Source organism: Lacipirellula sp., from assembly GCF_965279485.1.
Taxonomy (GTDB): Bacteria; Planctomycetota; Planctomycetia; order Pirellulales; family Lacipirellulaceae; genus Lacipirellula.
In genome coordinates this window covers 2,989,825-3,220,510 of the sequence record NZ_CBDIIC010000002.1, presented here as the reverse complement: position 1 = coordinate 3,220,510, position 230,686 = coordinate 2,989,825, and the positions used below count along the sequence as shown (strand labels likewise).

The window sequence follows — 230,686 nt, the reverse complement described above, 5'->3', positions numbered from 1 at the left end:
TCCGCAGCGCGAGCTCTCGCTGCCGCTCGGTCAGCACGCTGCCGGCGATCATCGCTTCAATGTGGTGCAAATGGCGATGCTTGTGCTCCGGCTCGTGCTCCACCGTTAGCTGCGTCGCGCGAAATCCGCACTTCTTCGTCTCTTGAACGACCAGCCGGCAGCTCGGCAGCCCCAGTGAATCGATCCCCGCCTGCACCGCCGCCAAGTCGACGCCCGCATCGACGAGGGCGCCGAGCGTCATGTCGCCGCTAATGCCGCTAGCACAATCGAGGTAAGCAATTCGCATCGTTCGCCAATCCATCCGCCCGCCAGCAGTGCTGGCGCCAGCGGTTCAAAGTTCACGTTGTTGTATCGTCGCCGGGCAGACCGTCATTGTAGGAAAGCTGCGGGAGGCCGGAAATCATGCCACGCCCGCCGCCGTTGAGCAAAAGTCACCGTTTCGTTACCCTCCGCCGCCTCTCTCAACACTCCGCCCCTCGACACAGGACGCGCCATGGCCGTTGCCTTCGCCGCTGCTGAGCACCACGCCGGCATCGCAGCGGCGCCGCTCCCCGCCCGGCTAAAGCTCCTGTTCATCGCCGCCAGTCGCGGCGCCGCCACGTGGCTCGCCAACGCCTTCGCCGTCGACGGGGCCGCGCAAATTACCGTCGAGGAAGCGATCGGCGAAGCGGCCGGCCTCGCCCGACTCCGCCACGAAGCGTTCGACGCCATCCTCATCGGCCACGAAGCGCTGATCTTCGACGGCCTCGAACTCGCGACGGCCCTCCGCACCGGCGGCCACGACGCACCGATTCTGCTCCTCGGTCACGAACCGCCGGCAACGCTCGACGCCCTCTGCTACGAGGCGGGCGCCGACGATTACTGCTGCCTCGCCGAGACCACTGTCCGCGGCCTGCTCTGGAAATTCTCCCGCGCGATCGAGCGTTCGACGCTCGCCCGCGAGAACCGCCGTCTGATCCAAGCCGAACGCCATCGCCTGCAGCAAGAGCGCCAAGAAGCAGATCGCCTGCTCGAACAACAGCGGGCGCTGATCGCCGATCTGGAAGAACTGCGCGAAGGCCGCCGCCCGCCGCCAGTCTCGCTGGCGCTGGTCGCCGACGCCGTCGCGGAAGACGACTCGCCCTGCATCGGAGTCGACCTCCTCGCGCTGACGCCGCGCGAGCCGCATCAGCTACCGCCGGAACTCGTGGCTCACTATCGCGAGCTGCTGCGGGCCTACGTCATTATGGGCGCCGGTAACCTCGCCCGCGAAATGTCCGACCTCGCGACGCTCCTGGCCGAGGCGAACGTCTCGGCCCAGCGAGCGCTGCAGCTGCACCTGCAAGTCCTCGAAGAACTGGTGCAGGGACTCGGCAATCGCAGCGCCCGGCACGTGATGAACCGGGCCGATCTGCTCGCTCTCGAGGTTATGAGCCACTTGGCAGACGGCTACCGGCAGCGCTATCATGAGCGCCGCCACCCAGCCCGCCAGCAGCTGCTGCCCGGGTTCGACCGGGCGGCATAAAAGCCACCGGCTCCGCCGGTGGACGAACTGCACCGTGGCCAGCGATTCGCAACGCGTCCACCGGCCGAGCCGGTGGCTCTCATTGTGAACTTGAGAACCTAACTGCATGAGCGACGCCACCACTACCGTCGAAGAGCTCCGCCAAATCGTTCGCCAGTTCGTCGACGAACGCGATTGGCGCCAGTTCCACGCTCCGAAAAACGTCTCGATGGCCCTCGCCGTCGAAGCCGCCGAGCTGATGGAGCACTTCCAGTGGCTCGATGTCGACGCCTCGCGAAAGCTGCCTGAAGACGCCGAGAAGCTTGCCGCCATTGGCGAAGAACTCGCCGATGTCATTGGTTACTCGTTCGCGCTCGCCAACGAGCTCGGCATCGACGTCTCCGACGCCATTCGCAACAAGATGGTGAAGAACCGCCTCAAATACCCGGCCGAGGAATTCCGCGGCCGGTATCGTCGCGATGGCTGAGCCAATCAAGAAACTCGCGATCGTCGGCGCCAGCGTTCGCGCGGCCGCCTTCTCCGCGCTGCGGGCCGGCTACGACGTCGTCGCCGCGGACCTCTTCGCCGACGCCGACCTGCGGGCTCACTGCGACGTCACCCGCATCGAATCGGGCTATCCCGAATCGATCGCCGACTGGCTCTCGCGCACCGAGTGCGACGGCTGGCTCTTCACCGGCGCCATGGAGAACCATCACGAGCTGATCACCTCGCTCGCCAAGCTGCGGCCTCTCGTCGGCTGCAGCGGCGGGGCGATCCGCGCCACTCGCAATCCACTCCTGCTGCAGCCGGTCATCCACGCCGCAGGGCTCTCGTTTCCTGAGACCGTCGAAACGCCCGACAAGCTGCCGCTCGATCGCTCGTGGCTCTGCAAAACCTACCGCAGCGCGAACGGCTCCGGCGTGTGGCTCCTCGACGGCGCTGAATCTCGCCAACGAGCGCTCGACGAAGAGGCTTACTTCCAACGCTTCATCGGCGGCGCCTCCGCGGCTGCCGTGTTCGTCTGCTCCCGCAACGGCTCGCAGTTGCTCGGCGTCACGCACCAACTCGTCGGCGACGCCGCGGCGCGAGCGAAGCCGTGGCACTACTCCGGCTCCGTCGGCCCGCTGCCCGTGAGCGACGCCGTCGCCGCGCAACTCGCACGGCTCGGCGAACTCCTCAGCGAACGCTTCAAACTCCTCGGCCTCGTCGGCGTCGACCTCGTGATCCATGGCGAGAAGGCCTGGATCATCGAGATCAATCCTCGCTATTCCTCCTCCGCCGAAATCGTCGAACGGATGACAGGCGTCAACGTCGTCGAGGCGCACGTGAACGCCTGCCGCGGCGAACTCGCGGAGCAACCGCCGGCCCCACGCAGCGGCAAGCCGGCCGCCAAGCACGACGACGAACCGCTCATCCACGGCAAGACAATCCTCTACGCCAAGCGCGAGGCAACGGCCAGCGACGAGTTCCACGCCTGGGCAATGAGCCAGTCGTCGCTCGACTCCACGGCCTGCCAACTCGCCGATATTCCCGCCGCCGGCGAAGGCATCGTCCCCGGTCAGCCAATCCTCACGGCGTTCGCCGCCGCCCCCGCCGCGAAGTACGATGGCGAGATGAAGCGGCTGCTCGCCCAAGTCGAATCCCGGCTCTACCCCGAGGAGTAAACGATGCGACTCGGAGTCGTCAGCGATTCGCACGGCCACGTCGAGGTGACCCGACCGGCGATCCGCATGCTGGAAAGCCTGCAGGTCGACCGCGTCCTCCACTGCGGCGACATCGGCTCGATCGCGGTCGTCGAGCTCTTCGCCCAGTGGCCCACCGATTTCGTCTTCGGCAACTGCGACTACGACCACGCCGAGTTCGCGGCGGCGATCGAGAGGGCAGGGCAGACCTGCCACGGCGCCTTCGGCGACCTCACGATCGCCGGCCGTCGCATCGCGCTCATTCACAGCGACGACCGCCGTCGCTTCCAGGAAACGATCCGCTCCGGCGAGTACGACCTCGTCTGCTACGGCCACACCCACGTCGCCGCCATCGAGCGGATCGGCGAAACGCTCGTCCTCAATCCGGGCGCCCTCTTCCGAGCGAATCCCCATTCGCTAGCAATCGTCGACCTGCCGACGCTTGAAGCAACGATCATCCCGCTGTAGCCGCATTCTGCCCCCGTCAGCAGCAGCCGTCCGCCGCTGCTGCTTCAGCATTGGGCACTCTCGCGGCCGCCGGCGCCGCCTGCAGCAGCAGGTCCGCCACCGGGCCCTAGCGACGAAAACACCGCTATTTCTCGCATGCTAGCGAACCAAACGGGCCGGAATTCCGTTCTTTTTATAGGCGGGCATGCCGTTTGCTTCCGATTATTGACCGAAGATTGTGGTAGTGGCCGCACGGTGCGCGAGCAAACGGCGGCTGCTTCACGACAAGGATGTTGCCCACGAATCTTCTTGGCGCGGTCGCGCTGCTGGTTTCACGAAGCCCCACGGCTTCCACAAACTGCGGCCCGAGTTTCGCCAAGGCGGAGAGTTGCGATGAACAACCGATTTGAAGGCCGTTCGCCGTTGAGCGACGTTGAACGGCAGATAGAGGAATCCGAAGCGTTGATTTGGGACCTACTCGACGACGAGTTGGACGAAGCCAATTTCGCCCGCTTGGTATCGCTGCTCGAAGAGAACTCAACCGTGCGTTCGCGCTACGTCGACTGCGTGCAGCTTCACGTCGACTTGCAGGAATACTTCGGCCAGAAAGCGCTCGATAAGAAGCAACTCGATGAGAAGCAACACGGCAGTACGCCGGTGGTCGCCAACGCCTTGCCCGGTTTGACAGGCCTGCCTGGCTTTCCGACGCTGATTCAATAATCGCCAACCAACGAACCATTTGAAACAGTGAGTTAGCCGGCGGCGCCGCGCCCGCCAGGGCCAACAGCGGCGCCGGCTAACCACGCAAGTCACGACTGCACCCCGTCGCAATCTGGGGCCTGCAACGTTTCCCACGCCTCCCTCCCGGGGCCCCAGATTGCGTTTTTCTCGTCGCTTGCGGCGTGAAATGAACGCCACTGGCTCCGCCGGTGGTTTCGATGCAGCGGTTTTCTTCTCCGCCCCCGCCAGCTATTCTGCGGGATTGTCGCGCACCTTCCGCCGCGACCGCGAACCCAGTTCCCGCGAAGTGGTCCTTGCTTGGCCCCCGTCGCTTTTCCCGTTCCCCCTGCCGAAAGTCCCTCCCACGGCTAAGAAACCTGCCAGCAAGGCGGCCAAAGGCGACGACCCCAACGAAAAGGTCATCGCCCACAACCGCAAGGCTCGCCATAACTACGAAGTCGTCGACACGCTCGAGTGCGGCATCATGCTCGTCGGCAGCGAGGTCAAATCGCTGCGCGCGGGGCTCGTCTCGATCGAGGAAGCCTACGCGCGGATGGAAAAGCGGGAGGTCTGGCTCGTCGCCGCCGACATCCAGGAATACAAAAACGCCAACGCCTGGAACCACGAGCCCAAGCGCCGTCGCAAGCTCCTCCTCCACCGTCGCGAGATCGACAAATTCGCGGGCTTCGCCTACGAGAAAAACTTCACGCTCGTCCCGCTAAAGCTGTACTTCAAAGAAGGCCGAGCCAAAGTCCTGCTCGGCATCTGCCGCGGAAAGAAGAACTACGACAAGCGCGAATCGATCAAGAAGGGCGACATGCAACGCGACATCGATCGCGCCATGCGCCGCGGCCGGTAACTCGCTGAGGCGCCCGCCTCTAGCCCCGGGCTCCGCCCGGGGGTCGCTCACCATTCCGCGCGACGACGCCACTCGGTAAGGAAACCCACCCCCGGGCAGAGCCCGGGGCTAATGAGAGCCGCAAGCGCCACCGCCTACTCCGCCTCAACGAGCAACGAAACCGCCTGCCCCGTCGTGCGGTGATTCAGCAACAACGCCAACGGCGACGCGGCTTTCCCCAGTTCCGTCGCCACATTCACCGGGCATTTCGGATCGGGCGTCTCGTAGTTCAGCGTCGGCGCCACCAGCCCGCGCTGCAGCCCGAGCAGCGTCATCGCCAGTTCCACCGCGCCGCACGCGGCGCCGACGTTGCCGATGTAGCTCTTCAGCGCCGTGACGGGCACGTCCCCCAGCGTCCGGCGAATCGCCGCCGCCTCAATTCGGTCGTCAATTTCGGTGCTCAGCCCATGGGCGCTCACATGCCCGACGTCGCCCGGCTTCACCCCGCCGGAGGCGAGGGCCGCCTCGATCGCCTGTCCAATCGCTTGCCCCGTCGGCTTGTACGATGCCGTCGCCGCCTCGTACCGCCGCCCGTAGCCGGCGATCCGCGCGAGTGGCTTCGCTCCCCGCGCCAGGGCATGTTCGCGGGTCTCCAGGACGAACATCGCCGCCCCTTCGCCGCCGACCATCCCGTCGCGATCGGCATCGAACGGCCGGCAAGCCCGCTCTGGCTCCTCAACCCGCTGCGACAGCCGAGCCCCGGCGTGCCAGATTAGATCCATCCAGCCAATGCTCGAACTCGCCCCGCCGGCCAGCATCACATCCGCATGCCCTCGCGCCACGACGTCGGCCGCCTCAATGAGCGCGAGCAGCCCCGACACGTCGCCCGCCACGATCGAGTTGCTCGGCCCGCGAGCATCATGGGCGATGCTCACATGGGCCGGCGCCATGTTCGGCAGGTACTTCAGCAGCCACAGCGGAAAGACCTCCCGCAGGCCCGTATTCCCCCAGCGGTTGAAATCGAAGATCCCGTCGCCCGAATCGCTTGCATGGCAGGCGGCCGCCAGTTCCGGCATTTCGGGGCAGAACATGTTCGACCCGCTCGTGACGCCCAGCCGGTCGGGGTCGATGTTCGCCCCGTCGAGCCCCGCCGCAGCCCACGCCATTTCCGACGCGGTAAAGCCGAGCTGCGTCTCCCGCGACATCACCTTGAGCGATTTCCGCGGTTTGACGAATTCCTTCGGGTCGAAGTCGGCCACGTCGCCGGCGATCGGAATCGGCAATTCCGCCTGCAGTAGCTCGGGCACGGCCCGGACGCCGCTTTCGCCCCGCTCGATCGACGCCCATACCGCGTCGGCGCCGACGCCAATCGGACAGACGATCCCCAGGCCGGTGACGACGACTTCAGGCACAGCGAGATCGCGGGGGAGGGGACGTGCGGGTGGCCCTGAAAAACTCGCCCGGAAACCGGGGGCCAGAATCTTGCCAGTCTAACTACGGCTCTAGGGGGCAACAAGCAGCAGGTCGGCCCCCTCCGGGCCAGGGCATCACCCCGCCCGGCAATTGGGCAGTTGTACCATTTGGGGGAGTGTCCGCACGGTGGGGTTCCGCTGACCTTGCCATCCGAGCAGCCTTGATCGAAGAGTTCGCCCCCCGCCGTCCGATCCAGACTTTTGGTTGGTGCACCGCCGCGGGGCAACGCACCGAACGACTGAGTGCGGGGCTTGAACGTGTCGCAGATCTCGATTTCCGAGCCGACCCGCGGGGCCGGCCCGCTGGGCGGGTTCTCGTTGTCGCAGGCTCGTACGATCGTCGGCGGATCGTTCCGCCCCAACCCCTGGATCTACTGGACCGACTTCCTCACGAGTTGGTCGATCGGCGTCGCCGCCTTCGCCGCGGTCACCCATCCGCAGCTTCTGGCGTCGAACGCCCTCTGGCACAACGCCGACCTCGCCGCCCGCACCGACTGGCACTGGCCAGCCACGGTCGCGATGTTCTTCGTGTCGTCGCTGCTCTACTACCGCTGCTCGTTGTTCATCCACGAGCTCGTCCACATCCGGGCCGACGAATTCAAAGCGTTCCGCTTCGTCTGGAATATGCTCTGCGGGATTCCCTTTCTGATCCCGTCGTTCGTCTACTACACCCATCTCGATCACCACCGCCGCAAGCATTACGGCACGCACGAAGACGGCGAATATATATCGCTGTCGAACATGCCGGCTCGCGCGATCCTGATCTACCTATCGCAGATCCTCGTGCTGCCGATCCTCGGCGTCGTGCGGTGGGGCGTCCTGACGCCGATGACCTGGTTCAGCCCGCGCTTGCGCAACTGGGTCCACCAGCACATGTCGTCGATGATCATGGACCCAAAGTACATCCGCCCGCTGCCGACGAAGAAGGCACTGCGGATCATTCGCATGCAGGAAGTTCTCTGCTTTCTCTTCATCTGCTTCGTCGGCGTGCGGATGACGATGAGCTACGGGCTGCTGTTTAACGAACCATTGCCGCCTTCGATGCTGCTGCAGATTTACCTCACCGGCGTGTTTATCGTCGCGATGAATTCGCTCCGCACGCTTGGCGCCCATCGCTGGACGAGCCACGGCACCGAGATGAACTTCGTCGAGCAAATGCTCGACTCGATTAACTACCCGCACGCCCCGCTCATCGGCGGGCTCTGGGCGCCGATCGGCCTACGGTTCCACGCGCTGCATCACATCTTCCCGACGATGCCATACCACGCGATGGCGAAGGCGCATCGCCGGTTGATGGCCGAGCTGCCCGCCGACTCGCCCTATCGTCAGACCGAGGCCCGCTCGCTGACGATGGAGATCATCCGCCTGTGGAAACGCGCCCGCGCGAACGAGCAGCAGCCGACCGAAGATCCGCAAACAATCACCCGCCGCAGCGCATAACCCCGCCCGAAGGGTATTCTTCAGGCCCAACGGGCCGCGCTATGATAGCCCAGGGCGCAGCCCTGGGAGAACGTTCGCAATTGACGCGAAAGCCCTGAAGGGGCGCGCTAAGGCTGGCGCGCCCTTACAGGGCTATCTTGCTAACGGCGGGACCTATCCAGGGCTGCGCCCTGGGCTTTCATGGCGCGGCCTTACAGGCCTGAATGCCGAAGTCCCTCTAGACTGTTCGGCGAGTTCACCCTAACTGCATCTCGCGAAGCGCTCTGCATGACGCGCAGCCAACAGAAGATCGTTCGAAGGCCGCCCATCAAACCTTACGCTGCTCCAGCTTCGGCAAGAACGCCGCAATGATCCCCATCAGCGGCAAGTACGCGCAAAACTGAAAGACCTGCTCCAAACTGGTCCGATCAGCCCAGTACCCCAGCACGGCCGCCGCGATCGCGCTAATTCCAAACGCGAAGCCAAAGAACAGCCCCGCCACGGCGCCGACTCGTCCCGGCAACAGTTCTTGAGCGAACACCAAGATCGCCGAGAACGCCGACGCCAAGATCGCCCCGATGAACACCGTCAGGACGATCGTCCCCACCATCCCGGCATGGGGCAGGGCCAGCGCGAATGGCGCCACGCCGAGGATTGAAAACCAAATGACGACCTTACGGCCAAACCGATCGCCCAATGGCCCGCCCGCAAACGTCCCCGCCGCCACCGCGAACAAGAACGCGAACGACGCCTGCAACGCCTGCTGATCGCTCAGCCCGAACTTCGTCTTCATATACATCGGGTAGTAGCTCGTGAAGCTCACGAGGTAGACGTACTTCGACAGCACGAGCGCCACCAACACGCCGATAGCGCTGGCTACTTGCCGCCGCGAGAGATAGGCGTGCCGCTGCGGCTTCGAGACGATTCCCTTCGCCGCTCGCGTCGCCAATTTCGCGTGATACCACGTGCCGATGCGAGTCAGCACGATAATGCCCGCCAACGCGATCAACGAAAACCAGGCGATGTTCCCCTGGCCGTAGGGGATCACGAGCGCCGAAGCGAGCAACGGCCCCAGCGACGTCCCGAAATTGCCGCCAACCTGAAACAGCGACTGGGCGAACCCGTGCCGCCCGCCCGCGGCCATGTGGGCCATCCGCGAAGCTTCAGGATGAAAGATGCTCGACCCCGTTCCCACCAGCGCCGCCGACGCCATGAGCGTCACCAGCGACCGCGCCTGAGAGAAACAAAGCAGCCCCACGAGCGTCAGCCCCATCCCAATCGCCAACGAATATGGCTTCGGCTTGCGATCGGTATACAACCCCACGACCGGTTGCAGCAGCGACGCGGTGAGTTGGAACGCGAACGTAATGAGGCCGATGTCGAAGTAGTCGAGCTTCAGCGAACCTTGCAAGAGCACATACGTCGCCGGAATCAACGACTGAATAATGTCGTTGAGCATGTGCGCCACGCTAATCGCCAGCAGCACCTTCAGCGCCGTCTTCTCGACGACCGGCGTCGACGGGGGCAACTCGCTGGAAAGGGCGGACGCGGCAGGGCTGCTCATCGGTGGGCTCGAAGTGCAAAGGGGCGAGACGAAAGTCATCGCCGGCAGGAGCTTGAATCTTACGGCAAGCAGGACCGCTCGACTATGCGACTGGTTCGCCCCGATGGCCCCGACGCACCCCTAACTTCGGAAAGCCGCGACCGCCATTGACGTGGCCGAAAATGGCACGTTGTTTTCGGCGGCGGATGGCGCCACACTAAACGAGCGTTCACTGCGCGCTCAGAGGCAGATTCGCAGCATGCCAGCCCCCCTGTGGGAGGCGTCTCCGACGCCGATGACGGCCGCCACTCCAGACGACTCTGACGTGGCAAAACCCACCGGCAGCAACCGCTCGTTGTCGAGCCTTTCGCAGTCCCGGAGCCACTTAGTGTCGCGTCAAATGCGACACTAAAACACGACGTGACATCGCAATCTCAATCACCGCAACAAGTTACCGCCAATGCTTAGTGTCGCCTAAAATCGCGTTTTGCAAATGAGCCCAACGCGACACGACAGCAAACGCAACTTCCAACGAAGGAGACGAGCGACCGTGAAGCTCCACGAACGCCAACGGCGTTCCATCATCCAGCCCGGGGTTGATCGCACAGCGATCTACCCCGGTTAACACCCCCGCGCAACACCCACAACCCTGAAAGGGTTGCAGCCAACGCACAACTCAAATCAACGCGCCAATTAAAGAGTCATTTAGTAAAATCATCTTCACGGCGATTCCGCCGCGATCCGTTCGATCAGCAATTCGGAGCGGCCGATGTTGCAGCAAGAACTCCTGACGCTCCTGCCAACAGAGCTTCGCTACGAGCGCATCCCGCTCGCCGACGGCGACAATGCGCTCGGCCCTTGGCTGGCGGCCATCGGCAAGTATGTTGAGCCTCCCGACGATACTCCTGGCTTGTCGGTGATTCTCTACGGTTGCTGCGAAGAGGAGACGCCCCCCAAGCCGACCGTCGACGATTGGCGCCGACTCGACGACTGGCTCGCCGCCAACGCTACAGCCATCGATCTACTCGACGCTGGGATCGCCCGCGGCCGGCTACAACTCAACGCGCAACTCCGGACGTCGCTGGAGCCCCAGCCGATTATCGTCCCGGCGAACGATCTACGTAATTTTGGCAGACTCCTCGCCATTCGCGCGCAACGCTTGTGCAAACTCGGCGACTCGACGGCCGCGGTCGCCGACTGCATGCGTCTGCTGCAAATGAGCCGCATGGTTCTGCAGGGTGAGGGCTTCTACCTCGACATGTTGGTCGGGACGGCCTTACGCTCGTGCGCCGCAAACGCCATCGCCTCCGTCGCCAGAACGGATCTCCCTCCAGCGACGCGCCATCAGCTTGAAACCGCGATCACCGCCTGGCTGCCGATCGAGGACGCGATTGCCTCGGCCATTCGCATCGAGATTGCCGAGTCGGCCCTCTCCACGCTGGCGTTGCTCCCTGAAACGAACGATCTGGACGAGCTGCTCGATGCCTTCATCCTCGGCTTCTACAACTCGGCGGAGCAGGCGGCGGCGATGGCGGAGTTCAACGCAGAGATTGCTCCCGACGAACAGCTTTTACAACGCCGAACGGAACTGCGGCGACGGCAACTGCGATTGCTCCTCGACGGCCACCCACGCCCGTTCGACAAGGCTGCCACAACTCGACTGCTCGGCGAGCTCGCGCTCGACAGCATCAACGAAGTGCGCGACCCGCAGTCTCAGGAGAAGGGTTGGGCGCCTCGATTGGCAAGCAAACTCCGCCGACATTGGCGGCCGACGGAAGACGAACTACTCGCAGCGGCTTGGCCACATGCGCTTCACCCTGCTTACGAATTGACGGCCTTCGGCGACGATGAGGCAGCAGCCGCGGAACGAGCGAGCAGCGTGGAACTAATGGGCAGGGAGTATGCCAGCTACTACGTCATGCCGACCGATGCGCAGCTGACCCGCCAGCAAAAAATCCTGCGGAAGATCGACAACCCGATCGGGCGCGTCGTCGCGTCGATTCTCGCCTCCTTTCCAGGATTGCAAATGCTGACCGATCGCGGACGCAGCGACCAGACGGCGGCGCAACAGGCGTTGGCTTCAGCGGCGGCAGCTTGAGGCGCCGTGTTTGGAATACGGACCGATTTTTGTCAGTTCTTGGCTGCAGCGATCGAATAGGCTGGCGGCGCGTGCGTGGCGCTCCGGCGGGTCGTTGACCCGCGGCTACTTTGCTCACGCCGTGCGGTCGAAGTAGGCGAAGCTTCCTTGGATTTGCGACCATGTCATCGTCACCCGCGCATAGTTCGCGCCCCACGGATTGAAGAGCGTGATCGTCTGCGTCTTCGCGTTGTAGCCGACTACTGCGTAGGCGTGCCCGCCGACGACCGTGTTCGACGCGGGCGTCCCCTTCGACGCGAACTCAATCATCTTCCCTTGGTTGAAGGCCGTCACGAAGACGTTGAAGTTCGCCGCCGAACTCGTCTGCGCGAACGCGATCGTCGCTTGGCCGGTGATGTGGCCGAGCGCGGCGTAACAGTAGCCGCCAGCGATCGCGGCGTACGAGTTCTGCCCCGAGCCGCTGAGGCCCGCCCGCTGCCAGCCCATTTCGTTCAGCTGCACGTAGCCCTTCTCGGCCAGCATCGTCCAGAGTTCGTTCCCGGCGCTCGCCGCCATCTGGCCCATGCCGGCGTAGATGAATCGCCCCGCGCCGTCGGTCGGCAGGGTCGAGTCGACCGTCACGTACGCCGCCTGCCCGCCGTTGTAGAACCGCAGCGTGTAGGTGCCGTCGCCGTTGACGATGAACATATTCGTCACGGCGGCGGGGTTCTTCAGCGCCACCTCGGCCAGCGACGCCATGAAGTAGCAATCGCCGACGGCGCCCTGTTTGATGTCTTCGTAGCTGGCGCCGTTTACGAACAACTGGCCAGCCGCCTGTTTGTATGTCCCAGACGCAACCGGGCGATCGTTGCCGAGGAACCACTTGCCAATCAGCTTCTCGAGCTGCGCGGAACTCGAGTTGACCGTGAGGTTGCCGAGCGCGCCGCCGAGATACTTCGCATTGGCAGGATTGGCCGAAACGATGTAACTCGTAAGCTTGCCAACGTACTCCAGCGTGCCGAACAGCTTCGTGTTGGCGGCGATGTCGCGCAGGTCGGCGAGTTCGGACGAATCGACGACGTTGCCGTCCTGCACGTTCCGCAGCAAGGCGAGGGCGTCTTTGCGATCGATCACCCCGTCTTGGTACAGCGAAGCGCCAAGCGTGCGAAGCGCGGCATCGCGGATGTTGGCTTCAAACCAATTGACCGGCTTCGGCGGGGCAGGCGTCGGCACCGCTTTGCCGGCGACGGTCGCGACGCCCGCTACCGTCACACGGAACGATTGATTGCTGAACAGCACCTCGCGCCCGTCGGCGAGCTTCACGCGATCCGAACCAATGTCGCCGTTGACCGTCACGTCCTCGACCAGCGCCTGCGCGCCGCCGTTCGCAGTGCTGTTGAGCGAGACGACGTCCGTGCCGCCCAGACTATTGACGACGATCGACTTCACGTCGGCCGCGGCCCAACTGCCGTTGACGTTCGCCACGGAGATGCGGTCGCCCGTCTGCCGGAAGTTGATCGTATCGTTGCCCGCCGTGCCGGTGACGGTAAGCACGCCGGCGTTGAAGCCAGCCGTAATGGCGGCGGCCATCACTTCGCGGCGTTCGAGCGGTTCAAACTGAAGGCTACGCGAGCGGACTGCAGGCTGTGACTTCACTTGATTTACCCACGATGAGAAGAGAAGGGCGGTTCATCGACGGCGATCGCTGCACAGAGCGAGTTGATCGACAGCGAACCGTAGCGAAGAGGCGGGAGCCGCGTTGGCGAGGAGGCGAGCGCTGCGGCAGGGCGGACCTTGAAAAGCTATCTCAGGGAAAGGGCTTTGCGCGCCGCGGCCTGGGGCGTTTCGCCCCGCAAACAGCCGAAAATTGGGCCGTTTATTTCGGTTGGGGCGCAGCGTGGCGAAACGGCAACATCGTCATTGGCGCCGCGCACACTTTAGCCCCGGGCTCCGCCCGGGGGTCGGCCGCCACTGCAGTAGACGTCGCCCTACGCGGCGTCACCCCCGGGCGGAGCCCGGGGCTAGGGAAGCGGCTACTTCGCGACGGCCCGTACGGCTTCGAGGTGTTCCGCCAGGAACTTCCGCAGTCCGCCGCGGGTGAGGTCTTCCGGCGTGATGAACCGCAGCTTCACGGCGTCGTAGCCTTCGCTCCCCGGCTGAATCAGTTGCTTCACGCCGATCTCCGCCACGCGGCCCGTCGCGAACGCCCCCGCAGGGCCATGCAGCGAGACGTCGACGCCGACGGTCCGCTTGGTTTGCACCGTCGCCCACGGAATCCGCTGCCCCGGAATCATCAGGTGCACCACCTGCTGATTGTTCCACAAGAACTGCGGCGCCGTCTTCCCATCCCCATTCGGACTCGCCGCTTCAGCAGCTAGTCCCGCCGCGGCGGTCGTCTCCAATAGCTCCAACAGTTCCTCGAGCGTCTCTTGCGGCCAAGCCACCTTCTTCCCCGGCGGGAAGCCTTTGCGCGCAAGATGCCACTTCTTGCCGAGCACCTTCCACGGCATCACGTCTTCAGGATTCTTGCGGACGCGCTCGGTGAACTTCTTGAACCCTTCGACGGCCAGTTCCACCATCGACCAGAACGCCGGCGTGTTCAGTTCATCCCAACCGTGGGCGAAGACCTGCACCTCTTGGAACGGGCCGCGGAGGTTCTTGCACTTCACGCGCGGTCCGTTGCCGTAGGTTTCGATCTCGGCGAGATCGTTGAACGGCGGCAGGTTGAGCTCCGCCGTAAGCCGCTCGGCGTTGAACGTCCGCTTTGCCGTGCGGAACTTCAGCTTCAGCACCCAGGGCTCGCCGGTGATTGCGTGGAAGAACCACCCGTCCGACTTCTTCGGACCGTTGATCTCGACGATCGTGCGGTGCGACCAGTCGGTCGGCAGGAACGATTCGCTCAGCTGGTGAACCCGCTCGTCAATCGCGGCGAGAATCCGCCCGTCCCACCGCACCGGATCGCCGCTGCGCGAGACGCGGTCCTCGACGTGCCACTTCCGGCCATCGAGTTCCCACGGCATTTTTACTTCTTTGCCGAGGTCGTTGATGTCGAGGTCGCCATGCCGCTTTGCTTCGGCAGCAGCGAAGTCGTACGGCTTGCGTTCGACGTGCGGCCCTTCAGCGAGGATCGGCACGAGCGCGAACGCCGTATGCGATGGGAACCCGGCCGGCGGGTTGCTGAGGCCCGGCCCCTTCGCTGCTGGTTTCTTCTTCGCCTTCGACGTTCCGCCCTCAGCAGCCTGCATCTGCTCGACCAACTGCTCCGGCGTCCCCTGGCCGACGACGCTGCCGCCGCCGGCGCCCGCTTCGGGGCCGATATCGATCAGCCAATCGCACTGCTTGATGACGTCGAGGTTGTGCTCGATCACCAGCACCGTGTTGCCGAGGTCGACGAGGCGATGGAGCACGTCGAGCAACTTGGCGATATCGTCGAAATGCAGACCGGTCGTCGGCTCGTCGAGAATGTAGAGCGTCCGGCCCGTATCAGGCCGCGCGAGTTCCGCGGCGAGCTTCACGCGCTGCGCTTCGCCGCCCGATAGCGTCGCGGCGCTTTGGCCGAGCGCGACGTAATCGAGGCCTACGTCGCAGAGCGTTTGCAGGATCTTGCGAACCTTCGGAATGTTCTCGAATAGTTCGCGCGCTTCGCCGCACGACATTTCCAGAACGTCGGCGATCGAGCGGCCGCGGTACTTCACGTCGAGCGTCTCGCGGTTGTAGCGATGCCCCTGGCAGGTGTCGCAATCGACCCACACGTCGGGCAGGAAGTGCATCTCGATGCACTTCTGGCCGGCCCCCTCGCAGTCGTCGCAACGACCGCCGGGGACGTTGAAGCTGAAGCGCCGCGCCGCGTAGCCGCGGACCTTCGCCTCGGGGAGCTGCGCAAATAGCTCGCGGATGAGATCGAATACACCGGTGTACGTTGCGGGGTTCGACGAAGGCGTGTTGCCGAGCGGCCGTTGGTCGACGCGGATTACCTTGTCGATCTGCTCAACGCCGGCAATGCCGTCGTGGTTGCCGGGGACCGTCTTCGCACGATGGAGTTGGCGAGCGAGCTGGTTGTAAAGAACGTCTTCGACCAGCGAGCTCTTGCCGCTCCCCGAAACGCCCGTCACCGCGGTGAGCGTGCCGAGCGGGATCGTGACGTTGACGCCCTTCAGATTATTGTGGCGAGCGTTGATAATCCGCAGCGATGAGGAAGGGAACGTCGACGGCGGCAGCGCGGAAGCCTTCGCCTTCGACTTGACGGTTGCTTTCGTCTTCTTGCCATCGCCGGAGGGATCTTCGCTGAGGACGCGGCGATTCTTGATCACCGGAATCGCCTTCTTGCCACTGAGGTACGGGCCGGTGACGCTGCCGCGCTTCTTGCTCACTTCCTCCGGCGTGCCGCGAGCGACGATGTCGCCGCCCAGCTTTCCAGCCGCCGGACCGAAATCGAGTAGCCCGTCGGCGCCGGCGATCACGTCGCGATCATGCTCAACCACAAGCAGCGTGTTGCCGAGATCGCGGAGCTTGTGCAGCGCGCCGACTAGGCGCGTGTTGTCGCGCGGATGGAGGCCGATCGTCGGTTCGTCGAGCACGTAGAGCACGCCGCAGAGGCCGCTGCCGACTTGGCTCGCTAGGCGAATCCGCTGCGATTCGCCGCCCGAGAGCGTCGGCGCCGAGCGGCCGATCGTGAGGTACTCGAGGCCGACGTCGCAGAGGAACGTCAGTCGATTGCGGATCTCGCGGATGAGCTCGCCGGCAATCTTCTTCTGCGCAGCGGGGAGCTTCCACTTGTCGACCGTCGGCAGCAGTTCGCCAAGCGGCAGGCGGCAATACTCGTCGATCGTGCGTGTCTGGAACCGCACCGCGGCGGAATCGTCGCGCAAGCGGCTGCCGCCGCACTGGCTGCATTCGATTTCATCGACGAGATGTTCGAGCCGGCCGCGCAGACGCGGCGACAATCGCGATGCTTCCTCTAGCGCCGGGTACAGCCCCTTGTATTGGAACCGGAATGCAGAGAGCCGCGACCGGCGGTCGCGGTCTTCGGCAGCGCTGGTACCGCGACCACCGGTCGCGGCTTTCTGAACGGTGTTTTGCGGAACGACGTCGATCCATTCCTCCCCCGTACCGTACATCACCAACCGGCGATTGCGCGGCGACAACTTATCGAACGGCACGTCGATCGGAATGCCGAACCGGTCGTGCAGGGCGCCGAGCATCGCGGCGAACAGCGGCTGCTTGACGTTCGGCCAGACGAGGATCGCCCCCTCGGCGAGGCTCATCGACATGCTGCGGAAGAGCGACGCCGGGTTGGCGCCGACTTCGGTGCCGAGGCCTTCGCACGCCCCGCACCAGCCAAGCGAACTGTTGAACGAGAAGTGATGCGGCGACAGCGCCTCGAAGCTCCGATTGCACTGCGTGCACACAAGGTGCTGGCTGTGGACCTTCACCGGCCAACGCGTCTCCGGCTGCTTGTCGTCGACGATCGCCAGATGCAAGACGCCGCGGCCGAGCGAGAGGGCGCTCTCGATACTGTCGGCCAGCCGCCCACGACCATCCTTACGGATCGTGATGCGGTCGACGATCACCTCGACGTCGTGCTTGCGGCGGCGATCGACGGCCGGCATGGCGTCGAGCTCGAAGGTTTGGCCATCAACGCGGACGCGCAGGTAGCCGTCTCCCTTGAGCTTCGCCCACAGCTGCTCGTACTGCTCGCCCTGTGCGAGCGTGAGCGGCGCCATCAGGTACGCCTTCGTTCCCTCGGGCTCGCTGAGCACGGCAGTGATGATCTCGTCGGGCGACTGCGTGCCGATGGGGATATCGCAGTCGGGACAGTGCATCTGCCCGAGCCGCGACAGCAGAATGCGGAAGTAGTCGTAAATTTCGGTGACCGTGCCGACGGTCGAGCGCGGCGTGTGGCCGGTCGTGCGTTGCTCGATCGCGATCGCCGGGGAGAGGCCTTCGATATGCTCAACGGCTGGCTTCTGCAGCTGGCCGATGAATTGGCGGGCGTAGCTCGACAGGCTCTCGACGTACCGCCGCTGTCCCTCGGCATAGATCGTATCCATCGCGAGCGAGGTCTTGCCGCTGCCGCTCGGGCCGCAGCAGACGGTCATTTCATCGCGTGGTACGGAGACGTCGACGTTGCGGAGGTTGTGCTGCCGGGCGCCGCGGACGGTGATGTGCGTCGCTTGCGGAACGGGGACGCGCTTCGAGTTCGCGGCTTGTTGGGCGGCGATCGATTTGGGCGTTTTGACGCCAAGGTACGGGGCGAGCGAGAGACCGGTGTGGGAGGGTAGCAATGGGGAATGGGGAGTGGGGGATGGGGAGGAGTCGGCGTCGGACTTTTTGCCCTTCGCCATTCCCCCTTCAGCATTCCCTATTGCCTTCAGAGCATGATCAACCATTTGCTCGGGCGTGCCCGCCATGACGACTTGCCCGCCTGCTTTGCCACCCTCGGGGCCGATCTCGATCACCCAGTCGGCCGTCTTGATCACGTCGAGGTTATGCTCGACCACCAGCACCGTGTTGCCGACATCGACGAAGTCGTGCAGCACCTTCAGCAGGAGTTCGATGTCCGCGAAGTGGAGGCCGGTGGTCGGCTCGTCGAGCAGGTACATCGTCCGGCCGGTCGACTTTTTCACCAACTCGCGGGCGAGTTTGATGCGCTGCGCCTCGCCGCCCGACAGGGTAGGGGAGGGCTGCCCCAGCTTCATGTAGTCGAGGCCAACCGCGTGGAGCGTTGCCAGCCGATCGTACACCGCGGGCACGTTCTCAAAATGCTCCATCGCCTGCTGGATGTCCATCTCCAACACTTCGGCGATCGACTTCCCTTTGAACAGCACCTGCAGCGTTTCGTGATTGAACCGATGCCCCTGGCAAACCTGGCAGGTGATCCACACGTCGGCGAGGAAATCCATCTCGAGCTTGTTCGAGCCGTTGCCGCTGCACGCTTCGCAGCGGCCGCCGACGACGTTGAAGCTGAACCGCCCCGGCTTGTAACCGCGACGCTTCGACTCCGAAAGCTGCGCGTAGAGATCGCGGATCTCGTCAAACACCTTGATGTAGGTCGCCGGGTTCGAGCGCGGCGTGCGGCCGATCGGCGTCTGGTCGATCGCGATCAGCTTGTCGAGCTGCTCGATTCCTTCAATCCGATCATGATCGCCAGGCGTTCCTTTGCCCCCCATAAGATCGCGGAGCAGCGACTCGCTGACGATGTCGTTCACCAGCGAGCTCTTGCCGCTGCCGCTGACGCCGGTGACGCAAACGAACTTGCCGAGCGGAATCTCGACGTCGACGTTCTTCAGGTTGTTGTGCCGCGCGCCGACGATGCGAATCGTGGGGAACTCGTTTGGCTCCACCTCCGGCGCTGCGGGAACAGGGCCGCGGAACCGCGTCGGCGTCGTGGGCCGAAACGGCGTGACGCGGCGCTCTTTGGGAACTTCGATCTTCCGCGCCCCGCTGAGATACGCGCCGGTGACGCTCTCCTTCGACTTCTCAACGTCTTTCGCCTTGCCGATGCCGACGACCTTGCCGCCGCGCACGCCGGGGCCGGGGCCGAAGTCGATGATGTGGTCGGCCGCCCGCATCGTGTCTTCGTCATGCTCGACGACGACCACGGTGTTTCCGAGATCGCGGAGCCGTTCGAGCGTCGCCAGCAGCCGATCGTTGTCGCGCGGGTGAAGGCCAATCGACGGCTCGTCGAGAATGTAGAGCACGCCGACGAGGCCGCAGCCGACTTGCCCGGCCAGGCGAATCCGCTGCGATTCGCCGCCCGAAAGCGTCGGCGCCGTGCGGTCGAGGCTGAGGTACTCGAGGCCGACGTTCGTGAGGAACCCCAGTCGGCCGCGGATTTCCTTGAGCGCTTCCTCGGCAATTTGCTGCTGCGTGTTGTCGAGAATCAGTCCGCTGAAGAACTTCTCGACTTCCGAAATCGGCATGTGGCAGAGATCGGGCAGCGTCAGCGTCGGCGCCTCGGCGAACGCTTCGTCGGCTGTCGTGATCCGCACCGCGCACGCTTGCGCGTTGAGCCGCTTGCCATGGCAGTCGGGGCAGCGGATGACGTTCATGAACTGTTCGAGCTTCGCGATCAGCGATTTGCTCTTCGCCGTGCGGTATTTTTCGAGCAGTTCGGGAATGACGCCGTCGAACGTCCCGCCGTACTTTTGCGACGCCTTGCCGTTGCGCCAGGTGTAGGTGATGTGCTCGCTGCCGGTCCCCCACAGCCAAATGCGGCGATCCTCGTCGCTCAGATCGCTCCAAGAGGTTTCGAGCAAATAGTTATCGCCGAGCGAAAGCTTGCGATCCATCGTGTCGGCGACGCCGGCGTAGATATGCCGCTTCCACCGGCCGAGATCTTTCCACGAGCCGATCAGCTCAATGGCTCCGCCGCCGAACGACAGCGACGGATCGGGCACGAGCTTCTCAGGATCGAAGCTGAACATCTCGCCCAGCCCGTCGCACGAAAGGCACATCCCCTGCGGACTGTTGAAGCTGAAGAGCTGCGGCGTCGGCGGTTGGAAGCTGATGCCGCACGAGTTGCAGGCGTAGTCGGCGCTCAGGGTGATGTCGCCCGGCTGGCCATTCCCTTTATGCCGACCGCGCGCCGCGGGAGCGGCGGCTTCGGGAGCTTCCTCTTCGTCCCCCTCTTCGGCAGCAGCAGGCGCCGCCTTCTTGCGGCCGCGCGCTTTCGGCGCCGTCGGCTCCTCTTCTTCATCGCCAGGCGCGAGCTCAGCGCGATCTTCGTCATCGAGCTCAAGCGCCGGTTGAGCCACGTCGACTTCGGGCGTCACGATGAGATTACCGTCGCCCAGCTTGAGCGCCAGCTCCACCGCCTCGGCCAGCCGCGTCCGAATCGTCGGCCCTGCAACGAGGCGGTCGATCACCACTTCAATATCGTGCCGCATCTGCCGATCGAGCGATTGCGACTCGTTCAGCAGCACCACCCGGCCGTCGACCCGCGCGCGGACGTAGCCCTGCTTCTGCAGATCTTCGAACAGGTCTTTGAACTCGCCCTTCTGCCGGCGAACCACCGGGGCGAGGACCATGAACTTCGTCTTGGCCGGCAACTGCTCGATCCGGCCGATGATTGCCTCGCGGCTTTGGGCGGTGATCACCTTGCCGCACTGGGGGCAGTGCCCCTGGCCGACGCGGGCGTACAACACCCGCAAAAAGTCGTAAATCTCGGTGATCGTGCCGACAGTCGAGCGCGGGTTGTTGCCTGAGGACTTCTGCGAAATCGAGATCGAGGGGCTCAAGCCGCTGATGTGGTCGACGTCGGGCTTGGGCATTTGGCCCAGGAATTGGCGGGCAAACGTCGAGAGGCTTTCGACGTAACGCCGCTGCCCTTCGGCGAAGAGGGTATCGAACGCCAACGAGCTTTTACCGCTTCCCGAGACCCCCGTGAGGCAGATCAGCTGGTTGCGGGGAAGGGTGACGTCGACGCTCCGCAAGTTGTGCTCGCGAGCGCCTTTGATAATGATGTCGGAGGCAGGCATGCGGGGAGTTCGGCTGGAGGCTGCAGATCGCCAAGGGGTGCGTCCTGCGTCAGCCCCGACCAAGCTCGGTCGAGGCTAGGCTTCGTGTTGTCAATTTTTGCAAGCAAATCGAATCCCGTATTGTACGCCCGTCCAGCAAGAATCCAACGGCACAGTTTTCAGGCCGCCGCAAACGCCACACACTCCGCACGGAGCCGACTCCCGATGCCTACGATTTCCCGCACGTCGCTCCTAGGCCTGATGTGTCTCGCGCTCGGCGCCAGCATTGCCGCGCCCGCCCGCGCCACGGAGCCGAAGCCCTGCAATCCCGAAGTTTGGGCCGACGCGATCGCTAAGTTCGAAGAGGAGGATAAGAAAATGCCGCCCCCAAAACAGGGCGTTCTGTTTCTCGGCTCCAGCAGTATCCGGCTGTGGGACGTGCAGAAATCGTTTCCCGACATGCTCGTGGTGAACCGCGGGTTCGGCGGTTCGCAGATTTGCGATTCGACCCACTATGCCGAGCGGCTGGTCAACATCCACGAACCGCGAGGCGTCGTCTTCTACGCCGGCGACAACGATATCGCCGGCGGCAAGTCGCCCGAACAAGTCCGTGACGACTTCCGGGCGTTCGTCGAAAAGGTCCGCGGCCCGCAGCCGGAACTGCCGATCATCTTCCTCGCGATCAAGCCGAGCATCGCCCGTTGGAAGCTGGCCGACAAGATCAAGGAAGCGAACCGGCTGATCGCGGAAGACTTCGACGAGATGGGCAACATGACCTACGTCGACGTCTGGCCCGGTATGCTCGACGAACAAGGCGAACCGCGGAAGGAACTATTCGCCGACGACGGGCTGCATATGAACGACAAGGGCTACGAGGTCTGGACGGAGTTGGTGACGCCGCTGGTGGAGAAGAAAGACTAACCACGGAGGTGGAATTCGTAGGGTGGGAAGCAGCGCAGCGGAATCCCACCTTCTAGGCATCCACACTCGCCCAGCATCGCAGTTCGGAATGCTACGCGGGAAGGTGGGTCTTCGCTGCGCTATGACCCACCCTACGTTGAATGACGCAGCATGACCGCTTGGCCAGACTACGAACTGCTCGACTTCGGCGACGGTCGCAAGCTGGAGCGGTTCGGCGAGTGGACGCTCGATCGCCCTTGCCCCACTGCGGTGGACCTTGCCAAGTCGAAGCCGCAAGCCTGGCGCGGCGCGATCGCCCGCTTTGAAGGCGATCGCGCCGCCGATGGCGAATGGTCGCCCGTCGTGGCTAAGTGGCCGCAGCGCGAAGTGACGCTCGATGTGCCGCTCGGCGCCGAGCGTTCATTCCGCATGCTGCTCGAACCGCTGCCGTCGGGGCAGATCGGCATCTTTCCGGAGCAGTTCGACAACTGGGCGTGGATTGCATCGCGAGCTGCGGCCGCAGCGACGCCGCTCAATGTGCTCAATCTATTCGCCTACACCGGCGGCAGTTCGCTAGCCGCCGCGGCAGCCGGCGCAAACGTTGTGCACGTCGACGCGGCGAAGAGCGTCGTCGCCCGCGCGCGAGAGAATGCCGCCGCCTCGGGACTCGCAGAACACCCGATTCGCTGGATCGTCGAAGACGCCGCGAAATTCTGCCGCCGTGAAGTGAAACGCGGCAACCTCTACGACGCAATCATCCTGGACCCGCCCACCTACGGTCACGGCCCCAAAGGCGAGGAGTGGAACGTCAAACGCGACCTGCTGCCGCTTTTGGAACTTTGCGGCGAACTAACCGACCGCCGCCCGAAGTTCCTGCTGCTCACCTGCCACTCGCCCGGCATTGGCCGAGCAGAGCTCTCCGCCTACCTCAGCGAAGGGATCTTCGGCGCCTGCGGCCAACCGCCCCGCACGCTCGAACTCTCGCTACAAACCGCCGACAACCGCCGCCTCCCCAGCGGCATCGCCGCCCGCTGGCCTGGGTAATTCCACATGCAACACATCACCAGTCGCCAAAATGCCCGCGTGAAAGAAGCCGCCAAGTTGCGCCTCGCGCGGCAACGGCAACAGCAGGGGCGGTTCGTCATCGACGGCGCCCGCGAACTGCTGCGAGCGATTAGTTCCGGCATCGAGATCGTCGAAGCCTTCATCTGCGAAGCGCGCTGCCGCGACGCCGAAACGCAGCAAGCGGCGGAAGCCGTTAGCAACTCCCCCGCCGTTGTGGCGACGGTCACGGAAGAAGTCTTCGAAAAACTCTGCTTCGGCGAACGAACCGGCGGGGTGCTCGCGATCGCCCGCACGCCGGTGCGAACGCTGGCGCAGCTCAAGCTACCGGCCCAGCCGCTCGTGGCGATCATCGAAGGGGTCGAGAAGCCCGGCAACGTTGGCGCCATCCTCCGCAGCGCCGACGGGGCAGGGGTCGACGCCGTCGTGATCGCCGATCCGCGGACCGATCTTTTCAATCCGAACGCAATCCGCGCGAGCCTCGGGACGATCTTCGCCCACAATGTCTGCACGGCGACGAGCGCGGAGACGCAAGCGTGGCTCCGTTCGCAAAGCATCCCCGCCTTCGCCGCACGGCCCGATGCGACGCAACTTTACACCGAAGTCGATTACCGCGGCGGCGCGGCGATCGTGCTGGGAAGCGAGGCTGAAGGGCTTACCGACGCCTGGAGCGGCGATGCGGTGACGGCGATTGGCCTGCCGATGCGCGGGATTGCCGACAGCCTTAACGTGTCGGCGACGGCCGTCGTGCTCTTTTACGAGGCGCAGCGGCAGCGAACAGTGACGCCTTGACGGGGTCGGGGGCCTTTTGCCACTGGTTGGTCTGCTCTAGCAGCAAAGTCGCTAGTGGCAAAAGGCCCCCGACCCCCTCTAACTTCACTACGCCGCAGGCGCAGCCAGCTTCGTAAACAGCTCGCCACCGGTCTTATTGATCTCGCGAACCGGCTCCCAATCCTTCTTGTACTCCACCGGCGCGAACTTCACGCTCCCCGACTTGCCTGGGCCCGCCTCGAGCCCAGTTCCCTTCCAGTCGAACGTCGTGAATGTCTCGACAATGCCGTCGCGCAGTTCAGGCTTCAAATTGTGAGCGTAGCCGAGGACGCCCGGCGGGTAGGGCTTTGACTCATAAACGACTTTCACGTCACTCTCGGCGATATCGCCGTTGGCGATCATGCGGGCGAGGATATCGCTCGCCACCGCGGCGGCGGCGAACTTCTTCTCAGCAATGCCCTTGATCGAATTCTCGTGTCCATACGAAAAACCCCAGCTGTAGTCGCGTTCCGGCTGTAGGTCGTGCTCATTCATCAACATCACCAGCGCGGCCGTGCATCCGCTGTTCGAACGCGGCCGCACGAACGTCATCCGCTTCCCTTTCAAATCTTCCGGCTTTGCGATGTCGCTGTCGGCCGGGACGATGATCTTCATCGTGTAGCTGAAGTTGCCGTCGGCGTCGGCGAAGCATGCAGCAGGTACGAAGCCCGCCTCGTTAACGGCTTCCGGCGTTTCGCCGGTGGCGAACGCCGTCACTTGCAACTCGCCATTCTGCAGAGCCCGCATCTGTTCGTTGACGTCGGCGTAGGTGACGAGATTCACCGGCTTGCCGAGCTTCTCCGAAAGTGCGGCGATGAATTCCTTCCAAGTCGTTGCTTCGTCCTCGGTATCGCTCGAGGCGACGTACGAGAAATTGATCGCCTCGGGATCGAGGAGTTCCTTTTCATCTTTCGGTGGATCGGCGACGAGATTGTTATCAGCGTCGGCATACTTGGCGTTCAGTTTCTCCGACGCGGCGACGTCTGCGAGCAATCGCGACGCCATCGTCCGCTCCAGGTGCGCTTGCGCGCTGTTCTCCAGGTTGCCGCTATACATGCGGGCGGCCCAGCCGATGAGGGCCAGCGGCACGACGAGCAATAGCACGCGGCCGAAGGAGAAGGAACCGTCACCAGATGCGTCGGACATGGGAGGACCTGCGGTAGGGCGGGGAGAGCGCAGCGCGGGAAGTTGGGAGACCGTAGGGATGAACCCTTCGGCTCGCCGGTTGCTGGTTTGGGTCAGCATACCACTGGCGCAGGTGAATTCAACAAAAATGCCCGCAGCGTGAAGATGCCGCGAAGGCCGGGAAGTCAGCCCTACATTTCCAACTGCCGGGCCGCCGTCAGCGTGTTCACTAACAGCATCACCCGCGTCAGCGGGCCAATGCCGCCCGGCACCGGCGTGATGCGTCCTGCCACCGGCAGCGCCGCCTCGAAATCAACGTCGCCCACCAACCCGGCGTCGGTCCGGTTGATGCCAACGTCGATCACCGTCGCTCCCTGCCGGATCATGTCGGCCGTGATGAACTTCGGCTTGCCGATCGCGGCCACCAGAATGTCCGCTTGCCGTGTGAACGCCCCCAAATCGGGGGTGCGGCTGTGGCAGAGCGTGACCGTCGCGTCGGCGCCCTCGCCGCGCTGGCCGAGCATGATCGCCAGCGGCTTGCCGACAATGTCGCTCCGTCCCACGACCACCACATGCTGCCCGGCGATCGGCACGTTGTTGCGAATCAAAATCTGCTGCACCGCCGAGGGAGTGCAGGGCAGAAACCGCGGCTGCCCCTGCACGACGAGGCCAACATTCTCGGGATGGAACGCGTCGACGTCTTTGTTCGCGCTGACCGCTTCGAGAATCACGCGGGTGTCGATCTGCGGCGGCAATGGCAGCTGCACGAGAATGCCATGCACCGTCTCGTCGCGATTGAGCTTCGCGATGAGGTTCAATAGCTCTTCCTGCGTCGCGTCGGCGCCGAGCCGGTGAAGCGAGCTCTGGATCCCCACCTCTTCGCAATCGCGGCGCTTGTTCCGCACGTAAACCTGGCTGGCTGCATCTTCGCCGACGAGCACCGCCGCGAGCGCCGGCACGACGCCGTTGTTCTCGATGAAGTCGGCGACCTCGGCAGTCAGCTCACGGCGAATCTGGCGGGCGAGAGCATTGCCATCAAGCAGTTGGGCAGGCATCGGCGAGGCGTCGGGGGTTCAGGTGTCAGGGTTCAGCAAATGCGATCGAACGCATTTCACAAGCGAGCCGCGGGGTTCATCCCCGCGGTCTTCCGGCGTGCACTTCTCCCGCCGATTGTACCCCTCACGCCACCCAAACGTCAGGCGCTCGCTACCAGCCACTCCACCCCAGCCGCCTGCTCCACCCACAACAAAATCTGTAGGAACAACGCCGCCAACACCGCCGCCACGGCGTCGTCGGCCACGATCCCAAACCCGCCCGGCAGCCGCTCCGCCACCCGCACGAGCCCCGGCTTCCAGATATCGCAGATCCGGAACAGCACGTAGCCGGTCAACAAAATCGCCCAGTTCATTTCCGGGGCGACGAGGTACACGATCGGCAGAACGACGATCTCATCGAGCACGATCGCCCCCGGATCGCTGCTCCCGCCGAGGGCCCGGGCCGCGACGCCGCAGATCCAGACGGCGGCGATCAGCAGCATGACGATGACGCCGATCTGGGCGCCGAGCTCGCTGATTTGGGAAACCGCGGCTCCCACGCCCAGCCCCCACAGCCCCGCAATCGTCCCCGGGGCAGGCGTCACGAGCCCCAGCCCCAGCCCCGTGGCAAGCCAAACGGCCAGCCGTTCGCCTAGCGAACCTGTCGGCCCATCGAAGGTGTCATCTGCTTGCATGGCTCGCATCGTACGACGAAGCAGGCCGCGGCGACAAGCGGCGGTCGACGGTGTCGGGGGCCTTTTGCCACTCGCGATTTCTGCGACCAAAACAGGTTTCCAGTGGCAAAAGGCCCCCGACACCTTCAGGCGATCCACCCCGACCGATATGGCCGGGCATTCCGCCGATAGGTATGATGAATGTTCGAGTCAAACTTACCGAACTAGGCAATCTACGCAGGCCCTGCAGCAACAAGCAGGCCACAAGCACACGGGATCATGAGCGACGCCCCCACCAAAGAAGAGAAGTTGAGCCCCGTCGAAGGGTTCAAGATCGAAAGCGACTACCTGCGGGGCCCGATCCCGACCGAACTCGTCGATGAAAACGACTTCTTCGGCAAGGAGAGCATCCAGCTCCTCAAGCACCACGGCACCTACCAGCAAGACAACCGCGACGACCGCGGCAACGGCAAGACCTATAGCTTCATGGTCCGCTCCGCCATCCCGGGCGGCAAGCTGACCAGCAATCAGATGCTGGCCGAGATCGATCTCTGCGACGAGGTCGGCAACACCACGCTCCGTATCACCACCCGCCAGGGCCTTCAGCACCACGGCATTCTGAAGTCGGACCTGCAGCGGACGATCAACCGGATCAACGAGATCCAGCTCACGACGCTGGCCGCGTGCGGCGACGTCGTGCGCAACATCATGTGCTCGCCATGCCCTTACCATGGCGACGCCGTCTACAACCAACTGCAAGCCTTCACCGACGAACTCGTTACCCACATGCGGCCGCGCACCCGCGCGTACCACGAGGTGTGGCTCATCGACGAAGAGACCCGCGAACGGCAACTCGTCGGCGGCGGCAAGATTGAGGGGGACGAAGTCGAACCCCTTTACGGCCCCACCTACCTGCCACGTAAGTTCAAGATCGGCATCGGCCTGCCGGCCGACAACATCGTCGACCTCTACTCGCAAGACCTCGGCCTGATGGCGATCGCCGAAAACTGGCACGTCTCCGGCTTCAACGTCCTGGTCGGCGGCGGCTTCGGCGTCACTCCCAGCGCGGCGAAGACCTTCCCCGCGCTCGCCCAACCCCTCTGCTACATCCCGCTGGCGCACGCGATCGAAGTCACCAAGGCGGTGATCAAGGTCCAACGCGACTTCGGCAACCGCTCCGACCGCAAAGTCGCCCGCCTGAAGTACCTGATCCACAACTGGGGCATCGAACGCTTCAAGGAGAAGGTCGAAGAATACTACGGCGGTCCGCTCGCGCCGCCGAAGCCGGTGATCGTCACCGACCAGAACGACGGCATGGGCTGGCACGCCCAGGGCGACGGCAAGTGGTTCTATGGCCTCAACGTCGAGAACGGCCGCATTAAGGACGAAGGCTCGTTCAAACTGAAGACCGCCCTCCGCGAAGTCTGCCGGACGATCGCCCCGCCGCTGCGGCTCACCCCGCATCAGGGCATCATCTTCTGCGACCTGAAGGAGTCGGACCACGGTCGGCTGATGGAAATATTCCATCGCAACGGCGTCCCGACCACCGAAGAAACCAGCACGATCCGCCGCTGGTCGATGGCGTGCCCCGCGCTGCCGACGTGCGGCCTGTCGATCACAGAGAGCGAACGCGCGCTCCCCGGGATGATCGACCAAATGGAGCACAGCCTCGCCGATCTCGGCCTGGCGGGCGAGGTCTTTACCACCCGCATGACGGGCTGCCCGAACGGTTGCGCTCGTCCCTACAACAGCGACATCGGCCTCGTCGGCAAGGCGAAGGGGAAGTACACGATCTTCCTCGGCGGGCGCAAACAGGGCGATCGGCTCAGCTTCATCTACCAGGACATGGTCCCGGCCGAGGAAGTGGCGCCGCGGCTGGCGAACGTCTTCCGCTACTTCCGCGACGCACGGACCACCGGCGAAGCGTTCGGCGACTTCTGCAATCGCAAAGGCAAGGACGATCTCCTCGCCCACTGCGAACTCCCCGTCGAAGCGGCGTAACCCTAGCCCCGGGCTCCGCCCGGGGGTCGCGCACCATGCCGATGGAGCGTCGCCTCTAGTTTACGCCGCCCCCCGGGCGAAGCCCGGGGCTAGAACGCGACGATGCTGCACGCCGCGCCCCAGTGGCGATCCGCGCTGCGCCGGTCTAAACTGTGTCCGTTGCAACACTCCTCTAGCTGCGAGGCGACGGACATGACTTGGCTTTTCGAGCGGGCGATCGAGTTGGCTGCCTGGGTCGCTCTGGTGCTCGGCCTCGTCTTTTTGACGGGAGCCGTCTACTACCTGGTGCACGGCATTCGCCTCTGGAAAATCGACGGCGGCGAAGACTCGGCTGACTATTTGATGCTCTCGCTGATGAGCGCCTCGGCCTTCGTTCTATCGATCGTCGCCATGGGCATCCTCGCCTGCATCGACCACTACGTCTTCGACGCCGACGAACGCACCACGAAATAGCAACGCCAAGCGAGCCGCAGGGTTCATCCCTGCGGTCTTGGGGTTCATCCCCCCACCCAAAGGCTTCACCCCAGCCCCCAACGGCAGAAGCCCCCCGCCGTACGCGCCCGTGACGCATTCACCCCAACCGCCGCGCACGCTCGTCAACAACGCCTAGAAAGCCGGTGTTTCCGCGCATTCCAGGGCCAGGGGTGTTCGCATCACGGGGTTTACGGACCAATGTGCCCCCTTTGGGGGCCCATCCCGGCATACACGGCACATGCGCTGACTCTGCGTAGAGCGAAGTCTCTAGCGGTCAGCGAAATTCTGCCAACGGCGCGACAGCAGGGGGTTAGAGTTGCTCGGCTCCGATTTTGGCGTCGCACGAATCGACGCCGCCCGGCAACTTCCCGCCTACCGCCCGCCACGGTTTGATCGCCACGATCAAACTCCCGCCCGAGGATCCCATGAACGAATCTCCCCTGATCCACGTCGTTGACAACGATGCGGCGAACATCGACTCGCTGGCCGCGCACTTGCGATCGCTCCGTTTAGAGTGCCGCGTCCATGTCTCGGCCGAAGCGCTGCTCGTCGCGTGCGTCGACCGCCCCGGCTGCATCATCGCTGGCGACGCCCTCGCCGACATGCGCGGGTTGGATCTGCAACTTGAACTGCAGCGCCGCGAGATCTTGCTGCCGTTGATCTTGATGACGGCAACTCCCCAAACGGAACTGATCGTTACCGCGATGCGCAACGGCGCCATTGCTGTGCTCGACAAGCCTTGCACGGGCGAAGCACTTTGGAAGGCCGTCGAAGCCGCTCTCGCGCTCGACGCCGATCGCCGCTACCGCCGCGGCCGGCACGCCAGCATGCAAGAACGGATCGGCAGCCTCACGCCGCAAGAACGCGAAGTGATGTGGCAAATCGTCGACGGCTCGCCGAATAAGATCACCGCCCGTCGACTCGGCGTCAGCGTCCGCACGATCGAAAACCGCCGCCGCAGCATCTTCGCGAAGCTTGGCATTCGCTCGGTGGCGGAACTCGTGACGATCGTCATGCAAACGACCACCGACGAACAACGCCCCCCGTTGAACGAAGCGATTTCCATGGGCGAGCTCATGCCGCAATCGCTGCTCTGCACGGCTGGCTAGCCCCGGGCTCCGCCCGGGGTTCGGCATCTATTCCGTTGGACTTCACGATACGCAACGCCACCCCCGGGCGGAGCCCGGGGCTAGGAATGCGCTGGCAGCCCGCGTGCGTGGCAGCGCTCCCCCCGCCATGGTAAGGTCTCCTGAGCTTCACCCACTCCGGAGACCTCGCCATGCCGCGCCCCGCCATCGCCCCCGCTTCGACTCGCATCGCCTGGATCGGCACCGGCGTCATGGGCTCCAGCATGTGCGGTCGGCTGATGGACGCCGGCTTCGCGGCGACGGTGCAGAACCGCAGCCGCGCGAAGACCGACGCCCTCGTCGCTCGCGGAGCCAAGTTCGCCGCCACGCCGCGCGAGGCGGCCGCCGACGCCGGCATTATTTTCACGATGGTCGGCCACCCGCACGACGTTCACGAGGTGATCCTCGGACCGGAGGGCGTGCTCGCCGGATGCCGCGAAGGCGCCATCCTGGTCGACATGACCACCAGCAAGCCGTCACTTGCCGAGCGGATCGCCGCGGTGGCCAACGAGCGTGGCGTCTCGTCGATCGACGCCCCCGTCTCCGGCGGCGACGTCGGCGCCCGCAACGGCACGCTGTCGATCATGATCGGCGGCGACAAGGAAGCGGTCGACGCGCTCGAACCTTGCTGGCAGGCGATGGGCAAGACGTGGATCTTGCAAGGCGGCCCCGGCGCTGGCCAGCACACGAAGATGATGAACCAAACGCTCGTCGCCGGCGGCATGATGAGCATCTGCGAAGCTTTGCTCTACGCCCACCGCGCGGGGCTCGACCTCAACCGCGCTCTCGAATCAGTCGCCTCCGGCGCCGCCGGCAGTTGGGCCCTTTCGAACCTTGGCCCGCGGATCATCCGTGGCGACTTCGCGCCTGGCTTCTTCGTCGAGCACTTCCTCAAAGACCTGGCGATCGTCCTCGAAGAATCGCGCCGGATGAACCTCGCGCTCCCCGGCGTCGCTCTGGCGGAACAGCTCTACCGCGCCGCGGCCGGGCAGGGGCATTCCCGCGACGGCACGCAATCACTCATCCTGGCGCTCGCACAAATCAGCGGCTTCGCGTGGAAAGTGGAGAACTAAACCGCTACGCAGCAACCGCACGACGCTTCGCGTTCCGTTGCCCGGAGCAAGCGCTCAGCAGCAACTCCGCAAAGTCTTCCGACGGCTGCAAACTGTGCCGCTGACGAATCGCGGTCGCCGCGCGGGCGCCCAGCGCTTGCCATTCGTGCCGCCGCTGCCACGCCCGCTCGAGCGCATCGTCAATCAACTCGAACGTCGCCGCCGGAGCCACGAATCCGCACTCGCCGTCGTCCACCAACTGCGACACGCGACCGACGTCGGTCACGATCGGCATCCGCCCGCAGAGCATCGCCTCGATCATCGCCAGCGCGTTCCCTTCGAACCGCGACGGCAGCACGAGGGCGTGGTGATCGCGCCAAATCTTCTCGATCCCCTCGGTGAATCCATGGACGAAGAACTGCTTCTGCTGCCCATGCAGCGAAATCAGTTCCTTCGCCTGCTGGGCGCTGCCGCCGTCGCTCCCCCAAAGATGGACTTCGACCGGTCGGCTCCGCCACTTCGGTTGCCGCATCACCCGCAGCAGTAGGTCTTGGGCCTTTGATTGGAAGTGCACCCGTGCCACGCAGGCTAACTTCCACGACTTATCGCAGCTCGGCCACGCCGGCGCCGCGTCGAGCGACACCTGGAACGGATTATCGACGATCTCCGACTCCGGCAAATCGACCGCGAGATTCGTTTCGACGATCGCCTGATTTTGTTGCGAGACAAAGTAGCAGTGATCGGCCCCGGCGTACGCTTCGCGCTCCACTGCCACGCGCTGCCCTTCGATCCAGTGATAGGGGCTCGCCGACTGCACCAAGATTCCGTACGGAATTCCCAACTCTCGCAGCGTCGGCGTGATCGCCGTTTCGTCCGTATGAAAGCCGACCGAAATCAACACGAAGTCGGGCCGCGACTGCTTAAGCCAATCCTTCCCGGGCGACTGCCCCAAGTGCAACGCTTTCATCACCTTCCGCACCGCGCGGCCGACCCGCACGCTACTGCGTAGATGAACTGCTGCACCGGCCTCTTCCAGCGCCGTCAATTGCTTAACGACTTGCTTACGTCGCCGCTTGTAGTTGACGCAGGCGTCGTGGCCTTGTCGCAGCAGGTGATGAGCAGCGCGGCTCCAGAGCTCTTCGCTCCCGCCCCACGGCATGCCGCTCATCGTTGAATAAAATCCGATCCGCATCGTGGCCTTCCTTAGCCGGAACGCGAGGACGACGAAAGGATCGCCGCTGTGGTTGGAAGCAAGCTCGCAGACATTGTCGTCGGCACGCATCGCTCCCAGTTCGGTGACATTTTGTTAAGCTCGACCGCCCCTCCATGTGGCAACCCGAGCAGGCGGGAGGATAGTAACAGTCCGGAAACAATGCGAGCAACGCCAAAAACGCCTCGGACAAACGGGCCCTTTCATCGACAATCTGCTCCCTCACACTCGCAAACACCGCCAATTTCGCTGGAGGAATGTGCCGGGGCGGCCCTGCTAGCACTTCGTCCACCGGCGAAGCCTGTGGCTTTTACTGCCAACGCGATTGCCTGAACTCACAGGCCGCCCACCCCCCGCACTTGTCTCGCTAGCACCCGCGGAATCGGCTTCTCCGAATCGCGGCCGGTTGTTATAAGTTCCGCCCCACCGTGCCGGCCTGACTCCGCCGGCCGCAACCTGCGAGCCCCGCGACCGCGTGAAGTGCAGTGATGAAGGCTGGTTTTGATTACTTAATCGTCGGCGCCGGCATGTACGGCAGCGTCTTCGCCCGTACCGTCGCCGAAGCGGGTCGCCGCGCCTTGGTCGTCGACCGCCGCCCCCACATCGCCGGCAACTGCTTCAGCGAACCGGTCGACGGCGTCGAAGTCCATCGCTATGGCCCCCACATTTTCCACACCCGCGACGCGCAGGTCTGGGAATTCGTCAATCGCTTCGCCGAGTTCAACCGCTACCGCCATCGCGGCGTCGTTCGGCAAGGGAACCAGCTCTACTCGTTCCCCATCAATCTTGCGACGCTGCAACAAGTCTGGGGCGTCACCACCCCGCTGGAAGCCCGCCGCCGGCTCGAAACCGTCCAACAGTCTGGCTCGCACGACAGTTTCGAAACCTGGATCGTTGGCGAAGTCGGCCGCGAACTGTACGAGCGTTTTTTCCAAGGCTACACGACCAAGCTGTGGGGCCGCGACCCGAGCGAACTCCCCGCTTCGGCGATCAAGCGTCCGCTCGTTCGCCTCACTTGGGACGACAGCTTCTTCGAAGACGAATACCAGGGCATCCCCGTCGACGGCTACGCCCGGCTGTTCGAGAACATGCTCGACCACCCGAATATCAAGGTCCAGACGAACGTCGACTTCTTCGGCAATCGTCAAGAGCTCGAAGCCGCCGCAACATCCGTCGTCTTCACCGGCAAGATCGACGAGTTTTTCGACTATCGCTTCGGCGAGCTCGAGTACCGTTCGCTGCGCTTCCAAACCACTCGCGCGACAGGCGACTTCCAAGGCGCCGCGGTGGTGAACTACGCCGACGTCAATATTCCGTACACCCGCGTCATCGAGCACAAGCATTTCGCGATGCGCGAGAGCGAGCGGACTGTCGTCACCTACGAGTATCCGCAGGCCTATCAGCAGGGACGCGAGGCGTCATACCCCGTCCGCGACTGGCGGAGCGTACAGATCTACCAGCGTTACCGCCGCCTAGCCGACGAAACCTCGACCATCATCGGCGGCCGGCTTGGTTCGTACCGCTACTTCGACATGGATCAAACGATCATCCAGGCCCTTGCCGCCGCGGAGCGGGAGCTGGGCCAATCGCTGCCAATTGCCAAGGCGGCGTAATCTCTCTCGCCGACTCTCGCCCGCATGCTAGCAAGCCGCTGCGCGCACTGGGGTTTGCGGCAAATCGCCGATCGCCTACAAAAGTGACTTAGACAGCCACTTTTGCCATTCGTCGCTCCGTCGTTGCGATCGTCCTGATGCAGCACGCCTCAGTGCAACTAGCCCGCCACATCGCCGCCATTCTTTGGCTGTCGCTCTGCTGCGCGATCCCCGCGACAGCCAAAGAATCGAAGACCGTCGACCCGTTCCTCCAAGCGGCGCAGTGGGCTGAAGAGGTTCCCGCCAACGAAGAATTCAGCGACGAATCAAACGCCGACTCCGCGCTCGAATGCACCGACGCTGTCGACTACGGCGACGAAATCGGCCTAGCAGCGCTCATCGAACCCAATCGCCTCCAATGCCGTCGCTGGGCGGTGCTCGTCGATTTCCCCATCCTGCTGCCGTATCTCGACTCGCGCGTCGTGACGACGCCCAAAGAGAACCCGGTGTTCGGACCGCGACTCTCGCTCGCCTGGCAAAACGCCAACGGGCTCGGCGTTCAAGCGCGTGGCTGGGGGTTCGACAACGCCGTCGACGTCGAAGGTTCGCCGCTCATGACGCAAAACTTCTCGTACTACTATTACCCCACCAACCTCACGGAGAACAAACTCATCTTTCGCGGCGGAAAGTTTGATCTCGACTTTTACAAGCACATGGAATTCGAGGGAGGGTACTTGCGAATCGGAGCCAGCCTGACGGCCGCTCAGCTCACCGTCCGCAACGAGTACGCCTACCAGTACACGACGTACAGCTACAATTACAACTACATCATTGACGACTACACGGGCTACTCTTACTACAACCCCACCTACACTCAGAACGTCGTCACGGTGGAGGATGCAGACAAGATTCGCACTCGCGGCGGGGGTTTGGGACTATTGCTGGAAGGATCGCACCGTATCAACAGTTCTCCGACTCACCAGTGGTCGGTGTTTGGATCTGGTCGCTTCGCCTATCTCGTCGGCGAACAGCAAGCCGATGCGTCCTACTGGCGCACAGGGCGCGACGCCAGCTTCACCGTCGGCGAAGCGGCGGTCGGCCTTGAGTACCGCCGCAAGTTCCCCCGCGCCGACTTGTTCGTGCGCTGTGCGTTCGAAATCCAAACATGGGATGTCCCGCAAATCGAACGAGTCAGCCTCGCCGGCGTCACGCCGAGCGTCGGCCTCAGCTGGTAGCCGCCGCAGCGAACCGCCGGAAGTTCGCCTCGTCGAGCGCCACCCCCTCGCGCACCAGCTCGAACACCAGCGACGCCGCCGGCCAACCGATGCACTTCAGAATCGCATCCAGCGACTCTGCCGGGCAATCGCCATGTACCTCAACGCGGTGGAGCCGATCGCCGAAGTCGAACAGATGCCCGTCTAGCTGCCAACGCTCGCCCTTAGCATCGCCTGAAATGACAAAGAACCCGTCGGGTTCGATATCAATCCGCGGCAATTTGGCTAATTGCGCGTAGGCCTCTTCAAACGTCACGGGCAGAAAGGCGTCGAATGCCTTCGCACGCACCAACTGCACGTCGACTCCACGCAGCGCAAACCGCTCGCATGCGACGGCGTGTAATGGCAGAGCAAAGATATTGGCGTGGAAGCGGTAAGGCATGTTTATCTGAGGGTCCGCCGGGGGCGAGGACGCCCCGGCTCGCAAATTTTTGTGTACTCAAGTGAGCCGGGTCGTCCCGACCCCGGCGCGCGTCAACTCACTTTGCAACCGTCGCCCGCTGCTTCGCAATGTAACGATAAACATTATTCAAGTACGCCTCATCCTTCACCGCAAGATTCGATCCCTCTTCCGCCCACCAAGTCGCCTTTGCGGGCAACGGCCACTCCGCGGAGAGCGCCTCGCCCAGCCAGCGTTTCAACAACCGTCGCACCTTCTCGCCGTGAATCGCCGGAACGATGTCGCACAATATGTGAACATGATCGCTCGCCGCAGCCGCGATCCGGCAGGTCCAACCGCCGCGTTCGCAAATGGCCGGTAGCGTGGCTTCGATAAACTCTCGCTGCGCACCAGTCAAAACGACTGGCGGGAAGTTGAGGATCTTGCGTATCGCCTGCTCGCGCTGAGCGTTGGCGGGGACGAACGCTTCGCCCCGTTTGTTGTGCTCGCGTTCGACCGTCGGCCGTACGCTGCCGTGAAGGCGAGTTCCGTAGGCGCCCCAGGTGATGTGCCACGACGTACGCGAAGGATCGAGGGCCTGTCGTGGGAGGGACATGGCGATCGCTTTTGGAGACGCACGCCGGGGTCGGGACGACCCGGCTCGCTAGCAAAGGATCGACTCCTTCCAGTGAGCCAGGGCGTCCTCGCCCCCGGTCTTTCCGAACTGCCGCTCTTTCCCAACCGCCTTACGGCAACTTATGCCCCATCTTCTCCCGCTTCGTTGCCATATACGCCGCGTTGTGCTCGTGAATCGGCCCCACGATCGGCACCTGATCGACCACTTCCAAATCAAACCCGCCGTAAATAAACGCGTCGGTCTTCTTCGGGTTGTTCGTCAGCAGCCGCACCTTCCGCAGCCCGAGGTCCTTCAGCAGCTGAATGCCGACGCCGTAGTCGCGCGGGTCGGCCATGTAGCCGAGGGCGATGTTCGCCTCGACCGTGTCCATTCCCTGATCTTGCAGCGCGTAGGCTTTGATCTTCTCCACCAGCCCGATGCCGCGGCCCTCTTGCGGCAGGTAGACCAGCACGCCGGCGCCTTCGCGGCCGATCATGTCGAGCGCCATGTGCAACTGATCGCCGCAGTCGCAGCGGAGCGATTCAAGCAAGTCGCCCGTGAAGCACGACGAATGCAACCGCACGAGCGGGGCCGCGACCGACGACGGGTCGCCGATCACGTACACCACCGGTTCCTGTGACTCATACTTCACGCCGTAGGAGATGATCTTGCCGTTGCCGTACTTCGTCGGCAGCTTCGCCTCGGCGGTGCGGTAGACCAGCTTCTCGCTCAACCGGCGATGGGCGATCAACTGCTCGATCGAAATGACCGGCAGGTCGAACTTCTTCGCCAGCTCTTGCAGCTTCGGCCGCGTGGCGCGATCGCCGTCGTCGTCGAGAATCTCGCACAGCACGCCCGCGGGGGTGAGCCCCGCCATGCGGGTGAGGTCGACGGCCGCTTCGGTGTGCCCCGCGCGACGGAGCACGCCGCCCTCTTTCGCCACGAGCGGAAACAAGTGTCCTGGCCGAATGAAGTCGGCCGGCACGCTCGTCGGATCGCACAACGCACGAATCGTCGTCGACCGCTCGCCGGCAGTGATCCCCGTCTTGCTCGTGCGGTGATCCACCGGCACGGTGTAGTTCGTGCCCAGCGGGCTATTGTTCGACTCGACCATCGCCCCCAGTTCCAGCCGCTCGCTCACGTCGGGCAGAATCGGCATGCAGAGCTGCCCGCGGCCGTAGGTGATCATGAAGTTGACGATTTCGGGCGTCACCTTCTCGGCGGCGCAAACGAAGTCGCCCTCGTTTTCGCGGTCTTCATCGTCGGCGACGATAATGACGCGTCCCTGGCGGATCGCTTCAACGGCGGACTCAATGCTGGAAAATTGATGACTCAAGGTGGGGGCCTGGGTTAAACCAATCGGCGGGTACGGACGGGTGCGGCAGGTCGAGCTAGCTTTCAGCGGTCAGCAATCAGCGATCAGCCAAACAAATGCCTTTCTAGCTGAAAGCTGATTGCTGACCGCTTCCTAGCTCTTCTGCCATTGCCGCTTTTCTGCGGTTCAGGGGATATTATAGAGGCTACAGAACTCGACCTCCATTCGACAGGAGCCCTGGGCGTGACGGGACGACGAATACTGGGCCTCGCACTTGCGGCCGCCAGTCTGCTGGCCGCTGGACAGCAGGCGTTTTCCGGCGAATTCAAAGCCAAGTACGGCGAAATCTACGCTGAGCGTGAATCGGGCCCGTTGAAGGCCGACCTCTATATTCCTGAGGGCGAAGGGCCGTTCCCGGGCGTGCTGGTGGTCCACGGCGGGGCGTGGCGGATGGGCGCCCGCGGCGACATTTCGGGCGCCGCCCAAATGCTCGCCCAGCATGGCTTCACGGCGATCGCGATCAGCTACCGCCTGGCGCCCGCCCACAAGTTCCCCGCGCAGATTCTCGATTGCAAAGAAGCGATCCGTTGGATGCGCACCAACGCCAAGCAACTGAAGATCGATCCCGACCACATCGGCGGCTTCGGCTACTCGGCCGGCGCCCACCTGGTGTCGCTCCTTGGCACGACCGACGAGAAGGATGGCCTCGAAGGGGTCAACGATCCGAAGAGCGTTCCCAGCACGCGGATTCAGTGCGTCGCTTGCGGCGGTGCGCCGTGCGACTTGCGTCCGCTGCCGGCCGACGTCGACGGCCTCGCGTTCTTCCTCGGCGGCTCGCGGGCTCAATGCCCCGAGCAGTACCGCCTCGCCTCGCCTGCCGCGTTCGTCACCCCCGACGATCCGCCGATGTTTTTCTACCACGGCGAAGATGATCAACTCGTACCGATCGCTAGCCCCGAAAACATGCAAGTCGCGCTGAAGGCCGCCGGCATTGCCAGCGACTTATACGTCGTACCTTACCTCGGCCACACCGCCGCAGCCGTCGACCGCAAAGCGATTGAACGCTCGATCGCCTTCCTCGAAGATCACCTCAAACCAAAAGCAAAGTAGCCCCCACCGCAAAGCAGCGAGCCGGGGGTCCCCGCCCCCGGCGCATTTCAAACGACTCACCACCTCCTGCCGCACACAACGATCACCCTCCATTGTCCAGACGCCCAAACGCTGAAAACGCGAACACGCCGGGGGCGAGACGCCCCGGCTCGCTCAACGATGCGTCGCATGACGACGTCTCGCCGCTGCCGCGCGAAGAGTACGTCGAACAGGCCCACCTCTTCGAAGTCCTCGCCGCCCGCATGCGCGAGAACATGCCCGCGCAAGAGATTCTCGAAAGCGTCCGCGAAGAAATCCTCGCCACGACCAAGCTGCCGATGGCGGTCGATTTCATGCTCGCCGAGCTCCGCCACCTCGGCGCGTTCGCCACGGCGATGGAACGGCTGCCGCACTACTTCACGCCGTTCCAGTCGTTCGTCATGGCTGAGGCCGAGAACGACCGGCAGCGGTTCGACATCCGCGTCGCGCTCGAAATCTTGCGTCGCGAAGCCGCATATCGCGCTGAAGGCGCGTCGCGGCAGGGATTGTTCCTCTACCAACTCGAAGTCCTCTGCCGCAATCGCATGGGCTACGACAGCGGCCTCGATGCGATCGCGAAGGATTCCGCGTTCGACGAAAGCTGGCGGAGCTGGATCTTCACCGTCCGCCGCCAGATCGGCATCGTCGACACGGCCGACTTGCTGTTCGTGCGGAGCGAGTTCTACCACGAACGCAAAGCGGCCGAGCAGGGCAACCCGTCGCTCGTCGGCGAACTGATCGCCGAGGCCACGGCCGCAGGCTTTCCGCCGCTGTTCGGCCGGCAGGAAGGCCGCATCGCCTGGGCGAACCGCAAGAAAGATCCGCTGCTGCTCTTCGGCGCCCTCCATCGTCAACTTGGCTACCCCGAAGCGCCGCGGCCCGAAGCCGAGAACCCCGAAGAGCGTTTGCTGCCTGTCCTCGCCCGACGGGTCGAGCAACTCGAATCTCGCTTAAAACTCGTCGAAGAAGAACAACGCGGCGGCATCGACCTCAACCGCTTCTACAAACCGACCGACTTCGACACCCCCAACCGCAACGAGTAGCCGTCATCCCCATAGCGAGCCGCGGGGTTCATCCCCGCGGTCTTAGCGCCACGAGCGGTCTTGCTAGCGCCCACCACCCTGACATTCTCGTAAGCAACGCATCCTTGGCCGGACCGCCACGCGGTCCGGGTCGCCCCGCCAAACGAGCCTCCATCCCGAAGGGCGTGGCCCTCCGGCTACTTCTCCACTTACATGCGTCTCAACGCGGCGTCGCCAACGCAACGTAAAACCGACGCGCGATCTCACAAAAATTAGCCCTCATTTTCCAGTTCAATCGGCGCCGGCGCGGTGTTAGATTAACAGCAGACAGACGACGGCAGGTTTCGCGAGACGGCTCTCGCCTCGCGAACCACAGCAGGTGTGCGGCGCCCGCTGCGGAGGTTATTCCGACCGACGGCACTCGGCTAGGCAGTGAGTTATCTCAGCCTCAGCACCGATCTCATCACGCAGGCCTATCCAGACGAATCGCTCCCCGTGTCGACCGACGCGACGGTGGGCGAAGTCCTGGAACTGATGCGGGCCCAACGGGGGAGCTGCGTCCTCATCTGCGGCGACGACGCCGACGGCTGCCAGCTCGAAGGGATCTTCACCGAACGCGACGCCCTCCGCTGGATGGCCGCCGGCGGCGAGACCGGCGTCAACATCCGCCTCGCGATGACGCGCACTCCCGCGACGCTTCCCGCAACCGCAAGCGTTGAAGCCGGCATTCAACTGATGGCCCAGCGCGGCTTTCGCCACCTGCCGATCGTCGACGAGCAAGGCACGCCACAAGGCGTCGTCGCCGTCGGCGGCATCGTGCAGTACCTCGTCGAACACTTCCCGCAAACGATTTACACGCTCCCGCCCGAACCAGGGAAGCATTACGAGCAACGCGAAGGAGCGTAGGTCAGACGTACCTGTCCGACGATAGCACGAGCCAATCAACTCATCCTGTAATCCTGTCCAGTCTTCAAACCAACGCATCATGGACACCCTCGCCCCCCACAAGCCCATCGCCCCGCTCGACGACGCCACCGTCCGTTTCTGCGGCGACTCGGGCGACGGTATGCAGCTTGCCGGGACGCAGTTCACCAACACCTCGGCGCTCGCCGGCAACGACGTCGCCACGTTCCCCGACTTCCCTGCCGAGATCCGCGCTCCCCGCGGCACGAAGGCGGGCGTCTCCGGCTTCCAAGTCCACTTCTCCAGCAACGACATCTACACCCCCGGCGATACGGTCGACGCCCTCGTGGCGATGAACCCGGCGGCACTCGTTACCAATCTCGAAGACCTCCGCGACGGCGGCGTGCTGATCATCAACAAAGATTCCTTCGATAAGAAAGGGCTCGAACAAGCCGGCTACAAAACCAACCCACTCGAAGACGGCAGCCTGAGCCACTACAGCATGCACCCGGTCGAGATGACCAAGCTCAACCGCCTCGCCGTCGAAGGGTTCGGCCTCACCCAGAAAGAGGCCGACCTCTGCCGCAACTTCTTCGCGATGGGGCTCGTCTTCTGGCTTTACGATCGCTCGCTCGAACCGACGCTGCGCTTCATCGCGCAAAAGTTCGGCAAGCGACCCGAAGTCGCCGAGGCGAACACCGCCAGCCTCCGCGCCGGCTACCACTATGGCGAGACGGTCGAAGCGATCAACACGCAGTACCACGTCGCCGCCGCGAAGCTGCCGCCGGGCAAGTATCGCAATATCATGGGGAACACGGCGCTCGCCTACGGCCTGCTCGCCGCGGCGAAGCTGTCGGGCAAACGACTCTTCCTCGGCGCCTACCCGATCACCCCGGCGAGCGACATTCTTCACGAACTCGCGAATCACAAGAACTTCGACGTCCTCACGTTCCAGGCCGAGGACGAAATCGCGGCGATCACGAGCGCCATCGGCGCCTCGTTCGCCGGCGAAATGGCGGTGACCGCTTCCAGCGGTCCCGGTATTGCTTTGAAGGCCGAAGGAATGGGCTTAGCGGTCATGACCGAGTTACCGCTGCTGATCATCAGCGTCCAACGCGGCGGCCCATCGACCGGCCTGCCGACAAAAACCGAGCAAGCCGACCTCATGCAGGCCCTCTACGGCCGCAACGGCGAGTGCCCCCTCCCCGTGATCGCCGCCAGCGGCCCCGCCGATTGCTTCCACGCCGCACAAGAAGCATGGCGGATCGCCACCCGATTCATGACGCCCGTCATCTTGCTGACGGATGGTTACATCGCCAACGGTTCGGAACCATGGCGCATCCCGCAGCTCAGCGAACTCCGGCCGACCGAGATCACCCATCCGGCGCCGACCGACAATAGCGACCACTTCCTGCCATATCAGCGGAACGAACGCCTCGCCCGCCCCTGGGCCGTCCCCGGCACGCCCGGCCTCATGCACCGCATCGGCGGACTCGAAAAGCAAGACGTCACTGGCAACGTGAGCTACGACCCGCTCAACCACCAGCACATGGTCGACACCCGCGCCCGGAAAGTCGCCCTCGTCGCCGACGACATCCCGCTGCAAACGGTTGACGGCCCCGCCGGCGGCGACCTGCTCGTCGTCAGCTGGGGCGGCACCTACGGCGCCTGCGCCACGGCAGTCCACAAAGTTCAACACCACGGCGGCAGCGTCGCCCACTGTCACCTGGGGTATCTCAACCCGCTCCCCAAAAACCTTGGCGAGATTCTACGCAACTATAAGCAAGTCCTCGTCCCTGAACTCAACCTTGGCCAACTCCGCATGCTGCTACGGGCGACGTACCTGGTCGACGCAATCGGGCACAACAAAGTGCAAGGCAAACCGTTCAGCGTCGGCGAGTTGGTGGAGAAGATCGAACGCTTACTCAATGATGAGAACTAAGAGGGATCTCTCGCAGAGGCGCGGAGGCGCAGAGAGAGAGAGGTCACAAGCCAAATGAAAACACAACGATAAAGTCATCACACGACAAGCAACCCGCAAAGCACTCACAGCATTTCCTCTGCGTCTCCGCGCCTCTGCGAGAGACTTGTATTCAAGAAACAAGACGATGAGCATCGAAACACCCCTCCCAGTCCTCAAACCCACCGACTTCGCCAGCGACCAAGACGTCCGTTGGTGTCCCGGTTGCGGCGACTATTCGATTCTCGCCCAGATGAAGAAGGTGCTGCCGACCCTCGGCGTGCCGCGCGAGAAGATCGTCTTCATCAGCGGCATCGGCTGCAGCAGCCGCTTTCCGTACTACATGAACACGTACGGCGTCCACTCGATCCACGGCCGCGCGCCGGCGGTGGCGACCGGCCTGAAATGCGTCCGTCCCGACCTGCAGGTGTGGGTCATCACCGGCGACGGCGACGGCCTCTCGATCGGCGGCAACCATCTCATGCACGCCATCCGCCGCAACCTCGACATCAACATTGTCTTGTTCAACAACCGCATCTACGGCCTCACCAAGGGGCAGTACTCGCCCACGTCGCCGCTGGGGCAAAAAACTAAGAGCACGCCGATGGGCGCGATCGACAATCCGCTCCACCCGCTGTCGATCGCCATCGGCTGCGAAGCAACGTTCGTCGCTCGCTCGATCGACACGAACATCAACCACCTCGGCGAAACCCTCAAGCGGGCCGCCGAACACCCCGGCGCCTCGTTCGTCGAGGTCTACCAAAACTGCAACGTCTTCAACGACGGCGCCTGGGACTACGCCAAGGACCGCGATACGAAACTCGACACGACGCTCGAACTGCAGCATGGCAAGCCGCTGCTGTTCGGCAAACTCCGCGAAAAAGGGATCCGCCTCAACGGCATGAACCCCGAGGTGGTCGAACTCGGCAAAGGAATCACCGAAGACGATCTGCTGTTCCACGACGAACGCAGTCCCGAGCCAAGCCTTGCGTACCTCCTCAGCCGCATGCGGTACGAAGATGGCTTCCCAGAACCAATCGGCGTTTTCCGCTGCGTCGACGCGCCGCGGTACGACGCCCTCATCAACGGTCAGATCGAAGAAGCGACACAGAAACGGGGACAGGGAGATTTAGAGGCGCTGTTTAATTCGGGCGACACTTGGACTGTCGAATAGCGTCGCTGCTCGAAGGCTAGACAGGAGAGAAAAGGCGGCTCGAAGAATCAATTCATTTAACCGCCAAGGACGCCAAGAGCGCCAAGGAAGTATGAGGAGAAGGTTGAACCACGACGACACGGCGGACACGACGATTAAATGCGGCGGGGAGGAATGAAAGATCAATGTTATTCATCTTCTCCTCTTCGTCGTGTCCTTCGTGCCGTCGTGGTTCAATTAATCTCTTCCTTGGCACTCTTGGCGTCCTTGGCGGTTAACTGTCTTTCATCCCGTAGATCCGCTCCATCCTGTTATCCTGTCCATACCTCAACAGACTCCCCATGCTCATCTGCCCCGCCTGCGGCTGTGAAAACCTCGAAGGCGCCGACGCCTGCGAGCAGTGCCAAGCTCCCCTCACGGAGCTGTCGCTGCCCCAAGCGACGACGCCCGTCGAGCGGGCGCTACTCCACGACCGCATCGAGATCCTCAAACCTCGCCCGCCGGTCTGCTTCCCGCCCGAGTCGCCGATCGGCGAAGTCCTCCGCCGCATGATCGCCGAGCGCGTCGGCTGCGCCGCGATCGTCGACGACCAGCAACGCCTCCTCGGCATCTTCACCGAACGCGACGCACTGCAGCGGCTTAACGTGGACGTCGACCGCCTCCGCCACAAGCCAGTCTTTTCGGTGATGACCAGCAACCCGACGACGCTCCGCGCCCGCGACAAAATCGCGTTCGCCCTCCACCGCATGAACGTCGGCGGCTTCCGCCATGTGCCGATCATCGACGACAACTCCCGCCTCGTCGGCGTGATCTCGATCCGCGGCATCCTGGCGTATCTCACCGAGCAATCTTCGATCGGCTAGCGAACAGTCAAGGCGCGCCAAATTCACCCCGCCCATTGCGCACCGTGCTCCGCTATGATTCGCCGCCCGCGTCCCTACAATTCCTTACGGCAACCCATCCCGCCGTGAAGGAGCAACACCGTGGCGCCGGCAGCGAACGATACACTCACCCACCGCCTTGCGAAACTCCTAGCCGAGACGCCCGCCGTTCATGCGGGGTCGCCCGCCAGCGACGTCGAACGCGCCCTCCTCATCGCGCGCAAGCTGCAGGGAACCGCCCGCGCGATGCAAACCTCGGCCGAGCGACGCCAGCAGGCCGAGCTCGACCGCATGATCCAGTCGCCCGCCGACAAGGCGACGATGGTCGAAATCACCGACCAGGCGTTTCGCGCGCAGCTCTCGCCCCGCGCCGCCGATCAGTTGATCCACATCCTCGACGTCCAAGGCGTCCCGAGATTCTTCGGACCGCTCGACCGCACGCTGCTGAAAGGCTTTCAATCGTTCGGCGCCTATCTCCCCGGCGTCGCAATGCCGCTCGTGAAGGAAAAGATGCAGCAAGAGACGGCCAACGTCGTGCTGCCGGCCGAGGAAGATCTGCTGCGGCAACATCTCGAAGACCGCCGCCACGAAGGGCTGCGGATGAACGTCAACTACCTCGGCGAATCGCTGCTGGGGGAGGAAGACGCCCAGGCCCGGCTCAAGTCGTACCTCCAAGCGCTACAAGAACCGTTCATCGAAGTGATGTCGGTGAAGATCTCGACGATCTATTCGCAAATCTCCGGCCTCGCCCGCGAGCACACGATCGAAGTGCTGTGCGATCGGCTCGAACTCCTCTACCGCGCCGCCGCAAAGAATAAGTTTCGCCGTCACGACGGCCAGCTTGTGTCGAAGTTCGTCTACCTCGACATGGAGGAGTATCGCGACAAGGAGATCACCTCGGAGGTCTTCATGCGGACCCTCGATCGGCCTGGCTTCGAAAAGCTCCACGCCGGCATCGCGCTGCAGGCGTACATTCCCGATTCGTTCGCCACGCAGCGCCGCATCACCGAGTGGGCCCGCCGCCGAGTGGAGCAGGGGGGCGCCCCCGCGACGATCCGCGTCGTGAAAGGCGCCAACATGGAGATGGAACGCGTCGAAGCCAGCCTCCGCGGCTGGCCGCTCGCCACGTTCAGCGACAAGCTCCACACCGACGCCAACTACCACCGCATGCTGCAGTACGGCATGCAGCCCGAGAACCTCGCCGCGGTCCGCCTGGGCGTCGCGTCGCACAACCTCTTCTCGATCGCCTACGGCCTAGTGCTCGCCGCGCAGTCGGGCCAACTCGATCACGTGCAGTTTGAGATGCTCGAAGGGATGGCGAACCACCAACGCCGCGCGCTGTTCGAACTCGCCGAGAACCTGCTCCTCTACGCCCCCGCCTGCCGGCAAGAGGATTTCATCAACGCGATCGGCTACCTCGTCCGCCGCCTCGATGAGAACACCGGGCCGGATAACTTCCTGCGTTATGCCTTCAACTTAGAAGTCGGCGGCGCCACCTGGAACCGGCTCGAGCAAAACTTCGTCGCCAGCTTCGATGTGATGAAAACGCTGAGCGACGAACCGCGTCGCACGCAGAACCGCAGCGAGGAAGATGTTGAACTTGAGGCCCCCTCCCCCTCGAGGGGAGGGCTAGGGAGGGGGGCGGAAGCGGGTACATGCGTCGCCAATGGCGAACCAAACGAGCAGGGCATCACCCCTCCCCCGGCCCCTCCCCATCAAGGGGAGGGGAGAGAACTGGTTCGAGTTTTAAATCACGATTTCACCAACGCCCCCGACACCGACTGGTCGCTCCCCGCCAACAGCGACTGGGGCGCCGACATCCTCGCCCGCTGGCACCCCCGCCACGGCGACAACGCCGCGCAAGTCCCGCTCGTGATCGCCGGCGAACAACTCTTCGACGACCGCGAAGTCCGCCCCTCGACCGACCCTTCGCGTCCCAAGACCGTTGTCGCGAAGTATCGCCAAGCAACCGCCAACGACGCCGCCCACGCCGTGCAGTGCGCCGCCGCCGACCCCGACGGTTGGCGCCGCCTCGCGCCGCGCGAGCGCACCGCGACGCTTCACCGCGTTGCCGACGAACTCGCCCGCCGCCGCGGCGATCTCATGGGCGCGATGCTCGCCGAAGGGGGCAAGCTCCTCACCGAGAGCGATCCTGAAGTCTCCGAAGCGATCGACTTCTGCCGCTTTTACGCCGACACAGCCGAGCACTTTTACGAGCTGCCTGGCCTCGCCGCGCGCGGCAAGGGAGTCGTCGTGGTCGTTTCGCCCTGGAACTTCCCGCTCGCCATCCCGTGCGGCGGCGTCGCGGCAGGCCTCGCGGCGGGGAACACGGTCATCTTGAAGCCGGCCTCCGACACGGTCCTCATCGCCCACGCGCTCTGCGAATGTTTTTGGGCCGCCGGCGTGCCGCGCACCGCGCTGCAGTTCGTCCCCTGCAGCGGCGCCACCGTCGGCCAGCAACTCATCAGCCATCACGCCGTCGACGCCGTGATCCTCACCGGCGGCACCGAGACGGCGCTCGACATGCTGCACCGCAAGCCAACGATCAACCTGCTGGCCGAAACCGGCGGCAAGAACGCCACGATCGTCACCGCACTTTCCGACCGCGACCTCGCGATCAAGAACGTTCTCCACTCGGCGTTCAGCCACAGCGGGCAGAAGTGCTCGGCGACGTCGCTGCTGATTCTCGAAGAGGAAGTCTACGAAGACGCGAAGTTCCGCGCGACGCTGTGCGACGCTGTCGAAAGTCTCCGCGTCGGCTCGGCCTGGGAGCTCCATTCAAAGATGGGCCCCCTCATCCGTTCGCCCAGCGGCGACCTCGAACGAGCGCTGAAAGAACTCGAAGAGGGCGAGTCGTGGGCCGTCATGCCGCGACTGCACGTCGATGGCAACGCTTCGCTGGTGAGCCCCGGCGTGAAGTGGGGCGTTCAACCTGGCAGCGTCACCCACCTCACCGAGTTCTTCGGCCCGCTCCTCGGCGTGATGAGCGCGAAGAACCTGCATGCGGCGATCGACCTGGTGAACGCCACCGGCTACGGCCTCACCTCGGGCCTCGAAAGCCTCGACGACCGCGAGCACCGCATCTGGCAGGAAGGAATCCGCGCGGGCAACCTCTACATCAATCGCCCCACCACCGGCGCCATCGTCCTGCGGCAACCGTTCGGCGGCATGGGCAAAAGCGCCTTCGGCCCCGGCATCAAAGCCGGCGGCCCCAACTACGTCGCCCCATTAATGGCATTCTCCGATTCCCCTCTAGCCCCGGGCTCCGCCCGGGGGTCGGCTTCCACCCACGAACACGATCACTCCCACGCAGCGCATCCCTCGGGCGAAGCCCGGGGCTACATGCCTACCACCAAAGGCGAAGAACTCGACATCGTCTTCCCCCCCGACTCCCTCATCCTCCCGCACGAATCGGTCGCCGAGCGCCAAACGCACCTCCACTCCCTCCGCCACACGCTCGCCGCGCTCGGCCAATCGGCCCGCCTCCTCACCGCCGCGGATATGGCCCACCTCGACCACGCGATCGAGAGCTACCTCGCCTGGACGCTCGACGAGTTCGAACCGGCCCACGATCACTTCCTGCTCGTCGGCGAAGACAACCTGCGGCGTTACCGCTCCGTGGCGAACGTTCGCCTCCGCGTCGCCGACGGCGACACGCCGTGGGACGTCTTCGCCCGCGCGGCGGCCGCCCGCGCCGCCGGTTGCCGCGTCGTCGTCAGTTCGTCGCCAGGGCTGCCCGAGTCGCTGCAACAAGCGGTCTCGCTGCTGGACGGGGCGACCGACAACTGGGCCGGCGCTATCGAGTTCATCACCGAGAGCGACGAGCAACTCGTCGCCGCGATCCAGGCCGGCGGAGTAGGGCGGCTCCGCTACGCCGACCGCTCGCGCGTCCCCGACGCGATCCGCATCGCGGCGACCGAGGCCTACGTCTACATCGCCGACGCCCCCGTCCTCGCCCACGGCCGCGTCGAATTGCTTTGGTACCAGCAAGAGCAAAGCCTGTCGCACGTCTACCACCGCTACGGCAACCTCGGCCGGCGGGCAGACGAACCGCGGGCGGAGGTTAAATGACCGGCAACCGTTGATTTCGCCGGTGGTGTATAATGCGATAATGCCTGAAATCTCTAGATTTCTTGGGATCATCATTCGGATGTACTATCGTGATCACGATCCGCCGCATTTCCATGCGCAGCACGGCGAACACGAAATAACGATGGAAATCGAAAGCGGCGTCGTCGAGGGAAAGTTCCCGCGTCGAGCCTTGGCCGCCGTCCTCGATTGGCACGAACTTCGACAACAAGAGCTGGCTGACAACTGGGACCGTGCACGCCAGGAAGTACCGCTTCAGCCAATCCCGCCTTTGGAGTAGCGACTTTGTTACACGTCACCAAAGCCGAACATGTCGCTGACTACCGCGTCCGCCTCTGGTTCAACGATGGAACCGCAGGCGAAGTCGACTTGCGCAATGAGCTAACCGGCCCCATCTTCGCGCCGCTGCATGACGCCGCCTACTTCCGCCAGTTCCGACTGGAAGGCAACACGCTTGCTTGGGACAACGGCGCCGACTTCGCGCCAGAATACCTGCATCAACTCACTTTGGCTGATTCGACCGCTTAGGATCGCGGTACGTGCGCCCGTCGCCGCACGCGAATCACCGCCGCCGCACCAAGCGCTAGCACCGACGCGCTCGGCTCCGGCACGCCGGCCGCCGCTTGCCACAGCGCCAGGTCCGCCGCATTCACGACGCGGTCGCGATTCGCATCGCCAAACGCAATGCTGTCGATCTCCAAACCGGTGGCGCCCATGTTCGCCATCAGAATCGCCCGGTCGGCCAGATCAACGACGCCGTCGCCGTTGAAATCTTCAAACTTCGCGACGGTGTAGCCGAGGTCTCGCATCGACTCGACCGTGAACCGCGACAAGAACGGCTCGCCGTAATCGGGGTCGATGGCGCCCGTCATCAACTCCAGCCCGCGGTCGCGGCCATACTGGTCGACGACGCCAACGCGCGGGTCGAGCGAGAACGGATCGCTCGGATTCCCTTCTTGCGGACTGCTGCGCATCAGCTGATCCCAATGCGAGTTTGGCGTGCCGGGGTTGCCGGCGTTCTCCACCGGCACGTAGGCGACCGCTTGATTAAACTCCGCCTGATACGCCGCGAGCCCATACGCGCCGGTGTAGTGAAACGTGTTGTTCGCGTAAACATTGTTCGCCGTCCACAGCGTACCGATGCCGAGCACATGCCCCACTTCGTGAGCCAGCAACTCGTCGATGTAGTTCCGACCGTTGGCGCCAACGCCTTGCCAGTTGGCGAAGTTCTCAATCTCGTTAACGTTCACGTTCACGAACCCGCTCGTCGCGAGCGTGTAGCCGCCCTGGAACGTCGTCCCCGCGAAGTTCGCCGCGGCCAGGCCGCTCGTCGTCGGATAGACCGTGATCGGCACACTCGCAATGCCGATCCCCGGCTGGTAGCCGGTGAGCACCGTTTCCCACATCCGCTCGACGCGCACTAGTGCCGCGTTGAGGATGTTGATCTCGTTGGCGTCGAACTGCCCGCCATCGTTCGGGATGGTGAACTGCAAATCGAACGCTAGCACCCGCGCGGAGTGCGAGCTGAGCGCTACAATGGCCACGAGGCCGGCGAAGAGAAGTCGACGCATCGTCGGTGCGGTTCCTGAGGGGTTCGGTCGAGTCCTTCCATTATGTCCGCTTGGCCGCAGGTTAGCGACACTTTTGCAGCCCGAAAACTGCTGGCCGCCTGCCGACAAAACCGTCACACCCCGCCGCTTCCCGAACCAAACCGCCCCGATTTTGCTCACCGCGTGTCGGTTAACTCCCACAAACCACTCGCCCCCGCTCGCCACCCGAAACTCGCAACTCGCCGCTCCCCAAGAAAATTCCTTCCCTGCCGCCGCCCGCCGCGGCTAAAATTCCCTCCCATGCCGAGCCAGTTAGCATCCTCCCCGCCTGTTCGCACGCAACTCCTCGAAGCGCTCCGCCGCTATTGGGGCTACGACTCGTTCCTCCCGCTGCAAGAACAGGCAATGTCCGCCGGTATGGCAGGGCAAGATTCGGTTGTCGTCCTGCCCACCGGCGGCGGGAAAAGCTTGTGCTATCAGGCCCCCGCCGTCTGCCGCGACGGCCTCGCGCTCATTATCTCGCCCCTCATCTCGCTGATGAAGGACCAGGTCGACGCCCTCCGCGCGTGCGGCGTCCCCGCGGCGGCGATCAACAGCACCCTCACCGCCGGTGAACGCCGCGAAGTCGCCGAGCAGATCCGCCGCGGCGAGTTGAAGCTCGTTTATGTCGCGCCGGAACGGCTGCTGGCGGAACGGACGCTCGAGTTCTTTAAGCACACGCCGCTTTCGCTGATCGCCATCGACGAAGCCCACTGCATTAGCCAGTGGGGCCACGACTTTCGCCCCGAATACCGCGGGCTGAAAATCCTCAAGCAGCACTTTCCCGCCGCCAGCATCCACGCCTTCACGGCCACCGCTTCCGACGCCGTTCAGCGCGACATTGCCGACCAGCTCGGCCTCGCCGATCCGCAAATGCTGATCGGTTCGTTCGATCGGCCGAACCTCAACTTCCGCATCCGCCGTCCCGCGAACCGCTTCGCCGAGGTCTGCCAGCTCGTCGAACAACGCAAGGGCGAGGCGGGCATCGTCTACTGCATCAGCCGCAAGGAAGTCGACAAAACGGCCGACGCTCTTCGCTCGCTCGGCTACCGCGCGTTGCCGTACCACGCCGGCCTGAGCGACGACCAGCGTCACCGCAATCAAGACGCTTTCCTCGACGAAGAGGCCGACGTCGTCGTCGCGACCGTCGCCTTCGGCATGGGCATCGACAAGTCGAACGTTCGCTACGTCATTCACGCCGGCATGCCGAAGTCGCTTGAGCATTACGTGCAAGAAAGCGGCCGCGCCGGTCGCGACGGCCTCGAAGCCGACTGCCTACTCCTCTACAGCGGCCGCGACGCGATCGTCTGGCGACAGCTGATCGAGAAGGGCGAGAATGGCGCCGACGCCGGGGCCCTCGAATCGCTCGCCGCGATGGAACGCTTCTGCGGCGGCGTCACCTGCCGGCACAAGGCGATCGTCAACTACTTCGGCCAAGAGCTCGAAAACGACAACTGCGGCGCCTGCGACGTCTGCCTCGGCGAGCTCAACCTCGTCGAAGAGCCGGTCGTGCTCGCCCAGAAGATTCTCTCGTGCGTGCTGCGGCTCGACCAACGCTTTGGCGCCGACTACACCTCGAAGGTCCTCGCCGGCTCGAACGAAGCTCGCATCCGCGAACTCGGCCACGATCGCCTCAGCACCTACGGCTTGCTCAGCGAGCATCGCAACTCGGCGATCCGCGAATGGGTCGAACAACTCGTCGGCCAATCGTTCCTCCGCAAGGCGGGCGAGTACGGCACGCTGGAACTCACCGAAGCGGGCCGCGCGCTGCTGAAAGGGGAGGGGAGTCCGCAACTCACCAAGCCGGCGCCTGCCGCGAAGGAACGTCGTTCGCGCAGCGGTTCGGCCAGCGACAACTGGGAAGGGGTCGATCGCGGCCTGTTCGAGGAACTTCGCAAGCTGCGCACGACGCTCGCCAACGAACATGGCGTGCCGCCGTACGTGGTGTTCGGCGACGCCGCTCTCCGCGACATGGCCCGTCGCCGGCCGAGCACGCTCGATGCGTTCCTCGAAGTCCGCGGCGTCGGCGAACGGAAACGAGACGACTACGGCGACGCGTTTATCACCGCGATCATCGACTACTGCTCCACAGGCGGCGTCCCCGTCGACGTTGCCGAAGTCGCGTCGACGCCAGCCGCATCGCCGCGTACGCGCGTCGATAGCGCCGAGGGGCCGAACGCCTCGTCAATCGCCGCGTTCACCCACTTCCGCCGCGGCGCGTCGATCGAAGACACCATGGAAGCGATGGGCCGCGCCCGCTCCACGGTCGCCGGCTACCTCAGCGAATACCTGCGGCACGAACAGGTGCAAGATCCCAGTCCCTGGGTCGAGGACGATCTGGTGAAGCGGATCGAACTCGCCATCGCCGAAGTCGGCCTCGTGGGGCTCAAGCCGATCTTCGACCACCTCGGCGGCGAGGTTCCCTACGAACCGATCCGCATCGTCGCCACCTGCGTCGCGAACCGCGAAGGCTAGGGATTCACCACGACTGCACGACGAACACAACGGCCAGGGCGAATAGAGCGAGCTGAGCTCCAGAACGGAATGCTCTGGCTCCCTCCCCCTTGAGGTGAGGGGACCTCAAGGTTTATTTTTCTCTGGCCGGGTGCCACTCTAGCCCCGGGCTCCGCCCGGGGGTCGGCCACCACACCGGAAGTCCCAATCCCACGCAACGCTACCCCCTGGCAGAGCCAGGGGCTACAAATCCGCTCGGCTCAATATGCACGAGCGCATCGAGCACCGCCGCATCGCTCGCCAGCAGCGCATCCTTTACCTCATGCGCAATCCGATGCCCCTCGCGCACCGGCATCTCACCGTCAACCTCGACGTGAATATCGACAAGCCACCCCAGCCCGCTCTTCCGCGCGCGGCAATCATCGATCCCCGTCACTCCCGCCACGCCCGCCGCAACGTCGCGAATCTTCTGCAGCGTCTCGGCCGGCGGCGCCGCGTCTAAGATTTCTCCCAGCGCATCGCGAAACAGCCGCACGCCGTTGAACGCAATCAGCCCGCACGCCGCGAGCGCCGCCCAATCGTCGGCCGCTTCATATCCCTTGCCCCCCCACAGCGCGATCGTGATGCCGACGAACGCCGCCAGCGAGGTGAGCGCATCGCTCCGATGATGCCACGCATCGCTTTGCATCGCGCTGCTGCCGATCTCTTTGCCGGTCTTCACCAACCAACGGAACAGCAACTCCTTCACCGCGACGACCGCCACGAGCACCAGCAGCGTGAACGGCTCGGGCCCCAAATGCGGCGCGCGGATTTCATGAATGCTCTGCACCGCGAGCACCCCGGCAACGCAGACGAGCCCCGCCGAAATCACCAGCCCCACGAGCGGCTCCGCCTTGCCATAGCCATACGGAAACCGTTGGCTCGGATCGGCCGCGGCAACTTTCAGCCCGCCCCACACGGCAATCGACGCGACGATGTCGACCAGCGATTCAATTCCGTCGGCAATCAACGCGTAGCTATGCCCCAGCACGCCGGCAGTAAATTTCACGGCGCCCAGCAGCCCGCTGATGACGATCGCCATCCGTGCCGCCCCCATCCCGCGCACGGCATTTGCCGCGGCTTCCGCCCGGGCGGCGTCGACACTGCTGGTTCGGGGGGGCGGGGACATGGAGCGTGAGCTAGAATTCACCGTCAGACGGTGTAGATTTGAGTCGTTGAAACCGGGCCCTGAAGGATACGCCATCCCGCCCGCACCGACCATTGCGAACCGCCCGCGGAAAGCCGCCTCCCGGCAAGATTCCGCGTCGTCCAGCGAATTAGCCCGCAACGCTTTCCCCCCATCCTGCCGCCTCACCACAGCCGACGCGCCGCCCATGGAACCTGTGTTTATTGTCTTGATCTTCGTCGTCTTCGCGACGCTGATCATTGGCGGCGCCATCTACTCGCATAAGCAGCAGAAAGCGCGGCGGCTCGCGCTCGAACAACTTGCTGCTAGTCGCGTCTGGCAGTTCGACCCGTCGTACGACTACGCGCACGACAAGCGGTTCGCTCAATTCTCGCTCTTCACCACGGGCGAGTCGCGCTACGCCTTCAACACCACCCGCGGCAGCGTGACGATCGCCGACGCCCAGTGGCCGCTGCAGTATGGCGACTACCACTACCAGACGACCACGACGAGCACCGATAGCGAAGGCCGCACCAAAACCGAAACGCAAACGCACGTCTTCAGCTACGTGATCCTCGAGAGCCCTTACGTCGGCGCCCCCGATCTTTTCATTCGCAAGGAAGGTTTCTTCGATCGCATTGCCAGCGCCATCGGCTTTCCCGACATCGACTTCGAGTCGGTCGAGTTCAGCCGCAAGTTCGTGGTGAAAAGCAGCGACAAACGATTTGCCTATGACGTCATCTCGCCGCAGATGATGGAGTTCATGCTCGACACGACTCCGCCGACGGTCGACTTTCGCGACGCCAAGTGTTGCCTCTATCATGGCAGCGTGCTGAAGGCCGAGGACTTCGCCGCGACGATCCAGTGGTCGACCGAGTTCTTCGAACACTGGCCCCGCCACGTAGTCGCCGACCTGGCCGCCCGCCGCCAAACCGCCACTTAGCCCCCGGTTCTTCAAACCGGGGGCACGCACCGCACCCCACTCACCGCCGCCATGGACCCATCCACCGACATGAGCCCCGCCTTCATCGCCCTGATCGCCGTCGGCGTGGTCGCGCTGCTCGCACTGATCTGGCTCATCGCCACGTTCAACCGCCTCGTCAGCACTCGCCAGCACATGCGCGAAAGCTGGGCCGACATCGACGTCGAACTCAAACGCCGCTACGACCTCATCCCCAACCTCGTCGCCGCGGTGAAGGGATACGCCGCCCACGAAAGCAGCGTCCTCGAGCAAGTCGTCCGCCTCCGCAACACGGCCGCCGCCAACCATGGCGCCGCGGCCGAACAAGCGGTCGACGAAACGGCGCTCGCCATCGGCCTGAAGCAACTCTTCGCCGTCGTCGAGAACTACCCGCAGTTGAAGGCCGACACGCAGTTCCTCGCGCTGCAGCAGGAGCTCGCGATCACCGAAGACCGCCTCGCCGCCGCCCGCCGCTTCTTCAATGCCAACGTCCGCGAGATGAACCAGCTGTGCGATACGTTCCCCAGTAACGTCATCGCGAACATGTTTCACGTCGAACGCGGCAGCTACTTCGAGGTCGCAAGCGACGCCGAACGCACCGCCCCCCGCGTCGCCGTCGGCGCGTAACCTGCACGCCCTAGCCCCGGGCTCCGCCCGGGGGTCGTTAGCCATTTCAGTCGGCGCGGCCCCGCGAACTGCTACCCCCGTGCAGAGCCCGGGGCTACAACAAGCGTTCCACTCTTCGAACACCGGTCCGATCTCTCCCCAGAGGCCGATCCATGCGAACGCTGCTTTTCCTCGCACTCCTCATTGTCCCGCACGCCGCCCACGCCGAAATCCAAACCCTCTTTCGCGGCGAGTGCTACACCGAAGCCGAAGGCGCCGCCAAACTCGCCGAGTTCGCCAAGACCTACAGCACCCCCGACGAGTGGCAGGCCCGCGCCGCCAACATCCGCCGCGGCATGCTCAAGGGGATGAAGCTCGAACGCCTTCCCACGGCGTGTGACCTGAAACCAATCCGCCACTCAAAACGCGAGCACGACGGCTACACCGTTGAGAACGTCGCCTTCGAAAGCCTCCCCGGCTTCTGGGTCACCGGCAACCTCTACCTGCCGACCGACGCGAAAGAACCGCTCGCCGGCGTCCTCTGCCCGCACGGCCACATGGCCGACAATCGCCTGATCGAGCAAACGCAAAAGCGCTGCGCCGCGCTCGCGCGCATGGGCGCCGCCGTCTTCGCTTACGACATGGCCGGCTACGGCGAGTCGACGCCCGTCGATCATCACCACAGCGAAACGCTCCGCCTGCAAACTTACAACAGCATGCGGGCGATCGATTACCTCCTCTCGCTCGGCAACGTCGACCCCAACCGCATCGGCGTCACCGGCGAGTCGGGCGGCGGCACGCAAACGTTCGTCCTCGCCGCGGTCGACCCGCGAGTTGCCGTCTCCGTGCCGGTGGTAATGGTCTCCGCCCACTTCTACGGCGGCTGCAGCTGCGAGAGCGGCCTGCCGATTCATAAGAGCGCCGACCACGAAACGAACAACGTCGAAATCGCCGCGTCGATCGCCCCGAAGCCGCTGCTGCTCATTTCCGACGGCGACGACTGGACTCGCCAAACGCCGCAAGTCGAGTTCCCGCACGTGCAACAGATCTACGAACTCGTCGGCGCCCCCGACCACGTCGAGAACGCCCACTTCGCCGATGAAGGACACGACTACGGCCCCTCGAAGCGCGCCGCCATGTACCCTTTCATGGCCAAGCATCTCGGCCTCGACCTCGCACGTATTCAGAACGACGCCGGCCAGATCGACGAGTCGTTCGCCATCGTCCACCCTCGCGCGGAGCTGCTCGTCTTCCCCGCCGACAAACCGCGGCCCGACTACGCGGTGACCGACGGCGACCAAGTGATCGACCTCCTAAACCGCTAGCGACCCTCTTCTAGCCCCGGGCTCCGCCCGGGGGTCGGCGTCCACCCACGAACACGATCACTCCCACGCAGCGCAACCCCCGGGCGGAGCCCGGGGCTAAGAAGAAACGCCGAGCCACGCCCCAACCATGCACCGCACCCGCCTCGCGCCTTCCCCGACCGGCGCCCTCCATCTCGGCAACGCCCGCACGTTCCTCGTGAACTGGGCCCTGGCGCGGCAGCAAGGTTGGCACATCATCCTCCGTATCGAAGACCTGGACGGCCCGCGCGTGAAGGCAGGCGCCAGCGACGAAGCGGTCGACATTCTCCGCTGGCTCGGCATCGATTGGGACGCCGGCCCCGTCACGCAGCGGAGCGATCTCGCCCCGTACCGCGCGGCCCTCGAACGCCTGGCAGGGCAGGGCGACGTCTACCCCTGTCGCTGCACGCGAAAAGAAATCGAAGCCGCGGCCCTCTCTGCCCCGCACGGCGACGAACACGAACTCCGCTATCCCGGCACCTGCCGACCGGCCGAGCCGACGCCGCTGCCGCCCGCAGCGCTCGATGAACCGGGCGTCGCTTGGCGGCTTCGCGTTCCAGACGGCGCGACGACGTTCGTCGATCACATTGCCGGCGCGCATCGACACGACATGGCCGCCACGACCGGCGACTTTCTCGTCGCCACGAAGGAAGGGCTGCCGAGCTACCAACTCGCCGTCGTCGTCGACGACGCCCGCCAAGCCATCGACCGCATCGTCCGCGGCGACGATTTGCTCGGCTCCACTCACCGGCAACTCCTGCTGCAACAACGGCTCGGCATCACGCCGCCGCCAGAGTACTACCACCTGCCGCTCGTCCTCGGCGAGGATGGCCGCCGCCTCGCCAAACGCCACGGCGACAGCCGCATCAGCCACTACCGCGCGCAAGGCGTCGCCGCCGAACGCATCATCGCCCTGATCGCCGAGTGGTGCGGCCTCGGCCCGCACGAAGAACTATCGGCGAAAAAATTTACCGCAGAGTTCGACCTCGCCGCCCTCCCGCGCACGCCAATCACCTTCAACCCCGCCACCCCTCATTTAGCCCCCGGTTCTTCAAACCGGGGGTAACGGCGCCCGCATCCCATTTGTTAATTCTCATCTGCTAAGATCCAATCTCCGTCCCCCCGCAGCGAATAGCCTGCAAACAGGGAAACAGGATCGATGAACTCCGACCATCAGTTGCTCTGGCGTCGTTTGGAGCACCTGCCACTCGACGCCCCCGGCACGGCCCAGCCGTTCACCGCTCGCCTCGCCCGCGAGCAAGGCTGGTCGCTTCGTTACGCCGTTCGCGTCGTCGACGAGTACCGCCGCTTTCTCTTCCTTGCGAAGACGGCGGGCCCCGCTTGCCCGAGCGAGCAAGTCGACGAGGCCTGGCACCTCCATCTCTGCTACACCCGGTCGTATTGGAACGACCTCTGCCACGATGTGCTCGGCGAGCCGCTCCATCATCAGCCAACCGAAGGGGGCCCAGCGCAGCTGGAACATCACCGCACAATGTACCTCGCAACGCTCGCCGCGTATCGCGAGCAATTCGGCAACGAACCACCGGCCGACATCTGGCCCGTCGTCGATGAACGCTTCGCGGCGACCTCCAAGCGCTCGATCGACTTGCAACAGCACATCGTGCTGCCGCGCCCGCGTCTCGCGTCGCTAGTTCAACGGTTGCGCCGACGATTGAAGTCTGCAACCTGGCTCGGCGCCTTCGCGCTGGCGCCAGTGATCGGCGTCACTTGGAATCCGTTCGATCTCTCGGGTCCGGAGTTCCTGTGGCTCTACGGCAGCTTGCTGGCCACGGCGATCGTCGGCGGCATCGCGCTCCGTAGCTTGCTCCGCGAACCTGACGACGGCTCACCCTATCCCGAACTCGACGCCTACGAAGTCGCCGTGCTCGCCGGCGACGAGAAGCTCGCGATGCAGACGGCGATTTGCGAGATGATCGTCGCCGGGCAACTCGCGCTCGACAAAGCCGACGGCCGGCTGAGCGTCGTCGACCACCAACGCCCGCACGGCGTCCCGCCGCTCGTGCAGGCGATTTACGACAGTCTTGCCAATCGAGAAGCGGCGGGCATCCAAGACGCCTACAACGCCGGCCAACTCGAGGCGGCCCGCATCGGCGTCAAACTTGAGTCGTTACGACTGCTAGAGACCAAGGAGACTTCTAAGGCTGCCCGCTGGATCCCCGGGCTGCTGTGCGGCGTCGTGGCGCTCTTCGGACTCGCCAAATTCTGCGTGGGCGTCTACCGGGACAAACCCGTTGTGATTCTTGCCATCATGGCAATCGGAGCAGGGCTGGCCGTTGCGACTTTTACGAAACCTATCAAGCGCTCGCTTCGCGGCGATCATCTCCTTCGTCGACTGCAGGGTAAGCGGCCCGATCTCAAACAGTCCGACGAACTCTTCACCCGCCCGCCAGCCGACGTCGCGATGGGCATCGCCCTCTTCGGCATCGCCGCGATGGCCACGGCGCCTGGCGGCGTCGCCGACCTCCACCGCTGGATGCGACCGCAAGCCGCTGGCGGCACCGGCTGCACGACGGGCGGCGCCGGCTGTGGAGGAGGAGATGGCGGCGGTGGGGGAGGGGACGGAGGAGGCTGCGGTAGCGGCTGCGGAGGTTGCGGCGGCGGCGACTAACCGCCGCCGCCCATTAGCCCCCGGTTCTTCAAACCGGGGGCGTGCAACTCAACGGGGTCGGGGGCCTTTTGCCACTGGTGGCACACCATCCCAAACAAGGCCGCTAGTGGCAAAAGGCCCCCGACCCCTTCCACGCCACAATCAATACAGACGCCGCGTCTACTTCTCCGTCGGCTTCTCGCCTTTCTTTTCATCGCCCGCAGCCTTCTTCGCCGCGGCCGACTTCTCCTTCAACTCATCGAGCGACTTCTGCAGCTTCGCCTGCTCCTCGCGCAGCTCGCGAACTTCCTTCCGCAGGTCGCCCACTTCCGCCGGCACGAGCGGCGTCTTCTGGTCGAGTTCCGCCAGCGCCGCCTTTGCCGCCGCGGCGAGCACCGCATCGACCTTGTTCGCCGCAATCGGCGCCAGCAGCGGCCGCGCGGCCGGGTCGTGCAATTCGCCCAACCCGCGGATCGCCGACGACTGCAACGTCTGCCGCGGGTGATTCAGATAATCGACGAAGAACTCAAATGCCGCTTGTTGTCGTTTGCCCTTTTGCGAAAGCTTCGCGACGGTAACCATCGCTTCGCTAACGTCGCGCGGATCGAGCTCCGCCTCGCGGGACTTGATCGTTTCCATCACGCTCGACGCCAATGCGGGATCGTTGAGATCGCGAATCACCGCGAACGAAGCGCCTACCGGCTCGCCGCCCACGATTCGTCCCGCAACGCCTGCTTCGCCGCCGCCGAGGCGTCGTCGCCCTGGTGGCTCGCCAACCCGCGCAGTGCGGTCGCGACAATCGCGGGGTTCTTCTCCGTTTCGATGACAGCGAGCAGTTGCTTCGCCGCGTCGTCGCGGTAGCACTTGCCAAGCTCCTCGACGACCTGCTTCCGAACACGGGCGTCGTCTTGCTTCGTCGAATCGAGTAGCGCCGCTACCGCTTCTTCGGTCCGAATCTTCCGCAGCGCCGTCGCCGCCGCGCACCGCACGCCGAAAAACTCGTCCGCGTTGAGCACCTGCTTCAGCGCCGCGACTGCCGCCTGCGTCTTCACGTCGGCCAACTCGTCGCACGCCAAGATGCGGCCAATCGCATCCTCGGCGTTGGCGAGCTGAGCCTCCAGCATCTTGTCCGACTTGTCGAAGTCGACGTTCGCCAGCAGCGTGTACTCCGGATCGAACCGCACTACCTGCGGCTCCGCAGGCAGCGCCACGTAGAAGTCTTGCTTCTTGCGGTCGATGCGAACTTCTTGGTCATGCTCCTTGCCGTCGACGATGAACCGCAGCACCGTGTCGATCTCGAACAGCAGCACCTTGTCGTTCGTCTCTTGCGTCTGCTCGACCGTGACGTGCGCCAGCTTCTCCTCCGGCAACCACTTGTAGGTAACCTTCAGCTGCGGCTGTCCGCCGTGATAAACCCACTGGTCGAAGAACCGATCGAGCGGCTTGCCGCTCAGCTCTTCGAACACCTGCCGCAAGTCGTCGGTGACGACTTCACCGAGCGCGTGCCGTTCGAGATAGGTCTTGATCGCCTTGCGGTACAGTTCGTCGCCGAACTGGCTCCGCAACATGTGCAGCACCCAGCTCCCCTTCGGATAGGCGCGGAAGTCGAACTGATCGCGCGGCACGTTGTAGTCGCGGTAGACGATTGGCCGCAGGTCTTTGCTATGCGGGCCAATATCGTCGCGGGCGTCGAGGTACAGCCCGTACTTGAACGCATCCTGGCCTTCCTTGTGCCCCTCGTACAGCAAGGCGTAATAGGTGGCAAACCCTTCGTTCAGCCACAAATTGCTCCAATCCTTGCAGGTAATGTAGTCGCCGAACCACTGGTGCGCCATTTCATGGGCGTCGAGCGAGCGGCTGCTGCGAATGTTCTCCGTCGCGTCGCTGTAGATCGTCCGCTGGGTGAGCGTCGTGATCGTCGTGTTTTCCATGCCCCCCCAGTGATAGTCGGCGCAAGTCGCCTGGTCGTACTTATCCCACGGGTAAGGCACGCCGATTTCGTCTTCGTAGAACGCCATGATCGCCGGCGTGTCGCGGAATGCGAACTCCGCATGCTTCGCCTTCGACGGCTGCGTGTAAAACGCCAGCGGCACGTCGCGGTGCTTCGCTTCGAGTTTCTCCAGGTTGCCCGCGATCAAGCAAACGAGGTAGCTCACGTGCGGCTTCTCTTGCAGCCAGTGAACGCTCTTCTTGCCGCCGTCCTCTTTGGTCTCGCCGACGAGCTTGCCGTTCGAAACGACTGTCATCTCTTCTGGCACATGGCAAATGATTTCGCTCGACGCCCGTTCGTTCGAATAGTCGAAGCAGGGGAACCAATGCCGCGCTTCGTGTGGCTCGCCTTGCGTCCACAGGTGGTCGTCGCCCTTCGGCAGGCCCATCGCCGCGGTGCGGAAGTAAAGTCCCTCGACCGGCTCGGCCGAGTAGTCGATCTCAACCTCGGCCTGTTCGCCGACCGGAATCGGCGACTCAAACACGATCGTCAAGCTTTCGTCATCGGACGAAAAAGTGCTCACCGCATGCTTCGAGCGGACATCGCTCACATCAAGCCGATGGGCGTCGAGTCGCAGCGTCTTCGCTGGCTTCGAGATCGGTGCGAAGCGAATCGCCGCCGTCCCCGCGATCGTTCGCTTCTCGAAGTCGGGAGTCAGGTCGAGCTTGATGTGCTCGACGTCGACCTGCCGATCAGGAGCATAATTGCGGCCATTGCTCGCCTGCGGCGGATCGGCCCACGCACTGAGCGCGTTGCAGTAACGGCAATGCTGCTGGTGTTCGTTGGCGAGAGCGGATGAAGCAGAGGCAAGAAGCGCAATGACAAACGCAAGCGACGACAGGGAACGACTCATGGATGAGAATCTCGGTGGCTGGCGTGACGGGAGGGCCCGGTGGCCCCATTCGATTGGCTACGTCTAAGACGCAATAGCGACCCGATTGGATCGCGGCAGGTTCGTTCCTACTAATTGTAGCCTATCCCGCACCGCCCCGCGCCATGGCACGCCCCATTGGACTGGTCGCTTAAGCGACCAGTCCGAACCCTCGCAAAACGGGGCCCCACGCGCTTCGAAGCGTAAAAAATCGTCGCCAACTGGCGCATTTTAGGCCGCACCGCCAACGCCCTTTAGCCCCCGGTTCTTCAAACCGGGGGCCCGCCACAGCGCCCAGCCACACTACACAATCAGCAGCCCATCTCGAATCGCCCGCACCGCGAGCTCCGAGCTCTTGTGAATGCCGAGCTTCTTCATCAGCCGCGACTTGTGGTTGTCGATCGTGCTCTCCGACAGGCCGAGCATCTCGGCGCACTGCTTTACTGTGCGCCCTTCGGCCAAGAGTCGCATCACCTGCTGTTCGCGTTGCGAGAGAATCGAGATCGAACGTTGGTCGCCAGCGTAGTCGAGCTGGTATCCGCGCTCCGTGCGACGGATCCGCGGCGCGAGCGTCGGGTCGAACACGCGGCGGCCGTTGAGCAGCATGTCGGCCATCGCCGCCGAAAGCGCCTGCGACGACGCCGTGCGGCTGAAGTAACTTGTTCCCGGCTCGCCCAAGATCGCGGCGAGCCGAACTTCCATCGGACGGGTATCGAGTACCAGCAAATGACCGGCCGACTCTTCCCGCACGAGGGCGACGGCGCGCTCGACGGCGCCGCAACCAATCGAGGGGTCGATCACCATCAGCCGCGGCTGAATCCGTCGGCAGCACTCAATCCCTTCCTCCAGATTGGTCGCCCACTCCACCACGTCGCAGCCGACGCGGTATTGGCACCATAGGGAGAATGCTTCACAGTCAATCGGGCTCGGCAGCAGCAATACGAGCGTCCGCAATGGCGAATCGGTCGCTCCGTTACGATAGGACAATGGCCTGTGCATTTAAGGCACTCCGTTAAAGGTGGCGGCCTACACTCGCTCCTTCATCGATGGCGTTACAGGACGACTGGCGTTGCTGCCCGCGACAGGTCCCTGCTGATCACCATCGGTATTCAGAACGTATGGGGTAAATTAGGACATTCGAAATCATTGTCACACTATCGAGATTCTTAGCGATGTGGAAGTCCACGTCAGCCTAACGAATTCCCGGATTTTCTCGCGGCAAACCACCAACTTCAGGCGCCAATTCGGTGACAGTCGTGTGGCACTCTCAACAGCTTTCGCGGCCTTCAGTTTCACAAACCCGCACTAAAACACAGGGGTATTCGCCCTCATGGCCCCTCTTTTCTCACCGCATCTACATCTCAATCGCTTTCGCTGTCGATGCCGCCACTTGCCGTTTTAATGCCGGCAACCGCCGGCACGCGGACCAACCCTCAATAGTGCGGCGGCTTCTCGTGCGGCAAATCCTCGCCTTGCGAGTTCTGCGACATCCGCTGCACCGCCGTCGTGTACCGCTCAACTTCTCGCCGCAATTGTTCCAGTTGCCGCCCCTGGCTCAACACGACCTCATTTAACTGATCGATCAGGTGCTGTTGGTAGGTGAGGCGTTCTTCCAGCCCCGTCAAACGCTGTGGATCTGGGATATCAGGCAGGGTCATCTTTAACGAAGGCCTCGGGCTGCGGTAAGTCATAGTTCAGTACTGGCATAGTCTACGGTTCGATCGCAGCACCGACCACGCGAATTCCGGGGGTTGGTCATACCCCCCGCCATCAGGATAATGACTTCCGAGCGTCGCGAATGAACATTCAATACTCAATCGACACAATGGTCTTTTGAGATCTGCCTGCGGCGACGCCCCCGCTTTGCGGCAACTCGCACGAAACAACACCTCAGCCTTAAGAAAAAGACAACAACCATGGCCGCCCAATCTCCCACCGAACTCCGCCAAAAGAAATGCCTCCCCTGCGAAGGAGGCGTCGCCCCGTACTCGAATGACGAAGCCCGCGCCCAGCTCAAGCAACTCGAAGGCTGGCGACTCGTCCACAGCGGCGAGCGAATCCGTAAGGAGTGGACGGTCAAGAACTTCATGGCCGGGCTGAAGTTCTTCAACGAGTGCGCCCGCGTCGCCGAAGAGGACGGCCACCACCCCGACCTCCATATCGAAGGCTACCGCAACGTCGCCGTCGAACTCTGGACCCACGCCATCGGCGGCCTGAGCGAGAACGATTTCATCTTAGCCGCCAAAATCGACGCCCTCCCCATCGAGTTAAAGTAGTCGCAGCATCTGGCCGCATCATCAGTAGCCGCGGCTCAACGAGCCGCCGGAGCGTCTCACAAAATGGACGCCCCACCGGACTGGTCGCTTAAGCGACCAGTCGGAGCCCACGCGCGACTCCGTCCAAAGCGTGCGTCCTTAGCTAACGACATTCCCAGCCGCTTCTCGCCTTCAGTTGCCCGCCGCGATCCACCCTGGCTAGAATCAGCCGAACCTCCTCTAGAAATCGGTTCGAACAGAGAAGCTCGCCATGGTTGATCGCCTCGTCTCGGCGTTCGCGCCGCCGCGCTCCGTGCTAGTCACGCTACTTGCCTCCTGCCTCGCGCTCGCCGTCAGCGCGACCTGCAAGGCCGCCGACGAACCGCCCGCCGAAACTTGGCTCCGCGGCGCCGACGAGAGTCTTGAGCTACGGCTCCACGGCGAGATCCTCGACGCCAACGGCCAGCCCGCGCAAGGCGCCAACATTGCCGGTACGCTCGTCTTCTCCAGCGGCGAGAAGCCGATCGTCGCCGCGGTCGACGGCCATCGCTTTGAGGCTTGGCTTCCCGTCAACAAGCGAGAACTCCATAGCGTGCGCCTCCGCGCCTTCAACCAGGGATCTACCCAGGTCGTCTATCGCACGCTTATGACCTTTCAGCTGCGACAGTCCGCTATCGACGGCGTGCGAATGCAACTCGCCCCCGCGACGCAGCAGGTTGCCGTGCAGGTTCTCGCAGACGCGAAACCCGTTCCACGCGCCTGGGTCAGAGCGGAATTAAACGACGGCCACGCGATCGCCGCCCGCGCCAATGACGACGGCGTTGCCACGCTGTTGCTCCTTCCCGGTCAACCAGTCACGGGTCTCACTGCTTGGAACGACGACCACCGCATCGGCGGCTACTCGCTAGTGCGTGCTCCTAAGCGCGATGCTCACGCCAGCAGCCATGTCGTCGAATTGGAGAAATGCCGCGCTCAGCGCATCCGCATCGTCGACGACCAGGGGCAACCTGTCGCGGGAATTCCGTTCACCCTTCGCGTCGCGACGCCGATACCCGACGTCAACTACGTGGGAGTCAACGACGACTTCCGCCTCACGAGCGACGCCCAGGGGAACGCCGTCTGCCTCGCTTTCCCCGATTGGGAGAAGACGTACCAATACGTCGAACTCGACAGCGACGCTTGGCACGTTCCAGACAATATCGGATTCGAAGACGGCGTGTTGGTCATTCCGGTCAAACGCAACGCCCAGCGCCGCTCCATTCGCGCTCAGCTCACGGCTCACGGAACGTCTCCCGCCGGCATCGACGTCCACGTCCAAAGTTTTCAAGGAGAACGCAAGCACAACTCCGACGAAACCAGTCGCTTCACGAACGCCGATGGCAGCTACGAACTGCAGGTGCTTCCCGACGCAACGTACTGCGCATACTCTTTTGACTCGCGTTGGACTGGCGCTGCGATCGACTGGATTCCCTTTGACTCAAAAAACGAGAAGGTCGCCCCGCCCGAACTCTCAATTGGCGCCGGCGAGACGCTCACTGTCATGGCGACCGCCGGGACCGAGCGGAAACCGCTCGCCAATCTCCATGTGAACGTCAGCCAACAGCATCGCTATTCCTGGCGCGAAAATGGCGAAACCCGCACCGGCATCAGCGGCCCCCATTACTGGCTCCAAACCGACGACGCCGGCCAAGCCGAAATCCACGTCACCCCCGGCACAGTGACGGCCGGCGTCTTTACCGAAGATTGGCGCACCGAGGAAACGATCGAGGTCGCCGCCGGCCAACCTGCCACGCTCAAGTTGCATCGCCCCGTCGCCGGCCCGCGCACCATCCGCGGCCAACTCGTTCGCGCATCGGAAGTCGACGCGCCGCTGGCAGGCCTCGAAGTCGTCGTCGGCGCTGTCGACGGCAACTTCAACGACGTCGACCGTGTCGCCATCGACGCGAACGGCAATTTTGAAATCAGGTCCGCCGCCCAGCAACTTGGCTTCTTCGTCCGCACGCCCGACGGCGCGGCCGCGGCTGCGGCGATCGTCAGCGATTTCGACAACCCCGTCGCCCTCATGCTCCGCCCGACGTTGCAATATCACGGTCAACTCTTGGGCAAGAACGGCGAGCCGCTCAAGAACCACGCCGTTCGCGCCATCGTTAACCTTGCCGCCAACGAACGTTTTAATGGCATTTTCATCCAAAGCTTTGAAGCGGCTCGCATCGAAACACGGACCGACGACCAAGGCCGCTTCACGCTCACGGGGGTCCCGGGCGAAATGCGCGCGCGTCTCCACGCCGACGCCCTCGACGGCGATGAAAACGGCGTCTCCCTCGAAGAGTTTTATCTTGAGCCCGGCGAATCGCGCCCGCCGAGCGTCAACCGTCTCGCCCCCAGCGCCGCCGCAGTCACTCCAGATCCTTTAGCGGTCCGCTACAAGAAATTGCTCCGCGACTGTCGGCTCAACGGTTACGGCCTCATGGTTGTCGCCGCGGCCGACTCGCCGGAGGTCAAGGAATTCGTCAGCCGCTATTTGGTCGACTATCAAGAGAACAAGAACGCGGCCAGATTCATGCAGTTCAACGTCCCCGCCAACAGCAACGAGTTGTCGAACGACGATCGTCGGTTCATGGCAGAGCAGGGGTGGTCGACCCCTCCCGCCGCTGGAGTTTGGGCGATCGCTTGCAGTGCCGACGGCGACGAACTCGGCCGCCTCAACCTCGCTTCGATCACCGCCAACGCAGCGCCGCAAGCTCAGCAGTTCGTCAATCAGTACGCCCCGCCAGCCGAAGACGCCCAAGAGAAATGGCGAGCAGCCTTCGAACTCGCGAAGCAAACCGACCGCCGCGTCTGGGCACGGATGGGCGGCCGTTACTGCGGTCCCTGCCATCGACTCTCGCGTTGGATCGACGAGCACCAAACGGCGATCGAGAAAGACTACGTCCTCTTGAAGATCGACGATTTCCAAGACGCTCACGGGCCAGAAGTCGCCAAGCGCATCACCCGCGGCAAGCACCATGGCGTTCCATTTTGCGCGATCTTCGACGCCGATGAACAACTCCTCATCGACGGCGCCGGCCCCTTGGGCAATATCGGCTACCCCACCGACTACGAAGGCAAACGCCACCTCGGCAAGATGCTTGCCAAAACAAAGCAACGCCTCACCGGCGCCGAGATCAAAGCCCTCATCGAAAGCATCGATTAACGCCAGTAGCCGCGGGTCAACGACCCGCCGGAGCATCACTCAAAACAGTCCGCCCCAAGATTTCGATTGCAACGCCCCCGCACGCGCAGATAATCAACCGCACAAATCCCCTTCCACGCCATCCACTCGCGGATCTCCCATGAAGCCGCTGCTCGCCGCCTGCCTCTCGCTGCTCACCCTCGCCGGCGCCGTGCAAGCCGAGTGGACCCCACCGGAGAAGCCCGATCCAACGACCATCCTCCGCGAAGCCCAAGCCGACGCCCGCGCTCGCCGCTACGAAGACGCCCTAGCGAAGCACCTCTGGTACCACGAGAACGCTGAGAAGTTTGACCCTGGACAATTGGGCGTCCGTCGCTCGTTCGCGCTATCCGACTGGTACAACCTCGGCGCCGACTACGCGCCGGCGCTCGCGAAGTTCGAAGAAGTCCGCGAAGCCGCTCGCAAAATGGTACTGGAGGCGAAGCATCCCAAGCACGTTCGGAACGCCTTCGCCGACTACGCCGCGATGAGCAAGAAGCTCGGCGAGGAAGAGAAAGTCGCCGAGCTGTTCTTAGAGCTTCGGGACAAGAACGAGAAGCATGCCAAGGAGGTCTACCGCTTGGCGGACGGGTCTTTGATCGACGCCGACCGCTTCGACGTCTGCGGCGAGTTCCTCGACGCTGAGCGGGAAATGGAACTGCAGATCTTAGGTTACGAACACAACATGAAAATCGCGGAGGAGCGATTCGGCAAGCAACACCGGCGATTTGGCGAGCAACGATTTCGCGCCGAAGCCGCAAAAATCGTCTTCATCCTCGTGAAAAACGACCGCGCCGACGAAGCCAAAGAACTCGCCCAACAAGCGCGCGACGCCTGGGACGACGAGAAGCTCAACAAAGCCCTCGACGAAGCGCTCGCAGGCAAGAAGCCAAAGGCGTACCCCTAACGCCCAACGAAATAGACGCCCCATTGGACTGGTCGCTTAAGCGACCAGTCCGAACCCACGCCAAACTTCGCCTCCACGACCAGACGCTGGCATTCATCACCGCCTAGGCCTAGCGGCGCCGTCTACCTCCGAAAGAGTGTGCACCTCATGCGTCGTTGCATCCGCGCACTCAGCGCATGCGCGAGCTTACTGCTTCCGCTGACTGGCCGTGGCGAGCAGCCCACAGGCCCGGAAACGGAGAGCCTCGCTGGCGACCTCCAAGGATGGATTCTCACCAGTGACTCCGGCCACGTCTCGGCGCTATCGCTTCCAGATCGAGCGTCCCGAATCGTCATTCACCCTCCACGGCCGGCTGTCGGCCGGCCCCCCGCCATTCATGCGTTCAGCGGCCCCGATGCGACTGGCCAAGTGGTTTATGTCCTGGATTATTTCTCCGGCGATTCAAAGAAGGACGAACATCACCTGCTGAGAAGCGTTCAATTAGACGGAACGGACGATACGGAAATTTTCTCTCGCCCAGGCTCTGCCATGTGGGCGACGTCGGCAGCTGGAAACGGCGAGATTGGCTCTCACGTCGCCCTCTCTCCAATCGGCTCGCGGGTCGCGTTCATCAGCCGTACAACCAATCGACAAATGCCCAAGGCGCTCCTCACGCTGGGCCGCATCGAAATCTGGAATGTGGCCAAGAAGACCGGAACCGACACGAAGGTACTCGCGTTGGATCAGCCGATGTCTTGGTTCCCCGATGGCCGCCGGTTGGCGTACGCCGCCCTCGTCAAACGAAGCGACCTTCCGCCAGACGCCGGAGGGCTCGACAAGTTCGGCTCTTACTTCGGCGAGACCTGGAATGAACTGCCGGCCATCTTTATTTACGACGTCGCCTCGAACAAAAGCGACTTCTTCCACGTCGGCTGGACGCCGGTCGTTGCGTCGGACGGAAAATCGATGTTGGTCGGAGGTTGGGGCGATAAAGAGTACGACTACAGCGTGGTGCGGGTCGACGTGGCGACAGGTCGATCAACCGCGGTCCATTTGCCTGGGCTATTCGGAGCCGTTCTCGGCGTCGATAGCGATCTCACCTACTACGTCGGCAGGTCGACCAAGGGAACCCCCACGAGTTTCACGAAGTTCAACAGCCCTCTGCAAGGTCCCAAAGAAATGCTGACGATCAAAGTCAGCGACGATTCCGGCGAGAAGTTCCAGACAATCGTTCCATCCATTGATCCGCGCAACCCAGCGAGCTTCGGCGTAACGAAGTAGCGAGCAATGCCTGGCGACGCTCGCAGTTCGACGCCCACAGTTCGTCGCTTACAGAACTGATTGCGAAGGACGCAGTCAAACTTCGGTCGCGATTTTGAAGCTTTTACTTCTTCGCAACCTTCACCGCAGCCAACCCAGAATCCGCCATCTCATCTAGCAGCTTCTGCCGCTTCGCCGTCAGTTCATCCAAAAACGTCTTCCGATCCCCGTAGGTCCGCATCGCATACTGCTGCGCGACGACGCCCCCCGCCGGGTCCTTCGCGTACTTGAACAAGTTGTACTCGGCGAACGTCTCGTCCGGCGACTCAACGACGAACTCGATGATCGCGTCGCTTCCTTTCGGATCGTCGACCAAATTCGTAGGCGAACCTGGGTAAGTCTTCTGGACCTCTTCGACGGTCATCTTCGCCAAACCCTGGGCGTCTTCCAACTCGGGGTAACGGCGAATCGACGCCAAATGCGTCCACTTCTCGAGCGTCTCCCCCTCGGGAATAAACTCGGCGACCGGCTGCTCGGGATCCTCGCCTTGCCACGCCAAGTTCAGCGTGCGGCCATCGAATTCCACCGCCTTAGGCGGCTCGATCGACTTCGGCGCCTTGGCCTGCGCAGCTTCGAGGGCGATCGTCAAAGACAGCAGCCCAAACAGGACAATGTACGGAGCAGCTACAGAAAGTCGCATCGCTGAATTCCCCACTCGCCGCTGCGTCTGCCGACGCCGTTACGGCCGAAAGAAAAGTAAATCGCAAACGGGAGGCCACAAAGAGGAGTTACTGGAACTATGGGTCGCCGCCGCCCCCGGCGAAGACGCCGCCCCCCGATCCCCGCCCGTTTACGGCGAATCGAATACGGCAGAACCAGCCTGCGCGTTACAATCGCATCGAGCGAACCCTGCCCGCTGCACGCCCCGCGGACCCCCAGCGTATGACCTCCCCTGCGTCTTTCATCGCCGACGGCCCAACACTCGCCCGCGAAGCCCTCGCGCCGCAACTCCAAGCCAAAATCGCCGCCGCCTACGCCCCGCAACTAGCCGCCGCCAGCTGGCCCCGCCGCCTCTGGCTCCGCTGGCAAATGCGCCGCGAACTTGCGATGCAACTCGAACGCCGTGCACCCGCCGAGGCGCTCTACTAACGCCCACTCATCCCGATTGAGTTCATTTTTATTCCGAGCGCAGCGAAGCATCTAGAACCACCGAATTGTCATGCTCCCTCGGCTCCTAACACGGCTCCTGCTCGCGAGCCTAGCGCTCGCTCCAGCTCTTCGCGCCGACGACCTCCCGCACGATGCCGCCATCCTCGACGCCGATCTCGTTTGGGACGTCGCCAATCCAGAAGCGTACGCCCTGTCGCGCGACGGCCGACAGATGGCCTACACCAGCCGGGGCGCCATTTGGCTATGCGACGTCGACGCCGGCCCGCCGCGGAAACTTGCCGATCTCCCCAATACGACGACCGACATCCTGACGTGGCCTGAATACGGAGCGGAACGCGAAAAGTCCGCCCGCTCGCCGCAAGATCGCCGCTTCACGCCGTTGACCGGGCCTAAGCACTCTTTCCGAGACTTCGCCTTCAGCCTCGCCTGGACGCCCGCGCAAGACGGCCTCGTCTACGTCGTCCGCAAGCACATTGGCAACGAAACGCGCGTGGCCAAGTACCATGTGATGCATGCGTCGCTCGCCGGCGCCATCGACGAGGTTGTCGCCATCGAAGGGCCGTTTGGCAATCGCTACGAAGACGGCCTCTCGTTTTACGTCACGCCCGATCGCAAGTTCGTCGTCATCTCTTCTTACAGACCGCTGATCTGGGACGTGACCCGCAATCGGCCGCAGGTCACGCCGTACGATTTGCTCGTCCCCTCGACCGCTAGCGGCCGCTATCTCGGCGTCGAGATCGACAGCCGCGAGTTAGTGCTAGTCGACGAACAGTTCGCTATCTCGAAACGGTACGGCGTCTTCTTCCCGGTTGATCGACCGATCGATCTTACCTGGTCCGGCGACGAACGGTTCGCCATCTGTCGGACGCACAATGAATATGGCTCGCAAGGGGCTACTGCCTTTCGCATCAGCCTTGAGGCACTCGCTCAGTCGCCGACAGTGAGATGCAATATCAAAGACCGCTTCCTGTTCATCGGCGCCGAAGGCCGGTTCCTCCATCTCCGCGTGAACAACGCCGGCGTTTGGGGCTACCTCAACGGCGAGGCCGGCACGCGCGTGACGCTCGTCGAACCCGACGGCGAATCACGAAATTTGTTCACCACCAGCGGTTTTCGCAAGCCGGAACGGGGCCAACTCGGCTCGATCTTCCCGCCCATGATCGCCGCGTCCGACGGCAGTCGCATCGCCTACGCCCTCCCGCGGCCCGCCGACCAACTTCCCGGCGCCCAGTATCACCTCATCGACTTAGCTGGCGATTCGATTCCGTTGCCGCCGGTGAGCGACGACCGCTATATCACGCCTTATCTCCCCATCACATTCGCCGATGCGAACCGCCGGCTGATCGCCCGGTCGGGCGCGACGCTTTTCTCCGTCCCCGTCCCGACGGCGGCATCGAGCGATGAAGCCAACGAGAGCGCGAAGGAGGAGGCGATCGATGAACAGTAGCTTGCAACGCCTGATCTGGCTTGGCTGGTCCCTGCTAGCCATCAACGCAGCGTTCTCCACCGTCGAACCCGCCGCGGCGGAGCCTCCAGCCGGCCTGCAGATTCTCGCCGATAATCTGCAGATGGAAACGCGGCCGGCACCGCTCATTTCTCCCGACGGCCGGCATGTCGCCTACGTCAGTCGCGGAAACGTCTGCGTCGCCGACGTCGCTGCCGGCACATCGCGACCACTCGCCGAACTCCCCGGCACATGGTCGTATATTCTCGCGCAGGCGCTCGCAAGCGGCGCCGTCGACTCGCCGGAAAGTCGCGACAACACCGAAAAGCACCAGAAGCTACGCAGCAGCGTGACGGACGAACTCGGCGACTTCCAATGGACCGCCGACTCCAAGGCGATCGTCTACAGCCTCACCCACCGAGTCCACGACGAGAAACTCGATCGACATGTCGCTCACGTCCACGTCTGGCGTGCACCGCTTGATGGCGAGGCGAAAGAAATCGCCGACGGCGAGCTGCCGTACGGCGAGCGTCGCGGCCTCGGCGGTCGCATCACCCGCGATGGTCGCTTCCTCGTCAATAATCGTTCCGGCCGCCAACGAGCGCTCATTTGGGATGTCGCCCGGAACAAGCCGCGCGCCACCCCGTACGACTACCTCGCCCCGTCGCCCACGAGCGGCCGCTGGATCGGCGTCGAGAAAGACACCCGCCAATTGGTCGCACTCGACGAAGACTTCAACGTAATCGCCCGCCACGAAGAGTATCTCCCCCAAGCCGACTATGGGTTCGACATGACCTGGTCGCCCGACGAACGCTTCATTCTCTGGCGACAAAAAATTGGCGTCGACTACACGAGCAACTGGGTCGGTTGTCGCTACGATCTGCAAACTCACGACCGCCAAATCTTCCACGGCGACTACTGGAACGAACTGTTCGCCTTCACCGGTCACCGCGGCGAGTTCCTCCGCATCGGCTCCGCCGTCGAGCAACTGCATAGCATCGAAGCTGGCAAGACGGTGTTGCACAGCTACATCGGGCTTATCCGCGACGGTCAGATCTATATGCAGCGACTTTGGAGCAGTCGCGCCGGCCCCCAGAGCCCGGAACTGATCATCGCCCAGGCAAGCGGTGGCTCGCCCATCTCTTGGTCTCCCGATTTGCAACTGTTCACCATCGGGCTCACAGACCCCGAGCCCCCGTATCGCGCGACGATGTATCTCGCTGATCGCCGACGCCAACTCTGGCGAGTTCCCGGCATCGACGCAGAGGATCGCATTTCGCCGCAGGAGATCGTCGGTTTCGCCCTCGACGGTCAAACGCTCATCGCCCGCGACGAAACACGCCTCTTCGCGATTCCGATCACCGCGATTCGGACGACCGATTTGAAGTTCCGTTAAAGCAATCCGCCCAGATAAATCATCTCGGCCACTTTTTCTTGTAAGCTCGCCCCCCCTCGCGGTACCAATACTTCCAACGCCTCACTAACTCCGGCGCTCTTCGGAGCCTTTGCCATGAACTCCTCCCGCTTCCTGCATGCGTTGCTCCTCTTCGCGCTCGCCTTCACCGTCGCGGCCTCGCGCGGCGCCGCCCAACATGTCACCGACGAGTGGGTCGAGCAAATGGCCGCCCCGCTCATCGAGCATCGCGTCGTCGACGGCATCTCGATCGGCTACATCGAGGGCGACCGCTACGGCATCGTCCATCTTGGCAGCGCCACGCGCAGCGGCAAGAACGCCGACAATCTCACACTCTACGAGCTCGGCTCGATCACGAAAGTTTTTACCAGCCTGCTACTCGCCGACGCCGTCGTGCAGGGCAAGATCGATCTTAACGCGGCGGCCGAGGCCGAGAACGCCGCCGGCATTCGCTTGCCAGCGCGCGACGGCGCGCCGATCAAGTGGATCGACCTCAGCACCCACCGCGCCGGCTTGCCGAAGCTCCCTGCCAATCTCGCGCCTGCCGATCCGAAAAATCCGTATCGCGATTACACGCCCGCGCAAGCCGCGGAGTTCGTCAACAACTTCGCCCTCCCGCGCGCACCGGGCGAAGCAATGGAATACTCGAACTTCGGCGCGTCGCTGCTCGGCTACCTCCTCGCGCAGCAAGCCGGCAAGTCGTACCAGGAACTTCTCAACGAGCGAATCACTGGCCCGCTAAAGATGACCGACGTCGCGGTCGAACTGAGCGACGCTCAAGCCAAACGTCTCGCCACGCCGCACGATCGCGTCGGCTCGCCTACGCCCGCTTGGACTCGCACCGACTTCATCGGCTCCGGCGGCATTCACGCCAACATGCGCGACATGCTCCGTTTCGCGAAAGCCCAACTTGAGCCGCCCGCCGGTCCCCTCGGCGAAGCGATCGAACTCGCCTGGAAGCAACAACGCGACGCCGACAAATCGGGCCCCGCGATGGGCCTCGGTTGGATGATCGCCGGCGACGGTCAAACTCGCTGGCACAACGGCGGCACCGGCGGCACGCGGACGGCGATCTTCATCAATCGCGAATTGAAAGCGGCGGCGATCGTCCTCTGCAACACGGCGGTCGCTAACGAAGCCGATCAACTCGCGACCCTCATCATCCAACAAGCGGCCGGCCACGACATTCAGCCCCCTGCAGCAGGCGAAGACGCCGCGGCAGCCGTCGACGAAGCCGACGAGAAAGCACGCGAGAAGAAGGGCGGCAAAGCCCCGGCGATCGACGCCAAGCTGCGCCGCCGCTTGGTCGGCCGCTACCAACTGCGGCCCGACTTCATCTTCGACGTAAACGACGAGGATGGTCGCCTGATGGTCGGCATCACCAACCAAGCGACGCAAGAAGTCTTCCCCGACTCGCCGACCCGCTGGTCGTACCGCGGCATCGAGGCGACGCTCGAATTCAAACTCCCCAAATCGGGCGTTGCGCGTAGCTTGGTGCTCCATCAAAACGGCGCCAAACAAGTCGCAAGACGCATCAGCAAGTAGGCTCGCGAGCACATCCCCTCATAAAAAAAGTTCTGGCCCCCTCCCCCTCAAGGGGAGGGGACCTCAGGGTTCAGTTTTTTTGTGCTCTCTGCAGCGGACGCGTTTAACTCACAATTAACAGGCAGCCTGCGTGCCGAGCGACGACCCACAGTCCATCTTCACCGCCTGGCTCAGCGAGCATAGCGCCGCCGTCGTGAAGGTCGCGCGCGCTTACACGCTCACCCCCGACGATGCGCAAGACCTCGCCCAAGAAATCTTGCTCCAAGCCTGGCGCTCGCTCCCCAGCTTCGCCGGCAAGGCGAGTCCCGCCACGTGGTTCTATCGCGTCGCCCTCCACACCGCGCTCAACTGGCAACGCAAAGACCGACCGCGCCGCAGCCGCCAGCAACCGCTGCTCGAAGTGCAAATCATCGCCGCCGACGGGACCACCAGCGCCGAACAAGTCCAACAACGCGAAACGGTCGAGCAACTCTACGCCGCCATCCGCCGGCTCCCCAAAAGCGACGCGGCCCTCGTCCTCCTCTACCTCGACGGCCTCAGTTACCGCGAGATCGCCGACGTCCTCGGCATCTCCGAAAGCAACGTCGGCGTGAAACTCAACCGGGCGAAGAAGGCTCTCAGCGAACAGATGAAAGGGGCGGGCCATGAATCCTGAACCGCCGAACCTCCCCGACGATTTCCAGAAAGCCTGGCAAGCGCAGGCGTCGCAAGAGCGCGTCACGATCGCCGCCGATCTGCTCCGCAGCGAAGTGGAACGCAATCAACATTCGTTCCGCACGATGATCCTGCTGCGCGACATCCGTGAAGTCGGCGTCTCGCTGCTGCTCATCCCCGTGTGGCTCTTCCTCGGAGTGTGGCTAGCATTGCCATGGACCTGGTATCTCTCCATTCCGGCGTTCATCTGGGTCGCCGCGTTCATGCTGATCGACCGCGCCCGCCATGCCGCGCCCCCCAGCACGCCCGGCGAGCCGCTCGTGCAGAGTGTGCAGACGTCGCTCGTCGATGTCGAGCATCAGATCAAGCTGCTGCGAAGCGTGCAGTGGTGGTATCTTCTGCCGATTGCGATCCCCATGCTGGCGTTCTTCGGCCAAGTCACGTGGCGAGCCTCGCAAAGCTGGCTCGAAGCGATCGTCGGCGGCGGTTGCTTCTTCGCATTCGTCGTAGCCACCAACGCGTTTCTTTACTGGGTCAATCGGGTCGCTGTTCGCAAACAACTACAGCCACGCCGCGAAGAGCTCATCAAGCTTCTAGACAGCCTGCAAGAAGAAGCCGGCGGCACGCCCCCGTCTAGCCCCGGGCTCCGCCCGGGGGTCGGTTTGAAGTAGAGAAGACGTCCCTTGAAGTGGTGCGCCACCCCCGGGCGGAGCCCGGTGCTAGGGACAATCTCATCCGCAGCGTTCCGCGTTCCCGTGCGTCTTTCACCCCGCACTTTGCGCACGCCGCCGCAATCCCGCAGCGACTCATCTATACTGCACCCGCCTTCACCCGACGCGACTCCTATCGATCCGCTCTCATTCAATCGGTGACCGAATGCCACGCCGTCCGCTCGCACAGATCACCGCACTCTTCGTCGGTGCGACCCTCGCCATCGCCGCCGCCCCCGCCCAAGCCGTCGATCTCACCTGGAACTTCGACGGCGCCACGCCCCTCGCCGCTTCGATCGGCTCCGCCACGATCCAGTACTACGATCCGCTCAGCACCAACTGGGGCCCTGGCGCCACGCAGTTCGGTACGGCCGCCTCGCTCGGACTGCCCGCCTTCCCCAGCGGCGGCAGCGGGGGAGTGATGCGTTTCCCCGCGACGACGCCGACGCAAGGCTACCAGGTTTTCCCCGGCGGCAGCGGCGCCACGGCCTACACGATGTTCTGGGACTTCCTTTCGCCCGCAGCCTACGACGGCAAGTGGCGCGGCCTGCTGCAAACCAATCTCGCCAACGACGACGACGGCGACCTATTCATCCAAAATTCAGCCAGCGGCGGCATCGGCATCAACGGCTCGTACCAAGGTTCGATCGCCCCGAACACTTGGAACCGCATCGCCATCACTCGTTCCGCCACCGGCACGCTCACCAAGTTCATCAACGGCGCCCTCGTTGGCACGCAACCAGCCGATGACGAGCGCTTCGACCTCGCCTCCTCCTTCTATCTATTCGCCGACGAAAACAACGAAACCGCCGCCGGGTACGTGAGCAGTTTCCGCTACGTCGACAGCGCCCTCACCAACGAACAAGTCCGCCTGCTCGGCAACGTCTCCGCCGCCGGCGCGACCGTTGCCGGGCCGACGATTCCCGCCCCGCCGCCAGAACCGCCGGCGCCGACGCCGCCCCTGTTCGGCCGCACGCAAATCATGGGTCACCGCGGCGGCGGCACGCTCGCCCCCGAGAACACGATGGCCGCGTTCGCCAAAGGGTATGAAGTCGGCAACGACCTCTTCGAACTCGACGTCCACCTCACCGCCGACGGCCACGCCGTCGTCTTCCACGACGATACGCTCGACCGCACCACCAACGGCAGCGGCCCGATTGCGAATCTCACGCTCGCCCAGGTGAAGGCGCTCGACGCCGGCAGCTGGTACGGCCCGCAATACGCCGGCGAGAAGGTTCCCACGCTCACCGAAGTGCTGCAGTACACCGTCGGCAAAGGCCGCACGATTCTCGACGTGAAGGTCGCCGCCAACCAAGCCTTCCGCGACGCCGTCGACGACGCCATCTTCGCCTCGCGCGCCACGTCTGACGATATCTGGATCTGGCCCTCTAGCGGCCAATACACGAGCGACCCCCGCTTCGGCAACGCCGAGATCCAACTCCTCACGTCGATCCCCAGCAATCTTAGCGACGCCAACTTACTGGCGCTGAAGGCAAGCGGCATCGACGGCCTTTCGATCGGCGACGGCTCGATCACGCAAGAAGCGATCAACGCCTTCCACAAGAACGGCATGTGGGTCGACGTTTACACCGTCAACAGTCCCGCGCGGATGGAACAGCTGATCGCGATGGGAGTCGACTCGATCGAAACCGACCGCCCCGACCTGATGGCCGACATCATCTACGCCGGCGACGCGAATGGCGATTTCGACGTCGACGGCGCCGACTTCCTCGCCTGGCAACGCGGCGGCAGCGGCATCACGCTCGCCGACTGGAAAAAAACCTACGGCCACGCCCGCGGCATCCCGGCGAACGCTTCTCCAGCGGCAACCACTGCCTCGACGAGCATCCCCGAACCCGCCGGCGTTCTCATTCTCCTCATCGCCGCAGGCGTGCTGCTCCCCCTAGCCCCGGGCTCCGCCCGGGGGTCGCGCGCCACTCGATAGAGCGCCGTCCCTACTTCTAACCGACTCCCGGGCGGAGCCCGAGGCGAGAATCCCGCCGCTCATCCCATCGCGTCAACCACAAACGCGATATCCGCATTGGCAATCCACTAACATTGCCGATATACTGCCGCCGCGTCCTTATTCGCGGCTTCTCCAGCCGCAGCCCGCGCCTTGTCCCTACCAATGGATTGAACAATGCTTCTCGCCCGCTCAGGTTGGCGCCTGCCGCTGCTGCTCGCCGCTGTCGCGTTCTCCACCGGCTGCATTCGCGAAACAACCGAAGGCACGGCCCACGTCTTCCAAAACGAACTTTGGGTGCCGATCGTCACATTCCTCGGCGGCATCGCGGCCTGCGTCGGCGGCTGGTTTGTGAAGTCGCACTCCGAACGCTTCGGCTGGGCGATGATCATCCTCGGCCCGATCGCGGCGATTGGCTTCGCGCCGTCGCTCTATCTCGATCGCGCCGCCGTCGACGATTCCGGCTTCTCGCTCCGCGCCGGCATCTGGGGCATGACGGCCGTCCATGACGTGAAGTACGACAGCCTCCGCCAGATTCATCTCACCAAGGAAGAGTCGTACGGTCGACGCGGCAAGAAAGTGAGCTACTATATGGTCTGCGATCGCACGAGCGGCGAACCGGCGAAGATCTCGCTCGGCAACCAATGCGCCGAGGCCGCGGCTCCGCTGTTCCTCGACGCCGCCCAAGCTCGCGGCATCCCGATCACCAACGAAACTGGCGAGTAACTCGAATGTCAGGCCAAGGCTCCACCGGCAACGTCATCGCGGCCATTTGCAGCTTTTTCATTGCGGGACTAGGGCAACTCGTCCAAGGCCGACTCCTCGCCGGCGGCGTCCAGTTCGTCATCGCCGCGATCGTATGGGTCGTCAGCTTCGGATTCTTAGGCTGGATCGTCCACATCTACTCCGCGTATGACGCCGCCCGCTACAAAGGCCCCGGCTACTAAGCCGCGCTCGCGGCCCGTCTCGCGATCCTAGCCCCGGGCTCCGCCCGGGGGTCGGCCTGAAGCAGGGACGACGCCCCATCAAGTGGTAAGCCACCCCCGGGCAGAGCCCGGGGCTAAAAGGCCTCCTCGTTCCCACGCTCCGCGGCATTTTCATTCGCTTGCCGCTGCGCCGATATATTCCAGCCCCTCTAATTTAGTTGCTGACCTCCGCAATCTAGCGTAGCCTAATGGCTCATCGCTCCCCCTTGCCGGAGGCCCAGTGCACCACCGCCGTTCCCGCCGCGCCGCTCACGCGAACTCGCCGCTCTGCACCAACGATCGCCTCCGCTTAGAAACCCTCGAACCCCGCCAAGTCCTCAGCGGCGTCGCCGAGCTACTGCTCGACGTTAACACCAATCCCCTGTCGATTGGCGCAAGGCCCCAACAGTATGTCGTCGCCAACGACTACGCCTACTTCTTCACGGCTAACGTCACGAGGAACGAGCTCTGGCGTACCGACGGCACGGAGGCCGGAACCCTTCACCTGCGCGATTTCTACGGAGGCGGCGAGCTTACCAACGTTAACGGCGTCGTGTACTTCAGCGCTCGCGGCGTCGTGGGCGATTCCGAACTCTGGCGCAGCGACGGAACGGTAGACGGCACTTGGCTCGTCAAGGAAATCCACCGCTACGGCAGCGCGTCGCCGACCAGTCTCGCCAACGTCGACGGCACGCTTTATTTCAACGCCAACGATGGGTTGAACGGCAGCGAGCTTTGGAAAAGCGACGGCACGGCCGAAGGTACGGCGATCGTCGCCGACTTGCTCCCCGGGAGCGTCGGCTCCGGGGCGCGCCCGACGTTCAACCTGAACGGCACGCTGCTGTTCGTTGCGAGCAACGCCGCCGGCCTGCAATCGCTTTACGTTCACGACGACTCTTCCTCTCAGCCCGTGCTGCTGGAGACGTTCACTTACGCCTCGGCAAGCAGCTCTTTCGCTAACTTCACGCAAGTCGGATCGACGGCCTATTTCACCGTCGACCAAGGCGCCTATGGCATCGACCTCTGGAAAACAGACGGCACAGCCGACGGCACGCAGCGCGTCGACGGCGTCCCCAGCGTCGAGACCTCCGGCGCGAGCTACGCGCGACGACTCGCCAACGTGAACGGGACGCTTTTCTTCGTCGCCAATCGCGTTGGCCTCGACGGCAGAGAACTCTGGAAAACAGACGGAACCGCCGCGGGCACGCTCCTCGTGAAAGACATTCGCCCCGGCACGCTGCCGTCGAATCCAAGCTATCTCGTGAACTTCAACGGAACTCTCTACTTCACGGCCGAAGACGGCGTCAGCGGCAACGAACTGTGGCGCAGCGACGGAACCGCTGCGGGAACGCTGCTCGCCCACGACATTGTCGCAGGCGGCTCCTCCTCGGCGCCGGCGCACCTCGCCGTCGTCGGCGACACGCTCTATTTCCGCGCTCAAAACGCCGCTAACGGCGCAGAGCTGTGGAAGAAGACCGGCGCCGCCGCCCCCGCGCTGGTACGCGACATCGCCGTCGGGTCCAACAGTTCCGGACTTTCGACGCTGACCAACTTCAACGGCAAGCTCCTCTTCAACGCCAGCCCCACCCAAGATGCTGCGTTCGACGCCGAACCCTGGATCAGCGACGGCACGACCGCCGGAACGACGCTCGTGAAAGACGTCCTCCACGCAACGGCGTCCGGCTATCCGTCGGTGACAGTGGAAGTCAACGGCGTCCACTACTTCCTTGCCAACGATGGCGCCCATGGCGTCGAGCTTTGGCGGACCAATGGCAGGACTGCCGGCACTTCCCTCGTGAAAGACATCCGCCCAGGATCTCTCTCCGCGTTCTCGACCAACTCCGTCCTCAAGTTCGCCAACGTCAACGGCAAACTCTACTTCCCGGCGAACAATGGGAGCAACGGCGTGGAGCTTTGGGTGAGCGACGGCACCGCGGCCGGAACAAAGCTCGTCAAAGACATAAACTCCGGCTCGGCCAGCAGCAGCCCCGCGCAACTGACGAATGTCGGCGGAATCATCTACTTCTCGGCGAACGACGGGGTGACCGGCAACGAGCTGTGGCGCAGCAACGGCACGGCCGCCGGCACTCAACTCGTCGCCAACCTGCAACCTAGCGCGATCTCGTCGACTCCCGAGAACCTTGTCACCGTCGACGGCACGCTCTACTTCACGGCCGACGCTCCGTCGCTCGGAACACAGCTCTGGAAGATTCCTGCCGGATCGTCCGCGCCCGTGCGAGTCACGAACGCCGCCAACGCCGCGGTCAATTCGCCGAACATCCCGCTCACGGTCGTCGATGACAAAATCTTCTTCGTCATGCGAGTCGAAACCACCGGGGATGAACTCTGGGTCGCCGACTCCACCGGCGCGCGCAGCGTCGTCGACCTCGATCCTAATTCGGTGTTCAGCTCTCCTTCGAACACGATCAACGTTAACGGCGTCTTTTACTTTGACGGCGTCAGCACTGCCCAGGGCCGCGAGCTATGGCGCAGCGACGGAACGACGGCAGGCACCTACCTGGTCCGCGACCTCGCACCACGGGAAGCCAGCAGCTATCCCTCCCATTTCGTGAACGTGAACGGCACGCTCTTCTTCGCCAGCACCGTGGGCTCCTACGGGACTGAACTTTGGAAGAGCGACGGCACAGCTGCCGGCACAACGCTTGCCCACGATATCCTCCCGGGCCCGCTGAGTTCGTCTCCCCTGGGCACGACGCAATGGGAGCAGTTCATTGTTATCGACGATTGGCTCTACTTTACTGCGCGCATCGACTACGCGACCGCTCAGATTGGCATTTTCCGCGTCGACGATTCGACGCCTCAGGCCATCCTCCTGACCGACGCCTACACATTGTCTCTTGGCATCCCCGGCAACCAAGGATTCTCCAACCTCAACGGCGACCTCGCGTTTAACTCGGCGGACGACTACGGCTACAACCTTGAAATGTACGTCCTCCGCCAATCCGCCATCGACCAATCCGGCGACTACACGAGCGACGGCGCCGTCGACGGCGCCGACTTCCTCGCCTGGCAACGCAGCTACAACACCCGCGTCGAACCCTTCGGCTCCGGCGCCGACGGCACCGGCAACGGCGTCGTTAACGCCTTCGACCTTGATGTCTGGAAAGGAAACTTCGGCACGCAGCTCGCGGCAACCGAAATCGCCGCCGTCACGGCTCCGTCCGTCGCCGAACCCCTCGCCGCGCTCGACGCCGCGTTCGAGAGCAACGATATTACGTTCGCACCGCTCGCCGTCGCCGCTCCGCCGGCACGGCCCGAGCGCACCGACGCTGCGTTCTCGCCGCGACTCTCCCTCGGCGCTGCCGCCATCACGCTTCGCCAAGCCACCAGCGTCGACAGCATCGCGCGCACGCCGCACCCCAGCGACCACCGCCCCCGCGCAGCCGATCAATACGCAGCCCCCGCTTCCAAGCGAAGCCCCTTCAATTCCCAGGTCTCCACGCCTCGGACCTCGCCGCTTCAACGACCAGTCGATGCCGCGAAAGGGCCTCTTTCCGCAGAACTGGCGACGGAGTTCTCCGAACCCCATGACGCCTCGCCCCCACCCCTCTAAACCTATCGTTGCCGCTCGCCGCCGGGCATTCTCCATTCCAGACCCTTTGGTTGCCTACTCCCGCAATCTAGCGTAGTCTAACGGCTTACCGCACTTCATTGCCGGAGGCCCCGTGCACCAACGCCGCTCTCATCGCTCCGCCCGCCCGACCCCGCCGCGCGCCGCTGGCAACTGCCTGCAGTTCGAAACGCTCGAACCGCGCCAAGTCCTCAGCGGCGTTCCCGAATTGCTCCTCGACGTCAATCAGACGCAAACCGCGAGTGCTGGCAGCATCGCCCTTTATGCAGCAGTTGGAGACGTCGCCTACTTCGTCAGCGGAGCGACAGGCGATCAATCGCTCTGGAAAACGGACGGCACCGTCGCCGGCACCTTGAAGGTCCGCAATTTCGAAAGCGTCGCTCAACTCACGAACGTCAACGGCACGCTCTTCTTCGCCGCCAGCGAGCAGTTTGCTAACGTCGAACTCTGGCGCACCGACGGAACCTATGCCGGCACGACGCTTGTCAAAGAGATTCGTCCCGGAGCGTCCGCTGCCGTGGGCTCGCTATGGAACGCCGGCGGCACGCTCTTCTTTCGCGCCAACGACGGCATTGTCGGCGGAGAGCTTTGGCGATCAGACGGCACCGCAGCCGGCACGCAGTTGGTCAAAGACATCCGCCCAGGCCTCACGGCCTCGACGCTGGGTGCAACCAGCTCTCTCGGCAACCTCCTCATCTTCGCCTCGAACGACGGCACGAGCGGCACAGAACTCTGGCGCAGCGACGGTACCGAAGCGGGAACTTATCTCCTACAGGACATCATGCCCGGCGTCGCGAACTCCCTCCCCAGCTCGTTCGCCGAAATGAACGGCGCCCTCTACTTCGTCGCCGACGCCCCCGGCAGCGCCCGACAACTCTGGCGCACCGACGGCACGGCCGCCGGCACGCTCGCGGTCGCCGACGTCAACCCAATCGGCTCTGATGAAATCAACTACCTCGTCAATGTCAACGGCACGCTCTTCTTTGCCGCCAGCGACGGCTCAGGCACGGAACTCTGGAAAAGCGACGGCACGGTCGCCGGCACGCAAATCGTAAAGAACATCCGGTTCGGCGACGGTTCCAGCCCTCGGAATCTCATCAACGTCGCCGGCAAACTTTACTTCCAAGCCAACGACGGCTCCACCGGACACGAACTTTGGGTCAGCGACGGCACGGTCGCCGGCACGGTCCAAGTCCTCGACATTAATCCCGGCGATCTCTCCGGCGCCCCCAGTTCGCTTGCCAACATAGGCGGCATCCTCTATTTCAATGGCAACGACCAACCCACAGGGCAGGAACTCTGGAAGAGCGACGGCACCGCCGCCGGAACCGCCCGCGTCCGCGACATCCGCCCCGGAACCGGCAACTCGACGCCCTCCAACTTCACCCTTATCGGCGACAAAATAATCTTCTTCGCAAACGACGGCGCCCACGGCATCGAGCCCTGGGCTACCGACGGAACTGAAGCCGGCACCTCGCTGCTGAAAGACGCCAACGCGATCACCGGCAATTCGTTCCCCACCGCGCCGGTGAACGTGAACGGCATTCACTTCTTCGTCGCCAACGACGGCGTCCACGGCAACGAGCTCTGGCGCACCGACGGCTCCGCCGCCGGAACAACTCTCGTCAAAGACATCTTGCCCGGGCAAGTCGCCTCGTCGATCAGCTATCTGACGAACGTCAACGGTACGCTCTTCTTCCGCGCCAACGACGGCGTCTCCGGCTCGGAACTGTGGCGCTCCGACGGCACGGCCGCGGGCACGACTTTAGTGCGCAACATCAATCTCGGCGGCCTCTCCTCGTCGCCGCGGATGTTCTCCGCCATCGGCGACTTGCTCTACTTCACGGCCGACAAAGAAGGTCTCGGCGCCGAACTATGGAGTAGCGACGGAACCGAGGCGGGAACCGTCCTCGTCAGCGATATTTTCTCGGGCTCAATCTCCTCCACCCCTGGTCCCGCCGTCTCGATGGGAGGCGCCATCTACGTCGCCGCGAGCGGTTCCGGCACCGGCCAGGAACTTTGGAAGATCAACCCTCAAACGAATCAAGCCGAGCTCGTCGCCGACCTCCGGCCAGGCACGCTCGGGTCAAACCCGAACTACCTGACTGTCTCAGGAAACCGGCTCTTCTTTACGGCTCGCAACGACGCAAACGGCGCGGAGCTTTGGGCCTACCAGCCCGAGACCGGCGCCTACCTTGTCAAAGACATTAGATCAGGCGTCAGTGACCCGCGCATTAGTTCGCTGGTCCCCTTCGCAGGGGGCGTCGCATTCGCCGCCGAGACCGTTCAGTTTGGCGCCGAGCTGTGGCGCAGCGATGGAACCGCAGCCGGCACCCTGATGGTGGCAGACCTCAACCCGGGGGCGCTTTCCAGCTACCCCCGCTATCTATTGAATGCGAACGGCACGCTCATCTTCTCCGCCTACGACGACGTTCACGGCAACGAGCTGTGGCGCAGCGACGGAACTGCCGCCGGAACTCAGCTCGTGGAAGACATCGCTCCCGGCTTGGCGGGCTCGTTCCCGCTAGGAATTCAACGGCAGTCTGGCGTCTATGCCATCGTTGGCGACGACCTCTATTTCACCGCCAGGCCAACCTCGTCAGCGAATGACCCAGCCATCTTCCGCGTGAACATCGCCTCTGGCCCCGCTACGCTCATCAGCGACTTCCCTAATGCCGGCGGCCGCACCCCTATCCCCAGCTGGCTCGCCAACCTGAACGGAGAGCTCGCGTTCGCAACGACTGACAGCTACTTCGGGAATGAGCCCTGGATTTTCCGCGACAATGCCCTCGCAGGCGCCGGCGACTATAACTCCGACGCCGTCGTCGACGGCGCCGACTTCCTTGCCTGGCAACGCGCCTACGGGCAACGTCCCCCAACGCCAGGAACCGGCGCCGACGGCTCGGGCAACGGCCTCGTCAACGCTAATGATCTGATCGTCTGGAAAGACCACTTCGGCGAAACGACTGCCGCGCCGCCCTCCGTCGCTGCGCTCGACGCCGCGTTTGAGAGTAGCGACGTTGCGTTCGCACCGCTCGCCATCGCTGCGCCGCTCACACAGCCCGAACGCACCGACGCTGCCTCCTCGCCGCGACTCTCCCTCGGCGCCGCTGCGCTCACGCTCCGCCAATCCACCAGCGTCGATGGCGCCGCACGCCCCTCGCGCACCGGCAACCAACAACCGCTCGCCCCAGACGATCATCCCACACGCACTATCAAGCCCACGTTAACGAGCATCGCGCCGCACCTCTCCAACGCCTCCCCACGGACTGCGTCGCTTCAGCGACCAGTCGGCCCCGCGCCCCGTTCCCTATCCCCCAAGCTCCCAAAAAGCATTCCCTCCGCCGCCCACGAAGCCCCGCAACCGTAGCGCACGGCCCACGCACCGCGCGCCTCCCTCATTCCAGACCCTTTGGTTGCTTGCCGCCGCAATCTAGCGTAGCCTAACGGCTTATCGCATTTCATTGCCGGAGGCCCAGTGCACCACCGCCGCTCGCCATCGCCGTCTCCCGCTGCCAACCGCTTGCGCTTCGAGTCGCTCGAATCCCGCCAGGTCCTTAGCGGCGTCGCAGATCTGCTGCTCGACGTCAACGCGGTTCCGATAGGGACGACTGGCTCTGCGCCCTTGGCGTACGTCGCCAACGGCGACCACGTCCTCTTCACCACCACTAACTCTGCAGTCGCGGAGCTTTGGCGCACCGACGGCTCCGAAGCGGGCACGACTCGCCTCCGCACCTTCCAGCCGGGAGGCCTCGCGCTCACCAACGTCAACGGCGTCTTTTATTTCACCGCCAGCGAATCATCGAGCAACTTCGAGCTCTGGCGCACCGACGGTTCCGCAGCCGGCACTTGGCTCGTCAAAGACATCCGCGCCGTCGGCGCTTCGGCGCCCACGGCCCTCGTGAACGTCAACGGCACGCTCTATTTCCGCGCCACCGACGACGCGACCGGCACGGAACTCTGGAAGAGCGACGGTACGGCCGAAGGCACGGTAATCGCCCGCGACGTTTTGCCTGGAACGACCTCCTCGCAAGCCGTGCCGCAATTCAATCTCAACGGCTCGCTCGTCTTCACGGCGCGCGACGCCGGCGGAAACTACTCGCTATTTCTCGACGGCGGCTCTGCGTCGCCGCCGACGTTGCTGAAAACGTTTGGTTCAACCTCGTCGAACGGCCCGTTCGCCAACTTTACGCAAGCTGGACCGGCGCTCTACTTCACCGCCAACCAGGGCCTCGACGGCGTCGAACTTTGGAAGACCGATGGCACAGCCGCCGGCACTATTCGCGTCGCCGACGTCGATCCTTCCGGCAACGACTCTCTGAGCCGCCTTACGAATGTCAATGGTACGCTCTTTTTCGTCGCCGACCGTACGACGCTCGAAGGCGCCGAACTCTGGAAAAGCGACGGAACCGCCGCTGGAACAGTCCTCGTCAAAGACATCCGCAGCGGAATTGCCGCCTCCGACCCGAAGTATCTATTCAACTACGGCGGAGTTCTCTACTTCGCCGCCGACGACGGCGTCAACGGCAACGAACTCTGGCGCAGCGACGGCACCGCCGCCGGAACCGTGCTCGTCGAGGACGTCAACGTCGGCTCGGCAGCCTCGAATCCAACTGAATTCGCCAACATCAACGGCACGCTCTACTTCAATGCGACCACCGCGAGCGCCGGCGCCGAGTTCCGCAAGCTCGATGGCGGCAGCGTCGCGCTCGTCCGCGATATTCTCCCGGGCGTCGGCCCCTCCTGGGCGAGTCGATTCACCAACTTCAACGGCCAAATCCTCTTCACCGCCACCGGCAGCAACGCCGTCGGCGCTGAACCTTGGATCAGCGACGGCACCGCCGCCGGAACGCGAATCGTCAAAGATATCCGCATTTCCACCGATTCATCCAATCCTTCCACCACGGTGGAAGTCAACGGCATTCATTACTTCATTGCCAACGACGGCGTGCGCGGCAACGAACTTTGGCGAACCGATGGCACAAGCGCGGGCACGTACCTCGTCAAAGACATTCTCCCCGGCGCCGGCTCCGCCTTTCCCGTGTCGCTGACGATTGATCTCGTCAACGTCAACGGCAAGCTCTACTTCGCCGCCAACGACGGCGCGAGCGGCATCGAGCTCTGGACCAGCGACGGCACCGCCGCCGGAACGACCCTCGTCGCCGACGCCAACCCCGGCGCCTCCAGCACCTTTCCCCGCCTGTTCACAAACGTCGGCGGCGTCCTTTACTACGCGGCGAACGACGCCAGCGGCGCCGAACTCTGGCGCAGCAACGGAACCGCCGTCGGGACCATGCGCGCGGCAGACCTCAACCCCGGCGCGCCCTCTTCGCTGCTGGATCAGTTCGTCGTCGCCGCCGGAACGCTCTACTTCACGGCCGTCACGCCGACGACAGGGCGCGAGCTCTGGAAGCTCGCCCCTGGCGCGTCGACGCCCGTGCAAGTCACCAACTTCGCTGCAGCGACAATCGAGACGACCGTTGCGCGACTGACAGTCGTTGGCGATAAGGTCTTCTTCGTCATGCGCGACGACCTCGCTGGCGACGAGCTCTGGGTCGCCGACTCCGCCGGCGCCCGCCGCGTCATCGACCTGCAGCCCACCGGACTCAGCGGCGCTCCGACGAGCATGGTGAACGTCAACGGCACGCTCTTCTTCACGCCTCTCACCTCCGACCACGGCCGCGAGTTGTGGCGCAGCAACGGCACGCCCGCAGGAACCTTCGAAATCCTCGACATCGTCCCCGGCTCCAACGGCAGCAGTCCGCTCAACCTCGTCAACGTCAGCGGCACGCTGTTCTTCAGCGCCGCGACGCCGGCCAACGGAATCGAACTCTGGAAAAGCGACGGTACGGCCGCCGGCACGCTCCTCGCCGCCGACATCGTGCCCGGCTCTCCAGGTTCCGTTCCCCTTAGCCCCTTTCAAACTCCGCAGTACGTTGTCATCGGCGAATGGCTCTACTTCGTCGCCAGAACGCAACTGTCGAATAGCGGCATTCTCTATCGCATTAGCAATGCCTCGACGAGCGCCGAACTCCTGACAGACGCTTACTCGTTGAGCAGCCGACAGACAAGGAATCTCATCAATCTCAACGGCGAGTTGGCATTCGTCGGCGGCGAGCTCGACGGCATCGGCCCCGGCGTTGAGATGTACGTTCTTCGCTCAGCCGCCATCGCTCAAGCTGGCGATTACACAAGCGACGGCGTCGTCGACGGCGCCGACTTCCTCGCCTGGCAGCGCAGTTTCAACACGAGAGTCGAGCCATACGGCTCCGGCGCCGACGGCTCGGGGAACGGCATTGTGAACAGCTTCGACCTCGACGTCTGGAAAGGAAACTTCGGCGAGCAGACGTCGCCCGCAGTAGTCGCCGCAAGTGAACTAGCCGCCGTTGCGACGCCGCCCGCAGCCAACTCCCTAACCGTGCTTGACGCCGCCTTCGCGAGCACAGACGGTCCCGTCGCACCGCTCGGCGCTGCCGCGCTCACGCTCCACGATCAAACCGCCGTCAACAGTCCAGCCCGCCCCTCACGTCCCCCACGTCACCACGCATCGGTCGCTTCCCCAACGCTCTCAACAGTTCCCCCACGGCCTCAATCGATTCATCGGACTGCGTCGCTTCAGCGACCAGTCGGCGCCAAAACCGATCTCGCTCTCCCCGCAGCTCCCGCCGACGAGCCCGAACCTCTTCAGGCCGCCTTCAACTCCCCGCTCACTGGCGATTAAAATACGCTAATCATCGCCAAATTTTATTGCATCTATAAAACCGGCGTCCGTATACTAGCCCACGTCGACCGCCCCGCGGCGGCGACGCGCTTTTCCACGGAAAACAACGGGCGTGGAACACCCGACGTTTTACCTGCGTTGGCTGAGTGAACCGGAACTCATTCCGCCGACTACCTCCCCGACAAGCAAAAGAAGAGGCCGTCATGCACAAGCACCCCTTCGGTGGACGCTATCGCCGCGCGCACAACGCAGCGCCAACCCGCGATCGGCGCTTTCTGTTCGAGTCGCTCGAAGAACGGCTCGTCTTCAGCGGCGCCTCAGAGCTGCTGCTCGACGTCAACGCGACCCCCGACAAAACTCCCGGCTCGAACCCTTCCGCTTACGTGCCGCTCAACGGCTTCAGCTACTTTGCCTCAGGGTGGGCCGGATTCAGCGGGCTTTGGAAAACCGACGGAACCCCGGAAGGGACGACGCTCGTCCGCGAATTCAGCAACATCGGCCTACCCGTCAATTTCAACGGCGCCCTCTACTTCTCCGCGTCCGAAGCCGGCTCCGGCAACGCCGAACTCTGGAAATCTGATGGCACCGCGGCCGGCACCGTTCTGTTCAAAACGATTAGTCCCAGCTTCAGTAATAATGGCTTCGGTTCATTCTCTAACGTCAACGGCACGCTCTTCTTCCGTGCCGGCGACGGGGTCAGTGGCAGCGAGCTTTGGAAGAGTGACGGAACCGCCGCCGGAACCCAACTCGTGGCCGACGTCCGCAACGGCTCCGCCTCGTCCACGCCGCAAGGCCTCTTCAACTACAGCGGGCTGCTCCTCTTCACCGCGACGATCAACGATTCCGCCGGCGATCTCTGGCGCAGCGACGGCAGCGCCGCCGGCACCTTCCGCCTCACCAACATCGCCTACGGAGCCACGCTGCCGCGGGACTTCATCGAGTTCGACGGCCGAACCTTTTTCACCGTGGTCGGCTTAAGCGGCAAACGCGAACTCTGGAGCACCGACGGTACAACCGCCAGAACGTCGCGATTCGGCAACCTGGAACTCACGAACGATGCTTCACGCGGCGCGCTCGTTAACGTCAACGGCAGCCTCTACTTCACGGCTAACGACGGCGCGAACGGCTCCGAGCTCTGGCGCACCGATGGCACGACCGCCGGCACGCAGCTCGTCAAAGATATTTTCGTCGGCGGCAGCTCGGCGCCTGCCAATCTGCTCAACGTCGGCGGCACGCTCTACTTCGCCGCCAACGACGGCGTGAACGGCGTCGAGCTCTGGCGAAGCGATGGAACCGCCGCCGGAACGTCCCTCGTCGCCAACATCTCCGCTAGCGGCAGCTCGAATCCCGCTAATCTCTTCAATCTCGACGGCACGCTCTACTTCGCCGCGAACGATGGCGTGAGCGGCGTCGAACTCTGGCGGAGCAACGGAACCGCCGCCGGAACGACGCTCGTCGCCGACGTCGCTCCAGGCGCTGCAGACTCGTCACCCGTGGCGGCGACGACGCTGGCGGGCAAGCTGCTCTTCCGAGCTAACGATGGCGTAAGCGGCATCGAACTTTGGTCGACTGACGGAACCGCCGCCGGAACGTTCCTGCTCGACGACGCCTCCGCGGGCTCCGCCAGTTCGAGCCCGAGGAACTTTGCAGCGATCGGAAACAAGATCGTCTTCACCGCGACGTCCGCCGCCGTAGGTTCCGAGCCCTGGGTGACCGACGGAACCGCCGCCGGTACGAGGCTCTTGAAAGACGTCGCGAACCCCACTCTCGGCTCAGCCGCGACAACGCCGGTCAACGTCAACGGCATCCACTACTTCGTCGCTACCGACGGCATCCACGGCGCCGAACTTTGGCGCACCGACGGAACCACCGCTGGCACGTCGCTCGTCGCCGACATTTACCCCGGCTCGCTTTCGTCGTCGATCACCGAGATCACCAACGTCAACGACGTCGCCTACTTCGTCGCCAACGACGGCGTCCATGGGGCCGAAGTTTGGCGCACCGACGGCACGGCAGCGGGAACAGTGCTGGTGCGCGACGTCCAGCCTGGCGCTGCCGGTAGCGCGCCGACGGAACTTACCAACGCCAACGGCCTCCTCTACTTCTCAGCCAATGATGGCGTGAGCGGCAGCGAGCTCTGGCGCACCGACGGAACTATGGCCGGTACGAAACTCACGACCGATCTCGCTCCCAGTTCTGCCTCGTCAACGCCCGTCGAACTCACGGTAATAAACGGCGCGCTCTACTACACGGCGAAAATACCGTCGAGCCGCAACACGCTGCTCATGAGAGTCGACCTTTCAATCCCTAACCAGACGCCAGTCAACGCCACTCCCGACAAACAATGGTTATCGGCTTTTGGATTGGCAGCGACGGAAAATCACCTCTTCTTCTACGCCGTCGAGGCGCCAGCGCCAAACGCCCCAGCGCTTTGGTCGTTCAATGAAACGGATGGATTGTCCGTCGTATTCACGCCGGCATACACGATATCTATTACCCAGCTCCCTTCGTTAGCTGCGTGGGACAATTCCCTGGCGTTCTTCGTGCGCACGCCGGGTGCGGACGCAGGTCTTTGGCGCACCGATGGAACGGTTGCAGGGACTTACAAACTAACTTCGCTTTCACCCATCGCCGCCAGTCTGTTCGAGCCATCGCAAGTCACTTTCGGCAATGGATTGCTGTTCTTCAACAGTCTCAGCGCTAACAACGCGCGGCAACTTTGGCAAAGCGATGGAACAGCGGCCGGCACTGTCGTCGTTAGCAATGTCGCTTTAAGCTCGCCATCGTCACCGGTGTTCGGTACGGAGTCTTTGTTCGCTGTCGTCGGCGACTGGCTCTACTTCACCGTCACATCGCCGCAAAGTTCCTTTGAGTACAATCTCTACCGCACCCAGGGTACGTCGACAGGGGTGATGCTGGTTAGCGATTTCGACAGACCGATTGGCGGTTTCACAATCTACCCGAGTTCGCTCGCCGCGATTGGCAACGACTTGTTTATGGCGGCTTCAACCCCCGTCACCAGCGTCGAGCCGCGCATCCTCCGCGCCGCCGAGGTCGATAAGTCGGGCGACTACAACGCCGACGGCGCCGTCGACGGCGGCGACTTCCTCGCCTGGCAACGTTCCTTCGGCACGCGCGCCGCCGCGCCAGGGCAAGGCGCCGACGGAACGGGCAATGGCGTCGTCAACGCCAACGATCTCGTCGTCTGGAAAGACAACTTCGGCCGCGTGACGCCAATCGCAACGCCCGCCGAGACGCTCGCCTCGCTCGTCGCCGAAGAACCGCTTGCCGTCGTCGACGCCGCATTCGCGAGCGACGCGGCCAGTGAAAGCGGTAATGACGTTCTCGCCGAGCCCGTCGCAGCCCCGCTCGAACTCGGCGCCGCAGCGCTCGCCTTGCACGATGCGACGGCGGTCGCAAGCAACGCCCGTCCCGTTGCAACCGACAGTCGGCGGCACGATCGCTTCACTCCCATCGCAACCGGCTCGGCCGCCCCCGCGCTGCCTGTCGCCTACCGCCAAGCAGATCGCAGCTTCGCCTGGCGACAAGTCAACGCGGCGTCACGCCAATCCGCAACGAATGCTCAAGCCTGGGCCACAGCTTTCGACGACCTGAACCTCGAACGTCCGGCGCCGAGTCTCGCCAGCCGCTGACCGTCAGTGACTGCGTGCTACTCTTCGTAAGTTTCTCGCGTTCCCACGCCCCGCGTGGGAACGCTTTTTTCTGCGCGCGGCGTCAATCCCCAAATATCGGCCACCGGTCCGTTTTCTTTTAGCCCCCGGTTCTTCAAACCGGGGGCGAGCAGCGTCGCGCCCTTCTCTCGCGTCGAAAAAAATACGCGGTGGCCAAATTTAGTTGTCGAAACCGGGCCACCAGTTTTGCTAACGTGAACTCGCGTCCGCGAGGTGCACATTCTAGCCCCGGGCTCCGCCCGGGGGTCGCGCACCACAGGGCGACGCGGACCAACACGACCAAGTCACCCCCGGGCGAAGCCCGGGGCTAGAGGCACGTTCATACACACAGGGGAACCATCACATGCAACGTCAATACATCCGCCAACGCGAACGCGTCTTCACCGAAGAAATGAAGGTGAAATTCTGCGAGCTAGTCCGCAAGAGCTACTCACTCGCCGAAGCCGCCCAAGGCGTCGGCGTCACCCTTCGCACGGTCCAGCGCTACCGCCGCGAAGAAGAAGATTTTGACCAAGAAGTGCGGATGGCGAAACTCGCCAAGCCAGACCCATTAAAGCTGATGGAGTCGGCCGCCAGAACGCATTGGCGGGCCGCAGCCTGGCTGCTCGAACGCACCAAACCCGAAACCTACGCCCGCAAGCGGGGCGACCTCGCCTCCGGCCTGAAAGTCACGAAGGCGCTGCGACTCATGATGGAAACCGCGCTCGCCAACACGCCGGAGGAAGCCCGCAGCGAGCTCTTCAAGCACCTCGATAAAACCTACGAACACGTGCTCGACTGCTGCTTCCCGAGCCTCGGCCCCTGGGACCGCCCGCGCGATCCGAAAATGGCCGACACGCCCATCGTCTTCCGCGAACGCGCCAAGTCGGCGCCCGTGATCCACAACTACGGCCTCGGCACCCCCGACGAATGGTCCTTCGCCGCGCCGCAACCAACCTTAGCCCCCGGTTCTTCAAACCGGGGGCCCAACGCTACGCCGCCCAACGTAGGGTGGGTGCTCGCACCCACCACGCCCAGCGAGGAGTCCATCGCCCCTTCGCAAACCGAGCAACCTCCAGCGCCACAAACGACGATCGACTGTGCCATCTCCAACGAACCCGAAACGGCAACGGTGGGTGCAAGCACCCACCCTACGGAAGCGGAGCGCGCCCAACGCCACCAAGAGCTCCTCGACTGCGGCGTGCGCCTCATGCAAAACGAACAACGCCAAAAAGACCGCGACAAGTACGACCGCTTAATGTCGCGTAAAACGAAGAAAGCGACACCAGCGACGCGAACCGAAAAGCGACGTCAGAACCGCCGCCGCGCCGCGTAGCTCAACGGGGTCGGGGGCCTTTTGCCACTGGGTGCGTACCACTGAATTGATGATCGGCAGTGGCAAAAGGCCCCCGACCCCTTCCGCGCACCACGCCGAACAATCCGTCGCGCTGTATAACGACAAATCACGCTTCGCCGAGCGCCTGCAATCGCGCTCGTCGCTCTCTCTCCGCGCACAGTCGCTAGCTTACCGATGTCGTCACAAAATCATTTCCCATGCCTCATGGTCCGCCGCAACGCCGCCGGCGCCATCGCGTGCGGCGTTGAGCAACTCACAATCGACGACCTCCCGCCGGGCGAGGTCCTCATCCAAGTGAGCGCCTCGTCGCTCAACTACAAAGACGCGCTCGCTTGCCGCGCACACGAAGGGATCGTCCGGTCGCTGCCGCACGTGCCGGGAATCGACGCCGCCGGCCGCATCGTCGAGATTACCGCCGAGCTCACCGCCGCCGATTTTCGCCCCGGCGATCCGGTGCTCGTCACCGGCTACGACCTCGGCTCCGCCGCCTGGGGCGGGTACAGCGAGTTCATCCGCGTCCCCGCCGAGTGGGTCGTACGCCTGCCCGTCGAGCTCACCGCCGACGAAGCGATGACCTACGGCACCGCCGGCTTCACCGCCGCGCAGTGCGTCGAGCGAATCGTCAACCACGGCGTCACTCCCGCCGACGGCGAGATCGTCGTCACCGGCGCGACTGGCGGCGTCGGTTCGCTCGCAGTCGCGCTCCTCGCGAAGCTCGGCTACACGGTCGCCGCCGTCACCGGCAAACCGGACCAAGCGCCGCTCCTCCATGAACTCGGCGCCGCCTCAATTCTCGCCCGCGACGCGGTCGCCGACGCCACCGATCGCCCGCTTCTGAAAGGCCGCTGGGCCGCCGCCGTCGACACCGTCGGCGGCAACGTGCTGGCAACGCTGCTGCGCAGCACTGCCTATCGCGGCTGCGTCACCGCCTGCGGCCTCGTCGCGGGCGACCAACTGCCGCTCACCGTTTACCCATTCCTCCTCCGTGGCGTGACGCTCTACGGCATCGATTCCGCGAAATGTCCCCGCGCGCCCCGCCTGGAGATCTGGCGGCGCCTCGCTACGGAGTGGAAACTAGAACACTTGGAACGCCTCCGCCGCGAGATCAGCCTCAGCCAAGTCCCCGCCGCCGTTGAAGAAATGCTAGCCGGCCGAACGCACGGCCGCATCCTCGTGCGACCGGTGCTAAGTTGAGTGTGCCACTGGCGTGTCGCCAGTGCGAAGTGCCGTTAGCAATTGGTGACCATCTGGTTCGCAAGCGGCCTGATTGATCAGGCTCCTTGCAAGCCAAACGACTGCCATGCCCTTGCGGCGCCTCAGCACTGGCGACACGCCAGTGGCACCCAATCAAACATCCTCCATCACAGCGCACACAGAAAAATGCACACGACTTTCCGCATTTTCCTTAGTGCTCTCTGCGTGCTCTGTGCTCAAGCATTCACCGCAGCCGCCGAACCAAACGCTCTCCCCACCGCCGCCGAGCTCGCCCCGCACGTCACCATCCACCGCGACGAGTTCGGCCTCGCCCACGTCATTGGCGACGATGACGAGGCGACCATCTTCGGCTACGGCTACGTTCAGGCCGAGGATTACTTCTGGCAAGTCGAAGACGTCTACATCCTCGCGCTCGGCCGCTACAGCGAAGTCCACGGCCCGCAGGGGATCAACTCCGATCTGCTGAACCGTGCCTTCGAAATCGTCCCCCGCAGCCAGCGCGACTTCGCCGCGCTCGATCGCAAGTCGCAGCGACTCTACGCGGCGTTCGTGGCAGGGATCAACCACTTCCTCGCGATGCACCCCGAAGTCAAACCGCGTCTGATCGAGCGGTTCGAACCGTGGCACGTCCTCGCTTACTTCCGGCAAGTCGCGCTCGAACTTTCGTTCCGCTTCACCGGCCTCTCCGACGAGTTCCTGCCGCGCCGCAATCCGCAAATTTGGGCCGCCACCGGTTCGAACGGATGGGTCGTCAACGGCGCCCGCAGCGCGAGCGGCCATCCGCTGCTGATGGCGAGCCCCCACATGCCGTGGTTCGGCTTCACGCAGCTCATGGAGTCGCACCTCCAGAGCAAAGGCGGCGTCGACGGCGCCCCGTGGAACTTCATCGGCGCCGGTTTCTACGGCAGCCCCACGCCCGCGATGGGTCACAACGATCGCCTCGGCTGGACGCTGGTGACCAATCGCCCTGACATCGCCGACCTGTGGCGGGTGAAGTTCAGCGATCCGCAGCAGCCGCTCGCCTACGAGTACGGCAGCGACTACCGCCAGGCGGAGGAGTGGACCGAAACAATTCGCGTTCGCAAGTCGACCGGCCTCGAAGATCGCCGCCACCTCTTCCGCAAGACGCACCACGGCCCGATCGTTCAGCGCGAAGATGACAAGACGATGCTTGCCGCGCGGATCTCGGGCCTCTTCGAAGCGGTACCAATGCGGCAAGCCCTCGGCATGATGCGGGCGAAGAACCAAGCCGAGTTCCGCACCGCGCTCGCGCCGATGCAAATGCTGTTCATGAACATCGTTTACGCCGACGCCGACGGCAACTCGTGGTTTCTCTACAACGGCCGCATCCCGCGCCGCAACCCGCGGTTTGATTGGTCGCAGCCGGTCGACGGCGCCGACCCCGCGGCCGAGTGGCTCGGCGTGCACGAACTCGAAGAGCTGCCGCAAGTCTCGAACCCCGGCGCCGGCTTCCTACAGAACTGCAACTCGACGCCGTTCCAAGTGACCGACGGCGGCAACCCTCAGCCGCAAGACTTCCCCAAGTACATGGTCGGCGACGGCGAGGTTCGCAATCGCCGATCGCTCCGCTCGCTCGAACTGCTCCGCGGCGTCAACAAGATCACGTTCGCCGACTGGCAGCGGCTCGCGTTCGACACCGAAGTCTATTGGGCTCGCCAGGAGCTGCCGAAGTACGCCGCCGAACTCGAAAAACTAAAAGCAGCCGATCCGAAGGCGGCCGAGCAAGTGCGACCTTATCTCGAACACTTGCTCGCGTGGGATGGCCGCATCACCGCCGACTCGACCGCGGCGACGCTCTGCACGGCGTGGTACGAACTTCTCTACGGCCCCAGCTATCCGGGCGAAACGATGCGTGCGCAGTTCGTCGACAAGCCAGAGAAGCAACTCGCCGCGCTCGTGCGAGCCGCGGAAGGGCTCGTTGATTTCCATGGCGATTGGAAGGTTCCGTACGGCGAACTCTACCGCTCGCAGCGGACCTCGCGCGTCGCCGATCTCACCGACGCCCGCTTCGTCGACGGCGGCCCGAGCCTCCCCTGCATCGGCGGCCACGGCCCGATGGGGGTCGCGCTCACGCAGTACTACTCGCCGAGCATCGACATCCCGCTGGTGATCTCGCAACGCAAACGGTACGGCATGGCGGGGGTCTCGTACCTCGCCGCGTGGGAGTTCGCCCCCGAAGGCGTCCGCGGCGCCAGCCTCGTCCCCTTCGGCGTGAGCGGCGACCCGCGCTCGCCGCACTACTTTGATCAAGCGAAGCTGCTGGCGGAACAACGATTGAAGACCGAGCGCTTCACCGAAGCGCAAGTCTTACGCCACGCCGTCCGCAGCTACCGCCCGGGCGAGGAAGTAACTCCTGCGATGCCGAAGGCTGATTAGTCTCTCGCAGAGGCGCAGAAGCGCAGAGAAATACAGAGAATGAAATAACGATCTCAATGTAGGGTCGCCTTCCAGAGAAGAGATTGAATGAATCCCCTCTGCGCCTCCGCGCCTCTGCGAGAGATCTTTAAAAGCTACTGCTTCCGCTGCGCGAAGAGCCAATCCCAAGTCCCCCGATTCTCAAACGTCGGCGACCAGGAGTTGTGCCCCACGCCCGGGTACTCGGTGTAGATCGGCGTGCCGCCCGCTGCCTTGAGCGCGGCGATCATCTCGCGCGAGAGCTCCGGCTTGATCACGTTGTCGGCGTCGCCATGGAACACCCAGATCGGCGTCGACTTGTACGCGTCGACGCTCTTCGGATCGCCGCCGCCGCAAATCGGAACCGCCGCGGCCAGGTAACCCGGCTTCCGCTCCAACAGATCCCACGTGCCGAAGCCGCCCATCGACAGGCCGACGGCGTAGAGCCGGTCCTCGTCGATCGGATACTCCTTTTTGAGCGATTCAATCAGCTCGAGCGACAACCCCAACGGCCCGCTCATCTTGTCGGGCTTCGCTTCGTCTCCGTTCCAACGAATCTGCGCCCACACCGCATCGTTCGGGCATTGCGGCACGAGCACGAACGCCGGGTACCGACGCCGCAGCGTCTCGTCGCCGAGCTCCTTACCGCCCCAGATGAGCTGCCGTTCGTTGTCATCGCCCCGTTCGCCGGCGCCATGCAGGAACAGCACGAGCGGATACTTCTCCTTCGCACTCGCGTCGAAGTCGATCGGCTTCAGCAACCGGTACTTCAGCACCTTGCCGTCGGCGCCTTTGAATTCAAGAGCTTCAAACAAGTCGGCGTTCGTTACAGCGGGAGCAGCAGGCGATTGAGCATTCATCGGCAGAGCAGGGAAGAGTGCCAGCAGGGCCACGCACAGGAAAAGTCGGCGACGAAAAGTCAACATCGATCGGGACTCCCAAAGGTGCAGAGAAGGGGAGCCGCCTATCATATCGCCCCGCGATCCCCGCCGCACGCCCCGCCTGCTTGGGCGCCGGCGTGGCCCCATTCCCCCGTATTTCCTTGGCGCTCTTGGCGTCCTTGGCAGTTGCCTTTCCCCCGGCAAATGCCAGCCTCGCCCGCGCGGCCGTTTATGCGGCATGGCCGCTCACGGGGCTGCCGGATATACTGCCCTCCATGCCCAAGTACGTCGTCCGACATGGCGTCATGCGAAACCTGAGCGTGCTCGGCACGCGATCAGGCGAGACCTTCGCGCGCGGCATGCAGGTGATCATCCGCACCCAGCGCGGCATCGAGACCGGCGAAGTCCTCTGCGAAGCGACCGAGCACGTCGTTTCCACCATGACCGACCCCAAGGGCGGCCAGATCCTCCACGAGCAATCGGAAGAGGACAAGCGCGAGATCCGCCGCCTTGCCGAGCAGGAAGAACGCGAGCACAAGCTTTGCCGCGACTGCATCGCACAGCTGCAGCTCGACATGAAGCTGATCGACATCGAACGCCTCTTCGGCGGCGAGCGCGTCGTCGTCTATTACCTCGCCGAAGACCGCATCGACTTCCGCCAACTCGTCAAGGATTTGGCGAAGGAATTTCAAACCCGCATCGAGATGCGCCAGATCGGCGTCCGCGACGAAGCGAAGCTGCTGGCCGACTACGGCGACTGCGGCAAACCGGTCTGCTGCAACACCCACCTGTCGGAAATGCCGCCTGTATCGATGCGGATGGCAAAGCTGCAGAAAGCGACGCTCGACCCCAGCAAGATTTCTGGCCGCTGCGGACGGCTAAAATGCTGCCTCCGCTACGAGTTCGACGTCTACCAGGAGCTGCAAAAAGACTTGCCGCCCGTGGGGGCCCAGATTATCACGAATAAAGGGAAGGCCCAGGTGCTCGCCCAGGAGATCTTGGCGGGCCAGCTTCTCGTGCAGATGGAAGACATGCGTCGGATCATGATCGACGCCTCCGACGTGATGACCGTCCTCAGCCGCAGCGGCGGAGGTCGCGGCAAACCGAAGCCGGCTCACGAGGCGCAGCAAGAATCACAAGAAGAAGACAACGGCGGCGGCGTAGCCCAGGCAGAGCAACCGGCAGACGAAACGCCGGGCGATCAAGAGTAAACCACGAAGGCTGGAAGTCTCAAAGGAAACCACAAAGGAAAGGATCTCGCAAATATCCTCAGAATTTCTTTGTGCGTCCTTCAAGTCTTCGCGACTTCGTGGTTCAACCCGAGATTCAGCGCTCCCCACCAGAGAACCTGCCGTATAATTCACCATAGAGACGACGAGCACCCGCACGGCCGCGCGTCGACTTCCTCGAGACCACCAATGCTTGACCCCGCTCACCCCATCGCCGAACTGTTGCGGCACGACCGGCGTTACCACTTCGACGCCTACGTGTTCGTCTTCGAATCGCTGCGCTTCGCCCAAGAGAAGATGGGCCTCGGCGTCGACCCCGACTTCGACGCCGACGACTCGGACGAGCAGCCCGAACGCCACGTCACCGGGCAGCAACTCTGCGAAGCGATGCGCCGTTACGCCCACCAGCAGTACGGCTACCTCGCCAAGCAGGTCCTCAACCACTGGGGCATCCGTCGCACCGGCGACTTCGGCGAGATCGTCTTCAACCTGATCGAGATCGGCCAAATGCGCAAAACGCCGGACGATCGCCGCGAAGACTTCGACGACGTCTTTGAATTCGACGAAGGCTTCCAGCACAGCTTCCAAATCTCGGCGGCCGACGCCTTCGAGGAGCCGCGGTCGTGAGTCGCCGCAAAGCTTCGAAAGTCGCCCCGCCCGCTGCTCCCGTCCGGCCGCGGGGGAGCCGATTCCAGCTCATCCTGTCCAGCCTGCTGCTGGTCGGGTGGCTACTTTTCTTGGCGTCGATGGCGGTAACCGCTTGATATCGACCCTCCATTCAGTGTGAAATGGAACCCTTGTCGCCCTGACGCGGCCCCTCGCCGGGATTACCGGCCGAGACACGCTCCGCGAAACCGACTCGAACCTCATTTAGATTGAGCCTACCGCCATGAAAGTTGTCCCCCTGGGCGACAAGTTAGTTGTGAAGCGTCTCGAGTCGGCGGAGAAAACGGCGGGCGGAATTCTGCTCCCCGACGCGGCGCGCGAACAGCCGCAACAAGGCCGCGTCCTCAGCGTCGGCGACGGCCTGATGCTGCCCGACGGCACCCGCGCCCCGCACGAAGTGAACGAGGGCGACCGCGTCGTCTTCAGCAGCTACTCGGGCGCCGAGGTGACGATCGACGACGAGAAGCTGCTGATCCTCAACGCCGACGACATCCTGGCGATCGTCCGCTAGCTGGCGTCTTCAGGCCCAGCGGGCCGCGCTGCGATAGCCCAGGGCGCAGCCCTGGGTACATTGGCGATTAACACCGGAAGCCCTGTAGGGGCGCGCTAAGGCTGGCGCGCCCCTACAGGGCTTCGTCGTTGGCAGCGGCGGCCTACCCAGGGCTATCGCGGCGCGCGGCCTTTCAGGCCTCAAGATGGCCGATCTGAGGGGTTTGTAATTCCGCACATATGGCGGGATAATCTACGCACGGCCATCCCTAGCCCCGGGCTTCGCCCGGGGGTCTGTTTCCACTCCGGTAGACGTTGCCGCGCGTTGCGCCACCCCCGGGCAAAGTTCGGGGCTAGAATGCGGCAGCGAGTTCAGGCGCGCCCTACTCGCACTAATCCCTGCGCGTCCTTTGACCTCAAGGAACGAACCATGCGAATCGTCGCTCTTCTCTTCGCAGCATCGCTGATCATCGGCTCGCTCGAAACGGCTTCCGCCCAATCGGCGACGACCGCCGCGCCCACCGCCCAACAGCTCGTCGACCGCGGCGTCGAGTTCCTCCGCAAGTCGCAAGCCGACGACGGTTCGTTCAGCAAGCAAGCCGGCCCCGGCATCACGGCGATCGTCGCCACCGGCCTCCTGGAGAACGGCATCCCCGCGAGCGATCCCACGGTCGCCAAAGCGCTCGACTACCTAAAGACCTTCGTCCGCAGCGACGGCGCCGTCGCCGCCGAAGGCTCGAAGTACAGCAACTACGAAACCTGCATGGCGATCCGCGCGTTCAAGAAGGCGAACGCCGACGGTAAATACGACGAGCTGCTCAAAAACGCCGGCGCCTACGTGAAGCACATTCAGTGGGACAGCGACGAAGATCACCCCGAGACGAGCGACTTCTACGGCGGCGCCGGCTATGGCGGGCACGCTCGCCCCGACCTCTCGAACACCACCTTCCTGCTCGACGCTCTCCAAGCGCTCGACACGCCCGCCGACGACGAAGCGGTGCAGCGAGCCCTCGTGTTCGTCTCCCGCTGCCAGAACCTGCCGAGCAAGTACAACGAAACGAAGTTCCCCGCGCTCAACCCCGACGGCGGGTTCTACTACACGATCGCCCAGGGAGGTTCGAGCCAGGCCGGGGCGCTCCCCAACGGCGGCCTCCGCAGCTACGGCTCGATGACCTACGCCGGGCTGAAGAGCATGCTCTACGCCGGCGTCGACAAGAACGATCCGCGGGTGCAAGCGGCCGTCGAGTGGCTGCAGCAGCACTACTCGCTCGAAGAGAATCCGGGCATGGGCGACTCGGGCCTCTACTACTACTTCCACACGTTCGCCAAAGCGCTGAGCGCGTACGGCGAATCGAACTTCACCGAGAAGGATGGAGCCAAGCACGATTGGAAGAGCGAGCTGGTCGCAGCGCTGGCCGCCCGTCAGAAGGACGACGGCAGCTGGGCCAACGCGAACGAACGCTGGCTCGAGGCCGATCCGAACCTCGCGACGGGCTACGTGCTGCTAGCACTCTCTTACGCAAAGTAACCCCTAGCCCCGGGCTCCGCCCGGGGGTCGCGCACCATGCCGATGGCACGTCGCCCCTGCTCCACGCCGACCCCCGGGCGGAGCCCGGGGCTAGTTGCGAGCGCCGCCAGCATCGCAACTGCTCTTCACCCCCGCGCAGCGATTTGGTACCACCCGACGCCTCTGCCGAGCTTTCGGCAGCGTAACCATTGCCTGCGCTGAAGATTTCCCGCCTCTGCACGGATTAGCAGAGCGATCTTCCGCCGCAGTCGCGACTCGCTAATCGACCATCGGGGTTCTTGGTATGGAAACCATCTCCGCACCCGCGCCGCGCCGCCTCATCAGCCGCCTCATTCCCTGGACGCTCGCGTCGGGGGTCTTTGCCGGCGGCGGTTTTGGCGTCTACCACTTCGCCGTGCCAGCCACCGCGCCGCGCGGCGATCAGCAGGCTGTGGAGGCCGTCGACCCCTTCGCTGCCCCCGCCGCTTCGGGGCAGAGCGAGCAGATCAAGCAACTCTTCGCCGCGGCCCCCGAGTCTGCCGCGTACCCGACCGACGCGCCGAGCAACCGCTACGCTGCCGCGCCGACGTCCGCTCCGCAAGCGCCGGCCGTCGCGCCCGACGCCGACGAAGTCGACACGCCGCGCAGCGCCGCCGAGCTCGCTCCCGCTCAAAATCCTTTCGCCGCCGCGGCTCCGGTCGACATGACGCCGAACGCGGCCGAAGTCACCCGCGGCCAAGAGCCCGGCCCGAACAAGCTCCGCACCGCCTCGCACACCGCTCCCGTGAGCGAGACGCCGGCTCCCTCGGCGGAAGCCGCCGCGTCGTCGACGCCGGTCGCCTTCTCGTCGAATCCGTTCTCATCGGGCGGCCGCTACGGCGAAGCCGCCCCGGCGCCAGCGCCCGCTCCCGAAGCGAGCGCCGCAGCAGCCAACGCAGCCGCCGCCTTCGGCCCTGCTGAAACGACGCCCGCGCCCCACGAACCCACGCTCGCTGAAACGCCGGCCCCTGCCGCGACGCCGATCCCGGCCGAGTTCCAGCCGCAACCCGCGCCGGAGATGCAGTCGTACCACGCCGACGCTCCGACGCCCGCCGCCGTCGCCGCTGCTGAACCGACGATGGCCGCCCCGCCGGCGAATCCCTTCGGCGCTCAAGGCGCCGCGCCGATGGAAGTCGCTTCCCGCAGCGAACCGTCGTTCGCCAACGAAGTCTCGCAGTCGGCGAACCAGCTTCGCGCTCAACATCATGCCGCCGCCAGCGCCGCCGTCGAACAACCGGCGGCCCAACACCCAGCGACTCTAGAACCATCCGCCGACATCACGCCGACGCCGACTCCCGGCCTCGCCGCTGCTGATGGCTCGGGCCAACCAGGCAGCCGCGATCTCGAAGGGTTGCAAAGCCCCGCGATCACCATCCAAAAGCAAACGCCGACCGAAATCCAGGTCGGCCGGCCGTGCAACTTCGCCGTCCGCGTGCAGAACAACAGCAAACAAACGGTGCAGGGCGTGCAGGTTCACGACGAGGTGCCGCTCGGCACGCAACTCGTTGGCACGGCGCCCAAGGCACAGGTCGCCGGCTCGCGCGTCCAGTGGGATCTCGGTGCGATGGCGCCAGGCGAAGAGCGCATTGTTGAAATGCAACTCCTCCCGAAGACCGAAGGCGAACTCGGCAGCGTCGCCACCGTGACGTTCGCTGCTCAAGCCTCCGCGAAGGTCCGCTGCACGAAGCCTGAACTCGCCCTACGTCTCACCGCTCCGCCGCGCGTCATGGCCGGCGAGAAGCAGCTCGTCCAAATCGAAGTCTCGAACCCCGGCAGCGGCGAAGCGACCGGCGTTATGCTGCTCGAAACGATCCCAACCGGCGTCTCGCACGAAGCAGGCCCGGCGCTCGAGTTCGAAGTCGGCTCGCTCTTGCCAGGCGCTTCGAAGCAACTCGACCTGCTGCTCAGCGCCGAGGAAGCGGGCCGCATCGTCAACACGATGACCGCCCGCGCCGACGCGAACCTCGAAGTCCAAGCGAGCTGCGAGTTCGAAGTCGTCGCCCCCGAACTGAAGGTCTCGATCGACGGTCCGAAGATGCGGTACCTCGATCGCCCGGCCACCTACACCGTCAACATCGAGAACCCGGGCACCGCCTCGGCGAAGGAGCTGCAGCTCATTACGCAGCTGCCGCCAGGGCTGAAGTTCAAGGAAGCGAACAACCACGGCGAGTACGACGCCAAGACCAACAGCGTCCATTGGAGCCTGGCCGAGCTTCCCGCCAACGAACGCGGAGCCGTCCAGCTGACGGTGCTGCCGGTCGAGCCGGGCCAGCACCCGCTGCAAGTCGCCACCCGCGCTGACCGCGGCCTGGAAGATCGCACCGAAACGAGCCTCACCGTCGAAGGCCTCGTGGCCCTCTCGTTTGAAGTGAAGGCGACGGAAGGAGCGGTCGAAGTCGGCCGCGACACGTCGTACGAGATCACTGTCGTCAACCAAGGTTCGAAGGCCGCCGCGAACGTCCAAGTGCAGGTGGTGATGCCGCAAGGCTTGCGAGGCGTGGCCGGCAACGGCGCCACGCAATCGCAAGTGCTGCAAGATCGCATCGCATTCGCCCCGATCCCGCAACTCGCGCCGCGGGCCGAAGCAAAGTTCCGCGTCCAGGTCCAAGGCCTGCAAGCCGGCGATCAACGAGCGAAGATCATGGTGCTCGCCGACGAAGTGACCGAGCCGATCACGAAGGAACAGAGCACGCGGGTGTACTCGGATCAGTAAGGGATTGCGACTAGCGTGGACGCTCAGCCGCTTTGAACGTTGCGGTGACGTCGACGGCGAGCCCCTCAAGTAGCTTCGATTCGGCTTGCTCGCCCGGCACGTACTCGCCCCCGACGGCGTACTCCGTCCCTGCGAGAGTGAGGACGGTGATGCGGCGTTCCACTGGATCGACGATCCAGTATTCAGGGATGCCGGCAGCGGCGTAATCGGCTCGTTTCTCCTTGAGATCACGCTTGCGGCTCTCGGCGTCCCTGCTGACAACCTCGACGACCAAGTCCGCCCCCAGCCAGTAGTCATCGCCGGCTCGATCACGATTCTGAGCTAGCATGAAGACTACGTCTGGCTCGCGAAACTCCTTCGGCGCGATTCGAACTCGCAGCGGAGCAAACAAGACGTCGCCGAGCTGCCGCGGCTCAACGAACGCCTTCAGGACCTGTACGAGGAAGGCGACGATCAACTGGTGCGACATCGTCGGCATGGCCAGGACCTCGATTCTGCCGTTCCGAAGCTCTACTAGTCGATTGGTGGAATGCGTGACTGACAAGTAGTCCGACTCGTTCCAATCCCCTTGGTTTGGAAACAGCCGAGCGACTTCCCACGCGTAGTTGGGCTCTGAGGCCGTGAGCGGCGACGGCATGGACATGGCGAATCAACTCCATTGAGAACGACCGCTTAAGTATAACCCATCAGCAACGGCATCCAAATTGACCTCCTGATTCAAGCAATCAGCCCAGCCAAATGCACCGCCACGCATTCCGCCAGCACCGGCGGGTTGTAGCCCCCTTCGAGCACGCTGACGATTCGCCCCTGCGCGTAATCGTCGGCGACGGCGCGGACCGCGCTCGTCAGCTCAGCGAAGTCTTCGGTCTCTAAGCCGAGCGAACCAATCGGGTCGGCGGCGTGGCTGTCGAACCCCGCGCTGATGAGCACCAGCTGCGGCTTCATGCGCGCGGCGAACTCGGTGAGTTCGCCGGTGAATCGCGCGAGGTACTCGCGGCGGGGCGTGCCGAACGTCACCGGCAGGTTCCGCGTAGCGCCGAGGCCGTCGCCATGTCCGGTTTCGTCGGCGGCACCGGTGCCGGGCCAGAAGGGCCAGCGGTGGCTCGAGAAGACGCCCACTCGCGGATCGTCGTAGAACAGGTCCTGCGTGCCGTTGCCGTGGTGGACGTCCCAGTCGACGACGAGCACGCGATCAAGCTGGAACTCGTCGAGGGCCAGCCGGGCGGCGACCGCGACGTTCCCCACCAGGCAGAAGCCCATCGCCCGGTCGGCCAGGGCGTGGTGGCCGGGCGGCCGGACGAGGCAGAGGGCGTTTGCCTCCTCGCCCCGCAGCACCCGGCGGGTGGCGTCGCAGGCGGCCCCGGCGGCCAGGCGGGCGACCTCGTAGGATGCGGGCGACACGACCGTGTCGGCGTCGAGCCGTCCCCCGCCGCGGAGGCAGAGGGCTTCAACCGACTCGAGGTAGTCGCCGCCGTGCACCGCCAGGAGCTCCGCTGGGCTCGCCGGCTTGCAGACGGGCCGGCGGGAGGCGGCGGCCAGGCCTGAACTCTCCAGCCGGACGATAATCTGCTCCAGCCGGACCGGCGATTCGACGTGGTCGCCCGTGCGGTGCTCCAGGAACCGGGGGCTGGCGTAGAGGAGTGGCATGGGGGCTCTCGAGGAATGGCGAATCAATCGAAGACTGGACAGGATTACAGGATCAGATGGATCAACAGGACAGATACCAAGAGAACGTCGCCGTTCGCGATAGCGATTCTAGCCCCGGGCTCCGCCCGGGGGTCGGTTTGAAGTAAGGGCGGCGTTCCATCGGAATGGGACGCGACCCCCGGGCGGAGCCCGGGGCTAGGTGTGGTGGAGACCCGAGTTTCCGGTCGTCAAGTTCGCGAAAACCCCCGAGAAAACAGCCCTTAGCTTGACATTCTCGAAGCCCCGTGAGTAGGGTGGATCGTGGACCGATTCGCGCCATTTGCCAATGCTCATCCGCCCTCCTGGGCGATGGAGGCGCGGGGCCGGTCCTCCGGAACTCAAGAGGAGATCGAGGTCATGACCCGCACCGGTCGTTCGCGCTGGCAATCTATCGTCACCCTGGCAACGCTCGCCGTTGGCTGCGTGACGTCGCTCACTGCTTCGGCGCAATCGTACCGCGCTCTCAAGCCGATCCCGCTCGCGCAGGCGAAAGCGATCTCCGGCAAAGTGGCGACGATCCTCCGCGATACGAACAACCCTGGCGCGGAAGAGACGAAGACGCTCAATGAGTTCTTCATGAAGTACATCTTCCCGTCGATGACGGTGTACGATCCGCCCGAAGCGCTCGGCCAGATCGCCATCACGCGGGATCAACTCTTCACCCGCTACATCAACACGGCGAAGTCGCAAGGCGCCCGCGACTACCTCACGTCGAACACGCTCAAAGCGATGGATGCGATTGCGAAGGGGTACTACCATCCCGCGAGCCGCTACAACGCCGTACTGATCATCGGCCAACTCAACGATGCGGCGGGCAAGCCGCTGCCGGCAGCCACTGAGCCGCTGCTCGCCATCTTGGAGAACACGGAATTCAAAACCGGCAACGCGACCGTCGAAGTGCCGACGGCCCTCAAGCTGGCGGCGATGATCGGCCTGCAACGCCGCATCGACGGTATGGATCCGGCCCTGGCTGAACGCCTCACCAAAGCGGCGACGGCGATCGCGACTCTGAAGGAGGCTCCTGAGGATGCACCGGCGGAAGCCTACGGGTGGGTCCGCAAGCAAGCAGCCAAGGTGCTCGCGGCCCAAGTTGCCAAGGGCATGACGCCGCCGGTGCAAGAGACCTTCGTCGCGCTCCTCACTAACAAATCGATTCACCTCGACGATCGTTGCAACATCGCTCAGTTGCTAAAGCCCGAGATGTACACGGCGGCCCAAGGGCTCGACGTCGAAGCGATCACCAACGCTTTAGGCGATTTGTCGAAGCAGGTCCTCTCGCTCGAAGCCGACGATGCCAAGAAGTTTGAAGACGAGTTCTACAAAAACGGCGGCGGCGGATTTGGCACGGGTGGCGGCGGCATGGGATTCAGTCGCGGCGGTGGAGGGGGGATGGGCGGCTTTGACATGATGCCCGAAGATCTCGGCCCCAAGTACGAACGACGCCGCATGATCGACCGGCTACTGGCCATCGCCGACGGCGCCTCGGCCGTGGCCGCTGGCGGCACGGACGAATCGAAGGCGAAGCTCACGGAACTCGCCGCCTCGCTGCGGAGCGTTGCCGAGGGTTCGGCCCCCGACAACGTGAGCGAAGTGCAGATTGCTCCGGAGGTCCGCAAACTGGCGGTCAGCGTGAACAAGATGGTGGCCACCTGGAGCCCGACTGCCGCCGCTGCCGGCGACGACGCGGCGATGGAAGATGAGTTCGGCGCCGAAGCCGCCGCTGAAAAGCCTGCGGACGAAGCGGCCGATCCCGCCGCCGACGGCGAAGCAGCCCCGGCTGGCGAAGACGCGGCTGAACCTGCCGCTGAGAAACCCGCCGCAGAAGCGCCGGCGGCCGAAGCTCCAGCTGCCGCTGGTTAGTCGACAACCCGACTCGCCACTCGCACAGCCTGCGCTGCAACTCCGATAGCCCCGGGCTCTGACCGAGGGTGGGCATGACGTAGAGACGGCGCACCATCCATCGGCGTAGTGCGCGACCCCCGGGCAGAGCCCGAGGCTAGAAGCGATGCGACTTACTTTCGCTTAACCAGCTGCTCGAGCCCTTGCGGCTGCAGCAGGTGAGCCGCCGCCAAGCAGCCCGTCATCAGCGCGATGTAGCAAACATCGCCCGCGAGCATCGTGCGGTAGAACGGCAACGCCTTGGCGTAGCTCTCCATCAGCCCGGCAACCGTCGGAGCGTAAAGGCTCTTCGACGCCCACACGGCAAAGTTGGTGACAAGGTAGAACATCGTCGCCGGGACGAAGCCGCACATGCCCCAGAACGCGGCGCGGCGCCAGCCTTCTTGATTGCGAGCAGCCCGGCCGAGCATCAGCGGCACTATCGCCATCAGGTGCACCGACAGCTGCACCTGCCAGGCGTCGTGCGACGGCAGCATCAGGTCGGAGACGACCAACAGCGTCGACGGCAGCAAAATCGCCGGCAACCAGCTACGGAAGTAAAACGCCCCGAGCGCCGTCACGGCCGCCAGCGGCGTGAAGTTCCACGCCGGCTCGGCCCAGCGCCCGACGACGCCAAAGGCCAGCAGCAAGGCGAAGATCAACAAGTCGCGACGCGTTTCTCGGTTCATGGTGCTTCCGCAATCAACAGATGTTTTGAGCCGACGGCACGGGGAAAGGCTTCCTCCGACTGGCGGCATGGGGCCCCGATTTTACTCCGGACGCTTGAAAACCCACAAGACGCGCTCGCCCGCGGCTAGCGGCTGAACTTCGTAGCTCACTTGGGCCTTCCGCCCGCCGATGTCATAAACCCAGAATCGGCCGTCGGCGCCCTCGTTCGCCACCCCATCCAGCGAGGTCAGGAAACTCATTTCCCGCTTGCCAGTGTGGGTGAATTCGATCCCCGGGCGAAACTGCTGGGCCAGCCGCATCAGGTCGCCGACGGTCATTCCCTCGTGCCAAGGGAGGGCGGCGATCTCGCGGCGGGCGCCGTTGCCGTAGCGGATTTCGAGCGAGGCGGTCTCGACGCCCGGCTCGGGGGCGGGGGTGAGGTTCTCGGCGCCGGCGGTAGGAGTCGCGCTCGTCTGGCCTTCGTTCGAGCTGTTGCGAAAACTCACCAACAGCCAGCCAGTCGTCGCGAACGCAACGGCCAGGACGAGCGGCAGCGCCCAAGGGCGACCGTTAGGCGAAGTGGACAGAGGTTGGCTGACTGGGCTCGGGGCGGGGGTTTCCATAGAATGCCAACATACCAGCGGCTCGCGGCGGGGAGAATTGACTCCCGGCCGCGCTAAGCGACGACAGGGTCGCGACTTTTCCGACGAACTCACAGTTTGCACATCGAATCAAGGCGGCGATCATGGCTGACGGCTTGCTCTTTCATTTGGAGTCGCCCGCCAGCGACATCGCGGTCATCACGATCAACGATCCGCAAAAGGGCGCCAACATCCTCTCGCGGCCGGCGCTCGCGGAACTCGACGGCATCCTGTCGACGCTCGAAAAGCGAACCGACCTGGCGGGGCTGATTTTCCGCTCGACGAAGCCAGGCAACTTTATCGCCGGGGCCGACCTCCGCGAGTTCGCCGCCGACATCGACGCCCCCGACGAGCAGATCGTCGAGATCTCCCGCCGCGGCCAGCGATTGTTCGGTCGGCTGGCGAAGGCGCCGTTCGTCACCGTGGCGGCGATCGAAGGAATCTGCGTTGGCGGCGGGGCAGAACTTTCCGTCTGGTGCGACCGACGCATCATGGTTGCGAACAGCGAAACCAGCTTCGGCTTCCCCGAAGTGAAACTCGGCATCTTCCCCGGCTGGGGCGGCACCGCCCGCACGCCGCGGATCGTCGGCCTCAGCAACGCAGTGGAGCTGATCACCGGCGGCGAGTCGATCGACGCGGCTACGGCCCAAGCGATGGGTCTCGTCGACGACGTCACCACCGAGGGAGGCGACGCGCTGCTCGCCGCGGCGATTCGGCTGGTCCGCAACGAACAGCAAACCAAAGAGTACCTCGAAGACCGTTGCCGCTGGTACGCTCCGATCGCGATCAGCGATACCGAACTCGGCTTCCTCGCCGCGACGGCCAACGCCTACATCCAGGGCCAAACGAAGGGTCAGTACCCGGCGCCAATCGCGGCCCTCGAAACGCTCGTCGGCTCGGCGGGCGTCGACGTTGAAGCCGCCTGCGAGTTGGAGGCCGAAGGCTTCGCACCGCTGTTCGGTTCGACCGTTAATCGGGCGCTCCTCAACGTCTTCTTCCTCCGCGACCAAAACAAGAAGGCGATGCCGGCGAAGGGCTCGCCGCGCGAAGTGAAGTCGGTGAGCGTCATCGGCGCCGGCACGATGGGGCAGGGGATTGCCGCGGCAAACGTCAAACGTGGCATTCCCGTCGCGCTCGGCGATACGACGCACGAAGCAGTCGCCCGTGGCGTGAAGGGGGTGCTGGCCGAGGCGAGCTACAACAAGCAACTGAAAGGCCCCGACGCCGCGAAGGCGATCGAGCTCTCGCCGCTCGTCAACGGCACGATGCACGACAGCGAACTCGCCGACGTCGATCTGATCATCGAAGCGATCTACGAAAGCGAAGGCGCCAAGCAGGAGCTGTACGAACGGCTCGAACCGATCATCAAGGCCCACTCGATCCTCGCCACCAACACGTCGACGATTCCGATCAGCGATCTCGCCGGACCGCTCGTGCGGCCCGAGCAATTCTGCGGCCTGCATTTCTTCAACCCGGTGCGGATGATGCCGTTGGTGGAGGTGATTCGCGGCCGCGGAACGAGCGACGACACCATCGCTACGGCCGTCGCCTACTCCCGCCGCATCGGCAAGTCGCCGATTGTGGTGAACGACGGCCCTGGGTTCCTCGTGAATCGCGTGCTGCTGCCGTACATGAACGAGGCGCTGCTGCTACTTCAAGAAGGGGCGCCGATCAAAGCGATCGAACGGGCCGCAACGGCGTTCGGCATGCCGATGGGGCCGCTCGCGCTGTACGACACCGTTGGGCTCGACGTGGCGCTGCACGCCGGCGGCGTGATGGCGAGCGCGTTCCCCCATCGCGTCGTGCGATCCGAAATCTTGCCCGCGATGGTCGACGCCGGCCGCGTCGGCAAGAAAGGCCCCGGCGGCTTCTTCAACTACTCCGGCAAGCGGAACGACCACGGCTCCGACAGCCCGCAAGCGGAAGCGATCATCGCGCCGCATCGCAAGGACGAACGCAAGTTCTCGACCGGCGAGCTCATCGACCGGCTGATCCTGCCGATGTTCCTCGAAGCGACGCGGGTGGTTGAAGACGGCATTGCGGCGAACGTTCGCGACGTCGACCTGGCGCTGATTTACGGCATCGGTTTCCCGCCGTTTCATGGCGGGCTGTTCTTCTGGGCCGACACGATCGACGCCGAGGCGCTCGTCAAGAAACTTGAACCGTACGAAACGCTCGGCGACCGCTACTTGCCGACGGAACTGCTGATTCGCACGGCAAAGGCTGGGAAGAAGTTTTACGACGCATAACGCCCAGCAACGCTCGCCACTGCCTCACTTACCCGCTCATTCGCGATTGTGACCTCGCTATGAAAACTCCAGTGATCGTTGACTGCTGCCGGACGCCCATCGGACGGGCCCACGCCGAGCGAGGCGTCTTTCGCGACGTCCGCTCCGACGATCTCGCCGCGGCGGTGGTGAAGGCGCTCGTCGAGCGAACCGGCGTCGATCCGGCGGTGATCGAGGACGTCGTGCTCGGCAACACGCAGCAGCAAAAGGAGCAGGGGTTCAACGTCGGCCGGATCGTGGCACTGCTCGCCGGTTTGCCGAGCAGCGTCGGCGGCGCGACGGTCAATCGCCTGTGCGGCAGCAGCTTGCAGGCGATCAACCAGGCGGCCCACTCGGTAACGGCCGGCGCCGAGGATGTGCAAATCGTCGGCGGGCTTGAGCACATGCAGCACATCCCGATGGATGCCGGGGTCGACTTTAACCCGAAGCTGTTTCACGCCACGAGCAAGGGCGCGCTGCACATGGGTTTTACTGCCGAGTTCCTCGCGCAGACTCAGGGAATCGATCGCGAAGCGCAAGATGAGTTCGCCCTTGCCAGCCATCTTAAGGCGGCCGCGGCGACCGACGCCGGGGAGTTCGCGAACGAGATTATTCCGATTTGGGGCCGCGACGAACTGGGCGCTCGCGTGCTGGTCCGCGAAGACCAATGCATTCGCCGCGACACGACGCTCGAAGCGCTCGCCGCGTTGCCGCCGGCGTTCATGCCGAAGATCGGCACCGTCACGGCAGGCAACAGCTCGCCGCTGAACGACGGCGCCGCGGCGCTGCTGATGATGAGCGACCTCCGCGCGAAGGAGCTCGGCTTGAAGCCGTTCGTGAAGATCCGCGCCACCGCCGTCGCCGGCGTCGACCCGAGCGTCATGGGGACCGGTCCCGTCCCGGCAACGCAACTCGCGCTCAAGCGCGCCGGGCTCACGCTCGCTGACATTAACCTGATCGAGCTCAACGAAGCCTTCGCCGCGCAGGCGCTCGCCTGCATGCAACTGCTGGAACTCGATCCCGCCAAAGTCAACGTCCGCGGCGGCGCCATCGCCATCGGCCACCCGCTCGGCGCGAGCGGCGCCCGTATCGCCACGACGCTGATCAACGCCATGATCGCCCGCGACGCCCAGTTCGGCCTGGCAACGATGTGCATCGGCATCGGGCAAGGGATCGCGACAGTTTTTGAGAGAGTGTAGGCGGAGTTCGCTCGGCCCGCATTCCGATTGCAGCGGCGCACACTCCTTCTCATTACTCAATGCATCAACAAAAGCAGCCCCGACCTAACCAGGTCGGGGCTGCTTCGTTAGTTGCGAACTTGATCGCCGAGCTGCGAGCAGTCACGCTCGCAAACGGCGGCTAGCTACTCTTGCGACGGGAGGCGGCGACCAGCGCCACGAGCGCCATGCCGCCGAGACCGAACGTCGCCGGCTCAGGCACAACCCACCGGACCGTCAACAACGTATCCGCGTCAACCACCGGCGCAGGCGACGCACCGGTGAACAGGTTGGCGTCTGTAACTCCCGTCCAATTCGGGACGACGCCCGCAGCAAACGTCCCGGTCGCCAATGCAACGCCGCCGGTGAACGAACCATAGTTCGGGTTCCCGCCGAAAGGAACAAGCCCGGCCGGATCGACGTACGTCGACGGGAACGAGCTGCCAATGACGCCGATGCCGAGCGGATAGGGCGGAGTCAAGCTATCGCCCACCAAAACGTTCCGCAGCGTCGTGTTGCCCGACTGCAACTGAACGTCGAGCTGCGACGGCGCGAGAAACGACCCGAAGGTCGTGTTCGCCAGATTCATGCTGACGCCGGCAATCCCTTGCGGCTGAGCCTTCGCGACCGTCGTCCATGTGCCGCCGGAATTGACGTTGCCAGGCGTATTGAATTGCAGGTTCAAGCTCAGCCAGACATTGGCGGCTCGAACCGGAGCCTGGAAGAAGAGCGTTACCGCTAACGCGGCAACCAAGACCAAATTGCGTGATCGAATCATTAGCGCACCTCATAGAAGAAAAAAATGACGCCCCTGATAATTCCCAGGCCTGGGCGATCGCCCAGGCCTGACGGGGATAGCCTAAGTGATTGGATAGAGGAGTGCAATTACTTTCTCAAAACGCTAACAATTCGATCGGCACGGCCGAATAGCCAAGATTTCGTCACGGCGTGTCGCAAATTGCGCACTTGGCGTGCGATAATGCAGAAATCGGGAGCGCCGAGGACTTTTTACAGCAGTTCCCGCAGCCAACGTCCTGTGTAGCTTGCTTCGCAAGCGGCGACGTCGTCAGGAGTTCCGGCGACGACGATCTGGCCGCCCGCCGCGCCTCCTTCGGGGCCGACGTCGATCACCCAGTCGGCGCATTTAATCATTTCGAGGTGATGTTCAATCACTAGCACCGAGTGGCCCAGCTCCACCAACTGCTGCAACACGCGGAGCAAACGACCAACGTCGTCGGTGTGGAGGCCAGTGGTCGGTTCATCGAGGATGTAGAGCGTCGGTCCGCCGGAGGGGCGGCCGAGCTCGGCGGCAAGCTTGATACGCTGGGCTTCGCCGCCGGAGAGGGTGGTGCTGCGCTGGCCGAGCGTCAGGTAGCCGAGGCCGACGTCGACGAGGCTGGTGAGCATGCGGTGGATGCTCGGGTGGTTCTCGAAGAACGAAACCGCTTCGTCGATCGGCATCGCCAGCACGTCGGCGATCGAGCGATCGCGATACCGTACGGCCAGCGTCTGCCGATTGAACTGCCGGCCGTGGCACACCGGGCAGGTGACGAACAGGTCGGGCAGGAACCGCATTTCGATCCGCTCGACCCCTTGGCCTTGGCAATGCTCGCAGCGGCCACCCTTTGTGTTGAAGCTGAAGCGGCCGACTTTATAGCCATGCTGCTTGGCGTGCTTCGTGCCGGCGAAGACGCGGCGAATTTCGTCCCACATGCCGGTGAAGGTGGCGGGGTTCGAGCGGGGCGTGCGGCCGATCGGGGATTGGTCGACGTGGATCAGCCGTTCGAGCTTCGCGACGCCGCGGAGCGCACGGTACGGGCCAGGGCGCGTCAGGGCGCCGTTGAGCTTGCGGGCCAGCGCGGCGCCGAGCGTGTCGATGATGAGCGAGCTCTTACCCGAACCGCTGACGCCCGTGATGCAGGTGAACAGTCCGAGCGGAATCTGTACGTCGACATTTTGAAGATTGTGGAGCGTCGCGCCTTCGAGTTCCAGCATCCGCGTCTTCGCTGGCTTGCGACGATTCGCCGGCGGTTCGATGCGCAAGCGGCCGCTGAGATAGCCGCCGGTGATCGAATCGGGATCCGCCGCGACTTCCTCGGGCGTTCCCTGCGAGACGATCGTGCCGCCGCGGTCGCCGGCGCCGGGGCCGACGTCGATCAGCCAATCGGCGGCGCGAATGAGGGCTTCGTCATGCTCGACGACGAGCACCGTGTTGCCCTGTTGCTGCAGCTTGCGGAGCGATTCGATCAGCCGGGCGTTGTCGCGCGGGTGGAGGCCGATCGACGGCTCGTCGAGAATATAGAGGACGCCGACGAGCCCCGAGCCGATGCCGGTCGCCAGCCGCACCCGCTGCATCTCGCCGCCGCTGAGCGAATCTGCCGCGCGGTCGAGCGTGAGATACTCGACGCCGACCTCGACGAGAAAGTCGAGCCGTCGTGCGATCTCGGCAGTGAGCGGTTCGCCGACAGGCTGCATCGCCGGCAGGAATTTCAGCTCGCCAAAGAATTGCCGTGCGCGGTCGATCGGCAGGGCGGTGATCTCGTGAATCGCTAAGCCGCCGAGACGGCAGGAGCGGGCTTCGGGGCGCAACCGCGAGCCGCCGCACTCGGGGCAGGGGACGGGGCCGCGGAATTCCGCGAGCTTGCTGAGCGTCGCGTCGTTCGTTGCCGCGGCGTAGTCCATTTCGAGATGCGCGAGCAGCCCGGGGAATTTGCCGCCGTCGCCGGCGAGGAGTTGCTCGCGGGATTTGGCGGGCCACGCTTCAAGCGGCGTCTCCCAATCGAGCTTCGTGTGAGCGAGCCACGCATCGAGAAGCGCGTGCTGCGATTTGCGAGCGTCGGCTGCCGCACCGCGCCACGGCGCGACGGCGCCGGCGGCGAGCGATTGCGTTTCGTCGGGAATAACGAGTTCCGGCACAAAGCCCTCGCGCGCCGCCAATCCCTCGCACGCCGGGCAGGCGCCGTACGGGCTGTTGAAGCTGAACGTGCGCGGTTCGATTTCGGTGAGGTTCGTCTTACAGTCGGGGCAGGCGTACCGCGTGCTGAAGACGTGCTCTTCCCAGCCATTTTCCGCGGTGGTGGCATTGGAAGGGGTCGGGGGTCTTTTGCCGCTGGAGGCGCTGCTCGCTTGGGAACTCTCTTGCGGCAAAAGGCCCCCGACCCCGTTGGCGTGGCCATTCGAGGTGTTCTTCGCCTCGGGAGTCAGCGTCGCGGTGCGGAGCGCCCCGTCTCCATGCTTGAGCGCCAGCCGCACCGACTCGGCGAGCCGGTTTTCAATGCCGGGCCGAATGATCACGCGATCGACCACCGCATCGATGTCGTGCCGCTGCTGCGCCTTCAGTTCCGGCACGTCTTCGAGTTCGTACGTGAGCCCGTCGATGCGGACGCGGACGAAACCTTCCTTCCGCACCAGATCGAGAATCTCTGAGTGCCGACCCTTTCGGCCGCGCACCATCGGCGCGAGGATCATCACCTTAGACTGCTCAGGGAGCGCGAGAATCGCCTGCTGAATCTCCGCCGGCGTCTGCTGCGAGATCGCCGTCCCACAGTTGGGGCAAGCCACATCGCCCGTGCGGGCCATCAGCACGCGGAGGAAGTCGTAGATCTCGGTGACCGTGGCGACCGTGCTGCGGGGGTTATTCGTCGTCGTCCGCTGGTCGAGGGCGACCGTCGGCTGCAGTCCCTCGATCAGGTCGACGTCGGGCCGTTCCATTTGGTCGAAGAACTGGCGGGCGTACGTCGAGAGGCTTTCGATGTACTGCCGTTGGCCCTCAGCCAGCAACGTGTCAAAAGCGAGCGAACTTTTACCCGACCCGCTGAGTCCTGTCATCACCACCAGTCGCCACTGGGGGATGTCGAGGTCGACGTTCCGCAGGTTGTGCGTGCGGGCGCCGCGAATGCGGATCACCTCCCCGGGAGGGGCGGCGGCGGTGCTCGGCGGCGGCTGCAGATCGCTCGACATGCGGGAATCGGTCGGGGTGCTGCGGTGGCCCGAACGGTTACCGACTCCCTAGTCGATCGCACCGGTCTGAGGCCAAACCTGTCAGGCTACCCCAGGGTTCCGCCCCGGGCAACCGGATGGGCGGGCCAGAGGGGGTCGGGGGCCTTTTGCCACTGGTAGCTTCCCATTGCCAACAAACCGCCCCAGTGGCAAAAGGCCCCCGACCCCTTACGACTCCGCCAGCTTGTGACCTAACCCCTTCGCAGCTATGATCAAAGGTTCGATTTTTGGCAATCCCCAGGACTATGTCATGCGTCACGTCCTCTCGGCTCTCGTGCAAAACGTCCCCGGCGTGCTGGCCCATGTGGCCGGCATGTTTTCCTCGCGCGGCTACAACATCGACAGCCTCGCGGTCGGCGCCACCGAAGACCCCACGCTCTCGCGGATGACCTTCGTCGTCGTCGGCGATGACAACGTCCTGGAGCAGGTGCGCAAGCAGCTCGAGAAGATCGTCACGGTCGTCCAGGTCGACGACGTGTCGTCGCAGGAGTTCGTCGAACGCGACCTGATGCTGATCAAGGTCCGCGCCGCGGCCGAAAGCCGCGCTCAGATTCACGAGCTCTGCAACATCTTCCGCGGCCGCGTCGTCGACGTCGCCCCCGACCAGGTGATCGTCGAGATCTCCGGCCCGGAAAAGAAGGTCGAAGCCTTCATCGACCTGATGCGTCCGTTCGGCATCGTCGAGCTGGTCCGCACGGGTCGGATCGCCATGGTCCGCGGCGCGGTTCGCCCGGCGGTAGAGGCGAGTTCTCTGCGGAAAGTGGCTGGGGTGAAGGCGTAGCGGTTCGATTCAGTAGCAAGCGGGCTCGATAGCTTTTTGCTTCTCGCGGACTCATCAGCATGAAACTCCATCAGCTGTTCGGAAGCTTCGTGTGCGTTTTAGCGTGCCATGTCGCATGCGCTGCGGCAAACTTCAGCTGGACGTTTCAGCGAACGGGCTACGTCAATCAGAGGGAGAAGCCGCAAACGGCGCTGTCGATGCGGAGCAATCTGAGTTGGCCCGTGGTGTTTAGCGCCGGCTACAACAACCAAATCGACGCCTATTCGCTGTTCTCCGTTCCGAACCTGAATCAGCAACCGGCCGGCGGGCTGCGGACGAATTGGCATCAAATCGGGACCAACCTGACGCAGGAGTATCTGCCTACCGACCAGATTTACCTGCAGGCGGCGAGCGGCTCGCCCGATGGATTTGCCGTTTCTGCTCAGACGCAATACTCATCGTCCAGTCAGTTCAACGTGGCCGTGCGTGGAACTTCGATGGGCGGTTTTCAAGCGCCCGTCTATGACGCTCAAGCCATCAAGTTCGATGACGCCGGCCAGCCAATTACGGCCGACAACTCGATTGTTCCCGGATTGAATTACGGCCAGAAGGTTTTCGACGTCGCGGAGTCTCCCTTAGGGGATCTCGGCGTTATCACGCAGAGTTGGAACAACAACGGCGACGACTCCGTGACGTTCTGGCAGCGCACGCGGCTGCTGGGCGACGCATGGCTGCCGGCGCAGCTCAACACAGGTAATGCGAGGCTTTACGGCGCATCGCTGGATCTAGCGTACGATTCGGCTTCGAGACCTCACGTCGCGGGCATCACGAGCCACTGGAGCGATAACGCAGCGGTGGCGTACCACTTCGACATCGTTTCAGGCGAGTGGTTGTCGACGACGCTCGATACCGCGGCGCTGGGCCCGGGCATCGCCGACGTCGCGCTGGCCGCGAACGACCTGGGCGTCGTCGGCGCCGCTTGGGTCAACAACGGAACGCTCAAGTACGCGATCTTCGACGGCAATCAGATCAACCCGAATTGGACGATCACGACTGTCACGAACGTGGCTCCCAACGGCTCGCCGCTGAAGGAAGCGCAAGGCGTTGGCTTAGCTTTCGATCGGCAGGGGCTGCCAGTCATCTCTTTTGTGGCCGAGCAAGACCATCAAATCTGGATTGCTTACGACCCGCCGATCATGGCCCCCGTCGCTGGCGACTTCAATCACGACGGCTTCGTCGACAGCGACGATCTCGACGTTTGGAGAACCGCCTTCGCCGGCGCCACCGCATCGGCAGACGCTGACGGCGATGGAGACAGCGACGGCGCCGACTTCCTTACTTGGCAACGCAACTTCGCTCCCCGCAGTAACGCGGCCGCCGCGAACGCCGCGGTGCCAGAACCGCTGAGCCTCGTTAGTTCGCTGACGGCCATCGTTGCGATTGCAGTAGCGTCGCGTCGCCCGAGCCACCGCTTGCAACTCTGATAAACCCACACACCGTCAGCGAGCCGTCGCAAGATCGCTCGCCATCATTATTCCATATCGACATTGCCAGCCGCATCGACGCGTTAACGACGATCGCAACTGGCCCAGACACTTGACCTAGGGACATTTCATGGCCGCAAAGATTTACTACGACAAAGACGCCGATCTCGCCGCACTCAAGGGGAAGACGGTCGCCATCATTGGTTACGGTTCGCAGGGCCACGCCCATGCTCAGAACCTCCGCGACAGCGGCGTGAAGGTCGTCATCGGCCAGCGCCCCGGCGGCAAGAACTACGACCTCGCCAAGAGCCACGGCTTCGAGCCCGTCTCCGCCGCTGAAGCGACCAAGCAAGCCGACGTTATCAACATCTTGCTGCCGGATGAACTGCAAGCCGACGTCTTCAAGGCCGAGATCCGCGACAACCTGAAGCCCGGCAACGTGCTGATGTGTTCGCACGGCTTCAACATCCACTTCGGCCAGATCGAACCGCCGAAGGGCGTTGATCTGCTGCTCGTCGCGCCGAAGGGCCCGGGCCACCTCGTTCGCAGCGAATTCGAAGCGGGCGGCGGCGTGCCGTGCCTCATCGCTCTGGGCGATGGCGCCAGCGACGAAACCTTCAAGATCGGCATGGCCTACGCGAAGGGCATCGGCGGCACCCGCGGCGGCGTCATCCAGACGACCTTCGCTGAAGAAACCGAAACCGACCTGTTCGGCGAGCAAGCCGTGCTCTGCGGCGGTGCTGCGGCCCTCGTGAAGGCTGGCTTCGAAACCCTCGTCGAAGCTGGCTACCAGCCCGAGATGGCCTACTTCGAATGCATGCACGAGCTGAAGCTGATCGTCGACCTGTTCTACCAGGGCGGCCTCAACTACATGCGGTACAGCATCTCGAACACCGCTGAATACGGCGACTACACCCGCGGCCCGCGGATCGTCACTGAAGAGACGAAGAAGGAAATGAAGAAGATCCTCGAGGAAATCCGCAACGGCCAGTTCGCCCGCGACTGGATCCTCGAGAACAAGGGCGGGGCTGCGTCGTTCAAGGCGACCCGCCGTCGCGAACGCGAGCACGGCGTCGAAAAGGTGGGCAAGGAGCTCCGCCGCATGATGTCGTGGATCAACGAAAAGGAAGTCGACTAGTCCCAACCGCAGCCGCGGGTCAACGACCCGCCGGAGCGGAACTCAATCGACCCGCAAGACACATCATCCTAAGCGCAGCGAAGATTTCAAATCTTCGCTCGCTTAGGATGATTTTTTATGCGCTCTCTTCAAAAGACTGGACAGGATCACAAGATATGAATGGATCGACAGGACGTCGAATCCCGTAGATCCACAACGATCCTGTTATCCTGTCAAAAATCCAATCATGTCTCCGCAACGATTTAACGCCGGCACAAACAAACGCGCTGCACGAACGCCCAAGCAACAAGGGCGACCGCAGCGCCGATGCCGGCGGAGAGGATGTCGACGTGCGGCAGATCGCCGTACCGCGAACGCGACAGCATCCCGACGAGTCCGCCGACCAGTCCGACCGCGACGCTGCTGCCAGCGGAGGCATACCCGTCGTTCGTCCGAATGAGCCGGCTGCCGACGAGCCCCGCGAGGACGCCGACCCACAAACAGTTCAGAATGGCCATCGCCGCCTCGCGTGCGCTGCTGTCACAAGCTCCCGCCCTGTTCCGGAAAGGCGGGAGTGGAATGACCGCTTACGGACGCAATCGAGGGGCCAATTGAAGGGCGGCTGCGAGCAACGATTCGCTAAACGGCAACCTTGCAACGACTTACCGCTGAAGCCCTGCGAGTGCTGCTAGCGAGCGGCTCTCTGACGAGCGCCGCCACTTTGACGACGGATCGTATTCAATTGGTCTCCGCAATCGCGGTACAACTGAACCCTGAATCTCTACCGCTGGCCCCTCTCCCTACTGCCGCACCAGCCGCTCCGCCGCACGCCGGGCCGCGAAGTCGCCTTCCATGTAGAGGGCAACCGCCGTGGACTTCTGCGCCAGCACCTTTGGTTGCGACATCCACAGCACCTTCTGGTTGCCGGCCGCTTGCACTGCCACGCGAACGGCGTCGCCGCGCCAGGTGACCGGCACGATGAACTGCACCTTCAGTTCGTGGACCCCTTCGAGCGACGTGGTCGGCGAAGGCCGCAGCACAAAGAAGACGCCATGTTCTTCGTTCGTCGTGCCGCTGGCGATCACCGCCTGCTTCGGGGCGACCCGCTTCTGCTTCTCAGTGACGACCTCTTTCCCGCCTTTGCCGCCGCTGATCGAAGGAGTAACGTTCGCGGCCGTGCCACCGATGCAGGGCACCTCGCCGCCGAGCGACGCTTCGAACGAGTGCGACGACTCGGTCGTCTTCACCGTTTCGATGTCGTCGGCAAACTCGCTTTCGAGCCGCGTGCTCGGCGAGAAGTCGTACACTTTCAGTCGGCGATCGACGTCGCCGATTTCAACGCGAATGGTTTCAACGTCGCTCATCGCGCCTGAGGTGAGATAAACCGAGAGGCGAATGGTCGACTCGATGACCCGTTCGTCGGGATAGCGCTCGGAAAACTCCGGCGTGGTGACGTCGCGGCACTCGATCGCCCGACCGAAGTCGAAGGCCAGCCCCGCGGCATCGGCTGTTTGCTCAGGGCCAGCGGCAACAAACGAAAGAATCACGGCGGCCGCGCTCATGGCGCGCACCGACGAAGCGAAAAGAGGCATGGGGGAAGGCTCCTGCTTCCTAGGCGCATCCGAGCGAGTTCCTCTCGGCCCGACGCGCTACCGCCCGCCCTTCCTGTTGCGGGACTTTCCATATTCGGTCTGCTCGGTTCTACGGAAGGATCTGCAAAAGGGGTCGAGCGGTTCGCAGTAATTTCGCCGAACTGTCGAACGAGTCGTAAGTCGCCTGCGTCATACGAGTTGCGGCAGGCGATTGCGGACGATTGGCGCCAGCAGGTCGGTGGCACCCGCCCGGCGACAGCGTTAACATTGACGGTCGCGGGGGCTGTAGGCCGCGGCAATTTTGCGGCGCCAACAGCGTTCCTACAGCGCACTTCGAAGGTTTAACTAGAAGACAACGCGTCCACCTAGCCGGACCGCCACGCGGTACGGGCCGGCGGCGCTCAGCGAACTACCATCCTGGAGGGCGTGGCCCTCCGGCTAGCGGCGAGTCGTTTCAGTCCGACGATTCGCCGACCGACAAATCGATCCCACCACTTTCTGAGGAGGCCAGATTTTATGTCCGCTCCCACCGATTCCTCGCAACGCGATCATCAGCAACGCCCCGCGGTTGATCGCCGCTCCTTCTTCGGCGCCTCTGCCGCCGCCCTCGCTGCTAGCGGCGCCGTCGGCATGCTGGCGTCGAACGCCCAGGCCCAAACCGCCGCCGCTCCCGCCGCGCCGACCGGCCCCTACAAGCTGCCGAAGCTTGGCTACGCCTTCGACGCGCTCGAGCCGAATATCGACGCCGAGACGATGGAGATTCACTACACGAAGCACCATCAAGCGTACGTCGACAAGCTGAACGCCGCGGTCGCCAACTACCCGGAACTCGCCAAGCTGCCGGCCGATGAGTTGGTGAAGAAGCTCGATGCGATTCCGGAAGAGATTCGCACCGCCGTGCAGAACAACGGCGGCGGCCACGTGAATCACACCTTCTTCTGGACGATCATCGGCCCCGGTAAAGGCGGCCAACCGACCGGCAAACTGGCCGAAGAGATCAACAAGAAGTTCGGCAGCTTCGCGTCGTTCAAGGAAGCGCTGAACAACGCCGCCGCCACCCGCTTCGGCAGCGGCTGGGCTTGGCTGGTGAAGGGCCCCGAAGGCCTCGAGGTGATCAGCACCGCGAACCAAGACAGCCCCCTGACCGCCGGTAAAACGCCGATCGTCGGCCTCGACGTCTGGGAACACGCCTACTATTTGAAGTACCGCAACAAGCGGCCTGACTATGTGACCGCGTGGTGGAATATCGTCGATTGGGACCAAGCGTCGAAGAATTTCGACGCGGCCGGTTAATCGACGCCGATTGAGAAAACTCGAACGCCCCTTTTAGCCCCCGGCTCTTCAAGCCGGGGGCTAATTACGTTGGCAGCACGTCGAGATTGCGAATTAGGATCCGATGAGACGATCAGAATATCATCCCGATTGGCAGCAACCTCATCTACTGAGCTTTGTGACCAGCGAAGACGGCGGATATCTCGCCATCCACGCCGACCTTGCCGGCGTCACTATGCTCATCGACGAACTGGAGTCGTTGCGCGAACAGTTGGTGCTGAATGACTGCCCGCACACGCACTTGTTCTCGCACGATGCGGCCGATGCACTAACGACGACGAAACAAGCATGAGAACCACGCCGTCCACCATGTAAAGATCTATGGATGGAACGAAGAGTGGGCGCGACGACATGGTCTCAAACTCACGAACGAGTGACGCTTTCGTGTCAATTCGTGCGTTTCGTGGCTGAATCTCTCCGCATTTAATCACTTTCAGTAGTCCATGCTCCGCAAGCTCCACATCGCCGCGATTGCGCTCGTTCTCTTCTTCTTGTTCTCGGTCCCGCTCACCGTCTTCATTTATGGCTTCAGCATCGCACTCGGCGGCCTCGTCCTGCTCGCGCCGCTGATCATTCTGCAAGTCCTCACGCTGAAGGCCATGCTGCGCAGATTCCCATCCGTCGCGGCGACGATGAGCGCAGACGCCGAAGAGTTGAACCACGAAACACGCGAGAAGAAGGAATGATTTTACTGGCGCCTCTTAGCGTCAATCAGCGGGCTGTTCTTTACTCTCCCCGAAAGCTACTTCAACCCCACCGCTTCACCATCCAGCTTCCAAGCCGGATCGACCGCCACGCCAAGGTGCTTGAGCGCTGTCGGCACGAGGTCGACCTGCCCGCGTTCGCCGGCGATCTTGCCGCGATCGGCCGCGTCGCCGCTGACGACTAACCACGAGCACGCCACTTCGGGGTTATCGTGGCCGTTGCTATGGCCGGTGCCGCTGCCGCCGTGGTCGGTCGTCACTAGAATTAACCAATCCTCATCGGCGCGGGTCGGGCGCGATTCGATCCCTGCGAGCAACTCGCCAACATAGCCATCGACCCGTTCGATCGCCTTCACGTAAGTTGGCACCGAGGGATGAAACCCGTCGGCGTGCCCCGCACCGTCGACCTGGCCAAAGTAAACGACCGTCGCCGTCGGATCGGCTTCGCGCAAATGCTTGCTCGCCGCGGCGACGATCTCGACGTCGCTCAGTTGGTAGTTGTGATCCTCCCGCTCGGCGTCGAGCGTCTCGTCCGAATCGCTGAGGATCTTCTTCGCGATCGGGCTCCAGTCGGAGAAGGACGCCGTCGCCGCGTCAGGCTTTACTTGCTTCAGCCGCTTGAAGAAGTGAGGGTACTCTTCGTAGTTCGGCGCCGTGAATTCGTTGTCCATCACGCGATGCTTGTCGGACCAGACGCCGCATAGGATGTTCGACCAGCCGGGTCCGCTGATCGTATCGGCCTCGCGATACCGCGCCGGAAAGATCCGCGTCGGTTGGGCGACGGCGCCCGCTTCCATGAGTGCGTCGAGGTGCGGAGTCTCGGCCCGCTGGAGGGCGTCGAATCGGCAACCGTCGATGCCAATGACGAGCACTTTCTTCGTCGGCTCCACGGCGTCAGCGGCGGAGGCCATTGCGAAAATCGCTACGCAGATTGCAAATGAAGCCACGCCGAATCGCCGACGCAGAGAACGAGTAAGCATGAGAGTGTCCTCTTGAGAGAAGTCGCGGCGCTATTCGCACAACGCCGGATGGGCCCCATATCTTACAAGATTTCCGCCGGTGTTTTGCGGATTCTTTGCCAGCTTTTCGCGGCCAATCGCGATCAACGAAGCTGGCGACCTCTAGCACCCACAACGCTCTTCAGGAAAACTGGCAACTCCTTTCAGGAAATGCATTCTCCCGGGGCAAAAGGCTCCCGACCCCTTCCGCTGCTCGACTATAATGAGATGGCGTCTCCTGGGACGCCGTGGCTTCTGATCTCTTTCCGCCCTTGATGACGGCGGCTCACACGCGACGGAGTTTCGACGTGCGTAGTCTCGCAAGCATTCGCTTCCTCGGTCTGTTTCTGTTGGCTCTCGGCTTCATGGCGACGGCCAACCGCGTCCTCGCCGCAGACGCTCCTCAACCGCAGCTTGAGTTGAAGCCGCACGATCGCATCGCCCTCGTCGGCAACGGCCTCGCCGAGCGGATGCGGCTCTACGGAAATTTCGAGGCGCTGCTCCACACGCGGTTCCCCGAGTACGAACTCGTCGTCCGCAACTTCGGCTGGCCGGCGGACGAAGTCGGCAATCAACAGCGCTCGAACGACTACACGGCGATCGACGATCCGCTGCAGGAGTTCAGCCCGAACGTGATTATCGCGTTCTTCGGCTTCAACGAATCATTCGCCGGCGAAGCGGGCTTGCCGAAGTTCAAAGAAAATCTAGCAGCGTGGGTGAAGCGGACGCGCGACGAATTTACCAAAGATGGCGTGGCGCCGCGGATCGTGCTGGTGTCGCCGATTGCCTATGAAGCGACCGGCAATCCGCTGATGCCGAATGGGAAAGAGGAGAATGCGAATCTTTCTCTGTACACGGAGGCGATGAAGAGTTTTGCGGAAGCGGAGAAGCTTCCGTTTGTTAATCTCTTTGATTGGCCTAAGAAGCAACCAGCTAAAAAAGTCGAAGTTGATTCCACAGCGGTTCGGTCGTCTGATTCCGATCCCCTGAATGCAAAACTGACCACTGACGGAGTTCATTTAAATCGCTTGGGCGACTTTATCATCTCTCAGGTGTTGTATAGCCAACTTTTCGGCGCTTTGCAAAACACAGCGAAGCTCACTTCCGAACAGCGGCAAGCACTACGCGACGCCATTATCGACCTCCAATGGCACCACCAGCAAGACTACCGCATGGTCAACGGCTGGTACGTCTACGGCAGCCGTTCAAAGCCGCTCGACGTCGAAACGTTCCCCGCCGAGTATGCAAAGATTCGCAAGATGTGCGCGCAGCGCGATGAAGTGATTTGGGCGATCGCTCAAGGCAAAACGCCGCCGGTTCCCGACGACGTGAACCCCGTCCTCGCGATCCCGCCGACCGCCTTCGGCACGAAGCCCTATTCCGAACCGGCTGACCTGCGTATCCTCACGCCCGACGAAGCGCTCAAGGCCATGAAGGTTCCCGACGGATACGAAATCCAAACCTTCGCGTCGGAAGAGGACTTCCCCGATCTCGCCAAGCCGGTGCAGATGGCCTTCGACAATAAGGGCCGTCTGTGGGCCGCGTGCATGCCGAGCTACCCGCAGTGGAAGCCGGGCGATCCGAAGCCGAACGACAAGCTGATCATCTTCGAAGACACCGACGGCGACGGCAAGGCCGACAAGTCGACGGTCTTCGCCGACGGCTTGCACGTGCCGGTCGGGTTCGAGTTTTGGAACGGCGGCGTGCTCGTCGTCAATCAACCGAAGCTGATGTTCCTCAAAGATACCGACGGCGACGACAAAGCCGACGTCCGCGAGGTGGTGCTCGACGGTTTTGCCACCGACGACACGCACCACGCGATCAGTGCGTTTGAATGGACTCCCGACGGCCGGCTCATCATGCTCGAGGGGATCTCGATGAGCGGCACGGTCGAAACCGCGTACGGCCCAGTTCGCAACAAAGACAAATCGTCCGGCTACGCCCTCGACCCCCGCAATTGGAAGCTGGAAAAGTACATCTATCCATGCCTCGTGAACGCGTGGTGCTTCAGCCACAACGATTGGGGTCAGCCGTTCCTCGGCGACGGCACCGGCGCCAACCAGCACTGGGCGACGCCACTCACCGTCGCCCCTAGCGAACAGCGCGGCAACAACGAACAGTTCATCGCCTACGACGGTCCGACGATGCGGCCGGCGCTCGGCAACGGCTTTTTGTTTAGCCGTCACTTCCCCGACTCGGAGCAGGGGAACTTCTTCTATGCCTGCGTGATCAACATGAACGGCATTCTGCAGTTCAAGGTTGAGGATAACGGCTCGGGTTACAAAGGAAGCCGCGTCGAAGATCTGGTGACCTCGACCGACCGCAACTTCCGCCCCGGCGACCCGCAGATTGGTCCCGATGGCGGCCTCTACTTCATCGATTGGCACAATCCGCTCATCGGCCACATGCAGTACTCGCAGCGCGATCCGAATCGCGACCATACGCATGGCCGCATCTACCGCCTCACGGCGAAGGGTCGGCCGCTGGTGACGCCGGTCACCCAAGCCGGGAAAAGCGTGCCGGAACTCTTGGAACAACTTCGCGAGTACGAGCCCGCGACGCGGTACCGCGTGCAGCGCGAACTTCGCGATCGGCCTAAGGACGAAGTCGTCGCGGCGGTGCAGGAGTGGGTCGCGAAGATCGACCCGAACGATCCGCTGCACGATCGGCTCATCACTGAGGCGATGTGGGCGCTTGCCGGGCAGCATGCGTTCGATGCGAAGCTGTTTCAGCAAGTCGCCGCGGCGAAGGATTTTAATGCTCGCGCGGCAGCGGCGCATACGATCGCCGACCAACGCGATCTCTACATCGGGTCGCTCGACACGTTGGCGAAACTGGCGAACGACCCCCACCCGCGGGTGCGGCTCGAAGCGGTTCGCGGGTTGAGCTACTTCCCCGTGCCGACGGCCGTCAAACTTGCGCTCGGCGTGCTCAAGCATCCAATGGATGCCGAGTTGACGTTCACGCTGGAGAGCGCTTTAGGTTCGCTACGGCCCGTGTGGGAACCGGCCCTCGCCGGGAATGCACCGTGGTCGATTGACGATCCGGCCGAGTCGGCGTTCCTCGTTCGCGTTGCTTCAGGCAACGACAAGGGGCGTGAAGTGACCTCGCTCGTCAACTCGATTATCGAACGCTACGACAGCGAAGGCCACCGGACCACGGTGATGTCGCGGCTCAACGCCCTCGACGGCAACGCGGGCGAAGGCGCGAAGGTCTTCAAGCGGGCCTGCGCCGCCTGCCATCGCGTCGGCGCCGAGGGGGCCGACTTCGGCCCGAACCTGAGCGACGTCGGCAAGCGGCTGCGGCTCGACGAGATCCTCGAATCGGTGCTGTTCCCCAACAAGAAAATCGACCCGAAGTACCGCGCGACCAACATCCTCACGGTCGACGGCAAAGCCGTCTCGGGGCTCGTCATCGCTGAGGACGACAAAGAACTGACGCTGGTCGTCGGCCAGGGCACGGTGGAGAAGGTGCCGAAGGAAGACATCGACATTCGCGAAGAACTCGAAGTCTCCAGCATGCCGGAGAAACTGCATGAAGGCATGAGCGGCGTCGAGTTCCTCGATCTACTTGAGTTCCTTGCCGCGCAACAAACTCCGCCTGCTCCCGCGGCAACGACGACTGGCGGAGAGTGAGGATAGCACCGCTGATGAACGCTGATGGGGACGCTAATAATTCATTCAAGAATTTATTAGCGCGTGATCAGCGTCTGTTAGCGGTCAACGCATTTGCCTCTACAGGCTCAGCGTGAACTGCTGGTCCTCGGCCACTTTGCACCGTTTCGTCGACGGGCTGAAGCTACGAACCTTGATCGTCTTGCCGTCGGGCAAGAACTCGATCAGCCGCATGAAGCCTTCGCCCCCTTCGGCGCGGTTCTGATAGTTGGCCAGCATTTGATGGACCATGTTCCCCGCGTCGCCGGGGGTCGACGTGCGGCCGGCGCCATCTTCGAGAACGTGGCCGTTGAGCGTCATGATGAAGCCGGGGTGCTTCTTCACGAGCTTGTCCCACAGCTCTTGGCCGTCGTTGACGCCGCCCGGCAGCTTCGCCTGGGCATAAGCGTGCGGATTCCACGTTTGCTTGTCGCCGCGCGTCTTCCAGTCGTACCGCGTGTCGTCGTAGTACATGTAGGCATGCGTGAGCAGAATCACTTGGTGATCGGGATGCTCGCTGACGATCTTGTCGGCCCAGGCCACGGCCTCGTCGCGCGGCCCCCATTCGAGGGCGAGAATGAGATACTTCTTGCCGTTCGCTTCGAACGTGTGGTAGCTGTTCTCCAGCTTGCCCGCTTCCATGACGCCGCCGAAGCCGGGAACCTTCGCCAACTCCTCGACGGAGAAATAGTCGTTAAGCATCGTCGTGCGATCGGCCGACGAGCCGTTCTTGCCGTAGTCGTGATTGCCGGGCGCCAGGGCGTAGGGGACCTTGCCGTCGAGCCGGCCCATCGCCGCCTTCGCCACTTCCCACTGCTTCGGCACGTTATTGTTCGTGATGTCCCCTTCGTGGAGGACGTACTTGATGTTGAGCCGCTCGGCGTTGTCGGCGATCCACTGCGTTTGGTTGTGGAAGTGCTTGTTCCACTCGGGCCGCATCGCGTAGATCTGCGTGTCGGGAAGAGCGACGATCATGAACGAGCCCGGTTCGGTGAGCTCGACCGGATCGCACGGTTCCTGCGGATCGTTCTTGGCGCCCGTCTCGGCCGGTAGCGATTTGAGCTCCACTTTGCGGAACTCGACGGGGTGGCTTTCCGACTGCAGCGCGATCGTACCGCCGGTGATGATCTTCGCTGCGCCGGCGGCGAGCAACTTCTTGGCGTCTTCGTCCTGCGGATCAAGCTGCGGCTCGGTGTACTCGAGCACCGTCTTGCCGTTGATCTTGTGGCGGATCAGCTTGCCGGCGTGGACTTCGATCTCGGCGGTCACCCATTGGTCGCCGTGGAAGGTATCGCTCGTGCTGTTGGTGCAGTGGGGCGTGTGGAGCTTGCCGTCGAGCACGACGTTCGTGCCGGGCGTGCAGAGGTTGCCTGTTTGGCGGGGGTTCTTGCCGTCGCCGCCGAGGAACTGCACCTCGATCGACACGGGGAACTCCTGGTCCTTCGTCATTCCCTTCGGATCTTGCCCATGGATCATCACGCCGCTGTTGCGGGTCGCCCAGCCGGGACCGCCATTCGCTTGCTCGCCGACGAAGCGGTACTCGATGCGGAGGATGTAGTTCGAGAACGGCTCCTTGTAGAACAGGTGGCCATAGCGACCGCGGAAGGGACCTTCGTACTTGTCGTAGGCGGTCTTGATGACGCCGTTCTCGACGCGGAACGTATCGGCGTAGTTGTCGCCGAGCTCGTGCCCACGAATCTTCGGCGTCCAGCCGGTGAGATCTTTGCCGTTGAAGAGTTGGATCCAACCGTCGCCCTCCGCTGCGAAGCCGAGGCGAGACGCGGCGAGAGTGAGTGCCGGGGTCAGGGCGCTGGCGGCGAGGAACTGGCGGCGATCCATGGATGTGCTCGCAGGGTGATGCAGAAAAGTCTCAAAGCCGAAGAGGCTTATTTTAGTTTGACGCCAAGCGCCGTCGCCAGCCCCGAAACTGCGCAGCAATCGGGTGCTTTACGCCTTCTCGCCCGCGAGAAAGCCGGTGCTGAACGCTGACTGAAAATTAAACCCGCCGATGCGGCCGTCGAGATCGAGAATCTCGCCGGCGAAAAACAGGTTCGGTGCGAGCTTGCTTTCCATTGTCCGCGAGTCGACTTCGTCGAGCGAGACGCCGCCGGCGGTGACTTCGGCCTTCTTGAAACCGAGCGTGCCGCTGATGGGGATGGCGGTCCGTTTCAATCCTTCGACGAGCGCCAAGCGTTCATTACGCGAGAGCTCGGCGGCGCGGCGATCGTGCGGGACGCGAGCGCGGGTCATCAGCGCCTCGGCCAAGCGGCGTGGCGCGAGTTCCGCGATGATGTTGAGCACGCCCTTCTTGCCGGAGTGCGCGGCTTCGGTAGCGAGGCGGTCGAGGATTTCTTGCTCTTTCACCGTGGGAACGAAGTCGCAGATCGCTTTCCACAGGCCGGCTTGAGGACGTTCCGTAATCGCGCGGCTGACGTCCATCGGCGCGGGGCCGGAAAGGCCAAAGTGCGTGAACAAGAACGAAGCGCGGCGGGACATGCACGGCTTCTCGTCGCCAGGCGCGACTTGCACCATCACATCGGGCACGGTCACGCCGCTTAGTTCTTGTACCCAGCGTTCGTTCGACGTCAGCGGCACGAGCGCGGGCCGCGGCGGGATGATCTTGTGGCCGAACGTCTTCGCCCACGCGTAGCCCTCGCCGATGGTGCCGCAGCCGGGATACGACTGGCCGCCGACGGTGATGATCAGCCGCTCGGCGTGGATGCCACCGTCGTCGGTGAACAGGCGATAGCCGTCGCCTTCGCGGGCGATCTCCAGCACTGGCGTCGCGAGTCGCAACTCAGCGCCGCTGCGATCGAGCATCCGCCGTAGCGCCAGCAACACGTCGAGCGCGCGATCGCTAGCCGGGAAGACCTTGCCGGTCTCTTCGACTTTGGTCGCAACGCCTTCTGCTTCGAACATCCACACCAGTTCGTCCGGCCCAAGCGCCGCGAGCGCCGAGTGGAGGAACGGCCCGCCGGCGCCGAAACCCGCGACGATGCCGCGGGCGTCGGTCGAATGAGTGAGGTTGCAGCGGGTGCCGCCCGACATGAGGATCTTCACGCCGGGCTTCGTGTTCTTCTCGAGCAGCAGCGTGCGGCGGCCCCGTTCGGCGGCGCGCGTCGCCGCCATCAGCCCTGCCGCTCCGGCGCCGATAACGACCACTTCGAACGATTCGTCCATGCCGAGCAGCTTACCCGGCATGGCGTCGACGACGCCACCCGCAGAACGCGGCGACGCCGAGCAGCGTCACCGTGGTTGGTTCAGGAACGGCCGCAGCGGCAGGGACGGCGTTGACGGCCGTTTGATTGCTTTGCCAAACGAGGAAGTCGGCGCCATTGGTGACGCCGTCGTTATTCGCATCGCCCGCCGCCGTGACGCCGAACGCCGTCTTCCAAACATCGAGGTCGCGGCTATCGACGAGCCAATCGTGATTGAAATCGCCGGCAATTGGCACCAAGCTTCCATTGGGATTCTGCGCGATCGTATCCATGTAAAACGTCGACGCCGCGTTGCCCGAGAAGAGGATCGAGTCGATCGTCGCCGTGGCGCCGGTGATGGCGCCGTTCGAGCCTGAAAGCCACGTGTTCCACTGAGCGTCGTCGTCGAAGTTCCATTCGTACAGATGCCACTGATTATCGGATACGATAGCCTTCGAGATGCTGCGCTCCGTGCCGTCGGAATCGTCGATTGCGAGTTGGACCGACATGCCGGTGCTGGCGGTCTTCAGCCAGAAGCCGATCGAGCCGGTGGTTTCGAGTTTCAGATTCGCCGCCGGCGTCGCGGGCGAAGCGTTGCTGCCGAGGCCGGGTAAAAACCGCATCAGCCACGTCGAGGCGCTCGGGGTGACGGTGAGCCGCTGCGAACCGGTCCCTTCGTGCGCTTGGTTCGTGACCCGCTCCGCGGTCGCCGAGGCGATGCCGGTGTTTGAGCCGGAGTAAGTCGGCGATTGCCCGAAGTAGCCTTCCTGGTCACCGCCGTCGAAGTCGGTGATCAGCATCCGTCCGCCGGGCAAGCCGCCAAGCTGACCATGGCCGCTGAGCTTCGCTTCCAGTTGAGCGCGGTTGCCGTTGAACAAGTCGCCGTCGACGCCTCCCTCGATGCCGTTGACCGTCCAGGCGTCGGTCCACTGCCAGAAGTCCCACGCACCCCATGTCGGCGTGTCGGCGGCCGTCGGCGGGTTGGCCGTGCCGGTCGTCTTCCACCACGCGAGCCAGAGATCGTTCTGGTTCGACACGGCGGTGGTGAAATAGCTGTTGGCCTTCGAGAGACTCGTGTAGACCATCGGCTTCACGCCGAGCGAGTTGTAAATCGTGTCGGAGAACTGCTTCGTCCAAACGGAGGTGTAGTTCTTCGCTTGAGCCGTCGACGCGAAGTCTGGGAAGCCTTCAACGTCGGCTACGGGCGGCAGCATTTGGCCGGCGTCGTAGTAGGGTTTGATGACGCTGAGGTAATGATTGGCTTCGGCCGTGGCGTCGGCGATCGCATCAGCGTTCGATAGCGAACCGTAGTTCGTATCGAGGTTGCAATAGTGGTACGTCCCGACGAGGACGCCGGCCTTCGTCGCTTCGCGCATGTTTGCGAGGAACAGCGGGTCGTTGTAGGTCTCGCCGCGACTGGCGCGGACGACGGCGAACTCGACGCCGGCGCTGCGGACCGCATTCCAGTCAATCGCATCCTGAAACAGCGAAACGTCGATGCCTGGGACGTATGGCTGCGCGCCGCCGCGCTGTTGGCAACAACACGCAGCGAAGACCGTCAGCAAAATAAGTTGCAACGAGCGATGCATCGCGAGAACCGCCTTGAGTGTCAGGCGACCACCTTCGCCAGAGAGGGCATCGGCGGCTATGCGGGCCGCGACACTCTCCTTAGTGTAAACGCCAAGCGCGACGTTAGCGCTTTCTAGACAGCAGCATGCGCTGCGAATTGCTGGGGAATTTCCCAGCAATTCGCTGTTCAGCGCAGTACACCAATACGCTTCGCGCAATCCTTGCGATTACAAAAGCTCCTCGGCTTACAGCTTCGAAGTCACCTTCTTGCGGCGCTTGGGGCGACGACCGCTGCCGGTGGCCGGCGGCTTGTTATTGGCGGGCGCTGGACCGTCGAGCATGATCGGCGCGCTGTCGGCGGGGCGACCATCGGTGCGGCGCTTCGGAGGCCGAGCCGCCGGTGGGCGACCGCCAGTGGTCGGCCGACGTCGGCCGCCGCCGGTGGCGGGACGACCTCCGCCATTTCCACCACCGTTACCGCTGCCATTGCCGCCCGTGTTGCCGACGGGCGCCGTCGAACCGTTCGAGCTAAACCGGCGACGATTGCCGCCGCCGCCAGGACCGCCCGGTCCGCCGCGACGACCCCGTTGACCGCCACGCTGTTGACGTGGCTCGTCGACTGGGGCCGGGGGAGCGGTGAACGTGAGGTCTTCGTGACCGACGCCGACTTCGATGCGGCGACGCGTCAACTTCTCGATGCCGCGGAAGTAACGAATCTCTTCTGCCGAGCAGAACGAGATCGCTGAACCGGTGGCGCCGGCGCGAGCCGTGCGACCGATGCGGTGGACGTAGGTTTCCGGGGTTTCCGGGATGTCGTAATTAATGACGTGCGACACTTCTTTGATATCGAGACCGCGAGCGGCGATGTCGGTCGCCACCAACACCGGCGGACGGTTCGACTTGAATTGCTGCAGCGTCCGTTCGCGGAAGTTCTGGCTCTTGTTGCCGTGGATCGCAGCGGCGTTGATCTTGCTCTTGCAGAGGTACTTCACAATCTTGTCGGCCCCGTGCTTGGTGCGCGAGAAGACGATCGTGCGGCTGTTCGCCGTGTTCTGCAGCCACTGCTCGAGGAGGCGAATCTTGCCATCCTTCGAGACGAAGTAAACCGTTTGGTCGACCTTCTCGGCCGGCGTCGCGACCGGAGCGGTTTGCACGCTCACCGGGAACTCGAGCCATTCGTGAGCGAGTTCGCGAATCGCTTGCGGCATCGTCGCCGAGAACATCAGCGTTTGACGCTGCTTCGGCACCTTCGAGATGATCCGCTTCAGGTCGGGGATGAATCCCATGTCGAGCATTTGATCGGCTTCGTCGAGAATGAGAATCTCGATCTTGCTGAGATCAACGTGTCCTTGGTTCATCAGGTCGAGCAAGCGGCCAGGCGTGGCGATGATCACGTCGGAACCGTGCTGCAGGGCCTTCACTTGCGGGCCCTGACCGACGCCGCCGTAGATCACGGCATGACGCAGCGCGGTGTGCTTGCCGTAGACGGCGAAGCTGGCCGCGATTTGCGACACGAGTTCGCGCGTCGGGGCTAGTACCAAAGCGCGCGTCTTGCGGCGAGCTTGCGGACGGCGTGAAGTTTGGTGGCGACCGGCGCGGCGATCGGCCCGATTGCCTTGGCGGCGATCGTCCTGCGGTTCAGCCGGAGCTTCGGCCGCTTCGGGTTGGCCGGTCGGTTGACCGTTGGCCTTCGCCGTGGCGTCGCGTTCCGCTTGCAGCGACACGAGGATGCGGTGAATGGTTGGCAGGGCGAACGCCGCCGTCTTGCCGGTGCCGGTTTGGGCGCAACCGATCAGGTCGCGGCCCTCGAGGATCGGCGGGATCGCTTCGGCCTGGATCGGCGTCGTGATCTCGTAACCCTTGTCGGCGACGGCGCGAAGCAGCGCTGGGCCGAGGTTGAGTGAATCGAACTTAATCATTCTCAAATTCATTTCTGCCCGCGGACGCGAGCGTTGACCCCGCGCAGGTTGTGCGCAGAGTTTGACTGGATACCGCGGCCGCACTCGCCAAAGAACGAGGGCCGCGACGGTTGATTGCTAACGTGCGGGGAACACGAGAATCGGTCTGGTGAGAGACTGATATTCGACCGCGTCTTTGCAGCAACAAATGCTGCGAGACATGGTCCGCGTGGTGCACGCAATTGCCACGAGGGGCAAGAAAATCAGTCGTGGTCGAAGGCAGGAATCCGCTGGCGAGGGGCCTTTCCGCATGGGAAAGGCTCGCCGCTGGACCGCGACAACGAAATCGAATGATCCGGCGACGCCAAGGAGGCTGGTGGCCGGTCTCGCACCTGAGGTACGAAGCAAGAATACCACTTTGGAGGGGGAAGTCAATGCCGGGTGGGGGCGCGATTGCGAGGTGTCTCCTCCGTAAGTCTTTTTATTGTTTGCAGTTACGTTGATTATCGGGCAGAGTTGGCGGCATTTTGTCGCGTCGTGCGATTTTTGGCGACAAAAAGGCAATGGTGACACGGTGAGGCCGTTTCGAGAGCCGTTTTCTCGGGGGTTTGCGTTGGTTTCGATGGTTGGCATTTTGTCGTCTCGTCTATTTTGTCGCGACAGAATGGCGACGAAATGTCGAACGGGAGTTTGCGTGGCTTCTCATGATGCTGCTCGCATTCCTCTAGCCCCGGGCTCCGCCCGGGGGTCGCGTTCCATGCCGATGGAACGTCGTCCCTACTGCGGACCGACCCCCGGGCGGAGCCCGGGGCTAGGGTGATAATCCAATCACTTGGCGCGCATCGGGATCCCTGATCCGCACGTCTCTAATTGTTAGCGATTTGCTTGCCGCTGCGCAGGTGGCAGAAATGGCCGGCTTGCATTCGGCTCGCGCACTCTCCGTCGCCGATGCTTGGTTCGGCCGATATCATGAGGCGACGCCGCGCGGTCACTCTCGCTCGGCAGCCACCTTCGCATGCACGACGCGGGGCCTTCTCATGTTCGAGATTCTGACCGGGGCGTTTGATACCACCGGCTTTCCGCCGCGGTGGAAGTGCGGCGTCTGGAGCGACGAGCTCGGTTGGCTCCACATTCTCTCCGACATCGCGATCTGGGGCGCTTACACCGCGATTCCGTGCGTGCTCGCGTTTTTCATTTTGCGGCGAAAGGATGTGCCGTTCCCGCGGATCTTGTGGTTGTTCGTCGCGTTCATCTTTGCGTGCGGGACGACGCACCTCATCGATGCGATCATCTTCTGGCAGCCTGTGTACCGATTGGCGGGCTTGGTGAAATTTGCCACGGCGATCGTCTCGTGGGGGACGGTGCTCGCGCTCATCCAGATCACGCCGGGCGTGCTGCATTTCCCGGGGATGGCGAAGCTGAACGAGCAACTTGCTCACGAAATTGCCGAACGGAAACTCGCCGAAGAGGAGCGCGAACGGCTGTTGGAAAGCGAACGGCACGCGCGGAGCGAAGCGGAGAAGGCGAACCGCATGAAGGACGAGTTTTTGTCGCTCGTCTCGCATGAGTTGCGAACGCCGCTCAATGCGATGATGGGGTATGCCCAACTGCTGCTGATGAATCCGCGGAGTCCGGAGGAAGTGACCAACGCGGCGACGGTGATCGAGCGGAATGGCCGGGCTCAGGTGCAGATTATCGAAGATTTGCTCGACATGAGTCGCGTCATTACTGGCAAGATGCGGCTCGATGTGCAGTCGATCGATCTGTGCGACTCGATTCGCGCGGCGGTGAGCGCCGTCACCCCCGCGGCGGCGGCGCGGGAGATCGACTTGCAGGTGGTGCTCGATCCGCGGGCCGGGCAGGTGCTGGGCGATCCGAGTCGCCTGGAGCAGGTGTTTTGGAATTTGCTGTCGAACGCGATCAAGTTCACGCCGAAGCATGGGAAGGTGCAGGTGTCGCTCGAGCGGGTCAACTCGCATGTCGAGGTGCGGGTTTCTGATACGGGGCAGGGGATCCCGGCCGACTTGTTGCCGTTCGTATTCGATCGTTTTCGGCAGGGGGATACGAGCACGCAGCGGCGACATGGCGGACTGGGCTTAGGGCTGTCGCTGGTGAAGCATTTTGTGGAAATGCATGGGGGTGCGGTCGTTGCGAAGAGCGCCGGGCCGGGGCAGGGGAGCACTTTTGTTGTTTGCCTGCCGGTGCAAATTGCCGTGCCTGATGTTACTGACGGGGAAGGCGAGCGCATTCATCCTGCCGTCGCCGGCGACGGGCAATTGAGCATTTCTCGACTGCCGATTTCTGACCTTAAAGTCATCATCGTTGACGACGAGGTCGATGCTCGAGCGCTCGTCGAGCGAATGCTGGGGCAACATGGCGTCGACGTGTACACGGCGGGATCTGCGGATGAAGCGCTGGCGCTCATCGCACGGGTAAAACCCGACGTGATCGTGAGCGACGTCGGCATGCCGGGGGTCGACGGGTATCAGTTCATGCGGAAGGTTCGCAGCCTGAGCGACGAGCAAGGGGGCCGCACGCCGGCTGTGGCGTTGACGGCGTTCGCGCGGAGCGAGGACCGAACGAAGGCGCTGCTCGCGGGGTACCAGGCGCATTTGGCGAAGCCAGTGGATGCGAACGAGCTGGCGGCGGTAGTGGCGACGCTGGCGGGTAGGACGGGGCGACCGTAATCAAGGCGCCGCGGCAGTCGAAATCTGCTCCGGACCAATTTAGAAGAGCGGGGTGAAGCCGGCGGCGGCGAAGTGCTGGTCGTTCGTAAAGACGTCGGTCAAGCCGAGGCGGCGCATGACGGCGAAGGAGATGCAGTCGACGATGCCGGCGCCGGCCGCGTCGCCGCGATCGTAGGCGGCCCAAGCGGCGGCCAATTCACCGTCGCTGACCATTTGGATCAACCCGGCAGCGGTTAGCTGCTGGCGTAGTGCACTGACTCGCTGTCGATAGGGACGCCGCGCGGCGGCATTTCCACATTCGAGGAGTACATACTCGGTCGTCACAAGCGGAACGTTCGCTTGCAAGAGTCCAACGAAAACTCGTTCAGCAGGATCGTGCCATTGATCCCGAGAATCCCAAACAGCCAGTAGTCCGACCGTGTCGAGAAATACGCCCCTCATGGCTGATGCTCGTTATGACGAGCCGCAGTGTCTGAGAATCCCGAATCATAGCGCTCGCTGAGAATGGCGTAGACCTGGCGGAGGCCCTGTTCTGAGAACTGGAGCGGCTCGGTTGGCGAAGTGCTTTCAGGCGTGGAAGCTACTACAACGAGCCGGGGCTCGAACTCGATCTCGCAACCTTCGGGAAGGGCGAGAGGGGTTACGAGGCGGATGGTATTGTGGTCGACGATGCCGCGGACGGTTTCCATGATTCAGTTTCCAGGTCGTGGGTGGCTGATTTTATTATACCACTGGCTGGAAGAGGAATGCGAATGGGCTGGCGGAGACCGAACAATCGCGTCTTAGCCAAGTGCTAGGATACTTCTTTAATGATTACTCCATCAGGCGAAACCAGTCCTTAACACTTAGCTGAAGCCGGACTACTTCGTCAGGTGCCAGCGGACTGCAATGGGCAATTGGACCTCTGAGAAGATTTAGATTGCTCAAAACCTTTTCAACCGCCCGCTTGCTATTAAAAATGTCCTCGAATGTCGACCAATTAAATTTCAGAATCTCGCCAAGTTCGCCAAAGGTCGTGTAATCGATCGGGTGATCCGACCGAACAGTCACGCCAGAATCGATCTCGCGCTGCATATTCGCAGATGCGCTCACCTGCACTTGAGGTGGTACAGCTGTTTTCCACCATTCTGCACCTTGTACGTCTTTCAACTTTGAAACTATCAAATCGCGAATACTCTTCTCCAAGCAGTAGACAACTTCATAATGTTTGCTCATCGAAGCTGCTTGCAAACGAATCGCAGCATCAAATTGAGGATAATAAAAATCCTCTTTTGCAACGGGCATGAGCTTGGACTTCCCAAGATCAACCCCATGCTCACTCTCCAACGACTGCAGAGCGGCTTCGATGGCTATATTATTAAGCCCAAACAATTTGATTGCATTGTCGCTTGCCATGCGCTAAGGCCTTTGCAGCAAGTTCTCTCGAAGGCTTTTGAAGATCGCATTGAATACAGCGATATCCGTAGTTTCTGGCAGGTTCAGATTGATTGTGTATGAGAGACCTACTCCGATTGTACTAGGCTGATTATGGTGAACCTGCAAAGGCAAGGACGTAGGCGGCCCATTTGCGACGGAATTTGACGAATCAGCATCTGCAATCACGTCACTTTCATTGTCAAAATCCGCCAGCTCTCGCAACTCCATAAATGACTTTGCTATTGCCCGCAAAGTTGGCGAATCTTCCTCAAGACCCGTGGCTTCAACGATCAAGCCACGCAGCGCAGGTTCCGGCAATTCGTATACATACTCGTTGCGGGAGAAAAGATCGGCGAAGCCTTTCCTTACTGCCTCCGCCATCGCTAACCGCGAAGTAGCAGTGTTTCTGAACCGGCTGTATAGCTCGGTTGGAACCCCATCACTGCCAATAAAACCAAGACGCTTGGCAAACGGAATAAAGGCCCTACCGGATCCGCTCGAAAAACCTAATTTGCTGGCCAGGAAATCCTGTGTAAATCTAGGTGGAGTTTTTGCAGACTTAATTCTGTCAAATATCTGAGGTATTAGTCCATACGCATTCATAAATGGGGGATTGTCCGACATTTGTTCACCTTGCGTAGGTCGTTGATCAGAGCGCGATGAAAGAGCTAGAGCAATTCAAAGACATCAAGGTTCACCGCTCACACAGATCATTCTGGAATCGTTTCTATCACACATCCAAATTCCGCACATCGAGCGCGTGCTTCTGGATGAACTCCCGCCGTGGTTCGACGTTGTCGCCCATGAGAACGCGGAAGAGTTCGTCGGCGGCGCCGGCGTCTTCCATGCTTACCTTCAGCAGCGTGCGGTTGTTCGGGTCGAGCGTGGTTTCGCGGAGTTCTTCCGCGTTCATTTCGCCTAGACCCTTGAAGCGGGTGACGGTGAGGCCTTTTTGGCCCGCTTCGCGGATGGCGCCGGGGAGGCCGCGGAGGTCTTCGAGGCCCGATTCGTTTTCGCCGCGGCGGATCGTGAAGCGGCTGCCCTCTTCGCCGGTCCGTTCTTGCGGGATGAGGGCTTCGATCGAGAAGCCGAGGTCCTTGAGATCGCTCAGCATGTTGTTGATCGTGCGGACTTCGTGGAGTTCGACGATGCGGAGGCGGGGGCCTTGTTCTTCGGGTTCTGCTACAGCGCCGTTAGCGACAGGGGCGGAACCGTTGGCTTCGTCTTGCTTGTCGAGGTCGCTTAGCTTTGCCGTGGCGACGGGGGCGGAGTCGACTCGCAGTTCGTGGCCGAGTTCTTTTTCCTTCTCGGCGATGAACGCGTGCGTTTGGGCCATGTCAATGAACCAATGCTCCTCGAATCCGAGGAAGACATGCACTGTCGGCAGTTTGCCGGTGTTGAGGTCTTGGCGTTCGGAGTGAATGCGCAGGCTGATGCCGCGGCGTTCGAGCGCGATGATCGCTTCTTCCATCGCGGCGAGCGTGCGGACGAGTTTGGTCATCCGTTCGCCTTCGACGATGTTGCCGGCGTGGTCGTCGAACACGCTGTCGCCGAGGCCGAGTTCGAGGAGTTGGTTCTTCATCTCCTCTTCAGTTTGCACGTAGTACGCATCCTTCTTGCCGCGGATCACGCGGAACAGCGGCGGCTGGGCGACGTAGACGTGCCCCTTCGCCACGAGGTCGTACATTTGGCGGTAGAAGAAGGTGAGCAGCAGCGTGCGAATGTGCGAACCGTCGACGTCGGCGTCGGTCATGATGATGATCCGGCCGTAGCGACGTTTGCTGAGGTCTTGATCGGGCCCGATGCCGATGCCGACGGCGGAGATCATGTTGCGAATTTCTTCGCTGGCTAGGACTTTGTCTTCGCGCGATTTGTAGGCGTTGATGATCTTACCGCGGAGAGGCAGGATCGCCTGGTACTCGCGCAAGCGGCCGCCTTCGGCCGAGCCGCCGGCGGAGTCGCCTTCCACGAGGTAGAGCTCGCACTTGTCGACGTCTTTGCTGGAGCAGTCGCGGAGCTTGCCTGGGAGGCCGCCGCCGGCGAAGACCCCTTTGCGATCGCGGACGAGTTGGCGAGCTTTGCGGGCCGACTCGCGGGCTTCGGCGGCGAGGATGCCCTTCTTCACCATCGCTTTGGCGGTGCGGGGATTCTCTTCGAGATACTTCGAGAGGTATTCGCCGAGGGCCGAGTTAACGATGCCTTCGACTTCGCTGTTGCCGAGCTTGGTCTTCGTTTGACCTTCGAACTGCGGGTGCGGCACGCGGACGCTGATGACGGCGGTGAGGCCTTCGCGGACGTCTTCCCCGGTGGGGATGAGGTCCTTAAACATCCCCTCTTTCTTGCCGTAGTTGTTCAGCGAGCGAGTGAGCGCGCTGCGGAAGCCGGAGAGGTGGGTGCCGCCTTCGGTGGTGTTGATGTTGTTGACGTAGGTGTGGACGTTTTCGGTGTACTCGCCCGAGTACTGGAAGGCGATTTGCATGCCGACGCCTTCAGACTCTTCGTCGAGGAAGAGGATGTCGGGATGGACGGCGTCGCTGGCGCGGTTGAGGTATTTAACGTACTCGCGGATGCCGTCTTCGTACTGGAAGGTTTCGCTTTCGCCGTTGCGGGCGTCGCTGATAGCGATGCGGACGCCGGCGTTGAGGAAGGCGAGTTCCTGCAGACGCTTCACCAGCGTGGCGTAGACGAACTTCGTTTGCGGGAAGATTTGCGGATCGGGCTTGAAGGTGGTCTTTGTACCGCGTTTGGTGGTCGAACCGACGCGGCGGACTTCGCCGGTGGGGACGCCGCGTTGGTACTCTTGATGGTACACGTGGCCGTCGCGGTAGACCTCGACGTCGGCCCATTCGCTGAGGAAGTTCACGACAGTGACGCCGACGCCGTGCAGACCGCCGGAGGTTTGGTAAGCGCCCTTTTCGAACTTGCCGCCGAACTTGAGAACGGTCATCACCCCTTCGAGCGTGGTGACTTCGCGGTCCATTTCTTCGGAAAGTTGGGCGTGGCGTTCGACCGGAATGCCGCGACCGTCGTCCTCAACCGTCACCGAGCCGTCGGCATTGACCATCACCGTGACGGTGGTGGCATGGCTCGCCATCGCCTCGTCGATCGAGTTGTCGACAACTTCGTAGACGAGGTGATGGAGCCCGCGGAGGAAGGTGTCGCCGATGTACATACCGGGACGCTTGCGAACGTGCTCGAGATCGCTGAGATGCTCCAGGTCTTTCGCGCCGTAGTCGGCATTGCCGTCGTGCGTGGTGGAACGGGGCTTCTTCTCTTCGGGCTGGGGCGTGTTTTCTGCTTCTGACATTTTTTACTGCTTGCGGTTTTTTATTTTCTCTCGCAGAGGAGCGGAGACGCAGAGGAAGAACAGAAGACAAGAAAACTAAGCTGCACGAATCGACGCCAAGCAGAACTATTGGCGGGAATTGGTGATGTTTAGCGTTCTTACTGACTCTCCTGCATTTTCTCTACGTCTCTGCGCCTCTGCGAGAGACTTGTTCTTATCTCGTCGTGTACAGGTCACCCGATTTTGCCGACGCGGAAGCGGAGTTGCTTCAGTCCGACGTCGGGGCGGGCGGCTTTTAATTCTTGGAGGATGCGTTCTTTTTCGAAGCCGAGTTCTTGCATCACCAGCGAGTTCGCGGCGACGACTTCCAACACGCCGCGGCGGAGTTGGCCGACTTCCGTCACCGCGGCGAATGCTTCGCCCGCGGCGGCTAGCCAGGCGTCGTTCCACTCGCCGAGGTTACGGACCTGGGCGTAGCCGCGACGCTGAATCAACTGCGACATCACCTCGGCGACTGCTTTCGGCTGCTTGCCGTAGAACCAACGCTTGTGCGACTGGGCGCGACGCGTCAGGTCGTTCCAATCGTCGGGGTGCGGTTCTGTCGGGGGGATGGTCAACGTCGTGGTCTCAGTGGGTCATTACATGCGCTTCATGTAGTCTTCGGTCACCGTATATGTCATTTCCTCTCCCAAATTGCCCCCATACCCGTCGGGAAACTCCACGACGTAACTGCAGGGCGTCCCACCGAAAACCATCAAGACAACGCCAGTAGTTCCGATGACAATGCCGGGCAATTCTCTGGTCAGCGAGAATATTTCGTACTCTGTGAACACCTATTCCCTACCGATCGCGAGCCAGCGGCATGATCACATAGCCGTAGCCGTCTTCCGTGCTGCAGACGGCGGCGCTTTCGCCATCTTTTAGCTCGATGCTGAACGTCTTGTCGCTGTCGAGCACCTTCAGGAAATCAATCACGAATCGCGGGTCGAGCGTGATCGTGATTTCCTGGCCGTCGTAGCCGATCGGGAGTTCGACGCGCGATTGGCCCACTTCGGCCGCCTTGCCGGCGAGGACCAGCGAACCGTCGCCGAACGTGAAATCGATGCCGCGGCTCTCTTCGCTCGTCACGATCGCCGCTTGGCGAACGGCGGCGTGGGTAGGGCCGGCGGCGAGTTCGATCTGCTGGCCGACGCCACGCTCGGGAAACACCTTCCGCCATTCGGGGAAGCGGCCTTCGAGCAGGCGAGCTGAAATCGTCGCCCGCGGGCTGTGGACGATGAATTCGTTGCCGCGAACGGCGAGTTGCACCTCGGTGTCGGTCGGCGCGATCGCCCGTTCGATCAGTTGCATCGCGCGGGTCGGCACGATCGTGTTCTGCTGCACCGCGGCGGGCTCGCCTTGCTTCGTGACGGGGCCGACCATTTTGGCGAGGCGACGGCCGTCGGTGCCGATCGCGGTGACCATGTCTGTATCGAACTCGAGCTTCACGCCGCCGAGTGCGTAGCGGCTGCTTTCGTTATCGGTGGCGAAGACTGTGCGGCGAATCAGTTCGCGGAGGAGCCGAGCAGGGACTTCGAAGTAGCTCGTTTCTTCAAAGCCGCCGACGGGAGGGAACTCGGCCGGGTTCTCGGCGGGGAGTTGGAAGCGGCTCCGCTCGCCGCGGATCGTGGCGCCGTTGCCGTCCGATTCGATGTGAATGGTTTGATCGGCCGACTCGCGGAGGATCGATCCGAACCGCGTGACCGGCAGCACCACCGAGCCGGGGGCCTGCACGTCGACGCCGCCGACAGCGTGACGAATGCCGACTTCGAGATCGGTCGCGGTGAGCGAGGCGCCATCCGGGGTGACGTCGAGTTTGACGTTCTGCAGGATCGGCTTCGGGCTACGGCTGGGAGCGACGGCGGCGACCGTCTGGAAGGCTTGCAGGAGTTGCTCGCGATCGCAGGAAATTTTCATGGAGGTTTTTACCTTCGGGTAACTGGCGGAACGCAAACCACTGAATGGCGTTCCCGCCACGATGTTCGACTTCTATCTGATGCGAGCCGCGGGGTTCATCCCCGCGGTCTGCGGTTTTTACTTCTTATGTATTTTAAAAGTTAGTAACAGAAGAATAGCGAGGTCGTTTACTGTTGACAGGTCTCGCGGGCTGCTGTTAAGTCGCTTTGTGGTAATAGTTTATGTGATAGAGACGGTGGTGGATAACTCGTTGCTTTCGTGTTCGTGTCGTGTTGAGCCCGTGTCGATGATTGAGGGCGTTTGTTGGTTGTCGTCAGTCGGCTGTTGGTACGGCAATAGTTGCGAGGCGTTGTCGACTGGTTGCTAACAAGTTGTCCACATGGGCGCTGAACTCCGGTGTTCAGCGCGAATTCAACGGAGCAGCCGGTCGAGTTCATCGACGGCTTGCTGCGTGACCGGATCGTGCGTGATTCGTTCGGCTAAGCGGCGTTCGGCGTGCATGATCGTCGTGTGATCGCGGCCGCCGAGGCCGCGGCCGATGTCGGCGTAGCTGAGACTGGTGAGGCGGCGGGCGAGGTAGACGGCGATGTTGCGGGCTTCGACCAGCGATGCGCGACGGGCGGGGCCGGTGAGGGCGGCTTGGGTGATCGAGAAATAGCGGGCGGTGACGGCGATGATTTGCTTGAGTTGGGTGAAATCTTCGCGGTGGTCTTGGGCGGGCGGGGCTTGTTCGGTTGGGGGGACCGCGACCGCCGGTCGCGGCTTTGTGGCGGTGGCCACGCGGCCGATTAGTTCGGCGGGGGAACTTGCTTCGCGTTGGGCGAGGCGGGCTAGTTCCGCGTCGGTGAGGACCGTGCCGCGGGCGCTGGCGGCGAGTTGCAGGATCGCGCGGCGAGCGGCGAGGCTGGACGCTGCAGGCGGACGGTGAGGCCGGCCGAGAGCCGATCGCGGAGTCCCGTATCCAAATGACCGATAGCCACCGGTTCGCGATCGGCGGTGAAGACGACGATGCCCCCCGCGGCGACGATGGCATCGATCGCGTGACGAAGTTCCTGCTGGAAGGCGGGCCGTGGTCGCAGGCGGTGAAGGTCGTCGATCACCAGCAATCGCAGGCTGCGAACGGACTCGCGCCAGGCGGGAAGGCGGTCGTCGTCGGTGGCAGCTTGGACCTCGCGGCAGAAGTCGGCGGCGGTGAAATACTCGACTTTTGCCGCGTCGAGCCGTTGCCGCCAGTGGCGGACAATTCCCTGGACGAGTTGCGATTTGCCGCTGCCGCTACCGCCGACCAGCACCAGCGGGTTGAACAACTGGGTTCCGTCGGCGACCTCGCGTTTGGCCAAATCGAGGTCGCCCAGCAGCCGCAGCAGTGGGGCAACGACGAGTTCGTTCTCGGGGCCGACGACGAACGACGGCAACATACCGGAGGCCGTCGCGGGGGCGTCGCTGCCGGGAAGTTCGAGTTGGAGAACGCCGTCAATCACGTGGATCCGTCCGTCGAAATCGCTCGGCATGGCGGGCTCAAAATCAGCGCATACCGGAGGCCGCGAAACAGCCCCATAATTTACCCGATATGCCCTGACAGCGTTAGCGGTCGCGGCCAATAAAAGAGCGTTATCCGGCGCGACGCAAATTGTTACACACGTTCAAGATACGTCGAGCCGCCTCATCGATTTCGGCGGGGGTCGTCGTGGCCCCCAAACTGAACCGCACGGAGGACGAAATCAGGGCCTCGGGAAGGCCCATCGCGAGGAGGGTCGGGGAGGGTTCGCTCGACCCGCTAGCGCAGGCCGAGCCGCTCGAACAAGCGACCCCCGCGAGGTCGAGAGCCATCACCAACGCCTGCCGGTTGAGGCCGACGAGGGCGATGTTCGAAGTGTGCGGGAGGCGGGGCGCCTGGCCGCCGATGACGACCGCCGCGGGCCAACCGGCGAGGAGGGTCTGCTCGAACTGGTCGCGGAGCGCGGTCATGCGGGCGAGCCGATCGGCCGCTTCGCGCTGCCATAGTTCGAGTGCGGTTTGCATGCCGATGGCGAGCGGCGCCGATTCGGTCCCTGGGCGGAGCGCGGCCTGCTGGAAGCCGCCGAAGAGGGCCGGTTCGAGTTTCACGCCGTGGCGGACCAGCAGGATGCCGACGCCGAGCGGGCCGTGGAACTTGTGGGCCGTGGCGGTGAGGGCGTCGGCGCCGAGGGCTTGGAAGTCGACGGCGATTTTGCCGACCGCCTGGGTAGCGTCGGTGTGGAGCGGTGTGCCGTGCTGGCGGCAGATCTCGGCCGCAGCGGCGATCGGCTGGATGACGCCCGTTTCGTTGCTGGCGAGCATGATGCTAGCAACGCGGGTGGCGGGGGTGAGAAGGGGGGCCAGTTCGTCGAGGCGGATGAGGCCGTGGGCGTCGACGCCGAGGGTTTGGAGGGTGGCGGCGTTGTTGGCGGCGAGGTGTTCGGCTGGGCGGGCGATGCTGGGGTGCTCGATCGCAGAGATTAGCAGGTGGGGATCGGCCGGGGGCGGGGACGCCCCGGCTCGCTGGAGGCCGGTAAGGGCTAAGTTGTTCGATTCGGTGCCGCCGCTGGTGAAAATCAGCTGGTCGGCGTCCATCCCGGTGGTGCGGGCGCCGAGGATCTCGGCGATGCGGACCCGGGCTTGTGCGAGGGCTCGGCGAGTATGGCGGCCGGCGTCGTGCTGGCTGGCGGGGTTACCCCGATAGCGGAGCGACGCCTCGCGCATGGCGTCGGCCACCTCGGGCAGGAGGGGGGCGGTGGCGTTGTAATCGAGGTAAATCGGGGCGGCGGGCATGGGGTCGATTATAGGCGGAGCGGAGGGGGTCGGGTTCCTTTTGCCACTAGAGAGTTGCCCTTGGCAGGAAACCAACCAGTGGCAAAAGGAACCCGACCCCTTTGAACGTCCCATACCGATCTTGCTGCTAGCAATTGGTCAACGATATCATCCGCCGCCCCATGGACGGGGCGAGGGCCGTACCCTGAGCTTTTCGTGCCAGTCTGCGAAAACGGATTTTCGAACTTATGGCGACGCTGTTTCGTGCGGCGGTGATGATGTCGGTGCTCGTCGGCTTGCCCGGCGCCTGGATCTACTATGGCCCGTTGCCGAGCAGTGCGCAACGCGTGGTTGATCGTTTTGTGACGATCGCCAAGGAGGCGACGGGTTGGAAGTCGGCGGAACCGGCGGCGAAGCCGGCTTGGGATTTTACGAAATCGGAGCCGATTGTGGGGCAGACCGCGGGGATGAATCCCGCGGCTCGCAGTGAACAATCGCAGCCGTCAACGGAGCAAACTTCAGCGACGATCGCGCCGGGGTTTGGATCGGCGTTGCCGCCGGTTGAGGCTCCAGCGCCTGCTCCGCCGACCACGTTAGCGGAACGCGTCGAACCTTTGCTCGTGCAGTTGCGTCAACTTGGCGTGGCGGAGTATGCCCTTGAACGGTGGGGCGGCGAGGGGAAGCTCTACCGCTTCCATTGCGAGATGCCGATCAGCGGCGGCTCGCTGACACAGCAATTTGAGGCGGTGACAGCGGATCCCGAAGCGAGCGTCGAGCAGGTCGTGACCGAAGTCTCGCAGTGGCGAGTGGCGCGACAGGCGGGCGGGATGTAGGTTCGCCGGGTCTATCCCCGCGACCCTAGCGGCGAAAGCGATCATGCGCAAACTCTCGACAACGCTGGCCGCCCGGTTGAACAGTCCGGCAGTCGCTGCGCGCGTGCCCTGGGCGGCATTTGCGGCAACTCGAAAGGCCCCACCGGCGACCCCCGCAGCAACTCCCGGGCCGGTTGAACTCGTTCGCGTCAGCACCGAGCGGATGGCCGACAAGTTGGCCCGGCTCGAAGCGATTTTGCTGTTAGCCCGCGAGCCGCTTCCCTCAAGAAAGTTGGCCGCGCTCGCCGATTTGGCCGATGGAACGGAGGCTCGCTCGCTAGTACGGGAATTGAGCCGAAGGATGCGGCGGCGGGGAAGTGCATTCCAGCCGGTGGAAGTGGCCCATGGAATTCAGTTATTAACGCGGCCCCAATTGGCCGATTGGCTGGGGAAAGTTCACGCTCCGCCGAGCGAAATGCGGTTGTCGGCGCCGGCGCTCGAAACGCTGGCCGTGGCGGCTTATCGGCAGCCGGTGACGCGGGCGGAAATCGAGTCGATTCGGGGAGTCCAGTGCGGGGAAATCCTCCGCGTGTTGATGGAACGGGACTTTTTGCGTATCGTCGGACGGAGTGAGGAGTTAGGTCGCCCCTTCCTGTACGGCACCACGCGAAAGTTTTTGCAAGTTTTTGGCCTCCGCCGCTTGGAACAACTGCCGCCAGTCGATCAAATTTGTAACGCTGCATCACGCGCGGCTGAATCGCTCGAGCTAAGGGGCGCGAGCGAGTAACGTGCGGTTGAAGTTGGTTTAGGAGTATTTATCGTGCGGTCCCAGTTTTCGATTGCTGACGGTTCCGTCGCCTTGGCGGCGAATGAAGATGAGTTCGCGCCCGTGGCGCCATGGTCGACGAGCTTCTTGGCCGAAGCGTTGGTGATGGCCAAGGACGACGACGATGATGAATACGAGTACGAAGACGAGGATGATGACGACGACGACGATGAGGATGACGACGCCGAAGACGGCGATGAGTACGAGTACGAAGATGAAGAAGAGGAAGACGACGACGATGAAGAGGACGCCGAGGAAGAAGAACTAGAAGAAGACGAGTGGGAAGAAGTCGACGACGAGGACGCTGAAGAAGAGGAAGAAGACTCGGACGACGACGACGAGGAAGAAGAGTACGAGTACGAGGACGACGAAGAAGAAGACGAGCTCGCCTACGAGCAAGAAGAGGGCGACGAAGATTAATCGTCGCTTCTGATCGCAAAGATCGATCCAGGCGATTTGAAGAAAAACAAGCGAGCCGCGGGGTTTATCCCCGCGGCTTTTTTGTTTGATGGAGCGAACAATCCGCTTTTAGCCCCGGGCTCCGCCCGGGGGTGGCGTACCACTTGATGGAACGTCGCCTCCACTTCGAATCGACCCCCGGGCGGAGCCCGGGGCTAGAATACGACTACTCTTCCAGCCGGAAGAGTCTGCGGATGGCGTCGAGGAGGCCGTGCGGGGGGCCTTCTTGCGAGGCGTCGCGGAGCGATTCGAGCGGCGGGTGCAGGAGCTTGTTCACCAGGCGGTCGGCGAATTGCTCGATCTCTGCGCGAGCTCGCGAATCGAGATCGGGGAGTTTCTTGAATAGCCGCTCCAGCTCGGCCACTTTCGGTTCTTCGAGATTCCGCCGCAGGCCGCTGATCACCGGCCCGGCGAGCCGGCGGTGGGCGGCCGCCATGAAGGCGTCGGTCTCGGCGAGGATGATCTCTTCCGCGGCAGGCAGCTCGGCGGCCCGGGCGGCGCGGTTCAGCTCGCAGGCTGTCGCCAGATCGTCGAGCGAGTAAAGGTAAACGCCAAGTTGCTCGCCGACGGCGGGTTCAAAGTTCCGCGGCACGGCGAGATCGAGGATGAACAGCGGCCGCTGTTGCCGCAGCGGGGCGACGACGCGTTCAAACCGATCGGCGGTGACGACCGGTTCCGTCGCACCCGTGGCGCCGATAACCAGGTCGGCGGCGGCGAGTTCGTCCCACAGCCGTTCCCACGGCACGGCGACGCCCTTCCACTCCGCGGCCAGTTCCATCGCGCGCTCGGGGCTGCGGTTCACGACATGGATCCGCGTCGCGCCGGCGTCCTGCAGGTAGCGGATCGTCTCTTCGGCCATTTCGCCGGCGCCGATCACGAGGACGTGCTTGTCGTCGAAACGTTCGAAGACGCGGCTGGCGAAGTCGGCGATCGCGACGCTGGGGATGCTGACTCGATGCTTGTGAAGTTCCGTTTCGTTGTAGACGCGGCGGGCGGCACGGAGGGCTGATTGGAACAGATCGTGGAGCGCGGGCCCCGCGGCGCCGCTGTCGACCGAGCGTTGGTAGGCCTGCTTCACTTGGGCGAGAATCTGCGGTTCGCCGACGACCATGCTGTCGAGACTTGCCGTAACGCGGTAGAGGTGGGCGACCGCTTCGCGTTGGTAGAGCGAGAGGATTTGCCCTTCCACGCGCTGTGCGGGAACGCCGTGGTAGCCGAGCAGGGCGTCGACGAGGTCCTCTGTTTCGGGGGCGTCAACCGGGCCATCGCCGGCGGCGTAGAGCTCAACGCGGTTGCAGGTCGACAGGAGGGCGAACTCGGCTGTGGGGAAGCGTTCGCGCCAGCGGGCGAGGGCTTCGCTGGTTTGCTCAGTGCCGAAGGCGAGTTGTTGGCGGAGGTCGACGCCGGAGGCGCGGTGGGTGCAGCCGATCATGCGGAGGTTCATGGCGTGACCTCCGCCGGGGGCGAGGACGCCCCGGCTCGCTCAGCATCGATGCTCTCGCCGCCGCGGCCGTGCATCGATTGGCTGCTCATGAACGTCGCGAGCGTGATCACCAGGAACACGAAGCCGGCGAGCGTGAGGTACGCCACTTTGCGGCCGCGCCGGGCGGCGGGATAGGCCAGGCGGAACGCCTCCGCCGCGACGAGCCACGAGAACATGCCGCTGAGGCTGAGCACCACCGGGTCGGTCCAGCGGAGGCCGCTGCCGTCGCGGAGGGCGAGCCGCATCAACACGCCCGAAATGAAGCCGAGGCCGACGAGCACGGTGGCGGCGATCAGCGAGCGGGCATTCACCCGTTCGAGCCATTCGAGGCTCGGCAGGCGGAAGCGATCGCTTAGCGGCGCCTTGTTCTTCAGTCGTGCGCTTTGCACGAGGTACATCAATCCCGCGACGAAGCCGAGCAGCACGGCGACGGCGCCGAGCATCAGGAAGACGCCATGCAAGATTCCCCAAATGCGGGGCATTTCGGCCCCGGCCATCGGTTCGATGCTGGCGAAACGAGCGGCGCCAATGAGGGCGAGCACGATGGGGAGCAGGAACAGTCCGATCGACGCCCGCGGTTGGTAAAGGACTAACCCAACGTAAATGAGGGCGAGCACCCATGCGGCCGAGAGGTACCAATCGTGCTGGCTCGACAACGGCGCCCAAGGCGAGCTGGCGGCGCGTTCAGCGAGATACCAAGTCTGCGCGACGAGGCCGGCGATCGCGGCGGCGACTACCGCCAAACGCCGCCAGCGTGGGCGGGCCCACAGGCCCAAGACTTCCAGCGCGAGCGCCGCCCCGTAGCAGAGGGTGAAGCTGAGCATGGTGACGGCGGAAGGCATGTGAATCGGTGGTCGCTGGTGGGGGAACGCCTGTTATGGGAGCGCTCCGGCGGGTCGTTGACCCGCGGCTACTGGGAGATCATTCCCCTTCGGCGTCGTCGAGGCCGTACTCTTTCAGCTTCTTGTGGAGCGTGTTGCGGTTGATGCCCAGGCGGGCGGCGGCCTTGATTTGCACGCCGTCGCACAGGTTCATCACTTGCGAAATCACCTCGCGCTCCACGTGATTGACGATCCGTCCGTGGAGGTCGCAGTCCTCTTCGCCGGCCGAGCTCAGACCCTGAACGACCAATTCTTCCGACAACTCCTCAAAGGTCATCGTACGGGGGCCGAGCGATTTCGGCTGCCGGCCGGTGCGGACCGCTTCGGGCAGGAGCTCGAAAGTGAGCTCATCGCCGAGCGCCATGACGACGACCCGTTCGACGTAATTTTGGAGTTCCCGGACATTTCCGGGCCACGAGTAGCGCTGCAAGGCCTCCATCGCCCGCGGTTCGATGTGGGCGACGTAGCGGTCGTTTTTCTCGTTGTAGTGATTGAGGAAGTGGGTCACCAGCAGCGGAATGTCTTCGGTCCGGTCGCGGAGCGGCGGGATGTAAATCGGCACGACGTTGAGCCGGTAGAACAAGTCCTCGCGGAACGTGCCGGCCATCGCCAAGTCGAGCAGGTCGCGGTTGCTGGCGGCGATGATGCGGGTGTCGACGCGGATCGTGCGGGTATCGCCGACGCGTTCGAACTCACGCTCCTGCAGCACGCGGAGCAGCTTCACCTGCAGGTGGAGCGTCGTCGAGTTGATTTCATCGAGAAAGATGCTGCCTTGATGCGCGGCTTCGAACCGGCCGGTGCGGTTGTCGATGGCGCCGGTGAAGGCGCCGCGGACGTGGCCGAAGAGTTCGCTCTCGAGCAGGCTTTCGCTGAGGGCGCCGCAGTTGACGCGAACGAAGGGCCGATCGCGGCGAGCGCTGAGCGTGTGGACCGCGTGGGCGATCAGTTCCTTGCCGGTTCCCGTCTCGCCGAGCAGCAGCACCGAAGCGCTCGACCGCGCGACTTGCCGCGTGGTGCGGAAGACTTCCTGCATCGCCGCGCTATTGCCGATGACGCCCGGCAGCGGAGCCGAGGGTGATTCATCGAGTTGCGGGGTGCGAGGGGACATGGAAGGGAATGCTGAATGGCGGCGATGGAAGGGGTCGGGGACCTTTTGCCACTAGCGATGCTTTTATGAGCGGAGGCCCTCTAGTGGCAAAAGGTCCCCGACCCCGTTGGGTAACTACTTCTGTGCGGCAGTATCTTTCTTCTCAATGACGTCCAGGATGCGGCCCATTAGTTCTTGCGTTGGCTTGTCGGCGGTTTCGCTGGCGTTGTAGCGGTCGTACTGGCTAACGACTTGTTCGCGTTTCAGCTGAACGCCGAACCGCTTCACGCTGGCGGCGAGGGCGTCGGCTGCGGCTTGGCGGGTTTCGATCGGCAGCGACGTCACGCTGGCAAAATCGACGAGCGCCGTTTGGCTTTCCGGCGTACCGAGGCCGGCCAGCACGGTGACCGACGGATCGGCCAGTTCGGGAGCCATCAGCGTGCGATCGACGAGGAAGGCGTCTCGCTTGAGTTCATCGTAAGGGGCATTTTCGGCGAGTAGCTTGGCCAGCCATTCGAGGGCCTGCTTCGCCTGGGCGGTGCGAACCTCGGTCGACGCCAGCGGCGTTGGTTTGAGGGCAAGGGCTTCCTTCACCACGTTGGCGAGGGACCCGTCGCCTTGCGGCCGCGGGGTGGCGTAGACGAGCGAGTTCGCCTCGGCGACGCGTTGGGCGGAGGCAAATCGCGGACCACTCGCGGCGATTAAGATCGGCACGTTCGCGGTGAGGTCGCTCGCCCGCAGTTGGTACACGACCTCGCCAAGGAGCGGCTGCCCGATGTCGCTGTCGAGCACGATGACGCCGAGCCGCGGGGCGACGGCGGGATCGATAGCGGCGACGAGGGCTTCGCGGCCCGACTTCACCGGCATTGCGTCGTAGCCTTGGCCGCGGAGCTTGCCGGCCCAATCGCTGGCGACGAGGATTGCCGGGGCAGCGGCGATGGCGGTCGGCTCGCCGGCGCCGCCGACAAAGTACCAGAGCGACTTGGCCACCTGACTCGAACCGGGGAACGATCGCTGCGGGTTGAGCTGCATGATCGCCCCCAGCGCGGCGAAGCGGACGGCGCGGTCGGGGCTCGTGAGCGCGGCGGCAAGCGGCGATGGCATTCCGCCGTTCGACGAAAGAATCGAGAGGTCGCCGCGACGGCCGAGTTCTTCGGCGATCATCACGGCGGCGGCGGTGTACTGCTCCTTCATCGCCGTGGCAAGCGTCGTCGAGAGCTCGCTCGGCGTGAGGGCGCCGACGACTTCCTTCAGCGAGGCGTCGGCGCCGCGACCGAGCAGGGCCGACTCTTCCAGCGAGTAGAGGAGCACGGCGCGACGGTCGTTCGGTTCGGTGAGGCCGCCGACTTCGCCGAGGGCGCGGGCCAGCCGGGCCGCGGTGAGCGCCCGCAATTGCGGCACGCCGTACGTCGCGGCGGCGAGTTGTTTCGTCTGCGGATTCCACGACCACCAGACGCCGACCGTGCCGTCATCGAAGGTCGTCACCGGCGTCGATTTGATGGCGGCGAGCCGGTCGCGGAGGAGTTTTTGAACTTCGTGGATCGTCGGCTCGGGATAGCCGAGCTGAGAGATCGACTTGCGGGCGGCCGATTCGGCGGAGGAATCGGTCGCGGTGACGGCGATCGTCGACAGCCAGGGGAGGGCACCGGCAACGTGCAGATGACCAGCGAGCTCCGCAGCGTCGCGGCGAAGTTGGCCCTGCGAATCAGCCAGCAGCGCGAGGAGCGGGGCGTCGATAGCGGGCCGCATGTCGGCGAGGGCCGCCAGTAGGTTGCCGCGAACCGCTTCATCTTTCGCTTCGGCCAGGGCGTTGATCGCAGCGAGCATGCCGGCGTCGCCGGCGGCGCGTAGATCGACGCGGGCGGCGTAGCGCTCGCCCTCGGTCGGGGCGTTGAGCTGCGCAATTAACTGAGCGATCCGCTTGGGATCTTTCGCCGCGGCGTCGGCGGCGATGATGCAGCTTTGGGCGAACTCGCGGACGCCGGCCAATTGGTTGGGCGTCGCGTCCTTCGCCACAGGCGGGTCGAGGCGAATTAGTTTGAGGAACTTCGCGGTGCCGAACTCGCCGACGAGGGCCGCTTTCTGGGCGTCGTCGAGCTTAGCGGCGATCAGTTCCGGCAGAAGCTGCGCGGCAACGTCGGCGTGGCCGAGGTCGATCAGCATCAAGATGGCGCGAAGCTGTTCGGCGGGGGTGGTTCGCTTGAGTTCGAGGACCGAGGCGATCGCGGGATCGCGGCGGGCGAATTCAGCCAACGTCGGCGCTGCCGCGGCGGCAGGATCGGCGGCTGGTTCCTGGGCAGACAGCGACGAAACGAGCGCTAGCGTCGCAGCGAAGGCGCTCAGGCTGCTGAGGATGGAGAAGCGGTCAATCATGGATGAGAAGCAGTGGATGTTGGTGTGTGCAGCAATTTTGGCGGCTACGGTTCTAAACCGAGGCGATCTTTCCAGAGCGTGACTTGTTTGGCGACTTGCGCCGGCGCCGTCGAGCCTTCGCTGGTGAACGCCAGGATCGCGTGGTCGACGCCGAGGACCTGGTACACCGATTCGTCGAGCGCCGGATGAGCGGCCTGGAACTCGGCGACTTCAAGCTTGTTCAGCGGCAAGTCGCGTTTCATCGCGACGCCGACCAGCTTGCCGATAATCTCGTGGGCGGTTCGCTGCGGGACGCCGAGCTTGATGAGGTGTTCCATCAGCGTCGTCGCGTCCAAGTAGCCGCGGCCGAGCTTCTCGTGGATCGCTGGTCGATTGAGTTCAGCGCCGGTGACGACCGCGGCGGCCAGTTCGACGCACGCTTCCACCGTGTCGGCCGAGTCGAAGACCCGCGGTTTGTCTTCCTGCAGGTCGCGGTTGTAGGCGAGCGGCAGCCCCTTCACCAGCACCAAGAGCGAGGTGAGGTTGCCAACGACGCGGGCCGTTTTGCCGCGGATTAGCTCGAGCACATCGGGGTTGATCTTCTGCGGCATGATCGACGAGCCGGTGCAATACGCGTGCGGCAACCGCAGGAAGCGGAACTCGACGGTCGACCAGAGAATCCATTCCTCGGCCCAGGTGCTGAGATGCTCGGCGACCAAGGTGAGGGCGAAGGCGAACTCGATCGCAAAGTCGCGATCGCTCGAGGAATCGAGGCTGTTGGCGACGATCCCTTCGAAATCGAGGGCGGCGGCCACATGGCGGCGATCGATCGGGATCGTCGTCCCGGCGAGGGCGGCGGTACCCAGCGGCAGCTGGTTAACGCGGCGACGGCAATCGGCGAGGCGGTCGCGATCGCGTTGGAATTTCTCGGTGTAAGCGAGCCAGTAGTGGTTCGCCAGCACCGGCTGGGCCCGTTGCAGATGGGTGTAGCCGGGCAGGATGATGCCGTGGTCGCGATCGCAACGGTCGACGAATGCTCGTTGCAAGTTGGCGAGTAGCTCATCCGTCCGGTCGATAGCGTCGCGAATCCAGAGGCGGAAGTCGGTCGACACCTGGTCGTTGCGGCTGCGGCCCGTGTGGAGCTTGCGGCCAACGTCGCCGATGCGCTCGGTGAGGGCCCGCTCGATGTTCATGTGAACGTCTTCGAGCTCTTGCTTGAATGGGAATTCGCCGGCGGCGATCTCGCGGCCGATCTGCTCGAGGCCGGCGACGATCTGGTCGCGTTCGTCTGCCGATAACATGCCGGTTTCTGCCAGCATGCGCGCGTGGGCGATCGAGCCGCGAATATCTTGGGAGTGCAGGCGATGGTCGAAGCTGACGCTCTCGCTAAATCGTTCGACGCGCGGGTCGACGTCGCCGTCGAACACGCCGCCCCATGGTTTGTGTTGTTGCTTGGCCAAAGGGAGTTCCGACGCGAAATGAAATCGGACTGAAAGGAGCCGAGAGACTTTGCCGGTGCAGCCATAGAAATGGCTCCAACATCTTTACGGTAAACGGCTTAGAGAGAGGCGTCAATCGGCCGCGGGCACCCGTCGCCCAAGAAATAGGCACGATTGGAAAAGGGTTTAGAAATCGGGGCCGGAACGGTGCGGCAGGGGGCCTATTGTGCCGCTTGGGAGGGTTCGCGTCTCCCCCCGAATGGCGGCTGGCGAAATCGACGGATGATGCCAAGAATCGAGCCGCGGCGGCGAATGGCCGGGGACAGATATACTACAGGCGTTGTGGGCGGTCGTTCGTGCGACTCGCAGCCCGGCAGGAGGTCCTGCCCGGCGGCGCCCACTCAAGCGGTGTGAAACGACAATGAATCTCGACCCACTCTCTTCAATCCTTGCTCAGGTCTCGACTGCTCCGACGGATCCCTGGACGAATAAGTTCATGGGATTGGAAGCCGACCAGCGGTTTTCGCTGCTGATCGTCGGCATCGGGTGCCTAACCGGGGTGATCGTCACGCTCGCCTGCCTGATATCGTCGGTCGTCTCGAAGGGGCACCAGCGGCGGATCGAGGCGGAACTGAAGCGGGAGATGCTCGATCGCGGGATGTCGGCCGCGGAAGTCGCTCAGGTGATCGAGGCGACGGCGGCGGACGAGACGGTGGGGCAGTTGAAGGCGATCTACGGACGGAAGTGATCACGGCCGTGCGACGACAGTCATCTCTCTAGCCCCGGGCTCTGCCCGGGGGTCGGCTGGCGCTACGTAGGGTTCACGTCTCGCGGAATGGTTACTCACCCCCGGGCGGAGCCCGGGGCTGCAGACGCGCTCGCTAGCGGCTATCTTTTTTCTAAAAATTCCGCAGTCCGCGGCGGCGGTTCCGGCCTCTAATGGGGTGGAGAGACGCCGCTGATGTCAGATTTCTTACCAACCACCGATTTCGACGCCCCCTTCGCGGAGGGGCAAGCCGTCGACGCTCCGGTCGTCGTTCCGACCGACGGTGAGCGGCTGATGCAGTTTCAACGCTATCGCGACGAAACCGCGTTCGCCCAGGTGGTGGAAACTCACGCCAACATGGTATGGAGCGTTTGCTCGCAAATCCTCCGTCATCAGCAAGACGTCGAGGATGCCTTTCAAGCCACGTTTTTGATTCTCGCCCGGAAGGCGCGGTCGATCCGCGCTACCGAGAGCGCCGCGGGTTGGCTGTATCGCGTTGCCTATCGGACGGCGCTGCTGGCGCATTCGCGGCATCGCCGGCGGAATGAAGCGCCGCTGCTGGCCGACATTCCTTCGCTCGACGACCAGCTGACCGACATCGAGCGCAACGAGCAGGCGTTGCGGCTACTCGACGAGCTCAACGCGCTGCCGGCTAGGTACCAGCAACCGCTGGTCCTCTGCTACATGGAAGGCCGCACGCGGAGCGAGGCGGCCGAGCAGCTCGGCGTTAGCACGCAAACGATCAAAGGGTTGCTTGCTCGCGGGACGCGACTGCTGCGTTCGCGGCTGATTCGCCGCGGCGTCGCGCTCTCGGCAGCGCTGGGGATCGTGCAATCAACGGCGTCGACCGCTCCGGCCGCGACGCCGGGCCTAGTGTCGTCGACGGCGGCGCTCGGGATGGGCTTCGCCGTGAAATCGAAAATTGCCTCGATGGTTATCAAAGGGGCGCCGCTGAAGGGCGTCGCCGCTTGCTCACTTGCCGAAAAGGGAATACTTGCCATGACGATCGCCGCTGCATCGAAGCCCGCCGTTGGCGTGCTGGGGGTTTGCCTGGCCGTGGGGATGCTCGCCGTTGCCGAGGCCGATCCGCCAAAAGGGACGCCGGGCGGCGACGGAAACGTCGTGATCATCTCGACGAGCGTCGACGGCGAGAGCGGAGCGAAGCTCGAAGAGAAAGTGGTTAACGATAGCGCCGTGGCGCTCGCGTCGGAGGTGCAGACGCTGACGGCGAATCTCGTCAGCGTGGTGACCGACGCCGCGGCGGCGACTACTTCGCCGGAGCCGGGCGCAGGCGCGCAGCCGAGCCCAAGTCCAAGCCCCGTGCCCATGCCGAAGCCCGTGGAGGCCCTCGACGCTGTGGGGAACGTGGCCACGGTGACGGTTACCAACGAAGTGCCGGTGGAAATGTCCGTTCCTGTTCAATCATGGCAGACGGTTGAAGACGGGGCGCCGCAGGTGCAGGCATTTGCCTACGGACGCACCGCACAGTTCACGCCGCCGCCGGCGGATGTGCTCGTTCCTCGATTTGAGACCAGCGCTTCGCCGATGGCCAGCGGCAGCGCAGCGACGCTGAAGCTCGAGGGGGAGTATTGGGCTCTGAAGGCGGAGGGGCTGAAGAAGAAGGCCCAGGCGATCCAAGCCAAGGTCGAGCGTGTGACGAGATTGGCCCAGCAAGGCGTCGCCGAGCACAACGAAGGTGAGGTCCTCGACCTCTCCGCAGAAAAGGATCTCACGCTAGCCGAGGTGAAGTTATGCGAGATGAACGCCCAGCGAGTGAAGGAGTCGCTTGAGGCGAAAGCCGCGGCTGACGATGACAAAGCGAAGAAAAACGTCCACTTCAAGGTCGAGCAGGTCCACGAACTCGCCAAGGTGGCGGAGCTGCAGGCTCTTAAGGCGCAGCACAACGCGATGAAGGCGGCCACCGAAGCACAGGTGGCGGCGACGATCAAGGCGAAGGAAGTAGCGCGCGTCGAACTCGACCGAGTCGAACGGAAGGTCCGCGAGGCGCGGCCCGCGAAAATGGCTGCACCGAGGGTTGAAGTTCGGCCGGGAGTCATCCACTTCAAGACAATTCCGGACTCGCCCGACATGGTGCTGACCGCTCCGCCCGCGCCGGCTCCGCCGCAGTTCAAGACGGCGCCGATTGCTCCCCCAGTTCCAGTTGAACCGGGCCCGGAATTCAGCGTCGTCCGTAAGGATGAGCTGAAGAAGCTGCTGGCGGCTGAGGAGGAACTGAAGAAGTTGCAGCAGCGGCTGGAATCGCTCGAGGCGGTGGAGGAAGAACGCTACGAGCCGAAGCAAGAAGAACTGATCGAAGAGCGTGTGAAGGAAAAGGAATAGACGGTCTCTTCACTTCCTTCGATTGGCAGCGCGCCGACGCGATGAACGTTGCAGCGAGTGAACGCAGATTAAACTGATCGTAGCGAAGCCAATTGTCGCTGGTTCAGGCACCGCGGCGGCTGAGTTCGGATTTGTCTCGCCAAACTCCCGCTGCCAGACGAGCAGGTCGGCGCCGTCGACGACACCGTCGTTGTTTGCGTCGCCTTGGTAGTGCTCAGCGTTCGAGAGCGTCCCGAAGCCGAGCTTCCAGGCGGCGAGGTCGCCCGCATCGACGTCGCCGTCTTCGTCGAAGTCGGCTGCCAGCGGATTGTCGACGCGGATCCACGCTTCGTACATCGCGAGGCCGACGTTCTTGCCGTAGTCTTGGTAGAAAGAGATCGGTCGGCTGATGCCAAACTGATTCTCCAGCGTGACCGACATCTGCGCGTTGAGGAAGCCGAGCGCGAAGCCAGTAAGCGTCTTGCTGGAAGCCGTCGTGCCGGAGGTTTCTTCGAGCAGGTTGGGTTGTAGTTCCTTGAGCGCCAACCACCATGGGTTGTTCAGCGACGCAGCGTTGTTGGTGATGTAGCCCCAATCGTCGCGGCCGCCGCCCCCTTCGCCGTTGGGGCCCGCGATGTTGTAGTCGGGAACGGAGGAGTGGAAGTCCAAGAACAGATCAGTCACGGCGCCGGGCGTGGCGGCTTTGTCGGCCCGCATCGCTTCGCCGTTGATCATCTGCTCCGTTCGCTGGGGCGAAACGTAATCATTCGAAGAGACGGCATTGGGATACCAGTAGCCGTTCGAGTCGGTGTTCTGCCACTGCAGCATCGAGCGATTCAGACCCGCGTAGCGCCCTGAGGCGTTGAGCGTGGGATAGCCGAGAATTTCGGTCTTGTCGCGAAGCGCTGCGGCGCGCGGGTCGTCGGAGATCAACCAATCGACGAGCCCTTCGTAGGTGTAGATGCCGAGCGTTTCCGACGCATGCTGACCGGTGGCGATCATCACCCGATGCTTCGGCGTCGCGGAGTCTGTCGCAGGATTCGTGATGCGATACGCGTAGAGGTCGAGCGCGGGGATCGAGCGGCCGATATCGTCGACGCCGGCCGGAGATTGGCCGATCACGCCATTGGCGTTGCCGGACGCCGTCGGCGTGGCCCAGGGCGAGGCGATCACCTTCTGCGCGTGAGCCGTGCTGCGAGCGTACGTGTAGGGAATGGCGTAGGCGACGTAGACATCGTTCTGCGTGAAGTTGGAACCGAGGTTGAATGTGAAGAGGTCGTTGCTTGAATTGCCGTCGCCGATGTTTTGCAGCGTGTTGTTCGCGTGGGGGAAAAACTCCCAGTTCACGCCGTCGTACGAGTAGACCATCTCGTGATCGGCGAGTTCGTGATTCGCGAGCGTCGGTGGATAGTCGGTGTTGTCGCCGCCGAACTCGCCGGCGACCGAGAAGGTCGGATTCGTGTTCAGCACGCCGGTGGCTTTGAAGTACATCCACCGCCAATGGTCGCCGCCGAGCGGATGTTGGCCGAAGGCATAGCTGTCGCGGCCGACGAGGTTGATGGCCGCACGGGTGACGGAGTAGCTTTTCAGCGAGCCGGAGTCGAAGTTCGCGTCGATAGTGATCTGCGCGACCGCCGCCGACGTCGATAGCAATGAACTGACGAGAGCGCATGCGGCGCAGTGCAGGCCGAGGCGGAAGCGAAGCATCTTCTGTTGTTCCGTCAGAGAGCAGAGGGGCTAGATCGAGCGCCGCCGATACTCTTGGATTGTAAATGGCGTCGAGCGAGGCAGCGATGGAACCGATCGCGCCCTTGCGCAGGCGTCGCTCGACAACGCGCGAGATTGCAGCGCAGGCACGCCGCTGTTGGGGGTAACCGCAACCCGTGCGCACCGCTGATGGTTACGGTTTCGTAGGGTAGCGAGACGGATCGACGACGCCTTCGTCGCTCACGATCGCGCACCGGTCCGGATCTCGCAGTAGCTCTGCGATCTTGTACTGCTTGCCGTCGATCGTAATCTCGTCGCGTACGAGCCGGACGCCGTGGCTGTAGTCGACGTACCAATCGACGTGAACGTTGGTGAGGGGCTGGATTGGTTGGCCGTTCAGTTGGCGCCAGCCGTAGATCACGAGGCGGTCGGGGCGCTCGTATATTTTCGGCGAGACGACGATGTCTTTCTTGCCGCCGATGGTGAGCGGGCCGAGCGACTGCCCCTTGCGCTGGGATTCGATCTTGTCGTTCGAAAGAATGAAGGCGGCGACCGATTCGCGATTCTCAGTGAGCGGTTGCGGAGCGAGGCGGACTTCGCCGACGGCGTCAATCGCGTCGACCATTTTGCGGGTCGGCAGAACGCACTGAAACTTATCCGCAAGTGATTGGGCCGTTTGCGGCGTCATTGGCAGGCGGACGAAATCGTCGTCGCTGCCGACGGCGAGGTAGTCGGGAGCGACTTCGATCGTGCCCTTAGTCCCGCCTGCGGAAATCGGAACCTGTTTGAACTGCCGCAGGAACGTCGGCACGTTGCCCGCGGCGAGTTCTGTGAGAATCGCCGCTTCGCGCTTCTCGCCGGGCAGGTCGGCGAGCTTGGCCATGAACGCCTTGCCGCCGAGGGCGTCGGAGGGGCGGGGCGGGATCGTTTTTATTTCGCGAACGGGGAGCGGCGCCGCCGTCGTATTGGAAGCGGCGGCCGTTGGCTTCGGCGTGCGTGATTCGTCGACAATCGGCTTCGCTTCGACGAACTTTGTGTAAGCCCGCGGCCCACCGAACGTCCCCCAAGTCCCCTCGGCCGCGGTTCCTAGCGTTTGCGCGTGAATGAGACCGTTCATGTCGCCGACGAGCGCTGTGTGGAGAATTTTGTTCTCCGGGTTGGGGTGGACGTAGAACCGCACGCGTCCGTCGAGGCCAGAGTACTCGGTGAACGGCCCCGTTTTGCGCTCTTCGATTGCGAAGGCGGGCTTGAAGGCTTCGACCATCCGCTGCGTCGCGCGGAATGTGCCGCCGTCGGGGCCGACGACTTTTTTGCCTTGGAATTCGATGTTGCGATCGTCGTAGGCCAACACGATCAGTCTTCGTGCGTCGTCGCCTTGCAGCCAGCGGACTAGCTTGGCGCCATGCTTCGCGGCGTCGAATGAATAGTTCGCGTCGAGGATGGCGATGCGATCAATCCAGGCCGGGATTTCATCGTTCCCTTCGATGACGCCAAAAATAAAACTGCCGCCGCCGCTATGACCGGTGAGCGTCACGCGGGCGTCGTCGCCGCCGAACTCGCGGCGCCATTCGTCGGCGAGGGCGGCGATGCGCGCGTTGCCGTCGGCGCGGCTACCGCGCCATGACGGCCAGCTGAGCCCCTTCGCTTCCGCGCACACCAGCGTGAGCGGCTCTTCGGGGGCCAGCGTGCGCAGCAGCCGCGTTTGCGCGAGGACATGCTGAATGTCGTAGTGCCAATCGAGGCCGTCGGCCAACTGGCAGCCAAGCGTCTGCTCCAGCGTGTTGCCGTTCGGAAGGGCGAAGATGATCACGCGGCTAGGGGAATTCCCGAGTTCAGGCGCGAGCGCTGCCGGCGCGTTCGCGTAGATCCGCATGTCCGGTTCGACCGTTGCGAAGCGACTTTCTTCGGCCTGCAAAGCGAGCGGCGAAAGTAGTAAGCAGAACGGCAAGAAGCTGTAAAAGAAATGTGAGATCGTCATATCGCGAGTTGCGGAAGAATGGGGGCGGTCAAAACCGGCGTCGTCATTGTAATCGGCATTGCCGCACGCCGCCGGAACGATTGGTTTACCGCAGGACGCCGGGGAAAGGGAGTCGGCTGACCTAGATTCTGAGATCGCGGCGATGAGCGCGGGCGGGAAACGCCTGTTTCGCCAGTGCGCCGTAGACTTTTTGCGTCACCGATATGCATGAAACCAGCTATCCAACCCGAACCGCTGGCCACACGTCGTGGCTGATCGCTCTTGCGCTTGTCGCATGGCTCGGTGCATCGTTGTCGGCCTGGTACGGGATCACAACGTTCGGTTTCGTCGGCGAGCGCCTAGCAGATGGCGACACGCCTGCCGTTTGGCCGGCGGACTCGACGATTGCTCGAAGCAAGCATCAGCCGATGCTGTTGCTGTTCCTTCACCCGCACTGCGCTTGCTCGCAAGCGACGGTCGAGCAATTGGAACGGTTAACGACGCTTGTCCCGGCGCGATTGTTGCCGACGATTTGCGTCGTCGCGTCGTCGCCGCGGTCAACCGGGAGACTGTGGGAATCGACGCCGCTGCTGAACAGCATCCCGCGGTTGCCCAATTCTTATGTGTTTCATGACGCCGGGGGAGTGGAAACCGCATTGTTCGGAGCCCGGTTGAGCGGCACCGTCATGCTGTACGACGTCGACGGCCGGCGGCTCTACGCCGGGGGCGTCACGATGGCTCGCGGCCATGACGGACATAACGCCGGCATCCAAGCGGTGGCGGATCTGCTAATAAATCCCGACGCCAACGCCCCGTCTGTTCCCGCCTTTGGTTGCAGCGTCGTTTGCGAAGCGCCGTCGCGCAAGGCAGAGACTCCCGCCGAGGGCGACGCACGATGATCGCCCGCACTGACGATGCCCAGATTCAGACCCGCGCGCAGGAGATTCTCCAGCAGCGCGAACTGCAGATTTACCGCCGCATCGACCGGATGTTCGCGGTGTTGATGATTGTCCAGTGGGTTGGCGCCGTCGGCACGGCGCTGTGCGTCTCGCCGCAGACTTGGTCGGGGGCACAGGCCACCGTTCATCCGCACGTTTGGTTTGCGCTGATCGGCGGCGGCGTTATTTCGTCGCTGCCGGTGTGGATGGCGTGGCAGATGCCCGGCCGGACGGTGACGCGGTACGTCATTGCGGTGGCGCAGATGCTGTTCTCCTCGCTGCTCGTTCAAGTGAGCGGCGGTCGTCTGGAGACGCACTTTCACGTTTTTGGATCGCTCGCATTCCTCGCCGCTTACCGGGATTGGGGCGTCCTGATGGTCGCGACTGCCCTGGTGGGCGCCGATCATCTCATCCGCGGAGTCTTCTGGCCGCAATCGGTGTTCGGCGTCGCCATCGCCGATGAGTGGCGGTGGGTCGAGCACACCGGCTGGGTGCTGTTCGAAGATTTGTTCTTGCTGATCACGATTCGCAAGAGCACCGAGGAGATGGAAAACAACGCGCTGCAGACGGCTTTGTTTGAGCGCCATCACGACGATTTGCAGCGCTATTCGGCGCAGGTGCATCGTTCATTCGAGAAAGAGCGCTCGATTATCGATGGCTCGCTCGACGCGGTGGTTGAACTTGACGCCCGGGGCGACGTGCTGAACCTCAACGGCCCCGCTGAACGGCTTTTTGGTTGGACGGTGGAAGAAGCTGCAGGCCGTCGGTTCGATCAACTCGTGATTCCTGAGCACGATCGCCAACAATACCTCCAAGGTCTGAGCGAACTCTCGAAGACGCAGGCGGGGCAGGCTTCGCCGCAGCGGTTCGAGATGGAATGCGTCGACCGAAATGGCCGGCCGTTCGCCGTCGAGCTCGCCATTGTGCTAATTCACGGCAGTGAAGAAACAACCTTCTGCGCGTTCGTGCGAGACATTACCGATCGCAAGTCGCACGAACTCGACATGCAGCGGGCGATGGAGGAGGCCGAGGCCGCCAATCGCACGAAAAGCGAATTCTTGGCGAACATGAGCCATGAGATTCGCACGCCGCTCAACAGTATTCTCGGGTTCGCCGAACTGCTGGTCCGCAACGCTGACGGCGGAGATGAAGCAACTCGCCGCGACTATGCCGATACGATTCGCACGAGCGCCCGCCACCTATTGGAACTAATCAATAACGTCCTCGATCTTTCGAAAATCGAAGCGGGCAAGTTGCAAGTCGAACAGGCCCGCTTCTCGCCCCATCAACTGATCGCCGAGGTGGTGTCGCTGCTGCGGGTGCGTGCTGTCGAGAAGGGGATCGTGCTGAACTATCGTTGGGACGGAGCTATCCCTGAGTCGGTGGCGACCGACCCTCACCGCGTGCGGCAGTTGCTGCTCAATCTGGCGGGGAACGCGATCAAGTTTACCGAGCAAGGCAGCGTGATGATCGTGGCTCGCGCCGAACGCGAAGCGGATGGTTGCCACCTGGTGCTGGAAGTCCGCGACACCGGCATTGGCATCGACTCGAAGAAGCTGGAGGACGTGTTCCAGCCGTTCGTGCAAGCCGATAGTTCGATGACGCGTCGCTACGGCGGGACCGGACTTGGGTTGGCGATCTGTAAGAACATCGTCTCGGCTCTGGGAGGCGAACTATCCGTCGCGAGCGAGCTCGGTCGCGGGACGACGTTCACTGCAAGACTTGCAGTCGGCGATCTGCGACACGTTCGCATGCTCGAATCGCCGCCTGAGACGGCGACCGGCGACTACGTCGACGTTCCGACCTCCGCCAACCTGCAAGGCGTACGCGTGTTGCTGGCTGACGACGGCGAAACCAACCGCAAGCTGATTCAAGTTTTTCTCACACGACATGGCGCTGAAGTCCAAGCGGTCGAGAACGGCGAGCTGGCTTGCCGATTGGCGCTGACCGACGAATTCGACGTTGTGTTGATGGACATGCAAATGCCGCTAATGGACGGCTACGCGGCGACGCGGAAACTCCGTTCCCTCGGGTTCGAAAAGCCGATCATCGCCCTCACAGCGCACGCCATGAAGGGCGATCGCGAGAAGTGCACCTATGCAGGTTGCTCGGGCTATCTTTCCAAGCCGCTGAACGTCGACGATCTCGTTCGCACGGTCGAGACGGCGGCGCGCGTGGATGATCGCCGCAGTCAGGGTATCCAAAGTGCAAAGGAACTGAAGATCAAGCGTGCGCTGAACGGGCCGATTCGTTCGACCTTGCCGACTGACGACGACATGCTCCGCGAGATCGTCGCTGAGTTCGTTGAAAGCATTCCGGCCCGGCTGGAGGCGATGGAGCGCGCCCTCGCGGAAGAAAATTACGAAGAGTTGCAGCAGCACGTCCACGGGCTGAAAGGCTCTGGCGGAACGGCGGGATTCGTCTGTTTGTCGGAGGTTTCGGCCGAACTCGAATCGTGTGCCGTGGAAGGGCGAGGAGATCAGGCGGCGGCGCTACTGAACGAACTTAAAGAGATGGAGCCGCTGATCGTCGTTTGATCCTGTCGGAGCGAGATTGCTCCGCGATCGACCAGATCGCTGACACTGACATGAGCCAGCTGACCGCCATCGCCGAACGACTCGCGCCGACTGTCGCCTTGCGCCAGCCGCCCAGCGCCGTCGCCGACGCCACGCTTGTCAGAGAGTGCAAGCTGATGGTCGTCGATGACGAGCCGACGAACGTGAAGATCGTGCGGCGGCTCTTGGAACTCGAAGGATTCTCGCAGTTCGTCACGACTACCGACGGGCGGAAGGCGATGACGCTGATCCGCGACGAAAAGCCGGACTGCGTGCTGCTCGATCTGATGATGCCGTTCGTGACGGGACTCGACGTCCTCGATGAGATGCGGCACGATCCGGCGACGGCTCACATCCCGGCGATCATTCTCACGGCGGTGACCGATCACAAAGTCCGGTGCGAAGCGCTCAAACGCGGCGCGACCGACTTCCTCAACAAACCGGTTGATCCAGCCGAGCTCGCGCCGCGCGTGGTGAACGTGCTGGCGGCGAAGGCTTACCAGGATCAGCTCGTGCAGTACAACCACAGCCTCGAAGCCGCTGTGCGCGAGCGGACGCGGTTGCTGGAGCAGGCCTATCGTGAGATTGGCCTCGTGCTCGCTCGGGCGGCCGAGTATCGCGACAACGATACCGGTCTGCACGTCGTTCGCGTCGGACGCTACGCGCGGATCATCGGCGAGGAACTCGGCATCGTTGGCGACGACGCTGACTTGCTCGAACGAGCCGCTCAGCTGCACGACGTTGGCAAGATTGGCATCCCAGATTCGATCTTGCTGAAGCCGGGACGGCTGACGGACGAAGAGTTCGAGTTGATGAAGCGCCACTGTGCGTTCGGCGATCGGATTTTGCAGCCATACTCGGGCGACGAACCGCAACTGGAGATTGGCGAAAAGCCGCAGGGTCTATCCAACGGCGGGGCGACGCCGCTGCTGGTGCTGGCCCACCGCATCGCGATGAGCCATCACGAACATTGGGACGGCAGCGGCTATCCCGTTGGCCTTGCGGGTGAAGCGATTCCGCTCGAGGGCCGCATTACTGCGGTGGCCGACGTGTTCGATGCTCTCAGTTCAAAGCGTTGCTACAAGGATTCGTTCCCTGTCGATGAGTGCTTCGACACGATGGCCGAGAAGCGGGGAACTCAGTTCGATCCGCGAGTCATGGACGCGTTCCTGCGGCGGCGGGACGAGGTGGCGGATGTGCTGATGCGGTATGCGGATGAAGGGTGAAGCGGCGACGCTACAGTTTAAGCGGCGATCGCATCGGAAGTTGACGCGAGGCAGAACAAAAAGGCCGCCGCGAGGTCTTGCGACTCCGCGACGGCCTGGGGGGCATCGGGTTGTTCGACCGCGACCGGCGGTCGCGGCTTTGTGGGCGTCGAGCTTACAGGTCGATCGAGATCTTTTCTTCCTGGGCGGCCAGACGCAGCTTCGTCAAGGCACGGGCTTCGATCTGCCGGATCCGTTCCTTGGTCACACCCATCTCGGCGCCGACCTCTTTCAAGGTCAGCGGCTCGCGGTTGTGATCGAGGCCGAACCGGCCGATGATGATCTGCTGCTCCCGTTCGTCGAGCTTCTGCAGGATCCGCTGGATCTTCTCCAGGCGGTCCGATTGCGCCCGCTCGTCGACCATTGGGTTGCCGCGTTCCTCTTGAGTGGCGGCAAACAGCTCGTCGTAGCTCGTGCGGAACCGGTCGCGTTGGCGGTATTCTCCCGGAATCGTGCGGGCAAAGTTCTTCATGATCGCCCAGCTGGCGTACGTGCTGAACTTGTTGCCGCGCGAATAGTCGAACTTCTCGATCGCCCGCAGCAGCGAGACGTTGCCGTCGCTGACGAGTTCGAAGAAGTTCTGGTCGGGCGTGACGTGCCGCTTGGCGATCGACACGACCAACCGGAGATTTGCCTTCGCGATTTGGTTCTTCAGTCCTACGGCCTGTTCGTTCAGGTCTTCAATCTCGTCCATCAGCGGGGCCTTCGGCTGCTCGACGTCGAGCTCCTTCCGAAGGCGGGCCGCCTTGAACTTGAGATAGTTGTACTTCCGGAACAGGTGTTGTTCTTGCTCGCGGGTGAGCAACGGCATCTCGTACAGGCTGGCCAGGTAAGGGGGCAGCCCGGTCGGACGACGCGGCTTCCGCGAGGGTTCGTCGGTTTGAGGCATCGGGCCAAGGATCGCGTTGTCGGCGCCTTTGCGAGCGAACCGGGCGTTGTCGATGAAATCGAGCGGCAACTCAACGATCCGCTGAGCGCGAACCTCGTTGATCACCCGATAGATCGTCGTCTTCGTCCGGTTGTAGTCGCTGCAAAGCTTATCAACGGACGCTCCGCGGCTGTAGGCCTCGTAAACGTTTTGCTTTTGCGGTTCGGTGAGCGGGCCGCCCAGGACGGGGAACACCGCCAGTTCGGGGTTTTCCGCGTCGTGTTGGCGGATCGCGGTACGAATCGTCTCGACGCTGCGACCGCTCCGCTCGGCGAGCCGCCGGGCGATTTCCGCCTGGCCGATGCCGTTCGAAGCCATCTCGCGGGCTTGATCGATAAATTCGTGCCGTTGCTCGTCGGTCAGTTGGCTGAACTTAGCGCCGCGTTCGACGCGTTCGGCGTTGTTCCGCACGAAGCGGTCGACGCTCGAACGGAGGAAGCCGACGCGCTTGCGGCCATCGAACACCAGCCGACGGCTCACGAGGCCAAGTTCACGCCACCGCGAGATCGTCTTCGTCGAGACATTGAACTGGCGGGCCAGTTCTTCGACGGTGAAGACTTGCTCGCCCATGCCGTCGGCCGGCAATTCGGCGACATCGGAGAGGTCTTCGACCAGCAGACGGAGGTCGTGCACCAAGTCGCGGCCGGCGATTTTGCGGCTCGCTTCGGCGGGAGTTTCCTCGACGCCGGCAAAGTGCTCGAACACCTGGGTCGGTTGATAGGTTTGGCCGAGGTCGACAGTCGCCATCAGGCGTTCGGCGGCCTCAATGCGTTGAAGGAGTTGCTCACGCGTCGCCGCTTGCCGCTGGCGATCACGGATCTCACGAACGAGCGGGCTTTTGTAGTCGATATGCATGGTACACCTTCTTCTCTGACAGTCCTCAAACAGCGGGCACGTGGTGTTCCTTGCGATTCCTTCGCCCACGGCAGTAACGGCATCTATTAGCTCTGATGTCTCCTGTACGAAAATCGTGCCCACTTGTTTGCGGCGGGAAGAGCGAATTGGCGAATAGTTGCCAGCGGCTCGCCCGAGGTGGCGCATCGCACCGCTTGAGGTCGCTAGCTTGACCCTATTCCGATGGCTGCTAGCGACTTCAAGGGCTACTGGTTGTACGAAGAAAGACCGATTTGGGTCGATAGAAAGTTCGCGATTTCCAGGGCGATAGATTTCGCCCAGAGTGAAAAGTTTGTCGTAAGTGACTACTGAAAGATAACTTACGATGTCCGGTCCGGCGGGAATAATGGGCGGAATTCCGCAAAAACCCTCGGTTTCCCGTGATGGGCGGTGTCGACGAAATCGGCCCCTACCGCGGAGGGCCCGGCGATCTTTGTCCAACGCAGCAGCCTAATCGCGGCGAATTTCCAGCCGATCTTGGGCGATTGGTCGCCGACCGCTATGATCCGACCGCGCTCGCCGGACTTCGCGGCCTCTTGGTCGCCATCGATTCGCACTGTCTGGCGTCCAATCAAGAGCCGGGATTCAAAAAATGTCGCGTATCCTCGTTGCCGTCGTTTCTTTATTCGCCGCAACTTTGCCAGTTTTGCAATGCTGGGCCGCGCCCGGCGAGGCCTACGACCTATCAACTGGCGTGAAGGCGGGCGACGTGATCCACGTCGACGCCAAGATGGAAGTCGGCGGCGACCTGTTCGCGAAGGACGCCGAAGGGAATGAAGCCAAACTAGCCACTAGCGTCGTCGCGGACATGAGCTACGACGAGCGGCTGATTAATTGGTCGTCTTACGCCGAGAAGCCGGCTCGCTCGCTGCGGAACTACTTCACAGCGAAGGCGACGCTGAAGACCGACGAATTGGGCGCCGACCGCCAGCTGGCGAAGGATGATCGCGTGATCGTCGTCGACGTCGCCGCCGACGGATCGTCCGCCCTCAACGGATTGGAACAAACGCTGACCCGCCACGAGTTCGATCTCGTCAACGTCATCGGCAATTCGTTGCTTATCGAACGGCTGCTGCCCGGGCGAGCGCTGAAGGAATCGGAAGGCTGGGACCACGACGCGCAAACCATCGGCGGCTTGGTCGGGATGGACAACGTCGCCGTCTGCGAGGTCCGCAGCGTCGTCACCGGCATGGAGAACCGTCAGGTGCAAATCCGCCTCGCCGGCGTCATCCACGGCACTGTCGACGGGGCCGCCAGCGAGATGGACCTCCGCGGCGCGTACTTGTTCCATCTCGACGAGCGCCGGATTACCAAGTTCAACATGGCGATCAAGGAAGTCCGTAAGGCGGGCGAAGTGTCGCCAGGCCTCGACGTCGTCGCCAAGCTGTCGCTGGTGATGACGCCCCTCTCGAAGACCAATCAAGCGGACGCCTTCGACACGGCCCAGATCGACGCCGCCAAAGCGAAGGCTCCGGCGGACCTTCGTCGTCTGCGACTCGAGTCGGCCGACCGAGGCTACCGGTTCATGCACGATAAGGCGTGGTTCCTCACCGCCGAGCAGCGCGAAGCGCTCTCGCTGCGGTTGATGGTCGCGGGCGAATTACTTGGCCACTGCAACATTACGACGCTGCCGGTGCGTCCGGCCGACAAGCCAATGACGCTGCAGCATTTTGAAGAGAACGTCGTGAAGTCGCTAGGCGACAAGCTCGGCGAGGTGAAGGCCGCTACCGAGTGGGCAAACGCCTCGGGGCATCAGTGCCTCGGGATTGTCGCCGTCGGTACGGTCGACGAGGTGCCGATGCAGTGGCGGTATTACTTCATCGCCGATGCTGGCAAGCGACCGACGACGGTCGCCGTCACGGTGGAGCAGTCGGCGGAAGAACGGTTCGCGGACGCCGATCGGGCGATCATCGACACGCTGGTGTTGCTCGACGCCTCGACCAGTACGGCGGCGAAGCCGGGGGCGGAGAAGAAGTAGTCGGCGGCAGTCGCTGTAGCCACGAAAGCGTGACTTGTCCCGCCGTAGGAAGTAGAATTGGGTAGCGTTCTAGCCAATGCCAATCGCGTCTACTCGCGGGAAATTCTCGTGATTCAACTCACGCCCAGCCAGCAAGATTTCGTTAATACGCAGGTCGCGACCGGCGCCTTTCGCAATCCGAGCGAGGTACTTCAAGCGGCGCTAGAATTGCTCGATAGCCGCCAGCAGGAGTACGCGCAACTTTCCGAAGCCATTGCCCAAGTGCAGCGCGGAGACGTCGCAGAGTTAGATGTTGAAGATCTGAAGCAACGCGGTCGCCTTCGCTTGGAATCAAAGTGATGGGGCGCGTGCTCCGCACCTCAGAGGCGGCAGCCGATCTTGATTCAATCTGGGGCTATATCGCCCAGCGGAATGTTTTGGCGGCCGATCAATTGATCGACAAACTCTACGCGAGATTTCTGCTGCTGGCTGACTACCCTGAGAGTGGCGAGCGGCAGCCGCTGCTCGCAGATGGTTCTTATCGTCGGATCGTCGAAGGCAACTACATCGTTTACTATTGCCCGGACGAAGCAGGCGTGATCATTTTGCGTGTCTTGCATGGGGCTCGTGACGAGACGCCGTCGTGACCGAACGCAACGATGTCTATCGGAATGGATGCCGACCCGCGGGCGAAGCCCGGGGCAACAAATCGCGTCGCACATATTGAGAGCAGCGATCTAGCCGCCGGCCTCTTTCGCTTCCTTGTCCTTCCCGTTCTTTAGCCGCTCATCGAGCTGCTTCTGGAAGGCGTCGACATTGTCCTTCCGCACCGCTTGGACGCCGATGTTGTAGGTGCTGTGCGTGCCTGAGAGGGGCCGTAGTCCCTCTTCGCCGCGGCAGATCGTGGCGATGCGGCGGATCGATTCGTAGCCGTAGCGGAACGGATCTTGAACGACGGTCGCATAGACTTCGCCGCCGCGGATGCCGTCGAGCGTGTCGCTTGCTTCGTCGAAGCCAACGACTTTCACCTGATCGAGCAGATTTTTCTCTTTGAGTACGTCGAGCAAGATCCCGGCGTGTTGCGCGTTCATGCCGACGAAGCAAACGAGATTCGGATGGTCGTCGAGGAGCTTCGCCGCTAGTTCGCGGCAACGGTCGTTGTCGCTGTCGTCGGTGAGGAACTCGACGATTTCGTACGTCGGTTGCTTTTCTTCCGACTCTTCCGAGTCCCCATCGTTAGTCGGCTTGGCGAGTCCGCTCTCGAAACCTTCGCGACGCTCCTTCATGTTGTCCTTGGTAAAGTTGACCGCGACGCAGGCGACTTCTCCGCCCGAGGGCGCCGCCTCGCGGACGAGTTGGGCGACTAATTTTCCCGCGGCCAAATTGCTGGCGCCGACGTAGGTGTCGCGAGCGCTGAGCGGTGCGTCGGAATCGTACGTGATCACCAGCGCATGCTCGCACATGCGGTTGATGAGCGGCGATTGAGTTTCGGGATCGAGGGGGCTGACTGCCACGCCGTCGACGTCTTCAAGATTGAGTTGCGAGAGAATATCGGTCTGTTCTTCGGCGTTCTCTTCATCTTCAGGCGCTTTGAAGATGACGTCGACGTCGAGGTCTTTCGACGCTTTCTTGGCGCCTTGCTCGACAAGCTGCCAGAACGGACCGGAGCCGCCGGTAACCAAGACGATCGATTTCATCGGCTTCGGCGTCGGCTGCTGGTAGACGTTGGCTCGATATCCAAAGACGATGGCGACGGCGATCAAGCCTGCGAGCAACAACCCGCTACGTCCGGCGGTCATGGTTTACTTCTCCGCGATGAGCGAACATCGGCGGTTGCGAAAAATACGCGCGGCCGACGTTCATAGTGATGACTGGCGTTGCAAGATTTGCAACCGGCGATCAGGCCGCCGCTTCTAGTATCTCATCTATTCGGCGGAGAATAAAGCGATTCGGCATCGCGGCGGGGCAGCAACTTCGGAATAGGCGTTATGCTTGCAATGGCAGGGGAAAGCTCGGGCGATCTGATCGCTTGAAGCGTTACGCAAGCGGCAAGTTGAAATTCGCTTTGGTCATGGTGTCGTGAAGTTCAAGCAGCGACGCCAGCGCCGGATCGACCCGTGGCGGGCCAGAGACGTCGATTAGCTTGCATGAGGCTGCAGTCGCTGAAGCCTGCTCGTACGCCTCAATCCACTGGCGAAAGCCATCTTCATCCCCGTCAGCAAAGAACGGAAAGCGTTTTGGCGGCGCCGCCACTCCTATTCGCCAGGGTTTCGGGCTGAGTCTCGCACGAAAGCAGCTCTGTGTTTGGCAAAGCATTTGATAGAGCGGATCGCTGCCAAGTTCTCGAAGAATCTTGCGAGACTCTTCGGACTCAGCGCTCAGCATGCGGTCGACAATGACTAGCCTCAGCCCGGCGGCAGTTTCGTAGAGGCGGGTTGAATACTGGCGATTGGCCAAACGCCATAGCTGGACTCGCTCTCTTGCCGCCGTTTCTTCAGGCGTGGGGAGAGCGGGTTGGCCGCGAAACTTACACCACAAGACCCGCCAGAAGGAGGGGCTGGGGAAGTCGACGTCGACGAACATCAGATCGCGGCAATTCAGCACGAGACTACCGTACTTGTTGCGGCTGATTAGCGCGACGGTTTCGCCCGCTTCGTCGCGAAACTCTTCAATCAGCTGCTCACGAGGCGGCCGATCGAGAAGGTACTGATACTCGTGTTGACGCGGCGGTGTATTGTCGTCGTCGCTGACAATCCAATGCACCACGCTCGCCGCGGTCGCTTTCGCGCGGGCTTGAGCTTCCTCGAGGCTGTCCGACGACCAACCCCAGGCCGACGTTTCCACTTCGACGCCGTGGGAATTCAAGCCGACGGCCTTCTCGGTGGCCCAAAATCTGGCAACCTGCATGGAGTCTCCGTGAGCGGCGTCCTACCGTGAGAACAGCGCCTCCGACCCGTCGATCGTCGGAATCACGACGATGCCCTTCTCGGTCACCTCGAACCCGCGGCGGCGATCGGCTTCCAGATCGACGCCGACCTGCGCGCCATCCGGGATGAAGACGTTCTTGTCGATGATCGCGCGACGGATGATCGCCCCTTTGCCGATGTGGACGCCCGAGAACAGAATCGACTCAGTCACCTCGGCCCGCTCTTCGACGCGGCTCTTTGGGCCGATGATCGAGCGGGTGACATGCCCGCCGGCGATGATCGTTCCCGCGGCGACGATGCTGTCGTGGGCTTCGCCGCGCCGGCCTGAGTTCTCGTCGAACACGAACTTGGGCGGCGGCAGGTTCGGCTGGTCGGTCCGCACCGGCCAGTGGTAGTCGTACATGTTGAGCAGCGGATCGACTGCCGTCAGCTCGATGTTCGCCTCGTAGTAGGCGTCGAGCGTCCCCACGTCCTTCCAGTAGGCGTCTTGCTTGCTGTTCTCGTCTTGGAACGGGAACGCCATCACTTTGTGGGTGTTGATGATCGACGGAATGATGTTCCGGCCGAAATCGTGGGCGCTTTCCGGCAGCGTCGCATCCTGGCAGAGTTGGTCGAACAGGAACGGCGCGTTGAAGACGTAGATGCCCATCGACGCCAAGCAGTGGTCGGGGTCGCCGGGAATCGTCTTGGGGTTCGGCACTTTCTCTTCGAACCCGATAATCCGCCGACTCGCGTCGATTTCCATCACGCCGAACTCGCGGGCTTCCTTCGGCGTCACGCGGAGGGCGCCGATCGTGAGGTCGGCGCCGTTTTCGATGTGGTAGGCGACCATCTTGCTGTAGTCCATCTTGTAGATGTGGTCGCCAGCAAGGATCACCACGTACTTCGGCCGCTCTTGTTCGAGCGTGTAGATGTTCTGGTAGACCGCGTCGGCGGTGCCCTGGTACCACTGCTCGTCGATCCGCTGTTGCGGCGGGACGACGTCGATGAATTCGCCGAGCTCGCGGCAGAGGAGGTGCCGCCAGCCGTTGGTGACGTGGCGGGCAAGGCTCATCGCCTTGTACTGGGTGAGCACCAGGATCTTGCGAATGCCGCTGTTGAGGCAATTCGACAACGTGAAGTCGATGATCCGGTAGATGCCGCCGAACGGAACCGCGGGCTTGGCCCGATCGCGGGTGAGCGGCTCGAGCCGCGATCCTTTGCCACCCGCCAGAACGACCGCCAGAACGTCTTTCATCTCGTGCATCCTCCGTGGTGCTCGGCCGATTGGCCGTGGCTGATGATTCTAGAGGGTTTAGGCAGCGGACGTAATATGTGCGGGCAGTGGCGAGGGAGGAGTCCGGAGCCTTTTGCCACTGGCGAGTCTCCAAACCGGGAACGGTTTCCAGTGGCAAAAGGCTCCCGACCCCATGCAGGCCGCCACGGCAATCTTCGCCCATTTTTCGCTCGGCCTACACACAATCTCCATGGTCGCCGGTTAAAACGATCTCACCACCTGACTGCTGGGGCCGGGTCGCCGCTGCTGGATACCCACCGCCTGCTTCGCCACTGCGAGCTGCCTGGCCCCGGCGGTTTCTTGCGAACTTTTCATGTAGTCCGGTCACTCTGAGCCCTTCATCCCGTCAGCGTTAACGTCGCTCAGGATGACGCGTCCCATTGATGTACTCACCAGTAGCGAGGGGGTATGAGCCGCCTGGAACGACCGCAGTACCTGCCGAGCCGTCGGCAGATTGTCGAAGAGTGTGCCGAGATTCGCCGCCTTTGGACCGCGTCGGAGCATCGCCGGCGAGCGGTCGGTCACGGCGTACCGGTGACGAGCGACGTGTGGATGCCGCCGCAGATTCTCACGTCGCAGTGTTTGGCGCGGGTGCGGAAGATCGTGGCTGATGCGATCTAGCCCCGGGCTCTGCCCGGGGGTGGCGCACCATGCCGGTGGTACGTCGCCTCTACTTCATACCGCCCCCCGGGCGAAGCCCGGGGCTAAGGGATCAATCGCTCATACAGTCGATCGAAGGCGTTGAGCGTGGCGTCGAGCGACCACTTCGCGGCAACATGCTCCGCCGCCGCTTGCCCCATCCGCTCCGCTCGCGTGGGATTCGCGATCAAGTCATTTGTGGGGCGCACCGCTTCGGCGCGGTCGTTCAGTTTCACCAGCACGCCCGTTCGATCGTTGACAATCGTCGCGCGGTGGGCGGGAACATCGCTCGCGACGGCCGGCACCCCAGCAGCGCCTGCTTCGAGCAAGGCAAGCGGCGTCGTTACGGAAGCGTTGAGTTGCCAGAAGACGTCGACTCCCGGCAACAGCTGCCGCCAATCGTCGCGGTAGCCGAGGAAGCGGACGCAGCCTGGCTCGCTGGTCTGTTCGGCGAATCGCTCAAGTCGCGCGCGGTCTGGGCCATCGCCGACGACTAATAGGCGAGCCGTGGGGTAAATCACCCGTACGAGTTCGAAGGCCCAGATCGCTTCGTCAACTTGCCGATGGCGGCGCAGCGGTCCTGAGACGGCGATCAGTTTGGATTCGTCGCCGAGACCGAGTTCCTTGAGCAGCATCCGTCGTCCGTGCGGGCGCTCGCCGGCGCCGCCGCGCGGCACGCCCGGGGCGATCACATGAATGCGTTGCGGCGCGATGCCAAGTTTTGTCAGCCGCTCGCGAGCCGACTCTTCCGGCACCGTAAACGCCGTGACGCGCGACTCGATCGATCGTAGGACGCGAATGGCCCACGGCGTCGCCTCGCCAGTTGCCAACAGCGAGCCGATGAGGATGCTGCCGGGCCGCCGTCGCCCCGAGAGCGCGGCTTGGGCCAGTGTGCGCACATCCCAGGCATGCGTCACGTCGGCGGCCAGCTTTCGACGCAATCGCGCGAGCCGGCCGATCGCAATAACGTCGATCGGCCAGCGGCTGCCGAGTTTCTGCACGGCGACGCCTTGATCGCGGAGCGCGTGAGCCGGCAGCTTGTCGGCGGTGAGCGCCCCGACGACCACCCGTTCGCCGGCGGCCGACTGGCTCGCCGCCAACGAGCGCAGCATCGCGGTTCCGCCATAACCGTTGAGGCGGCTCGTGAGATGCAGGATCGTGCGGGGCTGCTTCATCGGCAGAAGTTTTGTAACCCCGGGGCCCGCCCGGGGGTCGGCATGAAGTAGGGGCGACGCACCATTGGAATGGTGCGCGACCCCCGGGCGGAGCCCGGGGCTAGATGCGTCGGTGCGGTGGCGTGGGAGGGCGAATGGCGAAGCAAGGCCCGCCATTGTAGGCCCGCGACCGCAGACTGGCGACCAGTTAAGATGATTCGGCGACGACTAGCCGCGAGAAACCGCCGATAGCTGCATGACTAATTTGTCAGAATTCTGGTCCGACGTTTCGATCGCAGGGCATCGCTGCCGCGCGTTCGAGCCAAGCGTTCCGTCGCTGCACGGGTACGCGGTGCTCTATCTGCACGATGCGGATGAAATTGACGTCGCTGCGAATCACGCACTCAGCAGCTTGCTGGAGAAGCATGGCCTCCGCTGCTTGGCGCCGCTAACTGGCCGCAGCTGGTGGACCGACCGCGTGTGGCCGCTGTTCGATGCAGAGCAATCGACGGAGCGATTCGTGCTGGAGCCTGTCCTCAACTGGCTGCGCGAGCAGTGGGACGTGCGGCCGCCGCTGGTTGCATTGCTCGGCGTCGGCATGGGAGGGCAGGGGGCCCTGAAGCTGAGCTACAAACATCCCAACGTCTTTCCGATTTGCGCCGCAATTGCTCCGACGATCGACTACCACTACGCGCTCGAAGCGGGCGACCAGACGTTGAACGCGCTCTACCGCGATGCCGAGCAGGCGCGGCAAGATACGGCGACGCTCCATATTCATCCGCTTAACTGGCCGCGGCATCAATGGTTCTGCAGCGATACGGCCGACTATCTGAGCCACGACGGTGCGGATCGGCTGCGGATGAAGCTGTACTCGCTTGGCGTGCCATATGAGGCGGACTTGGAAGCGACTGCCGATGGCGATCAAGTGTGCTACGCCGAGCGAATGTTGGAGCCGGCGATGGCGTTTATTGTGGATCGCCTTGAACGTGAACGGCTGCGTGTTTAGCCCCGGGCTCCGCCCGGGGGTCGCGCACCATGCAAATGATACGTCGCTCCTACTTCACGCCGACCCCCGGGCAGAGCCCGGGGCTAGAATGCGGAAGGAAGCTGGCTCGTCGCTTACTTCGGCGCTGGGTTGATCGACGACGCATGGTGCAAGCCTTGCGCTTCGACGATCCCCGTGTTCTGGTTGAACGAAATCCGCTGCGCCGATTGCGGGGACTTGGGGGCGCCCGCGTACGCCTGTTGTTCGATGGTCGCCGGCCGGTTCTGATCGCCTTCGAGGATGAACAATCCCTTCGATTGGTCGAACGTCGCTTTGCCGCCGGTGGCGTTGTAAAGCTTGCCTTGCTTGTCCTGACCTTCGAGCACCACGTTGCCCAGTGCGTTCAGTTCGACTTGTCGCCCCGCATCGGCGGCGACTCGCGCCATCGGGCTCTCGGTGACGCCGAGTTCGTCGCAGGTAATCCAGACGGTGTCGGCGCCCGGATCGCCGCCGGGCGACATCGAGAGGCGTTGATCCCACGAATCGACGGGGCCATAAACCGCTTCAACGTTGCCGATCACCTTCACGGTCTTCGACGCCAGCATGTTGCCGCCGACGCCGCGGACGAAGTCGATGTGCAAGTGGCGGAGTTTCACTTCCTCGTTCATCAGTCGTGGCGCCGCCGGTGCTCCTGCTCCGCCGCCACCCATCAGCCCGCTGGCGCCCTTGGCGAGATGGATCGAATCGATCGTCCCGGGCCCGTTGCCGCGGATCTCGCCGGTGAGTTGGTTGACCTGCATCGCTTGCAGCTGCATCCGCTGGCGTGAGGTGATGCCCGTCACGTCGCGTTGGTCGAACTCGGCCAGCACGCCTTCCCAGCATTCGATCTGTTCGAGCTGTGGCCGTTGCCCGTTGTTGCCGCCGCCAAAGTCGATCGGCTGCACCGTCCGCACGACGAGTCGCCGCGTCGTCAGCCAGCCGGAGCTGTGCTGCACGCGGACGTCACCGAGGAAGGTCAGCTCGCTGCCGTTGAGCAGCATCGATTCTTGCCAGGTGATCAGCAGCGGTTCCGGCCGCGCGAGTTGATTCCCCTGCATGTCGCGATCGACCAACAATTGGACTTCGCCGGGCGTGTTGACTTGCGCTTGGCTGGAACCTCGCTGCACGGCGATAGCCGGGACGCGCAGTTTGGCGCCGTTGGCGGTGAGTTCCGCGATCTGTTGCGGGATGCCGTTCTGCCCGCCCCCGCCGCTGATTTCGATCTGCGCGTTCGGCGTGTCGGCGGCGGTGACTTTAAGGTGCTCGGCGTCGATTTGCATCGGCTGTTCGCCGGGCGCTACGGGCGACGTTTCTTTGAACAACACGTTGCCGTCGACGTTGACGCCGCGGAGCGCCGCGGTCTTGCCTTGCATCGCGACGTCGAGTTCGAGCGTCACGCCTTGGATGTCATACGACTTGCCGTTCGCGGCGCCGCTCGGGTTGAAGAGGGCGATTGGATTGCTCGCCGGCGGCGCAACTGGCGTCGGCATCGTTGGGCCGCCGGTGCTGACTGGCGTCGCCGCGATCTGACCTGGCGCCGGCGACATCGGGCCGGCGCCGGCGTTGCCATGATCGATGCGAACTTTCAGCGAATTGACTTTGCCCGTGAGTTGCGACGATTCGATCGCGACGTTGTTCGACGCTTTGATCAACTCGGGAACGACCGAGCCTGCCAAGGATCCGCCGGCGCCGTTCGCGGTAGGCGGGCCGGTTTCGACTTCGCGGAGGAACAGTTCCAAGCGATCGGCCCACATCGTGCCGACGCCGGCGAGGCCGACGCGCGGGCGGCCGTCGAGAATCAGCACCAGCCGGCCGTCGCTTCGCTCCGTGTTGAGGGCATCGGTCCAATGGACGTCGAGAACGCGGTACGGCTGCAGTGGATCGAGAATCGCTTTGATCCAGCCGGCGCCGCCGCGGGCGGCAATCGAGCCAATCTTCTGTCCCGAATCTTTCGCCGGGAGCGTGTAGCGCACCATCGGCGCGTGGATCTCGGCCCCTTGGTGCGCTAGCCGAACTTCGTTACCCCCTTCGAGCGTGATCCGCCGCGGGCCGAGTTCGATCGAGAGCTTCTCGCCTTCGGCGGCAGCGTCATGCGACTGGGCCGACAGCGTCACCGGCGAGCCGATCGCCGTGATCGTGGCAGGCTCAAAGCCCATGGACGGCGTTCCCGAGTTTTCCGTAGGCGCCACGCCATCGCCTTCGGCGTTCCACTTCGAAGTCTTCGTGAAGAAGAGCTGTAGTTCGTTGGCGTTCAGTTGGTCGAGCTTGCCGTCGGGGTGCGTTTGGCGAACGCGGACCTGATCGTTGAAGCTCGCCACTTCGGCGATGAAGTTAAGCCGAAACGGCCCGGCGCTCTGGATGTGAATCGGCGGGGCGGGCGCTCCAGGTTGAGCGGCGGGCTTGTCGAAGAGCGATTGCTGGCCGAGTTGAGCCGTCATCGTGACGTCGTGTTTGACGATGAGCTCTTCGAGCTTGCCGTAGATTCCGCCCAATCCTGCGCTGCCGCTGCCCCCTTCGGCTTTAGAGAATCGAATTTCGAGCTCGCGCCCAAAGCCGTTGTGCGGCCCCATTCGCATGTTCACGGGGCTGCGCGTGTAGATGCCGTCTTCGTTGATGACGAGGTTGTCGGTGTTGATCAGCAGGTCGTCGGCCGGCCCGGGCTCGCGCATGTCGCTACGAATGTCGACCTTGCCGTTGAGGACGCCGTGCTGAATGGGGCCGAAGCCGAAGTCTCCCTTCTGGGCTTCAAGCTGCAGGCTGGCGCCGAGTTCCGACTCCATGATGATGGCGTCGCGCGGCGGACTGTCGGACTTGGCGTGCGCGGTGGGGAAGAAGATGACGGCGCACTGCGGCACTTCGAGCTTGCCGTCAGGGGTTTCGGTGTAATCGCTGAAAATAATTAGCGCTTGGCCGTTTTCGAGCGCTCGCGGCGGTTTCGCGAAGCACCAGTGCTCGGGTGGGAAGTAGGCGGTCAGCAGATCGCGATAGCGGTGGAGCGCCTCGGCAGGCGTCATCATCTCATCGACCGCGGGAGTGGCCGTCGCTTGCGCGACGCGCCACGCGGGTTCGATGAATGGCGCCACCGCCAGCACATACCCCTGGTAGAGCACCGCCGTCACGGCGAACGCAATCGCAGCATGCGTGAGGCGAGTGATCATAAAACAAAATGCCCGCGACCACCGGTCGCGGCTTTATGCCATGTATTTTTGAATCACGGCTTCCCAACGATCCGTATTCTTCAAAATCAATTCCACGACTTCACGAACGGCGCCTTTGCCGCCGGGGACGCTCGTCACGTAATCGGCGGCGCCGCGAACCTCTTCCGGTGCGTCGCCCACGGCGATGCCGAGGCCGGCGTAGCGGATTGCCGGCACGTCGGGCAGGTCGTCGCCAACGTAGGCAATCTCTTCGGGTTTCACTCCGAGCGACGCGGCGATCTCCTGCACTTCAGGCAGTTTGTCTTTCACGCCTTGCCGCACGACGTCGAATTCCAGCTCCGCGGCACGCAACTTGACGATCTGCGAACTCCGCCCGGTGACGATGCCCGACTTTCCGCCCGCGTGCTGCCACAACCGAATCGCCAGCCCGTCGCGAATGTTAAAACACTTCGTCTCGACTCCGGCGTTGTCGAGAATCACGCCGCCGTCCGTCAACACGCCGTCGACGTCGGTGAGCAGCAGGCGAATGGCGGCGCAGCGTTGGGCGAGCTTCATGAATGCAAATGGGGAATGGGGAATGCTGAATGGGGGAACTGCCGACTCAGGAGCAGAGCATCGTCAATGACAATCCCCATTCCCCATTCAGCATTCCCCACTTTCTCTCAGTCCGTTTCCGGCAACTCGGCGAAAGGCCAACAGAATTCCTGCTCGTCTTCTTCACCGGCGAACAGGCGGACGACCGGGGCTTCCCAGTCTCCCTCTTCGTAGCCTTCGATCTGCATCACGCCTTGCTGGCTGCGTTCGGGCAACATCCCGACCACGTCGGTCACGTCGATCATTCCAAGGGGCCTCCCAAGTTGGTCGACCACGGGAAGTTCGCTGAACTTCCGTGCGGTCAAAATTTCGATGGCCGCCGTCATTCGCTCGCCTGAGCAAACGGTGGTCGGCGCGTTGATCATCACCTCGCTGATCGGCCGATCGAGCGCGGCGTCGCTGCGCCGTTCGATCAACCGGGCGAGATCGCTGTCGGTAAACAATCCCGACAGCCGGCCGTCGGCGTCGAGCAGCATGATGGCGCCGCTGCGACGACCCGGCCGGGTACTAGTGACGAGAACTTCGCGGATCGATTGGTTCGCGCGGGCGACCCGGCATTCGGCAATCGGCCGCATATGGTCGTCGACGCCGCTCAGTTTCAGCCCGAGCGAACCGCCTGGGTGGAAACGGGCAAAATCTTCGGCGCGGAACCCGCGTTGCCGGCTGACGGCCAAGGCCAATGCATCACCGAGGGCGAGCATCGCCGTCGTGCTGGTGCTGGGGGCCAGGCCGAGCGAACAGGCTTCCTGCAGTTTGCCGAGCGGTAGCACCACCGCGGCGGCGCGGCCGAGGCTGCTCGTATGATTCGCAGTGACGGCGATGATCTTCACGCCGAATTGTTTGAACGCCGGCAGCAGCTGGACGACTTCGCTCGACTCGCCACTTTGCGACAGGGCGAGCACGACGTCGTCGTTGTGAACACGGCCGAGGTCGCCGTGGAACGCTTCGGCCGGATGCAGAAAGTGAGCCCGCGCGCCAGTCGAGGCGAACGTGGCGGTGAGCTTCTGGCCGATCATGCCGGCCTTGCCGATGCCGGTGACGATCACCGCGCCGCGGCAGTTGTGAATTAGTGCGACGGCGTCGAGGAAGCTGCCGTCGAGTTGCTCGGCAAGCCCTTCGAGCGCGCGGGCTTCGGCGCGGATCACTTCGCGGCCGTAGGCGAGGGCCTCGGCGTCGCGCGTCGCATCAATCGGCCGCATCCGTGCGGCGGCATCCCTCATCATCGAACCGTCTTCCTTGACGTGCGTAGAATGGTCTGCGGCAGGGCAGGATTGTAGCGAAGAGGCCCTGCGGCGAGTAGGCGAGTGTGGGAGAAGAGCGGTCAGCTCTCAGCGATCAGCAGTCAGCCAGAAAACAGGAAGGGCTACGCCACTGAGAGTCGCCGACCCAGTGACTCAATCAGTGACGGCCCAGGCAGAGTTGGTTTAACCCAAGTCTGCTTTCCTTCTGGCTGAAAGCTGATCGCTGACAGCTTCCTCGCTAGCCGCTTTCCAGCGGCGCATAAAAAAGCTCCCAGAAAAGCTCACGTCCCAGGGGGGCAAAGGACGCGGAAACCTTTCCGGGAGCGATTGGACGCAATCACGCTTGCGCGCCTGGGCGGACGTTTTCGAGATGTGTCGGGCTCGAAGACGCCGGGGAGTGATTCGAAGCGGGGCGAAGCTTCCGTGCTGCGCGGCGCCGCTGCGAGGGTCGAAGTCAGCGAAACCGTCGTCTCGCCGCTGGTATCGACCCGTTCACGTGTTCCTTGTGTGTATGATGGTGACTATCGACTTCCTGTCGGACGACCGTCGGCGAAGAGTAGGAAGATTTGAAGTTTCCTGAAAGGGCAAAACTTTCGCGGCTTCCATGCCTCTTGAGTTGTTGCTCGCGGTCGTATGTCCGTCGTGTGTGGGGGGAGAATAGGGCCATGCCGAGAACCGGTCAACAGCACTTTGAACGAGTTCTGAAAAAGTTTTTCGACGCGCTCCGCCGCGCGATCATCGGGCCCAAACCAGTGCCCGTTCCGGTGCGTCGTTAGCATCAAATGCAAGCCGCAGCGTGTGGCGTGAGCGCGGTTTGCAAGACGGAAAATGTTGTGCGGCGCTCGGTGCGTTTGCTAGCAGCGAGCCTCTTCACCGCAATGATCTGTGCCGCGATCTAAGGCTGCGTGCAGCTAGAAAAATTTAGCCGTCGTGTTCACCGGGAATCGTTTGAAACGCGATTCGAAATGAGAATTGTCTTTTGCCTTCGTTCAAGGCTTCTAGTTCTTCATGCAACGCATCGACGTGATTATTTGCTAGCGGCAAATAAACCAAGTGCCAACTCGGGAAATCCCTTCCCGTGCGAACGATCACTGCAAAGCAATCGTTCTGCGTGACTGTTCGTCCTTGGATGATCATTATTTCATCGTCCCAAGGTGGGGCAGTATGCGAAGGGCGTATCTTGCCGACGATTGTTTCAAGGCTTGGTCCACCAGATGATCTGCCCAGAATTCGCTCGCTAATTGGCGCAATGGCCGGATGCACCGCGTACTCGTAGCCTTGCTGCCGAAATACTGCGAGGTAGGCTGATTTCAAGAGAGCAAGCCAAACCCGCTCTAGCGAGTAACCAAGTTCAAGCACGACGGTGAACTCGTCTTTGACTCCTGAGGTAAGCAGATCCGTTGATTTCTCAACATGCTCAGGGTTCGATGCTCTCCCGATTATTTCGAGACTCACTCCGGTTTCTTCTGTCCGCTTGTAGACGGCCGTGACGGTGCTGTCCCCGATTGTGACCTTGCACGGAATCGGACTCCCTGAATGCAATCGTTGAGCGTGATGCCACCGCTGCAGATGACTGTCGATGCGAGAGCCAGTGAGGGAATTACAGGATTTGCAAGTGAGCGTCTTCAGCCGCCCATCGACTGATTCGGGAATTATGTGCTCGACCGTCGCCTCGTTTTCACTGATGGGCTTTAAGCAAAGCGGGCAGGGAACGCATTCACTTCCTTGAGTCTCGGGAAATACTTCGTCGGCATTTCGACGCAGCGAGGCAAAAATAGTCTTCTTTGAGGGCATAGGCTCCCAACTACTTCGCTACTTCCCAAACCGGTCCTGCAGCGATTCGACCTGCATCGTCTCCACCCGCAACGCTTCCATCGCGCGGACTGCCGCAGTCGCCGCTTCGATCGTGGTGAGACACGGCACGCCCGCTTGCACAGCGGCGGCGCGGATCTTGCCTTCATCGGTGCGAGCGCCTTTGCCGCGCGGGGTGTTCATCACCAGCGCCACTTCGCCGTCGCTGAGGAAGTCGAGCAGATTGGGATGCCCCTCGCTAATCTTCTTCACGCGCCGCGAAGGCACGTCGGCTGCTTCGAGCATCTTCGCGGTGCCGTCGGTGGCGAGGATCTTGTAGCCGATGTCGTGCAGACGCTTGGCTAGGTCGACCACGGCCGGCTTCCCCTTCTCGGCGACGCTGACGAAGACGTTGCCTTGGTGCGGCAGCACGGTGCCCGCGGCGAGTTGGCTCTTGGCGAACGCCATCGAGAATCGCTCGCTGATCCCCATCACTTCGCCGGTCGAACGCATTTCGGGGCCGAGCACGATGTCGACGCCGGCGAATTTGATGAACGGGAAGACGCTTTCCTTCACCGAGACATGATGCGGCACCGGGTCCTTCGTTTCGCCTTGTTCCTTAAGGCTGACGCCGGCCATTACCTTGGCGGCGATCTTCGCCGCCGGCATGCCGGTCGCCTTTGCCACGAACGGCACCGTGCGGCTCGCCCGCGGGTTCACTTCGATGACGTAAACGATCGGCTTCGAATCTTCCCACTTCACGGCGAACTGGACGTTCATCAGGCCGACGACCTTGAGGTCGCGCGCGAGCGCTTCGGCGGCGTCGCGAATTTCCTTCACCACCGGGCCCGGCAGGCTGTAGGGCGGAATCGCGCAGGCCGAGTCGCCCGAGTGGACGCCCGCTTCTTCGATATGCTCCATGATGCCGGGGACAATCACATCGACGCCATCGCTGATCGCGTCGACGTCGACTTCGGTCGCCCCTTCGAGGAAGCTGTCGATCAGCACCGGCTGACCCTGAGCGACGACGAATGCCGCAACGACGTACTTTTCCAGCTGCGATTGGTCGTAGCAGATTTCCATCGCACGACCGCCGAGCACGAAGCTCGGCCGTACGAGGACCGGGTAGCCAATCTTCTCGGCAATCGCCCGCGCCTCGCCCATGTTGCGGGCGATGCCGTTGGCTGGCTGCTTCAGGCCGAGTCGTTCGATCATCGCCGAGAACTTCTCGCGGTCTTCGGCCGCTTCGATCGCATCGACGCTGGTGCCGATGATCGGCGCGCCCGCGTCCTTCAGGGCGCGTGCGAGGTTGAGCGGCGTCTGCCCGCCGAACTGGACGATGATCCCGTCAGGCTGCACGCGATCGCAGATGTTCAGGACGTCTTCGACGGTGAGCGGTTCGAAGAAGAGGAGGTCGCTCGTATCGTAGTCGGTGCTGACGGTTTCTGGGTTCGAGTTGACCATGATCGACTCGATGCCCATCTCCCGCAGCGCGAAGCTCGCGTGGCAGCAGCAGTAGTCGAACTCGATCCCCTGACCGATGCGGTTCGGCCCGCCGCCGAGGATCATGATCCGCTTCGTGCCGGGCTTCTTCTCCGGCACTTCGTCTTCGGTTTCGTAGGTGGAGTAGTAGTACGGCGTGTAGGCTTCGAACTCGGCGGCGCAGGTGTCGACGCTCTTATAAACGGCGCGAATGCCAAGCTCCAGCCGCCGCTTGCGAATCTCCATTTCGGACCGCTTGAAAATGACCGCGAGCTGCCGGTCGGAGAATCCGAACCGCTTCGCCGTCCGCAGCACATCAAAGGGAAGCGTCTCCCACTCGCCGCTCGCGCGCAGCGTTTCTTCGGTTTCGACAATCTCCAGCAGATTGTCGAGGAACCACGGGTCGATGCCGCTCAGTTCGTAGATCTGCTTGACGGTCATGCCCATCTTGAAGGCGTAGCGAATGTGCCACACCCGCTGCGGGCACGGACGCGCGAGCTTCGCGCGAATCTCCGCTTCGTCAGGCTGCTCGTCGGTGCCCCACAGGTCGCTGCCGTCGCAGCCAAAGCCGAAGCTGCCGACTTCGAGGCCGCGGAGCGCCTTCTGGAACGACTCTTTGAACGTGCTGCCGATCGCCATCGTCTCGCCGACGCTCTTCATTTGCGTCATCAGCGTGTCGTCGGCTTCGGGGAACTTTTCGAAGGCAAACCGCGGGGCCTTCGTGACGACGTAGTCGATCGTCGGCTCGAAGCAGGCCTTCGTCTCGCGGGTGATATCGTTTGGCAACTCGTGCAGGCGGTAGCCGACGGCAAGCTTCGCGGCGATCTTCGCAATCGGGAAGCCGGTCGCCTTCGACGCCAGGGCGCTCGAACGGCTCACGCGCGGGTTCATCTCGATGACGATCATCCGGCCATCTTTCGGATTGATCGCGAACTGAATGTTCGAGCCGCCCGTTTCGACGCCGATCTCCCGGATCACCGCCAGCGAGGCGTCGCGCATCCGCTGGTATTCTTTGTCCGACAGCGTCTGGGCCGGCGCGACGGTGATCGAGTCGCCCGTGTGGACGCCCATCGGGTCGAAGTTTTCGATCGAGCAGATGATCACGACGTTGTCGTCGACGTCGCGCATCACCTCCATCTCGTACTCTTTCCAGCCAATGATCGACTCTTCGATCAGCACCTGGGTGGTGGGAGACATGTCGAGGCCGCGGAGGACGAGGTCGTCGAACTCGTGCCGGTTGTAGGCAATCGCCGAGCCGCTGCCGCCCATCGTGAAGCTCGGCCGCACTACTGCCGGCAGGCCGATTTGCTCGACCAACGCCCGCGCTTGCTCGATCGTGGTGACGGTCTCGCCGCGGCAAGTGCCGAGGCCGATCTTCGCCATCGCCGCCTTGAACCGCTCGCGGCTCTCGGCCTTGTCGATGACGTCGGCGTTGGCGCCGATCATTTCGACGCCGTGCTTCTTCAGGACGCCATGCTTGTCGAGGTCCATCGCCAGGTTGAGCGCCGTCTGGCCGCCGAGGGTCGGCAATAGCGCGTCGGGGCGCTCCTTCTCGATCACCTTCTCGACGATTTCCCAGGTGAGGGGCTCGATGTAGGTGCGGTCGGCCGTCGACGGATCAGTCATGATCGTCGCCGGGTTCGAGTTGATGAGGATGACCTCGTACCCCTCCTCACGCAGCGCCTTGCAGGCCTGGGTGCCGGAGTAATCGAATTCGCACGCTTGGCCGATGACGATGGGTCCGGAGCCAATGAGCAGGATGCGTTTGATGTCGTCTCGTCGGGGCACGGCGGGATATCTTCCGTCTGAAGGTGAGGGCGGCGAATCGTCTCGTCAGCAGGCGCCGCAGCGAACCAAGCGAGCCGAGGGGTTCATCCCCGCGGGACTTCCCTCGACGCACTCTAACTTGCTCCGCCTGCCTCGCATTTAGCGAGTAAAATCGCTCCATCGTAGCCCACCGAATCGGCCTCCCACAAGGGCCCGCCGTCCGCGGGCAATCTCGTCGCTTGGCGAAAACGCCGAGAAAACGCGAGCAAAATTGCCAGCGAAGCCGCTCCTCAGTATCTTCTCGCGTGGGGGGAGGAAAGGCCGATGGATGTCCTCCTATTGCTACGTCGTCTTCCCGCCGGGGAAGCAGCCGACGGTTGACGAAGTTCGCGAGTTCCAGCAGTTCGCCGGAGCGCTGGCCGGGCAGTATGCCTGGGGCGCCGCCCGCAACGACGGGCGACTCACCCTGGCGATCGACGCCGCCTCTTATCAACATGTGCGGCGAATCGACGCCGGCTTCACCAAGTTGATCGACCGCTGGGAGCGGCATGGCTGCGAATCGGTTGATCACCTCCCGTTTGTGAAGAACAATGCCGCGCTGAAGCCGGCGCCCTCGCACGCTTGGTATGCCCACGACGGCCGCGAGTCGGTGCACACGCGCCGGCAGGCTGACCAAGTCGCTGGCAAGGAACTGGCTGCCAAGGAAGCGGTCGCCCGATCGCTGCTGGCGGTGGAGCGAACGCTTGCCCAATACGCGCTGCTGCAACGGATAGCTGTGGCTGTGCCGTACCTCCTGATTGCGCTGGCCGCGGCGCTAACCGTCGGGACTGGTTTCTATGTGCGGGAGCGGTTGTTGAGTTCGGGGCGGGAGAGTCGGCAGGAGGTGATTGAGCGGGAAGCAGGTGGGGAGGGGGAGAGTGGCGCGGTGATGCGAAGTCGCTGAACGGTCATAACATGCAACAAGAGGCTAGGGCTGACTGTCTGACGTGGATGCGCTCGCCACGGCGGATTCTTGCAGCGATCGATAGGCTTTAAGAAATTTAACGACCGTTTTGTCGTGCGTGTCGCATGTAGCACGCCCTCTGACTGCCGAAGCAAGTGCGCCTATGAGTAGCGCGACGAACAAAAGCAACCTACGACACCAGCCCTCAATTGCCGGCGACAAAGAAGGCAGTAGGGTAATCGCCGCACTGGTTGCAAGCACAACGGCGATGCCATAGTGCATCAAGAACTCTGCTCTGATCTTCTGGCACATCTCACCTACCGCTGGATGTCGAAGCCGGAGTTCGTCGTAGCCTCCATCCGATTTCTGGTCTGGGTTTTCATCAGGCTTCTTGCTTGACTTTCCGTCGGAGTCTTTCGGTTTCTTGCGTTCTATGTCGCAAAAATAACTGAGCGCTTCTCTGCGGATAAAGAAATTCATTACGCAGATGCTCTCCATCAATCGTTGTAGGGTTTTAACGGCAGGAGACATCATCTGGCCAGCTAGGTAAGATGCGAACCCGAACGCGAGGAGAGCTGGAACGAGACGCGATTCAGTTGAGCCGACGCCTGCGATCACGGTGTTGAAGAGCGATAGCCATGTCGAGCCAGTGAGCAGCAAGCCCGCAAGGATTGCCAGGGCTCCCGGGACGATTCTCGCAATGACGTCGAAGAATAACTGAGGAATAATTTTCGCGTGTTCCAGCTTTGGCTCGATTGGCGATCCCATTGCGGTCGATCTCGCTGACGTTCACGGGGGACATCACGACGCACCGTCCATTTGCTGCCTTCATCAGCATGGTGGAAATAGAATATATCAGATTTTAGATGTCTGCTGCGGCGCGTTTTTGCCAAGGACAGTCGCGGCGATATGCAGTTCCAGGTGACGAAGTCATGAGAGGTTGGCTGCGGTCTACTTACCTCTTGTGGCTGCGCCGCCCAGGTAGCCGAGTACGTCAACCTGGACTACCCGTTTAGTTCGTGTTGTGTGATGTCGTGTCGTATCCGTCGCTTGCGTCGTGAGTGCGATTTTAGGCGACACGACATTGGTTGTTCTAAGTTGTTTGGCGGTCGGGTTTTAGGTCTCTCGTGTCGCCTTTCGGCGCGATTTAGACGCGACATTTGGTGGTAAGTTGGGCGGTTCTGTCAGTTGTTAGTTGTGATGTGGCGGGCTGCGATTAACTTGCCTCTTGCGGCTGCGCCGCCCTGGTAGGCGAGTACGCCAACCAGGGCTACCCGCTGCACACTCGCTGTTTTTCTGAGTGCGCAGCAGCAATGGCAGCGCGATCCCGACGCCGGTGGTTCAGCCTAGCGGAAGTGCGAAGAAACTTCAGCCACCGATTTTCGGCCACTTTCCTCATTGCAATGAGCAGATCTGATTCCATGATTTCAAGCCATCTTCACAAACGCTTCTCAGTAGGTGTCGCAAAAAACGTCAGATAAAACTGGTTTGTCGAAAGCTGTAGCAAATCAAACCATCTAGCCTCCGCGCCAGCATCCTTCCGCGCAATGACGGACGCAGTGAGCGAGTCATGGAATAGGTCCGTCGACTCCTTTTGCGGGGCTGAGCAATGTATTTGCACTATTCTATCCAGAGGACTAGCATAACGGTCGATTGAAGCCCTGGCGGGCGCGTCGACGGGCAGCCGTTGATTCGCGCCGAAATGAAACGACTCCTCCCTTCTCTGAGACGCCCCCATGTCTAAGTTCCAGGCTCCTCGTCGTCGACGTTCTTCTGGCCACGCATCGTTTGGTCGTCAGTTAGCGCTCGAGTCGCTCGAATCGCGGAAGCTGCTGGCCGCCGATTTCGATCTGCTGAAGGACATCAACGCCGTACCGGTTTTGGGCGGATCGCATCCCGTCGGGTTCTTCCAGGCGGGGTCGGTGACGTTTTTCACCGCGGTCACGGAGTCGCAGGGCCGCGAGCTCTGGAAGACTGACGGAACCGCGGCCGGTACGGTGCTCGTCAAGGATATTAAGCCCTTTGGGGCGGCAGGCTCCTATCCTAGTAATTTTGTGGATTTTGGCGGGACGCTCTACTTCATTGCCGCCTCGTCTAGCGTTCAGTCCGAGCTCTGGAAGAGCGACGGCACCGAAGCCGGGACTGTCCTGGTGAAGAACGTCACCAACAACTTAGAGTTTCCCTATCCCAACGGGCTCATCAATGTGGAAGGGACGCTGTACTTTAGCGCCAACGGCAACGAGCTGTGGAAGAGCGACGGCACCACGGCTGGGACCAGCCTCGTCAAATCGTTCGGTACTCCGCTCACCTATGACCCCCGCTCGCTGACGGCCGTGGGGAGTACGCTCTACTTCAACGTCAACGACGGCGTCCATGGCCGCGAGCTTTGGAAGAGCGACGGCACCGCCGCGGGGACCGTGCTCGTGAAGGATATTAACGTCGGGCTGGGCGATTCCATGCTTAACGTTACTCAGCCCTATCTCATGGCGAATGTGGGGGGGACGCTATACTTTGCCGCCAACGACGGCACGAGCGGCCAAGAGCTTTGGAAGTCGGACGGCACTGACGCGGGCACCGTTCGCGTCAAAGATATTCGGGCCGGAGCGAGTGGCTCTTCCCCAACTAGTTTCATGAATGTCTCGGGATCGCTCTACTTCACCGCCAACGATGGCGTTAACGGCATTGAGCTTTGGAGGAGCGACGGCGCCGAGGCTGGAACCGTCCTGGTCGAAAATATCAATGCCGGGGCGACCAGTGCCAATCCCAGCAGTCTGACCAATATCGGCGGGACGCTCTTCTTCAGCGCCAACGATGGCAGCATGGGACTCTGGAAGAGCGACGGGACCGCGGCCGGAACCGATCGCGTGGCGGGAGTCAGTTCCACGACGGCTCTGCGCGATCTCGTCAACGTCGGCGGTACGCTCTTTTTCCGAGCCAATAGCGGCGCCGCCGGCCCCGAGCTTTGGAAGAGCGATGGAACCGGCGCGGGGACCATGCTGGTCAAAGACATCAACCCAGGTTCGGGAGGATCTTCTCCAGATTTCGCTACCGCGATGGCGAACATCGGCGGAGTTCTCTACTTCGGCGCCATCGACGGCGCGACGGGGCCTGAGTTCTGGACGAGCGACGGGACCGCGGCCGGGACGGTTCTGGTGAAGGATATTAACGTTGGCGTCAGTTCTGTTCCTGCATCGTTGACGAACGTGGGGGGAACGCTGTACTTCGTCGCGACTGACGGCGTCACTGGCGCCGAGCTTTGGAAGTCCGACGGGACTGCGTCTGGAACGGTGCTCGTCAAGGATATTCGCAGCGGCGGAGGTTCCTCCCCCAGTTACCTGACGAACGTCGCGGGAACGCTCTACTTCGTCGCCAACGACGGCGCCACTGGCGCCGAGCTGTGGAAGTCCGACGGGACCGCGGCGGGGACGGTGCGCGTCAAGGATATTCGCAGCGGCAGCGGAAGTTCCTCTCCCACGAACCTGACGAACGTGGGCGGGACGCTCTACTTCGTCGCCAACGACGGCTCCACCGGCCGCGAGTTGTGGAAGAGCGACGGCACCGCGGCGGGTACGGTGCGCGTCAAGGATATCGGCGTCGCATCTCTCAGTTCCTCCGCTGACTTGCTGGTAAACGCCGACGGGACGCTGTACTTCGTCGCCAACGACGGCGTGAGCGGGCTTGAGCTGTGGAAAAGCGATGGAACCGAAGCGGGAACCGTCCGCGTCAAGGACATTAACGCCGGGGCGCTCGGTTCGTCTCCTGCGGAATTGATTTATGCGTCGGGCGTTCTCTACTTCAGAGCGAACGACGGCGTCAACGGGCACGAACTTTGGAAGAGCGATGGCACTGATGCGGGAACTGTTCTGGTCAGCGATCTCCAGGCCGGCGTTGGCAGCTCGTTCCCCAGTTGGTTGACGAACGTCGGGGGAACAATCTTCTTCTTCGCCAATAACGGCGCCAGCGGCTTTGAGCTGTTCAAAAGCGATGGTTCAGCGGCCGGAACTCAGCTGGTGAAGGATATTAATCCCGGAGGGGATTCAAATCCGTCCTCTCTCAGTCCTATGGTGCTGGCGAATGTCGGCGGGACGCTCTACTTCGTCGCCAATGACGGCGCCAGTGGCCGCGAGTTGTGGAAGAGCGACGGAACCGAAGCAGGGACCGTTCGCGTAAAGGACGTCAATCCAGGCGCCCTCGACTCCAATCTCCAGTTGCTGACGAACGTCGACGGCGTACTTTACTTCAGCGCGAGCGACGGCGTGAACGGGCAAGAGCTTTGGACGAGCGACGGGACCGAAGCGGGAACGCAGCGCGTCGACGCCTTCGGCGGACCTGACGCCGCTCGTGATCCATTCTCGCTCGTTGAAGTCAATGGTCGCCTCTTCGTCACGGCGACGACTCACACGTATGGTCAAGAGATCTGGGTCGCCGGCGTCGCGCCCCCGCTCTCCGGCGACTACAATCACGACGGCGCCGTCGATGGCGCCGACTTCTTGCTCTGGCAGCGCCAGCTTGGCGCAGTCGCCACTCCCGCCGGCAGCGGCGCCGATGGCGATGGCAGCGGGGCCGTTGACGGCGGCGACCTCGATGTTTGGAAAGAGCACTTTGGCGAACCCGCAGCCGTGCCGGCTATCGAGGCGACTGCCGTTGAAGCGAGTGCCGCTGCGCTCTCGCTGACCGCGTCCGTCGACGAAGCGTTCGCCGAAGTTGGCGAGGAATCGACCGCTCCGGGCGCGGCCGCGATCACCCTGCGACAGGCCGCTGCCGTGGAAAGCCTGCAGCGTCCGCACGGCGCCGTCGATCGATCGTCGATCGCAACGGCCCCATTCGTCGTCGGTCGCGGCGCGGCGCACGACGCCGCAATCATCAAGCGAACGAATCCCGACGCGGCTCCGTTCGTTCGTCCGGTGAAGAACGCTCCCTGGCGTCCATTGGCGCCGGCCGCGTTTGAATCGAGCCTTGCCAGCGCGTTCGATAGGCTGGCTGAGTAGCTGATCGCAACGCGATTTACGGGGCCGACGGAAGGCGCTTGCGCAGCAGCCATGGCAGGGCGAGCCTAGTGCTGGGTTCAGGCTAGCGGAAGGGCAAGGGAACTTCAGTCACCGACTTTCGGCCACTCCTCTGCGGTGGGGCGAAGCAAGGTGATGCTCAGTCGTAGGGTGGGTGCTCGCACCCACCTTACCCGCTTGAAGTGATCGCCCGGCTAGCCATGAGGGAGGTTCCGCATGTTCGATTTTCGCGGGGAACCCCATGTGGCGGACGATAAGAAGGTGGGTGCGAGCACCCACCCTACGATTGCGCAGGAAATAGCATAAAAAAGATGCGGTATTTCGTATCGGTGGAGTGCAGCCCGCGATATGTTGGGGCTCATGTCCGAGTACCGGCGCAACTATGTGGCAGACGGCACGTTCTTCTTCACCGCCGTGATGCACCGACTGCGGCCGATTCTCACAAGCGACGTCGCTCGCGGCGCCTTGCGACAGGCATTTAGCGAAGTTCGCGGGCGTCACCCGTTCGCGGTGACGGCGATCGTGCTTCTTCCAGATCATCTCCACACGGTTTGGACGTTGCCGGAAAGTTTCGTCGACTACTCGCTCCTGTGGCGGCAAGTGAAGTCCCGTTTCACGCAGTTGTATCTCGAGCATGGCGGCGTTGAGAGCGGCGTGTCGACGAGCCGCAGCATCAAAGGGGAGCGCGGCGTGTGGTGCCGGCGGTTCTTTGAGCATACCATCCGTGACGAGCGCGACCTGAAGCGGTGTGTCGACTATGTGCACATCAACCCGTTGAAGCATCGGCTGGTTGAGCGAGTGAACGACTGGCCCTGGTCGTCGTTTCACCGCTACGCCGCGCTCGGCGAGTACGCTCTCGAGTGGGGCGGCGCTCCGAAGTTCTACGGCGACGAATGGCTGCAATACGAGTAGGGTGGGTGCTCGCATCCACCTTGGCCCGTTGGAAGCGAACTGCCCGTTGGCTATGGAGATCGACCTCGGGCATGCTCGATTTTTGTGGCGTCTTCCGCGTAATGGATTAGGAGAAGGTGGGTGCGAGCACCCACCCTACTTTGACTACCGCGGTTTAGGGGTATCCTGGTACGATTCGGTGCTCTTCATCTGCCATTTCATTGCTCGCTTGCCGCAATTTACTCATGACGCCTCAAGAATTCATCGCGAAGTGGCAAGTCTCAAAGCTCTCGGAGCGATCCGCCTAGCACGAGCACTTTCTTGACCTTTGCAAGCTCCTTCGTCAACCGACGCCCGTCGAGTCGGACCCTGACGGCGCTTCGTATACGTTCGAGCGCGGCGTTCACAAGCTCGAAGGCGAACAAGGCTGGGCCGACGTCTGGATGGAGGACCACTTCGCCTGGGAATACAAAGGGAAGCACAAAGACCTCGTCGCCGCCTACTCTCTGATTTCTTAATAGCGAAGTGAGTCATCATGCCTGATTCACCACATGATCGAAGGATGCGGGCCATCTATCGACAAGCATTCCCTCCACCCTGGGACAAGGAGGCTTTATGGCATGCGCAAAGAGTGAGCCGACTTTCGGAGATGGATATTGCCTCACGCATAAGAGTGAATGAACTTGCCGAACGCTTTCCGCACTGGGCTATTTCAAGGTACAGCGGTGGCTCGGGCTTCATTATAGCGAATGCCTTGCGAAGCTACTTTCACGAGTTTGTCCACAGAATATCCAAAGCCGGTTTCCATGCTCTTCCGACGGCGTTTAACGTCGTCGAAGCGCTCTTTCATCATGATCGTTCGATGTGTGGGTTTGACCTACTGCCGGAACGTGAGCACCTGTTATCCCTGAACCAATACTTCACCTGGTATGAATCAAATGGTCTTCCACGCGATCCGGCGCTACTCCTTGATGCGATGCCCGAGGGATTCATCTACTCGTATAACTTTCCGGACGCGTCGACGGGATACCACGTTACATGCGGCGAATCACGCGTAATCGTTGCCGGAATTGCAATGGTCCGCCATGAGTGGGAATTGTCTTGCTTCCTCCTGACTGGCGAGAACCCGCCCAACCCTCCCGATGAAAAGACGGTGCAGGCGGCAAAGGGCGATTTGCTCCCTTCCAAGCCAGGGTTGTTTCCGGCTGCAGAACTGTCTGTCGCTGATCGCTACTTGAAGGAGTTTCCCGGCTACGGGCGTGTGGCCGTGCTCACTCGCTTGGACTTAAAAACCAAGCGATATGAAGTGCGTTATGTCAACGTGGATATCGGGAACGCATACGAAGTTTTCACTGACGACGAGGCTATTTTTTCGAATCCCGACTTCAATCGCACGCCGAGCTATGTGGAGACTCAGAATAAAGCACTCGCTCGGTACAACCCGCTTTTCTCAGCTGCTTCGGCACTAATCTACCTACCTTTCATTTTTGTTGATGAAATGAAGCACGTTCAGGACACAGATTTTCCTACGAGCTTATACGTCGACAGAAGGAAGAAATATGTCAAGGAAGCCAAGAAGGCTCTTGGCGCTGAGCAACTCGCCTTCTTTCGAACTGTCAGATGCCTGACCGTGTCGGCCCGTGAAAGCAACGGCGAAGAACAAGCCGTCATCCCGCCCGAACTGTCATTCGAGGCATCCGGGTACTGGAAGTCATTGCCCCCGGGATCGATTGGCCAAACCGAGGACGGAATTCCTATCGTCGGCAGAACTTGGGTTAACCGAAAGGATATTTGGGGGGCGACAAGCCCTGAATCATTCCTGCTTTCTCGCGCCGCCTCGCGACATGAAGGCCCCGATCCCGGCGTCGTTTATGTAATGCGATCTCCCGCACATCAAACCGATCTCTACAAAGTTGGACTCACACGCCATGAAGCCAATTTGCGTGCTGATCAACTCAGTTCCGCGACCGGGGTGCCGTTGCCGTTCGGAGTTCTCGCTAGCTGGGAGGTTGGTGACTGCGCGGCAGTTGAGCGAGCAGTGCATGAGCATTTAGATTGGTGTCGCCTAAGTAGTCGCCGCGAGTTTTTCGCGACCAGCCTCTCACAAATCGTCAAAGTCATCGAGAACGCAGCGCGGAATGCACGAGCCGAGTGGTGAAGCTTTTGCTGACTTTGACCAAGCGATTTCAAGTTCACCGCGCCGCCATCGCCGGCGCCGCTCGCGAGCTTGATCAGCTGCGCAACAACTGGCTCAATCCGCCTGAGTGGACGACGACCGAAACGCTTGAGTTTCCCGGCACGGTCGGCGGTCCTTGGGATCGTTACATCGATCCCGCGACCGTTCATGCCGCGCCGAATGCGACGCCATCGGCGGACGGTCAACCGGTGCAACTCGGCACGGTGAAGTATCCCCGCACCGTCGCTCGCGATGAAGCGAGCGCGAAGGAATTGAAGAAGCGGACGCTCACCAATCTCTACAACGAGCGGCCCGCGTGGCTTGACCTGGTCCATCGACGGTTGGACGAGGCGGTGTTCGCCGCCTACGGCTGGTCGCCCGACCTTTCCGACGATGACCTCTTGGCGAAGCTCCTGGAGCTCAACCTAGAACGCGCCGCCGCTGAGAATGCGTAGGGTGGGTGCTTGCACCCACCTTGCCCGCTTGGAGCAAATTGCAGGCGGCGTTTCGACGGGTGACTTGTGCGCTGCTCTGCGTTGAGATGTCGGGGCCGCTTGTAGATTGATGCGGTAAAGGTGGGTGCGAGCACCCGCCCTACGGTTGCGGCGGCGTTTAGGTTGCCGGGGGTAGATGCTTGCGGAGCAGCACGGCGTCGGGCGGGGTCCAGCCTTGCTGGCGGTAGAACTCCTGCGCGGCGCGCCAGACGTCGGCAATGATTAGCGGGCAGCCTTCGTCGGCGAGGCGTTGCTCGATGACGGCGAGGAGGGCGCTGGCGTGGCCTTGGCCTCTGCTGCTCGGGGCGACGATGAGTTCGCTGAGGTAGCCGCGGAAGCCGAGGTTGTGGGCGCAGGCGAAGCCGGCGATGGGGGGCGTGGGTTGGGTTTGCACTGCTGGGCTAGCCAGCAGTGGCACGGTTTCGGGCTCGGCGGCGGCTAGGGTGACGAAGGCAATCGTCGTCGAGGCGGCGAGCGTGCGGGCGATGAGCTCGGGCGACCAACTGGGGTGCCAAAAGGCTGGTTCGGCTTGCATGAGCTGCGCGATGGCTGCGGCGTCGGCGGGCTCGGCGAGGCGAATGGCGACGACGCTTGGCGGTTGGTTCATGGGGGCATCATACTGGATGCCTTGGAGCGCGGGCGAACTGTGCGTTCACCACGGAGGCGCGAAGATCTCGAAGGAGCACGAAGAGTTGTAGGGTGGGTGGTTCACCCACCTTCAACGCCTGCCGCGTGTGATCTTTTGAATCGAGGTCGATTGGCTGGCGTGACGGCGGGTCGTTTTCAGCTGGGCAAGGTGGGTGCGAGCACCCACCCTACGGTGGCGGCGAGGCGGATGGTTCTTTCGGGAGCGTGAGATGACGCGGCCTCGGTTTACTTTGCGAATGGCGCTCGTGTTGACGGCCATCGCCGCGGCGGTGGCGTGGCAGGGGAGCATTGTGCAGCGGCGGAAGGGGGCGCTCCACGATGCGATGGGGTACGCGAACGTTACCGTCATTCCGGGCGATCGCGGCGCGGGCTCGCGGAATCGGCCGAACGCGATTCGGCAGTTGTTTGGGGACGAGTCGATCCTCTCGATTTTTCTGCCGAAAGAAGTGCCGGAGCCTGAGGTGGAGCGGTTGCGGCGGCTGTTTCCGGAAGCGGAGGTGGAGCGACGGGAATTGACCGTGCCGTTGTCGACTTGAAGGTGGTCGCAGATACGCGCTAAGCGGCGAGCAGTAGCGCGCAGCCTCGACCGAGCTAGGTCGGGGCTAGTGGGATGGCTGTCGTCGACCAATGTTGCGACAATGGTTGCGTTTGATCGCCCTTCGCTTGAGTGCTGCCGCTGATGTCGCTTGCCGCCCGTTGTTTGCGTGAGTTCACGGCGAAAGTTCGCGCGAAGGGTGAGGGCTACTTCAAGTCGCGGGCGGTGCAGTGGAGCGGCGTCGATTCCCACTCGGCGGTCGGCACGGTGCGGGGGAGCGGGCCTGAGCCGTATCGCATCGTCATTAATTGGTCGCAGCCGCGGACGGGAGTCGTGGCGAGTTGCACCTGCCCCTATTACGAAGGGGGCGACTTCTGCAAGCATCTGTGGGCGGGGCTGCTGAAGATCGACGCCGAGGGTCTGGCTGCTGGGCTCGATGCTGAGCTTGGCGAATCGAACGCTCCGCTCGCGCTCATTCATCGCTTCGAACGCAACGTCGACGACGATGATGATGACGAAGACTCTTGGGACGTGAGCGACGCGCAGGCGGAGCAAGCCGAGCGCGCGGCGTGGCAGGTTGGCCGCTGGGGCGGGATTGGCGATGCGTATGGGAGCATGCCGCGAGCGGGAGATGCGTCGGAGGCGGGCGATGCGTCGGCGGGGTTGTCGTTGCCGATTGTCGACGTGACGCCGCGCGGCGTGCTGCGGATCTTTCCGGCGCCCGATGCGACGGGGTTCCCGCACTATCACAAGGCCGATCGACTCTACGCGGAGGCGGCGTTCGATTACGACGGGGTTGAAGTCGGGCTCGAGGCGTGGTTGCCGACGGTGTTTGATGCGGCGGGCAACCGTGTGATTCGTCGCCACGAAGCGGCGGAGGAGCGGCTGATTGGGCAGTTGTCGCAGCTGCGCGTGGGGCCGCAGCGGCCGCTCTATTACTACGATCCGCCGGGCAACGTCGAGTTCGCGCTGAAGAAGTTCGACGACGTCGTGCGCGGGTTGGCGGAACTCGGCTGGGCGATTGAAGCCGAGGGGCGGCCGGTGCGGCGGGCCGGGCAGACGCAGGCGGTCGTGCGGAGCGGCGTCGATTGGTTTGATCTTGACCTGTCGGTCGAGTTTGGCGGCGCGGCGATTCCGTTGCCGCGATTGCTCGCGGCGCTGCAGCGGAAAGAGCGGTTCGTCGTGCTCGACGACGGTTCACAGGGATTGCTGCCGGAGGAGTGGCTGGCGCGGTGGGGGCCGTTGGCCGAGCTGGCGGAGGTCGAAGGGGATCAGCTGCGGTTTCGGCCGTCGCAGGCGATGTTACTCGACGTGCTGCTCGCGGAGCGGGGCGATGAGATTCGGCTCGAAGTCGATCGGCAGTTCGTGCGGGTGCGCGATCGGCTGCGGTCGTTTGCGGGCGTGGAGCCGCGCGCGGCGCCGGCTGATTTTCGCGGCGAGTTGCGCGGCTATCAGCGCGAAGGGTTGGGATGGCTCGCCTTCCTCGCAGAGTTCGGGCTTGGCGGTTGTTTGGCCGATGACATGGGGCTCGGCAAAACGGTGCAGGTGTTGGCGTGGCTGGCGGGGCGGCAGTCGCAGCGGCAGCGAAGCGCGGAGCATCGGCCGACGCTGGTGGTGGCGCCGAAGAGCGTCGTCTTCAATTGGCTGCAAGAGGCGGAGCGGTTCGCGCCGCAGTTGCGGGCGGTTGATTACACCGGGACGCAACGGCACGATCGGGTGGGAGTGTTCGCCGACGCCGATCTTATCGTCACCACCTACGGCACGATGCGGCAAGACATTGAGCTGTTGCGCGAGCAGCCGTTCGACTATGTGATTCTCGACGAGGCGCAGGCGATCAAGAATCCGCAGTCGGTGTCGGCGAAGGCGGCGCGGTTGCTGAACGCCGCGCATCGGCTCGCGCTCACCGGCACGCCGGTCGAGAATCGGCTGAGCGATTTGTGGTCGATCTTTGAGTTTCTCAATCCGGGGATGCTCGGACGCAGCCGGACGTTGCAGGCGTTCACCGGCGGCGGTGAGGAACGGCTCGAACCGCTGCGGCGGGCGTTGGCGCCGTTCATCTTGCGGCGGACGAAGGACGAGGTGCTCAAGGAACTGCCGGAGAAGACGGAGCAGACGCTGTTCGTCGACCTGCTGCCAGCGGACCGCAAGCGATACAACGAGCTGCGCGAACACTATCGGGCGTCGCTGCTCAAGCAGGTGGAGGCGGAGGGGATGAAGGCGGCGCGGATGCATGTGCTCGAGTCGTTGCTGCGGTTGCGGCAGGCGGCGTGCCATGGCGGGCTGCTTGACGCGAAGCTGGCGAGCAAGCCGAGCGCGAAGCTGGAGACGCTGTTGGAGCAGGTCGAGGAGATTGTCGCCGAGGGGCACAAGGCGATTGTCTTCTCGCAGTTCACGAGCTTGCTGGCGATTGTGCGAACTCAACTCGATGCGCAGGGCGTGGCGTACGAGTATCTCGACGGAAAAACTCGCAACCGGCAACAGCGCGTGGAGCGCTTTCAGAACGACGCGGCGTGCCCGTTGTTTCTGGTGAGCTTGAAGGCGGGCGGCACGGGGCTGAACCTCACCGCGGCCGATTACGTGTTTCTGCTCGACCCGTGGTGGAATCCGGCGGCGGAGGCGCAGGCGATCGATCGGGCCCACCGGCTCGGCCAACAGCGGCCGGTGTTTGCGTATCGGCTCGTGGCCCGCGATACGGTGGAGGAGAAGATTTTGCAGTTGCAGCAGCGGAAGCGGCGGCTGGCGGATGCGATCATCAGCGGCGACGGCGGGCCGCTGGCGGGAATGACGGCGGCGGAGTTGGGGATGCTGTTGAGTTGAGGGAGACTTGGTATGCGAACGCCGGAAGCGATGGTTGAGTATTTCGCAGAGCGGATTGGGCTCATCTACTACCACATGCCGTTGGCGTACGGCGGGAGCGGCGCCGGCGTCGAAGTGTTGCTTCACGCCCATCACGATGCTTGGGCGCATCTGGTCGAGTTCGACGGTGATTGGCGCGACGCTTGGTGGAAACGGCTGGAGGCGGAGGATTGCGGATCGGCGAATTTTTCACACCGTTATGCAATGAACCATCCAGGGGCGCCCGAAGCGGAAGTGGCGGCGTACGTCGTGAAGCATTGGCGCGTCGTGAGCGACGAGCTGGGCGTACCGATTCCGCACGAGCGACTGCGGGCGGAGTTTGATGAGTGGGGGCGTGAGCGGTTGAAGTGAGCGCTGCGGGCGTTTTGCTATTCGGCGATGCGGATGTCGTAGGTTTCAAGCAACGTCCCTTGTTGCTGCTTCAGTCGCAGAATCGCGAGTTGATAGTCGGCGAGCGACTGTTCGTGGGCGATGGCGGCGTCGGCGCTGCGCTCTTGGGCTTGCAGCAATAGATCGAGCGAAACGCGACCGATGAGATAGGTCGCTTCTACAGCCGGAACTTCATCGTCGCTGGCTTGGCGACGGTTGGCGTTTGTTTCGAGGATGCCGTAGGCGAGATCGAGCGAACGGACGGCGCTCGCGAGTTGAGACGTCACGGAAAGCTGCAGGTCTTTGAGCACGGCGGCTTCGCGTTTGGCGAGTAGGTCGTGGTGTCTTGCGGTGGTGTTGGCGAGTCGTTGCGAAAGGTCGAGCTTTTCTGTTTCGACGACGGCCTGCTGCGATTTCTCGGAAACTGCTTCACTCTCTTTCAGTTGCTTATCTTGTTCGCGGACTTCAATCCGCTTGGTGAGCGCTCGCGTGCGCACTGACTCCCAATCGAGTTTGAGGTCGTTTGCATTAGGGGCACTGCTGGCACTGATCAAGCGGCCGTCGTTCGCCGAAAGACCCATCGCACTGCGTAGTTCCGCTTCTGCCACGAGAAGGCGAGATTGAGCGACCTGCACTTGATTCTTGCTGTAGAAGAACTGACCGCGGCTTTGGGCCTCTTCCGATTGCGTACCCCCTTCAGCCGAGACGGCGAACTTGGCTTTGACACGGCGCCAAGTTTCGAGGGCGGCCTGCTGGGTGTTCCGCCGCGCTGCTAGTTCTTGGTTGGCCAAGCGAAGCTTCCAGTATCGCTCCGCGATCTCCGCGATTCGCTTCTCAACCTGATGCTGGAAATCAATCGGCGGCTGTGGCTCGCCTAAGTTCTGCGAAATGACGAGCGTGCCGTCGGCGTTGCGCGCAATGCGATAGTTGCGATCATTCTCTATCGCTAGGTGGATGCATTCATTGAAAGTTAGTTTCCAATGCTTTAACTCGCCCGCATCGAGAGGCGTCTCGGTCGGTTTGCGGGCGGGCGTCGCTGGTTTGTCGGGCGTTGAAGGGGGCGCGTTCGGCAGCACGATGAGTCGTGCGCCGTCGCGCTCAACTAGCACGCCGTTGATGACGGAGCCGTCTTTCAGCGTGATGGTGCAGGGCTCCGAGTTGTCGGCGTTAGGCTCCGTTGTTTTGTTGGTTGCTGGCGGCGGTGCGGGTTCCGAGGTAGCGGGTTCTGAGGTAGCCGCGGCAGGCGCGAGGAGGCAGGTGACGATGAGGGCCGCTCCGTAGAAGACGCGACTCCATCTACTGAGCGGTTGGATCAAAATTGGCGTGCCGATCCGCTCGAACCGTCGCCGCAGCGACCGTCGCGAGCCCCAACCAGTAGCGCCGGGGGCGAGGGCTGTGTCGCCGGCGAGGAGGTCGAGCGTTTGCAAGAGCGCTTGGCCGTAGCCGCGGCGGAGGGCGGGGAAGCGGCGGAGCACGTCGGCGTCGCAGCACTCTTCTTCGGCGGCGTGGAGGTGGCGACGGGCGAACCACGCGGTCGGGCACCACCAGTAAGCGATGGTCGCGGCGAGTTCGAGCCAGCGGGTCCAGCCGTCGCGACGGCGGAGGTGCGTTAGTTCGTGGGCGATCACGGCGTCGAGGGCGTCGGCGTTGAGTGAGTCGACGAGCGCGGCGGGCAGGACGACTGTCGCGTGGCGACCGAGCGACCAGGCGAAGGGGGCGACGCGGCCGGCGACGATACAGATGCGCGGTGAGTTAGGAAGGCCGAGCTCCGCGGCGAGCGCGGAGGCGCGTTGTTCCAGTGCCGTAGGGCAGGGGAGGGCGCGGGCGAGCCAGCGGTGGAGGCGGACGATGCGAGTGAGAGAGATAAGGCTGAGCAGCGAGCTGCCGGTGAGCCAGATGATGGCGAGGTTTTGGAGTGGGGTGAAGGGGAAGGCGTGTGGCGTGATGGCGGGGAGTGGTGCGGTTGATTCGGCGACGGGGGCGATCGACGGCGCGATCGTTTGAGTGGTGGTGGACGTCGCGGGGGCCGCCGTAGCTGCCGCGCTGATGGCGACGTTGTTCGCGATTGGCTTCGAATCGCTGGGTTCGATCGCGACGGATTCAACTGTAACGGTCGGCGTTGAAGGCACGCTCGGCTGCAGCCAAGCAACCTCCACTGGAATAAACAGGAGCGGCGGCGTGACTAACTTCAGCAGCACCGCCAGCCAAGCGAGCCGTGCGACGTACGGGTTTTTCCACGCGACGGTCACGATGAGCGCGACCCCCGCGAGGAGCGTCGCGAGGGCGGCGTTTAGCAGCCCGGCCGAGATGAGTCCATCCATCGTGCGGTTCTCCAACGTGCAAATCGCCTTGCGGCGACGAATGGGGCGTTACTCTCCGAGCAATTTTCGCAGTTCTTGCCGTTCGCGGCGGGTGAGGCCGCGGGCGTTGACGAGGTGCATCACGAACGGCGTGAGCGAGCCGTCGCTCAGTTTCTCGGCCATCGCTTCGAGCTGTTCGCCGGCAAAGGCCTCGGCGGTGATCGTCGCGCGGAACAGGTGAGCCGGGGTCGCTCGCTCTCGCTCTACGAGGCCCTTGGCTTCGAGTCGGCTGATGAGCTTCTGTACCGTCGCGACGTCGGAGGGCGAGCCGTCGGGGTAGAGACGTTCGACGATCTCGCGGGCGGCGAGCGGCGCGGCGTCCCACAACGTCTTGAGGACGGCGAGCTCGGCGTCGGTGACGTGTCGGGGCGCCTTGGCCATGTGCGTCGTGTGCGAAGGTCGATTTGTAGACGTGTTGTCTATGTGGGAGTGTAGACGATCTGTCTATTCAACGCAACGACGTTCTGAAATCGACTGCAGGCCGACTGGTTTGAGCGATTGCAAGCAGATGCTGTCGCGGCCGGGGTGGCCGAAAATGGCGAGTGCTCAAACGTGCACTGCCGCTGTATAAACGAACTGACCGGTCAACAAAGCAGGCGGCGAGTGCACATCGCCGACTGCCGGACGTTTTGGCGAATCGTCGCTGAAGCTTCCGAAGAATTTCAGTCGCGGCTGATTGTTTTGGATTGACTTACTTCATGGCGAGCGATGCTTTTGACTTGGTGCAATGCATCGCCTCGACTGCACTGAAAGGATGACTGAAATGTCCGAAGTGAACATTAGCGAACTGAACGACTCGCAGGTGATCGGCTGGCTGAATCGCGGCGGGTTGAAGGCGTCGGCAGACGGCGAGATCGGTTTGTGGAACGAAGCGGAGAGTGCGCTGGGCGCGCTGTCGGCAGCGCAAGTGCGAACCGGCGTCTCGAGCGGCAACTCTCTGCAGTTGCAAGCGCGAGACGTCGACGGCACGTCGTGGACCTCGTTCCTGACGCTCACGGCCGGCAATACGCCGACGTGCGCGATCGATCGCACCGTCATTGGCGCCACGACGCCGGCTGCGGCGACGTTTACGACAATCAACGGCAAGACGCCGAGCGCGTTCGGTTTGTCGTTGTGGGACGCCGCCGACGCTGCCGCGGCGCGCAGTACCTTGGGAGTGAACAAGCACTACATGAGCTTGTCTCAGTCGTCGGGATCCGCCATCGGCGACGGCGACACGCGGTATGTGACGGAGGCGATCCTCACCACCGCGGAGGGGTATGCGACGCGACTCTACCCGATGCATACGGGAACGATCACTCGGGTGATCGTTCAGACTTCGTGCCAGGCGGTGAATGGCAGCAACGAGACGGCGACCGTTTACCTGCGGAAGAACGCGTCGAGCGACACGACGCTTTCGTCGAGCGTGCAGTTTAACTCCGCCCGGCAGGTCTACGACGTCACGGGGCTGAACGTGTCCGTCTCCAGTGGCGACTACTTCACGTTCAAGGTCGCCTTCCCGACCTACGCGACGAATCCGACGGGCGTTCTCATGCGGATTGATGTGGAAATTACGTACTAGCGCCAGCAGTCGCACGATCCGATCGGCGAGATCGAGCGGTTGCCGCGCGGTGAGCGTTGGTCCGTTACCATTTCGTTGACCGGAGTGCTGGTGGAACTGCCGCGATGCGTCGCTTGTCGCTCTGCAGGAGCGGCAAGCGGCGGCGCGGTTTGAGTTGGCATCGATACAGAAATATCACCGAGCAGCGGAGGGCATTCTTATGCCGCATATCATTGATAGCAACGGCGCACGCGTCGTTGATTCGTTTGACAATTCAGTCATTCTAGGGACGACCATCATTTCGCCGTCGTTAATTGCGGTTACCGGCGATTGCGAGATTGGGAATGTTCAGGCGTGGCCGATTTATGAAGTTGTGTTTTCAATCACGGGCGGCGCCGATCAAGCGTTGTTTGAGATTGATTCCGCGACGGGGGCGTTGGCGTTTCTTACGCCGCCGAACGCTCACTCTCCTGCCGACGCCGATCTCGACAATGTTTACGAAGTTGAGGTGACGGCCAGTCAGGGAGGTTCTAGCGACGCTGTGACGATTGAAGTCACCGTGATCGGCACGCGTGGCGTACCGACGGGGGAGCTACTGCAAGTCGCCGTCGACACGCAGCGAGCGACGGGTCGCAATGTCGTCATGGCGGCTGGGCAGTTGTTGATCCCGGAGACCATTTCGACTCCGTTTGTGGCCGGAGGTAGGGTCCAGGGGAAGGGGGAAGGCGAACCCATCGATACCTACGCGCACCCACTGCAAGGGATTGGGACGCAGTTGATTTGGGAGGGGCCTCGCGAGGTCGCGGATGAAGATCCGATGATCGGGCTGTATGGCGCGTACTGGGAGCTCGACGGCTTCTCGATGTATGGCGCTCAACGCTATCGGATGGACTTGCAGACCGAACCGGAGCCCGACTTGCAACCGCTCCCCAAAGCGCCGGTCGGCATTCTCGTGAACCGTCCCGGAGACCGACAAGGGCTTGGGGTGGGCAAGCACCACTTGAGCAATATGTTCTTGTCTTACTTTCGTACGGCAATTCAGCATGCCACTGACAACATTCACGAGCTGAACTGCGAGCAATGTTTGCACACGAACCTGTCGATCGATCGATGCGACGTCGGCGTGCTCGTGAGAAATGATCAAAGCCTGGGGCACACGTTTGTCGACCTCGACGTGTACGGGACGCCGGTGATTTTCAAATACCAGGCTGGCGGCGATTTGACGGTGTTCCGGATGTTCACTCCCAGCGAGTGCACGATTCTCCAGTTCGACCCTGTTCAGAGCGGAGTCGGATTTGGACACAATAACGCGGTGTACTCTTTCGATTCCGTCGAGTTGGACTATGCTGCGGGCAACACGATGCTCGTCGACATGCCGCCGGGTTACTACGACGCCGATATTTTCTTTAACAACGTGCGCTTCCAGTACATCGGCTACACGAGCCCCGCGGCTGTAGTCTCGGGGAATACGCGGCTGACGATCCGCGATGCGAGAAAGCTGCAGGCCGGCATGTTCGCTTGGAACAACCCGTTCGAGACGACGTTGCCGAGCATCATCATCGACAACTCGCGGGCCTGGAAGTATCCGGGATTGTCAACGCCTCAGGATGTGAACAGTGTGCTCGACCTGTTCGACGTCACGAATTCGATTGGTCAGTGCCATGTTCGAGTGACGAATCTGCGTCACCACGGCACCGGCGAGAATCTGCCGGACTTCGAAGACGTGTTGGGGACGCCGGTCTAGCGCAACTCTCGCTGGAGTTGGATTGGCTTGGCCGGCATCGGCGTTGCGGAAGCATTCGCAGCTCCGCCGACTTGGACCCATGGTCTCAAGTCGGCGGAGCTGTATTTTCAAACATTGCGAATACGCATCGTTGCCTCGGAGGCGAGCAACGAAATTGCTGGTCGCTTATTTCTTCTCCGGCAAACTCGCGTGAAAGCCGGCTTTGTGGAGGGCCTTCAGTGCGGCCTTCGCTTCAAAGTCGCCTTCGATCACGAACGATTCTTCCTTCGGCTTGCAGGTGTCGGCGGTGACGCCGTCGCACTCGGCGAGGGCGGCTTTGATCGCCTTCGTGCAGGCGCCGCAGCAGTTGTGAACGGCGGTCACTTCGAGGCTTTTAACTTTGCCCTTCGGCGCCTTCGCCTTCGGCCACTTCACTTCTTTGCTGCTGAGCTCGCCGTGGAAACCGGCGGCGGCGATTTGGTCGACGGCGGCTTGGATGGCGGCTGTGTCGGCGGCGACGAGTTCGACCTTGCCGGCGTCGCCGTCAACGGCGCACTTCACTTCAGCCGGATGTTCCTTGTCATCAGCCGTCTTGGCGACGGCCTTTTCGATGGCGACCGCACAGCCTTTGCAGCAGATGTGGACGCCTTCGATGGTGACGGTTTCATCGGCGCGGGCGGCGCTGCCGAACAGCGAGACGGCGGCCAGGGTCGAGACGGCGGTCACGGTGCGAAGAAACTGATTCATGGCAAAACTCGTTAAGTGGGACGCGATGCGTCGTGATGAGCGCTGGCTGAACCTACGACGCCTATCAGCGTAACGCATCGGCGCCGCGGCGTCGATTGTGCGCGCAAACGCCGGAATGCGTTGATGTTGGGGCGCCGCGATTGAGCGGCGACCGGCACAGATCGTCGGTTCAAACGACCGGCTTCTCGGACCGTTGATGAGAGCCTTGGTATTGGGCGCTTCCTTGGCAACGTTCGGCGTCCTGCCGCGACTTATGTTCGATGAGGATCTGCGGCCCGGAGGATTCTTTTTGCGTCCGCAGTTTCACTTGGCCATGGCAGTAGAGACAGCGGATCTCGCGAGAAGCGTCGGGGGAGAGATCGGCGACGCCGAGTTGTACCCAGCGCATTTCCTTCTTGCCGTCGATTTTGTGGAGGCGCTTTTCCTCGCACCGGACCATCATGTCTTTCGCCATGGAACTCTTTCCGTGAGGGCGAACCGATCGTCGGCTCGCCATGCTTGCTATTTGGCGCCGCGAGTTTTCTTGCGGGGTTCGACGCCTTCAAATTTCTTAAGCGAATCGCAGCGAATCTTCGTGCTGATTCGCTGCAAGGCGACTTGCGCCTCGAGGCCGCCGCGATCGACAAAGAGAATCTCACCCACTTCGCCTTCTTCGGTAAGAACCTTTTCGCCCTTTTTGAACGTCATCTGATGCTCGTCGGTTTGGTCGAGGGGGAGAACGAAAGCGAAGCAGGCAGGCGTCAGCTGTAGGGCGCCTTCGGTTTGAGCTGCGGCATCCAGGCGGCGCGCGGCGGGCCCGTCGGTGCGGCGCTTGCGCGCTGGAGATTGAACTCGGCCTCGGTTCGCCAGGCGGCGACGCCGGTGGCGCCGTCGCAGGTCTCGATGACCAGATAGTCGCCCAACTTGGCCTCGCCGTTGATGGCGAGTTTGGCGTTCGGCGGGATGGCGCGGCCGCTGAGATTCACGAGGGTGTGTTGTGTCATTACCCCCACTGTAGTCGTTCGACGCGCGGCGACGGCGTTAATTCCGCCGCTTTGGCGGGGAAAGGACGCAAGCTGGCGCCTCAGGAGGCCTGGGAGGCTTCCCGAGGGCCGCCAGCATTGCGATTTAGGGATGTGATGTCACCAACTCAGGCTGAAAGGCCTGCCTAAGTCGTTTCCGCACGCTCTTTCGCCGGCGCCGTGAAAACGGCCATCGAGCAAGGACGCAGCTTATACGCCCGCGCAGTGGCGATGCTCTTCGCGTCGACCTTACCCTCGGTCGCCGTCTTGGGCGGCTCCCTCGGTTCTTCGATCGCCGTATCGAACAGGCATTCCCATTCAACGTCCCCTTCGAGCTCCGGCAACGCGAACGGAATCTCCGTTGCATGGTCGGCGTTGAAGAGGATGACGACGTGGTCGCCGATGATCGGCTCGCCGTATTCGTCGTTGTCGACCAGGCCGCCGTTGAAATGGACGCCGAGGCAGCGAACGTGCGGCGTGTTCCAGGCGTCGTCGGCCATCTCCTTGCCGCTGGGGTCGAGCCAGACGATTTCAGGGGCTTCGTTGCCGCGGATCGATTTGCCGTGAAAGAAGCGGCGGCGGTGGAAGCTCGGCTGCGCTTGCCAGATGGCGATCACCTTCTTGGTGAACTCCAGTAGTTTCTTCTGGCGTTCGTCGAGCGTCCAACTCAGCCACGTCAGTTCGTTGTCTTGGCAGTAGGTGTTGTTGTTGCCTTGCTGCGTGTGGCTCCGCTCGTCGCCGGCGAGCAGCAGCGGAATGCCTTGCGAGAGAATCAGCGTCGCAAGCATCGAGCGTTTTTTCCGCTCGCGCAGCTCGTTGATCTTCGGATCGTCGGTCGGCCCCTCGGCGCCGCAGTTCCAGCTGTCGTTGCCGTCGGCGCCGTCGCGATTGTTCTCGCCATTCGCTTCGTTGTGCTTGCCGTCGTACGACACGAGGTCGTTGAGCGAAAAACCGTCATGAACCGTGATGAAGTTGATGCTCGCGTGCGGGCGGCGGCCGCCCCACTCGTAGAGATCGCTCGAACCGCTGATGCGGGTGGCGAACTCCGACGCGACGCCGCCGTCTCCCTTCCAGAAGCGGCGGACGCAATCGCGGTACTTGCCGTTCCACTCCGACCAGAGGATGGGGAAGTTGCCGACCTGGTAACCCCCGTCGCCTAGATCCCACGGCTCGGCGATCAGCTTTACTTGGCTGAGCACCGGGTCTTGGTGAATGATGTCGAAGAACGCGCCGAGCTTGTTCACTTCGTGCAGTTCGCGGGCGAGCGTGCTCGCAAGGTCGAAGCGGAACCCGTCGACGTGCATCTCGAGCACCCAGTAGCGGAGGCTGTCCATGATCAGCTGCAGCACGCGCGGGTTCTGCATGCTGAGCGTGTTGCCGCAGCCGGTGTAATCCATGTAGTAGCGGGCGTCGGGCGCCAGGCGGTAGTAGCTGGCGTTGTCGATGCCGCGGAAGCAGTAGGTGGGGCCCATCTGGTTCCCCTCGGACGTGTGGTTGTACACCACGTCGAGGATCACCTCGATGCCGGCGTCGTGGAGGTTGGCCACCATCGACTTGAATTCCATCAACACGTCAGCAGGCCGATCGGCGGCGGCGTACGTCGGCTCCGGCGCGAAGAAGCTAAGCGTGTTGTAGCCCCAGTAGTTGATGAGGCCGCGCTCCACGAGCGGACGGTCATCCCCTTTCGCATGGATTGGCAGCAGCTCGACGGCGGTGACGCCGAGTTCCTTCAGAAAGCGAATCGCCGGTTCCGAGCCGACGCCGGCGTAGGTGCCGCGCAGATCCTCGGGAATCTCTTCGTTCAGTTTCGTAAAACCTTTGACGTGCATCTCGTAGATGAGCGTCTTGTGCGACGGCGTGTTCGGCGGACGATCGTCGCCCCACGAAAAGGCTTCGTCGACGACGCAGCCGAGCGGGCCGTCGGCTCCGCTGTCGAGATCGCTGAACGAGAGATCGCCCTCTTTGCTGTTGAGTACGTAGCCTGAGATCGCGTCGGTCGGCTTGATCGTCCGCGCGAGCGCCTTCGCGTAGGGATCGAGCAGCAACTTGTTTGGGTTGAAGCGGTGGCCATTTTCCGGTTCGTATGGGCCGTGCACGCGGTAGCCGTAAACCTGCCCCGGCCGAATGTCGGGGAGGTAGCAGTGCCACACCATATCGGTATGTTCGACAAGCGTGATTCGCTCAGCCTCTTTTTCATCGTCGGCTGAGTTGTAGAGACAAAGCTCGACCTTGGTGGCGTTTTCGCTATAGAGGGCGAAGTTCACGCCCTTGCCGTTCCATGTGGCGCCGAGAGGGTAGGGTCGTCCTGGCCAGATACGCATATAGGTGTCGGGGTTCGGGTGTCGGGGTTCAGGAATTCAAATACAAGTTGTCATCACTCACCGCGGCTCGCAGCATCAACCGCGAGCCGCTGGCCTTGTGCCAGCGGTCTTCGTTAACAGCGCCACCGGCAAAACCGCAAACAGTTCCCGCGCCGCCAGCGTCAATGTATCGCCGTTTGGCGTCGCTTCCACTGTTTGTCCGGAAAGCTCGCAGCGCCACGCGGCGCCAAACTCAGCAGGAAGTATCACCGCAGCGTCGCCCCACTCGGCACGCCAGCCGGCGGCAGCGTTTTTGTTCTGCTTGCCATGCGCGAACAACTGGAAATGTCGCGGCACGACGATGATTGCCCAATCGTCGCCGTCGCGGCGGGCGAACGCGAACAAGTGGTCGGCTAGTTCGCCGGTGGTTTCGAATGCGATGTACTCGCCGTGCGTGAACAGCGATTTCTTGCGGCGCCGGGCCGCGAGCGACTGTTTTGTGACCAGCAGTTTCACGCGCGGATCAGGCCAGGCAGCGGTGAGTTCCTTCGCGAGGCCGGGCAGGTCGCGCTCCACGTGGCGTTCCACTTCGGCAAGAACCGCGGTCCGCGTCGCGTAGTCGACCGGCCGGCGATTGTCGGGATCAACCAAACTAAAATCCCACAGCTCCGTCCCTTGATAAAAATCGGGGGCGCCGGGGAGCGTCGCCTTCAGCACCACTTGCGACAGCGAGTTCACGAACCCCGCGTCGGCGATCTCCGCGACGAACTGCGTGAGATCCGTTTGAAACGCCGCCGCCTCGGGACCGAGGATCTTTCGCACGAAGTCGAACACGAGCGTTTCGTAATCCTCCGACGGGTTCATCCACGAGGTGTGGAGCTTCGCCTCGCGGAGCGCCTTTTCCATGTACTGCACGATGCGGTTGCAATACGCCTCGCGGGCCGCGTCGTCCATTGGCGTCACCGGCCAGGTGCCGACGAGCGTCTGGTAGATGAGGTATTCCTCGTTCGCGTCGGGAATTGGCTCGCCATCCCAATTCTCAAGGAAGCGGCGATTCATCTGCCGCCAGAGGAGGACCGCTTCTTTCCAGCGAACCGAGATTTCCGAAAGGACGTGCAGCCGCGCGCGGACGTCTTCGCTCCGCTTCGTGTCGTGCGTCGACGAGGCCGACATGCCGTGGGGCCAGACGGTCGCGCGGTGATGCATGAGACGGTGGAACTCTTCGACCGCGATGCCGGTGGCTTCGAGTTCGCCGCCGACTTCGTTGAGCGAAGCGAGCGGATAGAACCGGTAGAACGCCGTGTCTTCGACTCCCTTCGCCGCGATCGGGCCGCTGACTTGTTGCAGTTTCAGCGCGAAATGCCGCCACGCTTCGCGGTCCTCCGGGCTGAGGTTCGTCGGAAATTGCAGGAGCAGCACCGAAGCGATGAAGTCGAACAACGACCGCGACATGCTCGGGTTGCGGCGCTTAGCCCAGCGAATGGCGAGGCCGATGCGGCGGTGATCCTCTTCGCTCGCTTCCCAACCGCGGGGCGGGACGTAGGTGCGGTAGACGGCGAGGCAGGCGATCACTTCCTGCAGCGATCGGAGCAGCGTCGGCAGCGTGAAGTCGCGCGAGGCGCGTTGCCGCTGTGCGATGCGGTAGAGCCGCGCGGCGAGCATTTGCATTTCGCTGAGCATCGCGACGCTGGCCGCTTCCTTCTTGCTCTCGTAGAAAATCTCGGCCGCCGTTTCTTCGACGCCGGAGAGTTCTTCGTACGCGGCGTGGATCTCTTTCACTCCTGCGGCATCGACGAGAAGTTGACTCACAAGGTTGATGAACTCGTAGCCGGTGGCGCCTTGCACGACCCAGTCGGTCGGCAATTGCTCGCTGCCGGAGAGAATCTTCTCGGCGACGATGTAAAGCTGCCCCGCCGCGTCGCGCGTCGCTTCGGGTTGCGAGCGGCGATAGAGCGTTTGGAGATTCTCGAAGTACTGGGCCGGATCGAGCAAGCCGTCGGGGTGATCGATCCGCAAGCCGGTCGCGAGGCCGCGCTCCAGCAGGGAGCCGACCAGTCGGTGGACCATTTCGAATACCTGCGGATCTTCGACGCGGATCGCCGCCAGTTCGTTGATGTCGAAGAAGCGGCGGTAGTTGATCTCATCCGAGGCGACCCGCCAGTAAGCGAGTCGGTAGCACTGGGCCCGCAGCAATTCTTCGAGGCGATCAAAACTGCTCGGCTGGCCGACGACGCCATTCATTTCCTCGATCGCGGCCGTGAGGGCCTCGGCGACGCGCGGCCGCTTCGTGACGAGATGGGCGAGCCGGCGGCGGGCGATCCGTTGTTCGCGGTAACGATTGCGTAGGGCTTGGGCGGAGCAGTCTTCAGAAGCGGGCAAGTGCCGCAGTTGGGCGATGATGCTTTCGAGTTCAGTCAGTTCGATGCGGGCTTGGCGACGCTCGGGCCCGGCCGCAACGCCGTCGTGGGCCGCCTCGGCAAGTCGCGCGACCACCAGTTCCAGCACTGCCGGCCAGGTGCGCGGGGCGAGCGGGAAGCGGCGATCGAAATATTCGATCTGCAGGCGACGCTCGACGTAGACGACTTTCAGTTCGCCCTGTTCGAGCGTGGCCCCGAACGATTGCCCCAACACTGGTTGCAGCACGCGATGCTTGAGCGTTTGCGGAATCGCATCCCAGTCGATGTCGAAGAATTTGGCCCAGCGGGCGCCTTCGCCATTCTCGAGCACGTCGAGCCAGTAGCGATTGCCCGAGTCGTTGATCCCCATGTGGTTGGGTACGACGTCGAGGATGATGCCCATGCCGGCCGCGCGAGCTTCTTCGGCCATGCGCACGAGCTCAGCCTCGCCGCCGAACGCTGGCTCGATCGCGCCATGGTCGACGACGTCGTAACCATGCGTGCTGCCGTCGCGAGCGCGGAACAGCGGACTGAGGTAGAGGTCGCTGACGCCGAGCTGCTGCAAGTAGGGAATCAACTCACGAATCTGCTCGAAGCCAAATGACTCCGACAGCTGCAGGCGATAGGTCGCCAGCGGAATTCGATTGACCCGCGATGCGTGATTGATAGGGGACGCCTCGGTTGTGGCTGGCATCTTGCTAAGCTGGACCGACATCAACGTTATAACGTTCCTGGCGTGTGAAGGCCGTTGCGGGAGGCGAAGGCAGCAAAGTAACGTGGATGAAAGTGGCGTGGGTAAATGGTGAGCGGTCGAATCGTTCGCCGTATGGAATGCGACCAGTCGTTAGGCGGGAGCGATTGGTATGTGAGTTGCGAATTCGTTTCGGTCCTGCCGAAGTCCCGCCTAGCGAGCAAAGGATGTGCCAAATGTCGACGATCACCGCCACGCCGCGTAAACTCCCCGCTGGAGCTGAAACTACCAAGCGGGGCGTCCACTTCCGCCTCTGGGCGCCACGCCATCAAAAGGTCGAGCTGGTTCTCTTCGAACCAGATGGCCAGACCGTTCGTCGGGTTTCGTTGATGGAACCCGAAACGGATGGTTATTACGCCTTATTCGATGCTGACGCTCGCGCGGGCGACCTATACGGCTACCGCATCGATGGGCATCAGCGGGCATTTCCAGATCCCACGTCACGCTATCAACCGCTAGGCGTGCATAGCCCTTCGCAAGTGGTCGATGCGCGAGAATACAAGTGGAACGACGCCGCTTGGCCCGGCGTAAAGTTGCCGGGGCAGGTGATGTACGAGTTGCATGTCGGCACGTTCACGCCCGAGGGAACGTGGGCCGCGGCGATTGAAAAGCTGCCGCACTTGAAAGACGTCGGCGTCACGCTGATCGAGGTGATGCCAATCAACGACTTCCACGGCGACTACGGTTGGGGATACGACGGCGTCGCGTGGTTCGCGCCGACGCGGCTCTACGGCACGCCCGACGATTGCCGGCGGTTTGTCGATGAAGCGCACCGCCACGGCATCGGCGTCATTCTCGACGTCGTCTACAACCACTTCGGCGCCAACGGCAACTACACGGGGATTTTTTCCACGTCTTACTTCTCGAAACGGCACCCAACCGAGTGGGGCGACGCGATCAACTACGACGGCGAACAAGCCCAGCCGGTGCGCGACTTCGTCACTTCGAACGCGGCCTACTGGATTGATGAGTTCCACTTCGACGGCCTGCGAATCGACGCGACGCAGGCGATTTACGACGACTCGTCGCGGCATCTGCTCGCTGACCTCTCGGTCGCAGCGCGGAAAGCGGCGGGCAAGCGGTCGATTTTGCTGATTGCCGAGAACGAACTGCAGCAAGTGAATCACGTTGAACCCACCGACGCTGGCGGTTACGGCCTCGATGGATTGTGGAACGACGACTTCCATCACACGTGCCGCGTCGCTGCGACGGGGCATGCTGAGTTTTACTACGCTGACTATGCCGGCTCGCCGCAGGAGATCCTTTCCGCGATTCGGCATGGTTATCTCTACCAGGGGCAGTTCAACCCACGACAAAAGAAGCGCCGCGGCTCGCCGACGCGACGCTGCCAGGCGGCGCAGATGGTGCACTTCCTGCAGAACCATGACCAAGTGGCGAACTCAGGCCGCGCGCTGCGGCTCAACAGTCTTACCTCCGCGGGGCGGTATCGCGCGCTCACGGCGGTGCTGCTGCTCACGCCGCCGACGCCGCTGTTATTTATGGGGCAAGAGTTTGGCGCCACAACGCCGTTCAGCTACTTCGCCGATCACGACGTTGATTTGAAGCAAATCGTTCGCGACGGGCGCTGGGGCTACATCCGTAATTTTCCGCGGACGGCCAAGTGGGGCGACCATGGCGAACTCGCCGACCCGTCGTCACGCGAGACGTTCGAGCAATCGAAGCTCGATTGGGACGAATGCCGCCGGCACGAGGGGATGCTGCGGCTCCACCGCGATCTGCTGCAACTTCGGCGAGAAGATCCGATCTTCTCGCAGCAAGATTGGACGATGCTCGACGGCGCCGTCGTTGGGCCGGAGGCGTTTATTTTGCGGTGGTTCGCTCCCGATGAAAACGACCGGCTGCTCTGCGTGAATCTGGGCCGTGATATGGACTGGCGGCCGGTACCCGAGCCGCTGGCCGCGCCGCCGCGCGGGCAAGATTGGCGGCTGCTGTGGTCGAGCGAACAGTTCAACTATGCCGGCGCGGGGACGGCCGAGTTCAACGCGCGGGATTGGATTATCCCTGGGCACACGGCGATTGTGCTGGAAGCAATTCCACTTGTTGAGTGACGCAGGCTCACTTGGCGATGGCAGCGAGAAAATGTTTCCGATGCAGTCATCTCGAGCACTTCGTTTCCCTTAGGCACGCACCTCGCGCGAGCACTGGGGTAATCACCCTAATCGCAACAATGATTGCTCCATACAAGTTGCCAGCAGTTCTCTACACTGCGCGCTAAGTGGTCACTAGGCCGTCCGAAGTGGATTGCCTGAGACCGTGTGAAATCGGCAGCCGACGCCAGCGCCGTAGGCCGTACGCGCGGCGCCGGCTACCTAATTCACTGCGAAAACGGGGCAGCGCTCTCGCAGTGACGTACGAGATACGACCAGTTGCCTCCACAAGAAACCTACAGATGCGGGTTGTGGCAAATTTGATTCCGCAATGTATGAGAGTTGTTTACGAACAGGTCGGAAAACGCCGACTTTCGTAACTTGATGAGTTGGTAACGTTAGCGTGTATCCCCCAAATAGGCGACTAGCGTCGACGGCAAGAAAGCGGAAAGTAGACCTCGTGGTTCACGGTCGCTATTCTCCTTTGGCGGAGAAGCGACGCTGGCAACGGAGTCCACGATCCCTTTTCGGTTGGTCCTTTTCCCCAACGCGGCACGGCGGCGTCGCGCTCACTTGAGAGTCGTTGTTCATGCCTTCGTTGCAGCCTCATGGCGCAAAGCTCGCCAACCTTCGGCGTGCGCTCGGATTAACGCAGCTCGAACTCGCCGTACGATCGGGCGTTTCTGAGCGCACCATTCGCAACGCCGAGCGGGGCAACCCGCTAAAGCGAAGTTTTTTGGAGTTCATCGCCGACGGTCTGGGCGTGCCGGTGACCGAGATCATCATTCCGTGTGCGGAAGTTGATCTCCATCTTCGTTGGAAGCGGCATGTTGAACGGCTGACCGCCGGGCTGAAGCGTGTCGCCGAGCAGCACGATTCGTCCGATCTTTACGACCTCGCGCATCGCGACATCACGATGCAGATCGAAACGCATCTCCCTAACTTCTCGGCGGGGGCGATCCTCCGCGGCGAGTATCGTGGCATCGAGGGGGTGCAGCAGTTCGTCGAGAATGGCTACCGCTTCTGGGAGGTCTGCGGCGATGGCGATTACTACGTCGAAGCGCCGACCGGCGGCGGCGACGTCGTCGTCATGCGGGGCGGGCAGCAGGTGCGACTCGATGATGGTCGGCAGCAATGGATGCAGTTTTTATACGTCTTCCAGTTCGAGCAGGAGCGGCTGCTGCGAATGGACGAGTACCTTGCGCCGGGGCATGGCCGACCGGCCGCGACGCCCCTGATTCTTAGCTCGGATCAAGCGCAAGAGCGCAGATTCGAAAGCGTTGCGGGAGGGATCTCCGATCCCGAACAGATGTCGCGCAGTCACTGCTGAGTCTAGCAGCGGCCGCCATCGGCGTCGGAGACGCCTCTCGCAACTGGTCACACCTCGTTAGACAATCTATATGGTTCGTTGCGCTGGTTCACGCCGCTGGGCGTTTACGCTCGTTGAATTATTGGTCGTGATCGCCATCATCGGCGTGCTGGTCGCGCTATTGTTGCCGGCCGTGCAGTCGGCGCGCGAGGCGGCGCGGCGTTCGAGTTGCCAGAACAATCTTAAGCAAATGGGGCTGGGGCTGCTGAATCATGAAGGGGCGCTCGGCCATCTGCCGGCTGGCGCACGGATGACGCTCGGCGCGAGCGGGCCGCAGATTCTGGCGAACGCCAACGTCGTGACGCTGCCATATTTGGAGCAGGGGGCAGTAACGCTACGTTGGAATCAATCGCTCGATTATTGGAAACAACTGCCGGAGATTTTGGCGACGCCGATTCCGCTCTTCACGTGTCCCAGCAACGGCGTGCAGACGGTCGCGAATCAAATTTACGAACAGCTCGGCATTCCCGCCGGCGTGCGGCTCGCGACGACCGACTATGCGTATTCGCGCGGCGCGACCGATGCATGGTGCCTGGCGAACGAGTTTCCCGACAGCGAGCGCGGCGTGTTCCACATTGTCGCCGCGGGCTACGCTGAGCCGACGAAGCTCTGCCAGATTAGCGACGGAACGAGCCGCACGATCGCGATGGGCGAAGCGGCCGGCGGCGAAGGGTGGCCGGTTTGCGTGCGACCTGGGTGCACCGCTGAAGTGGAGCCGCCGGGAGTCGAACCGCCGCGGGCCGACGTGCCGTGGATGATTGGCAACCTCGGCAACAACGAGATTGCCGCGGGCGGCTACCCTTACACCGGCATTTACGCGGCGACGGTCGAGTCGCTCGGTAAGCGGCCGGTGACGAGCACGCTCGTCGACGAGGCGGCGATCACCGATTGCCGCAGCACCACGAGCGGCGGCACGCATGCGACGAGCAACTTCCGCAGCGACCATGCCGGCGGCGGGTTCTTTTCGAACTGCGACGGCAGCGTGCGGTTTCTAGAGGCGGCGACGGAGCTCGCCGTATATCGAGCGCTGTCGACGATTGCAGGGGATGAGGCGGGTGATTGGCCGTAATCGGCCATCGTTTGCTGCTTGCAATGGCGTCGTATTCTTAGCCCCGGGCTCTGCCCGGGGGTGGCATCACGCGCGATGATGATTTTGGCGGGGCGTCGCCAACCGGAGTGGCGAGCGGCCCCCGGGCGGAGCCCGGGGCTAGAGGGAGCGTTACAAACGCTCAGCCGTCCTGCCAATGAACGGGTCGCCTGTGAATGGCGACAGTCATTAGCCGGAGAGGCGGGACGTCGGTTCGAGTTGGTCGTCTGCTCAATTGCCTGACCGCGAGGTCGGTTGTCGGGCGGCGAGTTCTCGCCGGCCGATCGAGCAGGTCCGTAAACGAGGTCCAACGCCCCCCGGCTGATGACTGTCGGCCGCATCGCGGCTACCCGCAGGAGCACGGTGTTACTTTACCCATCAATCCCCTTTGCGTCTCGGCAAAAAACCGGCAAGTTGGTCGTGTTATAGTTTGTGCAATGCGGAAGGCTTGCCGCACCGCGCGGCGAATCAATCTGACAACGCCGCGTTGCATCTTGCCGCATCGGCGCGTTGCCACGATCATCCGACTTCACCCCTGTGGCGTGCAACCATCGTTAGGGTTTTTTAATCAATGTTCGGTTACGAAACTTGGCTCGACTTCCTGTGGTATCGCCCAGTGGACCCCACGCGCGACTGGTCAGTTTCCGACCAGCCGCTACCGACGATTCGCTTGGAGCCGTTTAGCATTGGTAGCTTCAGGTTCGGCGATCCGATCGCCAGTGCCGAATTTCTCGGCCGGCCAGAGCGTTGTCGCCGCTTTCGGACGGCCGACAACGCCATGCTGCTCTACGGCCGCCGCGGGATGATGATCGAGTTCGACGAAGGGAAATTTGCGGAGGTGATGTTTCACATCGGCGACGGCACGTACTCGGCGCCGTTGCCCGGGGCAAAGTTTTGCCGGCCGCGGATCGAGGGTCGCGGCGAGTTGACCGACGCCACGACGATCGACGAGTTCATCCGCATGGTCGGCGAGCCGCAGCGGGTCGACCGCGACGAGGACGACGGGGAAGTCATTCTCTACTACACAAGCGCAGACGTTTGCATGGAGGCGGAGTTCAATCCGCAGGGGACGCTCGGCGCCTGGATGGTGATGGTCCACGACGAGCTGTGCGGCGGCTGACCTCTCTCATTCGCAGCGGCTGGGCGTCGATTTTCTCGCCATCGCGCAACCGGCTCTCGCTCTACGTCCTAAAACGGTTAAATCCGGCCTTCTGCACACTGCCGCAAGCCCAGGAATCGCCTCCGCTGTGGCGGCAATTTCGGGGGGTAACTACAGTGACGAGAGAGCCGGCTGCCATGGCGGCGGGCTCGACGGAACAACCAAGCGAGGCGGCGGCGATCAACGACAGGGGCATTGATGAGTTTCTCTTGTATGCGCGCAACGGCGGTCGGTCTGGTCATTCTCTCCACTTGTCTGACGGCGTCGTTCGCGGCGGCTGCTTCGTACAACGAAAGCATCCAAGGCGAGCTCTCGAGCGTCGCGGCGTCGCCTACGCCGTTCGTGCTTGAGGCTGGCGCCAACGCGCTCATCGGCAGCGCGGGCACCGACCACAGCGTCGGGACCGTCGATTACGATCTCGTGGCGCTGACGATTCCCGCCGGTCTGCAACTCGATTCGATCACGATTGTTTCGTACTCGAATCAGAGTGCGTTCGGCGCTTCGTTCTTCGCGTTGCAGCCAGGTTCGCCGTGGCTCGACGGGTTTGGCTTCGACATTCTCGGCTTCTCGTTGATGGGGTGGGCTCACGTCCACGCGAGCGATACCGGCAGCGACCTGCTGCCGATGATTCACGAGAATGCGAATCCGCCGGAGTTCACTGTGCCCGTGGCGAGCGGCGTCTACACGATGCTGATGGAAGACATCGACACGCCGTTCAACTATTCGCTGCTGTTCAACGTCTCGGCCGTGCCGGAGCCGTCGAGCTTGGCGCTTGCCGGCGCGGCATGCATGGGCGTTGCGGCGCTTCGGCGCCGGCGTGCGGCGTAGCTCGCATCGCCGTTCGCTTTGGCATTTCTAGCCCCGGGCTCCGCCCGGGGGTGACGTCGCGTTTCGCGCAGGCATGCGTACCGAGATGGTGGCCGACCCCCGGGCGGAGCCCGGGGCTAGGGGAACGACGTTACTCATGCTTGCTGCTCGATCCACCGCAGCATCGCCGCGGCGGAGTCGTCGCGGAAGCGTTGCTGCAGTCTTCGCACCATTGGCCGGCCAAGCTTCGCGAGCGGATGTCGCGGGCGCGAGAACGCGAGGATGCTGTAGGTCGTCTCGCCGCTGACCGGATCGCGCTCCAGCAGAAAGAGTTCTTCGCCCATTTCGACGTGGCCCGGCAATGTGCCGTAAGCGAAGCCGAAGCGATTGGCTTCGTCGATGACGTAAACGATCCGCGCGGCGTTCGTCCACCACGTTCCCAGGCTGCGGGCGACGACGGCTACCGTTTCGTCGTGGCGAATCGGCGTCGTGCGCGGCCAGGCCTCGCACCAACCGAGTTGGAACTGCTGCCACGCCTTGAGGCCCTGCTTCGCTGCTGCGAAAACGGCTTCGCCGCGGCCAAGTGAGACGCTCATCCGGTCAATCGCGTAGCCAGCGGGGATCGACGCTTCGTCGGCAGTGGCGCCGACGCCTTCGTAAGTGAAGGGGAGGGCGTGCTGCTCGGCGATGAACTGCCGCAGTGCAGCTTCAGTTGGCTTGGTGAAGCTCAGCGATCCCATCTGTTGCGCTCCTTCGTTTTACTAGCCCCGGGCTCCGCCCGGGGGTCGGTTAGCAGTACGCACGACGATGCCAATCGGAATGGTGGCCGACCCCCGGGCGGAGCCCGGGGCTAGAGCGTCGCTCATTCGACCCGCAATCGTACCTTTCCTGGCCCGACCCATTCGTCGCTCGACGAATCAAACCCATCGTACCGCACTTTGTGGAGGCCGAACCAGCCGCGTTCGATGCGGGCTGGGTACCACTTCTCGTCCTTGTCCCACATCACCTCGACCTGATCCCCCTCGGCGAACTGGGCCGGGTAGTAGGGGCGGACGCGGTCGGGGCCGACCCACTCGTCGGTGTCGGACGAGAAGCCGTTGTAGTGGACCTGCACTTGGTCGCCGTCGACGGCGATCGTCTTCGCGCGGAACCACTTGCCTTTCCACTCAACTTCGACGCGCTCGCCGACGCGCGGCGTTTTCTCCTCCTCAACTTCCGCCAGCGCCGCCGCCCGCGGAAAGTCTTCGCCGGCGTAGAACATCGATTTCTGCCCTTCGATGAACGCAAGTTCCAGCTCGCCGTAGCGGGCGATTTCGCGGAGCTCGACGTAGCCGTTGCCATTGAGGTCGACGGCGCCTTCGCCGCGCCAGCCCGAGAGCAGCGAGTCGGTAAAGGTCCAATTGCCGGTCGAGGTGTTGTGCGCGTATGAGGAAGTGATCACGCCGTAAGTGACGTCGGAGTCGGGAGCGCGAACCTTCGCTTCGTCGTAGAGGGCGCCTGAGTGGCAGCAGTCGGCGAGCAGCAGCGCGCGGTCGCCGCTGAAGTGGTTCTCGACGGCGTCGAAGATCTCCGGCACGCCCCAGCCGCTTTCGTTCTCGTCGCCGGCGTCGTAGCAGGCGAACCAGGTTTCGTTGCTATCCTCGTCGCGATAGCCGTGGCCGGCGAAATAGATGACGACCATCTCGCCTTCGTCGGTCTCGTCGAGGAGTTCCTTTAGTTCCTTCTTGATGCGAGCCTTCGTCGCTTCGCTGTCTTGCAGGTAGACGAGCCGCTCTTCAGGGACGCCCGCCTTACGGAAGAACTGGGCGAGCTGTTCGTCGCGGCGATCGGGCATGCACGCAGGAAAGGAACCGTAGAGATCGCTGCGTTTCCACTCGAGGATGCCGACGATGAAGACCGAGGTCGTCGCAGGATCCCAATCGAGCTCGCCGTTGTCGGCGTCGGCCGACGCGCGACCACCCGTGAAGCAGATCGAGAGTCCGCATAACACCGCCAACAACCACGCACTGAGACGCATCGCCCGCACTCCCATCGTCGGCCGACCGTTACGACCGCACCCTGCGGACGCCGTCGGCGCTCGTTAAGTGCAAGTGTAGCACTCGGAATTGGGGGCGTTGGTAGGGTTTTTATGCTGGTGGCGCCGAGTTTGACGGGTTGGCGGCGGGTTTAGCCCCGGGCTCTGCCCGGGGGTTGTAGTACGCGCGACTATATCTACTGGAGTGGATACCGACCCCCGGGCGGAGCCAGGGGCTAGCCAAGATTCGCCAGCGCTTCGCGGAGTTGGATCGCGGCGGCTTCGCCCATGCCGAGGGGGCGTTCGCTGCCGACGAAGAAGACGTCGGCCTTCGCGGTGGCGCCGACGCCGGCGGGGACGAAGTGGACGTAGGCGATGTTGCGGACGCTGAGCAAAAGCTCGGAGCCGTTGTCGAGGATGATCCGCACAGTCTCTTGGTTCATGACGAGCCTTTGGAGGGAGAGTGTTTTTGGTGCGGGTAGTATAGCAGGGTTCAGGTGTTGGGGTTCAGTAGGGTGGGTGCTCGCACCCACCGTGCCCGGCTTGTCGTTCACCGCCTTCGTCCATTAAGGAAAAGGAAAGAGTGTGAAGGTCTGGAATTACATGTGTTGTTTGTAAACATTGCGTGGTTGATGCGGTACAGGTGGGTGCGAGCACCCACCCTACATGCCGCGGAGTGTCGTGCGCAGTAAAACGCCGGCCCGCCAGAATCCAACCCGACGAGCCGGCGATCTCGCCCCTACCAACTTGCGAGCGTGCGCTCGCTGTGCGTTAGCTTTCGGCCGGCGCGAGTTTGTTGAGCTTCTTGCTGATCGTCGTCAGCTTCTTGTCGCACTTTTCTTCTTCGTCGAGATTCGCGCCGAGCGCCTTCTTCGCCGTCTTGTAACCGAGCACGTCGGCCCACGTGCAGAGCGTGCCGTACGTCGAGATCTCGTAATGTTCGACCTTCTGCGCGAGGCCGATGAGGACGGCGTCCATTACTTCGGGCTCGGCCTCTTCTTCCATCATCGACTTGGCTTCTTCGAGGAGGCCGGCCATCGCTTCGCACTTCTTCGCCTTCGGAACTTTGCCGGTATCCGCGAACGCCTGTTCGCAGCGCGTGACGTGCTTTTCGGTTTCGGCGAGGTGGGCTGTGAAGGCGGCGGCGAGTGATTTGTTAGCGGCCTGCTTGACCATTTTTGGCAGCGCACGAACCAGTTGCTTCTCGGCGTGATAGACGTCGCAGAGCTCGTCGTAGAAGGCGTCTTCGAGCGAATCGAGGGACATTTTCGCAACTCCTTGATTGGGACGTGAAGGTGATGTTGTTGGCGTCTGCGGGGAGTAATGCGAACTGTGTGCCAAGGGGAGGCAGGAGGGTTCAGGGGGCGGGGTTCAGGAGGGAGCTGTATTTGTAGGGTGGGTGCTCGCACCCACCTTGCTCGGCTTGTCGTTCATCGCCTTCGTCCGTCGCGGGAAGAGAATGTATGACGAAGCGGAACCAAGCGTCTCCGTAGGCGTCGCGTGATTGATGCGGTAAAGGTGGGTGCGAGCACCCACCCTACGGGGGTGACGTTGCGTGACGCGCGGGCATGCGTACCGGAATGGAGGCCGGCCCCCGGGCGGAGCCCGGGGCTAGGGGGGCGGCGGCGTTTTGTCGCGTCGAAATCTGTCGTTTTGAATTGTGTCGCGTTTCGCGTTTTTGGCGACACAATTCGTAAGTGATTGCATGGCGAGGAGTTCGGGATGCAATTGACGCGACAGATGGGGCGGCGGAGGCGACAAATGGGTGACGTAGCGGCGTGCGAGGGCGGCGGCGGGGCAACGCAATGCCGTGGCGAGCGCCGTCGGTTCGCGGCCGGGCGCTGGCGAGAGAGTGCGTTGTCAAAGAACCGCCGGCGCGCAGCGACGCCTCGGCGATCCATGCAACCTAGCAGAGTTAGTGAGCGATGGCAGCCACCGATTTTCTGCCACTTTGTTACTAACCCAAGCGTTAACTACCGCTAGTTTTGCTCTCTTTGCTCGGTGAAGATCCTCGGTCAATCGGAGCCTCTGTTGGAGACGCATTTTGGATCTTCAGTACAGCCTTGCTCCGTCGCTGTTTCGGGTCTTGCGGGACTAGCAAGCTGAACTTCTTCCCGACCGCAGAAGCCTGGAAATGATGGAACAGTGTTTCATCACCGTCCGGAGTCGTGAGCTCAAGGGTTTCGCACTCAGCTTTTCTGGTGGCAGAAGCAGCGTGAATTACGATTGTGATTGATCGTAGGGGGAACTCATCCCCTTGGAACTGAAGTATTCCTCTTACCGTTCGGCCATATACTGTTCGTGCCTCCCCTGTTTGTGAAGATTTGGCACTGGCGATTAGCTTGGCCTCGGAGTCGGGCCGCATCTTCCTCCAGTTGTTGAACATTTTTGAGCAAAATGTGGAGAGACTTCCCCAGTCTTTCTTACAGCAAGCGCACACAAGGGTACTGTTGTGGAGCAACTCTCGCGAATTGATGCCGTTAATTGCGGGATCAATTCGCACTCCGCAGAAGTGGGGAGCAGCTTCAACGTTCAGTGTGGATGAGACTGTTCCGGTACGAATTTTAGTACCCAGCTGCTGCCATCGTACTCGCTTTGCGCGAGACAGTCTGTAGAGTTCAACTCCGTGTGCTTTTGCCCGCTGGATCGTGGGGGCATAAAACCCAGAGTGAGTTACGATTACGAGCTTGTCTACTTTTACTCCTCCTTCCAATCGATACTTTGCAGCGATTGCTTCATACTGGATCAAGTCCATTTTTCGCTTATGATCCTTCACCTCGATTGCAATGCGCATATTAAATGGACCGTACCTGCCCTCTATTAGGACGTCGACTTCACGGACTTCCTCAATGCCCGGGACGTCCACGAGTGCTGATTCGGTGATCCGAGCGCCAGATGGAGCAAGTGCTCTGTGAACCATCGCCACAAGTTCTTGGAAGTCGTTTGATCGCTTCGGCATCGGTCTCCTCGATGGCGCTAGCAACCATTCAATCAACATCAATGATGGGGATCGCTCTGATATTCCGCAGTTGCAGGTTGCTTTTCTAGTGGGGTTCCGTTTCCTTTGATTTTGTGTCGATTGACTAGTTAGTTTACAGTTAATTGCCGATTGTGCACCAACTCATTGAGATATTTGTGACTGCGCCTAGTTTGGATGGGGTGCAACTCTCGCGATACACTGTGCCTCGCCTGGCGCGTGGTTGTCAGTGATTTTAGATTGGTGGGGCGACTGGCAATTTCGTTGGTGTCAGCTGCATCTTTCTAATTGAGAGTGAGGCGTAATGGATTCTCACGCTTACGAATTAGCTGAAATCGAGCGGCGACTCGCACGGCATGGCCTGCTGCGGCAGGTGTCGGTGCAGGCGGTGGCTTTGTTTTTCTTCTGGATGGCGACGAACGCCGTCGTGCGGGTGGCGTTGCCGTTGTATGTGGATCTCGATCTGGAGTTGCCGGTCAACACGATCAATTTCGTAGTTTGGCCGGGGCCGGTGGGGATTGGCTTGGCGACGTTGTTGGCGGTGCTTGTGATGCTCGCGATGCCGTGGTTTCCTTATCCGAAGCTGGCGGCGGTGGTGGCGTCGTTGGTGTTCTTGGTGGCCGTGTATTTGTTGGCAATCGTCGTGGTGTCTGCGGTGTTGCCGCTTGAGGATCTGCAGATGCTTGTGCCGGCTGCGTAGGTTTGGTTGGCGCATCGCGGCGAGTGTGCAACCCCTTCAGGGTTGCGGATGCAACGGGCGGGCGTTGACCCAGGGTAGATTGCTTTGCAATCAACCCTGGGCTGGATGATGGAACGCCGTTGGCGTTCTCGTGCAAGCGGCGACGCGAGTTGGGAAGTCTGCGTTGGGGATGCTTGCGTCCGCAGCTAGAATGCCGCGATGGCGATTGTGGCCCAACCAGCACCGAATACGACTTTCACCTTCACGGCGGGCGAAGGGTTTTACGGTTTTATTGAGATTGAATCGTCCAGTGCGGGCGGGATGGCGACGTTTGGCGTGTGGAATGGGCGGATTGTTATTGGGCCGACGGCCGCTTCTCCGCTGGAGTGCACGTTGCTCTTGGCCGTGCCGCTCTTGTTGATATTTGCGGTGGGGCTTTGCGGGATGGTGCTTTGGCGGAGTCATCGTTCGAGCCGTCGTCGTGCGCTGTCGCGTTAGGGTTGTGCAACCCCTTCAGGGTTGTGGCGGCAATGAATGTGCGGCGACCCTGGGCTTTGATGTAGAACGCCGTTGGCGTTCGTTTCAGGCGAGGCGAGGCGACGTGACGCGCCCGCAGCGGGTTGCGATCTTGTCATGTCGGTGGCGTTTGTCTGCGGCGGGGCGTGTTGCAACCGGTCGGGCTGGCGTCGATAATCGCGGGCTGAGCGCGTTCGCGCGGCTTTTCTGAATTCTTTTCGGCTCGGCGGTTTCGCTTCGTGCGTTGGCCGTGGCCCGGGCGGCTAACTCGCAGGTGATTGATGAATCAGCGGATGGTTGCG

175 protein-coding genes (2 of these 175 running past the window's edge) are annotated in these 230,686 nt (G+C 63.0%); 99 read left to right on the top strand and 76 right to left on the bottom strand.

What is annotated here, in order from left to right:
- Positions 1-286, bottom strand: partial view of a nickel pincer cofactor biosynthesis protein LarC gene (larC, locus tag ACQY7R_RS20505; protein ID WP_428307417.1) — the beginning only. It extends 887 nt beyond the left edge of the window; 286 of the gene's 1,173 nt are visible here — the first part of the coding sequence; its start codon is at positions 284-286; the stop codon falls past the left edge of the window.
- Between the two features lie 207 nt (positions 287-493).
- On the opposite strand from larC, the gene ACQY7R_RS20500 reads away from it, so the two are divergent.
- From ACQY7R_RS20500 to smpB, 6 genes are all read left to right on the top strand, one after another.
- Entirely contained in the window at positions 494-1,504 is a 1,011-nt protein-coding gene (locus ACQY7R_RS20500; RefSeq protein ID WP_428307416.1) for a hypothetical protein, read from the top strand.
- A 106-nt stretch (positions 1,505-1,610) separates the two neighbouring features.
- Positions 1,611-1,970 (top strand): nucleotide pyrophosphohydrolase, encoded by a 360-nt coding sequence (locus ACQY7R_RS20495; protein ID WP_428307415.1) that lies wholly within the window; start codon positions 1,611-1,613, stop codon positions 1,968-1,970.
- Complete coding sequence (locus ACQY7R_RS20490; protein ID WP_428307414.1) at positions 1,963-3,147, top strand: ATP-grasp domain-containing protein; 1,185 nt, start codon at positions 1,963-1,965, stop codon at positions 3,145-3,147. Before ACQY7R_RS20495 ends, ACQY7R_RS20490 begins: the two co-directional genes overlap by 8 nt.
- A 3-nt stretch (positions 3,148-3,150) precedes the next feature.
- Positions 3,151-3,633 (top strand): YfcE family phosphodiesterase, encoded by a 483-nt coding sequence (locus tag ACQY7R_RS20485; RefSeq protein WP_428307413.1) that lies wholly within the window; start codon positions 3,151-3,153, stop codon positions 3,631-3,633.
- Between the two features lie 372 nt (positions 3,634-4,005).
- Entirely contained in the window at positions 4,006-4,332 is a 327-nt protein-coding gene (locus tag ACQY7R_RS20480) for a hypothetical protein (protein ID WP_428307412.1), read from the top strand.
- Between the two features lie 187 nt (positions 4,333-4,519).
- The gene (smpB, locus tag ACQY7R_RS20475) at positions 4,520-5,191 is read left to right on the top strand and encodes an SsrA-binding protein SmpB (protein ID WP_428307411.1); all 672 of its coding nucleotides are present in this window, start codon (positions 4,520-4,522) and stop codon (positions 5,189-5,191) included.
- Between the two features lie 134 nt (positions 5,192-5,325).
- Here the strand turns inward: smpB and ACQY7R_RS20470 are convergent, their stop codons facing one another.
- Positions 5,326-6,582 (bottom strand): beta-ketoacyl-[acyl-carrier-protein] synthase family protein, encoded by a 1,257-nt coding sequence (locus tag ACQY7R_RS20470; RefSeq protein ID WP_428307410.1) that lies wholly within the window; start codon positions 6,580-6,582, stop codon positions 5,326-5,328.
- A 318-nt stretch (positions 6,583-6,900) separates the two neighbouring features.
- On the opposite strand from ACQY7R_RS20470, the gene ACQY7R_RS20465 reads away from it, so the two are divergent.
- Positions 6,901-8,082 carry a fatty acid desaturase family protein gene (locus ACQY7R_RS20465; RefSeq protein WP_428307409.1) on the top strand — a complete coding sequence of 394 codons (1,182 nt, stop codon included), beginning with the start codon at positions 6,901-6,903 and terminating at the stop codon, positions 8,080-8,082.
- A gap of 307 nt (positions 8,083-8,389) precedes the next feature.
- Here ACQY7R_RS20465 and ACQY7R_RS20460 read toward each other — a convergent pair whose 3' ends face one another.
- Entirely contained in the window at positions 8,390-9,625 is a 1,236-nt protein-coding gene (locus tag ACQY7R_RS20460; protein ID WP_428307408.1) for an MFS transporter, read from the bottom strand.
- A 748-nt stretch (positions 9,626-10,373) separates the two neighbouring features.
- On the opposite strand from ACQY7R_RS20460, the gene ACQY7R_RS20455 reads away from it, so the two are divergent.
- Positions 10,374-11,702 carry a hypothetical protein gene (locus tag ACQY7R_RS20455; protein WP_428307407.1) on the top strand — a complete coding sequence of 443 codons (1,329 nt, stop codon included), beginning with the start codon at positions 10,374-10,376 and terminating at the stop codon, positions 11,700-11,702.
- A 114-nt stretch (positions 11,703-11,816) separates the two neighbouring features.
- Here ACQY7R_RS20455 and ACQY7R_RS20450 read toward each other — a convergent pair whose 3' ends face one another.
- The gene (locus ACQY7R_RS20450; protein ID WP_428307406.1) at positions 11,817-13,337 is read right to left on the bottom strand and encodes a C2 family cysteine protease; all 1,521 of its coding nucleotides are present in this window, start codon (positions 13,335-13,337) and stop codon (positions 11,817-11,819) included.
- 377 nt (positions 13,338-13,714) lie between these two features.
- Positions 13,715-21,160: an excinuclease ABC subunit UvrA gene (gene uvrA, locus ACQY7R_RS20445; protein WP_428307405.1), complete on the bottom strand. Its 7,446-nt coding sequence runs from the start codon at positions 21,158-21,160 to the stop codon at positions 13,715-13,717.
- 204 nt (positions 21,161-21,364) lie between these two features.
- Here uvrA (ACQY7R_RS20445) and ACQY7R_RS20440 point away from each other — a divergent pair, with 204 nt between their 5' ends.
- The 3 genes from ACQY7R_RS20440 to ACQY7R_RS20430 all read left to right on the top strand — a co-directional run bounded on the left by ACQY7R_RS20440 (position 21,365) and on the right by ACQY7R_RS20430 (position 23,893).
- Positions 21,365-22,060: an SGNH/GDSL hydrolase family protein gene (locus tag ACQY7R_RS20440; RefSeq protein WP_428307404.1), complete on the top strand. Its 696-nt coding sequence runs from the start codon at positions 21,365-21,367 to the stop codon at positions 22,058-22,060.
- Positions 22,061-22,210: 150 nt separating this feature from the next.
- Complete coding sequence (locus ACQY7R_RS20435) at positions 22,211-23,083, top strand: class I SAM-dependent methyltransferase (RefSeq protein WP_428307403.1); 873 nt, start codon at positions 22,211-22,213, stop codon at positions 23,081-23,083.
- A 6-nt stretch (positions 23,084-23,089) separates the two neighbouring features.
- Positions 23,090-23,893, top strand: a complete 804-nt coding sequence (locus tag ACQY7R_RS20430) for a TrmH family RNA methyltransferase (RefSeq protein WP_428307402.1) — start codon at positions 23,090-23,092, stop codon at positions 23,891-23,893.
- A gap of 87 nt (positions 23,894-23,980) precedes the next feature.
- On the opposite strand, the gene phnD is transcribed toward ACQY7R_RS20430, so the two are convergent.
- The 3 genes from phnD to ACQY7R_RS20415 form a co-directional block, all read right to left on the bottom strand.
- Positions 23,981-25,057 carry a phosphate/phosphite/phosphonate ABC transporter substrate-binding protein gene (gene phnD / locus ACQY7R_RS20425; protein ID WP_428307401.1) on the bottom strand — a complete coding sequence of 359 codons (1,077 nt, stop codon included), beginning with the start codon at positions 25,055-25,057 and terminating at the stop codon, positions 23,981-23,983.
- A 170-nt stretch (positions 25,058-25,227) separates the two neighbouring features.
- A complete protein-coding gene (locus ACQY7R_RS20420; RefSeq protein ID WP_428307400.1) occupies positions 25,228-26,091 on the bottom strand; it encodes a bifunctional 5,10-methylenetetrahydrofolate dehydrogenase/5,10-methenyltetrahydrofolate cyclohydrolase in 864 nt (287 codons plus the stop codon).
- A 140-nt stretch (positions 26,092-26,231) separates the two neighbouring features.
- Positions 26,232-26,765, bottom strand: a complete 534-nt coding sequence (locus tag ACQY7R_RS20415; protein ID WP_428307399.1) for a phosphatidylglycerophosphatase A family protein — start codon at positions 26,763-26,765, stop codon at positions 26,232-26,234.
- A 258-nt stretch (positions 26,766-27,023) separates the two neighbouring features.
- Between ACQY7R_RS20415 and ACQY7R_RS20410 the strand changes: the two genes are divergently transcribed.
- The 4 genes from ACQY7R_RS20410 to ACQY7R_RS20395 all read left to right on the top strand — a co-directional run bounded on the left by ACQY7R_RS20410 (position 27,024) and on the right by ACQY7R_RS20395 (position 31,419).
- Positions 27,024-28,745, top strand: coding sequence for an NADPH-dependent assimilatory sulfite reductase hemoprotein subunit (locus tag ACQY7R_RS20410; RefSeq protein WP_428307398.1), 1,722 nt, complete (start codon positions 27,024-27,026; stop codon positions 28,743-28,745).
- Between the two features lie 192 nt (positions 28,746-28,937).
- The gene (locus ACQY7R_RS20405) at positions 28,938-29,198 is read left to right on the top strand and encodes a hypothetical protein (protein ID WP_428307397.1); all 261 of its coding nucleotides are present in this window, start codon (positions 28,938-28,940) and stop codon (positions 29,196-29,198) included.
- 446 nt (positions 29,199-29,644) lie between these two features.
- Positions 29,645-30,328, top strand: a complete 684-nt coding sequence (locus tag ACQY7R_RS20400; protein ID WP_428307396.1) for a response regulator transcription factor — start codon at positions 29,645-29,647, stop codon at positions 30,326-30,328.
- Positions 30,329-30,498: 170 nt separating this feature from the next.
- Complete coding sequence (locus ACQY7R_RS20395) at positions 30,499-31,419, top strand: NAD(P)-dependent oxidoreductase (RefSeq protein WP_428307395.1); 921 nt, start codon at positions 30,499-30,501, stop codon at positions 31,417-31,419.
- Between the two features lie 4 nt (positions 31,420-31,423).
- Here the strand turns inward: ACQY7R_RS20395 and ACQY7R_RS20390 are convergent, their stop codons facing one another.
- Entirely contained in the window at positions 31,424-32,680 is a 1,257-nt protein-coding gene (locus ACQY7R_RS20390; RefSeq protein ID WP_428307394.1) for a glycosyltransferase family 4 protein, read from the bottom strand.
- 416 nt (positions 32,681-33,096) lie between these two features.
- On the opposite strand from ACQY7R_RS20390, the gene glf reads away from it, so the two are divergent.
- Positions 33,097-34,221 (top strand): UDP-galactopyranose mutase, encoded by a 1,125-nt coding sequence (gene glf, locus ACQY7R_RS20385; RefSeq protein ID WP_428307393.1) that lies wholly within the window; start codon positions 33,097-33,099, stop codon positions 34,219-34,221.
- A gap of 137 nt (positions 34,222-34,358) precedes the next feature.
- On the top strand, positions 34,359-35,435 hold the full coding sequence (locus tag ACQY7R_RS20380) for a hypothetical protein (protein WP_428307392.1): 1,077 nt from the start codon (positions 34,359-34,361) through the stop codon (positions 35,433-35,435).
- Here the strand turns inward: ACQY7R_RS20380 and ACQY7R_RS20375 are convergent.
- The 3 genes from ACQY7R_RS20375 to ribB form a co-directional block, all read right to left on the bottom strand.
- On the bottom strand, positions 35,425-35,856 hold the full coding sequence (locus ACQY7R_RS20375; RefSeq protein WP_428307391.1) for a hypothetical protein: 432 nt from the start codon (positions 35,854-35,856) through the stop codon (positions 35,425-35,427). The genes ACQY7R_RS20380 and ACQY7R_RS20375 overlap by 11 nt on opposite strands.
- A gap of 97 nt (positions 35,857-35,953) precedes the next feature.
- Positions 35,954-36,469 (bottom strand): transposase, encoded by a 516-nt coding sequence (locus tag ACQY7R_RS20370; RefSeq protein ID WP_428307390.1) that lies wholly within the window; start codon positions 36,467-36,469, stop codon positions 35,954-35,956.
- 130 nt (positions 36,470-36,599) lie between these two features.
- A complete protein-coding gene (gene ribB / locus ACQY7R_RS20365) occupies positions 36,600-37,805 on the bottom strand; it encodes a 3,4-dihydroxy-2-butanone-4-phosphate synthase (protein ID WP_428307389.1) in 1,206 nt (401 codons plus the stop codon).
- Between the two features lie 222 nt (positions 37,806-38,027).
- Between ribB and ACQY7R_RS20360 the strand changes: the two genes are divergently transcribed.
- From ACQY7R_RS20360 to ACQY7R_RS20320, 9 genes are all read left to right on the top strand, one after another.
- Positions 38,028-38,894: an alpha/beta hydrolase fold domain-containing protein gene (locus ACQY7R_RS20360; protein WP_428307388.1), complete on the top strand. Its 867-nt coding sequence runs from the start codon at positions 38,028-38,030 to the stop codon at positions 38,892-38,894.
- Between the two features lie 92 nt (positions 38,895-38,986).
- Complete coding sequence (locus tag ACQY7R_RS20355; protein WP_428307387.1) at positions 38,987-39,955, top strand: hypothetical protein; 969 nt, start codon at positions 38,987-38,989, stop codon at positions 39,953-39,955.
- A gap of 411 nt (positions 39,956-40,366) precedes the next feature.
- On the top strand, positions 40,367-40,840 hold the full coding sequence (locus ACQY7R_RS20350) for a CBS domain-containing protein (RefSeq protein ID WP_152096752.1): 474 nt from the start codon (positions 40,367-40,369) through the stop codon (positions 40,838-40,840).
- Between the two features lie 79 nt (positions 40,841-40,919).
- Entirely contained in the window at positions 40,920-42,779 is a 1,860-nt protein-coding gene (locus ACQY7R_RS20345; protein WP_428307386.1) for a 2-oxoacid:acceptor oxidoreductase subunit alpha, read from the top strand.
- 166 nt (positions 42,780-42,945) lie between these two features.
- Positions 42,946-43,971: a 2-oxoacid:ferredoxin oxidoreductase subunit beta gene (locus ACQY7R_RS20340; protein WP_428307385.1), complete on the top strand. Its 1,026-nt coding sequence runs from the start codon at positions 42,946-42,948 to the stop codon at positions 43,969-43,971.
- 320 nt (positions 43,972-44,291) lie between these two features.
- Complete coding sequence (locus ACQY7R_RS20335) at positions 44,292-44,813, top strand: CBS domain-containing protein (RefSeq protein ID WP_428307384.1); 522 nt, start codon at positions 44,292-44,294, stop codon at positions 44,811-44,813.
- Positions 44,814-44,933: 120 nt separating this feature from the next.
- On the top strand, positions 44,934-48,902 hold the full coding sequence (locus tag ACQY7R_RS20330; protein WP_428307383.1) for a proline dehydrogenase family protein: 3,969 nt from the start codon (positions 44,934-44,936) through the stop codon (positions 48,900-48,902).
- A 40-nt stretch (positions 48,903-48,942) separates the two neighbouring features.
- Positions 48,943-49,200, top strand: a complete 258-nt coding sequence (locus tag ACQY7R_RS20325; protein WP_428307382.1) for a DUF4160 domain-containing protein — start codon at positions 48,943-48,945, stop codon at positions 49,198-49,200.
- 5 nt (positions 49,201-49,205) lie between these two features.
- Complete coding sequence (locus ACQY7R_RS20320) at positions 49,206-49,448, top strand: DUF2442 domain-containing protein (RefSeq protein ID WP_428307381.1); 243 nt, start codon at positions 49,206-49,208, stop codon at positions 49,446-49,448.
- On the opposite strand, the gene ACQY7R_RS20315 is transcribed toward ACQY7R_RS20320, so the two are convergent.
- On the bottom strand, positions 49,445-50,491 hold the full coding sequence (locus ACQY7R_RS20315) for a dockerin type I domain-containing protein (RefSeq protein ID WP_428307380.1): 1,047 nt from the start codon (positions 50,489-50,491) through the stop codon (positions 49,445-49,447). The genes ACQY7R_RS20320 and ACQY7R_RS20315 overlap by 4 nt on opposite strands.
- Positions 50,492-50,770: 279 nt before the next feature.
- On the opposite strand from ACQY7R_RS20315, the gene recQ reads away from it, so the two are divergent.
- Entirely contained in the window at positions 50,771-52,984 is a 2,214-nt protein-coding gene (recQ, locus tag ACQY7R_RS20310) for a DNA helicase RecQ (protein ID WP_428307379.1), read from the top strand.
- A gap of 199 nt (positions 52,985-53,183) precedes the next feature.
- On the opposite strand, the gene ACQY7R_RS20305 is transcribed toward recQ, so the two are convergent.
- Positions 53,184-54,131: a cation diffusion facilitator family transporter gene (locus ACQY7R_RS20305; protein ID WP_428307378.1), complete on the bottom strand. Its 948-nt coding sequence runs from the start codon at positions 54,129-54,131 to the stop codon at positions 53,184-53,186.
- Between the two features lie 205 nt (positions 54,132-54,336).
- Between ACQY7R_RS20305 and ACQY7R_RS20300 the strand changes: the two genes are divergently transcribed.
- The 5 genes from ACQY7R_RS20300 to ACQY7R_RS20280 all read left to right on the top strand — a co-directional run bounded on the left by ACQY7R_RS20300 (position 54,337) and on the right by ACQY7R_RS20280 (position 59,667).
- The gene (locus ACQY7R_RS20300; protein ID WP_428307377.1) at positions 54,337-55,071 is read left to right on the top strand and encodes a hypothetical protein; all 735 of its coding nucleotides are present in this window, start codon (positions 54,337-54,339) and stop codon (positions 55,069-55,071) included.
- Positions 55,072-55,122: 51 nt separating this feature from the next.
- Positions 55,123-55,716, top strand: a complete 594-nt coding sequence (locus ACQY7R_RS20295) for a LemA family protein (protein ID WP_428307376.1) — start codon at positions 55,123-55,125, stop codon at positions 55,714-55,716.
- Between the two features lie 152 nt (positions 55,717-55,868).
- Positions 55,869-57,020 (top strand): alpha/beta hydrolase, encoded by a 1,152-nt coding sequence (locus ACQY7R_RS20290; protein WP_428307375.1) that lies wholly within the window; start codon positions 55,869-55,871, stop codon positions 57,018-57,020.
- A 127-nt stretch (positions 57,021-57,147) separates the two neighbouring features.
- On the top strand, positions 57,148-58,104 hold the full coding sequence (gluQRS, locus tag ACQY7R_RS20285) for a tRNA glutamyl-Q(34) synthetase GluQRS (protein WP_428307374.1): 957 nt from the start codon (positions 57,148-57,150) through the stop codon (positions 58,102-58,104).
- A 93-nt stretch (positions 58,105-58,197) separates the two neighbouring features.
- Positions 58,198-59,667: a TIGR04222 domain-containing membrane protein gene (locus ACQY7R_RS20280; protein ID WP_428307373.1), complete on the top strand. Its 1,470-nt coding sequence runs from the start codon at positions 58,198-58,200 to the stop codon at positions 59,665-59,667.
- A 159-nt stretch (positions 59,668-59,826) separates the two neighbouring features.
- Here ACQY7R_RS20280 and ACQY7R_RS20275 read toward each other — a convergent pair whose 3' ends face one another.
- The 4 genes from ACQY7R_RS20275 to ACQY7R_RS20260 all read right to left on the bottom strand — a co-directional run bounded on the left by ACQY7R_RS20275 (position 59,827) and on the right by ACQY7R_RS20260 (position 64,165).
- Positions 59,827-60,327 (bottom strand): HEAT repeat domain-containing protein, encoded by a 501-nt coding sequence (locus ACQY7R_RS20275; protein ID WP_428307372.1) that lies wholly within the window; start codon positions 60,325-60,327, stop codon positions 59,827-59,829.
- Between the two features lie 14 nt (positions 60,328-60,341).
- A complete protein-coding gene (locus ACQY7R_RS20270; RefSeq protein ID WP_428307371.1) occupies positions 60,342-62,489 on the bottom strand; it encodes a M1 family aminopeptidase in 2,148 nt (715 codons plus the stop codon).
- A 321-nt stretch (positions 62,490-62,810) separates the two neighbouring features.
- Positions 62,811-63,506 (bottom strand): response regulator transcription factor, encoded by a 696-nt coding sequence (locus tag ACQY7R_RS20265; RefSeq protein WP_428307370.1) that lies wholly within the window; start codon positions 63,504-63,506, stop codon positions 62,811-62,813.
- Between the two features lie 434 nt (positions 63,507-63,940).
- The gene (locus ACQY7R_RS20260) at positions 63,941-64,165 is read right to left on the bottom strand and encodes a SlyX family protein (protein ID WP_428307369.1); all 225 of its coding nucleotides are present in this window, start codon (positions 64,163-64,165) and stop codon (positions 63,941-63,943) included.
- Between the two features lie 258 nt (positions 64,166-64,423).
- Between ACQY7R_RS20260 and ACQY7R_RS20255 the strand changes: the two genes are divergently transcribed.
- The 4 genes from ACQY7R_RS20255 to ACQY7R_RS20240 all read left to right on the top strand — a co-directional run bounded on the left by ACQY7R_RS20255 (position 64,424) and on the right by ACQY7R_RS20240 (position 70,140).
- Entirely contained in the window at positions 64,424-64,783 is a 360-nt protein-coding gene (locus tag ACQY7R_RS20255) for a 4a-hydroxytetrahydrobiopterin dehydratase (protein ID WP_428307368.1), read from the top strand.
- Positions 64,784-65,033: 250 nt separating this feature from the next.
- The gene (locus ACQY7R_RS20250; RefSeq protein WP_428307367.1) at positions 65,034-67,955 is read left to right on the top strand and encodes a thioredoxin family protein; all 2,922 of its coding nucleotides are present in this window, start codon (positions 65,034-65,036) and stop codon (positions 67,953-67,955) included.
- A 139-nt stretch (positions 67,956-68,094) separates the two neighbouring features.
- Positions 68,095-68,880, top strand: coding sequence for a hypothetical protein (locus tag ACQY7R_RS20245; RefSeq protein WP_428307366.1), 786 nt, complete (start codon positions 68,095-68,097; stop codon positions 68,878-68,880).
- A gap of 633 nt (positions 68,881-69,513) precedes the next feature.
- The gene (locus tag ACQY7R_RS20240) at positions 69,514-70,140 is read left to right on the top strand and encodes a hypothetical protein (protein ID WP_428307365.1); all 627 of its coding nucleotides are present in this window, start codon (positions 69,514-69,516) and stop codon (positions 70,138-70,140) included.
- A 103-nt stretch (positions 70,141-70,243) separates the two neighbouring features.
- Here ACQY7R_RS20240 and ACQY7R_RS20235 read toward each other — a convergent pair whose 3' ends face one another.
- Positions 70,244-70,819, bottom strand: coding sequence for a hypothetical protein (locus ACQY7R_RS20235; RefSeq protein ID WP_428307364.1), 576 nt, complete (start codon positions 70,817-70,819; stop codon positions 70,244-70,246).
- A 242-nt stretch (positions 70,820-71,061) separates the two neighbouring features.
- Here ACQY7R_RS20235 and ACQY7R_RS20230 point away from each other — a divergent pair, with 242 nt between their 5' ends.
- From ACQY7R_RS20230 to ACQY7R_RS20155, 16 genes are all read left to right on the top strand, one after another.
- Positions 71,062-71,268, top strand: a complete 207-nt coding sequence (locus ACQY7R_RS20230; protein ID WP_428307363.1) for a hypothetical protein — start codon at positions 71,062-71,064, stop codon at positions 71,266-71,268.
- Between the two features lie 70 nt (positions 71,269-71,338).
- Positions 71,339-72,736 carry a hypothetical protein gene (locus ACQY7R_RS20225; protein WP_428307362.1) on the top strand — a complete coding sequence of 466 codons (1,398 nt, stop codon included), beginning with the start codon at positions 71,339-71,341 and terminating at the stop codon, positions 72,734-72,736.
- Positions 72,726-74,129: a hypothetical protein gene (locus tag ACQY7R_RS20220; RefSeq protein WP_428307361.1), complete on the top strand. Its 1,404-nt coding sequence runs from the start codon at positions 72,726-72,728 to the stop codon at positions 74,127-74,129. Before ACQY7R_RS20225 ends, ACQY7R_RS20220 begins: the two co-directional genes overlap by 11 nt.
- Positions 74,130-74,243: 114 nt before the next feature.
- Positions 74,244-75,692, top strand: coding sequence for a serine hydrolase domain-containing protein (locus tag ACQY7R_RS20215; RefSeq protein WP_428307360.1), 1,449 nt, complete (start codon positions 74,244-74,246; stop codon positions 75,690-75,692).
- Positions 75,693-75,822: 130 nt separating this feature from the next.
- Positions 75,823-76,347: an RNA polymerase sigma factor gene (locus ACQY7R_RS20210; protein WP_428307359.1), complete on the top strand. Its 525-nt coding sequence runs from the start codon at positions 75,823-75,825 to the stop codon at positions 76,345-76,347.
- The gene (locus tag ACQY7R_RS20205; protein WP_428307358.1) at positions 76,337-77,017 is read left to right on the top strand and encodes a hypothetical protein; all 681 of its coding nucleotides are present in this window, start codon (positions 76,337-76,339) and stop codon (positions 77,015-77,017) included. The genes ACQY7R_RS20210 and ACQY7R_RS20205 overlap by 11 nt, the downstream gene beginning before the upstream one ends.
- A gap of 205 nt (positions 77,018-77,222) precedes the next feature.
- Entirely contained in the window at positions 77,223-79,001 is a 1,779-nt protein-coding gene (locus tag ACQY7R_RS20200) for a glycerophosphodiester phosphodiesterase family protein (RefSeq protein ID WP_428307357.1), read from the top strand.
- Positions 79,002-79,196: 195 nt separating this feature from the next.
- Positions 79,197-79,745: a hypothetical protein gene (locus tag ACQY7R_RS20195; protein WP_428307356.1), complete on the top strand. Its 549-nt coding sequence runs from the start codon at positions 79,197-79,199 to the stop codon at positions 79,743-79,745.
- A gap of 5 nt (positions 79,746-79,750) precedes the next feature.
- Positions 79,751-79,966 carry a hypothetical protein gene (locus ACQY7R_RS20190; RefSeq protein ID WP_428307355.1) on the top strand — a complete coding sequence of 72 codons (216 nt, stop codon included), beginning with the start codon at positions 79,751-79,753 and terminating at the stop codon, positions 79,964-79,966.
- Positions 79,967-80,225: 259 nt separating this feature from the next.
- Positions 80,226-83,558, top strand: a complete 3,333-nt coding sequence (locus tag ACQY7R_RS20185) for an ELWxxDGT repeat protein (RefSeq protein WP_428307354.1) — start codon at positions 80,226-80,228, stop codon at positions 83,556-83,558.
- A 112-nt stretch (positions 83,559-83,670) separates the two neighbouring features.
- The gene (locus ACQY7R_RS20180) at positions 83,671-86,946 is read left to right on the top strand and encodes an ELWxxDGT repeat protein (protein ID WP_428307353.1); all 3,276 of its coding nucleotides are present in this window, start codon (positions 83,671-83,673) and stop codon (positions 86,944-86,946) included.
- Between the two features lie 108 nt (positions 86,947-87,054).
- Positions 87,055-90,297 carry an ELWxxDGT repeat protein gene (locus ACQY7R_RS20175; RefSeq protein WP_428307352.1) on the top strand — a complete coding sequence of 1,081 codons (3,243 nt, stop codon included), beginning with the start codon at positions 87,055-87,057 and terminating at the stop codon, positions 90,295-90,297.
- Between the two features lie 203 nt (positions 90,298-90,500).
- Positions 90,501-93,950, top strand: a complete 3,450-nt coding sequence (locus tag ACQY7R_RS20170) for an ELWxxDGT repeat protein (protein WP_428307351.1) — start codon at positions 90,501-90,503, stop codon at positions 93,948-93,950.
- Positions 93,951-94,332: 382 nt separating this feature from the next.
- Positions 94,333-95,304 carry a hypothetical protein gene (locus ACQY7R_RS20165; RefSeq protein ID WP_428307350.1) on the top strand — a complete coding sequence of 324 codons (972 nt, stop codon included), beginning with the start codon at positions 94,333-94,335 and terminating at the stop codon, positions 95,302-95,304.
- 195 nt (positions 95,305-95,499) lie between these two features.
- Positions 95,500-96,519, top strand: coding sequence for a YhdH/YhfP family quinone oxidoreductase (locus ACQY7R_RS20160; protein WP_428307349.1), 1,020 nt, complete (start codon positions 95,500-95,502; stop codon positions 96,517-96,519).
- 186 nt (positions 96,520-96,705) lie between these two features.
- Positions 96,706-98,937, top strand: coding sequence for a penicillin acylase family protein (locus tag ACQY7R_RS20155; protein WP_428307348.1), 2,232 nt, complete (start codon positions 96,706-96,708; stop codon positions 98,935-98,937).
- Between the two features lie 134 nt (positions 98,938-99,071).
- On the opposite strand, the gene ACQY7R_RS20150 is transcribed toward ACQY7R_RS20155, so the two are convergent.
- A complete protein-coding gene (locus ACQY7R_RS20150) occupies positions 99,072-99,881 on the bottom strand; it encodes a dienelactone hydrolase family protein (RefSeq protein WP_428307347.1) in 810 nt (269 codons plus the stop codon).
- 230 nt (positions 99,882-100,111) lie between these two features.
- Between ACQY7R_RS20150 and ACQY7R_RS20145 the strand changes: the two genes are divergently transcribed.
- From ACQY7R_RS20145 to ACQY7R_RS20125, 5 genes are all read left to right on the top strand, one after another.
- Positions 100,112-101,047, top strand: coding sequence for a PSP1 domain-containing protein (locus tag ACQY7R_RS20145; RefSeq protein ID WP_428307346.1), 936 nt, complete (start codon positions 100,112-100,114; stop codon positions 101,045-101,047).
- Positions 101,048-101,254: 207 nt separating this feature from the next.
- Positions 101,255-101,692, top strand: a complete 438-nt coding sequence (locus ACQY7R_RS20140; protein ID WP_152101716.1) for a Minf_1886 family protein — start codon at positions 101,255-101,257, stop codon at positions 101,690-101,692.
- Between the two features lie 262 nt (positions 101,693-101,954).
- Entirely contained in the window at positions 101,955-102,242 is a 288-nt protein-coding gene (locus tag ACQY7R_RS20135) for a co-chaperone GroES (RefSeq protein WP_428307345.1), read from the top strand.
- A 408-nt stretch (positions 102,243-102,650) separates the two neighbouring features.
- Positions 102,651-103,748, top strand: a complete 1,098-nt coding sequence (locus ACQY7R_RS20130; protein WP_428307344.1) for a prenyltransferase/squalene oxidase repeat-containing protein — start codon at positions 102,651-102,653, stop codon at positions 103,746-103,748.
- Positions 103,749-104,031: 283 nt separating this feature from the next.
- Entirely contained in the window at positions 104,032-106,479 is a 2,448-nt protein-coding gene (locus ACQY7R_RS20125; protein ID WP_428307343.1) for a hypothetical protein, read from the top strand.
- A 10-nt stretch (positions 106,480-106,489) separates the two neighbouring features.
- Here ACQY7R_RS20125 and ACQY7R_RS20120 read toward each other — a convergent pair whose 3' ends face one another.
- Together ACQY7R_RS20120 and ACQY7R_RS20115 are read right to left on the bottom strand one after the other, a co-directional pair.
- Positions 106,490-107,122, bottom strand: coding sequence for a Uma2 family endonuclease (locus ACQY7R_RS20120; protein WP_428307342.1), 633 nt, complete (start codon positions 107,120-107,122; stop codon positions 106,490-106,492).
- Positions 107,123-107,196: 74 nt separating this feature from the next.
- The gene (locus ACQY7R_RS20115) at positions 107,197-108,126 is read right to left on the bottom strand and encodes a histone deacetylase family protein (protein ID WP_428307341.1); all 930 of its coding nucleotides are present in this window, start codon (positions 108,124-108,126) and stop codon (positions 107,197-107,199) included.
- 396 nt (positions 108,127-108,522) lie between these two features.
- Here ACQY7R_RS20115 and ACQY7R_RS20110 point away from each other — a divergent pair, with 396 nt between their 5' ends.
- Positions 108,523-110,025, top strand: a complete 1,503-nt coding sequence (locus ACQY7R_RS20110; protein WP_428307340.1) for a hypothetical protein — start codon at positions 108,523-108,525, stop codon at positions 110,023-110,025.
- Positions 110,026-110,177: 152 nt separating this feature from the next.
- On the opposite strand, the gene ACQY7R_RS20105 is transcribed toward ACQY7R_RS20110, so the two are convergent.
- Together ACQY7R_RS20105 and ACQY7R_RS20100 are read right to left on the bottom strand one after the other, a co-directional pair.
- The gene (locus ACQY7R_RS20105; RefSeq protein ID WP_428307339.1) at positions 110,178-110,732 is read right to left on the bottom strand and encodes a DUF6580 family putative transport protein; all 555 of its coding nucleotides are present in this window, start codon (positions 110,730-110,732) and stop codon (positions 110,178-110,180) included.
- 81 nt (positions 110,733-110,813) lie between these two features.
- On the bottom strand, positions 110,814-111,335 hold the full coding sequence (locus ACQY7R_RS20100) for a DUF4430 domain-containing protein (RefSeq protein WP_428307338.1): 522 nt from the start codon (positions 111,333-111,335) through the stop codon (positions 110,814-110,816).
- A gap of 122 nt (positions 111,336-111,457) precedes the next feature.
- On the opposite strand from ACQY7R_RS20100, the gene ACQY7R_RS20095 reads away from it, so the two are divergent.
- Together ACQY7R_RS20095 and fadA are read left to right on the top strand one after the other, a co-directional pair.
- Positions 111,458-113,602, top strand: coding sequence for a 3-hydroxyacyl-CoA dehydrogenase NAD-binding domain-containing protein (locus tag ACQY7R_RS20095; protein ID WP_428307337.1), 2,145 nt, complete (start codon positions 111,458-111,460; stop codon positions 113,600-113,602).
- Between the two features lie 59 nt (positions 113,603-113,661).
- Positions 113,662-114,819, top strand: coding sequence for an acetyl-CoA C-acyltransferase FadA (fadA, locus tag ACQY7R_RS20090; RefSeq protein WP_428307336.1), 1,158 nt, complete (start codon positions 113,662-113,664; stop codon positions 114,817-114,819).
- Positions 114,820-114,979: 160 nt separating this feature from the next.
- Here fadA and ACQY7R_RS20085 read toward each other — a convergent pair whose 3' ends face one another.
- Together ACQY7R_RS20085 and uvrA (ACQY7R_RS20080) are read right to left on the bottom strand one after the other, a co-directional pair.
- Positions 114,980-115,615, bottom strand: a complete 636-nt coding sequence (locus tag ACQY7R_RS20085) for a PEP-CTERM sorting domain-containing protein (protein ID WP_428307335.1) — start codon at positions 115,613-115,615, stop codon at positions 114,980-114,982.
- Between the two features lie 230 nt (positions 115,616-115,845).
- Entirely contained in the window at positions 115,846-118,797 is a 2,952-nt protein-coding gene (gene uvrA / locus ACQY7R_RS20080) for an excinuclease ABC subunit UvrA (RefSeq protein ID WP_428307334.1), read from the bottom strand.
- A gap of 289 nt (positions 118,798-119,086) precedes the next feature.
- On the opposite strand from uvrA (ACQY7R_RS20080), the gene ilvN reads away from it, so the two are divergent.
- The 3 genes from ilvN to ilvC all read left to right on the top strand — a co-directional run bounded on the left by ilvN (position 119,087) and on the right by ilvC (position 122,218).
- Entirely contained in the window at positions 119,087-119,617 is a 531-nt protein-coding gene (gene ilvN, locus ACQY7R_RS20075; protein ID WP_428307333.1) for an acetolactate synthase small subunit, read from the top strand.
- Positions 119,618-119,676: 59 nt separating this feature from the next.
- Positions 119,677-121,080 (top strand): hypothetical protein, encoded by a 1,404-nt coding sequence (locus tag ACQY7R_RS20070; RefSeq protein ID WP_428307332.1) that lies wholly within the window; start codon positions 119,677-119,679, stop codon positions 121,078-121,080.
- A gap of 130 nt (positions 121,081-121,210) precedes the next feature.
- Positions 121,211-122,218 carry a ketol-acid reductoisomerase gene (gene ilvC, locus ACQY7R_RS20065; protein WP_428307331.1) on the top strand — a complete coding sequence of 336 codons (1,008 nt, stop codon included), beginning with the start codon at positions 121,211-121,213 and terminating at the stop codon, positions 122,216-122,218.
- Positions 122,219-122,460: 242 nt separating this feature from the next.
- On the opposite strand, the gene ACQY7R_RS20060 is transcribed toward ilvC, so the two are convergent.
- Positions 122,461-122,715: a hypothetical protein gene (locus tag ACQY7R_RS20060; protein WP_428307330.1), complete on the bottom strand. Its 255-nt coding sequence runs from the start codon at positions 122,713-122,715 to the stop codon at positions 122,461-122,463.
- Between the two features lie 282 nt (positions 122,716-122,997).
- Positions 122,998-123,789 (bottom strand): hypothetical protein, encoded by a 792-nt coding sequence (locus ACQY7R_RS20055; RefSeq protein WP_428307329.1) that lies wholly within the window; start codon positions 123,787-123,789, stop codon positions 122,998-123,000.
- 516 nt (positions 123,790-124,305) lie between these two features.
- Between ACQY7R_RS20055 and ACQY7R_RS20050 the strand changes: the two genes are divergently transcribed.
- The 3 genes from ACQY7R_RS20050 to ACQY7R_RS20040 all read left to right on the top strand — a co-directional run bounded on the left by ACQY7R_RS20050 (position 124,306) and on the right by ACQY7R_RS20040 (position 125,807).
- On the top strand, positions 124,306-125,082 hold the full coding sequence (locus ACQY7R_RS20050) for a superoxide dismutase (RefSeq protein WP_428307328.1): 777 nt from the start codon (positions 124,306-124,308) through the stop codon (positions 125,080-125,082).
- 103 nt (positions 125,083-125,185) lie between these two features.
- Complete coding sequence (locus tag ACQY7R_RS20045) at positions 125,186-125,413, top strand: hypothetical protein (RefSeq protein ID WP_428307327.1); 228 nt, start codon at positions 125,186-125,188, stop codon at positions 125,411-125,413.
- 151 nt (positions 125,414-125,564) lie between these two features.
- Positions 125,565-125,807 carry a hypothetical protein gene (locus tag ACQY7R_RS20040; protein ID WP_428307326.1) on the top strand — a complete coding sequence of 81 codons (243 nt, stop codon included), beginning with the start codon at positions 125,565-125,567 and terminating at the stop codon, positions 125,805-125,807.
- A 56-nt stretch (positions 125,808-125,863) separates the two neighbouring features.
- Here ACQY7R_RS20040 and ACQY7R_RS20035 read toward each other — a convergent pair whose 3' ends face one another.
- The gene (locus ACQY7R_RS20035) at positions 125,864-126,736 is read right to left on the bottom strand and encodes an alkaline phosphatase family protein (RefSeq protein ID WP_428307325.1); all 873 of its coding nucleotides are present in this window, start codon (positions 126,734-126,736) and stop codon (positions 125,864-125,866) included.
- A gap of 395 nt (positions 126,737-127,131) precedes the next feature.
- Between ACQY7R_RS20035 and ACQY7R_RS20030 the strand changes: the two genes are divergently transcribed.
- Positions 127,132-130,458, top strand: a complete 3,327-nt coding sequence (locus ACQY7R_RS20030) for a PVC-type heme-binding CxxCH protein (protein ID WP_428307324.1) — start codon at positions 127,132-127,134, stop codon at positions 130,456-130,458.
- A 99-nt stretch (positions 130,459-130,557) separates the two neighbouring features.
- On the opposite strand, the gene ACQY7R_RS20025 is transcribed toward ACQY7R_RS20030, so the two are convergent.
- The 4 genes from ACQY7R_RS20025 to ACQY7R_RS20010 all read right to left on the bottom strand — a co-directional run bounded on the left by ACQY7R_RS20025 (position 130,558) and on the right by ACQY7R_RS20010 (position 137,161).
- On the bottom strand, positions 130,558-132,315 hold the full coding sequence (locus tag ACQY7R_RS20025; protein ID WP_428307323.1) for a family 16 glycoside hydrolase: 1,758 nt from the start codon (positions 132,313-132,315) through the stop codon (positions 130,558-130,560).
- A 108-nt stretch (positions 132,316-132,423) separates the two neighbouring features.
- Positions 132,424-133,677: an NAD(P)/FAD-dependent oxidoreductase gene (locus ACQY7R_RS20020; RefSeq protein WP_428307322.1), complete on the bottom strand. Its 1,254-nt coding sequence runs from the start codon at positions 133,675-133,677 to the stop codon at positions 132,424-132,426.
- Positions 133,667-135,262, bottom strand: coding sequence for a glycoside hydrolase family 25 protein (locus tag ACQY7R_RS20015; RefSeq protein ID WP_428307321.1), 1,596 nt, complete (start codon positions 135,260-135,262; stop codon positions 133,667-133,669). Before ACQY7R_RS20015 ends, ACQY7R_RS20020 begins: the two co-directional genes overlap by 11 nt.
- A gap of 225 nt (positions 135,263-135,487) precedes the next feature.
- Positions 135,488-137,161, bottom strand: a complete 1,674-nt coding sequence (locus ACQY7R_RS20010; protein WP_428307320.1) for a DEAD/DEAH box helicase — start codon at positions 137,159-137,161, stop codon at positions 135,488-135,490.
- A 1,016-nt stretch (positions 137,162-138,177) separates the two neighbouring features.
- On the opposite strand from ACQY7R_RS20010, the gene ACQY7R_RS20005 reads away from it, so the two are divergent.
- On the top strand, positions 138,178-139,827 hold the full coding sequence (locus ACQY7R_RS20005) for a hybrid sensor histidine kinase/response regulator (protein ID WP_428307319.1): 1,650 nt from the start codon (positions 138,178-138,180) through the stop codon (positions 139,825-139,827).
- A 39-nt stretch (positions 139,828-139,866) separates the two neighbouring features.
- Here the strand turns inward: ACQY7R_RS20005 and ACQY7R_RS20000 are convergent, their stop codons facing one another.
- The 10 genes from ACQY7R_RS20000 to ACQY7R_RS19955 form a co-directional block, all read right to left on the bottom strand.
- Positions 139,867-140,268 carry a type II toxin-antitoxin system VapC family toxin gene (locus tag ACQY7R_RS20000; RefSeq protein ID WP_428307318.1) on the bottom strand — a complete coding sequence of 134 codons (402 nt, stop codon included), beginning with the start codon at positions 140,266-140,268 and terminating at the stop codon, positions 139,867-139,869.
- Complete coding sequence (locus ACQY7R_RS19995) at positions 140,265-140,516, bottom strand: hypothetical protein (RefSeq protein ID WP_428307317.1); 252 nt, start codon at positions 140,514-140,516, stop codon at positions 140,265-140,267. The genes ACQY7R_RS20000 and ACQY7R_RS19995 overlap by 4 nt, the downstream gene beginning before the upstream one ends.
- Before the next feature lie 124 nt (positions 140,517-140,640).
- A complete protein-coding gene (locus tag ACQY7R_RS19990) occupies positions 140,641-141,222 on the bottom strand; it encodes a Swt1 family HEPN domain-containing protein (protein WP_428307316.1) in 582 nt (193 codons plus the stop codon).
- A 3-nt stretch (positions 141,223-141,225) separates the two neighbouring features.
- Complete coding sequence (locus ACQY7R_RS19985; protein ID WP_428307315.1) at positions 141,226-141,867, bottom strand: DUF5343 domain-containing protein; 642 nt, start codon at positions 141,865-141,867, stop codon at positions 141,226-141,228.
- 106 nt (positions 141,868-141,973) lie between these two features.
- The gene (locus tag ACQY7R_RS19980) at positions 141,974-144,550 is read right to left on the bottom strand and encodes a DNA gyrase subunit B (RefSeq protein WP_428307314.1); all 2,577 of its coding nucleotides are present in this window, start codon (positions 144,548-144,550) and stop codon (positions 141,974-141,976) included.
- A gap of 212 nt (positions 144,551-144,762) precedes the next feature.
- Positions 144,763-145,146: a DciA family protein gene (locus tag ACQY7R_RS19975; protein WP_428307313.1), complete on the bottom strand. Its 384-nt coding sequence runs from the start codon at positions 145,144-145,146 to the stop codon at positions 144,763-144,765.
- Between the two features lie 223 nt (positions 145,147-145,369).
- Complete coding sequence (dnaN, locus tag ACQY7R_RS19970; protein ID WP_152101682.1) at positions 145,370-146,485, bottom strand: DNA polymerase III subunit beta; 1,116 nt, start codon at positions 146,483-146,485, stop codon at positions 145,370-145,372.
- 411 nt (positions 146,486-146,896) lie between these two features.
- On the bottom strand, positions 146,897-147,265 hold the full coding sequence (locus tag ACQY7R_RS19965) for a helix-turn-helix domain-containing protein (RefSeq protein ID WP_428307312.1): 369 nt from the start codon (positions 147,263-147,265) through the stop codon (positions 146,897-146,899).
- 50 nt (positions 147,266-147,315) lie between these two features.
- The gene (locus ACQY7R_RS19960) at positions 147,316-147,996 is read right to left on the bottom strand and encodes a DnaA ATPase domain-containing protein (protein ID WP_428307311.1); all 681 of its coding nucleotides are present in this window, start codon (positions 147,994-147,996) and stop codon (positions 147,316-147,318) included.
- A gap of 100 nt (positions 147,997-148,096) precedes the next feature.
- Entirely contained in the window at positions 148,097-149,275 is a 1,179-nt protein-coding gene (locus ACQY7R_RS19955) for a cysteine desulfurase family protein (RefSeq protein ID WP_428307310.1), read from the bottom strand.
- A 227-nt stretch (positions 149,276-149,502) separates the two neighbouring features.
- Between ACQY7R_RS19955 and ACQY7R_RS19950 the strand changes: the two genes are divergently transcribed.
- The 3 genes from ACQY7R_RS19950 to ACQY7R_RS19940 are packed head-to-tail and all read left to right on the top strand — an operon-like array spanning position 149,503 to position 151,312.
- Positions 149,503-150,087: a hypothetical protein gene (locus ACQY7R_RS19950; RefSeq protein WP_428307309.1), complete on the top strand. Its 585-nt coding sequence runs from the start codon at positions 149,503-149,505 to the stop codon at positions 150,085-150,087.
- A 43-nt stretch (positions 150,088-150,130) separates the two neighbouring features.
- On the top strand, positions 150,131-150,853 hold the full coding sequence (gene scpB, locus ACQY7R_RS19945; protein ID WP_428307308.1) for an SMC-Scp complex subunit ScpB: 723 nt from the start codon (positions 150,131-150,133) through the stop codon (positions 150,851-150,853).
- Positions 150,854-150,886: 33 nt separating this feature from the next.
- Complete coding sequence (locus ACQY7R_RS19940) at positions 150,887-151,312, top strand: hypothetical protein (protein WP_428307307.1); 426 nt, start codon at positions 150,887-150,889, stop codon at positions 151,310-151,312.
- Positions 151,313-151,517: 205 nt separating this feature from the next.
- Here ACQY7R_RS19940 and hemA read toward each other — a convergent pair whose 3' ends face one another.
- The 5 genes from hemA to argH all read right to left on the bottom strand — a co-directional run bounded on the left by hemA (position 151,518) and on the right by argH (position 158,614).
- Positions 151,518-152,795: a glutamyl-tRNA reductase gene (gene hemA / locus ACQY7R_RS19935; protein WP_428307306.1), complete on the bottom strand. Its 1,278-nt coding sequence runs from the start codon at positions 152,793-152,795 to the stop codon at positions 151,518-151,520.
- The gene (gene ccsA / locus ACQY7R_RS19930) at positions 152,792-153,676 is read right to left on the bottom strand and encodes a cytochrome c biogenesis protein CcsA (protein WP_428307305.1); all 885 of its coding nucleotides are present in this window, start codon (positions 153,674-153,676) and stop codon (positions 152,792-152,794) included. The genes hemA and ccsA overlap by 4 nt, the downstream gene beginning before the upstream one ends.
- 79 nt (positions 153,677-153,755) lie before the next feature.
- Complete coding sequence (locus tag ACQY7R_RS19925; RefSeq protein WP_428307304.1) at positions 153,756-154,823, bottom strand: sigma-54 interaction domain-containing protein; 1,068 nt, start codon at positions 154,821-154,823, stop codon at positions 153,756-153,758.
- A 114-nt stretch (positions 154,824-154,937) separates the two neighbouring features.
- Positions 154,938-157,175 (bottom strand): HEAT repeat domain-containing protein, encoded by a 2,238-nt coding sequence (locus ACQY7R_RS19920; RefSeq protein ID WP_428307303.1) that lies wholly within the window; start codon positions 157,173-157,175, stop codon positions 154,938-154,940.
- Positions 157,176-157,219: 44 nt separating this feature from the next.
- Positions 157,220-158,614, bottom strand: coding sequence for an argininosuccinate lyase (gene argH / locus ACQY7R_RS19915; protein ID WP_428307302.1), 1,395 nt, complete (start codon positions 158,612-158,614; stop codon positions 157,220-157,222).
- Between the two features lie 400 nt (positions 158,615-159,014).
- Here argH and ACQY7R_RS19910 point away from each other — a divergent pair, with 400 nt between their 5' ends.
- A complete protein-coding gene (locus tag ACQY7R_RS19910) occupies positions 159,015-159,341 on the top strand; it encodes a hypothetical protein (RefSeq protein WP_428307301.1) in 327 nt (108 codons plus the stop codon).
- A 213-nt stretch (positions 159,342-159,554) separates the two neighbouring features.
- Positions 159,555-161,699: a sigma-70 family RNA polymerase sigma factor gene (locus ACQY7R_RS19905; RefSeq protein ID WP_428307300.1), complete on the top strand. Its 2,145-nt coding sequence runs from the start codon at positions 159,555-159,557 to the stop codon at positions 161,697-161,699.
- 9 nt (positions 161,700-161,708) lie between these two features.
- On the opposite strand, the gene ACQY7R_RS19900 is transcribed toward ACQY7R_RS19905, so the two are convergent.
- Both ACQY7R_RS19900 and ACQY7R_RS19895 read right to left on the bottom strand, forming a co-directional pair.
- Complete coding sequence (locus tag ACQY7R_RS19900) at positions 161,709-163,385, bottom strand: M14 family zinc carboxypeptidase (RefSeq protein WP_428307299.1); 1,677 nt, start codon at positions 163,383-163,385, stop codon at positions 161,709-161,711.
- 193 nt (positions 163,386-163,578) lie between these two features.
- Entirely contained in the window at positions 163,579-165,363 is a 1,785-nt protein-coding gene (locus tag ACQY7R_RS19895) for a hypothetical protein (protein ID WP_428307298.1), read from the bottom strand.
- 290 nt (positions 165,364-165,653) lie between these two features.
- Between ACQY7R_RS19895 and ACQY7R_RS19890 the strand changes: the two genes are divergently transcribed.
- From ACQY7R_RS19890 to ACQY7R_RS19880, 3 genes are read left to right on the top strand one after another with little or no spacing between them, the layout of a single operon-like run.
- Positions 165,654-166,241 (top strand): hypothetical protein, encoded by a 588-nt coding sequence (locus ACQY7R_RS19890; RefSeq protein WP_428307297.1) that lies wholly within the window; start codon positions 165,654-165,656, stop codon positions 166,239-166,241.
- Complete coding sequence (locus tag ACQY7R_RS19885; protein WP_428307296.1) at positions 166,238-168,817, top strand: ATP-binding protein; 2,580 nt, start codon at positions 166,238-166,240, stop codon at positions 168,815-168,817. Before ACQY7R_RS19890 ends, ACQY7R_RS19885 begins: the two co-directional genes overlap by 4 nt.
- A 50-nt stretch (positions 168,818-168,867) precedes the next feature.
- Positions 168,868-170,061 (top strand): HD domain-containing phosphohydrolase, encoded by a 1,194-nt coding sequence (locus ACQY7R_RS19880; RefSeq protein ID WP_428307295.1) that lies wholly within the window; start codon positions 168,868-168,870, stop codon positions 170,059-170,061.
- A 154-nt stretch (positions 170,062-170,215) separates the two neighbouring features.
- On the opposite strand, the gene ACQY7R_RS19875 is transcribed toward ACQY7R_RS19880, so the two are convergent.
- Positions 170,216-171,883 (bottom strand): sigma-70 family RNA polymerase sigma factor, encoded by a 1,668-nt coding sequence (locus tag ACQY7R_RS19875; RefSeq protein ID WP_428307294.1) that lies wholly within the window; start codon positions 171,881-171,883, stop codon positions 170,216-170,218.
- Positions 171,884-172,514: 631 nt separating this feature from the next.
- Between ACQY7R_RS19875 and ACQY7R_RS19870 the strand changes: the two genes are divergently transcribed.
- Genes ACQY7R_RS19870 through ACQY7R_RS19860 form a run of 3 tightly spaced genes read left to right on the top strand, consistent with a single transcriptional unit; the run spans position 172,515 to position 174,526 of the window.
- Positions 172,515-173,900 (top strand): hypothetical protein, encoded by a 1,386-nt coding sequence (locus ACQY7R_RS19870; RefSeq protein ID WP_428307293.1) that lies wholly within the window; start codon positions 172,515-172,517, stop codon positions 173,898-173,900.
- A 57-nt stretch (positions 173,901-173,957) separates the two neighbouring features.
- Positions 173,958-174,239 (top strand): ribbon-helix-helix domain-containing protein, encoded by a 282-nt coding sequence (locus ACQY7R_RS19865; RefSeq protein WP_428307292.1) that lies wholly within the window; start codon positions 173,958-173,960, stop codon positions 174,237-174,239.
- Positions 174,239-174,526 (top strand): type II toxin-antitoxin system RelE/ParE family toxin, encoded by a 288-nt coding sequence (locus ACQY7R_RS19860; RefSeq protein WP_428307291.1) that lies wholly within the window; start codon positions 174,239-174,241, stop codon positions 174,524-174,526. Before ACQY7R_RS19865 ends, ACQY7R_RS19860 begins: the two co-directional genes overlap by 1 nt.
- A 90-nt stretch (positions 174,527-174,616) precedes the next feature.
- On the opposite strand, the gene ACQY7R_RS19855 is transcribed toward ACQY7R_RS19860, so the two are convergent.
- The 3 genes from ACQY7R_RS19855 to glgC all read right to left on the bottom strand — a co-directional run bounded on the left by ACQY7R_RS19855 (position 174,617) and on the right by glgC (position 178,043).
- Positions 174,617-175,678 carry a substrate-binding domain-containing protein gene (locus ACQY7R_RS19855; protein ID WP_428307290.1) on the bottom strand — a complete coding sequence of 354 codons (1,062 nt, stop codon included), beginning with the start codon at positions 175,676-175,678 and terminating at the stop codon, positions 174,617-174,619.
- 238 nt (positions 175,679-175,916) lie between these two features.
- A complete protein-coding gene (locus ACQY7R_RS19850) occupies positions 175,917-176,786 on the bottom strand; it encodes a hypothetical protein (protein WP_428307289.1) in 870 nt (289 codons plus the stop codon).
- Positions 176,787-176,807: 21 nt separating this feature from the next.
- A complete protein-coding gene (gene glgC, locus ACQY7R_RS19845) occupies positions 176,808-178,043 on the bottom strand; it encodes a glucose-1-phosphate adenylyltransferase (RefSeq protein WP_428307288.1) in 1,236 nt (411 codons plus the stop codon).
- Positions 178,044-178,490: 447 nt separating this feature from the next.
- Between glgC and ACQY7R_RS19840 the strand changes: the two genes are divergently transcribed.
- A complete protein-coding gene (locus ACQY7R_RS19840; RefSeq protein ID WP_428307287.1) occupies positions 178,491-178,703 on the top strand; it encodes a hypothetical protein in 213 nt (70 codons plus the stop codon).
- 83 nt (positions 178,704-178,786) lie between these two features.
- Here ACQY7R_RS19840 and ACQY7R_RS19835 read toward each other — a convergent pair whose 3' ends face one another.
- A complete protein-coding gene (locus ACQY7R_RS19835) occupies positions 178,787-179,896 on the bottom strand; it encodes a glycosyltransferase (RefSeq protein ID WP_428307286.1) in 1,110 nt (369 codons plus the stop codon).
- A gap of 235 nt (positions 179,897-180,131) precedes the next feature.
- Here ACQY7R_RS19835 and ACQY7R_RS19830 point away from each other — a divergent pair, with 235 nt between their 5' ends.
- Positions 180,132-180,881: an alpha/beta hydrolase-fold protein gene (locus ACQY7R_RS19830; protein ID WP_428307285.1), complete on the top strand. Its 750-nt coding sequence runs from the start codon at positions 180,132-180,134 to the stop codon at positions 180,879-180,881.
- Positions 180,882-180,994: 113 nt separating this feature from the next.
- Here the strand turns inward: ACQY7R_RS19830 and ACQY7R_RS19825 are convergent, their stop codons facing one another.
- The 5 genes from ACQY7R_RS19825 to carB form a co-directional block, all read right to left on the bottom strand.
- Positions 180,995-184,057 (bottom strand): hypothetical protein, encoded by a 3,063-nt coding sequence (locus ACQY7R_RS19825; protein ID WP_428307284.1) that lies wholly within the window; start codon positions 184,055-184,057, stop codon positions 180,995-180,997.
- Between the two features lie 33 nt (positions 184,058-184,090).
- Complete coding sequence (locus ACQY7R_RS19820) at positions 184,091-184,612, bottom strand: KdsC family phosphatase (RefSeq protein WP_428307283.1); 522 nt, start codon at positions 184,610-184,612, stop codon at positions 184,091-184,093.
- 107 nt (positions 184,613-184,719) lie between these two features.
- Positions 184,720-185,874, bottom strand: a complete 1,155-nt coding sequence (locus ACQY7R_RS19815) for a KpsF/GutQ family sugar-phosphate isomerase (protein WP_428307282.1) — start codon at positions 185,872-185,874, stop codon at positions 184,720-184,722.
- A gap of 939 nt (positions 185,875-186,813) precedes the next feature.
- Positions 186,814-187,686, bottom strand: a complete 873-nt coding sequence (locus ACQY7R_RS19810) for an HNH endonuclease (RefSeq protein WP_428307281.1) — start codon at positions 187,684-187,686, stop codon at positions 186,814-186,816.
- An 18-nt stretch (positions 187,687-187,704) separates the two neighbouring features.
- Positions 187,705-190,953, bottom strand: coding sequence for a carbamoyl-phosphate synthase large subunit (gene carB, locus ACQY7R_RS19805; RefSeq protein ID WP_428307280.1), 3,249 nt, complete (start codon positions 190,951-190,953; stop codon positions 187,705-187,707).
- Positions 190,954-191,260: 307 nt separating this feature from the next.
- On the opposite strand from carB, the gene ACQY7R_RS19800 reads away from it, so the two are divergent.
- Entirely contained in the window at positions 191,261-191,875 is a 615-nt protein-coding gene (locus ACQY7R_RS19800) for a hypothetical protein (RefSeq protein WP_428307279.1), read from the top strand.
- 24 nt (positions 191,876-191,899) lie between these two features.
- Here the strand turns inward: ACQY7R_RS19800 and ACQY7R_RS19795 are convergent, their stop codons facing one another.
- Positions 191,900-192,643, bottom strand: a complete 744-nt coding sequence (locus tag ACQY7R_RS19795; protein ID WP_428307278.1) for a hypothetical protein — start codon at positions 192,641-192,643, stop codon at positions 191,900-191,902.
- Between the two features lie 968 nt (positions 192,644-193,611).
- Here ACQY7R_RS19795 and ACQY7R_RS19790 point away from each other — a divergent pair.
- The 4 genes from ACQY7R_RS19790 to ACQY7R_RS19775 all read left to right on the top strand — a co-directional run bounded on the left by ACQY7R_RS19790 (position 193,612) and on the right by ACQY7R_RS19775 (position 200,403).
- Positions 193,612-196,863: an ELWxxDGT repeat protein gene (locus tag ACQY7R_RS19790; protein ID WP_428307277.1), complete on the top strand. Its 3,252-nt coding sequence runs from the start codon at positions 193,612-193,614 to the stop codon at positions 196,861-196,863.
- Between the two features lie 378 nt (positions 196,864-197,241).
- Positions 197,242-197,793, top strand: a complete 552-nt coding sequence (locus ACQY7R_RS19785) for an REP-associated tyrosine transposase (protein ID WP_428307276.1) — start codon at positions 197,242-197,244, stop codon at positions 197,791-197,793.
- A 514-nt stretch (positions 197,794-198,307) separates the two neighbouring features.
- Positions 198,308-199,930 (top strand): GIY-YIG nuclease family protein, encoded by a 1,623-nt coding sequence (locus ACQY7R_RS19780; RefSeq protein ID WP_428307275.1) that lies wholly within the window; start codon positions 198,308-198,310, stop codon positions 199,928-199,930.
- On the top strand, positions 199,927-200,403 hold the full coding sequence (locus ACQY7R_RS19775) for a hypothetical protein (RefSeq protein WP_428307274.1): 477 nt from the start codon (positions 199,927-199,929) through the stop codon (positions 200,401-200,403). The genes ACQY7R_RS19780 and ACQY7R_RS19775 overlap by 4 nt, the downstream gene beginning before the upstream one ends.
- 157 nt (positions 200,404-200,560) lie before the next feature.
- On the opposite strand, the gene ACQY7R_RS19770 is transcribed toward ACQY7R_RS19775, so the two are convergent.
- Positions 200,561-201,049, bottom strand: a complete 489-nt coding sequence (locus tag ACQY7R_RS19770; RefSeq protein WP_428307273.1) for a GNAT family N-acetyltransferase — start codon at positions 201,047-201,049, stop codon at positions 200,561-200,563.
- Between the two features lie 250 nt (positions 201,050-201,299).
- Between ACQY7R_RS19770 and ACQY7R_RS19765 the strand changes: the two genes are divergently transcribed.
- The 3 genes from ACQY7R_RS19765 to ACQY7R_RS19755 all read left to right on the top strand — a co-directional run bounded on the left by ACQY7R_RS19765 (position 201,300) and on the right by ACQY7R_RS19755 (position 204,832).
- Positions 201,300-201,626, top strand: a complete 327-nt coding sequence (locus ACQY7R_RS19765) for a hypothetical protein (RefSeq protein ID WP_428307272.1) — start codon at positions 201,300-201,302, stop codon at positions 201,624-201,626.
- A 143-nt stretch (positions 201,627-201,769) separates the two neighbouring features.
- On the top strand, positions 201,770-204,442 hold the full coding sequence (locus tag ACQY7R_RS19760; protein WP_428307271.1) for a DEAD/DEAH box helicase: 2,673 nt from the start codon (positions 201,770-201,772) through the stop codon (positions 204,440-204,442).
- Between the two features lie 12 nt (positions 204,443-204,454).
- Positions 204,455-204,832: a hypothetical protein gene (locus tag ACQY7R_RS19755; protein WP_428307270.1), complete on the top strand. Its 378-nt coding sequence runs from the start codon at positions 204,455-204,457 to the stop codon at positions 204,830-204,832.
- A gap of 17 nt (positions 204,833-204,849) precedes the next feature.
- Here ACQY7R_RS19755 and ACQY7R_RS19750 read toward each other — a convergent pair whose 3' ends face one another.
- Together ACQY7R_RS19750 and ACQY7R_RS19745 are read right to left on the bottom strand one after the other, a co-directional pair.
- The gene (locus ACQY7R_RS19750) at positions 204,850-207,171 is read right to left on the bottom strand and encodes a M56 family metallopeptidase (RefSeq protein ID WP_428307269.1); all 2,322 of its coding nucleotides are present in this window, start codon (positions 207,169-207,171) and stop codon (positions 204,850-204,852) included.
- A gap of 48 nt (positions 207,172-207,219) precedes the next feature.
- Positions 207,220-207,591: a BlaI/MecI/CopY family transcriptional regulator gene (locus ACQY7R_RS19745; RefSeq protein ID WP_428307268.1), complete on the bottom strand. Its 372-nt coding sequence runs from the start codon at positions 207,589-207,591 to the stop codon at positions 207,220-207,222.
- A gap of 382 nt (positions 207,592-207,973) precedes the next feature.
- On the opposite strand from ACQY7R_RS19745, the gene ACQY7R_RS19740 reads away from it, so the two are divergent.
- A complete protein-coding gene (locus ACQY7R_RS19740; RefSeq protein WP_428307267.1) occupies positions 207,974-208,771 on the top strand; it encodes a hypothetical protein in 798 nt (265 codons plus the stop codon).
- Here the strand turns inward: ACQY7R_RS19740 and ACQY7R_RS19735 are convergent.
- A complete protein-coding gene (locus ACQY7R_RS19735; protein WP_428307266.1) occupies positions 208,768-208,932 on the bottom strand; it encodes a hypothetical protein in 165 nt (54 codons plus the stop codon). The genes ACQY7R_RS19740 and ACQY7R_RS19735 overlap by 4 nt on opposite strands.
- Positions 208,933-208,970: 38 nt before the next feature.
- Between ACQY7R_RS19735 and ACQY7R_RS19730 the strand changes: the two genes are divergently transcribed.
- The gene (locus ACQY7R_RS19730; RefSeq protein ID WP_428307265.1) at positions 208,971-210,494 is read left to right on the top strand and encodes a cadherin repeat domain-containing protein; all 1,524 of its coding nucleotides are present in this window, start codon (positions 208,971-208,973) and stop codon (positions 210,492-210,494) included.
- 165 nt (positions 210,495-210,659) lie between these two features.
- Here ACQY7R_RS19730 and ACQY7R_RS19725 read toward each other — a convergent pair whose 3' ends face one another.
- From ACQY7R_RS19725 to treY, 6 genes are all read right to left on the bottom strand, one after another.
- The gene (locus ACQY7R_RS19725) at positions 210,660-211,220 is read right to left on the bottom strand and encodes a cation transporter (protein ID WP_428307264.1); all 561 of its coding nucleotides are present in this window, start codon (positions 211,218-211,220) and stop codon (positions 210,660-210,662) included.
- A 169-nt stretch (positions 211,221-211,389) separates the two neighbouring features.
- Positions 211,390-211,674, bottom strand: coding sequence for a hypothetical protein (locus ACQY7R_RS19720; protein ID WP_428307263.1), 285 nt, complete (start codon positions 211,672-211,674; stop codon positions 211,390-211,392).
- Between the two features lie 47 nt (positions 211,675-211,721).
- The gene (locus tag ACQY7R_RS19715; protein ID WP_152101638.1) at positions 211,722-211,907 is read right to left on the bottom strand and encodes a hypothetical protein; all 186 of its coding nucleotides are present in this window, start codon (positions 211,905-211,907) and stop codon (positions 211,722-211,724) included.
- A gap of 53 nt (positions 211,908-211,960) precedes the next feature.
- Positions 211,961-212,203 carry a hypothetical protein gene (locus ACQY7R_RS19710; protein WP_428307262.1) on the bottom strand — a complete coding sequence of 81 codons (243 nt, stop codon included), beginning with the start codon at positions 212,201-212,203 and terminating at the stop codon, positions 211,961-211,963.
- A gap of 164 nt (positions 212,204-212,367) precedes the next feature.
- Complete coding sequence (gene glgX / locus ACQY7R_RS19705; protein WP_428307261.1) at positions 212,368-214,542, bottom strand: glycogen debranching protein GlgX; 2,175 nt, start codon at positions 214,540-214,542, stop codon at positions 212,368-212,370.
- A gap of 75 nt (positions 214,543-214,617) precedes the next feature.
- Positions 214,618-217,611: a malto-oligosyltrehalose synthase gene (gene treY / locus ACQY7R_RS19700; RefSeq protein WP_428307260.1), complete on the bottom strand. Its 2,994-nt coding sequence runs from the start codon at positions 217,609-217,611 to the stop codon at positions 214,618-214,620.
- 233 nt (positions 217,612-217,844) lie between these two features.
- Between treY and treZ the strand changes: the two genes are divergently transcribed.
- The 5 genes from treZ to ACQY7R_RS19675 all read left to right on the top strand — a co-directional run bounded on the left by treZ (position 217,845) and on the right by ACQY7R_RS19675 (position 224,219).
- A complete protein-coding gene (treZ, locus tag ACQY7R_RS19695; RefSeq protein ID WP_428307259.1) occupies positions 217,845-219,737 on the top strand; it encodes a malto-oligosyltrehalose trehalohydrolase in 1,893 nt (630 codons plus the stop codon).
- A gap of 628 nt (positions 219,738-220,365) precedes the next feature.
- The gene (locus ACQY7R_RS19690) at positions 220,366-221,106 is read left to right on the top strand and encodes a helix-turn-helix domain-containing protein (protein WP_428307258.1); all 741 of its coding nucleotides are present in this window, start codon (positions 220,366-220,368) and stop codon (positions 221,104-221,106) included.
- A gap of 70 nt (positions 221,107-221,176) precedes the next feature.
- Positions 221,177-222,214, top strand: a complete 1,038-nt coding sequence (locus tag ACQY7R_RS19685; protein ID WP_428307257.1) for a DUF1559 domain-containing protein — start codon at positions 221,177-221,179, stop codon at positions 222,212-222,214.
- A gap of 589 nt (positions 222,215-222,803) precedes the next feature.
- Positions 222,804-223,352, top strand: a complete 549-nt coding sequence (locus ACQY7R_RS19680) for a hypothetical protein (RefSeq protein ID WP_428307256.1) — start codon at positions 222,804-222,806, stop codon at positions 223,350-223,352.
- Between the two features lie 237 nt (positions 223,353-223,589).
- Positions 223,590-224,219 (top strand): PEP-CTERM sorting domain-containing protein, encoded by a 630-nt coding sequence (locus ACQY7R_RS19675; RefSeq protein WP_428307255.1) that lies wholly within the window; start codon positions 223,590-223,592, stop codon positions 224,217-224,219.
- Between the two features lie 134 nt (positions 224,220-224,353).
- Here ACQY7R_RS19675 and ACQY7R_RS19670 read toward each other — a convergent pair whose 3' ends face one another.
- The 5 genes from ACQY7R_RS19670 to ACQY7R_RS19650 form a co-directional block, all read right to left on the bottom strand.
- Positions 224,354-224,938 (bottom strand): DUF1990 family protein, encoded by a 585-nt coding sequence (locus ACQY7R_RS19670; RefSeq protein ID WP_428307254.1) that lies wholly within the window; start codon positions 224,936-224,938, stop codon positions 224,354-224,356.
- Between the two features lie 122 nt (positions 224,939-225,060).
- Positions 225,061-226,215 (bottom strand): agenet domain-containing protein, encoded by a 1,155-nt coding sequence (locus tag ACQY7R_RS19665; protein WP_428307253.1) that lies wholly within the window; start codon positions 226,213-226,215, stop codon positions 225,061-225,063.
- A gap of 233 nt (positions 226,216-226,448) precedes the next feature.
- Complete coding sequence (locus tag ACQY7R_RS19660) at positions 226,449-226,655, bottom strand: hypothetical protein (RefSeq protein ID WP_428307252.1); 207 nt, start codon at positions 226,653-226,655, stop codon at positions 226,449-226,451.
- Positions 226,656-226,983: 328 nt separating this feature from the next.
- Positions 226,984-227,478, bottom strand: coding sequence for a ferritin-like domain-containing protein (locus ACQY7R_RS19655; RefSeq protein ID WP_428307251.1), 495 nt, complete (start codon positions 227,476-227,478; stop codon positions 226,984-226,986).
- Positions 227,479-228,181: 703 nt separating this feature from the next.
- Complete coding sequence (locus ACQY7R_RS19650; protein ID WP_428307250.1) at positions 228,182-229,171, bottom strand: hypothetical protein; 990 nt, start codon at positions 229,169-229,171, stop codon at positions 228,182-228,184.
- 322 nt (positions 229,172-229,493) lie between these two features.
- Between ACQY7R_RS19650 and ACQY7R_RS19645 the strand changes: the two genes are divergently transcribed.
- The 3 genes from ACQY7R_RS19645 to ACQY7R_RS19635 all read left to right on the top strand — a co-directional run.
- A complete protein-coding gene (locus ACQY7R_RS19645) occupies positions 229,494-229,889 on the top strand; it encodes a hypothetical protein (RefSeq protein WP_428307249.1) in 396 nt (131 codons plus the stop codon).
- 198 nt (positions 229,890-230,087) lie between these two features.
- Entirely contained in the window at positions 230,088-230,366 is a 279-nt protein-coding gene (locus tag ACQY7R_RS19640; protein ID WP_428307248.1) for a hypothetical protein, read from the top strand.
- Positions 230,367-230,665: 299 nt separating this feature from the next.
- On the top strand, positions 230,666-230,686 hold the beginning of the coding sequence (locus ACQY7R_RS19635) for an SGNH/GDSL hydrolase family protein (RefSeq protein ID WP_428307247.1). 1,152 nt of this gene lie beyond the right edge of the window; only the first 21 of its 1,173 coding nucleotides appear in the window; its start codon is at positions 230,666-230,668; the stop codon falls past the right edge of the window.

Coding starts and splice junctions, on each gene's coding strand:
- ACQY7R_RS20500 (WP_428307416.1), top strand. CDS start 494: ATGGCCGTTGCCTTCGCCGCTGCTGAGCACCACGCCGGCATCGCAGCG.
- ACQY7R_RS20495 (WP_428307415.1), top strand. CDS start 1,611: ATGAGCGACGCCACCACTACCGTCGAAGAGCTCCGCCAAATCGTTCGC.
- ACQY7R_RS20490 (WP_428307414.1), top strand. CDS start 1,963: ATGGCTGAGCCAATCAAGAAACTCGCGATCGTCGGCGCCAGCGTTCGC.
- ACQY7R_RS20485 (WP_428307413.1), top strand. CDS start 3,151: ATGCGACTCGGAGTCGTCAGCGATTCGCACGGCCACGTCGAGGTGACC.
- ACQY7R_RS20480 (WP_428307412.1), top strand. CDS start 4,006: ATGAACAACCGATTTGAAGGCCGTTCGCCGTTGAGCGACGTTGAACGG.
- smpB (WP_428307411.1), top strand. CDS start 4,520: ATGAACGCCACTGGCTCCGCCGGTGGTTTCGATGCAGCGGTTTTCTTC.
- ACQY7R_RS20460 (WP_428307408.1), bottom strand. CDS start 9,625: ATGAGCAGCCCTGCCGCGTCCGCCCTTTCCAGCGAGTTGCCCCCGTCG.
- ACQY7R_RS20455 (WP_428307407.1), top strand. CDS start 10,374: ATGTTGCAGCAAGAACTCCTGACGCTCCTGCCAACAGAGCTTCGCTAC.
- uvrA (WP_428307405.1), bottom strand. CDS start 21,160: ATGCCTGCCTCCGACATCATTATCAAAGGCGCTCGCGAGCACAACTTG.
- ACQY7R_RS20440 (WP_428307404.1), top strand. CDS start 21,365: ATGCCTACGATTTCCCGCACGTCGCTCCTAGGCCTGATGTGTCTCGCG.
- ACQY7R_RS20435 (WP_428307403.1), top strand. CDS start 22,211: ATGACCGCTTGGCCAGACTACGAACTGCTCGACTTCGGCGACGGTCGC.
- ACQY7R_RS20430 (WP_428307402.1), top strand. CDS start 23,090: ATGCAACACATCACCAGTCGCCAAAATGCCCGCGTGAAAGAAGCCGCC.
- phnD (WP_428307401.1), bottom strand. CDS start 25,057: ATGTCCGACGCATCTGGTGACGGTTCCTTCTCCTTCGGCCGCGTGCTA.
- ACQY7R_RS20420 (WP_428307400.1), bottom strand. CDS start 26,091: ATGCCTGCCCAACTGCTTGATGGCAATGCTCTCGCCCGCCAGATTCGC.
- ACQY7R_RS20415 (WP_428307399.1), bottom strand. CDS start 26,765: ATGCAAGCAGATGACACCTTCGATGGGCCGACAGGTTCGCTAGGCGAA.
- ACQY7R_RS20410 (WP_428307398.1), top strand. CDS start 27,024: ATGAGCGACGCCCCCACCAAAGAAGAGAAGTTGAGCCCCGTCGAAGGG.
- ACQY7R_RS20405 (WP_428307397.1), top strand. CDS start 28,938: ATGACTTGGCTTTTCGAGCGGGCGATCGAGTTGGCTGCCTGGGTCGCT.
- ACQY7R_RS20400 (WP_428307396.1), top strand. CDS start 29,645: ATGAACGAATCTCCCCTGATCCACGTCGTTGACAACGATGCGGCGAAC.
- ACQY7R_RS20395 (WP_428307395.1), top strand. CDS start 30,499: ATGCCGCGCCCCGCCATCGCCCCCGCTTCGACTCGCATCGCCTGGATC.
- ACQY7R_RS20390 (WP_428307394.1), bottom strand. CDS start 32,680: ATGCGTGCCGACGACAATGTCTGCGAGCTTGCTTCCAACCACAGCGGC.
- glf (WP_428307393.1), top strand. CDS start 33,097: ATGAAGGCTGGTTTTGATTACTTAATCGTCGGCGCCGGCATGTACGGC.
- ACQY7R_RS20380 (WP_428307392.1), top strand. CDS start 34,359: ATGCAGCACGCCTCAGTGCAACTAGCCCGCCACATCGCCGCCATTCTT.
- ACQY7R_RS20375 (WP_428307391.1), bottom strand. CDS start 35,856: ATGCCTTACCGCTTCCACGCCAATATCTTTGCTCTGCCATTACACGCC.
- ACQY7R_RS20370 (WP_428307390.1), bottom strand. CDS start 36,469: ATGTCCCTCCCACGACAGGCCCTCGATCCTTCGCGTACGTCGTGGCAC.
- ACQY7R_RS20345 (WP_428307386.1), top strand. CDS start 40,920: ATGGACACCCTCGCCCCCCACAAGCCCATCGCCCCGCTCGACGACGCC.
- ACQY7R_RS20340 (WP_428307385.1), top strand. CDS start 42,946: ATGAGCATCGAAACACCCCTCCCAGTCCTCAAACCCACCGACTTCGCC.
- ACQY7R_RS20335 (WP_428307384.1), top strand. CDS start 44,292: ATGCTCATCTGCCCCGCCTGCGGCTGTGAAAACCTCGAAGGCGCCGAC.
- ACQY7R_RS20325 (WP_428307382.1), top strand. CDS start 48,943: ATGCCTGAAATCTCTAGATTTCTTGGGATCATCATTCGGATGTACTAT.
- ACQY7R_RS20315 (WP_428307380.1), bottom strand. CDS start 50,491: ATGCGTCGACTTCTCTTCGCCGGCCTCGTGGCCATTGTAGCGCTCAGC.
- recQ (WP_428307379.1), top strand. CDS start 50,771: ATGCCGAGCCAGTTAGCATCCTCCCCGCCTGTTCGCACGCAACTCCTC.
- ACQY7R_RS20305 (WP_428307378.1), bottom strand. CDS start 54,131: ATGTCCCCGCCCCCCCGAACCAGCAGTGTCGACGCCGCCCGGGCGGAA.
- ACQY7R_RS20300 (WP_428307377.1), top strand. CDS start 54,337: ATGGAACCTGTGTTTATTGTCTTGATCTTCGTCGTCTTCGCGACGCTG.
- ACQY7R_RS20295 (WP_428307376.1), top strand. CDS start 55,123: ATGGACCCATCCACCGACATGAGCCCCGCCTTCATCGCCCTGATCGCC.
- ACQY7R_RS20290 (WP_428307375.1), top strand. CDS start 55,869: ATGCGAACGCTGCTTTTCCTCGCACTCCTCATTGTCCCGCACGCCGCC.
- gluQRS (WP_428307374.1), top strand. CDS start 57,148: ATGCACCGCACCCGCCTCGCGCCTTCCCCGACCGGCGCCCTCCATCTC.
- ACQY7R_RS20280 (WP_428307373.1), top strand. CDS start 58,198: ATGAACTCCGACCATCAGTTGCTCTGGCGTCGTTTGGAGCACCTGCCA.
- ACQY7R_RS20270 (WP_428307371.1), bottom strand. CDS start 62,489: ATGAGTCGTTCCCTGTCGTCGCTTGCGTTTGTCATTGCGCTTCTTGCC.
- ACQY7R_RS20265 (WP_428307370.1), bottom strand. CDS start 63,506: ATGCACAGGCCATTGTCCTATCGTAACGGAGCGACCGATTCGCCATTG.
- ACQY7R_RS20260 (WP_428307369.1), bottom strand. CDS start 64,165: ATGACCCTGCCTGATATCCCAGATCCACAGCGTTTGACGGGGCTGGAA.
- ACQY7R_RS20255 (WP_428307368.1), top strand. CDS start 64,424: ATGGCCGCCCAATCTCCCACCGAACTCCGCCAAAAGAAATGCCTCCCC.
- ACQY7R_RS20250 (WP_428307367.1), top strand. CDS start 65,034: ATGGTTGATCGCCTCGTCTCGGCGTTCGCGCCGCCGCGCTCCGTGCTA.
- ACQY7R_RS20245 (WP_428307366.1), top strand. CDS start 68,095: ATGAAGCCGCTGCTCGCCGCCTGCCTCTCGCTGCTCACCCTCGCCGGC.
- ACQY7R_RS20240 (WP_428307365.1), top strand. CDS start 69,514: ATGCCCAAGGCGCTCCTCACGCTGGGCCGCATCGAAATCTGGAATGTG.
- ACQY7R_RS20235 (WP_428307364.1), bottom strand. CDS start 70,819: ATGCGACTTTCTGTAGCTGCTCCGTACATTGTCCTGTTTGGGCTGCTG.
- ACQY7R_RS20230 (WP_428307363.1), top strand. CDS start 71,062: ATGACCTCCCCTGCGTCTTTCATCGCCGACGGCCCAACACTCGCCCGC.
- ACQY7R_RS20225 (WP_428307362.1), top strand. CDS start 71,339: ATGCTCCCTCGGCTCCTAACACGGCTCCTGCTCGCGAGCCTAGCGCTC.
- ACQY7R_RS20220 (WP_428307361.1), top strand. CDS start 72,726: ATGAACAGTAGCTTGCAACGCCTGATCTGGCTTGGCTGGTCCCTGCTA.
- ACQY7R_RS20215 (WP_428307360.1), top strand. CDS start 74,244: ATGAACTCCTCCCGCTTCCTGCATGCGTTGCTCCTCTTCGCGCTCGCC.
- ACQY7R_RS20205 (WP_428307358.1), top strand. CDS start 76,337: ATGAATCCTGAACCGCCGAACCTCCCCGACGATTTCCAGAAAGCCTGG.
- ACQY7R_RS20200 (WP_428307357.1), top strand. CDS start 77,223: ATGCCACGCCGTCCGCTCGCACAGATCACCGCACTCTTCGTCGGTGCG.
- ACQY7R_RS20195 (WP_428307356.1), top strand. CDS start 79,197: ATGCTTCTCGCCCGCTCAGGTTGGCGCCTGCCGCTGCTGCTCGCCGCT.
- ACQY7R_RS20190 (WP_428307355.1), top strand. CDS start 79,751: ATGTCAGGCCAAGGCTCCACCGGCAACGTCATCGCGGCCATTTGCAGC.
- ACQY7R_RS20170 (WP_428307351.1), top strand. CDS start 90,501: ATGCACAAGCACCCCTTCGGTGGACGCTATCGCCGCGCGCACAACGCA.
- ACQY7R_RS20165 (WP_428307350.1), top strand. CDS start 94,333: ATGCAACGTCAATACATCCGCCAACGCGAACGCGTCTTCACCGAAGAA.
- ACQY7R_RS20160 (WP_428307349.1), top strand. CDS start 95,500: ATGTCGTCACAAAATCATTTCCCATGCCTCATGGTCCGCCGCAACGCC.
- ACQY7R_RS20155 (WP_428307348.1), top strand. CDS start 96,706: ATGCACACGACTTTCCGCATTTTCCTTAGTGCTCTCTGCGTGCTCTGT.
- ACQY7R_RS20150 (WP_428307347.1), bottom strand. CDS start 99,881: ATGTTGACTTTTCGTCGCCGACTTTTCCTGTGCGTGGCCCTGCTGGCA.
- ACQY7R_RS20145 (WP_428307346.1), top strand. CDS start 100,112: ATGCCCAAGTACGTCGTCCGACATGGCGTCATGCGAAACCTGAGCGTG.
- ACQY7R_RS20140 (WP_152101716.1), top strand. CDS start 101,255: ATGCTTGACCCCGCTCACCCCATCGCCGAACTGTTGCGGCACGACCGG.
- ACQY7R_RS20135 (WP_428307345.1), top strand. CDS start 101,955: ATGAAAGTTGTCCCCCTGGGCGACAAGTTAGTTGTGAAGCGTCTCGAG.
- ACQY7R_RS20130 (WP_428307344.1), top strand. CDS start 102,651: ATGCGAATCGTCGCTCTTCTCTTCGCAGCATCGCTGATCATCGGCTCG.
- ACQY7R_RS20125 (WP_428307343.1), top strand. CDS start 104,032: ATGGAAACCATCTCCGCACCCGCGCCGCGCCGCCTCATCAGCCGCCTC.
- ACQY7R_RS20120 (WP_428307342.1), bottom strand. CDS start 107,122: ATGTCCATGCCGTCGCCGCTCACGGCCTCAGAGCCCAACTACGCGTGG.
- ACQY7R_RS20115 (WP_428307341.1), bottom strand. CDS start 108,126: ATGCCACTCCTCTACGCCAGCCCCCGGTTCCTGGAGCACCGCACGGGC.
- ACQY7R_RS20110 (WP_428307340.1), top strand. CDS start 108,523: ATGACCCGCACCGGTCGTTCGCGCTGGCAATCTATCGTCACCCTGGCA.
- ACQY7R_RS20105 (WP_428307339.1), bottom strand. CDS start 110,732: ATGAACCGAGAAACGCGTCGCGACTTGTTGATCTTCGCCTTGCTGCTG.
- ACQY7R_RS20100 (WP_428307338.1), bottom strand. CDS start 111,335: ATGGAAACCCCCGCCCCGAGCCCAGTCAGCCAACCTCTGTCCACTTCG.
- ACQY7R_RS20095 (WP_428307337.1), top strand. CDS start 111,458: ATGGCTGACGGCTTGCTCTTTCATTTGGAGTCGCCCGCCAGCGACATC.
- fadA (WP_428307336.1), top strand. CDS start 113,662: ATGAAAACTCCAGTGATCGTTGACTGCTGCCGGACGCCCATCGGACGG.
- ACQY7R_RS20085 (WP_428307335.1), bottom strand. CDS start 115,615: ATGATTCGATCACGCAATTTGGTCTTGGTTGCCGCGTTAGCGGTAACG.
- uvrA (WP_428307334.1), bottom strand. CDS start 118,797: ATGTCGAGCGATCTGCAGCCGCCGCCGAGCACCGCCGCCGCCCCTCCC.
- ilvN (WP_428307333.1), top strand. CDS start 119,087: ATGCGTCACGTCCTCTCGGCTCTCGTGCAAAACGTCCCCGGCGTGCTG.
- ACQY7R_RS20070 (WP_428307332.1), top strand. CDS start 119,677: ATGAAACTCCATCAGCTGTTCGGAAGCTTCGTGTGCGTTTTAGCGTGC.
- ilvC (WP_428307331.1), top strand. CDS start 121,211: ATGGCCGCAAAGATTTACTACGACAAAGACGCCGATCTCGCCGCACTC.
- ACQY7R_RS20060 (WP_428307330.1), bottom strand. CDS start 122,715: ATGGCCATTCTGAACTGTTTGTGGGTCGGCGTCCTCGCGGGGCTCGTC.
- ACQY7R_RS20055 (WP_428307329.1), bottom strand. CDS start 123,789: ATGCCTCTTTTCGCTTCGTCGGTGCGCGCCATGAGCGCGGCCGCCGTG.
- ACQY7R_RS20050 (WP_428307328.1), top strand. CDS start 124,306: ATGTCCGCTCCCACCGATTCCTCGCAACGCGATCATCAGCAACGCCCC.
- ACQY7R_RS20045 (WP_428307327.1), top strand. CDS start 125,186: ATGAGACGATCAGAATATCATCCCGATTGGCAGCAACCTCATCTACTG.
- ACQY7R_RS20040 (WP_428307326.1), top strand. CDS start 125,565: ATGCTCCGCAAGCTCCACATCGCCGCGATTGCGCTCGTTCTCTTCTTC.
- ACQY7R_RS20035 (WP_428307325.1), bottom strand. CDS start 126,736: ATGGCCTCCGCCGCTGACGCCGTGGAGCCGACGAAGAAAGTGCTCGTC.
- ACQY7R_RS20025 (WP_428307323.1), bottom strand. CDS start 132,315: ATGGATCGCCGCCAGTTCCTCGCCGCCAGCGCCCTGACCCCGGCACTC.
- ACQY7R_RS20020 (WP_428307322.1), bottom strand. CDS start 133,677: ATGCCGGGTAAGCTGCTCGGCATGGACGAATCGTTCGAAGTGGTCGTT.
- ACQY7R_RS20015 (WP_428307321.1), bottom strand. CDS start 135,262: ATGCATCGCTCGTTGCAACTTATTTTGCTGACGGTCTTCGCTGCGTGT.
- ACQY7R_RS20010 (WP_428307320.1), bottom strand. CDS start 137,161: ATGATTAAGTTCGATTCACTCAACCTCGGCCCAGCGCTGCTTCGCGCC.
- ACQY7R_RS20005 (WP_428307319.1), top strand. CDS start 138,178: ATGTTCGAGATTCTGACCGGGGCGTTTGATACCACCGGCTTTCCGCCG.
- ACQY7R_RS20000 (WP_428307318.1), bottom strand. CDS start 140,268: ATGAGGGGCGTATTTCTCGACACGGTCGGACTACTGGCTGTTTGGGAT.
- ACQY7R_RS19995 (WP_428307317.1), bottom strand. CDS start 140,516: ATGGAAACCGTCCGCGGCATCGTCGACCACAATACCATCCGCCTCGTA.
- ACQY7R_RS19990 (WP_428307316.1), bottom strand. CDS start 141,222: ATGGCAAGCGACAATGCAATCAAATTGTTTGGGCTTAATAATATAGCC.
- ACQY7R_RS19985 (WP_428307315.1), bottom strand. CDS start 141,867: ATGTCGGACAATCCCCCATTTATGAATGCGTATGGACTAATACCTCAG.
- ACQY7R_RS19980 (WP_428307314.1), bottom strand. CDS start 144,550: ATGTCAGAAGCAGAAAACACGCCCCAGCCCGAAGAGAAGAAGCCCCGT.
- dnaN (WP_152101682.1), bottom strand. CDS start 146,485: ATGAAAATTTCCTGCGATCGCGAGCAACTCCTGCAAGCCTTCCAGACG.
- ACQY7R_RS19960 (WP_428307311.1), bottom strand. CDS start 147,996: ATGCCGAGCGATTTCGACGGACGGATCCACGTGATTGACGGCGTTCTC.
- ACQY7R_RS19955 (WP_428307310.1), bottom strand. CDS start 149,275: ATGCCCGCCGCCCCGATTTACCTCGATTACAACGCCACCGCCCCCCTC.
- ACQY7R_RS19950 (WP_428307309.1), top strand. CDS start 149,503: ATGGCGACGCTGTTTCGTGCGGCGGTGATGATGTCGGTGCTCGTCGGC.
- scpB (WP_428307308.1), top strand. CDS start 150,131: ATGCGCAAACTCTCGACAACGCTGGCCGCCCGGTTGAACAGTCCGGCA.
- hemA (WP_428307306.1), bottom strand. CDS start 152,795: ATGAACCTCCGCATGATCGGCTGCACCCACCGCGCCTCCGGCGTCGAC.
- ccsA (WP_428307305.1), bottom strand. CDS start 153,676: ATGCCTTCCGCCGTCACCATGCTCAGCTTCACCCTCTGCTACGGGGCG.
- ACQY7R_RS19925 (WP_428307304.1), bottom strand. CDS start 154,823: ATGTCCCCTCGCACCCCGCAACTCGATGAATCACCCTCGGCTCCGCTG.
- ACQY7R_RS19920 (WP_428307303.1), bottom strand. CDS start 157,175: ATGATTGACCGCTTCTCCATCCTCAGCAGCCTGAGCGCCTTCGCTGCG.
- ACQY7R_RS19910 (WP_428307301.1), top strand. CDS start 159,015: ATGAATCTCGACCCACTCTCTTCAATCCTTGCTCAGGTCTCGACTGCT.
- ACQY7R_RS19905 (WP_428307300.1), top strand. CDS start 159,555: ATGTCAGATTTCTTACCAACCACCGATTTCGACGCCCCCTTCGCGGAG.
- ACQY7R_RS19900 (WP_428307299.1), bottom strand. CDS start 163,385: ATGCTTCGCTTCCGCCTCGGCCTGCACTGCGCCGCATGCGCTCTCGTC.
- ACQY7R_RS19895 (WP_428307298.1), bottom strand. CDS start 165,363: ATGACGATCTCACATTTCTTTTACAGCTTCTTGCCGTTCTGCTTACTA.
- ACQY7R_RS19885 (WP_428307296.1), top strand. CDS start 166,238: ATGATCGCCCGCACTGACGATGCCCAGATTCAGACCCGCGCGCAGGAG.
- ACQY7R_RS19880 (WP_428307295.1), top strand. CDS start 168,868: ATGAGCCAGCTGACCGCCATCGCCGAACGACTCGCGCCGACTGTCGCC.
- ACQY7R_RS19875 (WP_428307294.1), bottom strand. CDS start 171,883: ATGCATATCGACTACAAAAGCCCGCTCGTTCGTGAGATCCGTGATCGC.
- ACQY7R_RS19870 (WP_428307293.1), top strand. CDS start 172,515: ATGTCGCGTATCCTCGTTGCCGTCGTTTCTTTATTCGCCGCAACTTTG.
- ACQY7R_RS19860 (WP_428307291.1), top strand. CDS start 174,239: ATGGGGCGCGTGCTCCGCACCTCAGAGGCGGCAGCCGATCTTGATTCA.
- ACQY7R_RS19855 (WP_428307290.1), bottom strand. CDS start 175,678: ATGACCGCCGGACGTAGCGGGTTGTTGCTCGCAGGCTTGATCGCCGTC.
- ACQY7R_RS19850 (WP_428307289.1), bottom strand. CDS start 176,786: ATGCAGGTTGCCAGATTTTGGGCCACCGAGAAGGCCGTCGGCTTGAAT.
- glgC (WP_428307288.1), bottom strand. CDS start 178,043: ATGAAAGACGTTCTGGCGGTCGTTCTGGCGGGTGGCAAAGGATCGCGG.
- ACQY7R_RS19840 (WP_428307287.1), top strand. CDS start 178,491: ATGAGCCGCCTGGAACGACCGCAGTACCTGCCGAGCCGTCGGCAGATT.
- ACQY7R_RS19835 (WP_428307286.1), bottom strand. CDS start 179,896: ATGAAGCAGCCCCGCACGATCCTGCATCTCACGAGCCGCCTCAACGGT.
- ACQY7R_RS19830 (WP_428307285.1), top strand. CDS start 180,132: ATGACTAATTTGTCAGAATTCTGGTCCGACGTTTCGATCGCAGGGCAT.
- ACQY7R_RS19825 (WP_428307284.1), bottom strand. CDS start 184,057: ATGATCACTCGCCTCACGCATGCTGCGATTGCGTTCGCCGTGACGGCG.
- ACQY7R_RS19820 (WP_428307283.1), bottom strand. CDS start 184,612: ATGAAGCTCGCCCAACGCTGCGCCGCCATTCGCCTGCTGCTCACCGAC.
- ACQY7R_RS19815 (WP_428307282.1), bottom strand. CDS start 185,874: ATGATGAGGGATGCCGCCGCACGGATGCGGCCGATTGATGCGACGCGC.
- ACQY7R_RS19810 (WP_428307281.1), bottom strand. CDS start 187,686: ATGCCCTCAAAGAAGACTATTTTTGCCTCGCTGCGTCGAAATGCCGAC.
- ACQY7R_RS19800 (WP_428307279.1), top strand. CDS start 191,261: ATGTCCTCCTATTGCTACGTCGTCTTCCCGCCGGGGAAGCAGCCGACG.
- ACQY7R_RS19795 (WP_428307278.1), bottom strand. CDS start 192,643: ATGGGATCGCCAATCGAGCCAAAGCTGGAACACGCGAAAATTATTCCT.
- ACQY7R_RS19790 (WP_428307277.1), top strand. CDS start 193,612: ATGTCTAAGTTCCAGGCTCCTCGTCGTCGACGTTCTTCTGGCCACGCA.
- ACQY7R_RS19785 (WP_428307276.1), top strand. CDS start 197,242: ATGTCCGAGTACCGGCGCAACTATGTGGCAGACGGCACGTTCTTCTTC.
- ACQY7R_RS19780 (WP_428307275.1), top strand. CDS start 198,308: ATGCCTGATTCACCACATGATCGAAGGATGCGGGCCATCTATCGACAA.
- ACQY7R_RS19770 (WP_428307273.1), bottom strand. CDS start 201,049: ATGAACCAACCGCCAAGCGTCGTCGCCATTCGCCTCGCCGAGCCCGCC.
- ACQY7R_RS19765 (WP_428307272.1), top strand. CDS start 201,300: ATGACGCGGCCTCGGTTTACTTTGCGAATGGCGCTCGTGTTGACGGCC.
- ACQY7R_RS19760 (WP_428307271.1), top strand. CDS start 201,770: ATGTCGCTTGCCGCCCGTTGTTTGCGTGAGTTCACGGCGAAAGTTCGC.
- ACQY7R_RS19755 (WP_428307270.1), top strand. CDS start 204,455: ATGCGAACGCCGGAAGCGATGGTTGAGTATTTCGCAGAGCGGATTGGG.
- ACQY7R_RS19750 (WP_428307269.1), bottom strand. CDS start 207,171: ATGGATGGACTCATCTCGGCCGGGCTGCTAAACGCCGCCCTCGCGACG.
- ACQY7R_RS19745 (WP_428307268.1), bottom strand. CDS start 207,591: ATGGCCAAGGCGCCCCGACACGTCACCGACGCCGAGCTCGCCGTCCTC.
- ACQY7R_RS19740 (WP_428307267.1), top strand. CDS start 207,974: ATGTCCGAAGTGAACATTAGCGAACTGAACGACTCGCAGGTGATCGGC.
- ACQY7R_RS19735 (WP_428307266.1), bottom strand. CDS start 208,932: ATGCCAACTCAAACCGCGCCGCCGCTTGCCGCTCCTGCAGAGCGACAA.
- ACQY7R_RS19730 (WP_428307265.1), top strand. CDS start 208,971: ATGCCGCATATCATTGATAGCAACGGCGCACGCGTCGTTGATTCGTTT.
- ACQY7R_RS19725 (WP_428307264.1), bottom strand. CDS start 211,220: ATGAATCAGTTTCTTCGCACCGTGACCGCCGTCTCGACCCTGGCCGCC.
- ACQY7R_RS19720 (WP_428307263.1), bottom strand. CDS start 211,674: ATGGCGAAAGACATGATGGTCCGGTGCGAGGAAAAGCGCCTCCACAAA.
- ACQY7R_RS19715 (WP_152101638.1), bottom strand. CDS start 211,907: ATGACGTTCAAAAAGGGCGAAAAGGTTCTTACCGAAGAAGGCGAAGTG.
- ACQY7R_RS19710 (WP_428307262.1), bottom strand. CDS start 212,203: ATGACACAACACACCCTCGTGAATCTCAGCGGCCGCGCCATCCCGCCG.
- glgX (WP_428307261.1), bottom strand. CDS start 214,542: ATGCGTATCTGGCCAGGACGACCCTACCCTCTCGGCGCCACATGGAAC.
- treY (WP_428307260.1), bottom strand. CDS start 217,611: ATGCCAGCCACAACCGAGGCGTCCCCTATCAATCACGCATCGCGGGTC.
- treZ (WP_428307259.1), top strand. CDS start 217,845: ATGTCGACGATCACCGCCACGCCGCGTAAACTCCCCGCTGGAGCTGAA.
- ACQY7R_RS19690 (WP_428307258.1), top strand. CDS start 220,366: ATGCCTTCGTTGCAGCCTCATGGCGCAAAGCTCGCCAACCTTCGGCGT.
- ACQY7R_RS19685 (WP_428307257.1), top strand. CDS start 221,177: ATGGTTCGTTGCGCTGGTTCACGCCGCTGGGCGTTTACGCTCGTTGAA.
- ACQY7R_RS19680 (WP_428307256.1), top strand. CDS start 222,804: ATGTTCGGTTACGAAACTTGGCTCGACTTCCTGTGGTATCGCCCAGTG.
- ACQY7R_RS19675 (WP_428307255.1), top strand. CDS start 223,590: ATGAGTTTCTCTTGTATGCGCGCAACGGCGGTCGGTCTGGTCATTCTC.
- ACQY7R_RS19670 (WP_428307254.1), bottom strand. CDS start 224,938: ATGGGATCGCTGAGCTTCACCAAGCCAACTGAAGCTGCACTGCGGCAG.
- ACQY7R_RS19665 (WP_428307253.1), bottom strand. CDS start 226,215: ATGCGTCTCAGTGCGTGGTTGTTGGCGGTGTTATGCGGACTCTCGATC.
- ACQY7R_RS19660 (WP_428307252.1), bottom strand. CDS start 226,655: ATGAACCAAGAGACTGTGCGGATCATCCTCGACAACGGCTCCGAGCTT.
- ACQY7R_RS19655 (WP_428307251.1), bottom strand. CDS start 227,478: ATGTCCCTCGATTCGCTCGAAGACGCCTTCTACGACGAGCTCTGCGAC.
- ACQY7R_RS19650 (WP_428307250.1), bottom strand. CDS start 229,171: ATGCCGAAGCGATCAAACGACTTCCAAGAACTTGTGGCGATGGTTCAC.
- ACQY7R_RS19645 (WP_428307249.1), top strand. CDS start 229,494: ATGGATTCTCACGCTTACGAATTAGCTGAAATCGAGCGGCGACTCGCA.
- ACQY7R_RS19640 (WP_428307248.1), top strand. CDS start 230,088: ATGGCGATTGTGGCCCAACCAGCACCGAATACGACTTTCACCTTCACG.